Here is a 230,686-nt window from a genome sequence, read left to right on the forward strand (position 1 = left end):
TGGCCGGTGAGGAATTCAACCTGGGTTCCACTAAGCAGCTGGGAGTCATTCTGTTTGAGAAATTGCAGATCCCGGTGATCAAGAAAACCCCCAAGGGGGCGCCATCCACCGCTGAAGCGGTACTGCAGGAACTGGCCCACAATCACGAGCTGCCAGCGCTGATTATGCAGTATCGCGGTCTGGCCAAACTGAAGAATACCTACACCGATAAGCTGCCGAAAATGATCGACCCCGGCAGCGGACGAGTGCATACCTCTTACCACCAGGCGGTGGCGGCCACCGGTCGACTGTCCTCCAGTGACCCCAACTTACAGAACATTCCCATCCGAACTGAGGAAGGGCGTCGTATCCGCCGTGCCTTTACCGCGGATCCGCGCATTAATGGCGGTAGTGAAATTATTGCTGCGGACTATTCACAAATTGAGCTGCGCATTATGGCGCACCTGTCTGGGGATAAGGGCCTGGTGGATGCTTTCGCCCACGGCGCCGACATTCACCGCGCCACTGCTGCTGAAGTCTTTGAAGTGGCGCTGGATGCCGTCAGTGATGAGCAGCGCCGCCGCGCCAAAGCCATCAACTTCGGTCTGATTTACGGTATGTCTGCATTTGGCCTGGCCAAGCAGTTGGATATCCCGCGTGCCGATGCCCAGACCTATATCGACCGCTACTTTGAGCGCTACCCAGGTGTGTTGCGCTATATGGAGGATACCCGCAAGCAGGCGGCGGAGAAGGGCTATGTAGAAACCCTGTTTGGCCGCCGTCTGTATCTGCCAGAGATCAACTCGCGCAACGGCATGCAGCGCCAAGCGGCCGAGCGCACCGCCATCAATGCGCCTATGCAGGGTACCGCCGCGGATATTATCAAGCGCGCCATGATTGCTGTGGATGCCTGGCTTAAAGAACAGCAGCTGTCGACGAAATTAATTATGCAGGTACACGATGAGCTGGTGCTCGAGGTGCCGAAGGATGAAGTCGAGACGGTGGCCTCCGGCGTACAGGAAATTATGCAGGGCGCGGCCAAGCTGCATGTTCCTTTGATTGTCGATCTGGGGCGTGGCAAGAACTGGGATCAGGCGCATTGAGTTTTTTCGTGCAGCGCCTTTGGCGCACTCATTAATGTTCAGGGGGATCTGAGATAGATACGCCGGTACAAGAAGGCTTAATGGGTGCCTATTTAATGAAATAAGCGCCAATAAGCGTGTTTTAGTCGGCGTTTTTACATTCTTTGCGGAAAACCGTGGAACTGTTCCGGCGACAGCCCCTCTAAAAAGGCAAGATCGTTGGAATGCGTCATCATCCCCCAAGGAAGTCAGATGTTTGCCCCGGAACTCCCCCAAGTCCGGGGCATTTTTTTTGTCTTTCGCTCACTCCCCTTCCACACCGCACGCTTTTCATGGTTTAAGTGACACAAGCTACTCACGCAGACCCCTTGGCGCTCATCTGGTCTAGTCTGAGCACTACAGAGAATACATTCGTATGACATATCGTCTTGGCGGCTAGGATTATCAGTCGCCACCAGCGCCTGTCTGTCTTGAGGACCATTGATGCAGAGCAAAACTATTGCGTTGGCAGCGGAGCATAAAACCCTGCAAGCGTCTCTTACGCTGCCCCAAGAGTCGCGTGCACTGGTGATCTTTGCCCATGGCAGCGGCAGTAACCGCGCTAGTCCGCGCAATATTGCCGTGGCCAAACGTCTGAACGATGCGGGATTTGCCACACTGCTATTCGACCTGCTCAGCGAGGAAGAGAGCCGCGCGGACGAAGCCACCAGTGAATATCGCTTCGATATCGACCTGAGTGCCCGGCGTCTGGTGGAAGTGATCGATTGGGCGGCACAGGGGGAAACTACCCGGGCTCTGCATGTCGGCCTGTTCGGCGCCAGCACAGGGGCCGCGGCAGCGCTAATCGCCGCTGCCGAGCGACCATCTTTGGTAGGCGCGGTGGTTTCACGGGGAGGTAGACCGGACCTGGCCGGGTCGGACCTGCCCCTGGTCAAGGCGCCCACACTGCTACTGGTGGGCGGCGATGACAAGCAGGTACTGGAGTTGAATAAAGAAGCCCTCCAGCATATGGTCAACGAGCCCCGTTTACATCTGATACCCCACGCCGGCCATTTATTTGAGGAGCCTGGAGCCATGGATGAAGTGGTGCGTATGAGCGTGCGCTGGTTTCGCGCGAGCCTGCTATGAGTAGATTGAAGCTATTCAGTTTGGATGCCGGCGCCGACTTTGCCGGTCGCGTGGCCGCGGCCCTGGGTGAACCTCTGGCCCGGCATGAGGAGCGCTGCTTTGCCGATGGTGAGCACAAGGTGCGCCCCCTGGATGATGTCGAGGGAGCGGATGTCTTCCTGGTGCAATCTCTGCACAGGGAGCAATACAGCAGTGTTGATGAAAAACTGCTGCGCTGTTTGTTTTTTATCGGCGCTTTACGCGATGCCGGTGCCGCTCGTATTACCGCGGTAATGCCCTATCTCTGTTATGGGCGCAAAGACCGACGCACAAAGTTACACGATCCGCTTCCGACCCGCTATTTGGCCAGCCTACTGGAGGCCGTGGGTACCCAGGTGGTAGTGACCCTCGATGCCCACAACCTGTCTGCCTATGAGAATGCCTTTCGTTGCCGCACTCTGCATTTACTGTCGGAGCCTTTGTTATTGGAGTTTGCCCTGGGCCGACTGAAGACGGAGCCGCGGCCCCTGGTGGTTTTATCCCCAGATGAGGGGGGGATAAAACGCGCAGAGAAATTGCGCGAGACACTGAGTGAGCGCCTGGGGCGTCCGGTAAGTAGTGCCTTCGTGGAGAAGTACCGCCAGGGTGAGAAGATCAGTGGTGGCACCCTGGTGGGAGAGGTGCGCGGAGCGGTCGTATTGATCGTGGATGACCTTATCGCCAGTGGCGCAACACTCTGTCGAGCGGTTGAAGCCGCGCAGCGGGCCGGAGCCCAGCGTATCCTGGCGTTGGCCAGCCACGGCCAATTTAGTGGAGATGCTTTTGCGGACTTGTCACAACTGCCCTTGGATGCTGTGGCAGTGACCAACTCTCTGCCCCAGTTACATTTGCCTCAGAACTTTCACTTGCTCGACTGTGCGCCCTTGATGGCGGAAGCGATTCGACGCTTGCATGATTGCGGCCCGGTGAGTGAACTCACTCTTTAACTTTTAATCGATAAAGGCCTCCTATAGACAAAACAGTCGTCGACTTTTTGTGGTTTTGCCTGCTTTTGGCGCATCAATCATCTCTTGAGCATCCGACCCACGAATATCACGCATTATCGTTCCCGCACTTGAGCTGCGTTTACATTTATTTACTTAAGAAATGGGAACCAACAGGGCAAATGCCCTATCGAAGAATACAGATCATTGTTGCTCCCTAACCCCTAAGCGTTCAGCTTTTTAACCCCGGAATTCCCCAAAACCGGGGTTTTTTTTGTCTGGGCGAAAGAGGATTTTTAAAAGGTTCACTGGCGAACTATTTCCACGGCCACTGATTTGTTGCTGGCTTTGGAATCTATTTCCGGAAATAGGCAGAGAAAGGGCATAGTATTCGCAGACCTCTGATCGTGGTGTTTACTGGCTGGGAAACAAATCTGAGCCAGCCTAACCTTTCAATATGCAAAGAGTTTGCATACTAGAGGAACCCTCAGGCGTACCCGTCCCCCTGGGTGCGTCTGGCAAGTGCCCCACCCCAAGGGCACTGACCCCTAGCCGGCAGCCCCCATCTGCCGGCTTTTTTTATACCTGGATTTTGGCACCCCCGACTATCTCAAAGCGTATCCCACAAATACAAATGCGCTTGCAAATGATAATGTTTCTCATTATCTTTAGCTTAAATCTAACAGGGGGGTTACCGTGAATTTACGTTACCTATGTGCAAACCACCGCCAATGGTTGATCGATAACACTGATCGTGCGGAACAGGCGTGGTTGGATTGGATGGAGCGCGGCAGGATGCTTTGCGAAGAGGGGAACCATAGTGAGGCGATTCCCTATCTGGGTTGCGCATTTGATGTGGCTGGAATGTTACTCACACGCGAGTGGCCCAGCTATGCCGTTTCTGCGACGCGTTTTAGTGACAGTGCAGCCCAATTGATGGCGGCCTACCGGAATCAGGGAGATGAAAAACACCACCATTACCTCCTTGTGGGAGCCAGTTCTGTTCTCGCCCGCCAGCTGGGAGATCGCGATAAACAGCAGCTTGCCGCTGACTGTATCAGCGCGCTCTATTCGGATGGAGATGGCAAGCCGGAACTCCTTCTTGCCGGGGGAAAACCCGTATCCCACGGCGGGGCAAGCCTGCAGTTGCACTGAGGCAGAGCCGGCAGCGGCACCAAAAGAGTCCCCGCGCCTGCTGACCGTTTCTATTCGCGAGGATGCCCTTGTGGACCTGCTCGCACAGCATGCTCTCTGCGCGGAGGCGCTGCACTGTGCTACGCCCCAGGCACGCCGGCGCCTGCGTCAGCTGTTGCTGCGCTCGCTGACGCGGACAGGGGACAGCATCTCGGAGGAGCCGAACTGATACGGTGGTCTTGGAGTCCCCGACCTTCTCGACTGCCGCCATATTGAGAGTGTTGGGCTTATTGCCCAACACTCAGAGCAGGCCGAAGGAGCGTGCCCGGAATTAGTTCCTTCCGGGCGCTCGCCTCAGGGCTCTGCCTCAGTCGGTTCGGGTGACTCTGGTTGAGGCGCCAGCCAGGTGTTCAGTTTGCGCTCCAGCTTGTCGAGCCCGGTTTTTTTCAGCGAAGAGAAGGTCTGCAGGGTGACGCCGCGGCTGAGCTCCTGTTCCTTGAGGGCTTTCTCGACGGCGAAGAGGGCGTTGTTGGCCGGGCCATTTTTCATCTTATCCGCTTTAGTGAGCAGGATATGTACTGGCAGGCCCGCCTCTACCGCCCAGGTGAGCATATGCAGGTCGAACTCCTTGAGGGGTTGGCGTATATCCATCAACAGCACTAGGCCGCGCAGGCAGGTGCGTTGTTCCAAATATTCGGCCAGGTGGCGCTGCCACTCGTCTTTCATGCTGCGGGCGACCTTGGCGTAGCCATAACCCGGCAGGTCCACCAGGCGCTGGTCTTCTGACAGGCTGAAAAAGTTGATCAGCTGGGTGCGTCCGGGGGTCTTGGAGGTGCGCGCCAGCTTGTTGTTGCCGGTGAGGGCATTGATGGCGCTGGACTTGCCGGCATTGGATCGGCCGGCAAAGGCGACCTCTGCGCCAATGTCCTCCGGACACTCGGTCAGAGTAGGGGCGCTGGTGAGAAATCGTATGGCACGATAGTTCAGTTTTTGTGGCTGGGCTTCAAATTTGTTAATTGGCATCGTTTAAGTCTGCTGATTCAGTACACTCGCTTGGCGCGCAAGTATATAATGCCGCGGTTTTCGCGTCGCAGGACTATCGGGGGCGACACGAAACGCCATATCTCAGCGCGCAACGGGACGACGTATGAACAGCATTATCAAGAACACTGCTCTGGCACTCGGTTTGGTTTTCGGCTTGGGGGCCGTACCTTTTGCAATGGCCTCGGGCGATGCTGCTGCGGGCAAGGCTAAGGCCGCCCAGTGCGCCGCCTGCCACGGCGCTGATGGCAACAGCCTGTCGCCGGCTTTCCCAAAAATCGCCGGCCTCGGTGAAAAATACCTGTACAAGCAGCTTCAGGATATTCAGAGCAAAACCCGCGACATACCGCAGATGATCGGTCAGCTGGACAGTTTCAAAGACCAGGACCTGCAGGATATCGCCGCCTATTTCGCCTCCCAGCCAATGCAGCTGACTGGCTCTACCGCCTTCCCGGTGATGCTAAATAGCGGTGATAGTGTCGATAGCCTGATTCTGGGCCGCAAGCTCTACCGCGCCGGCAACAAGGAAACCGGCGTGCCGGCGTGCATGGGTTGTCACTCGCCCACCGGCCAGGGCAATGCCCCTGCAGGTTATCCGCGTCTTTCCGGTCAGTATCCGGAGTACATTGAAGCGCAGTTGAAAGCCTTCCGTGCGGGCACTCGTGCCAATGATGGTGAAGTCCGCACCATGCGCACCGTGGCCAAGCAGCTTTCCGATGCCGAGATCAAGGCGGTTGCCAACTACATCGCTGGTCTGACCGACTAAATCGGTTAGCCACAGCAACGAGAGGCCGGTCACACACCGGCCTTTTTTGTGTCCGACGCTCCCGCATGGGGGTGGGAATTGGGTAAAGTATTGCCACCTTTGCGACCTCGCCTTGCGCCCGGCGCGGGGAACTTAAATAATCAGCGCTGTCTATTGTGTCCTCAGTGGCCCGACAGTATGTCGCCAGATCAGGCGCTCGAACCACGAATATAGAAGCTGGAGAAGACTTATGAGAGCAGTGCTCGCCCCTATAACAATGGTTTTCGCTGTATTGTTCAGCCTTGTTGCCTGCGCCAAGGAAAGCGGAGAGTTTAAGGCCGGCCAACATTACCAGGTGCTGCCACAGGCGGTAGCGCAGAAAAATGCCAACAAGATCGAAGTGACCGAGATGTTCTGGTATGGCTGTGCCCACTGCTACCACTTCGAGTCGACTCTGGATCGCTGGCAAGAAAAAATGCCCAGTGATGTCGCTTTGGTGAAGCTGCCGGCAATTTGGCAGCCGGTGATGGATGTTCACGCCCGTTTGTTCTATGTGGCGGATGCCATGGGCGTTCTGGATAAAATGCACACCCCTCTGTTCAATACCATTTACAACCAGCGCCAGATGCTGGCGATTCGCGAAGGCCGTGACTTTAAGCCCGACCTGGCCGCTATCGAAGCCCTGTTCAATAAGCACGGTGCCGATGGTGCCAAGGCCGCCAAACTGATGAACTCCTTCGCCATCAACAGCAAGGTTAAGCAGGGTGTGGCCAACCAGCGCGCCTATAAGATGACTGGCACTCCGGAAGTGGTCGTCGCCGGTAAATACCGCATCAGCTCCTCTCTGCCGGGTTACAAGGGCAAGAGCAACGGACAGGAATTGATGCTGCAGGTAGCGGACTACCTGATCGCTAAAGAACGCGCCGATCGAGGCTGATAGCCCAGCCAAAAACAAACCCCGCCCAGTGCGGGGTTTTTTGTATCTGCACTTTTGCCACACTTGAGTAGACCCACTTTCTACCGCAGCAGCCAGGAACAGGAAGTCACCTTTGCGATATCTATGGATCTGTTTGTGCTTGCTGATTCTCTTCTTTCCGTCCCTATGGGCACAGCAGACAATGGAGAATGACAGGCTGGCCGCGCGTGCGAGCAATCTGCTTTCCTATATCTCTGTAGATTATGGGGACTCTGTCGATGATGACCGAATCCTCGATACAGACCTCTATCGACTACAACAACACCATGCCACTCAGGCGCTGGAGCTGGTACGGCAACTACCAGACAAACCTGGCCGTTCCGCTTTGGAGAGGAGTATTGGAGCCTTGCAGGAGGCGATAGGCCGTCGCGATAACGCTGATGCTGTGCGCAGGAGGGCCAATGAGATCGCCGATCGATTGGCGGCTCTCTATCAGATGCAGCGCTCCCCCACGCAGTCTTTGCCCGCGGCCAACCTAGCGGCACCCCTTTTCCAACAGCGTTGTGCCAGGTGCCACGGTAGCTGGGGGCAGGGGGGTGGCGCGGTTCCAGACCTGCGCGACGCCACGCGTATGGCGAGTTTCAGTCTCTACGACCTCTACAATACCCTCGATCCCACCGTGGATACGGTACATAGCAATCGGGTCGATGGCGACTTGGATAGCCGGCAACGCTGGGCGCTGGCAGTAACCGTTGCCGCCCTTGCTGTGAAGAACCAACTGCCACCTTCCGCTGATCTTGCCGAGCGCTACCCGGCCCTGGTCGGATTGCCGGGTATGGCGGTCACCCGCCCGGTCGAGTTGCCCACTGATGCCAGGAATGCCCTGATGTGGTGGAGGGGGCATCCCCACTTGGTGCGCTCCCTCGAACATCCTCTGGCCCGTGCCGAGGGGCTACTGCTCTTGGCGGAAACCGATTACCGGGGAGGAGATAACGCCGGCGCTTACCACAAGCTGATGCTCGCCTATCGCGAGGGCTACCAGCCCCTGCAGCAGTCCATTGAGTTACGAGACAGGGTTTTGTACAGCCAGCTTCAAGCGCAATGGAAAAAATTGCGGCGGGAAGTGATCTCTGCCGCACCCAACACGGATGTGATTGCTTCTATACAAAATTTACGCACTTTGCTGGCTAGGGCCAGAGCACGGCTCGAACCGATGCCGGGCAGCGGCATCAGTTATCTGTGGGCGACGCTGCTGTTTGCATTGGCGCTAGCGCTTGGGCTCTCTCTTTGGTGGGGATTGCGTTGGAGAAAGCGGTCTAGACTTTAAGATGCTTGTGCGCCAGGTCAGTTGTCCAGCCGTGAGGAAGTCACCATGGCAAGATCCCTATTGCCCGCCCTTATCCTCTATTATGCACTGCCGCTTCAGGCGGCCGAGCCTCTGGATGCTTTCCCGTCAGAAGTAGAAGGGAAATATCGCCATGTGATAGAGCTGCCCAAGGTGGTCGATGAGAGCCGCTTTATGGTTGAGCTGGTGCCGGGTAAAAATGCACTGGCCGACTGTAACCTTCGCAGTTTCAACGCACCTTTACAGCGCCAGGTATTGCCGGGTTGGGGTTATCCCTATTATGTGCTGGCGGACCTGAAGCCCGCGCAGGGTACCAGTAAGGTGTGTGGACCCGACTCTGAATCCCGCCGCTTTATCCGCGTGCGCGGCAAGGGACTGATACTGCCCTATACCAGTAGCCAGCCTCTGGTGGTGTATCTGCCAGAGGGTGTACAGCTGAAATACCGTGTGTGGCGGGCGGATAAAAATCTGTCGGACGCACAGTCCAAATAAGGTATTCCTTAAACCCACTCAATCTGCCTGCCTAATTCCGCTCCCTCACAGTGGCGCCTCAATAAATATTTTTAATGCTTCTAATGCCACTGTGGGATTTTGCGTCTAGCCTTACTAAGCAAGGGATGTGAAAAATAACGCCTGTGCGATTTTTCACGCCGGTTTTTTTGGCCTGTGGCCTTAACCGGACAGGAATATTGGCGGTGACGCAAACCGCCGTTCACAGTAACCCTACTCCGCGGTTTTTGCCGAGGAGCACCTACGGTAGAGCAGCGCATGAAGTATTTGCGTAATCCCCCTTTAAATCCTGTTTGTGTATCCCCGCTACAAAGTTGTGCCATTGCCCTGATGCTTTTTTTGCTATTGCCGCTGGCGGCAACAGCGGAATCGGCTCAACAAAAATGGGCGGGCAACTGGTTGGTGGTGAGTGAGGGAGACGACCAGTTAGTGTGGCAACTTAATGCTGATGGCTCCGGTTATGCCTATGGCTTTAATTCCGGAGGCAGGCTGACCCACGGCTTCGCCATTAATTGGCAACTGGATGGCGATCGTGTGCGGGTGCGCACCGGTGCATCCGTTAGCTGTAAAGGCGGCGTAGTTTCGGTAGCGTTTCGCGGCTGGAGCCGTTCCACCCTGTTATTTGCGGTGATTGATGGGCGGCACTGGCTGCAGGCGGGCGGCGGCTTACTAAGTTTCCAGCGCCGCCTGAGTGGCTGGAACACTCCTAAGGCTGGGAGCAACTGTCCCAACATTGCCAGCTGATTTTCTGATTAGCACTCATTAAAAATAAAATAGGAATTTTCCACTCAGGGAGGAGAGCGTCGAATACTGGAGTAAAGCTGTGATGCAAAGAACCCTGGTGTTGGCTCTGGTATTTTTGCTCACAGCTGTTTCCGCTTTTGCGAAGGATGAGCAGAAAAAAAAGGAGAAACAGAGTGAACAGGAGAAAAAGACACAGCAGCGGAATGCCGGTTGGCAAGCTCAATCCCGCTTGAATGCCAGTCAATGGGTTGGTGCCTGGCTTATTTCCCGGGATGGGGAGGCACGTCATGTATGGAGTTTGAAATCCGATGGCACTGGCCGCTCCTACGCCTTTCTCCCCCAAGATGGAAAACTGCAATTTATCTTTGGTTACGATATCCATTGGTATTTTGATCCTTTTACTCAGATGGCCAATATAAAAACCGGTCGTAGAATCATTTGCCGCAGAGGGAAAATCTATCCCTATTTCCTCACCTTGAAGTCCTATGAGAGCGATTATTCCGTGCGAGGAAAATTTGCCTGGCAAACCACTTGGACAGAGGTAAGTATCGGGCGGGATCGCCTACACAAATCCCTGGTGGTATTTGTTGCACCACTGTCCGCCTGGCACGACCCGGGTAAGGGTGCGCCCTGTCCGGAATTCCCCCATGTGCGCTTAGAAAAAGCGATTGATCGAGTCTTGCAGAGTTGGGAGAAAAAAGACTCCCCCGATTTAGAAGTGAATACCTCCCCAGCACCGGGTGAACCTGAGCTGGAAGGCGAAGAATTAAAAAAAACGACAAAAAAAAACGTGAATAGGCGTAAGCGAAATTAAAATAATAAACCACTGACAAAGTAGTGGTGTGAATCACTGACAGAGAGTACTGATCATCCAGACCTTATAACCATCCGGTGTTTCCATGGGAAAAGTGATTCCTATGGATAGTTGAATGAAATGGTCTCTGCCGGGCATCCGCTTACTGTGTGGTTATAAAGCAGGTTTTTTCAATGGCAAATCGGGTATGACAGAAGAAGTTTCTCTCACAAATATTCTGAGAAATATGTGCCCTAAATTACAAGAGGAAACTTACGTTTTTTGCCAAGTGTCGGATGCCCGGCTCGAAGAAGTCTTGACGCAAAGCCTGTGTATTTTCCGTGAAGGTGAGGGCATGAGCGCAATTTTACCCAAGTGCTTGGCACAACAGTATGGAATTGCCTCCAGCGGGCCCTTTCGACAAATCACCCTGCAGGTCTTTTCCGGTCTCAGTGCGGTGGGCCTTACCGCAACCGTCACGAGAGAACTCGCCGATGCGGGCATAGTGGCCAATATGGTAAACGCCCTGCGTCACGACCACGTCTTTGTCCCGGAAGAGAGCGCGCAACAGGCCCTACAGCTTTTGCGCGGACTCAGTAATCGGGTGTACTACACCTGAGTTTTCGCTGTGAGTATCAACTATCCCCAGCCTCAGCCCCACGGCGAAATTCGCCAACTACTACCAGACCTTTTCTATGTACCGGGAACCGTCAAACTGGCTCCGGCAGTCACTATCAATCGGAATATGGCCATAGTGCGCTGGCAGGAGGAGCTGGTACTGGTGAACCCGATCCGCCTGCGTCCAGCCCAGGAGGAGAAGCTGCAGGATCTAGGCCGAATTTCCCATGCGGTACGACTGGGTTATCACCACGGTCAGGATGACCTCTACTACCGAGATCACTTTGACTTGACTTTTTGGCGGCAGTCCGGCTCAAACTTTTATCCTCCCAGTGCGGACAGACTGGTGAAAGATTGGGGCAGTTCTCCAATACCGGGAAGTCAGTTTCTGGAACTGCGTTATAGCCGTTATCCCGAGGCCTTTTGGTGGTTGCCCTTTAATGGCGGCTTATTACTGGGCTGTGATGCCTTGCAGTATTGGGGAAAGTGGAGCGGCTGTAGCTGGTGCGGCCGCAATTTGATGCGCCTTTCCGGCATACGCGCTGGTATGCAGGTACCGCCCGCCTGGCGAACGCGAATGACCCCCGAGGGCCGGGACCAGCGCTGTTGGCTGCAAGAGGACTTTCAGCGCCTGCTGCAGTTGCCATTCCTACATTATTTGGCCGCCCATGGAGAGTTTTGTGCTGATCGGGCTCATGAGGAGGTTACCGCAGCATTGAACCGTGCTTTCCCCGGCCTCTACAAGGCGGCCTAGTTCCTAAATCTTAGTCCTTCAGGGTGAGTAATCGCTCACTTTGTGCGTCCCTGTATTGAGCCGGATCGTGTTAAGATTGTGCACCTTTTTGGCGCGGCGCTGGTGCAATCTGGCTGACCGCGATGATTTATTCGAGAAGTAGAGTTTCCATGAAAAGCAAAATCCTGCTCAGCGGCCTACTGGCAATGCTGCTGGCGGCCTGCACCGCAGTGACCACTGACACAGCGCCCAGCGCGAATATCGACAATATCAGTCGGGATGTGAATTACCTGGCATCTGCAGAGCTGGCGGGAAGAAATACGGGCAGCGAGGGCTACCTCAAGGCGGCGCAATATGTGGCCGATCAGTTTCAGTCGATGGGCCTCGACCCAGCAGGGGAGCAGGGGTACTTTCAAAATGTGCCTTTCCGCAGTGCCAGCTGGAATGGCGCCGAGCCCAGTCTTGTCGTGAAAGGGAAGAGCAGTGAGGTCACTTTTACTTTTGGTGAGGATTTCATCGCCTCACCTTCTGCAGTGAATGAGAAGGCTAGCCTGGAAGCCGAGCTGGTATTTGTCGGTTACGGAATTGAAGCGCCGGACTATGGCCTGAACGATTACGCCGGGCTGGATGTGAAAGGGAAGATCGCGGTAATACTGAGTGGTCGGCCCAAGAGCCTGCCCAGTGAAGTGGGGGCTCACTACGCTTCCAGTTACAACAAGCGCGAAACCGCCGCTCGTCACGGCGCGGTTGGTTATATCACCCTTTATACACCCGAACGTGAAAAGCGTCGCCCCTTTGCGCGCTATGCGGAGCACCGCCACGATGAGACTTTCGACTGGGTAAACCGCAAGGGCGAGCCGGGCAGTGCCACCCCCGGCTTATATCCCGGTGTAATGCTCAACATCGATGCAGCAAGCAAACTCTTCAGCGGTACCCAGCAGAGTCTGGAAGCTATCTTCAGCGATATGGAAAAAGGTCAGAACCCCAAGGGTTTTGCGATTCCCTACCGCGCGGCGCTGAGCACAAGCTCTAAACACCAGGAAATTTTCAGTCCCAATGTAGTGGCCGTATTACCAGGCAGTGACCCGGTACTTAAAAATGAATACGTAGTCTTCTCTGCCCACCTGGACCATATCGGCAAAAAAGAGGATGGCCAGATTTATTATGGCGCACAAGATAATGCCGCAGGAATCGCCGTCATGCTGGAAACCGCACGGCTGTTTGCGGAATCCGGCCAGGCTCCGCGACGCTCTCTCTTATTTGTGGCAGTGACTGGAGAAGAGAAAGGGCTGCTCGGCTCGGACTATTTTGCCGAATATCCTACCGTACCCCTGCAGTCCATCGTGGCCAATATCAATCTGGATATGCCTATGCTGCTCTACCCATTCCGCGACATTATTGCCTTCGGTGCCGAGCACTCTTCCCTGGGCCAGGTTGCCGAAAACGCCGCAATCCGTAGCGGCCTAAAACTGAGCCCTGATCCCATGCCGGAAGAGGTGATCTTCGTACGCAGCGATCACTACAATTTCGTACGCCGCGGTGTGCCTTCTATTTACCTCATTACTGGGCGAGAAGCACAGGACCCGAATATCGATGGCACTGCTATGCAAGTGTCCTTCCTGAAAGAGAGCTATCACAAACCCGGAGATGCGCCCGATGCAGGGGTGAACTACGCCGCGGCCAGGCAATTTACCGAAGTTAATTATTTGATCGCCCGTGAAGTGGCAGATGCCGAGGATAAGCCTTCATGGTATGAGGGGGATTTCTTTGGGGACTTGTTTAGTACGAATTAGGTTACACAGACTATTACTCCGATTGTAAATAGTTTGTGAATAAATTCTTACAAGATAATTATTGGTTTGTGGTAAATTGCGCAGCCTATCGGTTAGTTACCGATGAATAAAATATATTATCCGTATTAGGACATAAAAAATGTTTAAAAAATTAGCTTTGGGGGCTGCGATTACTGGATTGGTAATGGCAACGGGTTGTGCAAGTATCGTAAGTGATAGTTCCTATCCGGTATCAATCAATAGCACTCCAGGCGGTGCAAATTTTACCATTATCAATGAAGCGGGTTTCGACGTTCACAGTGGCGTAACCCCTGATACTGTTACCCTGCCAGCATCTGATGGATTCTTCTCTTCTGCGAGCTATACGGTTAAATACCAGATGGCTGGTTACAACGAGCAGAGTTTTTTGATTAAAGCGGGTATGGACGGTTGGTACATTGGTAATATCCTTGTTGGTGGTCTAATCGGCTGGTTGATTGTTGATCCAGCCACTGGTGCAATGTGGAAACTTCCAGAATCCGCACATGTTACTCTGCAGCCAAACACTGCAGCTGCTCCTATGGGCGGCCTGTCAATAGCTTCTATTGATGAAGTTCCTGAAGAAATGAAATCTCAGCTGGTGCGTGTAAAATAAGCACTTGCTTGGAAAAAGAACCACCCTACGGGGTGGTTCTTTATTTATACGCTTCGACATAATTCTAACCATCTCTCAATTCCCGCACTCCTATATTTTTGCCGATGCAGAGCGAAATAAAATTCTCTGTGAAAGTTCCTCTGTGATACCGGCAATTCGATCAATGAGCCCCGCTTCAAGGCGTCTGCTAAAGAGACCCTAGATAGGCAACTGATACCGAGCCCAGCTTCCACGGCTCGCTTAATTGCCTCTGTATGCTGCAGCTCCAACAAAATATGAAGGTTTGGAAGTAATCCGACCATTGCACGCTCAAAAGTCTGGCGTGTGCCGGAGCCAGGTTCCCGGGTAATCCAGGTGGCATTGAGCAGATCTTTGTCTGTCAGGCGCTTGCGCTTGGACAGGGGATGAGAGGGGGCGCAAAAGACTACTAATTCATCACTACGCCAGGGAATCATTTCCAGATCCGGGTGATTAAATTCGCCCTCAATAAGCCCAAGATCCAGCTCAAAGTTGAGCACCCGCTCGGTAATTGCCGAGGTATTTGCGACCTCCAGCTCCACGCGTGTGCCGGGTTGCTCCTCCATGTAGCGGGCCATTACGTTCGCTGCCAAGTAATTGCCGATGGTTAGGGTTGCCCCTATTTTTAGGCGCCCCAGATCACGATGACTGGCCAGACTCTGTTCCAGTTCCTGTGCCCGTTCCAGCAGCTCCTCCGCCTTGGGCCATAGTTGCCTACCCAGCTCATTCAGGCGCAGGCGCTTGCCGGTGCGCTCAAACAGGCGCAACTCAAACTGTTGTTCGAACTCTTTTAGGGCGGTGGAGGCGGCGGACTGTGACATGCTCAGGCTCTCCGCTGCACGGCTCACATTCTCGTGGTGGGCACAGGCCAGGAACACCTCCAGTTGGCGCAAAGTATAGCGCAAAGAGAAATCTCCACTTGATCGTTAAAATAGATAAGGAATATCGAAATATCCCACTTTGCCAATAGATCTTCCAGGGCTAAAATTCAACTATCAAGAGACTCGTGGAATAACCGGTTTTAAGTTTATGTCCAAATTGAATATAGAGAAGGTGTTGGAAGTCCATCATTGGAACGACACGCTGTTTAGCTTTAAGACTACCCGGGATTCGGGTTTTCGCTTTGAGAACGGACATTTCACGATGATCGGTCTGCAACAGGACAACGGCCGTCCGCTGCTGCGTGCCTACTCCATTGCCAGTGCCAACTACGAAGACGAGTTGGAGTTCTTCAGTATCAAGGTACCCGATGGCCCGCTGACTTCCCGCCTGCAGAAGATTGTGCCGGGCGACGAGATCTACGTGAGCCAGAAGCCCACCGGTACTCTGGTTGCGGATCACCTGCTACCCGGCAAGCGCTTGTGGTTGCTCTCTACGGGTACTGGTTTGGCACCTTTCATGAGCATTATTAAAGACCCCACGGTCTACGAACGTTTCGATCAGGTGATTCTTACCCACGGCGTGCGCTATGTCTCTGAGCTGGCCTATCAGGAGCAGATCGAGAAGGAGCTACCTGAGCATGAATATTTTGGTGAGATGGTGCGTGAGCAGCTGCTTTACTACCCCACTGTAACCCGTGAGCCCTACCGCAATACCGGTCGTCTGACTGACTTGATGCTGTCCGGTAAGCTATTTACTGATCTGGATGTGCCCAAGCCAAATGTTGAGGAAGACCGCTTTATGTTGTGCGGCAGCCCGGCAATGTTGAAAGACCTCACCAATATCCTTGATGACTGGGGATTCAAGGAGACCCGTGCAGGCGTGCCGCACGAATATGTGATTGAGCGCGCTTTCGTAGAAAAATAAGTTGGCCAGTCCAGCGATGAAAAACCACCCGCGCGGTGGTTTTTTTATGGGTGAAATACCCATCGTGGAAACTATCCTGACCATGTGAAACACTTGCCTTTTATCCTGATTCGAAAGTGAGATTGCTGGGAGTGGCTAGATGAAGCTGTTTTCGCTGGGTGTCATACTGTTTTCCCTTCTATGGCTAAGTGCCTGTACACGGGTACCGGAGGGAGTTGAGCCAGTACAGAATTTCCAGCTGCAGCGCTATTTAGGCCACTGGTATGAGATTGCTCGCTTGGACCACTCTTTCGAGCGGGGCCTGACTTTGGTAACCGCCGACTATACCCTCAACCCCGATGGCTCTGTTGCAGTGGTCAATACCGGTTACTCGAAGGCCCGCGATGCCTGGCAGCTGGCAGAGGGGCGGGCTGAATTTGTCGGCCCGAGTGATATAGCCCACCTGAAGGTTTCTTTTCTCGGCCCTTTTTATTCGTCTTATATCGTTATTGATCTGACAGACGATTATCAATACGCGATGGTATCCGGCTACGATAAATCCTATCTGTGGATTTTGTCCCGCACCCCGACTATGCCCAAGGATGTACTGGAGCAGTTTATACAAAAAGCCAAAGCCCTGGGTTATCCCGTCGATCAGCTGATATTCCCCAAGCAGGAGGCGCAACCGGGCAATAAACCTTCGGCGCAGTCTTCAAGAGAGTGACCTGCTCGATAGCCTGCGTTCCCGCCACCAGCTTATGCACACCAGTAACAGCAAAATCAACGCCGGCCACTGGCGCTCAAGCGGTACTTTGCTTGCTTGGCTATTGCCTATTGGGCCCAAACGCGCGGTGGCCATTTGTCGGGTCTCCCTGTCATTTACAGACTGCTGCCACTGGGGCCAGTCCTCCTTGGCAAAGATATAGAAATCCAATGCCGCTTCGCCCTTCAAATCCCTTTTAAGCTGATGCCAGCCAGAACTCTGTGGCCAGAAGCTGTAGCACTGGCCTTGGGAATTACTACTTACGGCGACTCCACTGATGGGGTGGGAGTTTTCTTGGGAGCTTAATAACACTGGTCTCTGATTAGAAAAAAGTGGGCTGCATAGGGTGGTGCGTTCCTGTGTACGCGGTAACTCATTGGAGAGGGTTACTGGCGGCTGACGTCCCAAATGTTTGAGTTGGTAATCGATAATGGATTTCCACAGGTTGGCAAATTCAGTAGCAAAGCCACTGGTTAGCCAGCGGTGGCTGTCGCTAAATAGGATAAAACCCAGGTGTTGGGTCTCGGTTGAACGTCCCCAGAAAAGCGGATTCTCTCTTTCACCCAGTAATGAGTCGCTGGGGCCGGGCTGCACGGCTGTAAGGCTTCGATTGCGCAGTGGGGGAATCTCCGCGCTGCTCGCTTTTTGGAAGCCAAAGCCGGAGCGTAAATGGGGTGCTTCTCCCTTTTGTAGAGGCATGGATTGGGCAGCAGCGTACTGGAGAAAATCTTCAGAGCTATCGCTAGTGACTAACCACAACAGTGACTTTGTAGTGGCCAGCTCGTTGAGCTGACGCTTTTGTTGAGAGGAGAACTGTGGCCACAAACTGCTATCGAGTATGACTAAATCGAAGGGACTTTCCTTGGTAAGTAGATCCGCAGACTCGGTAAGGGGAAGCCCATTGAGAGTCTCTTTTCTACTAATTTCAGGTGCTAACTGGGTCATCACCTGTGCCGCTACGCCGGATTGACGCAGCCAGCGGGAGAGGGCGGCCGTCTCAAAAGAGGGGCGTGCGAGCCACAGTAATAACTTGGGCTGGAGCGGTTCTCGCACCAGGATGGGCAAGGGATCTGTATGGGTTTCGCCGGCTTCGCTTTCCGTCCGTACTCGGTATAGCTGGGGGCCAGCGAGTTTTGGAGTGGCAGTGAGTTGTGTCTGAATTGTTTCTCCCACTTTCAGCTCAAGACTGTCTTCAATATGGCCGTAGGGATTGAGCAAACTAATTCGTAGGTTTTCAGTCAGTGGCTGGTTGTTATGAACCTTTAATTTTAAAGGATCACCCAAGGTAATTCGCCGCTGCCAGTCGAATTCCCAGCTGCTATCAGATTCCTGGATCTTCGATAACTCCAGGCGCACCGGTGCCAAGTCCCGCAGTTTGTCGCGGCCGAGTGGCTCCCCATTGAGGGAGATATTTTCCACACCATTGAGATTTATTGGATGTGAGCTCGCCAGCTGTTTGCTGTCGATAGAGATATTGCGCTCGGCGGGAATGATTGCCGGCGGCTGCCAAAGTATCCAGGCGCTCAACCAAATCGCCAGTTGCAGGCCATAGTCGAACGGCTTGGCGCCACGGCGGCGCAACAGAACGAGTGATACTAAACAGGCCAACAGGCACAGGCCGGGTATCAAGAAATCAATCACAATGACTTCTCCCCTTGCTGGTGCAGCCAACGGCTGAAATGGCCGTCTGCCTCAGTTTGCAAAGGCAGTGAAGGCGCAGATTCCGGTGTTGGCAGTAGCTGATAGAGCAGCTGATTCAGGGAGTTTGTGCAATCAATGCAATTCGGTTGCTGGTGGCGCTGCTGGTATAAACGCAGCTGTTTGGACAGCTCCAGGCCAAGATCTAGTGATTGCTCTGCAGCTAGCTCATTTATCTGCACCAGCAGATCGGTATCGAGTTCGGCGCCAGCATCTACCTGGGCCATTAGGGCGAGTACCTGTGCTCTTTGTATTTGTTCAAATGCACTGTCGACAGTTTCTGGCGTTACTTCTTCCCGTTCACCGCTAAGCCGGCGGCTTTCGTCTATGGGGGGCGCCTCGAACCCGACTCTTTGTAAGTAAATACGCGAAGCCTGCTGTACTTCCTTGATAAAGCGCAGAGCCCGGTGCTGGTGGGGCAGGGAGGCTTGGGGCTCTATAACCGACAGGTCGCGCCAGGAACTCCACATGGCATTCAGCGCGTTGCGCAGTAGCTCCTTGGTTTGGGGGTCGAACAGGGTGGCATGCTCTGAGCTGTCATGCCGGTGTCCGGCAGAAGCAGCTATGCGCTCTGCCTGTTGGAAATGGGAGTCTCGCTGTGCAAAGGGAGTGGCATTTTCTTCGCCATGTGCCTGGTGCTCACCTTGTTCTGTATGATCGTGGCTATGGCCGTGTTCGGACTCCTCTTCATCATCGTGCTTCTCGCTTTCTGCTCCAGAATGCTCCGCTTCCGAATCCTCTTCGCCGAGAAAACGGCCGTAGCGCATGCGCAGCAAATTCTGTTCATAGGCTAAACCCTCGGAGCGTTTGCGAAAGTCCTGTGGATGCAGCTGCTCTCGCTCGGCTAGCAAGGCCTCGGTGTCAATAATCAGCTGGCGTTGGCTGCGGAAGAACTCCGGTAATATCTTAATCGCCATACCCTCGCTGTCACTCAGCCCGAAAATCTCTTCTTGCGGCCAGCGCAAGATAAAGTGTTGGCTCTTGGCAACGTTGGCGCTGGGCTCGCGGTTATCCCTGGCCTCCAGATACCAGTAGAGTTCATCTCCCGCTTCCATGGAAAACTGGTGGATGGGCAGGAGGAAATCGTAGCGAGCTGCTTTCTTATCTTCCGAGAGGCTTGTTGATAAAGCAGTGGATTGCAAACTGGTGAGAGGAATACGCTCTTCGCGAAAGCGTAAATTTTCCCCGGTGCCGCTGGCGAGGGTGACCAATAAATCCACAGAACTCACCTGGTAATCATCACTAATTATTACCTTCACGGGAATACTTTGAGTGCTCCCTTGAATGGTATCGACGCGCAGGCTGGGTGCCTCAAAGGTAAACTCCGGGGCACTGTCTTTATGCACCCGAATATTATGGATTTCCGGCAAAAGTATTTGGCTCTCCGCGAATTGCACTGAAAGCTGGTAAAAGTCTGCCTTAGCAATAGTGCGTTGTAATTGCCATTTTTTACTGGGTAGATCATCTAGCGGAGAAAAGGCGAAGCGCTCAGCTTCGGCCAGCATTTCCAGCCCTTGCACCGGTTGATTCAATTCAAGTTGCCACTCGACCGCAGACTGCTCCGGCACATCGACTTGTAGGGATTGGCTGTCGGCTGCGAGCCCAGTGTAGGCGGGCGGCTGGATATGGGTTGCCGCGCGCGTTATGGCGAGCTTTTCGGCAACGGGAATAGCTGTATTTTCTTGCGTGGTCTCGGTTTTATCCCCAGTGAAGTTAGAATCGCTCAGTACAAATATCAATAGCCCCAGGCAGGCACCAAAAGCATTTGTCAGGGCACTGCGGAGTTTTTTTGGACCGAAAAACGACCGGTCGCCACTTTCCAGCAGTTGATGCAGTTCTGTTTCGATACGCGTGCGCTGTAATTGCTGCAATGGACTTAGGTTGGTTTTCTGTTGGCTAAGCAACTGGCTGCTGTCTTGCAGCTGTGGATATTGTCCATCCAACTGTCGACATAGGCTTTCAGGGCTTGGGCGCCAGCTGCGATCCAATAGAATTGCTACAACAATAATTCCGAGCCAGGCGAGCAATAGCCACTGTGGCCAGCCGAATACAAAAATACCCAAGCCAGCCAGAAGGCTGAGGCCAGTGGCAAGCCAGAGATAGAGCCGCAGGGCTGCCAGTTGCCAGCGCCTGCGCACAGCATTAAGGGTTAACTGGCGCTTATCCATGGTCGGCCTCCCTATTACTATCGATTGCCATGATGGCTGGGGGGCGAGATAGGGCAATTAGGCGTTCAAAGGCCAGAAGTAACACTAGGGCGATAATCAACCAGGGTTGCAGTTGTTCAATACGACGGTTTTCTACCTCGCTATCTTCTACAGGAAGGCCTGCCCCAGCTATGCCTGCCACTACTTTATTGGCAGACCAGTGGCCACGATTTTGGTGTTGTAGGGCCCAGTCTTGCCCAGACCACTGTTGCCATAAGCGTTCAGGTAAATCTGCGCGGCGATAAAAGGCCTCGCTGTACCAGTCACTTTCGTAGCGCAGCCAACTTCCCCGTCCCATTGAGGCCGCTTGAGCTGACTGGCTGTTATCCACAGCAACGAAGTTGAGATTATCGGTAGGGGGGATACTGTTGTCGGTGATTAACAGGCCGCCATCTGAAACAAATTCCAGCACGGCTTGTGGCAGGGGCGCGGGGCCCGTGTAGATCAACCAATCTGCCTGCTCGGCATCGGGTGTCTCTTCTTGTTCCTGAATATGCACCGATAGTCCCGGCATATTGCCTTGCCAGTCTTCCAGCACAGGCGCCCACCAGCTGGGCGCTTTGCCCATTAAAGCGATACTCGGTACTACCGGGCTCGAAGCTGTGGATGGCTTATCGAGGCCGTGCCACTGCCAGTGGGGGCTGACTCTTAGTGCCTGGTGGGATGCTGGAACCCCGTTGTTTATCAACAGGATATGAGCCCTACGCAAATCCGCCCGGCGTGATAGTATCGATAGAGTTTTCCACAGGTCCACATTTTGTGGTGGGGGTGAGGTTACGGAAGGTGTTTCTGGGGATAACCACAGCACTTCATAACCTTCCCCGACAAGCTGTGGCAGTGAATTGTGGATAAATGTATTCGCTTCGCCCGCCCCAATTCTGGGGTCTACCAGTATCACGCCCTCTTGGGGATAAATTTCCCGTTTAATCAGCGGCTGTGCCAACAAACTTGCTAGCAGGGCGACGATTAGCAGGCGCAATAGCAGCAGCCACTTGTTATCCACAATAGGGCGGCGCGCGCGACTCTGTGAATATCTTTGTACCCATTGCAGCGCAGCAAAGGAGATCTGCTGTGGATTACTTCGGCGTAGCAAATGAATGGCGATAGGGATAATCAGGGCTGTGAATAGCCATAGCCACTGTGGGGATTGAAATAAGTTATTTATCCACAACATCTCAGCACAACCTGCCGTGCAGTTGAATAAATTGCTGCAATGACTTTTCCACAGGCTGCTCGATAAGGTCGGTCTGTAGTGAACACTCCTGTGTGGCAAAGCGTGCTTTTAACTCGCTCTGGGCTTGAGCAAAAGCATCCAGGTAAGACTGGCGTTGCCGCTCGGCGTCCACTTCTAAAGTTGCGGGAGTAATGGCGCTTACTTCTGGATTGAGCAGCTTTAGCTCTCCGCCAAAAGGAAAAGTCTGTTCTGCCTCAACTAACAACTGCAGTGGCAGGCAGGGGCGGCCGGCGGCATGCAGGCGTGCGGCAAAATCGCCGATCTCATTGCCCTGTTGAAAAAAATCACTCAGCAATACCACCTGACAGGGCCGTTCAAAGTATTGCCACAGCGGCGCCAGTTGAGTGTGATCTGGCCAGTGGTCGCTGGCGTCGAGTTGTTGTAGCTGAAGAGCGATTTGACGCTGGTGGCTCTCGCCCTGGCCTTCGGGCACATAAACCGTACGACTGCTGTTAAACGCCAATAGGGAATAGCTGTCTCCCTGGGCGTTGAGCAGCCAGCATAGGCTGGCAATCCAGCACTTGGCGTAATGCAGTTTATTCAGGCTGGGCTCGACAAAGCTTGCCTGGCTCAGGGAGGCGCTGGTATCGAGCACAAAGCAAACGTGCATGCGGCTCTCCTGCTCTGTCTCGCGCACATAGTAGCGATCGCTGCGGGCGAACAGTTTCCAGTCGATATGGCGAATGGAATCGCCCGCTTGATAGCCTCGGTATTGGTGAAATTCCAGACCAGTGCCACGGCGCTGGCTGTGTTGCACACCGAGCATTACGCCCTCGGCGATATGTCGCGACAGCCACACCAGGTCGCGACAACTGGCCAGGGTTTTGGGGGACAGGTATTCCACGCTGATCAGTCCCGGCCCGGTTCCGGCACCGCCGTCAGTAATTCTTCAATTAGCTGTGGCATCTGCACGCCATCGGCCTGGGCCTGGAAGCTGAGCAGCACCCGGTGGCGCAGCACTGGCAGTAACAGGCTGCGGATATCCTCGCGGGTGACGGCGAGGCGTCGTTGCAACAGGGCGCGGGCCTTGGCAGCGAGAATCAGAGCCTGCCCCGCGCGGGGGCCGGCGCCCCACTTGATCCACTGTTGTAGGGTATCGCTGCCGCTGGTTTCCATACGGGTGGCGCGCACTAGTGTCGCCACGTAGCGGTACAGATCGTCGCTGACATGAATTTCCCGCACCAGTTTCTGCATTTCCTGCAGTTGCTCTGCATCCAGGCTGGGGCTGGGTTTGACCCTGCTGGCCCCAGTAGTGGAGCGCAGGATTTCAACTTCATCCCGCTCATCGGGATAGTCGATATGAATATTTAACAGGAAGCGGTCCAGCTGAGCTTCCGGCAGCGGATAGGTGCCGGCCTGCTCGATGGGGTTTTGTGTGGCCAGTACGAAATAGGGATCGGGCAACTTCAGCGTTTTACCGCCTACGGTTACCGAGCCTTCCTGCATGGACTCCAATAGGGCTGCCTGGGTTTTCGGCGGTGTGCGGTTAATTTCATCGGCGAGCAGGATATTGGTGAAAACCGGGCCCTGCTGGAATTTAAAAAAGCGCTTGCCGGTGCTGTGATCCTCTTCGAGGATCTCACTGCCAAGAATATCTCCGGGCATTAAATCCGGGGTGAACTGTACCCGCTTAAAATCCAGCGCACTGGCATCGGCGAGGGTTTTTACCAGCAGGGTCTTACCCAGCCCCGGCACCCCTTCGAGTAGGGCGTGGCCCCCGGCCAACAGGCAGATCAGCATCTGTTCCACCACGGGTTTTTGGCCGACAATCACCCGCGCAATCTCCTGTTGAAGATTGTCGAGGCTATGCAGTTGTTCTTCGATACTATTTTCCAGGGTGGTCAGCATAATCAGCTCGTCAGTGCGTAAATAACAATGTTCACCGCAAATTTTGTGTTATCGATGGCGAGCCAGCGTTTGTTGCGGTAGTCGTAGTCCCATTCGCAGCCGAAATCCTTGTTGCTGTAGAGCACGGCGATACGGCCGTTAACAACAATGGCTTTCAGGTAGTCGTGTACCAGATCATCACCCCAGCCATTTAATTCAAAGCTGGTTACCGGCAATTCATCGAATTGAAAGAAGCAGCGGTAGAGGTCGTGATCATCCGGGAGTTTTTGCAGGCAGTCTTCGCCAAACAGCTCGGCCATTTGCGCTTCGAAGGATTTGGCAAAGAGACCGTCGATATCGTGGTTGCAGTCGTCGACAAAAACAAAGCCGCCGCGATTGACGTAATCGCGAAAATTCTTTGCCTCTTCCGTGGTGAACTGCACCAGCTTGTGTCCGGCCAGGTAGCAGAAAGGCGCCAGCAGCATTTTCTTATCGGCCAGCGGCACTATGTGCTCTTTGGGATCAACCCTGAGATTGGTGTATTCCACCAGTGAATTGAGCAGGTTGGAGGGCATGCGCTGATCCACATCCCAGTCACCGGACTCGTACATCAAGCGGGTGAAATAAAAATCGTAGTGCTCCTGCGCACTACCCGGTGCGGTATTTTGTGCGCGTGTGCCCAGCGGCAGCGATGCGGCGCAGCCACCCAGGATCAGGCGCTGGAGAAAAGCCTTGCGGGTGAGGGACACGGGATAACTCTGTTACTGCGTTGGTTTTTATTGTTGAGAGCAAAGGAAAGAAGGTGCTCCGTTCGAGACACGCTGTAAATACATCCCTGTACGCTCGTAATCGGCATCCATGCCTCATACGGTCTCGAACGGAGCACCTTCTTTCCTTCTACCCATTTATTTTCAATGCTAGGAGCTGACTGGTGTGCTAGCCAGCTCCCGTGTGGATCAATGGCTAGCCCAGCTTGCGCTTGGTGTTAATCACATTGATACCGTCGAAACGTGCGGTGGAACTACCGTGGGACACGGCACTGGTTTGCATCGGCTGGCCCTTACCGTCAAAGAAGGAACCACCCAGACGGTAGTCGCGCTTGTCGCAAACCTGCGAACAGGCATTCCAGAATTCCTGGGTGTTGGACTGGTAGGCGACGTCCTCCACCATACCAGTAATCTTGCCGTCTTCAATTTCGTAGAACAGCTGTCCACCAAACTGGAAGTTGTAGCGCTGTTGATCGATGGAGAAGGAACCGGCACCCACAATATAAATGCCTTTCTCCACATCCTTGATCATATCGTCGACGCTTAGCTCCTCCTTGCCAGGCAATAGCGAAACGTTGGACATGCGCTGGAATTGCACGCTGGACCAGCTGTCGGCGTAGCAGCAGCCGTGGGATTTCTTTTGCCCCAGCATGTGTACCTGGTCGCGGGTGGCCTGGTAGTTCACCAGTACGCCGTCTTTTACCAGATCCCAGTTGCGGGTCTTCACGCCTTCATCGTCGTAGCCGACGGCGCCGAGAGAGCCGGGTTGTACCTTATCGGCAAACAGGTTGACTTTGTCGCTGCCGTATTGGAATTTGCCGCTGCGCCATTTATCGATAGTGGCGAAAGAGGTGCCGGCAAAGTTGGCCTCGTAGCCGAGCACGCGATCCAGCTCCAGCGGGTGGCCGACGGATTCATGGATGGTGAGCCAAAGGTGGCTTGGGTCCAGCACCAGGTCGTACTTGCCTGGTTTGACCGATTTAGCCGTGAGCTTTTCCTTGGCTTGTTGCGCCGCCAGGCGTGCGTCTTCGGCCATATCGTAGGAATCGCGATAGAGCACCGTCTGCGCTTGGATCTTGTCTTCGGCGCGGCCATCCAGGTATTCAAAGCCGCGTCCTACCGGCTGGCTGAGGCCCTGGCGCGTGCGGAAGCCACCGGTTTTCTTGTCCACTGCAGTGACCGAGAAGGGCGCCCACAAACGGTGAACATCCTGGTCGATATAGGAGCCGTCGGTAGAGGCAAAATACTTTTGCTCATTCACCAGGTACAACATGGAGTTGATATAGCTGGCGCCGGCATCCAGGGCAGACTTGTTTACATCCATCAACAGATCCACCTTGTCGGCCAGGGGGATCTGCATAGCGTTTTTCTGGATCGGTGTCTGCCAGCTGACTTCGCCATGACCTTTCACCGGGGCCAGTTGTACTGGTTCCTGCTGGTACTTGGAGTTGGCCTTGGCCGTGGCTACTGCCTGACGGGTGGCGCGGGCGACGCCATCGGCGGTCAGGTCATTGGTGGCAGCAAAGCCCCAGGTACCATTGGCGATAACCCGAATTCCCATACCAATAGATTCCGTGTTCACCACGTCTTGCACTTTCATCTCGCGGGTGACTACGTATTGGTTCAGGTAACGGCCAATGCGCACATCGGCATAAGTGGCGCCGAGTTTGGTGGCGGTATTCAGGGCGACATCGGCAAATTCTTTTTTTACCGAGAGATCGATACCGCTTTGCGTCAGTTTGCTCTCGGCCACCAGATTGCCGGACAGCGGCAACATGGAAACACCCAGGCCGGCACCGCTGAGCTGGAGAAATTTTCTTCTATCCATTTCGTTATCCTCAAGTGGTGCTGGCGGTTAAACGGCGTCAGAAAGACTGCTGAAAGTAAAGTCGCGTACTTTCAGTGCGGGAATCATGGCGGACATGCCCCACATACCCACTCGCTGGGGGACGCCCATATCTTCGATATTGTTGAGCATGATTACCGGGCTCTCGTTGAAGCGGAAGTTCTTCACCGGGTATTTGATCTTGCCGTTTTCGATATAGAAGGTGCCGTCGCGGGTGAGGCCGGTGAGCAGCATGGACTGCGGATCGACCATACGGATATACCAGGTGCGGGATACCAAAATACCGCGGCGGGTATTTTTGATCAGTTCTTCAGTGGTTTTATCGCCGCCGATCATAATCAGGTTGTTGGGTTCGGGGACCACTTCGCCTTTGCTTTGCTCGGCCCAGTAGCGGCTGCGGGCCAGGTTTTTCACTACGCCGTCTTTCACCCATTCGGTGCGCCCCAGCTGCATAAAGTCACCGTCGGTCCAGGGTTGAGCGGGCACATCGAGACTGGTGGGATCGGAGTAGAAGGTTACGCGCTTGTCGAACATCTTCTCGCCAGTGCGGTTGCCGCCGCCCTTCTTACTCATAAAGCTGCGGCCTTCGTCGGCACTGCGCGCATCGAAGCCGCTCATCATGTAACCCACCAGGCCGGATACCGCATTGGGCTCCAGAATCACGGTGTACTTGCCTGGCTCCAGGGCGCGGGCTTCCTGGGACAGGACCGCCTTGTCGATGGCGACAGAGGAAGTGCTGCCGGTATTCATGGCACCGAAATCGGTAACATCACTTTCAGCCCAGCCTGAACCCAGGCCATTCTCGGTGCGCATGGTTACGGTGAAGTTGGCGGAAGTGGAGGCGTGGTAGCCGAACAGGCCTTTACTGGTGGCGACTGCCGCAAAAGAACGCTCGTCTTCCAGGTAACCTGCGGCAACCACTTTCTTTTCCTTGGCCGCAATAATGGAATCTGCGGCTGCCTTGGCGCGCTGGTCTGGGGTGATATCTGCGGTGGACTTGGCAAAGCCGTCCACGCTGACATATTTCTGTGGGCCCAGCATCGGCATAGCTTCCGGATTTTCCGGGGACAGCTTGGCCAGCTCCTCCGCGCGGCGCATCACTTTTTCCAGGGAGGCATCGCTGAATTCGTTGATGGTGGCTACACCGGATTTCTTGCCGAAACGGGCCTCTACCGCCAGCTCGATATCGTTGACGATGCCGCTGGTGGAAACACTGTTGCGCGCATAGCGAATATTGCCGGTCTCGCTGCCGGCCAGCTGCGCGCTGGCTTCATCGGCACGGCTGTATTTCAAAACCTTATCGAGAATACGCTTCGCTTCACTTCTACTCAGAATTGCCATTGCCTTTTCTCCAATTACTTATTCTTGTGCGCCCTTCAGGAAATCTTGCGCTTGGTATTGATTACATTAATTTTGTCGAATCGAGTGGTGGAACAACCGTGGGATACGGCACTCACCTGGCTGGGCTGTCCCTTGCCATCGAAGAAGGTTCCGCCCAGGCGGTAGTCACTGCTGTCGCATATCGCTGAACAGGAATTCCAGAATTCCTGGGTGTTGGACTGGTAGGCGACGTCCTCCACCTGGCCGACGATCTCACCGTTTTTGATTTCGTAGAACAACTGTCCGCCGAACTGGAAGTTGTAGCGCTGCTGATCAATGGAGTAGGAGCCGCGCCCGACGATGTAAATGCCTTTTTCCACATCGCGGATCATGTCTTTGGCTGAGTACTTCTTCTCGCCCGGAGCCAGGGAGACATTGGGCATGCGCTGGAACTGCACGCTGGACCAGCTATCGCCATAGCTACAACCGTGGGATTCTTTTTGGTCGATCATATGTACCTGATCGCGCGTGGCCTGGTAGTTCACCAGGATGCCATCTTTCACCAGGTCCCAACGCTTGGTTTTAACCCCTTCGTCGTCATAGGCGACGGCACCGAGGGAGCCCGGTTGTACCTTGTCGGCAAACAGGGTGACTTTGTCGCTGCCGTACTGGAATTTGCCGCTGCGCCATTTATCCAGGGTGGCGAAGGACGTTCCCGCATAGTTGGCCTCGTAACCCAGCACGCGGTCCAGCTCCAATGGGTGGCCCACAGATTCATGGATGGTCAGGCACAGATGCGAGGGTTCCAGTACCAAGTCGTACTTGCCCGGATCGATGGATTTGGCGGAAAGCTTGGCCTTGGCCTGCTCGGCCGCCAGTACTGCATCCTCGGCCATATCGTAGGAGGCTTTGTAGAGCGTGGTCTGTCCCCGAATCTTGTCTTTGTCGTGGCCAGCCAGGTATTCATAGCCTCTACCCACTGGGTCGCTGAGGCCATTGCGCGTTTTGAAAGCCCCGCTTTTCTTATCCACCGCGGTCACCTGCATGGGCGCCCACAGGCGGTGGATATCCTGGTCGATATAGGAGCCATCGCTGGAAGCGAAGTATTTCTGCTCATTCACTAAATACAGGGAAGATTGGATATAGCTGGCTCCGGCTTTGAGTGCGCCATTGTTCACCTCCATCAGGAAATCGACTTTCTCACTGATGGGCACTTGCAGGGCATTCTTTTTGATCGGTGTCTGCCAGGAAACCTCGCCTGCGCCTTTCACGGCAGCCAAGCGCACAGGCTCGGTCTGGTATTTAGCATTGGCCTTGGCAACGGCAACCGCCTGGCGTGCGGCGCGGGCGACGCCATCGGCGGTCAGATCGTTGGTGGCGGCGAAACCCCAGGTACTATTGGCGATCACGCGGATACCGGCGCCGAGGGATTCCGTATTGACGATATTCTCCACGTTGGTTTCGCGGGTCATAACGTACTGATTGAGATAGCGACCGATGCGCACATCGGTATAACTGGCACCGGCTTTGCGCGCCGTGTTCAGGGCGACATCGGCCAGGTGTCGTTTGTGAGAGCTGTGCATGCCCTCATTGAGCAGTTGCTCGGCGCTGACCTGAATACCCTGCAGCGGTAACAAAATACCACTGGAGCCGACGCCGGCGATCTTGAGGAATTTTCTTCTTTCCATTGGCTACCTTTATCCCCCCAATAGGGTTTGGGGGTGTGCTTATTGTTATTGTGCCCGATACATAAAGAGGCCCGGCCGGGCGCCTTGTCCAGACAGCAAACCTATACAGGTAACAGGCCATGATTGCCTTTGTAAAGTGTTGGCTCGGTGAAGTGAGGTTTGTTGGGGGCAAATGGTTGTGGGGAGAAGAAGGGGAAGCGCCGGGTTGTTAGATCGCTGCGCGCTGACGTACTTCAGAAAAAGTTGTTTCTAAAAGCAGCTCACCGTTACGAAACACTGGTCTCAGTAAATTCTTGTGTTGATTTAGATCTTCCAGACGAATGGTCTTGAAGTCACCACTCTCGCTTTGAATCAGGGCCAGACGACCGCGCTTGGATTTTTTCTCTGGCCCTGTGCGTGGGTCCTTGTAGATATCCCGCCAGAGACCATTGATGCGAATGGCACTGGCCTTCATGGCAAAGCTCATGAGGTCCCTGTCCACTTTTTGCAGCAGTCCGCCCCCCATTCCGAAAGCGACATTCTCTGCGCTCTGTTTATGCTTCTGCATTGCCTGCAGTATTTGGGGAATAGTGATACGAGAAATACTATCTCCCTGGATAACACGAATATAATCCGGCAAAACACGATAGCCTTTGCTATTGGTGTGGGCGCCAAAAATACGCATCAATCGCTCTATACATTCGACAACGATCTGTACAGGATTGCCGGAGTCTGGGCGGATAACCAAGGTCCCACCACTGTTTTCAATCGTGCTTTTTAATTGGTCGCCCCAAATGTTCTCCACCGCGTGCCATAAATCATAGCTATCACTGACCACAGCAACGGTTTTATTTTTCCCAGAGAAACGCTGCAGAATATTTTGATAGGCCAATGCCTCCTCATCACGGCCCCAGGCGGTGATGGTGCTGTGTTCCGCAGCCGGAATAGAAAATCCGGGCATATCGGCATGGTAAAAATTTCTCGCACCTAATATTCCGGACAGCGTATCGGTTCCTTGAAAATTCACCAGATGAGCCATGCCACCCAACATGGCACTTTCCAAGCTACTGGCTCCACGAGCGCCAAAATCGTGCAGTTGAAAGGGTAGGGTATTTTGGCTGTCGGCCGTTTGCTGTAAAAAATGCGCAATAATTTTTTTAATTTCCCGGCTCTGTGTGGCGACAGTACACGGGTACCAGAGAGCGCGCACTAATGCGGTCTCAATATAACTAGTTAACCAGAAACAGGATGGGCAGGTATTAACGACTTGCGCTGTTACGTTGTGTAAAGGAATGACCGAGCCTTCCTCAACAGCGGAAATCTCTAAAGGCAGGAACCCTCGGTGTTGTTGAACAATATGCTCCCAGCCTGCGCGATAAAAGGGTAAACCATGGGCCTTGAGTAGCTTTTCTGCCTCTTCGATATTGGCTGTTGTGATAGGGCTTTGTAGGTACTGCTTTATAAAAGCCTGCAAACCAAAAAATACGGTCTCAGAGAATTCCCCGCCACGGCACTCGATATAGCTGCTAATAAATTCCGCGCCTGGTGGATATTGCTGATAGTGGCTGGCTTTATAGCTATCGACGTTGAGAATCAGGTTTTCTATCGACATTAAGTTCGTCAATTGGCGATGGTATTGTTGAGTTTGTCACCAAAAGCCTGCTCTGGTGGGTGGTATATAAAAATATTTTTGGCGGAAATTTATCCCTGTAAGCGTGTGTAATTTAAAACGTCTGGCGAAGCTAAAAACAGTTTTTTACAAAAATACCCTGAATTATAGATAGCACAGTTACTAGCAGAATATTTTTCTACACCGGCTGGTTCTGCCGTACTAATAAGCCATGCGAGTTTTTATTGACCCTGTGTATAGTCGTGTGTACTTTTGTATACACGGCAAGCAAGGGATCATTATGCTCAATAAAACACAATCCATTTCGGCGCGCCTATCGGCGGAAGATTATGCGTATTTAATGTCGATCGATCGCAATGGGGCGATCACCCAAAGTGAGAAAGTACGCGAAATTATTGCAATGGCGAGAGAGTCAGTTGGCGGGGACAGCCTTTCTCGCAGCTATCTCTCCTCAGCAGAGGCCATGTTGCCGTTAAAGGCCCGCTATTTAGAAGAAAACCAGCGAAGCTTATTGATAGAAGCGGTAATGGAGTTGCTCACAGAAAGTGCCGCCATTATTCAAAATGGGGCTGGCAATGAGCCAATGGCGCCGGAATTGGAAAAAGACTTGTTGCCAAGCGTCGAGGCTTTCCTGGAAAAAATGTTGCTGCTGTCTCAACAGAGCAGTCCACGTAGCATTCATCGTGATTCAGCCGTGAAAATTCGTGAACGCCTAGAAAGTGAAACTGCGGAATAAACATTCGCGCAATTAAGTTTTAGGAGTAAACAAGCGGAACCACTGCTGCTGGCATAAAAGTGGTAATTCAGCGGCTTGTTGTGAAAGAAATGGATTGGGTTTGTCGGATCGTGAGGGATTTGGTCTGGCTTTGGTGGAAATTGAAACAGTAAAAGGAAAGAAAATTATGAGAGAAGGATTAATTAAGCGCATCTCACGACTGATTTCGGCATCTGCCAATGCGGTGGTGGACTCGGTAGAAAGTGCAACGCCACAACTGGTCATGGAGCAGGCTATTCGCGAAATAGACGATGCTACTGCCGATGTGCGCGAACAGCTTGGTAAGGTGGAGGCGGCCAAATACCTCAATAGCAAGGCGCTCAATGAGGAAAATAATCGTCACAGTGCTCTCACTGAGCAAATTGATATCGCGGTAAAAGAAGGCCGGGATGACCTGGCTGAAGCGGCCATTGCCAAACAGATGGATATCGAAGCGCAGTTGCCGGTATTGGAAAAGGCTATTGCCGAGAACGATACTGAAATGCAGGAACTCAATGCTTATATCAGCGCACTGCAGGGTAAAAAGCGGGAAATGCGTGAGCAGCTCAAAGAGTTTATCAAGGCTAGCGAGCATGTCGCCAATGGTGTGAGTGACTCTGGCCGCGGCACTAGCCGTAAAACAGAGACACAGGTGGAGCAGGCAAGCGACGCCTTTGACCGAGTACTAGAGCGAGCAGGTGTACACACCTCAAAATCCAGTGTTGACGCAAGCAAGCTGGCTGAACTCGAGGAGTTGGCGCGCAACAATCGTATTAAAGAGCGGCTGGCCAAACTCAAGTCGGAGGCCTGATGGCTTTTCTGTTACAAGACCAAAATCTGATCTTCACCGGTGCGCTGGTATTGATGTTAATGATCGCGGTGCTCGAAGGCGTGATGACATTAATCGGTGTCGGTATTTCAGATCTGCTCGATAACTTGCTGCCAGATATTGATATCGATGGTCCGGATGGTGGTGCATCAGGTGGATTGACTAAAGTTTTGGGCTGGCTGCGCTTTGGCGAGGTGCCAGCACTGATCCTTTTAGTGGCATTCTTGGTTGGCTTCGGCGTTACCGGTTTGCTGATCCAGATGTTTGTTGAGTCTACTTTGGGTCTGTTATTACCTGGCGGCTTATTGGCGCTGGTAGTTTTTTTCCTGGCGCTGCCACAGGTGCGCTTTGTCGGAAATTTACTGCGGCGTTTTGCTGTTGGTGATGAAACACAAGCGGTGGGAAGAAACTCCTTTATCGGCCGGGTGGCGATAATTACCATCGGTAAAGCCGAGGCTGGATCGCCCGCAGAAGCGCGTTTTAAAGATGAATATGGCACTACCCATTATGTGATGGTGGAGCCGGATGAGAGTGAAATTTTTAACCAGGGGGAGAAGGTGTTACTGGTAGAGGAATTGGGTGTGCATTTCCGCGTGACTCGTCCCACCAGCCAACATCTGATGGAAAATAATTAAATGGAGAATCTAGCAGTGATAGGAAACCTACCCGTAGTAGTATTTATCGCCGGTGCAGTACTGGTCGGCCTGATTGTAATAGGTACTATTTTTGCGCGGCTTTATACCCGTGCCTCTAAAGAGCGTTCTTTTGTGCGTACCGGTATGGGTGGGCAAAAAGTCATTATGAATGGCGGCGCACTGGTGTTACCGGTATTACATGAAATTATCCCGGTGAATATGAATACCCTGCGCCTTGCGGTTTCCCGTAAAGAGCATCAGGCACTAATTACCAAGGATCGCATGCGTGTGGATGTTCTCGCTGAGTTCTATCTGCGCGTGAAACCCGATGCAGAAGCGATTGCCAATGCGGCACAGACTTTGGGTCTGCGCACCCTGGACCCCGAAGCCTTAAAGGAAATGATTGAGGGTAAATTTGTCGACGCGCTACGCTCTGTAGCTGCCGAAATGGAAATGGCAGAGTTGCATGAGCAACGCAGCCAGTTTGTACAAAAAGTGCAGCAGGTAGTTTCTGAGGATCTGTTGAAAAACGGATTGGAACTGGAGTCAGTCTCTTTGACCGGTCTGGACCAGACCCATAAAGAGTTCTTTAACCAGGACAATGTGTTCGATGCCGAAGGCCTTGCCAGCATGACTCGCTCCATCGAAGCGCGTCGCAAGGAAGTGAACGACGTCGAACAGGAAACCATGGTGCAGATCGAGAAGAAAAACCTCGAAGCCGAGCGCCAGAAACTGGAAATTGATAAGGAAAAACGTTACGCCCATTTGGAGCAACAGCGCGAATTGGAAAATCGCGAAGCCGCGCAAAAAGCCGATATTGCTCGAGAACTGGCTGCACAAGAGCGGGCCGCACGTCAGGCCGAAATTGAAGCCCAGCGTGAAGTAAGTCAATCCCAGATTGCCGCAGAGCAGGCGACTAAACTCCTGGAGATTGAAAAGGAGCGTCGCTTAAAAGAGCAGGAAATTGAACGTGAGAGAATGCTCGATGAGCAGCGTATCTCCAAAGAAAAGTCGGTAGAGATTGCAGAGCAGGAACGTGCAATTGCCGTCGCAGAAAAATCTAAGGAGCAGTCCCAGGCAGACCAACAGGCTAATGTTGCCTTGGCGGAAGCGGTAAAAGCGGAAGAGCAGGTGCGCACCGCTAAGGACGTGGAAATTGCTGAGCGTGACAAGCGCATCGAGATTATCGAAGCCCAGAAAGTGGCTGAGCGTCAGGCTACCGGCATTAAGGTAATGGCCGAAGCGGAGAAATCAGCTGCAGAAGATAAAGCCGAAGCGCTACGCCTGCAGGCTTCTGCTGAGGCAGAAGCAATTCGTATCAAGGTCGAAGCAGATCGCGAAAAATACGCAGTAGATGCTGAAGGTCAACGCTTGATGAACGAGGCATATAATAGCCTCAACGAAGCTCAGATTGCATTGAAGAAAGTGCTGAGTCTGCACGAGAATCTGCCCAACATTATCCGTGAGAGTGTTAAGCCTCTTGAGAGCATCGAGGGTATGAAGATCATCTCTGTCGAAGGTTTAAATGGCGTAGATGGTCGTGCGTCCAGTGGGATTCTGGATGGAGAATCAGAAGCTAAAGGTCAAAGCCTACCAGAAGCTTTAGTCGGCAGTGCTCTGAAGCACCGTGCTATGGCACCCTTAGTAGATTCTCTGCTAAAAGAGGCGGGGGTTGGTAACTTGAGCAAACCCGTTGAGACAGAAGTTTAGTGTGGTTACGGATAAGGTAAAGAAGCATTATTAGAGCTTTTTTACTAACTTCTCAACTGATAAAAAAATCAATCTCTCAACCCAGGCCTTTAAAATAGGCCTGGGTTATTTATTTAAAGGGAAGGCAATTTATGAAGCGCTGCACAAGTTGTAAAAATGGTGTGCTTAAGACAGGTTTTTTGGAGGAGTTATTTCGTGCACATACCTGCTCCAACTGTGGGGGAAGCTGGATTCTGGTTGAGGACTATCTGACTTGGAAAAGAAAAAATGCCGATTACCAGTTTTCAGATAACCTAGATGTCCTGAATGAAGTAGTGTCTGAAGATACCAAGAAAGCTATTTTATGTCCGGTATCTGGCGTAATTATGCAGAAATTCAAAATTACTGCCGGCAGTGAGCACCGTTTGGATTATAGTCCAGCAGTTGGTGGTATTTGGCTGGATAAGGGCGAATGGGAGCTGCTTAAGGCTGAAGGCCTTGCGGATTCCTTGAACTTTTTGGTTACCAATGAATGGCAAAAGAAACTCAGAGACAGTAATGCTAGAGAGACTTTCTCTGAAGTTTATCGGAAACGCTTTGGAGAGGAGACCTACGGAAAGGTAAAGGAGTTTCGTGAGTGGCTACAAAACCAAGAGAACAAGGCTGATATTACCGCCTATTTAGTTGCAGAAGATCCTTATTCTGCTGAACGTTAATTGCTAATTCTTAAATTTTTGCTCTGAGGGGAATCATGACACATTTCTATTTCTCTCAGAGACATAACAAAGGCTATTCAAGAGCCTCGTAAGCTGATTTATTCTGTATTCTCTAAGACCATTTAAAGTACTTTTGCCCGATGTAGGGATGTCAGAATTGATTTCTAATTTTATCTATATATTTATTTCACACTATCTTTAAAGTGGCCGGAAATCCTCTTGGGTTGGAAGTTATTTTTCGGCTAAATCTTGATAAGTGTAGCTGTCACACAAATCATCCATATCTTAATTCTCCTTTCTATTTTTACGAAGCCAAAATTCATTGCATAAAATTGCCAAATTGTTCTCCATTTTTCTCGATATGATTTATGAGGTGCCTATGAAGGGTGAGATCTTAGTGGTAACCTCATTGAGTTCGCTAATTTAGTAAGTGGCGATAATTAATTTAAATATAAAAATAATTGGACTAAGAATATGACTATTAAAAAACTATTGATCGCATGCTCACTATTGGTTTCATCGACTTTGGCTTTGCCTGCACTGTCCGCAAATATGATCTGTAATCTAAATGTCAAATCTGGCGGCCAAGTGTTTGGTAATGGCACTTCCCACTGTAATGGTTTGGATTTCAGTTTTGGTAATTCCACTTCAGGTTCTTGGACAATTACCAATATCACTAAATCTATTGATCGGATCCATTGGGTAAAAGGCTGTAACTCTGGGTTGTCATGCGGTGTGACGGTCAGAGCTTATTCACCCAATGAGGCGCAGGCTTATATCCATTACAAGGATGGAAGTATCGAATATGTAACAGCCAATATGTGGTACGAAACTGGGCATTAAGTTAGTTGTATGGCGCCGATTGTTCTATCGGCGCTTCTATTTATCAGTGGACATCGGCTTGATCAGATAATACTCGCGTCGATTTTCTCACTTTAAATACGTGGCGAACCCTCTCATCATCGGCTTTTATTAAAGCCATGGAATACAAGGACTATTACAAGATTCTCGGTCTGGAGCGGAGCGCTGATCAGGCGGAGATAAAACGTGCCTATCGAAAGTTGGCGCGTAAATACCACCCCGATGTGAGTAATGAAAAGGATGCGGAGGAGCGCTTTAAAGAGGTGAATGAGGCCTACGAAGTGCTCAAGGACCCGGAGAAGCGCGCAGCTTATGACCAGTTGGGAAGTGGCTTTCAGTCTGGTCAGGACTTCCGACCACCACCTAATTGGGATCAGGGTTTTGAGTTCCATGGCGGTGGTTATACCGATGCCGATAGTGAGGCTTTCAGCGATTTCTTTGAGAGCTTGTTTGGGCGGGGTGGATTTAGTCAGGGTTATGGCGGTAGGCAGCGGCGCCAGTACAGCGCTCAGGGGGAAAACACCTACGCCCGAATCGCCATAGACCTGGAAGATAGTTATCGCGGCAGCAGCCGGCAGATTACCCTCAAGCACACGGTATTGGGCGCAGATGGGCGCCCCCAGCTGGAGGAACGCACTCTAAACGTCAAGATTCCCAAAGGGATTACCGAAGGCCAACAAATCCGCCTGGCCGGGCAGGGGGAAGCGGGCATTGGCGGTGGCAAGGCTGGCGATCTTTATCTGGAAATTACGTTCAATCCCCACCGCCTTTACCATACTGAGGGCACAACGGTTTACCTGGACCTACCCCTGGCTCCCTGGGAAATGGCTCTGGGTGCGAAGGTACAGGTCCCCACACCGAGCGGCTCCCTAAAAGTTACTATTCCCGCCAATAGTGAAAACGGTAAGAAACTGCGCCTCAAGGGCCGGGGGATACCCGCCAAGCAGCCTGGAGACATGTACATTGTGCTGCAGACGGTTACACCTACTGCGACTACTGATGCCCAGCGCGACGCCTATCGCCAGTTCAGTGAGGCATTTGATTTCAACCCGCGCCAATCCATGGGGAGCTGATTATGAAGGTCAGAAGGACTGAGCAGGTGACCGGTGTGCTCCTGGATGAAGAGAGTGAACTAAGTCTGAGCGAGTTGTGCCGCGCCTGTGAGCTTCCGGCGGAACACATCTTAGCGCTGGTGGAGGAGGGCATTATCGAGCCCCGCTCTCGTAAACCCCGTTGGCGCTTTAGTGGTATTTGCGTGCGCAGGGTTCGCCGCGTCTATACTCTGGAGCGGGATCTGGGGGTCAATCTAGCCGGTGCGGCGTTGGCGTTGGAGTTACTCGAAGAGATAGAGCGGTTACAGGCGCAGCTGGCGCGATTAGAGCAGCGCCGTAAACCTTAATGTTCTTGGCTGCCGGCACGTAAGAAAGGACCAATGATCTCGATTTTTTCAACCCAAATAGCGCCGCTGTAACCTTGGGGTAGATGATTTAGCTCCTCGGGGCTGTGCACACCGGCCAATCCACTCTGGCCCTTTTCATGATCTACTGCCATTACCAGGCTGCCGGCCTGCCTCATTCGTAGAGCAAAGCGATTAGGCCAACCCCAAAGGGCCCACTGCCAAGTATTGGGAGCGATCACAATGCTGTTATGACAGGATTTGGGAATATAGCCACTCCACCCAACCAGCAAATACCCCAGTACACAACTTTTTGCGCTGTCTTTACTAAAGGCCAAAGCTTTGGGCCTTAACTCCCGTATTCTTGCGATGGGGCGGGTGCCGCCGTAGACCATTAAGCGGGAATTAGAGAGTAGCTGGTGTTGGCGTAAATAGTTATTCAGTCGGTCTGCTTCATTGGGATCATTACTTTTTATATTGATCAGAAATTGTCGATCAGGGAAGTGTTGAAAAACTTCTTTCAATGTGGGTATCAACCCTATGCCCTGGCCTCGAAAGGGAAAGGTTGTACCGCCATCGAAGGTGTAGCCATAGCCAACATCGAGCTTCTTTAGGTCGGTGATGGCATGCTCCCGAGTGACGCCACTTCCGTTTGTGCGGCAATCCAAAGTCCAGTCATGAAAGACGGCAAACTCACCATCGGTTGTGGGATGGATATCGAGTTCGACAATATCCGCGCCATGAGCAAATGCTGCCTCCATGGAGGGAATGGTGTTTTCCAGATAGCGGTGTTCTGGATTGAATATGCGAATAGCCGTGCAATCGTCACGCCCTAGATTATCGCGATTATAGGTTTGGTAGACACCACGGTGGGAGATAAGAACGGGCTCCCCCTGGGGCGTTGGAGCCAGCCAGGAAGCATTTAATAGGTAAATAACTCCAAAACCAAATAAAGAACCCAACATGCCAACTTTGGCAAAAATGCCCGGCTTCATAAAAGCATCTCCGCCATTATTTCCCTTGAGCTGCTGCCAATACTAGCTGGCACAGCTACAAAAGAACGGGCTTTTTGGGGGCAAATGATGGCGAATTCAGGCGGCAAACTTGGGGTGGTGTGAAGCCACCCCATGTATGGTTAAAGAGCGGCTTTGGTAATCGTGGTGATCAGATAGCCGGTATAAACGAGGTAGGCGGTCAGCAGGGCGCCCCCTTCCCAGCGGTTGATACGTCCCTGGCCGCGAAAGCCGTAGGCGAAGACAAATAGGGCGAGGGTCAGGCCGATCACCATGGGCCAGTCTCTGGTGAGTACTTCCGGTGGCACACTGGACATGGGGGCGATAGTGCCGGCAATCCCCACCACGGCCAGCAGATTGAACATGTTCGAACCCACCACGTTGCCGATGGCGATATCGTGTTCGCCTTTGCGCGCGGCCACTATGGTGGCTGCCAGTTCTGGTAGAGAGGTACCGAGAGCGACGATGGTGAGGCCGATAATCAGATCGCTAACACCCAGCGACTCTGCGATGGTGACCGCTCCCCAAACCAGCAACCTTGAGCTGACAATCAGAAGTATTAAGCCGGCAACTACCCAGAATAGAGCTCGGCCCAGAGGCATAGCGTGTTCTTCCAGCTCCTCAGCCACCTCGCCTTCCAGCTTATCGCCTTTGCCACGCAGGGCAGAGAATACGCTCCAGCCGATCAAACCGAAGAAACCCAGTAACAGAATTACCGATTCCCAGCGCTCCAGCTTGTCATTCCATAGGAAGGCACCACTCAGCAGGGTGATCGCCATTAACAGTGGCAACTCTTTGCGCACGATTTTCGAATGTACGCTCAAGGGAATAATCAGGGCGCTGAGGCCCAGAATCAGGCCGGTATTGGCGATATTGGAGCCGTAGGCGTTACCCAGGGCCAGGCCGGGACTGCCATCCAGTGCGGCGATGGCGGAGACCACCATTTCCGGTGCTGAGGTACCGAAGCCAACAATCACCATGCCGATCAACAGTGTGGGCATGCCGGCGTGCTTGGCCGTGGCTGCGGCGCCCTCCACGAAGCGGTCAGCACTCCAGACCAGCACAATAAAGCCGGCAATGATGGCGAGAGCGGCGAGAAGCATAGGCAGTCCTTTAAAGTTACAGGCGAAATTGGGGCATAGCCCGACAAACGGGGAGCGATTGTACCGGCTCTCGGCGTCACAATCAGTGGCTTGCCAAAGAGACAGGCGCGATATCTGTAAAAAATCGAAAGTGTCCCGTCAGTCAGATGGTTCTGCTGCCAGTGTGGGCTACAGTCAATGCATGGCCCGGTAAATCTACGGGATGGCTGAGAGGCTCTGTGCCCCGGTGCGAAGCCCGCTCAGTTGGTGGAGATGTCGGGTATGTTTACGCGGGTCGCACAGAGCCATGGGCGGCGGATTCGCGATATCCATGTCACCGGCCACTCGCCGGCTAGTTAGGAGGCCTATATGCAACTCAAAGCTTCAATCGGAATACTGGCGGCTGCCCTGGTGCTGACCCTATCCGCCTGTGAACAAAGGAAAAAGGAAGAATCCATGGACAAAAGCGGCATGGGCACCGCTGAAACCGGGTGCTGCCAGCATGCGGAAAGTGCCTGCGCTGGGGATGTGTCCAAGTCTCAGTGTGACCAGATGAGCGGTAAGTTTCATAAGGATCATATGTGCCGAACGGATACCGGCAAGTGCGCCCGCAAATAGCGCTATTTGCTGAGGGGGCGGCACAAGCCAGTGCTGCACCCTCTTTTCTCACATTGTTCAATTCTGCTAAGCCCCCCTTCTAACTGCTCTCATATCTGCGAAAACCTCCCATCTCAAGTGACCAAAAACTGCCCTTTGGTATGCCTTTCAGGCACTCTTGACATTAGTTACATCTGCAACTAACTTCGTTTGCGCTTGAAATTAACCAGCGCGCAGCCCCGATAAATGGCGCCGCGAAGATAAGAGACGGAGGACTGCATGGCCGATTTATTTGAGAACCCGATGGGTTTGGATGGCTTCGAATTTGTAGAATTCACTGCGCCGGAAAAAGGCATTCTCGAAACGGTGTTTACCGCCATGGGCTTTACTAAGGTGGCCCGCCACCGCTCTAAAGCGGTGGAGTTGTGGCGCCAGGGTGATATCAACTTCGTCACCAACTACGAGCCCAGCAGCCACGCCTATTACTATGCCCAGGAGCATGGTCCCTCCGCCTGTGGCCTGGCCTTTCGTGTGAAAGATGCCAAATTTGCCTACGAGGAGGCTCTGCGCAAGGGCGCTCAGCCAGTAAACGTACAGACTGGCCCGATGGAACTGAAACTGCCGGCCATCAAAGGCATTGGTGGTGCGACCCTGTACCTGATCGACCGCTACAAAGAAGGCGAGTCCATCTACGATATCGACTTTATCTGGGAAGAGGGCGTAGACCGTCGCCCCGAAGGCTGTGGCTTCCACACTCTCGATCACCTTACCCACAACGTGTATCGCGGCCGCATGGATTACTGGGCCAAGTACTACGAGGATCTGTTTAATTTCCGCGAGATCCGCTATTTCGATATCAAGGGCGAATACACCGGTCTGCTGTCCAAGGCTATGACTGCGCCGGATGGCAAGATCCGCATCCCGCTGAACGAAGAAGCGGCCGGTGGCGGTGGTCAGATCGAAGAATTCCTGATGAAGTACAACGGCGAAGGTATCCAACATATCGCCTTCGCCTGTGACGATCTGGTGGCCTGTTGGGATCGTCTAAAAGAGCGCGGCATGGAGTTTATGACCCCGCCGCCGGACACCTACTACGAAATGCTGGAAGAGCGCTTGCCGGGCCACGGTGAGCCCACCGACGAATTCCAGAGTCGCGGCATCCTGCTCGATGGCACTACCGAGGGCGGTCAACCGCGCCTGCTGCTGCAGATTTTCTCTGCCAATATGCTCGGCCCGGTATTCTTTGAGTTTATCCAGCGCAAGGAAGACGAAGGATTCGGCGAGGGCAACTTCAAGGCCCTGTTTGAATCCATTGAGCGCGACCAGCTCAAGCGCGGCGTCATTAAAGAAAAGGAATAACAATCGGAGGCTTCAATGGGCATTAAGCGCATTCACCACGTGGCGTATCGCTGCAGGGACGCCAAGGAGACCGTGGAATTTTATCGCGATCTTCTCGGCATGGACTTCCAGCTGGCCATTGCCGAAAACGAGGTACCCTCAACCGGTGAGCCGGACCCTTACATGCATGTCTTTATGGATGCGGGTATGGGGAATGTGCTTGCCTTCTTCGAAATCCCCAACTCTCCGGAGATGGGGCGCGATGAAAATACCCCCAAGTGGGTGCAGCATATCGCTTTCGAAGTGGAGTCCATGGAAGAAATGCTCGCGACCAAAGAGAAGCTGGAAGCGGCGGGGGTCGATGTACTCGGCCCCACTGATCACACCATTTTCCAGTCGATCTACTTCTTTGATCCCAACGGCCACCGCATTGAGCTGGCCGCCAATACCGCCAAGCCCGGTATGCACAAAGAGCTGAAGCGTGTTGCGGAAGATATGCTGGAAGAGTGGTCGCGCACTAAAAAAGCCCCAAGGCACGCCGCCTGGATGCATGGGGAGGAAGAGTTTGTGGAAAAAGTTGAAGGGGAGGCACAGTGAAGTTAGCCAGCCTTAAATCCGGCCGTGATGGCCAACTGGTTGTCGTTAGCGACGATCTCACCCGTATGGTGCCGGCCGGCGATATCGCTCCCACCATGCAGAGTGCATTGGACAACTGGGCAGCAGTCAGTGGCGAGCTGGAGAAGCTGCACGAGCGTTTGCACAACGGCGAGATTGCCGGAGAGCCATTCGAGCAGAGCCTGTGTGCATCGCCTCTGCCGCGCGCCTATCACTGGGCCGATGGCAGTGCCTATGTGAACCATGTTGAGTTGGTGCGCAAGGCTCGCGGTGCCGAGGTGCCGGAGAGCTTTTACAGCGATCCGCTGATGTACCAGGGGGGCTCCGATACCTTCCTGGCCCCACGCGAGCCGGTGACCATGCCGCAAAGTGAGGGCTTCGGCATCGACTTTGAAGCGGAAATTGCCGTGATCACCGACGATGTGCCCATGGGAGTCTCCGCCGAGGATGCGCTCTCCCATATCAAACTGGTGATGCTGGTAAACGACGTTTCCCTGCGCGGTTTGATTCCTGCGGAGCTGGCTAAGGGCTTTGGTTTCTATCAGTCCAAGCCCTCCAGTGCCTTCTCACCGGTGTGCGTCACGCCCGAGCAACTAGGAGACAACTGGCGTGAGGGCAAGTTGCACCTGCCTCTGGTTTCCCACCTGAACGGGGAGAAGTTCGGTGAGCCCAATGCCGGTGTGGATATGACCTTTCACTTTGGCCAGTTGATTGCCCATGCGGCCAGAACCCGCCCACTTTGTGCCGGCACTATTATCGGTTCTGGTACCGTGTCCAATAAGATGGATGGCGGCCCGGGTAAGCCGGTGGCAGAGGGTGGAGTTGGCTACAGCTGCATCGCTGAGATTCGCATGATCGAAACCATCCAGAATGGTTCGCCCAGTACACCATTTATGGATTTCGGCAACACGATCTCTATCGAGATGTTCGATGGCGAAGGCCAGTCGATTTTTGGGCGTATCGAGCAGACGGTGGAGAAGGTGTAATACCATCTTTTCGCCACGGCTTACGCTGTAAAAAAAGGGGCACCTAACGGTCGCCCCTTTTTTATTTTGATACTCATTATTTAGATACTTTCCATTTAGACTATTTAGATTCCTAGTCGGCGCATGGAAAGTAATGGCATTTGTTGCCTCACCTTAGTTAGTCTCTCAGCATCTAGCGTGGCAGTGATGATGGTTTCACCCTCACCGGCTTCGGCCAGGATCTCACCCCAGGGATCGATGATCGCTGAATGTCCCCAGGTACGTCTTTTCTCCGAGTGGATGCCGCCCTGATTGGCCGCAATCACAAAGCAGCCATTCTCTATCGCGCGTGCTCGCAACAGGGTCATCCAGTGCGCTTTCCCAGTGGTATGGGTAAAAGCCGCCGGCACCACAAAAATCTCAGCGCCGTTCATTGCCAGTTGTCGGTAGAGTTCGGGAAAGCGCAGATCGAAACAGATGCTGAGCCCCAGCACACCCCAGGGTAATGTCGCCACACAGGGCTCGTCACCGGGTTCAATACTGGCGGATTCACGGTAACTTCCGGCTGAGTCTTCAACATCCACATCAAACAAGTGCATTTTGTCGTAGCGGGCCTGCAAAACACCGCGATCATCGAACAGCAGGCAAGCAGAGCGACTGCGCCTGCCATCGGTCGCGGTTCCATTGGGCCGTTCCAGCAAGGGTACAGCGCCGGCTACCAGCCAGATACCCAGCTCCGCTGCCCAACTCTGTAGCGCGTGTTGAATGGGTTGTCTGTCTGCATTGGCTTTATGGTTCGCACAGAAGGGTTCGGCCGCGGAGAAACTGCCCTTATCTGAAAAGTGTGCAAAATTTTCCGGTAGCAGTATTAGTTGGGCACCGCGTCCGGCGGCTACCTTCAGCAGTTTATAGGCTTGTGTGAGATTGTCCTCGACACTCTCACCGCTGATCATCTGCACTGCTGCGACACAAAGGGTTTTCACAAAGACTCTCCTGATTTTCCGCTGGCCTCGAGGGGCAGGGAAAAGCTAGTGTCTGACAGTATAAATCTCAAGTGTACTTAGCTGTGCAAACTATTCACAGATCAGAAAATCCAATGAGACGAGGGGCTCAGTCTGTTGCGGCTAGGGTAAGCCGACAATGTAAAGCTAACAGTATTTATGACGGTGTAAGATCTATTTATCTTGGAGCGTTGGATAGTGAATATGGATTGTCTGTAGGTTAGTGATACGTTCTCAGAGCGGGCAAAATCTTCTAAGCAAAGACCAACCGGTTAGAAACGCCAAGAAATTTTCTAGTCGTCCCTCCCCGATTTTTCACTCACATTTTTTGACCAATTAAAAAACTGGATGGTTTTGTATATGGTCTTAGCGGAAATGGTAATTCCTCTGTGTTCACTGAGTGACTAAAATCTTGCGTATTGTCATGAAAATGATTTTTTCTCAATTGCTCAGTAGTTTGCTTAAAAAAGCATCGCATTAGCCGATAAAAATTGGTTAATAATTCTCATTCTCTCCCTCCTAAATAAGTCTTTATGCGGCCTGGAAAAATAGTGCCAGAGTCGATTTAAAAAGCTTTCGTATTTCCTGTTGGCGCTGAAACTTTTCTGCTTCAATGCCGGCCCAATTCGATAAGTGGCGTAGAAAAATTCCACGAAAAATTAAAAGGGATTTTAAAAGCGCTTTTCTTGCCAAGCAGAAGTGAGAGAATAAAAATGCCTATTTGGGTCGACAAAACAATTCTGAACGTGACCGGCACACGTGTACGGCCAGTGCAGCAAGCGGTGCCCAACTACAATGGACACGTTGTTAAGGATTTCAGTCAGTGCTTCGATCCGGTAAAGGGGTTGATTACGGTTCACGAGGATACCTCTGGCGGCGTTTGCGAATCGCTCTCAGCTTTCTGGATGAAGTATCACTCCGAAGGCGGTAGCCTGTGGAACTGGTTATATCCCAATAACACCTTTGATGAGCGCCATCTTTTTCACGTGATGACCCTACAGCAGGCGGGTATGCACGATGACCAGGATAGAGTTACCGAAGCCTGGCTGGGGGTGCATAACCTGTATCCAGTCAGCCAAAATGTGTTTGGGGGCGCTTTCCCCAATGGGCGTGGAGGCAATACGATTCGCGGTATCAATAATCCGCGTAGAGCCAATGGGCAAAGTGGTGTGTTTTCCCCCAATGCCTTGGCTCGGGAAATCATTCTAGATCAGACTGGCGGTGCAGGTTGCTATAAGAAAATCAGCCTGGATGGCACCTTCTCTGGCCACACTATGTCTGCTTGGGTAGCGCAGGATATCGCATTCTTCGATCCAAACTTCGGTGAGTTTTGGTTTGAATCCCGCGCTTCATTCTTTAATTGGTTCACTCAGTCCTTCTGGTATCAGTCCATGTATTCTGCGGGTCTGAGTGGTAGCTATGCTATTCGGTCTTATGCACGCAGGGGCTAACTAGCCACAGATATTGAGGGAGCCGCAGGTATGGTGGCTCCCGCAATGTATTTCACTTCCCGCTTCTACTATCACCCAATTTCCCATTTGCTCTCCCTCAAGTCATAAAACCTTCCTGGTTCCAGGGTCACAGATAGTAATCTCGCCGAGTGTCACTCATGGTAAGGTTGACCGATCATTACGAATACACTTTTGAGTGCAACAAACTGAGCACTCGCGAACAGAATTAATGGAGAGTAGCGTGAAATCCGGCAAGGCCTTGGCAAAACACCTCAAGCGGGCATCTGGCTTTATCTTGGTCACTTGGGTACTGGCTCCCATATCCTGGGCCGCAACGGCAACCGAGCAACTGCAGGGTGTGATCGAAGATCACTGGCAGTATCGTCTGCGCGAGGATCCAATTACTGCGGGACGTATGGGGGTGTCGGACTATAACCGCCAGTTGCCGGGGGTGACTGCTGAGGATAGAGCACGTCGGTTGAAGTCTGAACAGGAATTGCTACAGCGCTTGCAAACGATAGACGCTAGCGAGTTAGCGGATTCGGACAAGGTTAATCGGGAGTTGCTCACCTGGGTACTGGAAAATTCCATTGAGGCCAATCAGTTATTCTTAATGCGCATACCGCTCAATACCTTCTCTAGTTTTTTCGGCACAGCCCTGGATGCGCACAGTGGTCTGGCGATGACCAGCGTCGCCGATTACGAGGATTACATTGCCCGTATCCGCGAGTTTGGCCGCTTCTTCGATGAGAATATTGCCAATATGCGCGAGGGTATTCGCACAGGTTTTGTTTTGCCCCAAATAGTGGTGCAAGGCATAGCCCCTACGGTGCGAGCCCAGGTTTATAAAGACCCAATCAAAAGCAGCTTGTATAAGCCCTTTACCGAGATGCCTGCTGCAATTACTACTGAAGAGCAGCAGCGCCTGCGCAATGCCGGTAAAAAAGCCATTGAACAGGTAGCCATTCCGGCTTTTGACCGTGTAGCAAATTTCCTGGAGGGGGATTACCTAAAAGCTGCCAGCGAAACCCTTGGGGCCGAGCAAATACCTGGTGGTGAGGATTACTACCGCCACAACATCGGCTATTACGTCACCTTAGATATGGATCCAACGGAAATCCACCGCACAGGCCTTTCCGAAGTGAAGCGTATTCGTGCGGAAATGGAAGCGCTTATCAAAGAGTCTGGTTTTAAAGGCAGCTTTGAAGAATTTACCCATTTTCTTCGTACAGATCCCCAGTTCTATGCAAAAACCCCGGAAGAATTGCTAAAAGAGACTGCCTATGTCTCTAAGCGAATCGACTATGTATTACCGGAGTTTTTTAATCTGCTGCCACGCACGCCCTATGGAGTGGTTCCGGTACCCAGCGAAATCGCACCCAACTACACCACCGCTTCCTATAATCCTGCCGCCATCGGTGGCACTCGTGGCGGAGCCTATTGGCTGAATACACACGGCCTGGATCAGCGCCCACTGTATGAGCTTCCTGCCTTAACCCTGCATGAGGCGGTGCCCGGCCACCACCTGCAAGGCGCCTTGTCCCAAGAGCTGGAGAATGTGCCGGACTTCCGCCGTGATCTGTATTTGAGTGCATTTGGTGAAGGATGGGCACTTTACTCCGAGCGCTTGGGCAAGGAGATGGGCATATACACGACACCCTATGAGCACTTTGGCCGCCTCAGCTATGAAATGTGGCGCGCTGCGCGGTTGGTAATTGATACTGGAATCCACTCCCAGGGCTGGACTCGCCAGCAGGCGCTTGATTTCCTCTCCAGTAATACCTCGCTATCTCCCGCGAATGTACGCGCAGAAGTGGATCGTTACATATCCTGGCCGGGCCAAGCCCTCTCTTACAAAATGGGAGAAATTAAGATCCGTCAGTTACGCGCTCAAGCGGAAAAGGAGCTAGGAGAAAAATTTGATCTGCGTGCTTTCCACGATGCACTGTTAAAAAATGGAGCCCTACCGCTTTCCATGTTGGAAGAGCAGATGCAGCGGTTTATTACAGAGCAGAAGGGCTCTTAAAGTATTGTTTTTACAATTCCGCTCTAAATTGTTAGAGCGGAATTGTAAGTAGAAGCTGACGCATCCCCAGCAAACTATTTATTCACGCGAAAAGTCAGCTTATTTTCAAGTAAAACCTATCCACCCCATAGCGTGGGCGTACTTTATTAGCATCCCGCTACACATAAAAACGACTACCCCTCTTAAATAGGCAGGGTTGATTTTAAAAAGGCAGTGTGATCCTATCCATGCACCTATGACTTGTCCAATCATCATTAGGGTGCCTATGACCCACACCACTTGCCCAGCAAGTAAAAATACCAATAAAGAGGCTAAATTAGTGGTGAAGTTAAGAGGTTTTGCCATGGCGGTGGCGGTCAATAAATCTTGTCCACGGCAAGCAATACCAGATAAAGTAAAAAATGACCCAGTCCCAGGCCCGAACATACCATCATAGTATCCAATGAATGGAATTACCCCATATTGATATTTTCTGTTAGATAACTTGGGCTCATCATTATTCTGATTCATAGACGGAGAAATCAGAAAATAAATAGCAATAAATAACAGCACTACAGGAATAACAAAAGACAAAATTTCAGTGTTGATAAACTGAATAATTATTGTTCCAAACGCTGCTCCAATAAAGGCAGATAGCATTAATTTTTTAATCCCGTCCCAATTTATTTTATTACTCCTAATCATCATATAGGTGGCTGTTGCTGTACCGATACTGCCTTGTAATTTATTAGTACCTAAGGCAGACAGTGGCGGTACACCACTTAGAATCAGGGCGGGAACTGTTATCAAACCGCCACCGCCCGCTAATGTATCGAGTAGACCGGCAATAACGGCAACCAAAAATAAAACAGATAACAATTCCAGGGAATAGCTTGCGAACTCCAAATGAGTATCTCCTTTCGTCTGTAGCTAAGATTTCTCTTTCAGTAACCTTCTTGTCATTTCAGCCGTCTTTGTTTTTCTTCCACCATGTCAGGAAATTTTCCCCAATGGAGTGCTGGGGTAGAGAGTGAGAATCTTCTTCAATCTCCTGTTCTTTTTCCATTTCAGTGACTTTTTGGTTAGCTGTATTGAACCAAGCTTTGGGGTCTTTTGTTCCCTGCTGTAGAGCATTGCCATAGAGCGCAGCACTAAACCAGGTGCGCTGGGAATCGTCGCTGCAACCAAAAGAGGTTCTATTATCGGCCGCGGAGGTGAATACGATACGACTTGGAGTGCTTAAAGGCTCAATCCATTGGCCGGAATAGCAGGCAGAAATCACTATCCACTGGTATTGTGCATTGAGGTTATCCAGCCACTTTTTTCCGTCGGCCACTGACAAGTCCATTAGTGGCATTTTACCCTCAGCGATTTTTAAATCGCCGTTGCGAGCACCGTGGCTAACAAGGTGTACAAACAATAGATCTTCTTGAGGGTCCAGTAATTGATCCAGGGCATTGAGGCTTTCCTGAATACTGGTGCGCGTGGCGAGAGGAAAGCTGTAGCCGCCACCGTTGCTGAGACGTAACACGCGTTTCTCAACACCAAAGGCCTCATCTATGCGCTCTGCTACCCAGTCCAATTCTCTGGCAAAAACCGGAGAGGTGCCATCACCGCCAACTAGCAATGTATATACATCTCGCACGCCAGGCCTCTGTGGTGCCAGTGAACCAATAGCGTTTTGTAAGCGATCACTCTCACTATATAAGCGGGTTTCCGCCTGGGCGCTGGGAATATTCGCCTGCGCGCGCCAAGCATCTTCGCTGGGGTAATATATATTTTCGGAGAAATAGCCAGATTTCTCGATAGTGTTTCCTTCGGCATCCGTACTAATTTGTACGCCTTCACCCTCAGCTTCCCCATAGCGGAATGTGGCGTGGATAATAGTGCCGTCGGGCTGGGTTAGTTTACCTTCGCCGTGCGGGTAATAATCCAGAAACTCACCGCTATACACTTCACCGTCATTCCATTTTACTGTGCCTTTTTGCAGTTCTCCTTCACTGAAATGACCCGACCATTCATTTTCGCTACAGGCATAGCGACCTTTGCCGTGCGGTTCACCATTGAGGAATTCACCTTCATAAGTACAGCCATCCGCTTCGGTAAGTAGTCCTTGACCACGAATGAGGCCATGGTGAAATTCTCCGCGATAATGATTGCCATTGGGCCACTGCAACTGACCTCGGCCATGGAAAAAGCCGTTTTGTAAGTCGCCTTTGTATACGGAACCATCTGGCAGGGCGGTGCCGCCTGCAAACTGTGTTGGCTCGCAGGCACTAAGAAGGAAAAAAAGCGGGGTTAGGTAAGCGTATCTCATTCCGTGATCCATCATTGGTGCTCTGGAGTGAGATTAACAAAATGGCGCCAACAGGGCTCTAGGCTTTATGTAGTTGTTAGATGTAGTTGCTCGAACTTGAGCCCATATTTATCCAACAGCTGGCGTACCCGGTGAGAATCGTTATTCGATTTTTTCGCGGTGCGACTCACCTGGAATAGTTTGCGACCGGCTTCTGCCATGGAATTGGATTCCTCACATACCCGGATTAGCCCTGCCAGTTTGATTTGCTCGTAGTAATCCATTTGTTCAAAACTGCCAGGGCCCAGTAGCGCTTCGATACGCGCAAAGGGTAGCGATGCTCCATTATTATTTGGGGTTTGCCATTTGAAGCGCAGTCGCTGGATTTCCTCCTCCACCACTTCAGTGGTGATGCGCCCACCATCGGCAAGAGTGCCCATACGCAGGATACTGGCATTAAGATCGCGGAAGTTAGCGGACCAGCTGGCCTCTGCTGAAAGGCCAAAGTTGAGGTAATTTTCCCGTGCCGCTTTATTGAAGCTCACCAAATGGCCGGACTTTCTGGAAAAAGCCTCCAGCTCAAAGTCGATATTGGGTTCCAAGTCTTCCATGCGCTCACGCAGGGAGGGTAGGCGGTAGGTCCATAAGTCGATACGAGCCAGCAGGTCTGCGCGAAACTTACCCTCGCGGCTGAGCTGTACAAGATCCCGGTTGGTGCCGGCGATCAACTGGAAGTGACTGCTCACTTCTTTGTCTGAGCCGAAGGGCATGAAGCGCTTGTGCTCTATGGCCCGCAGCAGCATCGCCTGCTCGTCCAGTCCCAATTCACCGATTTCATCCAGAAATAGCAGGCCCTTATCCGCCTCCATTAATAGCCCAGGGCGGTGAGTGGTGGCGCCGGTAAAGGCACCTTTGCGGTGGCCGAATAGGGCGGACATGGCATTCTCGCCGCGCAGGGTGGCGCAGTTTACCGCGACCAGGCCCCCTTCCAATTTTCCCCGTTGCTTACGTAGCTCATAGACACGCTGGGCCAGCTGCGATTTACCTGCTCCCGTCGGTCCTGTAATCAGAATGGGTGCGTCGGAGCGGATAGAGACCTGTTCCAACTGCTCGATCATCTGATTAAAGGCGAGATTATTCGTCTCAATGCCGCCTTTCAGGTAGGTGGTGCCCTCCTGGTGTTCTCGCTGGAAGCGTGAGGCAATCTGGTCGTACTTGGATAGATCCAAATCGATAATCTGGTACTGACCCGGCAGGTTACTGTTTTTATGTGCTGGGGAAGTTTGCAGCAGGCGCCCAGGGAAATAACCGGCCTCTGTGAGCAGGTATAGGCAGATCTGGGCCACGTGGGTGCCAGTCGTGATATGTACCAGGTATTGCTCCCGGTCTGGCTTAAAAGCGTAGTCGCGAGCGAAATCCAGCAGGTTGCTGTACACACTCTCGAAATCCCAGGGGTCATTGAAGTTGACCCGGTGATGGACCACCTCTGTTTCAGGGGAAACACGTGCAATGTCCTCGGTGACCTGATCTGCCAGGTTCTTCGAATGGTTATCGAAAAGGAGTTCCAGCCGATCGATTAGCAGGTCATCGTGCTGGCACATGGAGATATTGGGCCGCCACTTATCCCAACGCTTGTCGCCTTTGCCGCGCCGATCCTTAGTGGTACCGAGAATACTGATAGCTACTGTTTTCATGCTATCTAAAATAATAAATAGCTATCTAAAAAGATAGATAGCTATTGTTTTCAACTTAGCTAAAGTTCCCTCAGAAATCTACTTATGAAATTATTTTCCCTTTAAAAACAATGGCTTAAATGATTTTCAGAAGTTTTTTCAAAAGTTGGCACCCAATTCGCTATATCAATGGCAGGAGAAACCCATGAAGTGATAACGCGGTTTCACGAGATTTCAGCGGTTTCATGAGATTTAAAAGGAGCGAGAGATGAAACCATTGCCGTATGAAGTGATGCAGGCAGGTGGGGTACCGATTAAGTCCTGGACCTTAGGTGTACCCTTTGAAGAAGAAGCCAGGGCTCAACTCAGAAATATTTCGCAGTTGCCTTTTATCCACAAATGGGTGGCGGCAATGCCCGATGTACACCTGGGCAAAGGCGCCACCATTGGCAGTGTGGTACCCACCCTGGGCGCGGTAATCCCCGCAGCCGTGGGTGTGGATATTGGCTGCGGCATGATGGCGGTGCGCACTAGCCTCACGGCGGCACAGCTGCCAGATAACCTGGCGGGTGTACGCAGTGCCATTGAGCGCGCCGTACCCCACGGCCGCACTGGTCGGCACCGGGGCAGGGGTCGGGATAAGGGTGCCTGGGAGAATCCTCCAGATGATGCACTAGCCGGTTGGACGCCTTTGGCAGCGCCGTTTGAGTTGCTGAAGGAGAAGCATCCAGTATTGAAAAATACCAACAATATCAATCACTTGGGGACTCTTGGTACCGGTAATCATTTTATTGAGATGTGCCTCGATGAGCACGGCAGTGTGTGGCTGATGTTACATAGCGGTTCTCGTGGTGTGGGTAACCGTATTGGCACTTACTTTATTGAGAAGGCCAAGCGGGATATGGAGCGTTGGCATATTCATTTGCCGGATAGTGACTTGGCCTATTTCCCTGAGGGTAGCGAGCATTTCGATGACTATGTGCAGGCGGTGGAATGGGCGCAGGAATTTGCTCGTATCAATCGGGAAGTCATGATGGCGCGTACTATCGGCGCGGTGAAGCAGGCACTGGGCATGGATTTTGAGGCGCGTATGGAGGCGGTTAACTGCCATCACAATTACGTTTCCCGCGAGCACCACTACGGCAAGGATGTACTGGTAACCCGTAAGGGCGCTGTAAGGGCGCGTGTTGATGAAATGGGCATTATTCCCGGAAGTATGGGGGCCAAGTCTTTTATTGTGCGGGGGTTAGGAAACGAAGAAAGCTTCTGCAGCTGTAGCCATGGTGCCGGGCGGGTGATGTCCCGTACCAAGGCGAAAAAACTGGTATCCCTGGAAGAGCATCGCGCGGCTACTGTCGACGTGGAATGCCGTAAAGACGAAGGTGTGATCGACGAAACCCCATCGGCCTACAAACCTATTGAGAAGGTTATGGCAGCACAACAAGACCTGGTGGAAATCGTTTACACCCTCAAGCAGGTAGTCTGTGTCAAAGGATAGTCAGCGCTGGCCGCGAATAAGGCCTTTAGTAGTGAGGAATGTCGGAAGTTATGCCCAAAGGGCAGGCTCTCCGCAAACAAGTTTGAATGTTTTGTTCCAGTCAGCGGAGCCGGTTCTGTATGCCGGCCTGGCACCCCCGACGTTGGCGGTAGGTGTACCCACTGGGGCAATCTTCAAACGCTAACTTTGTAGCTCAATTGGTAGAGCAACCGTTAAATCGGTTTGTTACAGGTTCGATTCCTGTCAAAGTCACGTCGCCTGGAAAGCGACTTTAAGGGAAGGCGAGAGCCTGGGGTTCGAGTCCCCACAAAGAAGTCCTCTTTGTTGAAATCTATCTGGGGCTCACTGTGTCTATGGTATGGACTGTTGGATTTTGCATCAATGGTCAAACACAAAGGCACTCCGGTGACAGTGTCGCCTTGCGTGGGTTTGCGTTGTGCGAGTGGATTATAGGATTTGCATTGATTCTATTTTAGACAGGGATTTTGGTTGCGTTACCCGGGATGGGTGAATGAAGAATTTTGCAAAACCGCTGTCATTTGCTCCCATTGTGTACAAGCGTTGGGCCACCCTGTGATCGAGTGGATCCCACCCAAAGGAATAAAAAGATAAGAGATCGGAGAAATGAAGTCTCTCTTTAAAATATGGAAGATTGTCAATGTGGCTGATAATGAGCGAGCACTGCTGTTTCGCCGCAGTCGATTTGAAAGGGTGCTGCCACCAGGGCGCCACCGTATCTGGCTGCTTTCCGGTGATGTACGGGTGGAAACCTATGATATTAGCGATGTGGTTTTTGATGCGATCAAGGCAAAGTTCCTACTGAATACTTATGGCGATTTGTTAGGTGAATATTTACAGTCCTACGAGCTGTCTGATCAACAAGTTGGACTTTTCTATCGGGATGGTCACCTGGTGGATATCCTTGCCCCTGGTAGTTACCGTGCCGTATGGAAAGGGGGGGAAGCGGTTCGTGTAGGTATTGTGGATATTTCCAGGGAATACACGATCGATGACAATGTACTGGGGCTCCTCGGTCGTGGTGCTTGCGCAAGCCAAATACGCATTGCTGCTCAAGCGGTAAGCTATAACGAAGTCCCCGATGAGTATGTGGGCCTTTTAATTGTCAATGGAAAATTGGAGAAAGCGCTGCAGCCGGGTCGCTATGGATTTTGGAAATACAATCGCTCTATTGCAGTGAAATTGATAGATATGCGCTTGCAAACTATAGAAGTAAGTGGCCAGGAAATTCTAACCAAAGATAGAGTTAGCCTGCGCATTAACCTGAGTGGCAGCTTCAAGATTACAGATCCACAAAGGGTGGCATTAAAACTCAGTGATTATAAAAACCATATTTATCGTGAACTGCAATTAGGTTTGCGTGAAGCGGTAGGTACCCAGACTCTGGATAGTTTATTGGCAGATAAAGATCGGCTGAATATTGTTATTGCAACGGGTATCCATAAAAAACTAGCCCATTACGGTATCGAGATTGTCAGTGTCGGAGTGAAAGATATTATCTTGCCTGGCGATATGAAGATGATTCTCAATCAGGTAGTGGAGGCACAGAAGGAGTCTGAAGCGAATTTAATAAAGCGCCGTGAAGAGACCCAGGCTATGGGCTCCCTGCATAACACTGCCAAGATGATGGATAATAATTCTACATTACTGCGTCTAAAAGAATTGGAATCTTTAGAAAAGGTCAGTGCACGCCTAGATAAAATATCGGTGTATGGTGGCCTTGATGGCGTGCTTAATGATCTGGTAAAACTGCGCTCAACTGCCTGATGAAAAAAATAACAGAATTATTTAGTGGTAATAAAGGAATCGATGAGTGATTGAGATAGACGGCGCCCAGGGGAGGGCGGCGGACAAATATTACGGACTTCCCTTACTTTGTCCTTGTGCCTGGGAATGCAGGTTCTTATTAAAACTATTCGTGCAGGCCGTAAAAGCCTGGCCTTTCAAATCGTATTGTCACCGCTATTGTTGACCAGTGGTATAAGCAATTTTTGCTTTGAACGCTGTACCTACAATAAAAAATTCCTCAGTTTTTTCCAAAAATAATTTTCTACCAGCGTTAATGCGTATAGGTGCAGGAAAAGAAGCTGGAGCGAAGATATAAATACTGACTGTAGATTTTTCATGAGAAATCGGTTCAAGGGTAACTAAAATAATCCGATGAAGAGGTTAGATAAAAATAGAACGAAAGTAACTCAAGCAGCACAGTTAATTGAGGAAAACCTTCATAGAAATTTGAAAATTACCGATATTGCTAATCATGTTCATCTGTCGTCTTTTCATTTTCAACGATTGTTTTTTGCCTATATGGGAGAACCTGTGAATCGCTATATTGCGGTGCGTCGTCTGGAGACCGCAGCATTGGAACTCACCAACACTCCAAACGTCAACTTACTACAACTTGCACTTAATTGTGGTTTTCAAACCCATAGCGCTTTTTCTCGGGCATTCAAAAAACAGTTCGGAATAAGCCCCTCTGCTTTTCGCAATTCTCCCGAAGCCGCGGAAACAGGGGTGCAACAGGGCCGCCCGTATTTGATCAATCAGCCGCCGCGCCAGGTGATTGAGCCAGTCGAGATCGTCACTCTACGACCATTCTATTTCCGCTTTCAGCAGTCGAGAGGAACCTATGAAGGCCAGTTTTTCCACAAGAGTGATTTGGATATTGGTGCATATTTTTTAGCGCTACTGAAAGAGACAGTGCCACCGGATCAATTCTTGATGAGCTGTTTTCCTAACACCCCCCAGATGCTCAATGATGATACCGTTACAGTTTGGTACGGTGGAGCCTATTCAGAACGCCTGAACAACAACAAAAGCTATAATTGGCGCATGTTCGACGCTGGTACATGGGCGGTCTTTGAACACTGGGGGGATTACAAATTCCTCTACCAAACTTGGAACCAGATTTATCGCAACTGGCTTGCTCAGACAGCGTATAGGCTACGTGATGAATTTCCGTTCGAAGCTTATTCGGGAACACCGAACTACATCGATCCAGCAAAACAACTCACTCGTATTTATATTCCACTCAGAAAAGCATGATAGGAACAGCAGGTTTCCACTTTACTTGCTAAATTCGTCCGAAACAAAATTGTTCGGAATTAAGCCATGCAACTTCATCAATACCCAGCCACCCAGATTTGTGCAGCCTTGTCGGCAGGCGATATCCAGGCCAAAGAGGTAATACACCACCAGCTAGAACGTATACAGCGCCTCAACCCGGTGATCAATGCCGTTGTAACACTCAATGAAAACCAGCCTACAAGTAATATGCGTCCGTTGGCGGGTTTGCCCATCACCCTGAAGGATCAAATTTACTATCACGGGATGGCCTGCACATTCGGGTCGGAACGTTACAAGGGGTTCCACCCTACCCAAACCGCATCTGCCGTGGAGCGGCTGCTGAATGCTGGTGCTCAGGTTATGGGTAAAACGAATCTTCCGCCCCTCTCGATGGACTTTCAGTGCAGTAATACCCTATTTGGCACCACTAACAACCCTTGGAATTTAGAATACACACCGGGAGGGAGTAGTGGTGGCGGTGCAGCTGCGATAGCAGCGGGGATGAGCTTTGTCGATATTGGTACAGACTTGAGTGGGTCTTTGCGTATCCCCGCCTCATTTTGTGGTGTGTTTAGCCTTCTGCCGAGCGAGGATGCCATTCCCATTGATGGGACTATGCCAAACCAGGCTGCACCGCTGAAGCATTTTGCGCGTATGGGACCGATTGCCAGAACTTGCGATGACTTGGACCTGGTATGGACACATATGAATAACCAGCCAGACGTTGGGCAGAAAGAATTTAAAATGCCAAAGGTCAACTGGAGTGTCGATAGCGGCGGGATTGAAGTTTGTAAGAGCATCGTTAAATGTTTTGAAAATGCGAAAAACGTATGGGAAGAATCTGGAGTTCACGTAGTACAGGCGCAACCAAAAGATTTCGATTTTAAACGTGCACGTCGCGCATTTGGTGAAATTATGGGGTTTGAAACAAGCGCTTTGATGTCGGCGCCTGTACGTTTTCTTTCCAGCATTCTTGGGCGTGCAAGTGCGCGTCGTTCACCAGAATTTATCGCGAATGTCATGCTTGGTTATCGTCACAATAAAAGCCGCCTCAGCAATGCAATTGACGAAAAAAAGATATTGTCTGGTGCTATTGATGCCTTTTTGGCTGATAACAGTGTATGGGTGTTGCCCGTCACGGCGACTTCGGTGTTTAAGCATATGGCACCAACCAGCGATCGCAATGGTGTGCGTGATTACGCCCTCCCTATGTACATCAATGAGCAATCGGTAAATTATTTTGATGCGATGGCAGCCTTTACAACGCCGATTTCACTGACGGGTCATCCAGTTGTGACCTTACCAATAGGATTTGATGGGAACGGGCTTCCGATCGGAGCACAGCTGATCGGCCTTAAAGGCCAAGAGAAAGAGCTTATCGAAACTGCGAAACGCTTACATAACATTCTGAAACCACACCAGTGTCCCATGTTTACGAATGGCTAATAGTGGTTTCTTTGTGTCAGTTAATTGGTGTGGCTCTCGATTTGTGGTAAGAGGATGAGGGTTAGTGCGAGTGATAGTAGGTAAAAATAAATAGAAAGTATTTACGAATAGTAGATACAAGGGCCTTAAGCTGTCCTACCTCTTTGGGTATTCGCTGCCCAAACTTAATATTCTATTGCAACAGCAAAGGCAGAATTCACCAGATTTTTGGTGTAACCTGCCTTTAAAGGGCCGTCCATATCGCTAGTAGCTATTTGGCTTGCCGGTCCCATCTTTGAGGTAATCCTGAAGACTTTCCTGCAGGTAATAATCCCATCCACTTTTACACATATCCCAACATTTCATTTCTGGGGATAGGCCAATATGGGTAAATGTAATTAGAGTTCCCTTATTCGCTTCAGAAAATTCGAATCGCAGAGTACTGCCCTTCCACTCCTCTGGGTTATCTACATTATCAGAAACCATATTGGATTCGGTGCATTCAAGCTCAATCAATTTCTCGGGTTTCAATATTTTGGCTTGAAAGACCCAGTAAGACTGCCCCTTAAAACCGGTTTTGGCGATGTCGCCCACCTTTAGGAAGGGTGCGCTTACCGGTGTCCACCACTGGGACATTTTTTCGGTTACCGCCTTGTAAGCATCTTCCCGGGAACTTGGGCTAAAAAATGATGTAGTGTAGTTGGACATCACCGCTTCCCCTAGGGTTGTCAGAACTGGGTCCGGAGGGTAGGCAAAGAATACTATTTACCTTTCATCAGTAATCCAGAGATTTCGCCTTTGGGGTCTAGTTTACTGTGTAGGTTAATGAAGACCTTTCCATCCATTAGTCCTTTCCGATAGGGCTCTTCCACCATCCATTTACCCATAATAAATCCACTGGTGCCCTCGGAGCATTTCTTTTCCAGTCCGTGTTTATCCTTATCGGTTTTGGTCTTGGGCCAGTCGGCAACCATGCCGGGGTTTGTCGGCATACCACAGATAGTTTGGATAATCGGACCGCTTGCTTTGCCTGGCTCACAAATAGGGGGCTCTTTGCCATCACCGGCACACTGCATATGGAAGTGCGACATGGTTACTCCACCGGGTGATAGGTGGCTGTAACCAACCATAAAACTCAGCATGTGTGTCTGGTTATTGTAGGCGCCAATAAAGTAGCCACCCGCATCTTTAGGGGTTTGTGGGTTCACCTTTTTGCCGAGCATATTTTCGTTAGCGGTAGTCAGGTCGGCCTTGAAAATGGTAAATCGCTTGTCATCCCCGGCATCGGACCAGGCTTTCTCGCCAGAGCCATGTTTGGCAGTGGGTGAGTCTTTTTCTTTTTTATGGTGGTTATCTGCAGTGGCGAAGGTGGAATGGGCCAGTAAAAACATCGCCATTATTAAATAAGCGATTTTGGGTAATGAACTGAGTTTCATAAATCTCTCCTCTATATTGAATCGATCTTGTTATTACCAGCACGAGAAATTGGATGCCAGACGCTCAATAGTGAACTTATTTACTATGAAGATCCGTGTAGATCATGGGTGGCTGGCGATAAGTACTTGTAGCATATGTACTAGGTGTTAACCCTTTGGGGCCAATTTAGAAGACAGAATTTTTGTACTGGGTATGTTGAGGTACAAAGGAAAACCGCAGAGGATGGATGTTCAGACTGACAGGAAGCGAAGGGTAAGGGAGGAGGTAGACAGGAGGCAGCCGGGAAAGTTGGAGTTATCGTAAAAAATTATTAACAGGCATTTTCGCAAAATTAAAACACTGGATACAGGGATTGCTTATCCATACCCAGTGACCTTGCTGTTGAGGTGGGGCGCTATCACCCCGCATCCCTCCAAACCAATTCCCGTTCTCGGGCATAAAGGGGAGTGAAGTTAAATTGTACCTCTGTGCCCCCCTCCTCACGCCGCTGAATATTCAATTTGCCGTTCAGATTACTGGCGCGTTCCTGCATGATTGACATACCGAAGTGGTTGCGTTTTTCCGGTGCGTTGCTGATACCGACGCCATTGTCGCGGATGCGAACATTAAGCGATTGGTTTTTAGCCTGAATCAGGCTGATTTGCACCATATCTCCCTGGGAGTGATAGACGGCATTCTGGGTAGCTTCGCGGACCAGCTGCAGCAGGTGGATTTCCTCGTGGGGAGTGAGCGGCACTTCATTGAGGTGATAGTCGAGCAAAATAGTAATCTGCGGGTGTTGCTCGCGATAGGCGAGGATGGATTGCTCGAGGATATTGCGTAGACCGCCAGGGCCTATCTGTAACCTGAAGGTGGTGAGCAGCTCGCGCAGCTGGCGATAGGAGGAGTCCAAGCCCTCTTTTAACTCGGTAATAATCTCCTTCACCTTGGATTTATCCACCTGTTCGCTGCGATTGGCGCGACTGAGTCTAGTGACTTGGATTTTCAGGTAGGACAGGGACTGGGCCAGGGAGTCGTGCAACTCCCGCGCAATGATTGCGCGCTCATCCAGAAGGGCAACGCGGCGTTCCTGGGCCTCGCGCTCGTTGATAGCGATGGCGGCGGTGACGCTGTCGGCAAAGGTGGCTAGGCGCTGTTGCTGTTCCTCATCGAGGCTGTTGCCTCTGGGCAGAGTGCACATCAGTACGCCGTAATTGCGCTTATCCACTTCCAGGGGGAAGCGGTACACGCGGAACTCTCCCTCATCGGAGGGTCCGCAGGTGCTCACGCAAACACGACAGTCACTGCCGCTGCACTGGCTGTTGCCAAACCCCTGCACCAGATGTTCGTAGGGGGCTTCGCCTTCAGGTGTCATCAGGCACAGGTCCAGGTTGTTCAAGTCGGCGACATTGGCGAACTCGCCCAGCCATTGCCCCAGCTCGGCCCCGGCTAGGGGCCCCTCGCTAATACGCCGTGCCAGGCGGTATTGGAAATCCAGTGCCTCGTGGCTTTTTTGTAATTGGGCGGTTTTTAATTCGACCCGGTGGGCCAGGTCACGATGGGTTGCGTGGATCTCGTCGCTCATATAATTGATGGTGCGCGCCAGTACCCCCAATTCATCCTCGTTGTCGATTTCCAAATGATGCTGATTGAAGTTCCCCTGGGCGATGCTCATTGAGAGGCTGGTGAGTTGCTTCAGGGGTTGTTCCACGGAGCGATGCAGTATGTACAGGGACAGGTAAACAAGCGCCACTATGGCAAACAGGGAGGCCACCTGTAGCAGGCGTAATAGGCTGATCTTTTGCTCGGCGATGGTTTGATAGTCCAGTACCAGGGTGTCTACGTCGTGAATAAATGGTTCCAGGTGAGTGGCTAACTGCAGGGAGTCCATGCTTGTGCGACCGGCGGCGATGGATTCCAACAGAGGGCGAATCTCTCCCTCCCAGCTGTCGATCACCTTGCGGTAGTTATGCGCCGCGCGCAGGTTATCGCTGGCACTGAAGTCGGAAATACTCAATACCCGGCTCAGGCGCGAAGTGACCTCGTTCGACAGTGTGGCGGTGGCTTCCATATCACCAGAGGGGGCTGTCGCTGCGAGACGGTAACTCATAGCACGCAGGGACCCGGCCAGGTTCACTGCGGCGGCATCGTTTTCCGCGGCGTCAGAGATAATGTAAGAGGCCACCATGGAGCTCAGCGCGACTAACACTGTGAGCAGCATTAGGGTGCCGATTCGATAGACGATGGACTGTCGGATTCGGTTCAACATATCAGTTCACTTCGATCTCGGGCCGCTGTTGGATAGCCTCTATTGTGCCGCTTACGAGCGCTCAAATTTGTGAGTACCACCAAAGAGTGCCAGTTTTGCACAAAATTTAACCTATTGCCTGCGTTTTAAATAGCGCCTAAGACACTACGGGACTTACGCCCGACCCCAGCCGTCCACTGGCGCCATTTTCTTACCTACTCATGGGTAGCCCAGCGCTTTTCTACCCCTTTTTGGTCAGGTGATCCTCTTTTACAGCGCTTTTATATTCCCAGCTAACCCGATGCTTTAACCGCATTTCGATGCCCTGGGAGTACCGCATGAGCCATTTCCTGGACCGACTGAAATATCTGAAGAAACAAAAAGAGCCCTTTTCTGGAGGACACGGGGAAAAGACCCATGACGACCGCAGCTGGGAAGACGGCTACCGTCGCCGCTGGCAGTTCGACAAGATCGTGCGCTCCACCCACGGGGTGAACTGCACCGGCTCTTGCAGCTGGAAGATCTACGTCAAAGACGGCCTGGTCACCTGGGAGACCCAGCAGACCGATTACCCGCGCACCCGCCCGGACCTGCCCAACCATGAGCCCCGAGGTTGCCCACGTGGCGCAAGCTACTCCTGGTATATGTACTCGGCCAACCGCCTCAAGTACCCGAAAATACGCAAACGTCTGGTAAAACTCTGGCGCGAAGCCAAGTTGAGACACAGTGATCCGGTGGATGCCTGGGCCAGCATTGTCGAGGACCCGGCCAAGGCCAAGTCCTACAAAGAGCGCCGTGGAATGGGTGGCTTTGTGCGGATCAAATGGGATGAAGCCAATGAGCTGATCGCCGCTGCCAACGTCTACACCACCAAAAAATACGGACCCGACCGGGTAACCGGCTTCTCGCCGATTCCCGCCATGTCAATGGTGTCCTACGCCGCAGGTGCCCGCTATTTGTCATTGATCGGCGGCAACTGCCTGAGTTTCTATGACTGGTACTGCGACCTGCCACCCGCCTCTCCACAGATTTGGGGCGAGCAGACCGACGTGCCGGAGTCCGCCGATTGGTACAACTCCAACTACCTGATCGTATGGGGCTCCAATGTGCCGCAGACCCGTACCCCGGATGCGCACTTCCTCAGCGAGGTGCGTTACAAGGGTGCCAAGACCTGCGTAATCACCTCCGATTACTCCGAGTGTTCCAAGTTTGGCGACACCTGGCTGGCACCGCGTCAGGGCACCGATGCAGCCCTGGCGATGGCCTTCGGCCACGTGATCCTGAAAGAATTCCACGTCGATAAGCCCAGCGCCTACTTCACCGAATATGTGCGCACCACCACCGATATGCCGATGCTGGTGACCCTGGAAGAGCGCGACGGCAAGCTGATACAGGGCCGCTTCTTGCGCGCCTCCGATGTGGCGGATGACCTCGGCCAGGATAACAACCCGGAGTGGAAGACCATCGCCGTCAACCATGATGGCCAGCTGGTTTCCCCTCAGGGCTCAGTGGGCTATCGATGGGGCGAGCAGGGAAAATGGAATATTGAGCAGCGCGATGGCCTCAGTGGCGAAGAAGTAGAGCTGAAGCTCAGCCTGAAAGACTGCGCCGATGAAATCGCCCAGGTGGCCTTCCCCTACTTCGGTGGCCAGACCCACGAGCACGACTACTTCCAGCACACCGACCACAGCGATGTGATCGATTACAAGGTGCCGGTAAAGTTTGTGCAGAACAAAGATGGCGAGGTGCTCAAAGTTGCCAGCGTCTACGACCTGACCCTGGCCAACTACGGCGTCGAGCACGGTCTCGACGATCCCAACTGCGCGCACAGCTACGACGAAGACAAACCCTACACTCCCGCCTGGCAGGAGAAAATCACCGGCTGTCGCCGCGAGAACGTTATCCAGGTTGCACGCGAGTTCGCCAATACCGCTGACAAAACCCGTGGACGCTCCATGGTGATTGTGGGTGCCGCCCTCAACCACTGGTACCACATGGATATGAACTACCGTGGCCTCATTAATATGCTGATGATGTGCGGTTGTATCGGTCAGAGCGGTGGTGGCTGGGCCCACTATGTGGGGCAGGAAAAACTGCGCCCGCAAACCGGCTGGACCCCGCTCGCTTTCGGCCTCGACTGGCAGCGTCCGCCGCGCCATATGAACGGCACCTCCTTCTTCTACAACCACGCCAGCCAGTGGCGCTACGAGAAGTTGGAAATGGACGAAGTGGTTTCGCCGCTGGCCGACAAGAGCAAGTGGCAGGCTTCCATTATCGATTACAACAGCCGCGCCGAGCGTATGGGCTGGCTGCCATCCGCACCGCAGCTGGGTATGAACCCGTTACAACTCACCAAAGATGCCGCTGCTGCGGGTATGTCCGCCAAGGATTACACCGTACAGCAGCTTAAGCGCGGCGCGCTCAAGTTCGCCAACCAGGACCCGGATAACCCGCAGAACTTCCCGCGTAACATGTTCATCTGGCGCTCCAACCTGCTGGGTTCCTCCGGTAAGGGCCACGAGTACATGCTGCGCCACCTGCTCGGCACCAAGCATGGCCTGATGGGTAAGGACCTGGGCGAAGCCGGCGGCAAGAAGCCGGAAGATGTGGCCTGGCACGATACCCCCAGTGAGGGCAAAGTCGATCTGCTGGTGACACTGGACTTCCGTATGTCCACCACCTGTCTCTATTCCGACATCGTGCTGCCGACGGCCACCTGGTATGAGAAGGACGATCTCAATACCTCCGATATGCACCCTTTTATCCACCCGCTCACCAAAGCGGTGGACCCGGCCTGGGAAGCGCGCAGCGACTGGGACATTTTCAAAGGTGTGGCGAAGAAATTCTCCGAACTCACCGACGGCCACCTGGGGGTGGAGAAGGATCTGGTAACCCTGCCAATCCACCACGATACCCCCACCGAAATCGCCCAGCCCTTTGGGGTGAAGGCCTGGTGGAAGGGTGAGTGCGACCTGATCCCCGGCGTTACCGCGCCGAGCATGATCGAGGTGGAGCGCGACTATCCCAACACCTACAACCGCTTTACCTCTATCGGCCCATTGCTGGAAAAACTCGGCAACGGCGGTAAGGGCATCAGCTGGAATACCGATGACGAGGTGGACTTCCTCAAGAAGCTCAACCGCACCTGGAAGGATGAAAGCGCCCGCGACGGCCGCGCCCGTATCGACAGCGCCGTCGATGCCGCCGAGATGATCCTGTCACTGGCCCCTGAAACCAACGGCCAGGTGGCGGTGAAGGCCTGGGAAGCGCTGGGCAAGATCACCGGTCGCGATCACACCCATCTGGCCAAGCCCAAGGAAGACGAGAAGATCCGCTTCGCCGATATCGTGGCGCAGCCCCGCAAGATCATCTCCTCGCCCACCTGGTCTGGCCTGGAAGATGAGCATGTGAGCTACAACGCCGGCTACACCAATGTGCACGAGCTGATTCCCTGGCGCACCATCACCGGCCGCCAGCAGTTCTATCAGGATCACGAGTGGATGCGCGACTTCGGCGAGACCATGTGTGTGTACAAGCCGCCCATCAACCTGAAAACCGTACAGCCGGTGCTGAACCAGAAGCCCAACGGCAACAAGGAGATCCTGTTGAACTGGATCACCCCGCACCAGAAATGGGGCATTCACAGCACCTATTCCGACAACCTGCTGATGCTCACCCTGTCTCGTGGTGGCCCCATAGTATGGATGAGTGAGAACGACGCCAAGTTGGCAGGTATTGAAGACAACGACTGGATCGAAATCTTCAACGTCAACGGCGCCATTGCCGCCCGTGCGGTGGTGTCCCAGCGGGTGCCAGACGGCATGGCCATGATGTACCACGCCCAGGAGCGCATCGTGAATACACCGGGAGCGGAAACCACCGGCACCCGCGGCGGTATCCACAACTCCGTAACCCGTGCGGTGATGAAACCCACCCATATGATCGGCGGCTACGCCCAGCAGTCCTACGGCTTTAACTACTACGGCACTGTGGGCTGTAACCGGGATGAGTTTGTGGTGGTGAGAAAAATGAACAAGGTCGACTGGCTGGATGGCGAAGACGTCAAAGAGCCGACGCGAGAGGAGGTGTAACAATGAAAGTTAGAGCCCAGATCGGCATGGTGCTGAACCTCGATAAATGTATCGGCTGCCACACCTGCTCGGTGACCTGTAAAAACGTCTGGACCTCTCGCGAGGGGGTCGAGTACGCCTGGTTTAACAACGTCGAGACCAAACCCGGTGTCGGCTATCCCAAAGAGTGGGAAAACCAGGACAAGTGGAACGGCGGCTGGACCCGCAAGAAAAACGGCAAGTTGCAGCCCAAGATCGGCAGCAAGCACCGGGTGCTGGCCAACCTGTTTGGCAACCCGGATATGCCGGAAATCGACGACTACTACGAGCCGTTCGACTTCGACTATCAGACCCTGCACAAGGCGCCGGAGCAGAAGCACCAGCCGGTGGCCCGCCCGCGCTCGCTGATCAGTGGCGAGCGTATGGAGAAGATCGAGTGGGGTCCCAACTGGGAAGAAATTCTCGGTACCGAATTCGACAAGCGTAAGAAGGACAAGAACTTCGAACAGGTCCAGGCGGATATCTACGGTGAGTTTGAAAACACCTTTATGATGTACCTGCCGCGCCTGTGCGAGCACTGCCTCAATCCGGCCTGTGTTTCTGCCTGCCCCAGCGGTGCCATCTACAAGCGCGAAGAGGACGGCATCGTCCTGATCGACCAGGACAAATGCCGCGGTTGGCGCATGTGCGTATCCGCCTGCCCCTACAAGAAGATCTACTACAACTGGAAAACCGGTAAATCCGAGAAGTGTATCTTCTGTTACCCGCGTATTGAGGCGGGCCAGCCAACTATCTGTTCCGAAACCTGCGTGGGCCGTATCCGCTACTTGGGGGTGCTGCTCTATGACGCCGACCGCATCGAAGAAGCCGCTGCGGTAGAAGATGAAAAAGCCCTCTACCAAGCCCAGTGCGATATTTTCCTCGACCCCAGCGATCCCAAAGTCCAGGAAGCTGCCCGCGCCGAGGGTATCCCCGAAGCCTGGCTCGAAGCCGCGCAGAAATCCCCGGTGTACAAGATGGCCATCGATTGGCAGATCGCCCTGCCGCTGCACCCGGAGTACCGCACCCTGCCCATGGTTTGGTACGTGCCGCCGCTGTCTCCGATCCAGAATGCAGTGCAGGCCGGCCAAGTGGAAACCGTCACCGTGGGGCGCGGCGCCGAGATCCCCGATCTCTCCACCCTGCGTATCCCGCTGCAATACCTCGCCAACCTGCTCACCGCCGGCGACGAGAAGCCAGTGGCCCGCGCCCTGGAACGCATGATTGTGATGCGCGCCTATATGCGCGGCATCCATGTGGACGGCGTGCAGGAACGCGAGTTACTGGAAGAGGCCGGGATGACCGTCGCCCAGGTAGAAGAGATGTACCGCTATATGGCCCTGGCCAATTACGAAGACCGCTTCGTGGTGCCCTCAAGCCACAAGGCTTACGCCGAAAACGCCTACGACATGAAGTCCTCCTGTGGTTTCAGCTTCGGCAACGGCTGCAGCACCGGCAACGACAGCACCAATATCTTCGGTGGCAAGCAGAATGCGGTGCGCGAAGTGATACCGGCCAAAGTGGTCGACTGAGGCCGAGGGGAGAGTACCGATGAAAGTATTAAACCTGATCGCCCACCTGCTGGATTACCCGTCCGATGAGCTGGTGGCGCACCTGGATGAGTTAACCAACTGGGTGGCGGAATCCGAAGACCTGGACAAGCCCCTGCGCGATTTGCTGCTGGCGTTTATCTCTCACTACGAGCGTATGGATGCGCTCGATTGGCAGAGTGAATACGACGGTTTGTTTGAGCGCGGCCGGGCTGTGTCCCTGCACCTGTTCGAGCATATCCACGGCGAATCCCGCGATCGCGGCCAGGCCATGGTGGATCTGATGAACCGCTACCGAGCTGCCGGCCTGGAACTGAATGAGCGCGAACTGCCGGATTACCTGCCCACCTACTTAGAGTTCTGCGCCACCCAAGGTGAAGCGGCCTACGGTTGGGTGCACGATATCACCCATGTGATTGCCCTGTTGAGCGCGCGCCTGTCAAAGCGCGAGAGCCCCTATCACCTGTTGATGGATGCGCTCTTGCAGATGGCCGGAGTCTTTGTAGATCTGACCGCGCTCAAAGAAGAAGTCGCCAATGAGGAGCGCGACGATACCCCCGAGGCGCTGGACAAGATCTGGGAGGAAGAGGTGGTCAGCTTTACCGGCGCCAACAATTGTGACCAGTCCATAGCGCGGCCCAGCGCTGCGCAGCTGCGCGACGGCCAGCCCCTAACCTGGGCCTCCAGTGCCAAAGATGCCGCGCAGAATTCTGCCCAGCCCGTACCACAGGAGTAACAAGATGAACTATCTGAATACGCTGCTCTTTGCCATCTATCCCTTTGTTGCCCTCACGGTGTTTCTGGTGGGGAGCCTGATCCGCTATGACCGCGATCAATATACCTGGCGCACCGGCTCCAGCCAGTTGTTGGAGCACAAGCAATTGCGCATCGGCAGTTACCTGTTCCATATTGGGGTGATTGCCATTCTCGCGGGCCATTTTGTCGGCCTGCTTACGCCCAAAGCGGTGTGGCACCTGCTCGGCATTGAAGCCTCCACCAAGCAGATGATGGCAATGGGGATCGGTGGTTTCTTCGGGGTAATCTGCTTTATCGGCCTCACCATTTTGATTAAGCGCCGCCTCACCAATCCGCGAGTGCGCGCCACCACTTCCAAAATGGACCTGACCATACTGTTGATGCTTTACGCCCAGTTAATCCTTGGCCTGATCAGTATCCTGGTTTCCGCCGGCCATATGGACGGTGCCGAAATGCTCAAGCTGATGACCTGGGCCCAGTCCATTGTCACCCTCGATGGCTCCGCAGCCGCAGCGGCTATCGCCGACGTAAATATCATCTACAAGCTGCATATTTTCCTCGGTATGACCCTGTTCCTGCTGTTCCCCTTCAGCCGCCTGGTGCACGTATGGAGTGTTCCAGTGCAGTACTTCCGCCGCAATTACCAGGTAGTGCGCGCCAAAGCCGCGCGCTAATCCCAGCAATCGTTAACCAGGCCCGCCAAGTGTGGGCCTTGTGTGGAGAAGAGTCATGAGTGCATTACTAGCTTCCGACGCCGCCGGGCACGAATTCGAACTGGCTGAAGCTGTGGCCGTGAACGGCAGTGAAATTCCCGCAGACCTGATTTACCAGGAGATGCAATACCAGACCGCCAACTCCCCGCGCCAAGCAATTTACCGCGCCGCACGGGCATTGGTTATCGGTTGGCTGTTACGGGAAAAGGCCGCAGGGCAGGGGCTTTGTGCCGCCGACGAAGACCTGCACAGTGAGGCCTTCGATCACGCCGTTTCAGATCTTTTGAAAGGTGAGTTGCAAGTGCCCCCGGCCAGTGAAGACGAGTGCCGCGCTTATTTCGAAGCCCACCCACATAAATTCCGCTCCGATCCCCTTGCCGAAGTGCGCCATATCCTGATCCCAGCCGCACCGGATGACTCTGAAGCCTGTGCGAAAGCGCGCGCCGCTGCCGAGGAAATGCTCAAGCAGATCCGCAACGATGCTAATCCGCTACAGACCTTCGCCCAGTTAGCTCAATCCCACTCCGCCTGTTCCTCCGCCGAAGCCGGTGGCAGCCTCGGCCAGGTGGGGCGCGGTGATACCGTCGCCTCCTTCGAGCGCGCAGTGTTCGAGCAGGGCACCGGCTTGGTAGCGGATCCTGTGGAGACCCCTTACGGAGTACACCTGATTTATGTGGAACACTGCGAACCGGGCCGCCCGCTGGAATTCGAATATGTTTCGGAGCGAATCGAGGAATACCTAACTGAAAAACGCCGCCGCCAGATGACTAGCGACTATCTGCAAAAAATGGTTCAGGCCGCGCAAATATCAGGCCTGGATTTATCGGGGGAGGCCCACTGAGGTGGTAGAGATTCGCCAACTGTTCGCACGCAATCGCGACTGGATAAATTAAATGTCCTGGCGCAGGTGCAAAACCTGACCATGACAAAAATAATGCAGCAGGGCTGAGACCGCAGTCAGCGTTTCAACTTGCACGGCTGGATCTGCGATATTCGCAATGGCCTGATTCGATACCTGGGTATGCGGATAGACGATCATGGGTAAGTGCCAGAGATTTATCATATTAATAGCGAGGTGCAGGAGGAGGGTTGAGTTTTTTACTTCTTTATCCCGTACTAGACGTTGAATATAAATAGCGCTGTTACGTTTAAATACTCTCAAAAATTCAGCCCCTACATCTACTCCGCATCTGTTAAAGCCGATGGCAACCAGCATCGGTTAGGGGGAGCGATACTGCCGCTTCTTTTCAGAGTGTAAAGGGTGTAACTATATATACAGTGAGCCTCAATAGAGAGTTAGCCCTATGGATGGCTATATAATATTTTTGCCTCCCAATACTACGCTGAGAGCAAGAAACAGTAACTGAATACCTAGCATGATAAATACAGATATCTTCAGAAGAAGAATGCGGTTACCGATAGTTTTTTCACATACAAGAATTACTCCAACGACGAGATAAAATACCCCGAAAGAACGTAAGATACTGATTCAATAAGAGCTAGGGGTGGCTTTTTTATGAGGAGATAATCTGTTGCCAAAGACCAATCTAATTTTTGAGCATCAGTAGGAGATAAATAGGTTGATCTTGAAGTTCTTGAGTACTTAAAATCAAGTATTGAAGGTAGTGTTTCAACCACAGTATAAATGGAAACTAGCTAAAGCTGAAACTTACCAAGAAGGGGAAAAGAATGGATTGAATACGTGGCCGCATAAGAAGCTGATCCCGTTAAGAGATTAAGGAAATATATTTACGTATATTTATATGAATTCCTACGTGAATCAACCTCAGAATGAATTTCTGGAACTATTAATATATCGATTCTATAAAAAAACAACAAAAATTTTATTTACATTAAAGCACCTAAGCTAACTGGCGTAAAAGCTTGGCTACAATTGACAGCAAATAATTGTAAGTATTTTTTACGCCTGAGTTTGGAAAATATTTTTATATCTTAAGAATCACATAACCCAAGATATACTTTGCTCTTTTGCTCCTCCGCCATAGAGAGGGCGCCTATTATTTCCGATATAGAAACTAGTTCCCAAGTTGTTTCACGGATCGTTTTGTTATCTTGGGACCATTTTGATTCATCAAAACCTTCTGAATTTATAATTTCCTCTTTTAAGAAACGTATCAATTCACCACGTAACTTTACTAATACAGAGCGAAGCTGCCAAGGTTCAACTATATTTGGTTTAAAAAGTTCATATTCTTCTAAAACACTTTCACTATCTTTAGTGTAGGTAGGTCTAATTAAATTAGCTTCTTCGTCTGAAATCTTACTGAAAATATTAAAACCGGTTCGATAATTAGGGTTTCCAGTATATAGCATGCGAGCTACACCGTCGCATGGGTTAGTTGTTGAAACAACTGTTTCTTTTTTGTCTTCGTTCAATATTATAAGATGGAAACTAGTAGAAATACCCAAAATCGCTCCCTTTCAAAGTCTAACAGCGTATTCTAAAGAATAACGAATCATAACACCTTAAAATATATTCTGGAAATAAAACTATAAAGTTCCTTTTATATAGAAGATAGAGTTTGATGATAGTATCTTCTCTAATTCCATCTGTTGTGGCAGTACCTATTATGAATAGCTTGTAAATATAATTGTTGTACCGGAAGACTCTGGACCTAATCGTTGAGGGAAAACAGTCCATTCTGAAATATATTTAGATAATTGAATAACCTATTGGTGTCTAAGACCATTTCTGCGCAATCATTGCCGTGCTTCGAGCAAGAGCTTTATTAAGTTGTAGGTTTTGAAACGAAAATATGTTCAATGAAGTCAAAGTTTTTTGAAGAAATAAGAGCATATAAAACGTCTTTTTCACCAGAACCCTCTGTAATAAAGACAAAGTAATTTTTCCCAACTTGGTTATTCAGTATTGGTGATGTGCAACTGGTATTATAGTTATGTACTATTGAAATAAAATTCTTTTTTTCCCCTTTATACATTTCTATCACTTCAAACTTAACAATCTGAGATGTGCTGGAACATACATTAAAGATAAAAGTTTACCTTTAAATGCAGACTTTGAATGTTTAATAAATTTCTGGGTATTATAAAGAGAAACTGTTTCAGGGGCAATTATACAGGCTGGTGTATTCAGGCTAATCAGTATAAAAAAACTACAAGAAATTTCATAAAACAAAAACGTCATTAGCAATTGTTAATCAGCAACCACCCGCTATGCGGATGGTTGCTGATTTCATGAATAGGGTAAGCCGGCTTAATTTTGAGCACAATTTAGTGCCTTGATGAAGGCAATGTGCGATATTTAAGTAACCAGTTATGTGAATTAATGTTTGCTGGTGAGAGCTAGCTATTTCATTGAATGAAAACCGATATTATTTCCTTCGGTATCTTGCGCTATTGCGATAAAACCATGCTCTCCAATAGACATTTTAGGCACTACTACCTTCCCACCTGCTGGCTCGACTCTGGCCAGTTCAACAGAACAATCTTCGCTATCAAAATACGCTAGAGTGCTATTACCTCCAGCTTCAACACCCTCCATTTTACAAATTGCTCCACTTGCACCCGGTTCTTGTTTCATTGGAAATGCCCACATCTCGGGTTGAGGAAAGTCTTTTACTTCGTCAGGATTGTCTAGTCGAGTTAACTCCTGCTTGAGAACAGATTCATAAAAGGACTTTGCACGAACCATATCATTCACATAAATTTCAAACCAACAAACTGCATTTGTATTCATTAGAGTATCCTCACTGTTAAGTATCTAGGTATGGTTTGTATTTCCGGAAACATAACGAAGTTTTAGAAAGATCATTCATATTTTACGCGCAATAATGAAAACTACCATATCATGCATTCCATGCTGCCATATAATTTCTATGGTAAAACCAGCGTCTTGAATTTCTTTCTCTAATTTTACTTTTGTTAGGATGAAGACATCGGGCATTAAGCCCATAAGTTTTCCTAGAGGTGCTAAGAGCTTAATAAACCGTATATAGGAATTACCCATACAAACGGTACTACTCACGAAAACACCACCAGGCTTGAGGATTCTAGCAGTTTCTGCCAAAACATCTCTTCTATCTGGTAGTAAGTGAATAACATTTAAACCCAATACTGCATCAAAACTCGCCGACTCAGCATTGAATTCGGTTAATGTACCTCTGGTAAATCTAATATTATCGATGCAGGCTTCCCTGGCCTTCGTTCGGCCAATCTCAAGCATATTTTCAGATATATCTACCGCTTCAATATGTTGCACATGTGGAGCGTGGCAAATCGCTGTGGTCCCTGTTCCGCAACCAAACTCCAAAATATTCATATCAGGCGTAAAGAATCTCTGGGTATCTGAGAGCTTCTTCTGATAACTTGCCTCGTCAGAAATAGGGCTCCTAGCATACTCCTTTGCTTTTCTATCCCAGAACTTATCAGACCTAGTCATATCAGTTCCTGTATAAATGCCAAGGCGTTATCGGCGCTGTTTTTTTCTCCCTGACTCATAAAGCCTCATGCTTCGGACCGAAGCGTCCGAAAGCCTTAACATTTTAAGTTTCAAAACCCATTAAGAACACCCCACAACTTATCCCAACGTTCAAGCTTTTCAGCGGCACTCAACAGTCTTGGCTGAATTTGAATAGGGTTGCCAAGTTGATTCACATCTTGTAATAAATTGGAATTTACTGCTCCGCGAAGCCGACCATTTATATTGCAGCCTACGGCTAGTAGTTCATTACAAGCTTTGCAATGGTAGAAATTAGCAAGTTGATCACCATTTTGTTTAGTTGAAATCTCATCACCAATGAAATCCACTGACATATTCGGATCACTAATAATACGTGACGGGTTGGCTTGGCAATAATTACAATCGCAAATGCGCGGATTCAAATCTTCGAGTGGTCCAGCTAACCGAACTTTAACCCGCCAATGCTTACATTTACACGATCCCTGAAAGAGCATAATAATTAGTGCCAATTACGATGAAAGATATGCTTGCCTCAATTGCCGGAGGCTACTGGCGCCTTTTTTCAAAGCTTTGGCAAAAAAGGTGACAGCAACCGCGGATCGGATTGCATGCACTTGGTACGCCCAGCATAGGCGTGAACTAATAGGGTGAAACTCCCCTGTAGGAAGATCATCATTTAATGGCATTCCATTAAATGCTAACTACTAGCGAATGGCAACTGCAACATGGTGAGATCTTAGGGGGAGGGGGCCGCTGGCAAAACTACAAATTACCGAATAGAAACATCACTTAATGCTTAGCCTAGAGGCGAGGTGGTCAAGGGCACTGAAGCCATGTGATCTAATGGGTAGAGTAAATGATTAAATTGTGTGGTGAAAGTCACACCCTTATCAGGGGAGATCTGTGTAACCTGCTGATATGATGCTGTCAGCATGGCCGCTGACTCATAAGTAGGCCCAACCCGCTAACTACCATCGCGGGGATAAAAAATGTTTGAACACAGCGGCACCCCGGTCTGCACTTGGGTGCTGCCTTCGATGACCATGAATCTCTGGGCGACTCTTAAGCTGATTAAGCAATTCGAGAGGAAGTTGGAGGACTTCGCCAAAACGATACCCAGAGGCGGTTTGCGTTATCGCCTCCAGTGAAACCAAGGTCCATGCCGTACGATCGCCTCATTCACCACGCACGAGTAATTGCAGGTCTTCCGCAGTCCCTTCGATAAGGCGGCTAAGGGATTCGGCGCGCGAGATCCGGCCGTCTCTTAGCGTATACAGGCTGATTACCTTGATTGTGAGCGGTTGGCCATCTTTCGCCTTCGCGCGCACCAGATGCACATCAGCTATCCGATCGCCCTCGCCAATTACGGAAAGGTAATCGAATCTGACGGCCGAGTACTCCATACGGAACAAATTGATACGCGAATCGAGTTGCGATCGCCCAATCGTTGTGTCGTCGATAACCTGCACGAAGTCTTCGGTAAAGTAGCGGTCGGTGACCTTAGAATCAGCGTTTGGATCACAAACCGCTTTGGCCATCTCATCCAGAAACGCTTCGGCCTGTTCACTATTCATTTTTCGATTCTTCTCCGTTCGCGTCCGATTGTGGTCGAATGCATGGACAGACATCTACCACTGTCTAACGCTAAGGTTGACCGAGCTGTCATGCAGCTCGCAAAAAATATTACAAACTAGGCGGAGCCTATCCCGCGAGTTTGATTATAGCGCTTTGGGCCAAAGCTCTGTTATGCACAAGTGGGTCAGCTCAAACCTTTGGTATCCAGGTGGCAGTAAAGAGGACCGCAATTTGGACACTTATGGATGATGTTTGAATCAGACTGATGTGCTGAGCCCGATGATGTATCCTCAATCGCTGGCGCTAAAAGGCAACCTGGCAATCGAAGCATGCAAACTTATGCAAGAACTCAGTCAAAGTGTATAGCGTGTGGTGAAGGGGTGGGCCATGCAATGAATTATCTCGCTTATAAGCCTTATTAAGTGGCTATTGGCTGGCATGGTAGAGAACGAAACTGATTGTTAAAGAGGCTACTATAGCCCCAAGGATACTGAGTGCTACTTTCATCGGGATAATGGGTACTGGAGTCCTATAACGTTGCTCTCGGCCAAAGACTGTGAACGAGCTCTGCTTACCATAGGGGGCGAACATGACAAAGAATATCATAGAGCCAATGGCTATAGAGTAAGCCAACCATCCAAATACGCTGGAGGCTGTTAAAGTTTCTTGAGTTGCCAGGATATAGACATAGATACCTATACCAGGGAGTAAGCCGAGTAACTTTTTATCCATTTTTCTTCGCATGATAACTAAATTACCAAGTGGCTAATTTTTTTGATTGTTTTGTGCGAACATAATGCTTGCCATGAGATAAAGCGGTCATAAGGGAACTCTTCTCCTGTGAGCTTCTCTTAGGCATCATTGGCTATATGTATAAAGTCTTCAGCTTCGTAGCCCTACAGTTCTGGACACCACTAACATCTTAACCCGTAATATTCTTTGTACCTCAGCCTATGGGGATCAAAGATTAAGTCAGATTCTCCATGCCCCCTATCTTAATTACTCGGTTAAAACGGAGTGCTTTAGAAATTCATTAAGTTTGTACAGTTAGTGCAGTGAGTTTTCGAAATAGATAAAGGCATATCCGAAAGCTAACCCAAGGAGGACAGGTCCGGGGTAACGTCTAAACAGGCGTTTTATTTTACTAGGTGTTCGACCATTACGTAGGTCATTAATTAATTCTTGCTGTGCTTGAAAGGCATGTAGCGCTGAGAAGACGGCGGCGGTCAAAGAGTAGGTGAACCCTTCAGAAATAGGTGTATCAATACCAAGAGCAGTTTTGAGAGTAACAATACCGCCTATAAATGCCATCGCAAATGACAAATTAGACTTTAAAAATTCGAACTCTAATTCTTGGCTCAGAAGATAATGAGGGCTTTGCTCTATGGGTTTATCATTTACTAATTCTTGTAACTTTGCTCTCATTACTCACAACCGTTAACAGGATCTATTTGGATAATAGTACCTTTGCCTTCCCAATGGAATACTCAAAACTTACAGTAAGTTCTGTAGCAGCAGAGCGACATTTGCTCAGCAGAAGATGTTCGATCGTACCAATTTTATGGGTTTAGGCCATCTGGAGCTATTTTTATAAAGTAAATTATTACAGGTATAAAGCACATCAAGGTTAATACTAGGTTTGCGATATTCAGTACTCGCTTGCTTCTAAATATCACAAATAACACCCCTACTAACTGAGCAACGGCTGTATAAAGGAAATACAGACCTAGTGTTCCATAAAAATTTGCTAATTCTGGAGCAATAAGGGCTGAAAAGGTCGCTACCAGCAAATATGAGATGAACCCACATAGCATCGCGATACTAAGTCTACATACTAAATAATTTGTTCTTCCCATATTAGTTTTTAATTTTACTTCTCGCATAATGAAGCGAGTCAGACATTAAAAAGCTCTATGACAGAAGGGGTATAGGTTTATTTATTTTCTAATGCTACCTATGTAGTATTAGGTCAAAACCCTTTATTGAAAATCTTACTCTTTTCATATCTTCTGTATATTTACCTAGGTTGTTCCCCTCAAGATCCCAGACATTTTCTTTAGCGAACCACCCATTGGATTCTTGGTCATGGCATTTAAAATGGCTATTTGGGACTACCTTACCGTTTTTCATAGTTGGACCAAAGTTTCTACATTCTTGGCCCCACCTCCACCACTTTAAATCTGGCATATCTACCATACCATCTCTGAGAGGAACGCTGAAAACTATAATGTCCGACTCATAATTTTTATAAACTATATATCTTACGTCCCACTCCTCCTCATAATGTACATCCTGAGTAAGTATTTCACCCGGCTCCAGGTCAGCTATATCAATACTAGGAGATAGTTCACCAGCATTTGCTGGAGGCTTTAGGGCACTACCAAACATACCAAGCATGAATCCGATTCCAATTAGAGAGACAGTAAGAAGGCTGAACCAAAGTAATTTCTTGCGCTTTTCCATTTGATGCTCACAGTGTAGTCAAAATAAGCTTGATTAAAATGTATAATTACCTTATCTGGTGGTGTAAATTGAAATACGGCCATCTAAAGATGGAGAAAATTTTTCTTCAACTAGAGATTTAAGCTTGCTCCATTTTATGGAAAGATTTTCCTAATTACACATAAATCCATCATTTAACGGCTGCTTTTTATTGATAGCTTCGTGCCAACAAAATGGCAACAACATACCCAAGGGGTGGAAAAAATCTTTCAGTATTAAGTATTTCTATCAAAAATACTTATCGCACAAAGCCGGGTATAGCTTGGGTAAATCGTCCTCATCCCACGCTTCGCCAACGGGATCCTCTCTGCCTTCAGAAGTAAGGCGATCATAAGGAAACTCTTCTCCTGTGACCTTCTCGTAGGCATCATTAGCTATATACATGAAGTCCTCAGCTTCGAAGTCTTCAGGTAGCCAATCGGCCAGAGATTCAGGATTTGTTAGTGCTGCTTCAAACTTCTCGCGTCCTCCAAGTATCAAGCCAGCTCTGAAGTAAGTAAAACCATCATCGGAACAGCCACCATTTAAGATATATGCCACAGCCCAAATATCCCAACGGTATGTGAGGTCATTTAGTTCGCACTGCTTTTGCTTGAATGCAATAATTTCATTAGGAGTGAGCTTGCTTACAGCCTCAACTAATCTATCAAAAACTTCCTCAATATCGGATACTCGCTTTGTTACGCTTTCTACCAGATCCCAAAATCTTGAGTCTTCCACGATCACCCCTTTACTTTTAAGATCGTAAATAAGGTCCGAAACGGAACAGCAAGGCTGTGAAACGAAGGTTCAGCCAACGCTGCTGCCATTTTAAAGAAATGATTTTGATCATTCCCCAGAGCGCTTCTTGCGGTTTTCAAGTAGCCAAAGTTGGCCTTCAATATCATTTTTTATCCATGCCTCTTTGGCAGACTTCCATGTATTATTCATATATAGATATCATCTTTTCCTGGTGGAAAAACTAGCTTTCATCTTTTCCAAGCAATAAAAGATGAAAGCTAATTTAATTCCACTGCATCAGCTTGTTAAAGGCTCAATACTTCCCAAGTATCACCCTTGCGAACAAAACCTTTCTCTGAAACTATATGAGGCCACTCGTTCTCAGGATCATAAACTATGTTTCTTACTTGCTTTAGGCCTTCAGCATCTTCTGATCCAGTTACTATTACCAAATCTCTAGATGGAATATAAACAACAATATCTCCCTTTACGGGAAACTGTTCTTTATTCCATAGGCTGTCATAAAGTATGAGTGAGGCTTCATAATTTCCACCTGCTAGTAACATCGATAAAGAGGCAGGATTGCCCTGTATTTGTAATTCAATGGAGTTCCGTAAGTTTTCCTTAGCTAGGGTGCGTAACTCTTCATCTTTAATCTGTAGTTTATCTATATCTTTTTGAGAGATATATCTCATAGAGGTTTCAGTATCAAATACATAGAGGACATAAAGCTCTTCATTTAACTGTTCAAAGTAAAAGGGAAAAGGAGCATCGCTACCTTTTTTTCTAAACATTGCTTCTACTTGAGTAATATAATCTCTATTTTTGATGACTGGGAATATTTGTGTCTTGCCAAAGTTAATTTCTTTTGGTTGGAACAGCTCCTCTAAACTTCCAGTATATTGTTTAATAATATCTTCAAGTGCTTCAGGGCTATCTGTATAAGAAATATAGGCGTTATTTAAAAAAGAAACCTGCTCTTCACCCTCATTGTTTTCGAAGTGGACCTCTAGCTGACCTTTTTTCTCAGCTTTAATACCCACAACCTTTTTTTGAACAGCCTTGATATATCGTTCAACAAACTCATCTTCACTTAACAATTCGTCAGCAAAACTTAATTGGCAGAAAAGTATTATCAATAGGAATGCTATTTTTTTCATTCTTTACCTATAAATAGAATATATGCCATGTATTTATTGGCTTTGTTTACACTTAACTGTTTTATCAATAGCCTCAGACCAGGCTGATTGACTATCAAAGTTTTCAATTAGGCCGTTATTGGCTTGATTACCTGTAAAAGCACCAATACCATGCTGGATCATATATGTTGGATGGTATGTCGGTAGCCCCCGTGTTCGCAAAGCTTCACATACTTGCTCATTACTTTCCAAGATTGTATTTATTTCTGATTGGAGACGAGAAAGCTGTTCCTCCGAAAGGCCGCTTAAGGTATTCATGCGAAGAACAATGATACTTTGATGTGCTGTTTGGTCAATAACTCTTTTGGTATCATAAATTCCATAAGTCATGGCAGCGTAATACATTTTTGCTGCATCTGAATAATTTCCAGAGTTTAGGCATTTCTTCATACCAGAAAATATATCAGCAGGTCTTTGACTGGCCTGGAGCGAATTAATATCTACACAGGCAGCTGGCTTAGGTGCTTCTAGGTTTCCTTTACTTTGAAAGTTTGTAACATCAGAATTGCTAGCGCATGATGTAATAGTGATGGATGCCAGTATTGCAATGATTTTATTCATATATTTGATACCTCTTGTGAAGCCTGCAATATATTTAAAAGAATGCTGCATTATACCGATTTTATATATATCTCAACAATCAGGTTTGCCCTAACCAGAAAACCTATCACCCAGCATATTTTGGGTAAACATATTGTAAATAAGTACTGTCGTACCTAAGGCAGTCTTTATGCATTGGGTGAAAGGATTACTGTCATTGCTGAATGTGTATCGATAATGATCGGTCTATTATTTTTTTATCTTCAACTAGAGAATCTGTAAAGAGTACCAATTTAATTTGCTATTTTTATGATCAGCTTGGATTGTCGTCAGCATAAATGAACAAAAATATAGGCACTAAAATGATCTTGTTGGATTTTATTCAGTTTGTTTTAGTGTCAAAGCTGCGTAAAATCGATTGATATTTATTGGTATTTTGGCCGGAATTAAGTGGTTTTTTGGAGGTTGATGACCAAGGACCAAAGGGATTCGAGAGAATCAAGACATCTAAGAGTTTTCTAAAGAACCATCTTCTTAAAGGAGAAGGGTAGCGTGACGTAAGAGACAGTAAAAGGCGCTGACCCAAGGTGCAGCAACACCAGGGGCCAGCTAACCAAATTGATAAATGACCTATCAAAATGGCTATATGGATCATACGCTAGAAACCCGCTCGTCTTCAATAAAGTGGAGAACATCCAGCGGCTTGGATCGATTCCCCAAGCTCTGGGAGCGTATTGCCTGCCTTTTCTTCTTCTATGCCTACCGTTCCCGCGCACCACCCCGTATTTCCTCACAACGTTACTTTCTCAGCCTTCCATCAGAGAAGGTCTACCCATGGTTTGAGTATCAGTAGGAAATAACTATGTTGATTTTAAAGCGCCGGACCGGTGAAAACTTATGGATTGGAACCAATGTGTCGATAACAGTTTTGGAAGTTAAGGGTAATCAGGTGAAGATTGGGATACGTGCTCCCAGATCCCTGCCTGTGCACCGTGAGGAAATATATATTCGCTTACAGAAAGGGTCTATTCTGGGAAACGAAGATCGGTGAAAAAATTTTTCACGATTAGGGAACGTTCGAAAGAGCGGCAAATTACGGAGCCGAAAACGGAGTAATTTGTCCGCTTGCAAAAATTTTTTTATGATTATAGTTTAACCATTGTGCGTTAAAACTAAGATTTTGTGATCAGGTATTACCATAAGAACTTTCTCTTGTCCGTGAGAGTAGAAAGAGCCTGGTGTTGTTGCAGTATCAATAATGATCTCTTGTAGCTTAGCAGGCATCTTTGCGCACATTAGTTCATAGACCCAGTTTTCAGGTCTTGTCCAATCCTTTCTTGGAGTATGCATCCATTCTCCATAGCTATAATAAAATCTGCTATGCCCTCGTGCTTGTTTGGCGGTATTGAGAAATTCAAGACCCTCCACTTTGATTTTATCTAAAGTTGTTTCTTTCAGCTCATATATATGGACACCACAAGCTTCTCTTATACCTTGTAAATCACTGTTACTATGGAGTGTGCTACCTAGATCGAATTCTATAGGTATTATGTCTCTCCAATGTTGATCATCTAGCCAAACAAGGTAGCCCCCCCCTAAAAATAATATAATTAATATAGAAACTGCTACTTTCATCATGTTTGCCTAGCTGTATGACATCCTAATTAGGTTGGACTTATAAATCATACTAAAATTTAGATACCTATCAATTTCTTCAACGACAAGGAAATATAGCATTAGTCTTTCTTATCCGATTGAAAGTATCTCTTAGCACTATTAGTATGGTTCTTCGACAACCTCTTCTAAGTACTCCTGTGTATATTCGATATCATAAGGCTTATCACCGGCAACTTGTTTCAAAAAGTTAATAATACTCTTACTATCGTCATTAATGTCCAATGTTTGTGCATACTCAAATGCTGAAAGTGGCTTACCTTTATCTGCGTCGTGTTTATAATCATGAGAATGTTCAAAGTTTCTGATTGATACGTATCTTCTGATTTCAACTCCAGCATGTTGAGCAGAGGTGATCGCATCCCATATATTTTTATTTAGAGTCCATGCACTATTTACTTTAGGCTCACCATCGTTCTTTAACCTTACTTCGCCATCGCTATAAAGATGACGCTCATCAGAATCGTGAATAACATGTTGACGAATTTTAAAATGACTTAAAACCTCGATAAAGAAAGGTATATTGTTTTTAGTTCCAGTATTTAATACGAATAGATCACTGTTTGAATAGTGATCCTCGATTAAGCCTCTTAATACTATCGCCTCGGTATCCCCTTCTACGAGAATAACTTCGTCAGAAAAGAATGTTTCACAAATATGTGGGTTAAATCGATTTAGCATTAAAACTCTATCTTTCGTCTCTTCATCTTTAGAGAAAACATTATCTCCAGCTTGATAGATACTTGTTTTTCCATCTTTTCCCTTAACAAACCTGGCAAGAGATGTATGCTCTCTACTCATATCTATTAATTGTGGATCATGAGAAACACAGATTATTTGGTAATCATCCTGTTCGGCAATTTGATAAAGCGTATTTCTAAATTTGCGCTTGTTGCTTGGATGAAGATATAACTCAGGCTCCTCAAAAAGAATAATATGTCTTCCATTATCTTTTGTATCTTTAAATAGAGCTAATATATTTATTATTGCTTGTCGTATTAATCCATGACCATGAAGATCAAACTTGCGATCAGGGACTGATATGACCTCTTCTCCCACCAATTCCTCAACAGCTTCCAAGGCTTCTACAAGCTCCTCCTCATCCCTCTTATCACCAATAGTCACACTAAAGTCTTTTTCAAAAGATTTACTTAGGTCAGCCTCTTTGTATGGTGTAGATTGAATGTTTAATTGCAGATCTGGAAACGTTTCACTGAAATAGCGGTTAGCTTTTTGACTAATTTCGCCAAGGTAGCCTTCCTTCTCTACTTTTTCTTGAAGAGATTGAATCGCATTTAGGGCAGTTTTATATTCTTCCCCATGGTTGGTCTTCAATTTTTTTAGGAGCTTGCTCTTTATTTCTTTTTCTAGCCAATCGGTTAATGACTTTATGCTAGGCATTGCTTCGATGTAAATAATATTAGGGAGTGCGTTTGTAAGAATAGGTTCTAGTCCACCAAATCCACCATCTACAAAATCTCCCTCTTGAGGATCAAAAGTCTTTTTAATTGATGCTTTATCGACTTCATTCCATACTTTTCTAAACTTAACTAACCCGTTCTCGTCAACCCACTTGTCCAAACCCTTTCCTGAAAAATTCTCTATATCACTTTCTTCTTTTAAAAATTGAGCCTCAATTATGATTTCTTTATTGGTATCTTGGTTATAGAAATCTGTTATAAGTGCAGTCTGCTTTGGTGCATTAAAATATTTGTATGCATGAAGAACACTAGATTTGCCAATATTGTTTTTCCCAAAAAGAAAGATAATATTGTTATCTTTAAAGTCGATTATGTTTCCAGAGCCGTTGATAGCTCTGAAATTATCTATTTTCAATGATACGAGCTTCATTTCACTTCCTTATTGTACGATTCCTGAAATTTATATCTTTTTAATGGTTGCGTATATAGAGGAGGGATATCATATCATTTTTCGATATTTCTCAAGGGTAAAAAATACTAACCAGCATATTAGCTAGTACTAATAAAACACACTCTGGTTGAAATGTGATGCCAAATTTCTATTTTGTTCTAGACAATATAAGAAATCGTAAAAATCTATTTTCACCACAAAACATCGTAAATAACATGCCATGAATGACATACATTATAACCATCAAATAAATCAGAGTGCCTGATAGATACTCTGAGGTGGTATGTTAGTAAAAGGGCCTACTGTACAGGATGGCTCGCTTCTTACGCACTAGACGAAAACAAAGCCGCCACCGCCAACAAAGTAGCCACCCAAATCCCACAAAGGATCTTCCAAAAAAGTGAAGCATCCCCTTTCTCAGTAGGATCTTCCCTTAGGTAATCCGGGTTGGGGTTGGCCAGGTCGCGCATAAATTCCGTCAGCGTGGAATAGCGCTGTTCCAGGTCGATACTGCATCCCTGTTCCAGGGCGCGGTCGAACCAGATGGGGACTACGGGATTAAACTGGCTGGCGGTGCGGTAGCGCAGGCGTTCGAAGTCGGCGTGGGAGCGGCAGTTTTCTATTTCCTCGCCGTAGGGCAGTTCGCCGGTAAATATTTCGTAGGCTATGGTGGCGAGGGCATAGATATCGCCGCGAATACCGCTGTTGTGCCCGAGGATATAGTGGGGGTCGGAATAGCTGGCGGTGCCCAGCGCTTCCGGGTGCTCCAGGGGGCGAAAAATCTCGGCACTGCCGGCTACATAAACTGAGCCGAAATCAATAATTTTTACCCGCCCGTCGCCGTCGATCATGATATTGGCTGGGCGCAAATCCTGGTGAATGGTTTCCTGATCGTGGAAGGCCTGTAGCCCGATGGCAATCTCCTTAAGAATACGAAACGCTTCCGCCGGTTTGGGAAAGCGGTTGTGGGTGATCCACTGCTCCAGGGTGCTGCCCTGCACATACTCCATCAGGTAATAGAGCGCGGTGCGCGGTCGGGTCTGGCGGTGCAGGCGCACTACCTGGGGGCTGCGAATACGCAGGCCTATCCACTCCTCTTGAATAAAGCGGTCGATATAGTGGATGTCGTCCTCGTAATTTACCGAGGGGGTTTTCATTACCAGGATTTCCCCGGTAGCACTGTCGCGCACCAGGTACAGCTGGCTACGCTGGGAGGAGAACAACTCCCGTTCCACCTGGTAGCCATCCAATACCATGCCCGGTTCCAATTCCGGCGGGAAGGGCAGGCGGGTAAGCTGGCGGCTGTAGTCGTCCAGGGTGGTTTGTGGCAATGCCTTTACCTTTACCACTAATGCGGAGAGGTTATCGTCACTGCTGTTTTCCTCGGCGAGACGCACCAGGGTTTCCGCTGTTTCCTGTTCGCTTATTTGAGTATTTGCCAACAGCTCCCGCAGCAAATCCTGTTTAATAAAGTCGTGCACGCCGTCGCTGGTAATCAGCAGCACATCGTCCTTAGCCAGGCTGAGCTGGCCGTAATCCACTTGCAGGCCGGTATCCATTCCCAGCGCGCGGGACAGCATCTGCTGGCGGTGGGCCAGGGTGATGTTGTGGTCCCGGGTGAGGCATTTAAGGTTGTCGCCGCGCAGGTGATAGATACGGCTGTCGCCGATATGGAAATAGTGGGCGGTGCGGGATTTAAAAATCAGGGCAGAGAAGGTGCAGAGGAAGCCCTTTTCCTGTTGGGGAAAGTCGTGGCTCTTGCGGTATAGCTTGCTGTTAATGGAGGCGAGGATTTTCTGTCCGGCGTGGGCTACAGACCAGGTATCCGGCACCTTGTAATAGTCCCGCACAAATTGCTCGGTGGCGGTGTGGCTGGCTTGGGCACCAGCTTCGGCGGAGCTGACTCCGTCTGCCAGTGCGGCTACCGCGCCTAGGTATTCCTGCAAGTGCGGGTTGTCTGGCCAGTGGTAGATTGCGGCATCTTCGTTCTGCTGTTTGATGCCGGCACTGGTGCAGAGGCCGTGGCTCAATCGCGGTGTCTGGGCTTCGGGGTTTGCCTCGGTTTCTGTTTGCACCCCGGAATTGGTTTCGCTCACAGCTTTCTCCACTCTCTTTTCGTCCCCTCAGGCCAACGGCGAAAAACAAAGAAGGGCCATTGGCCCTCCTTTGCGTTTGTTGCTGGATAGCTGCTTTACGATCACCCTGTCTTGATCACTCCACGCTGATCAGCTGCACTGTGCCATCCGGTAGCACTTCGGCGATATTGCCTTTGGGCTCCTCCAGGAACAGGCAGGCGAAGAAGATCACCGCTGCTGCGCCGCAGATAATCAGGAAGAACTGGCTGTAGCTGACATAAGACAGGGCGGTGAGGAAAGTAACCGCACCCACGTTGCCGTAGGCCCCGGCCATGCCGGCGATCTGCCCGGTCATGCGGCGTTTTACCAGGGGTACGATGGCGAACACGGCACCTTCACCGGCCTGCACGAAGAAAGAGCAACACATGGTGGCAACTACCGCTGCGGGAATCCACCAGCCGCCGTTGATCTGGCTCAGTACAAAGTAACCCACTGCCAGGCCGCCGATCAGGAACATCAGGCTGCGGCGGCGTCCCAGTTTGTCAGAGAAGTATCCACCGGTTGGGCGAGCCACCAGGTTCATAAAGGCGAAGCCAGAGGCGAGCAGGCCGGCCTTCACCGGGCTCAATCCTTCAAAGGTTTCCAGGAAGAACAGGGGCAGCATAGAAACCACGGCCAGCTCTGAGCCGAAGGTGACGAAGTAGGCTAGGTCGAGGATGGCTACCTGCTTGAAGTTGTATTTCTCCAGCTCGGGCACGCCCTCGCGCAGGTGGTCTTTGTTTACATTCCAGATCATACGGGTCTGGAAGGCGAATAGTGCTACCAGCAGTCCCCACATTACGTAGGTGGCATTCTGGCTCAGCAGGGCTACGCCACTGGGAGACAGTTTGTAAGCCAGCGCCGCCAGTGCCAGGTACATGGGCACATTCATCAGCAGGTAGAAGTAGAAATCCCGCTTGCTGGTCACTTCCAGGCCGCCGCTCTTTTTCGGCTTGAAATAAGTGGAGCCTTTAGGGGTATTGCGGGCAACGCGATAGTAGATGATGCCGTACAGGCCGGCGATGATGCCGGTGAGGCCCAGGGCATAGCGCCAGCCGTCTTCACCACCGAACAACAGGGCGATGGTGGGCAGGGTCATGGCACCGGCAGCAGAACCGAAATTCCCCCAGCCGCCGTAAATACCTTCTGCTAAGCCAACTTGTTTGGCCGGGAACCATTCACCCACCATGCGGATACCAATGACAAAGCCGGCACCGACAAATCCCAGCAGGAAGCGGAACAGGGCAAGGGATTGGTAACTGTCTGCGGTGGCGAAGCCCAAACAGATTAAAGATGAGGTCATCAGCAGCCCGCTGTACACCAGGCGCGGCCCCAATTTATCCACCAGCATACCGATAATGATACGGGCGGGGATGGTGAGTGCCACATTGAGGATTAACAGGGCTTTTACCTGCTGGCTGGTGAGGTCGAACGCTTCCTTGATAAAGACCATCAGCGGAGCATGGGAGAACCACACTACGAAGCTCAGGAAAAACGCAAACCAGGTAACGTGCAGCGTCTTTATTTTGGGGTCGCCCCAATTAAATAAATTGAGGCCGCTGGATTGACTCATGACTAATTTCTCCGGCTTCACAGCAACTTAGAGGTGGATAGGGTCATGGCCGATAGTATTTGAGCAGCGCTAAAGGGAAAGTACACAAAGGGGGTAGTTGGGTACAGCATAAAGGCTTTGGTGCTTGGTGTTAGCCCATTTGGGGTAGAGCCTTTTAAGGGGAGCTGCTGCCTATTGAATAAGGTTTACCCCTTGTTGAGTAGCCATAAAAAATCGCCTTGTGAGCGGAGAGTTTTTGGGAGTAATTGTGATTGCTGGGGTTTTTATGCATCTTGCTGGCAGGTGGCCTCTATTGGTACCGCTGTTTTTTAGCCGTTCGTAGCGGCGCAACAGGTACGCATTGATCGGGCAGCCGATGTGGTGACCAAATCATTTTCCCGAAAACTGAAAAATTAGGAGAAGCCCGCCGTGCAATATACCCAGCAACTCGCCGGGCGCGTGCTGATATTTGCCTCGGCCATGTTTGCTGCGAACTTTTCCGTGTGGACACTCTATGCGGTGCTTGGAGTGGAAGTCCGCGAGCAGCTAGACCTCTCAGCCACAGAATACGGCATCTTACTGGCCGCGCCGATCCTGAGCGGTGCGCTGCTGCGTTTTCCCGCCGGCTTGTTGGTGGAATATTTCTCGGCAAAAAAACTCATCCTCCTGCAAATGCTATTGCTGCTGCCGGTGCTTTTACTCTTGCCCTATATCGAGAGTTACAGTGAGCATCTACTGGCCGGTTTGTGGTTGGGGATTTCCGGGGTCTCCTTTGTGTTGGGTATTCGCTATATCACTCCGTGGTTCGAAAGGAGGCAGCAGGGCACCGCGATGGGCATTTTTGGTGCAGGCAATGCTGGGGCGGCAATCACCCTGGCCCTGGCGCCAGCGATCCAGAATTGGCTGGGGCGAGAATGGATTGGGCCGATTTATGCGGTCGGTATTTTGCTTATGGTGGTGTTATTCGAATTTTGTGCGCCTGAAGAAACCCGCTATATGCGCAGTCGCAGCAAGGCAAAAATTCATCACCATCTAAGAGCACTGATGCAGATCAAGGTGTGGCGCTATGGGCTCTATTATTATTTTGTCTTCGGCAGCTTTCTCGCACTTTTACTGTGGCTGCCGAATTACTACCTGGCGGTGTACGAAGTCAGCACCCAGGTGGCGATGGCGCTGACCCTGCTGTTTGTGGCCTTGTCCAGTTCGCTGCGTGCGTTGGGTGGCTGGTTTGCAGATCGCTATGGTGCGCGCACGGTGAATTGGAGTGTGTTTTGGACCTGCTTGGTATGCCTGTTTTTTCTCAGCTACCCCCCGACCAGTATGACGATTCATGGGGTGGAACGGGATGTGCATCTAAATATCGAGGTGAGCATAGAGCTGTTTACCTTGTTATTGCTGGTGATTGGTATTGCCCAGGGGTTTGGTCGCGCTTCGGTTTACAAGGCGATACACGATAATTTTCCGGCACATATGGGCAGTGTCGGTGGCACTGTAGCCACAATCGGTGCGCTGGGTGGTTTTACTCTGCCGGTGCTGTTTGGTATCGCACAGGATTTAGTGGGTATTCACAGTGCGGCGTTTATGTTGCTCTACGGCGTACTGGCAGTTTGTATGTTGGTAATGTACCTGGCAATCCAGAGGGAGCAGCATCAACAGCGTTTGGCCTTCGCCAGGCAAAATAATTTTTTGCATGAGGATGCGAGTAACTCTGCGGCTTTGCCAGATAGGTAGCGCCCACTACCAAAATGGAATTATGTTTGTGTAAAGGGTAGGAAGTATTTATTTTTTTCTACCGAAAAAAACTGTGGTTTCATCCACGTCTGAAAAATTGTAATTTGTCACTGTCACTCCGTTGTTGCAAAGGAAAAGCGTAATGACCATTTCCAGATTTCCCAAAATTTTCGGTGCTCTACTGTTGGGGGCCTGCAGCACAGTCGCATTGCAGGCCGCTGCGCAAGATGGTGAAAATGCCACTCTTGTCGATGCGCTTAAATCCGGTGAAGTTGGGTTGAATCTGCGTTATCGCGTGGAGATCGTCGACCAGGAAGATTATGACCAGGATGGTATTAATGGGGATGCTCTCGCGTCCACTCTGAGAACCCGCCTCAACTGGCGCAGTGGCAGCTATCGTGGTTTCAGCGGTTTCCTCGAGATGGACGATGTTACTGCGGTCGGTAACGACAACTACAACTCCACCGTCAATGGAAAAACTAATTATCCGGTAGTGGCCGATCCAGATGGCACCGAGGTTAACCAAGCCTATGTTCGCTATAACGGTGAGAATTCCATAATTACTGCTGGTCGCCAGCGTATTAACCTCGATGGCCAGCGTTTTGTTGGTGGTGTTGGCTGGAGGCAGAACGAGCAGACTTACGACGGCATTCGCTATCAGTATGGCAGCGCTGACAGCCTGCAGCTGGATTACAGCTACGTATACAACGTAAACCGGGTTTTTGGTGAAGATAGTTCCAATGCTGAATTTGAAGGCAATATCCAGCTGTTACACGCAAGCTATCCGATCGCCGATGGGCATAAACTGAGCGGCTTTGCTTATAACCTCGATTTGGAAAACTCAGTAGCTAATGCAAGCCGCACCTATGGTGTGGACTACAAAGGCAATTTCGGCCCTGTAAAAGCCAATCTGAGCTATGCACGCCAGAACGATATAGCGGATAACCCTTTTGATTACAGTGCGGACTACTACCTGGCAGAAGTGGGAGCCGACCTGGGCCCGGTAACCGCAAAACTCGGTTATGAAGTGCTGGGCTCTGATAACGGTGTTGGTTTCAAAACGCCTCTGGCTACCCTGCATAAATTCCAGGGCTACACCGACCAGTTCCTGGCAACCCCCGGTGACGGCGTAGAGGATATGTACATCAGCGGCGCTATGAAAATAGCCGGCGGTAACTTGAATATGGCCTATCACAATTTTGATGCAAATGAAGGTTCCGCAAATTATGGCCATGAGTGGAATATCAGCTACGGCCGCAAGCTGACAGAGGAAATTTCTGCACTGGTGAAATATGCCTCTTACCAGGCTGACGATCACAACGTGGATACCGATAAGTTCTGGTTAATGGTGACCGCGAATTTCTAATTAAATAAAGCCGCTTCATAGCGAGGCCCCGGCTCTGGTCGGGGTTTTACTTATTAAAACCGATCAATTTCTGTAGGGGAACTTTTCGGTTTTTAGCCATTCTGCCCACTGAATTTCCACTTTGTGATGTTATTTCCCTTACCGGTTGGCATCACTGTGAGTACCTAGGGAGTACCACCTTTGCCCCAAGCATAAATTAACCAGCTTGATACACTGACATCAGTTTAAACACCGAGTCCCGCTACCTAAACCGCGTCGTTTTTATTGACGCTGCAAGGTGCCGGGACCGTGGCCGTACCGGCCACCAGGGTCTAGCGGGAAACTGCGCGGCCTCCCGACATTGGAAAGGCGTTTAATGTTACAAGACAATTTTGGCCGTAGGTTTTACTACCTGCGCCTGTCCGTGACGGACATCTGCAACTACCGCTGCAACTATTGCCTGCCCGAGGGCATCGGTTGCGGACGTTCCCTGGAAGGGGAAAATCCTCTCTCAGTCGCTGAGGTGGGCACACTGGTGCGCGCTTTCGCTTCACTGGGGACGGAAAAGGTGCGCCTTACCGGCGGAGAGCCCTCCCTGCGCAAAGACCTGGTGCCGCTGCTCGAAGCCGTGCGCGCTAGCGATAAGATTCGCCGCTTAGCCATCACCACCAACGGTTACCGCCTGCCCAGTCAGATTGACGACTGGCACCGCGCGGGCCTGGATCAGGTGAATGTCAGCATCGACAGCCTCGACCCGGCTCAATTCCACCATATCACCGGCCACAATCGCCTGGATAAAGCCTTAGCAGGCCTGGATCGCGCCCTGGCCCTGGGTATCGATACCAAGGTCAACGCCGTGCTGATGCGCCAGTACAACCTGGCCGAGCTGGATAATTTCCTTGCCTGGATTCGTGAGACTCCGGTGACACTGCGTTTTATTGAGTTGATGCGCACTGGCGATAATCGTGACTTCTTCGCCAGCAACCATGTCTCCGGTGGCGATATAGAAACCCTGTTGCTGCGGGAAGGCTGGGAACAGATGATCCGCCCCCGCGATGCCGGTCCGGCGCGGGAGTATTTCCACCCGGATTACGCCGGCCGTATCGGCCTGATTACCCCTTACGGCAAAGACTTCTGTGCAAGCTGCAACCGCCTGCGGGTATCGGCCCAGGGCAAGCTGCACCTATGCCTGTTCGCAGATCAGGGCTTTGATATGCGCGAAATCATCGCCGCTGGCGATAGCGAGGCTCTGGCGGCCCATATCCGCGAGTTGATTGTGGATAAGACCGCAGGCCACCAGTTGCACGAAGGTTTTACCGGCGCTACCCGCAACCTGGCGATGCTGGGGGGCTAGGGTTATGGCCAGGGCTTTTGTTGGCAAATCGACAATCGGCGTGGTGCTGGCCGGCGGCCGCTCCAGCCGGATGGGCCGCGACAAGGCCTTGCTGGCCCACCCCCAACGGGGCAATTTCTTGCAGCATGCCGAGGCATTGCTGAGTGAGCTTCCGCTGGCAAAAGTCATCACCAGCGGCGCCCGTCCCGGAGCGATTGAAGACCTGGTGCCAGAGCGTGGCCCACTGGGCGGCCTTTATTCGGTAGCCCTGGCAACCGGTGCCGATGCGGCCCTGGTGATTCCGGTAGATATGCCCCTGCTCGGGCGGGAGCACCTCGCAGAGTTATTGGCAGAGGGGCAGGCAAGTGGCCGGCCCTGTTATTTTGAAAACTTCTTTTTTCCCCTGTGGCTGCCTTTAAATGGCGACTGCCTGGATTATTTGCGCCGTGCCGTCGAAGGCAGTGCGCGTAATTCTGTCGGCGCGCTGCTGCGTCACCTGGGGGCCAAATCCATACCCATAAAAAGTGCCGGCGATTGGCATCGCAATATCAATACGCCGGCAGATTATCTCGGCTTGAGTACGCCGGATAAAACTCCAGAAAACAGTTTTTTGAGAGACCACTGATTATGTCCGCACACGCTAGCAAAGAATTTGTACCGCTCAATATTGCGGTACTCACTGTATCCGATACCCGCAACGAGCAGACCGATACCTCTGGCCAGTACCTGGTGGAAGCCCTCAAAACTGCCGGCCATCAGCTCGCGGATAAGCGCATTACCCCGGACGATGTTTACCAGATGCGCGCGGTGGTCTCCGCCTGGATTGCCGATCCGAAAGTGCAGGTGGTATTGGTGACCGGTGGTACTGGTTTTACCGATCGCGATTCCACACCGGAGGCCCTGAGTCCGCTGTTCGATAAAACCGTCGACGGCTTCGGCGAGCTGTTCCGCCATATTTCCCTGGGGGATATCGGCAGCTCTACCGTGCAATCCCGCGCGCTCGCCGGCCTCGCGAATCGCACATTGATATGTTGTATGCCCGGTTCCACCGGAGCCTGTCGCACAGCTTGGGAAGGCATATTGCTGGAGCAGCTGGATGCCCGCCACAAGCCCTGCAACTTTATCCCCCATGTGCGCTTTGCCAGCGCACCCTGCGAGAGCCGGGGGTAATTTGTGAGCCAGTTAACCCACTTAAACCAGCGCGGCGAAGCCAGCATGGTGGATGTTACCGAGAAGGACATCACTGACCGCAGCGCCCTGGCCGAGAGCAGCATCTGTATGAGTGCAGAGGCTTTTGCATTGCTGAGCCAAGGGGCGCACAAAAAGGGTGACGTGCTTTCTGTAGCTCGTATCGCCGGCATCCAGGCCGCGAAGAAAACCTCGGATTTAATTCCCCTGTGCCATCCACTGGCGTTGACCAAGGTAGCGGTGGATTTCGAATTACAGCCGGAAAAACACAGTGTGCATATCACCGCTTTCTGCCGCCTGGCCGGGCGCACCGGGGTGGAAATGGAAGCGTTAACCGCAGCTTCGGTAGCGGCGCTGACTATTTACGATATGTGCAAAGCCGTGGACCCGGCGATGGAAATCGGCCCAACCCGGCTACTGCAAAAAACCGGCGGTAAGCGCGGCCACTGGCGCGGCGACACTGCGGACAAGGCGTAACAATTTCAGAGGTGTAAAGCGATGGTAAAGGTTCTGTTTTTCGCGCGTCTGCGCCAGCAATTGGGCATGGGCGAGACTACCCTGGAGGACTTTTCCGGCAGTCTCAGCGAGTTGCGCAAAACCCTATGTGAACAGCACCCGGATTGGAGCCCGCATCTGCAAAGAGACGATATTCGTATGGCCCTGAACCAGGAGCTGGCAGAAACCGGAGCCCAGGTGAAGGCTGGGGATGAAGTTGCATTTTTCCCGCCGGTTACCGGCGGCTAGTGGTGCCAATATGAAAGCCGTTGATCGTATTGAAGTCTGTGAAACGCCCCTCGACGTAGCGGCTGAATATACTGCGCTGCAAGGCAACAGTGGCGATGGTGCCTGCGCCCTGTTTGTGGGTTCGGTGCGGGACTTCAATGCCGGTAGTGATGTCTGCGGCCTGGCCCTGGAACACTATCCGGGCATGACTGAAAAAAGCCTGCAACGGATTATCAATGATGCCCGCGATCGCTGGTCCCTGGGGCGTGTGACTATCGTCCACCGTGTTGGCCCCATGCAGATCAACGATGAAATTGTTTTTGTCGGCGTCACCAGCCCCCACCGCCAAGCTGCCTTTGCTGCCTGCCAATACCTCATGGATCGCCTCAAAAGTGAGGCGCCTTTCTGGAAGCGCGAAGCGGTTACGGATGAGTCCGGTAAGCCTTCAGAGCGCTGGGTTGAAGCTCGGGCCAGCGATGCTGCGGAGATGGATAAGTGGTCCGCCGGCTGAGCCTGCTGCTATTCGCTTTACTGGTGGCCATCGCGCTGCCGGTTAATGCGGATAACTGCACCTTGCGGGTGGCGGTAGCGGCCAGCTTCCGCCCGGCACTGGAAGAGGTACTGCCGGAATTTGAGCGTCGCCATGCCTGTGTGGTGCAAATCAGCAGTGGCAGCTCCGGGGTGCTCTACCAACAAATAGCGCACCGCGCGCCCTTCGATTTATTCCTGTCTGCTGATCGCGAGCGACCTGAACTGTTGGAAAAGCAGGGTGGGGCACTGGGTAGCAGTCGTCAGACTTACGCCCTGGGTTTACTGGCTCTCTGGCACCCAAAATCGGAATCGAATATCGAGCAGTTACTGCAAACCTGGCCCGATAAAATTGTATTAGCCGATCCGAAAGTAGCGCCGTTCGGCAGTGCCGCACGGCAAGCGCTGCAAAGCCTGGATTTGTGGAAGAAAAAACAAACTCAATTGGCCCGGGCCCACAATGCAGGCCAAGCCTATTTAATGCTGGATTCCGGCAATGCGCAGCTGGGCTTTGTCGCCGCCAGCCAGATGCAAGCAGCCGGTCGCGATAACTACTGGCTGTTGCCGCAGCATTTGTATAAACCCATTGAGCAGCAGCTGCTGATTCCCACCCAGAGCCGTCGGCCGAAAGAGGCGCAGTCCCTCGCTGACTATTTGCGTTCAGGGGAAGTGCAGGCGCAACTGCACCACTTGGGTTACGGTGTTTTACCGGCTCAAGATCGAAGTAGAGATGGAGGGAGTGGCTTATGAATATCGCCGCTGCCGACTGGCAGGCCCTGTGGCTAACTTTAAAATTGGCCGGCTTAACTACCTTACTGCTGTTTATTATCGGCGTGCCCTTGGCCTGGAAGTTGAGCCAATGGCAGAGTCGCTGGCGCCATGGCATCGAGGTATTAATTACCCTGCCGCTGGTACTGCCACCCACGGTGTTGGGCTTTTATTTACTGCTTTTATTTTCTCCCAACTATGCCCCCGGGCAGTGGCTGTCACACATTTTTGATGGCCCCTTGGTGTTTTCCTTTACCGGCCTGGTGTTTGCGTCAGTGGTTTATTCCCTGCCGTTTATGGTGCAACCTCTGTTGGCCGCGTTTAATGCCAATGGCCAGCGCCTGACCCAGGCTGCCGCAGCACTGGGTATACCGCCCTGGGCGGCACTATTAAAAGTTCTTTTGCCGGCGAGTCGCGCCGCTATTGTGAGTGCCTGCGCGTTAACGTTTGCCCATACCCTGGGTGAGTTCGGGGTAGTGCTGATGATTGGTGGCGCGATTCCCGGTGAGACCCAGGTGGTTTCTATCGCTCTTTATCAGCATGTGGAGGCGATGGAATACGGTGCGGCGCACCGGCTGGCTTTGATGTTGATGGGGATTACTACGGTACTGCTACTCGCTGCCCGTTGGTTGGGACATAGGTTGGCTCCGCGTGGATTAAACAGTGAGCGCGCTAAACCGGTAATGGGGGTGCTGGGTTAATGGAAATCACCTTACGCCTATTCGGTACTGCGTCTACCACTTCTGATTCCACCGGATTGAGTGTTACAAGGCTGGTGACTTCGCTTAACGCTGCGGCTCCCTGGCAATTAGAGCTGCCTGCCTCTGGGATTTTTGGCCTTACCGGTTCCTCCGGCAGCGGCAAGAGCACATTACTGGCTGCTTTGGCTGGCCAGCGCCACTGCCGTGGCAATATCACTTTTGCCAATACGGTTTGGCAGCGCGGACGCCGCGCCCTGGCTGCCCACAAAAGAACGCTTTCTTTGGGCTTTCAGGACAGCCGCCTGTTTGCCGGCCAGTCGGTGGCAGATAACCTGGCACTGGCCCGCCGTTACAGCCGCAGGCCACTGCCCGAGGAAGAGTGTGGTCGGCTGCTAGAGGCTTTTGGTATTGAACCGCTGCTATATCAGCCGGTGGAGCTATTGTCTGGTGGAGAGGCCCAGCGTGTGGCTGTATTGCGCCAGCTTTTTAACAACGCGCCGCTGCAATTATTTGATGAGCCACTATCAGCGGTTGACCGTGCCCAGGTACTGCGGCGCCTATTGCCGACCCTACGGGATTTCTGGGCCCGATATCCGGCGCTGGTGATCTGGACCAGTCACGACTTTGATGAAATCCAGCTGTTAGCCCAGCGCTGTTTTTGGATGGATTCTGCCTATTTGTCCGCACCACTTCCTTTACCTGAAGTTGCCCAGCGCCTGGATAGCCACGACGTAGGGGATAGCTGTCGCAGCCGGATTGAAGCGCGAGTGGAATCCCTAAGTGATGGTCTGCTCACTTTGGATTTAGGAGGGACTTCCATCTTTGCGGATAGAGTGGCAGGCCATTATCGCAAAGGCGACACCGCCGCTTTTCTGCTGGAGGCTGGAGATATCAGCCTCAGTGTAGAGAAGCCGGGCTTGTCCAGTATCCTCAATTGCCTGCCGGTAACTTTAGTTGCTAAGCAGAGCCTTACCGACGGCCGCATGCGTTTACAGTTAGCCGCTGCTGATCAGGTGTTCTACGCAGATATTTCCCGTCTCTCCTGCGAGCGCCTAGAACTGCGTGAAGGCACTACCTACTTTGCCCAGTTTAAGGCCGGTAGTCTTGCTGGTTTGTAAGCCTCTTATTTCTCTTTGAATAATCTTGCACTGAAAACTTCTGCGGAATATGGAAGTTTAAAATGGCTGAGGGAAATGGCTGTAGAAAAAGGTATCGCTTCTCCACCAGTGCATCATAAAAAAGGGGAGGTAAAAACCTCCCCGAAGCAACGGTATCCCGTGAGTGAAACTGAATTAAGGGTTATAGAACTCCCCGTTTTTACGCAGGTAGAACCAGTAGTTAACCACCAGGCAAACCGCGTAGAAGATGGCAATGCCTGCCAGGGCGTATTCCGGGGTAGTGGCTTTGATCTGCTCGCCGAAGACCTTGGGAATATAGAAGGCGCCGTAGGCGGCAACTGCTGAGGTCCATCCCAATACCGGACCTGCCTGCTCTTTCGGGAACACCATGGCGATGGTGCGGAAGGTAGAACCATTGCCGATACCGGTAGCGGCGAACAGCACCAGGAACAGCAGGAAGAAGGGCAGGAAGAACTCTTCCGGCGTGGCTGATCCGTAGGCGGCCTTCATGTAGTAAGCCACACCCAGGGCACTAGCCACCATGATTGCAGCACAGATTTGGGTAACCAGGGCTCCGCCGATACGGTCGGAGATCCAACCACCTACCGGGCGAATCAGGGCGCCGATAAACGGACCCATCCAGGCGTACATCAGGGCGCTGGGGCCATTGTTGTTGATGGTATCGTGAGTCATAACCCCGTCCACCATCACGTGGCTGTACCCGAAGATCACTTTGATAGCCAGGGGGAAGGCCGCCGCGAAACCGATAAAGCTGCCGAAGGTCATGGTGTAAATCACACTCATTACCCAGGTGTGCTTGTTGTTGAAGATACGGTATTGGCGTTGCAGGCTAGTTCTGATCTCACCGGGCAGCAGTTTCAAACCGAACACGGTGGCAGTGATTACCAGCACCAGCACGATTTCCTTGGGCACGCCCCAGCCAGAACCATTAGCCGCTTCGGGAAGCAGCAGCCACAGACCTGTGATTGCGGTGAAGAGGCCGATTCCCAACATCATGGTCATCTTCATCATCGCGCCGATAGAGCTGCCCACATCCGGGGTGACTTCGTCGGTGCGCAGATTGTTCATGCCGAACCAGCCCACAAAGGCCAGCGGAATCAGGAACAGCAACCATACGAAACCGGCATTTTGAATCCACGCTTCAGAACCGGCCGGTATCTTGCCAATCAGGGAGCCAGAGCTGCTCACCAAAGTCATGGGATCGCCGCCAGCAGCGCCGAAGGCACCGAAAGTCATAAACAGCGGTACCAGGATCTGCATGGTGGTAACACCGAAGTTACCCAGGCCTGCATTCAGGCCAAGCGCCAACCCCTGCTTTTCCTTGGGAAAAAAGAAACTGATATTGGACATGGAAGAGGCGAAGTTACCACCGCCGATACCAGACAGCAGCGCCAGCAATTGGAATACCCACAGTGGAGTCTCCTTGCTCTGCAGGGCGATACCGGTGCCGAGTGCGGGGATCATCAACAGGGCTGTGGTAAATACAATGGTGTTGCGCCCACCGAACAATCGAATAAAGAAACTACTGGGTATTCGCAGGGTAGCGCCGGTGAGGCCGGCGATGGCCATTAGGGTAAACAGATCGGCTTTGGCAATGGGGAAGCCAAGGTTGAGCATTTGAACGGTAATAATGCCCCAGTAGAGCCACACGGCGAAGCCGCACAGCAAACTGGGAATGGATATCCACAAATTCCGGTTTGCGATTTTCTTGCCCTTGGACTGCCAGAATTTGCTGTCCTCCGGGGCCCACTCGTAGATGTCAGACACGGCGGCCACTCCTCCTCGAAATGATTCGTACAGCCACTATGGGCCGGGGTTTGAGCCTACTCAATTACCAACAGGAAGTAACCCTTTTGCCCTGGAGTAATAGCTACCTCTTAGGGGGTAAGCGCCGAGATGGGACGCTATGGTAAAGTCACTGTACAGATTTAAACCAATTTTCAAATTGAAGCGGGGCTCTCTATGATTTCTTCTGCTACGGTAATGATGGTCGATGACCACCCGCTATTTCGCAAAGGTCTTAAACAATTATTTGCAATGGAGCCCGGCCTGGAGCTGGTGGCCGAGGCCAGTAGTGGAGAGGAAGCGCTGGTGCTGGCCAAGCAACATGAGCCGGACCTTATTCTGTTGGACCTGAATATGCGCGGTATGGATGGGCTGGATACACTGCGTGCAATGCGCGCTGCAGATGTTTCCTCGCGTATCGTGATACTCACCGTTTCTGATAATAATGCCGACGTGGTGTCTTGTATCCGCGCCGGTGCCGATGGCTATCTGCTCAAGGATATGGAGCCCGAGGATATTCTTGAACAAGTCATTCTGGCTACTCATGGCAAGCTTGCAATTAGCCAGCGCCTCACAGAAATTCTCGCCTCGGCACTGCGCAAACCGGATAACTCCGGAGCGGATATCCTCTCCTCTCTCACAAGCCGTGAATACCAGATACTGCAATTGATCGCCGATGGGCTGAGTAACAAGTTAATTGCTCGCGAATTAGATATTAGTGATGCAACAGTGAAGGTGCACGTTAAACACTTATTGAAGAAATTGGGGATGCGCTCCCGTGTGGAAGCCGCTGTGTGGATGGTCAATCAAAGACGCCCTGATTTCCAGGATCGAAACCACTGATCACTCTGCCCCAATCGCAAAGGACTGAAGTAAGAGAAATTCTCTATGCCCACTATCGACTGCTGTAGCCAACCGGGTCTGATGCCCATAGAAAGTGCCCGTGAAAAACTTCTCGAAGCACTGAGTCCAATCAGTGGCACTGAGAATTTGCCCCTGGCACAAGCCGCCGGTCGAGTATTGGCTGAGGATGTTTTCTCCACCGTTAACCTACCGCCCTGCGACAACTCTGCGATGGACGGTTACGCCTTGCGCTTTGAAGATTTGGCCAGTGGCTTGCCGCTAGAGCTGATCGGCAAATCCTTTGCCGGAGCACCTTTTGACGGTGTGGTGAACCCGGGCACTTGCGTGCGCATTATGACGGGAGCCGCAGTACCCGCCGGTGCAGATACGGTGGTGATGCAGGAAAATGTCGATGCCCAGGAAGAGTCGATACGTATAAACGGTGAAGTTCGCCCTGGAGATCATATTCGCCGCTGCGGTGAAGATGTTGCCGAAGGGGCTAGCCTCCTTAAGGCCGGAGAGCGTATTAGCGTTCCCCATATCGCCCTGCTCGCCGCTGCCGGTGTTGGCACAGTGACAGTAGTGCGCAAACCAGTCATTGCCCTTTTCTCTACTGGCGATGAACTGCGTCAGCCCGGCGAAGCCCTAGGTAAAGGCGATATCTACGATAGCAACCGCATCGCCCTACTGGCCGCTCTCGATCAGTTGGATCTGGAAATTTTGGACTTGGGTATTTTGCCCGATAACAAACAGGCCATCACCAATGCCTTGCAACGCGCTTCCCAAGAGGCCGATGCCATTATTACCTCTGGTGGAGTCTCCGTTGGCGAAGCGGATTACACCCGTGAAGTATTGGAAGAATTGGGAGAGATTGGCTTCTGGAAAGTAGCGATGAAGCCAGGCAAACCTTTTGCCTTTGGTTTCTTACAGGGAACCCCTTTCTTTGGCCTACCCGGCAATCCGGTTTCCGCTTTGGTTACTTTTTACCAGCTGGCCGTGCCGGCCCTGAGTGTGATGAAAGGCGATCAGTGGACTGGCCCGCAGACCTTACAGGCAAAATTGTTAAAACCGCTAAAGAAAAAGCCTGGTCGTACTGATTTCCAACGGGGCGTTTATCGCACTGATGAAAATGGGACCTTGGTGGTGGAGCCGGTTGGCACCCAAGGGAGCCATATTCTTACCGGCCTGGCTTCTGCTAATTGCTTTATTGTTTTGGCGCGGGATAGCGGCAGTGTAGAGTCTGGGGAGAAAGTGGTGATTGAGCCATTGGGGGTGCCGTTGGGGTAGGGCTGCTAATAGACTTTTGTGGCTGGCCGCAGTCGATATTTGTCTATCTAAGAAAGTTTGTCTGAAGCTGATGTAATCAGAGAGGATTAGCTTCGCCCTTTGGGCTCGCTGCTCTCCGGCAGCTTTGCTGCCTCCGAGTCGAACCTGAGTTCGAACGAAACCTGGGAGTGAGCCATATACAAGAAAGCCCGCATAAGCGGGGAGTGTACGAGAGGATGAGCTTCGCCCTTTGGGCTCGCTGCTCTGCGGCAGCTTTGCTGCCTCCGAGTCGAACCTGAGTTCGAACGAAACCTGGGAGTGAGCCATATACAAGAAAGTCCGCTTATGCGGGGAGTGTGCGAGAGGATGAGCTTCGCCCTTTGGGCTCGCTGCTCTGCGGCAGCTTCGCTGCCTCCGAGTCGAACCTGAGTTCGAACGAAGCCTGGGAGTGAGCCATATACAAGAAAGCCCGCATAAGCGGGTGGTGTGCGTGAGGATTAGCTTCGCCCTTTGGGCTCGCTGCTCTACGGCAGCTTTGCTGCCTCCGAGTCGAACCTGAGTTCGAACGAAGCCTGGGAGTGAGCCATATACAAAGAAGCCCGCATAAGCGGGCTTCTTTGTATATGGCCCGCCCGAGAGGATTCGAACCTCTGACCTTCGCCTCCGGAGGGCGACGCTCTATCCAGCTGAGCTACGGGCGGTTTTGGCTATCTGTGCCAATGGGAGGCGGATTATACAGAAGGGTGGGGGCGGGTGAAAGGACTTATGGCGCTTCTACACAGGCTTTGGCAGGGGGCGGCACAGTGCTTATAATGCGCGGCGTGGAAGTTTGCGGCAGTAAATCGATAGTCTACGGGCCAACTCACTTCGGCCCTTTGGGGGAATAGCATGAAGAGCATTTTGGGTATTGTGGCGGCACTGGCCGTCAGTGCGGCTGCGGCAGTGGCCCAGTCTGTTGATCAGGACATTGAACAGCGTATCGCTCCAGCGGGTGAGACCTGTATGAAGGGCGAGGAGTGTGCGGCAGCAGTAGCGGCTGCCCCGGAAGCTGCCAGTGGCGGTGCCCGCAGTGGTGAAGATATCTACAACAAGAGCTGTACTACCTGTCACGCGGCCGGTATAGCGGGTGCGCCTAAGTTTGGTGATGCCGCTGCCTGGGCACCGCGTATCGCCAAGGGCATGGACACTCTTTACACCAATGCCATCAATGGTATCAATGCCATGCCGCCTAAGGGCCTGTGTATGGATTGCAGCGATGATGAAGTGAAGGCTGCGGTTGATTATATGGTGGATAACAGTAAGTAAGCTGTGTACTCGCTATAGACAAGGCCGCTTATTAAGCGGCCTTTTTTGTTTCTCTCCTAAGCAAAACTCACCTTCCTCTAATCGGCTTTTTTCTTGCGATAATTTCCAGCTAACACCTGGACCTTCAAATAAGCTCACCGAATGTCGTAAAAAGTCAAATGATATAACTTGTCTTTAGTGATTATAAGAAAATTCAATGTCAGATAAGCTGCAACAGTAACTGTAATAAACCGTAATTAGGCATTTAATCCCTACTAACGTAATAACTCTGTATTATCCGCGCCTGCCTGTAAGTTAGATGTATACAACAACTCAAGGAAATTACGCATGAAGCTGGGGAAACTCTTCTCTTTTGCTGCTCTATCGTTTGTATTGGCTGCTTGTAGCGGCGGGGGTGGTAGTGGGGGCGATAGCAGTAATGACGGATTGCCGGAAACGTCTGGTGGATCGCCAGAAGCGCCTGGAGGAAGTGGTTCACAACAAGCCCAGCTCATTGTTCAAGGTTTAATTGGAGAAAATATTGACGGCGTTGCTTCAGTGGAAGTCAAGGTAGGCGATATTGATTACGATGCAATCGTTGATGGGAAAATTTTCTCTGCAGAAATCAAAAATGCAGCTTCTGATGAATTAATCAGTGTAGTTGTCCGTTATCCCGCCACCGAAGAGCGTAAAGAAGTTGTCTTAAAATCTTATGTGGGAAATTATTCACAGATCGAGGAACTAGAGAATGAAGGCTCTGTTTCTGTTTCTGAATTGCCAACACTTTATGTTAATGCCTTGTCTACCGCTTCGGCTGCTTTTTTGGAAAAAGTGAATGAAGGTGATATCACTACATCTAATGAGTTATTAAGTGCTTCACAGGTTTTACCGCAGGAAATATTGTTAGAGAGTGCTGTTGGGCTTCGTTATATTGTTAGTGGTGGTGAGTCGCCGTTATTTTCTCATGAAAATACTTATGACTTTATTCGGGATTATCCCGTGGCTGCAAAAGTAGCTTTAGAGTTGAAAAATATATCTTCTTCGGGTATTAAAAAATATGAGCAGATTTTTGATCAGCTTGTAAGTAATAAAGAACAGGTTTTATCCGTTGAAAATTACTCTGGAGAGGATTTGATATTTGTCGCAATGAATCCCACAGTAGCACGTATATATGGATTTGCTATGAATTTATCCGGGGAAGGGTCGGGTACTGGGTATTTCGCTGATAGTGATTATTCAGACCAGTTAAATAATTCTGTGAGTTATGAAAGAAAAGACAATTTGATAACTTTGGAAATGTCTGGCTCGGATCGAGTGAATTTTTATTTAAGTGAATGCTGGGGAGAAAGTGGAAACTCTGGAGCCAGGCTGAATAGTGTTCGGTTGAAAAAATATTACGATGCTGCATTTTATTCAGCCTATAAAGTTGATTATGATTATTCTTGTCAACAGTTAGGCGGAGATGAAGTGTCCGCTGATTCCTTTGTGGTGAGTAGTTTTTCCCAAGTGAATACCCAGAGGACAGGAAGTTTAGAAGAGATATCTTCAGATGCGTTTTCTATCTCAGGTTTCAGAGATAGATCAAATGACGATAACCTTTCAACGCCCCGTTTCTGGGAGCCGTCCATTATTGATCCAAATACAAAGGGTACAATTAACCAAAGATTTGATTATAGATCTGGCTATGTAGATGATGGAATACTGTCATTTAATGATGCTGGGAATATGGTTATCGAAAGTAATCGAGGAAGTAAAGTCGAATATTATACTTTTGGTGCCGATGGTGTAGCTATGCGAACTTTGGGTGTATTACGTCGAGATGATGGTTCTATAGTTTCGGTTGGAGGCCACTATGCTACGCCGGTTGTGCGCGGTACGAAGATGCCTGTCGGTTCAGATATTTTTAATTACGGTGGAATCTTTGATTTATTTGATCCGGAATTTCCCAATTATTATGACCAATTTGGGTTTCGGTACTATGAGGATGGTAGTGGTTATCAAGTGTATAAAGGGCTAGAATACATAACTGAGGCTGAGTGGGCTCGTTTTGGTTGGTCTGATAAAGAAAATTTTCGAGAACAAAGATACTTTGTAGACTCTGTTACTCGTGAAAAATATAGTAGTTGTCCTGAAGGTAACATGAATTGTGTTGAGTGGCGTTATCGAGAAGTCGAGCCACTATTTTTTGATGGTACCTTTTATTATCTTCGTGTTTATCAGGAAATTGATAATTGTAAATTGAATGGGAGAGGCTCTTGTGTTGATGCCTCCGGTTATATTGATCGCTGGAAGGTATCGGCAATACAATAATTTGTTAACGCTTCTAGCTGTTAAAGTGAAATGGAAGGTTTAGAGGAATTTATACGAGTGTATGTAAGATATTGGTGGCAATATAAAATAGAGTTTTCTAGCCAGCTGATTATCTGAAGTAAAAAGGCCGCTTATTAAGTGGCCTTTTTGTGGAGTTGATTGAGTGGTCTAATTCCCCTAATCAAACATACTCAACAAAGACCCCAAAGTTTCCTCTCCCTTCGCCTGATTCTGCTCCGGCGTCGCCTTACCAAATCCTTCCAACAACACATCTTCTTCTGGTAATTCGTCAATAAAGCGGCTGGGCGTGGTGTCCTGGGTTTCGCCGAACTGTTTGCGCTTGCCCGCCAGGGTCATGGTTAGGGTGCGCTGGGCACGAGTGATACCCACGTAGGTGAGGCGGCGCTCCTCTTCGATGTTGTCGTCTTCAATACTGTTGCGGTGGGGAAGTAAATTCTCTTCCATACCGATCATAAACACGTGGGGGAATTCCAGGCCCTTGGCGGCGTGCAGGGTCATAAGGCTGACCTTATCGGTGGCTTCCTCTTCTTCCTGGCGCTCGAGCATATCCCGCAGGATCAGTTTGGAGATCGCCTGCTCCAGGCGGATATCCTGCTCCAGCTCATCGTCGGTGCCCTCCATAATCTTGTTAAGGCTTTCCAGCAGCCAGAACACATTCTCCATGCGCTTCTCGGCCACCTTCTCACTGCTGGCATTTTGCGAGAGCCAGCCGGCGTAGTCGATATCTTCCAGCATTTCACGCAAGGCGCCATTGGCGGTGGTATCGCGGCAGTTGCGCTGCACCCCTTCGAGCCATAGGGCAAAGCGATTTAGGCGTTCGTAGCCCTGCTCGTTGATATGCTCCTTAAAGCCCAGTTCCGAGCAGGCTTTGAACATGGAGATCTCGCGGCCCTTGGCGTAGTTGCCCAGGGCTTCCAGGCTGCTGGTGCCAATTTGGCGGCGCGGAGTATTGATAATGCGCAGGAACGCGTTGTCATCATCCGGATTCACCAACAGGCGCAGGTAGGCCATCACGTCCTTGATTTCAGCGCGGGCGAAGAAGGAAGTACCGCCCGACATCTGGTAGGGAACCTGGTGTTCTTGCAACTTCATTTCGATAAGGCGCGCTTGGTGGTTGCCGCGATAGAGCACGGCAAAATCCATAAACTTGCAGCCGCGACGGCTCTTCTGCAGAAATATCTCGTTGGCGACCCGCTCCGCTTCCTCATTTTCATTGGCCACCTTGAGCACGCGGATCTCCTCACCCAGGCCGCGATCGGACCACAATGCTTTGTCGAATTCGTGAGGATTGTGGGCGATCAGGTGGTTGGCCACTTTGAGGATGCGGCTGGTGGAGCGGTAGTTCTGCTCCAGTTTGATCAGGCGCAGATTGGGGAAGTCGGTCTTCAGCGCACTCATATTCTCCGGACGCGCGCCGCGCCAGGCGTAGATAGACTGGTCATCGTCTCCCACCACTGTGAGGCCGCCGCGCCCGCCCACTAGCAGCTTCACCAGCAGGTACTGGGAGTTGTTGGTGTCCTGATATTCGTCCACCAGCAGGTAGCGAATCTTTTTGCGCCAGCGTTGCAGCAACTCCGGGTCTTTGTCGAACAACTGTACCGGCAGCAGGATCAGGTCGTCGAAGTCGACGGCATTGTAGGCCTTGAGGGCTTCACAGTAGCGATCGTAGGCAACCGCGATGGCCTGCTCACCGGGGCTCTGTGCCTGCTCCAGGGCACGGCGCGGGGTGAGCATATCGTTCTTCCAATTGGAGATCTGGTTCTGTACCCGATCCAACAGGTCAGTATCCAGGTCGCCATCTCTGAGCATCAGCTCCTTGATCAGGGCGCGGGCGTCTTCCGCATCGAAGATGGAGAAACCGGGCTTAAAGCCGGCGGCGCGGTATTCCTTACGCAGGATATTCAGCCCAAGGTTGTGAAAGGTGGATACGGTGAGGCCGTGACTCGCTTTGGAGCGCTTGCCATCCGGGCCCGCCAGCAGTTTGCTGACCCGCTCTTTCATCTCCCGTGCCGCCTTGTTGGTGAAGGTGAGGGCAGCGATATTGCGCGCGGCATAACCACACTGCTCGATCAGGTAGGCGATCTTGCGGGTGATTACGCTGGTCTTGCCAGAGCCGGCACCAGCCAGTACCAGGCAGGGGCCATCGACATACTTCACGGCTTCGGATTGGCGGGGATTGAGCTGGGTCATAGATGGGGCTGCATCTTCGCGTCGCGGAAAAGCGGGAGATTCTAGCAGTCTTGGCTCGAATCATCCCAGTACCAGTGCGAACCACCGGCCACACGTATACTTTGCCCTTGGGATTGGCTATAACTGCGCCTTATTCCCTGCTTGTGTAACCCCATGCAACAACCCATCGCCGGCTACCACCTGGATGAAGAGGATCACTGGGTGGCGGAGCTCGCCTGTGGTCATTTCCAACATGTACGCCACAATCCCCCCTGGACCAACCGGCCCTGGGTAATCACTGAGCAAGGGCGCGAGTCCATGCTGGGATTCCAGCTCAATTGCAAGAAATGCGATGAGGGTGCACCGCCCGATACGCTCGAAAAGGTTGTATAGCCATGACAAAACTCTGGGTCGATGCCGACGCTTGCCCGGTCGCCATCAAGGAAATCTTGTTTCGCGCTGCTGAGCGCACAGCCACAGAACTAACGCTGGTGGCCAACCAAGCGGTACGGGTGCCGCCGTCGCGCTATATTCGCTCCGTGCAAGTGACAGCGGGTTTTGATGTGGCGGATAACGAGATAGTACAGCGCTGCGAGGCGGGGGACCTGATTATCACCAGCGATATCCCCCTGGCAGCAGAGGTGATCGACAAGGGTGCTGAAGCCCTTAATCCCCGTGGGGAACGCTATACCAAGGCCAATATCCGCGCGCGTCTGAATATGCGGGACTTTATGGATACCCTGCGCTCCAGCGGCGTGCATACCGGCGGACCACCGGCCCTTAGCCAGGCGGACCGCAAAGCTTTTGCCGATCAGTTAGATAGATGGCTGGCAAAGAGTCGCAAGTAACTTTAAGGAGAATTGCCGTGGATAATTCGAGACTGAAGCCAATGGAAGAGTGGCAATTCCCAACATTGATGTCCTGGCTACCTAATAGGGAGCAGTGCCAACAGTGGGGGGGGCCTGATTTCAGGTTTCCGTTCGAGGGGAAGTCCTTCTTGGAGGATTGTCGTTGGCCGGAGTTGCCCAGCTACGCGCTTCAGGATAGCAGCGGTGACGTGCTGGCTTTTGGGCAGTATTACCAACACCTGGGCCGCTGCCACCTAAGTCGCTTGATTGTCTCGCCTAATCATCGCGGAGCCGGATTAGGGCGTGCGCTGGTAGTACAGCTTGCGCAAACAGGAGCCAGAGCCCTGGATGCAATCGAGTGCTCTTTATTTGTCCTGCGTACTAATCTAGCGGCACGGACTCTCTACCAGAAATTGGGCTTTGAGGAAGCGGCTTATCCAGGGCAGCGAAAATGGTTGGATCAGTGCGATTTTATGGTCGCACCGTCTAAAGGTTTTCAGCAGAAACAAAATATTGAATAGCGAATATTCCATGCCTGAATTAATACAACCCATGACCGAACGCTTACAGCTGCGCCAGTGGCGAGAGGAAGATAAGCCTGTATTCGCCGAAATGAATGTCGACCCAAGGGTGATGGAGTTCTTCCCCTCATTGCTGACGCGACAGCAGAGTGACGCCGGTGTCGATCGCAGTATTGCGCATATTGAGAAGTACGGCTGGGGCTTTTGGGCCTTGGAGCTAAGAGAGACCAAAGAGTTTCTCGGATTTGTCGGCATGAAAAATGTGACTGAAGATTTGCCCTTCGCACCGGCAGTAGAGATTGGCTGGCGCTTGGCCTTCCCTTATTGGGGGAAGGGCTATGCCAGTGAAGCTGCAAAAGCATCTTTGGATGTAGCTTTTAATACCTTGAATCTCAGTGAGGTCGTTTCTTTTACACCGTTACAGAACCTTCGCTCCCAGCGGGTGATGGAGCGGCTGGGTATGCGGCGGGATTCTCTTGTCTTTGAACATCCGCAGGTTCCAACCGAAAGCCCTTTGTTAAAACATTGTTTATATCGTATCAATGCTGATGAATGGTCTAGAGAGCATTCGATCAAATAATTTATCTACTTTGGGTACTCTTTGGCTAAAAAAGAGGCCCCCTGATTAGTTTCGTATTCTTTTGTGGCCTCAAGGTTCTTCCTGCGCAGCTTACTATGTGGCCCATATTCTGTATTGTGACGTCTTGAAAGGCTTACACATTCCTGCGAAGCGACCCCTTGATCACGAACCATTCTTAATGCCAGGAGCATTATGAATATTTAGTGATCCCCTGGTAAATTTTTCCCACAATCCGATGTTCCGTAGGGTGAGTATTTTCTACTGGAAAGGAATACATACACCTATAGAACGGTTTGCATTTCTTTGGTCACCTTAGAGCTTTATGAAAACAGGAAAAATTTGTCGAGTTTAAATTATTCATTTTTTAGCCAGATGGACTTTCATTACTTCAAAATGGTCTTAAGGGTTAGGTATTACCAGACATTTTCTTAGCACGTAGCTACCGAGACAATGGCCAGATTGATTCAGCCTGACTCAAAGCGACTAGTCCTTCGTCAATGGCGAGAAGAGGATCGGGGTGATTTTGCTAATTTAAATGCAGATAGTCGGGTTATGCGGTTCTTTCCCTGCACTCTGAACCGAATTAAAAGTAATAAGCTACTAAATGCTCTTAAGGAACATATCGATGAATACGGGTGGGGGTACTGGGCGGTGGAGTTGAAAGAGAATGGACAATTCATTGGTTACGCTGGTATTAAACACGCTTCGGCGGAGCTGCCTTTCTCACCAAGTGTGGTACTTGGTTGCCGACTCAGCAGGAATTTCTGGGGGCGGGGGTATGCCAGTGAAGCGGCAAAGGCTGCCTTTGCAATAGCATTCGAGCGATTAAACCTCAATGAAATACTGGGATGTACCGCATTACAAAACCTTCCTTCGCAAAGAATGATGCATGGCCTGGGTATGAGTCGAGACCCTTCAATCTTTGACCATCCACTGGTACCGGAAAACAGCCCCCTGCGGCCTCACTGTTTGTATCGGCTATCGTTTGATGCTTGGTGGGATCAGAGAGACAGAAAACTCTCTCAAGCGGTTTAACTATACTCAAACGGTTTAATTATAAAGGTATAGATAGTCTTTCCACTACTTAATGGAACCTATTTGAGGGGCTTGCGTCTTAAACAGGACTCTCAATAAGCATAAGAAATAAAAGCAAATGGAGGTGTTTTAAGGTGAGTCTATATCGATTAAAGGTAATAAAAATTGTTCTTATAAATATTCTGCTGGTATACAGTTTTCCGATCGCACATGCGGATTTCATAAAAAACACGAGTAAACGTCAGGATAACTCAACCATTTACTGGTCTCTAGAATTTCCCGCCCACAGTGATCCTCGCGGTCTGTTACTGATCGCTCAAGGCTCAGGTTGTCTTCCTGCCATTAAGAATAAGACGGTGCAACAAGTTAAGACGATTGCCCCAAGTTTTGCCGTGTTACTGATAGAGAAATATGGGGTGACCCATGCGGATGGACCCAATGACCAATTTACAGATTGCTCTCGGGCCTATGTGGCGAACCATACCGTTGAGCAGCGCACCCGGGATGTTGTGCAAATTGTTGATGAGTTAAAAGGTTCTGACTGGTGGAATGGCAAGCTGGTACTCTTTGGTGGCTCAGAGGGTGGTGATGTAGTTGCCCGTTTGGCCTCCAGGTTAAACCCAGATGCGGCTGTAGTTTTCTCAAGTGGGCTTGGGCAATCTTTTGCGGAAGTACTCAAGTCCTTGGTTCCTCCTCACGTAGCGAAAGAAGTCGATGCCAAGCTCGCTTACGCACGGGCGAACCCTGAAAGTGTAGAAGTCTGGGGGGGGAACTCTATGCGCTGGTGGGCCGATGTTGTCGATCGGATACCAGTCAATGACTTATTAGATAGCCATGCCCCTGTCTTATTGATTCAGGGTACAGAAGATAAGTCATCTCCTGTTAGTTCCGGCCGCGCAGCACGTGATGCTTATGCAAGCGCGGGGCGTTGTGAATTAACTTATTGGGAGTATCCCGGTTACGATCACTATATGACAGATACAAATGGTGTGAATCACCGAGGAGAGGTTTTTGAGCGAATTGCTGGATGGATAAAAAATACTGTAATTGATGGAGCTCCGGGATGTATGTCAGATACAAAGAAAATAGAGATCAATCGATGAATATAAGAATCAAACTAGCCGCCGTAGTAATGACAGTTTGCGCCAGCGCTACTATGGCAGAAAATTTCTCCGTATTGCCGCAACTGGAAAACTACAAAGTGCCAGAATCCTGGCGCCAGCCAGTAGCGCCTCTTAAAATAGCAGATAATACCTGGCAAATAGGTACAGAGGGAATTACCTCACTGTTATTAAAAGGCAAAGAGGGATCGATTCTAATTGACGGTGGTATGGAGCAGACTGCTGAACATTTATTGGAGAATATGCGGAGATTGGGAGTCGCCCCCACGGATCTCAAATTAATCTTACACAGTCAGGCTCATGCAGACCACGTAGGTTCCTTAGCCGAGCTAAAACGCGTGACTGGTGCACAGGTAGTAACCAATGCCGAGTCGGCTGTGTTGATGGCTCGCGGTGGTGCTAATGATATTCACTTTGCCGATGAACTTTTATATCCGCCAATAAAGGCAGATCGTATTCTGCATGATGGCGAGCAAGTGGTTCTAGGGGATTTGCGTCTACGCGTACATTTTATCCCAGGCCATACGCCGGGTAGTATGGCCTGGACCTGGGAAGACAAAGTTGAAGGTAAAGCTACAGACATCGCTTATGTGGATAGCCTTACAGCGCCGGGTTATCAACTGATTGATAATAGCCGCTACCCTAATATCGTAGAGGACTTCCGCAGAAGCTTTGCCCGTGTACGCGATTTACCTTGTGATTTACTCATTACGCCTCACCCGGCTGCAAGTGGGTGGGTATTTCAGGATACTATTACCAGAAAAGTGAGAGTGAGCTGTAAAGGATATTCCGATGCAGCTTCGGAAAAATTTGAACAACAACAACGTGAATAGTTAGAAATAATGATTTTTTCGTTGTAAAAATTTGAATTATCTAAGATAAATTAATTCGAGTTGTTCTGATATAAAGAGAGTTAGCAGTTAATAATGTTTAAAGTAAAATTGTTTGAAGGTGTTTCAGAAAATTTTATTAGTCGTTTTTTATATGGGGTGTTTTTAATTATTCTTTCTCAGAAAGCTTTTGGTGAAACTACATATGCCGTGGTGGGGGGTAAGTGGTTTGATGGGGAGGATTTTAAGCAAGCGACTTGGTTTGTTGACGAGAATGGCTCTCTGACTAAGACCAAGCCAGAAAAGGTCGATTATACCTTTGATGTCAGTGGAAAGTATGTAGTGCCGCCTTATGCTGAAGGACATAATCACAATCTGCAAAACCCTTGGGGTATCAAGAATTTTGGGCCTCTGCAGATTAAATCTGGAGTTTTTTACAGCGTGCAGATGTGCAGCTTTGGTGAGGAGATCAAGGCGCAGTTCAACAGCAGGGATACCATGGATGTCTTGTTTGCTTCAGACTGCATAACAGCTTCCGATGGTCATCCCCTAGGGTTGATCTTAAATGGAAAAAAAGAAGTCACCGATGATGAGTTAAAAAGCGCCCGGGAAATGGTACTGGTGGTAGATAGTAAAGAGGATCTCGACCAAATTTGGGAGAAAGTTAAAGCCAATTACCCCTCTTTTATTAAAATTATACTTGTAGGCAGTGAAAAATTTGAGGAGCGCCATGGTGATCCGAAATACCTTGGTATCAATGGTCTCAATCCAAAATTAGTGCCTAAGTTAGTCGAGCGTGCCCATCAATCGGGAATTCCAGTGGTGGCCCACGTGGATACTGCCCACGATGCAGAAGTAGCTATTAAGGCTGGTGTCGATGTTTTGGGTCATTTGCCCGGATATAGAATTGCCAGAAACGAAGGCTTCGATATTCAGGACTATGTTTTGAGCGATACTGCTATAGCTTTAGCTTCTGAGCAGGGTACAAAGTTGATTGCAACAGCTAGTGTGCCCACTGGACACAAATACTCAGAAGGTGAATTGAGCGAGATACAGAAGATTCAGAGAGATAATCTTACCCGTTTACGTAATGCTGGCGTATCTTTATTAATGGGGAGTGATAATTTTTCCGGTACGGTACTTCGTGAAATGCGCTACTTGGACTCTTTAGATATTGCACCGAGGGAAGTATTACTTAAATCCTTGACCATGGATACTCCGAAATGGATGTTTCCGGGGCGAGATTTAGGCACCTTTGCCGAAGGTGCTGAGGGTAGCTTCTTAGTGTTGGAGGGCAACCCTTTAGAGGATTTAGGTTTTCTTGATAAGATTTACATTGGTGTGAAGCAGGGAAAAATGTTAGTCAATAATTCCAATTAATGGTAGGTAGTAGATTTTATTCGAACATAATATTTTTTTGGTTCTAGATTTGTTAAAAAATACCCAGTTTGATTGCCAAGCTGGGATATATTTTCTCCATTTTAATATGCCCCTTTGTTTTAATTTATTTCTAACAAGCGATGTACCTTTGGCACAAGATAGAAATACATTAGTGGGACCAGAATGGCGGTCATTATTAAAGCCTTTAAACCAATTGCAATTTGCAATTCCAGTGCCTGCATCCCCAGAAGTAATAGAGTAACAATGGGGTAAACCAATGCCCAGATACACAGGGCGTGTACTATCGGTCCCTTCATTTGTTCAATTCCTCCATAAATTTAGAAATTGTCTTAAAATACCCAGGCAAAATTTTCTGTAAAAATTGTTTTCCACTCTTGGTGAGTGCCACACATTTTGCCCTACCATCGCTGGAATCTGCTTCTATAGCGATAAGCTCATCTTCCACCATGCTTTTCAAGGTGCGGGTCATTACCGGCCGGGAAACATCAATTCGTTCTGCAATTTCTGAAGCTAGTAAACTGTCTCTTTGAGGCTCCCGGTCGATAACGATCATCACTAAGAAACGCAGCTGGGAGGTTCCGTGCTCAGTAAAATAGCTCTCCAGCTCTCGTAAAAGCAGGCTTGCATCCCGCATCATGGTAAGTGCGCTTTGAACGGCACCGGGATCTTTTATGGAAAATCGTTTGGCATATCCTTCAACCATTTGTTGCGAGGGAAGATCTTTGAGGAAAAACATTAGGCCAGTCTCTTGAGCTTATTGATCTCCACCGGCTCTTTTAGCCACTCTTTATAGGCTTCGAATATCGGGGCGATATAGGGCATGGTGTAATGCTTTTCTAAGTCTTCCTGGCTGCGCCACTCCTCGTATAAAAATAGGCATTCCCCATCCTCGTGCACTGCGAACTGGAGGCAGCCCTCCTCTTCGAGGGTATTTGGCACTATGGATAAGATGGCCTGTTTGGCTTGCGCAAAGAATTCTGTCTTGGGGAAAATTTTGGCAATAATGAATAGGTGATTATTCATAAGGTTAATTCAGCGGCGTATATTATATTTATCATGATAACTATAATTTTTGGCCTGTCAAATACCAGTGCAATACACAGTTGATGGCGTTTTAGCAATGAGAGTCCACTCAGGTGGTAAATTCGAGATTTAGAAGGCGTAAAGAGCTTTTAATGTGTTTGAACACTTGCCTGGCGCCTGTCTAGATTCCGGTAAGCCAACGCTTCGGCAATTTGTGCCGTACCAATTCTTTCCTGTTTGGCTAGGTCCGCCAGCGTGCGGGCGACTTTAAGCACTCGATGATAGCTGCGTGCAGAAAGCCCAAGTTTTTCTACTGACTGCCGCAGTAGCAGTTTTTCGCTATCTCCCAGTGCGCAGTGGTTTTCCAGCGGCGCCCCTTTTAACAGACTGTTGATCGTCCCTTGCCGCTGTAACTGCTGTTGGCGGGCGTTACAGACTCGCTCACGTACACTTTCAGATGACTCACCGGGAGGAGAGTCCTGCAGTTGCACCGCGCTCATTGCCCCCACTTCCACCTGCATATCAATACGGTCCAACAGCGGTCCGGACAGCTTGTTGCGGTAGCGGTCTATCTGGTCCGGGGTGCAGCGGCAGCGCGGTTCCCCCAGATAACCACAGGGGCAGGGATTCATCGCGGCCACCAATTGGAAGTGGGCGGGGAAGGTGACTTGCGCTCTGGCGCGGGAAATGCGCACCTCGCCATTCTCCAGCGGTTCGCGCAGTATCTCCAAAGCATGGCGGGGAAACTCCGGCATTTCATCTAGAAATAAGACGCCGCGGTGAGCTAGGGAAATTTCTCCTGGTCGTGGGGTGCTGCCGCCGCCGACAAGGGCGGTCGGGGAGGCGCTATGGTGCGGTGCGCGGAATGGCCTGTGAGTTTGGTGAGGTAAACCGGCACTGGAGTAAACGGCGGCGACTTCTATAGATTCACGGCTGGTAAGAGGCGGCAATATGCCTGGCAGGCGGCTGGCCAGCATGGTCTTGCCTGTACCCGGTGGTCCGTAGAACAGTAGGTTGTGGCCTCCGGCTGCAGCGACTTCCAATGCGCGCCTCGCTTTGAGCTGGCCGCGAACATCGGCGAGGTCCGCAGCCTGAGTAATCACTTGCTCCGTTCGCACTTCCCCGCGTGGTAGTTTCTCCCTGCCGTGCAGTTCTGCACACACCCCAAGTAGTGAGTTTGCGCTAGCGATTTCGCTACCGGCCAGGGCAGCTTCGCTACTATTTTCGTTGGGTACTATCAATAGACGCTCGGCGGCGGCACTGGCGATAGCTGCTGGGAGTGCGCCGCTGACTTGGCGTATTCCGCCGGTAAGGGCGAGCTCTCCGATAAATTCGTAGCTTTCCAGAGGCTCAATGGGAACTTGGCCAGAGGCAGCGAGTATGCCGATAGCGATAGCGAGGTCGTAGCGCCCGCCCTCTTTGGGTAGATCGGCGGGGGCCAGATTAACGGTGATACGCCGCTGAGGGAATTCAAAATGACTGTTGATCAGGGCACTGCGCACCCGGTCACGGCTTTCGCGTACGGCGGCTTCGGGCAGGCCGACGATATGGAAGGCGGGGAGCCCGTTGGCCAAGTGGGTCTCAACGGTGACCAGTGGGGCGTTAACACCCAACTGCGCGCGGGTGTAAGTAACTGACAGGCTCACATTTTCATCCTTGATGCGGCGGCTTGTGGGGGAAACTAGTCCTCCGGTTTGCGTTCTCTCTGTGCGAGGGCCTGCTCCAGCATTTCCACCTTATCTTCCAGGCGGGCCAGTTTTTCCCTGGTGCGTCTCAGTATCTCCACTTGGGTATCGAACTCGCGTTGGGAGACCAGCGGCAATTTATCCAGTGAAACCTCCAGGGCACTGCGCAGGTCATTAGTGACTACTGTGCCCTGCTGTTGCAGTTCTTTTAAGAGTTGTTGCAGTTTGTCCGCAGCCACGGGCAACTCCTTACTGTTTAAAACTTATCTATTGGCACAGGATTGTAACTCACACCCTATAGCCACAAAAGCTGACTCTTTGTGCACTATTCTGAACTCTGCCTCTGCAAGATTCCCCATTTCTGTGCGCGCGATGACAAACAGTTCCATCTTGGTGCGCGAGACTTTACGGGCTCTTTGTTCGTATTTATTCCGGTTGTCTGATTTTCCGTTAACTTATTGATTTTATTGAATATTGCTGTATTGGCATCAAGTCTGCAGTGAAAGGGTAGGTGTGCCATTTACGATCACTGGGAGTCTGGGAAAGTAGCGGTTCACAAGACGCAAGAGACCCTCTGTCATACCCGACAGTGCAGGACCGATTGCAGGCGGCGCCATTACAGCTCTTGAAATACAGCCTACAGAAATTTAGGAGAAATAAAGTGGAAGTTAAAAAGCATAAAATTGCCACTATTTTCGCTGGCGCTTTACTGGCGTTGGGCACTGCCAATCTATCGAATGCTGAAGAAAATACCTCCTCCAGTGGCTCCCAGGAAGAGGGCATCAGTTTTAGCGCCAACCTGGGTATGGTTTCAGATTATCGTTTCCGGGGTATCTCACAAAAGGATAGAAATCCCGCAATTCAGGGTGGTCTAGATCTGGATTTTGGCAACGGTTTCTATGTCGGCACCTGGGCCTCACAGGTGGACTTTGATTATAAAGTTGATGAGACCGATTACGAGCAGGATTTTTACGGCGGTTTCTCCGCGGATATCAATGACTCTATTAGTTACGACGTTGGCTATATCTATTACGCCTATCACGGCAGTGACCAAGATGAAGATTACTGGGAAGTTTATAGCAACCTCAGCATTAAAGATCTGACCCTAGGATTTACGTACTCACCCGATTATTGGGCGCAGAGCGATGAATTTTATTACACCTTTGCGGAATACAGTTTCTCACTGCCCGCAGAGCTGAGTCTGGATTTACATGTTGGTTACAATATTTTCAAGGAAGATGAGTTTCTTTATGAGGAAGATAACTATATCGATTACTCCGCAACGCTCAGTAGAGATTTCGGTGGGTTGAACTTGAGTGCTGCATATGTTGGAACTAATTTGAGCAAAAAAGAGTGCTTTGATTATGACTGGTGTGAACCCTCGCTGGTAGTTGGCGCTACCTACACTTGGTAATCCATTCGCCCGCGATAATTCGCGGGCATGTTTTTTTGGGGGAGTCCATGAAATTAATTACCGCAATTATCAAACCTTTTAAGTTGGATGCCGTGCGCGATGCCCTCAGAGAAGTGGGTGTGAATGGCGTTACCGTTACAGAAGTGAAAGGTTTTGGCCGGCAAAAAGGCCATACCGAATTGTATCGGGGTGCTGAATATGTAGTGGATTTTTTGCCGAAAACTATGCTGCAAATTGCCGTAGAGGATTCCCAGTTAGACAAGGTGTTGGAAACGCTGGGCACCAGTGCACACAGCGGAAAAATTGGCGATGGAAAAATATTTGTTGCCAACCTGGAGCAGGTAGTGCGGATAAGAACCGGTGAAACCGGCAGGGATGCCATCTAAATCGATAGCAACCAAACATAATTTTAACAATATCCAGACTTGAACGGAGAGAAACATGGAAAATCAGATATTTCAATTGCAGTACGCAATTGATACTTTTTATTTCCTTATGTGTGGTGCACTGGTCATGTGGATGGCCGCGGGTTTCGCGATGCTGGAAGCCGGCCTGGTGCGCTCTAAAAACACCACAGAAATCCTCACCAAGAATGTCGCGTTGTTTGCGATAGCGTGCATCATGTATCTGCTTACCGGATACGCCATTATGTACGATGGCAGCTGGATGCTTTCTGGTATAGAGGCATTTAGCCTCGATACGGTACTGGCCGATTCCTCCAGTAATGGATTTGAGGGCGATTCCGTTTATTCGAGTGCTTCTGACTTTTTCTTCCAGGTCGTGTTTGTTGCCACCGCCATGTCCATTGTGTCCGGTGCCGTGGCCGAGCGTATGAAGCTGTGGAGCTTCCTCGCTTTTGCGGTGGTATTGACCGGCTTTATCTACCCGCTGGAAGGCTCCTGGACTTGGGGTAGCCAAAAAGTTTTTGGTCTCTATAGCCTGGGGGATCTCGGTTTCTCTGACTTTGCCGGCTCTGGCATTGTACATATGGCCGGTGCGGCTGCTGCCTTGGCGGGAGTGTTATTACTGGGTGCGCGCAAAGGCAAGTACGGCCCCAACGGCCAGGTCTACGCGATTCCCGGTGCCAATCTGCCGCTGGCAACCCTCGGTACCTTTATTCTGTGGATGGGCTGGTTCGGTTTTAACGGTGGCTCGGTATTAAAACTGGGCGATGCAGCCAGTGCGCACTCAGTAGCCATGGTATTTGTGAATACCAATACTGCCGCAGCTGGTGGCGCTATCGCTGCACTGATCACCGCTCGTTTACTCTTTGGCAAGGCCGATCTCACGATGCTGCTCAATGGTGCCCTGGCGGGCTTGGTGGCAATCACTGCAGAGCCGTCCACGCCGACCGCGCTGCAGGCGACTGTGTTCGGTATGTTTGCCGGTATCTTGGTGGTCTTCTCCATCATCACCCTGGATAAACTCAAAATCGATGACCCGGTCGGCGCTATTTCCGTTCACGGTGTTGTCGGTCTGCTTGGTCTGCTGCTGGTGCCCCTTACCAATGAGGAATCCACCCTGGTGGGCCAGCTGGTTGGAGCGCTAACCATCTTTATCTGGGTCTTTGTAAGCTCCCTGGCGGTTTGGTATCTGCTTAAGCTGGTAACCGGTATCCGCGTCAGTGAAGACGAAGAGATGGAGGGTGTTGACTTGGCCGAGTGTGGAATGGAAGCTTACCCGGAATTTATGAGCAAATAGCCGCTCAGCAATGGCGTCGCCCAGATATCCAATATCCGATATTGGGGCGATCGCCGGTTTGAGGTTCCCGCAAAGAAGATAAACCAGGGGAAAGACACAAGATGAAATTAATAACGGCCGTAGTGAAGCCCTTCAAACTGGACGATGTGCGTACAGCCCTTTCCGAAGTCGGCGTCCAGGGAATGACGGTGACGGAAGTGAAAGGCTTTGGTCGCCAGAAGGGGCATACCGAACTCTATCGCGGTGCAGAGTATGTGGTGGACTTTCTGCCTAAGGTCAAATTGGAACTGGCCGTCGATGACAGCATGGTCGATGCGGCTGTTGAGGCTATCACCAAGGCGGCACAGACCGGAAAAATCGGCGACGGCAAAATATTTATTACCGCATTGGAAGAAGTGATACGTATCCGTACCGGCGAAACCGGTAGCGAAGCGGTATAACAATTGCTGTCTAATTTGGGTATTTTGTTTAATGATATCCAAGCGTTTTAAGCCCCGTAAGGGGCTTTAGCTTTTGCCCGCCCTCTTCAACTTGATCATGAACGCTTCCAGCGGGTGGGTTTCACCACTCCTGGCGTTTAAATCCCCATAACAAACTGCAATATCCCCCCGATTTTCTCCCAACAAAAAACTCTACGGGCTCCGGTGCCTGCAGCTGGCAGCGTGGTTAGTCAGTGCCTATATATTAATCGCCGCTTTTAATGCGGTAGGTGATTGTCACCCCGGTGGCTTTCAATTCCATTGACGCCGCGGGAAGGGGCGGCACAGAGGTACTCCCTCTGTAACAGGAGTAAGGGTTACAGGGTTTTGCTATGAAAGATGGTTATGAAGATCAGGGTAAGAACGCTCGCAATAAGGAAAGCGAAGAATTTGCCGAAGAGCGCTCGATTACCTCCCGTGAACGCGCCAGAAGCCAGCTGAGTTCCGATGTCGAGGAATTCTTAGCCAGTGGTGGGGCAATTAGTGAAGTTGATCCAGATGTCACCGCCGATCCCCCGCGCAAACCGCAACCTAAATACGGTAGTCGCCCTATTTAGCGCCTCTCAACTTTGCCGCCCCTGATATCAGGTCGGCGGCAAGACCTCTCCTCTAAGAAGTTTTCTAATCGACTAAGCCGTGGGACTGGCCAAACTCAGGGGTTCAACAGCCTGGGCAACAGGCGCTCCAGAACTTCGCCAATATAAGAGAGAAACAGGGTGCCGAGGCTGGAGCGATAGTATTGTGGATCGGTTGATCCAACTGCCAGCATGCCCAGCTGGTTACCCAGTGGGATCACTGCGGCAGAGGCAACCTCCTGCCAGTTTTCACCAAATAGATACTCTTTCTCACCGGGGCGCAAAATTCCGCAGATTGGCCGGCCATTGCGCAATATGGCGCCAATGGCTGTTTCCGCGCTGGATAGCGTGCTGGTGCGTACTTCCCCGAGCTTGTCGGTTGGAACCGCGAGTGGACCAAACAGGGTCAGGCTGGTGAATTCCACAGCGAAGTCGTTGGAAAAACTGCTGTAGAGAACCTCAGTGGCATCACCGATGGTCTGTGCTTCCAACAGGGCGAGGATGAGTCGGCGGCTGTTAAAAAACAGCTGGTCGTTGTCGCGGGCATTGTGCAACAACTGGTCGAGGCGCTGGCGCATCTCGATATTGCGCTCGCGCAGCAGGTTGGTGTGATGTGTCATCAGCGACACGGTCTTGCCGTTTTCCCGCGGTAGTTTGATGGTCTCGAGCAGATCCATGCGCTCGACAAAAAACTCAGGATTTTGCATTAGGTAGCGAGCTACCTGGCGCGCGAGCAACTTGTCATCGCGCTGGGTTTCCCTGTGGTTGCCGGCGACAATCTCATCAGAAGTTTGATTGGCGTCTTTGTGTTCCATCATATTCTGTTCACATTGGCGCAGACGCGTGGTGAACCCTGTGCTCTATTGGAGGAGAGGCTCGCCCGCGCGCGAAGTTATTTAAATAATGATTTGCCCGTGGAAAACCGTAGTCGCGGGCCCGGTCATAGTAACTGGCTGACCCGGCCCACTCCAGTGGATCGTCAAAGGCCCGCCGGGAAGGCGGATTTCTACCTGGTCATCCACCAAGTTGCGCAGGCGGGCATACACCATGGCTGCGCAGGCACCGGTGCCACAGGCACGAGTCTCGCCTACGCCGCGCTCAAATACGCGTAGCTGCGCCTGGGTGCGGGAGTCAATTTGCAGGAAGCCCACGTTGACCTTCTGTGGGAAGCGGGGATGTGCCTCGATTGAGGGGCCGAGGGACTCTACCGGAGCGCTGTGAATATCGTCGACCAGTAGTACCGCGTGTGGGTTGCCCATGGAGATGGCGCCGATGGTGTAGGTCTCGTCATGAGCTTCCAGTGGGTAGCTATCCGCGCGACGATCGGCATTGAAAGGGATTTTCTCCGGCTCTAAAACTGGAGCACCCATATCAACACTGACCTGGTCGTTATCGAGTACACGCAGATGCAGCATCCCCCCAGCGGTCTCGACCGTGAGCCGCTTTTTCCCTGTCAGGCGGCGCTCGCGCACGAAGCGGGCGAAGCAGCGCGCACCATTGCCGCAGTTCTCCACCTCGCTACCATCGGCATTGAAGATCCGATAGCGAAAGTCCGCGTCAGGCCCCCGTGGCGGCTCTGCCAGTAGTACCTGATCGCAGCCGATGCCTAGACGTCGATCGGCGATTCGGCGAATTTTATCCGGGGACAACTTGAGTCTCTGGCTGATGCCGTCGAGCATCACAAAATCATTGCCGAGTCCGTGCATCTTGCTGAATTTAACGCGCATTCCATTTCTCTATAAGACTGATTGAGCCGGCCATCCAAGGGCTGCTCGCCACCGGTGACGCCGCTATTGTTGGCGCCCCGGTATTCTTTTGGGTGGTAATTAAGGGGAAGGATGACACAAACCGTCACACCTTTTCAGGCACTGGGGTCTCACCTCGAACCAGGTCGTCGAAGGTTTCCCGCGTGCGCACCAGGTAGCTATTCTCCCCATCCACCAGTACTTCCGCTGCGCGTGGGCGGCTATTGTAGTTGGAACTCATGGTGAAGCCGTAGGCGCCTGCAGACAACATGGCCAGCAGTTGCCCTTCGCGCAGGGCCAGGGCGCGATTTTTGCCGAGGAAATCCCCGGTTTCGCAAACGGGGCCCACGATATCCCAGAGCGTGTCCTCACCGTCGCCCGGTGTGACTGGCACTATGTCCTGCCAGGCCTGGTAAAGTGCGGGGCGCAGGTTGTCGTTCATGGCCGCATCGACAATGGCGAAGTTGTGTCCTTCGGTGTGCTTCAGGTATTCAACTCGAGTTAACAGAACGCCGCCATTAGCGGCAATCGAACGACCGGGTTCCAGTATCAGGCCCAGCTGGCGTTCGCCGATACGCTCCAGAACCGCTTGCAGATAGTCTGCAACTACTGGGGGCTCTTCACCCCGGTAACGAACCCCGAGGCCGCCGCCCAGGTCCAGATGTTCCAGTTGGATTCCCTCAGAGGAGAGGGTGTCCACCAGTGCCAACAGGCGGTCGAGCGCATCTAGGAAGGGTGCCACTTCGGTGAGCTGGGAGCCGATATGGCAATCCACTCCGGTGACTCTCAGGTGCGGCGAGCGCGCTGCGTATAAATACACATCCAGGACACTATTGATCGCGATGCCGAATTTGTTTTCCTTGAGGCCGGTGGAAATATAGGGGTGGGTTTGGGCATCCACGTCCGGGTTGACCCGCAGCGAGATTGGGGCGACAGCCTCGCATTCCGCTGCCACCTGCTCGAGACGACGCATTTCGGCTTCCGACTCGATATTGAAGCAGTGCACCCCCACTTCCAAACCGCGGCGCATCTCCTCCGCAGTTTTGCCCACACCGGAAAATACAATTCGCGAGGGATCTCCTCCTGCCAGCAATACCCTCTCCAATTCCCCCCCGGAGACGATATCAAAACCGGCGCCGAGCTGGGCCAGCAGCGACAGAATACCCAGGTTGCTATTGGCCTTCACCGCATAGCAGATCAGGCCCGGGTGGCTGCCCAGTGCCTCGGCGTAGGCTTGATATTGGCGCTCGAAGTGGGCGCGGCTATAGACATAGGTGGGGGTTCCGAAACGCTCGGCGACCTCTTCCAGTGATACCTGTTCCGCCCACAGGCTGCCTTGGCGATAACTGAACTCACTCATTTCTGCGGTGCTTGCTCCTCTGGGTAGCCCTCTTCCGGGTAGTCTTCCGGCTCAGAGTAATCTTCAGGTTGCGAATAGTCGCCTGGTTCAGAATATCCCTCCGGCACAACAACCTCCCCTGCAGGGGCAAGTACAGGCTCATCCGGCTCCACCGCAGTGCTGCTGGTAGGCACCGTCGTGGGCGGGCCAGTGGTGATAGCTGGCGCGGGTTCGGCCGGCGCCTGGGGCAGGTACAGCGGTCCCTTCTGGCCGCAGCCGCTGAAGAGTGCGGACGCACTCAGTAGGGCGTAAAGGGGGAGGAGCATTTTTTTCGGCATGGGTGACATCCTGCACTCGGGCTTTAGAGCGGTGTTCGGCAAAAGCCTGATAGTATAGCGAGCCAATAGATTGAACACAGCAGACGGTAACAGAAGTAATAAAAGATGAGCCAGACGGAATATGAAGCGGCCATTGAGCACACACTGATGGCGATTGAGGATGCCCTGGACAATTGCGACTGGGATATTGATTACGAGCGCAGCGGTGCGGTGCTCACCCTGACATTGGAGGATAACGGCAGCCAGGTAATTCTCTCCCGGCAGTCTGCCAATCAGGAGCTTTGGGTCGCCGCCAAGTCGGGCGGTTACCACCTGGCTTTTACCGCGCCCGGCTGGAAGTGCAGCACCACCGAGGAAAATCTGCCGACCCTGCTCAATCGCGTGTTGACAGAGCAGCAGGGGGAGCCGGTCGATCTGGGATTATCATAGTAATTCCGGTTTACTGATCGGCCGAACCCCAGGCGCCCGGATGCAAAAAACCGGGCGCTTTGCCCTGCTGGAACTCGTTCTCAGTGGCGTTCTTCGATTTGCGCCCGCGCTCGCGCACAGGCGCTGCGAACCTGATCGGGAGCGGTACCGCCGATATGGTTGCGGGCGGCTACCGAGCCCTCCAGGGTGAGCACTTCAAAGACATCCTCGCCGATATCTGTGGAGAATTGCTGTAGCTGCTTCAGGCTCAGTTCCGCCAGGTCTTTCTGCTGTTCAATGGCAAAGGAAACCGTCTGGCCGACGATCTCATGGGCATCGCGGAAGGCAATGCCTTTGCGCACCAGGTAATCTGCCAGGTCGGTGGCCGTGGAGAAACCCTTGGCGGCTGCCGCCAGCATATTTTCTTTTTTTGCCTTGAGTGCGGGCACCATATCTGCAAAGGCGCGCAGGCAGTCCAGTGCGGTATCGGCAGCGTCGAATAAAGGCTCTTTATCTTCCTGGTTATCTTTGTTGTAGGCCAGCGGTTGGCTCTTCATCAGGGTCAGCAGTGCAATCAGGTGGCCGTTCACACGGCCGGTTTTACCGCGTACCAGTTCGGGCACATCCGGGTTTTTTTTCTGCGGCATAATTGATGAGCCGGTGCAGAAACGGTCCGGCAGCTCGATAAAGTCGAACTGGCTGGAGGTCCAGAGCACCAGCTCCTCGCTGGCGCGGGACAAATGGGTGAGCAGCAGGGCGGCGAAGGCGCAGAATTCAATGGCGAAATCCCGGTCGCTCACCGAGTCCAGGGAATTTTCGGTTGGGGCATCGAAGCCCAACAGTTCGGCAGTGCGCGCGCGGTCGACTGGATAGCTGGTGCCCGCCAGGGCCGCGGCACCCAGGGGCGAGCGATTCACCCGTTTGCGGCAATCCATCAGGCGTTCAAAATCCCTGCCGAGCATAGCATTCCAGGCCAGCAGGTGGTGGCCGAAGGTAACCGGCTGCGCGCTCTGCAGGTGGGTAAAGCCGGGCATAATGGTATCGGCTTCGCGTTCGGCCAGGTCTACCAACCCGGTTTGCAGCCGCGTTAATTCGGCTCCGATTAAATCGATGCGGCCGCGCAGCCACAGGCGGATATCGGTAGCGACCTGGTCGTTGCGGGAGCGGCCAGTGTGCAGTTTTTTACCGGTGGCACCGATGCGCTCGGTCAGGCGCGCCTCGATATTCATATGCACATCTTCCAACTGCACCGACCAGGGAAAGTCACCTGTCTCAATCTCCGCAGCGATCTCTTTCAGGTCATCGGCAATCTGGTGATACTCATCACCGCTCAATACTCCCACCTCGGATAGCATCTGTGCATGAGCGAGAGAACCCTGGATATCTTCCAGCGCCATGCGCTGATCGAAGGTGACAGAGGCAGTGAATCGCTCTACGAAGGCGTCGGTGGCTTCGCTGAAACGGCCGCCCCAGAGTTTGGCGGCGGGATTAGTGGCGGAGTCGGGTTTGTCGTTGCTCATGGTTTTCCTGGCTGCAGTGAGGTGAAAGGCCGGGGAGCTTGGTGGTATCGTGCGCTTTGAATATAGGGACAATCAAGAATAACAACTGCATGTCATTTCCCAGGCCGTCGGGCATTATATCGCAGAAAATTCGAAATACTGGTATCAATGACAAGGATTCTGCGCTTTCAAGGCAGGTGCCTTTCCTGCCGGATTTGTGCAGTGTTACCGCACTGGCTGTACTGGTGTTGATGGGGGAATTGCTGGCGCTGGTGCTGGTGCTCGCCTTGGACGGACTGCGCGACTTCAGTTGGCAGCGTCTTGGCTTGGTGTCCCTGGTGATTCAGTGGGTGATATTGCCCTGCGCCGCCGTGCTTTGCCGACTGCGCCCCTATCTAGCCAAATTACCCCACAAACATGCCGGCGCTATCAGCTTTATTGCGGTGTTGGGCGTGCTTGGATTGGTAATGGGGGTTCAGCGCTATGTGCGTGCTCAATTGCTGCAGGCAGATTTCGACTGGTGGGGCCTGGCCAGCGACTGCCTGCTGGGGGCTATCTGCGCCGGGGTGGTATTGCGCTACGCCTATTTACAGCAGCAGCTGTACAACCAGCAACAGGCGGAGCTGGGTGCGCGTATCGAGGCGTTGCAGTCGCGCATACGGCCGCATTTTTTGTTTAACAGCATGAATAGCCTGGCCAGCCTGATCGCGGTAGACCCGGACCGCGCCGAGCGTCTGGTGGAAGATTTGTGCGTGTTGTTTCGGGCCAGCCTTGCCGACCCAAAGCTGGTGCCGCTGTCGCAGGAAATACAATTGTCCCAACGCTACTTGGAGATTGAGGTCCTGCGCCTGGGCGAGCGTTTGCAGCAGCAATGGCAGCAACAGGGTGCTCTGGAGGATATACAGGTACCCAGTATGTTGTTGCAGCCATTACTTGAAAATGCCGTTTTGCACGGTGTGGCTCAGCAGCGTGAGGGCGGCACAATCAAAGTGGCCGTAAAAACCGAAGACGGCGCATTGCGTATTGATATTGAAAACCCACTTCCGGCGGAAACTGTGCGTTCCACCAGGGAAAGCAACGGTATGGCGGTGGAGAATATTCGCCAGCGCCTTGCGGCCTATTACGGTGATCGCTTCAGGTTTACCGCCGGTCGGGCGAATGGCCACTACAGGGTAAACCTACAACTACCCTTATTTCCCCTAGGGATGGTCCAGCGGGAAACAAAAGCCGCCGTAAATTCCAGTAGAGACACTGAGGTGATGGAGTGACCCAGTTGCGAGTTTTGATCGTCGATGATGAACCTCTGGCGCGCGCGCGCCTGCAGCGGCAGTTGTCTACAATCGAAAACTGCATTCCAGTAGGTGAGGCAGCGGATATTGATTCTGCGCTGATACAGGTGCAGATACTGGATCCGGATCTGGTATTGCTCGACATAGAAATGCCCGGCGGCAGCGGCTTGGAACTGGCCCAGCAACTTTCCACCCGCGAGTGCCCACCAGCGATAATTTTTTGTACCGCCCACGATGAGTTCGCCCTGCCGGCCTTCGCTACTGCCGCAGTGGGTTATCTGCTCAAGCCTGTCAGCGTGGAGCAGCTGCGCCAAGCGCTGGCAAAGGTGCAGCGCCTTAATAAACCTCAACAAAAGCTTGTTAGTGGTGACGAGAAGGATCGTGGCCGCAGCCGTATCAAAGCGGTGAGCCGTATGGGAGTGGAGCTGCTGGAAGTGGACAGCATTCGCTGTTTGGTTGCCGACAGCAAATATGTGGTGGCCCATCACCCTGGTGGCGAGACGATCCTTGATGAGTCATTAAAAGAGTTGGAAAGCGAATTTGGTGATCGCTTTGTACGAGTACATCGCAGTGCATTGGTGGCAGTAGCGTTTATTACAGGCCTACGCAGAGATGGAGCGAATTATCGGGTGGAGCTAGAGGGGGTAACGCAGGCACCACTGGTAAGCCGGCGTATGCTGTCTTCGGTTAAATCGCTGATTACCGAGATATGTTGAGTATTTATCTTTTCCCTGGTGAAAATAACGAAAAAAAGCGGGCAAAATGCCCGCTTTTTTTCTTACAGTATTAATTGCATAAACCTGGGGGATTAAGGGTTAGTAAAGCTGCGGTCCACCATCGCCGTATTCAGAGTCATTTTGCAAACTCAACTCACCGGCGGCGCTATTCAAATACTCTGCATCGGATTCCGATTTGAGCTTGATCATCAGGCGCAAGTCGTTGGCGGAGTCGGCGTGGGCGAGGGCGTCCTCGTAAGTAATTTCGCCGCGATCGTAGAGTTCGTACAGGGCCTGGTCGAAGGTCTGCATGCCCTGCTCGCCGGAACGTTTCATCAACTCCTTCATCTTATGCACCTGGCCTTTGCGCACCAGGTCTGACATCAGCGGCGTGTTGATCATAATTTCCAGACAGGCGCGGCGGCCATCGCCATCCGGTGTCGGGACCAACTGCTGGGCGACCATGGCCTTAAGGTTCAGGGATAGATCCATAAACAGCTGTTGGTGACGGTCTGCCGGGAAGAAGTGAATGATCCGGTCGAGGGCCTGGTTGGCATTGTTGGCGTGCAGTGTACACAGGCACAGGTGACCGGTCTCGGCGAAGGCGATAGCGTGTTCCATCGTCTCGCGAGAGCGCACCTCACCAATCAGGATGACATCTGGCGCTTGACGCAGAGTGTTCTTCAAGGCGATTTCGAAGGAGTCGGTATCCAGACCCACTTCGCGCTGGGTCACAATACAGCCGCGGTGCTGGTGGATAAATTCGATCGGGTCCTCAATGGTGATGATATGACCCTTGGTGTTCTCATTGCGGTGGCCGATCATCGAGGCCAGGGAGGTAGATTTACCGGTACCGGTGGCGCCCACAAAAATAATCAGCCCGCGCTTGGTCATGGCCAGATCTTTGAGTACATCCGGCAAGCCGAGGCCGTCAATAGTGGGAATTTTTGTTTCGATGCGTCGCAGCACCATGCCCACCAGATTGCGCTGGAAGAAAGCCGACACCCGGAAACGGCCCACGTTGCGCACTGCGATGGCGAAGTTTAATTCCTTTTTTTCGGCGAACTCACGACGCTGCTTTTCATTCATGGTGCCCACCACCAGCTCGCGCGCTTTTTCCGGGGTGAGGGCACTGCTACTGCAAGGCACCACGCGGCCGTGCAGTTTGATGGAAGGCGGTACGCCGGCGGTGATAAACAGATCCGATGCACCTTTCTCTACCACCAGCTGTAGGAGTCTTTCTATATCCATGATTGTTACCGCGTATTATTTTTTGACTGAAGAAGGGCCGGTAATGCTTAGAAGTTTTCCGGCATCTTGGCTTTTTCCCGCGCGACTTCGCGGCTGACGATACGGCGAGCCACCAGGTCTTCCAGGCACTGGTCCATGGTCTGCATACCGACGCTGGCACCGGTCTGGATGGCGGAGTACATCTGCGCGATTTTGTCTTCGCGGATCAGGTTGCGGATTGCCGGGGTGCCGCGCATGATCTCGTGGGCGGCGACACGGCCACCGCCGTTTTTCTTCAGCAGTGTCTGCGAGATTACCGCCTGCAGGGATTCCGATAGCATGGAACGCACCATGGCTTTTTCCTGCGCCGGGAACACATCCACCACCCGGTCGATAGTTTTGGCGGCGGAGGTGGTGTGCAGGGTGCCGAAGACCAAGTGACCGGTTTCCGCTGCCGTCAATGCCAGGCGAATAGTTTCCAGGTCACGCATCTCACCCACCAGAATAATATCCGGGTCTTCACGCAGGGCCGAGCGCAATGCTTCCGCAAAGCCGTGGGTATCCCGATGCACTTCGCGCTGGTTCACCAGGCATTTTTTGGATTCGTGCACGAATTCGATGGGATCCTCAATGGTGAGGATATGCTCGTATTTGTTGTCGTTGATATAGTCCATCATCGCGGCGAGGGTGGTGGACTTACCTGAGCCGGTGGGCCCAGTGACCAAGACTAGGCCGCGTGGGGTATCGGAGATCTGTTTGAACACCTGGCCCATGCCCAGATCTTCCATGGTTAAAACCTTGGAGGGAATGGTCCGGAATACTGCACCGGCACCGCGGTTGTGGTTAAAGGCGTTCACACGAAAGCGGGCTACACCAGGTACCTCGAAAGAGAAGTCGGTCTCGAGAAATTCTTCGTAGTCCTTGCGTTGCTTGTCGTTCATGATCTCGTAGATCAGGCCGTGCACCTGCTTGTGTTCCATGGCCGGCAGGTTGATACGGCGCACGTCGCCATCCACACGGATCATCGGCGGCAGGCCTGCGGAGAGGTGCAGATCCGAAGCGTTTTGTTTGGCGCTGAAGGCGAGGAGTTCAGTGATATCCATACTGCTACCTTATGGTTCTTGTTTGGGCTCAGGTAAAATCGCCACTCATTTCGGTAAGGGCCTCAGTATATGCGCAAAGCGACAATCGTCGAAAACCTGAATGCAGTAGGTGAGCGGATTGTGACCTGCTGCAACAACTGCGATCGCGATCCTGCAGAAATCACTCTACTGGCGGTTTCCAAAACCCGCCCGGCGGAGGATTTGCGCATCGCTTATGCGGCCGGCCAGCGACACTTTGGCGAAAACTATTTGCAGGAAGCCCTGGAAAAACAGGATGCCTTACAAGACCTGGATATCCACTGGCATTTTATCGGGCCCTTGCAATCGAATAAGTCTCGCGCGATAGCCGAGCGCTTTGATTGGATGCATACGGTGGATCGTCTGAAGATCGCCCAGCGTCTGTCATCCCAGCGACCAGCTAACTTGGCTCCCCTCAATATTTGCCTGCAGGTCAATATCGATAATGAGCAGAGCAAGTCTGGCATAGCTCCACAGGATTTGGAGGCACTGGCGCGGGAAGTGGTGCAATTGCCGGGGCTGCGTTTGCGCGGTTTGATGGCGATTCCTGCGGCTCGCCAAAACGTACAAGAACAGTACGAGCCTTTTGCTGAGATGGCGCGCCTGCTGCAGTCTCTGCAAGAGTTATTTCCCGATGAGGCGCTGGATACACTTTCTATGGGGATGTCTGCCGATATGGAAGCGGCGATTGCCTGCGGCGCGACCATTGTGCGCATCGGCACAGATATTTTTGGCGCACGCAATTACTCTGAGTGAAAGATCCTATTTTTTACCCGAGTGCTTGCCCGAAGTTCTGGGGCTATGTTCGTGGGGAAAGTGTAAGAGACCAATGAAACGCTCAGGGACACTCGAAGTGATATTGCTGGGGTTGACGCTATGCGCAGTGATTTCCCTATCTATCGCGCACACCCTGCTGGTGACCTGGGTGGCCTTGGAGTGGTTGGCTTTTCTTTGTCTGCTTTCCTTTGCGCTACCTAAGGTCACTTTAATCACCAGTTTTCTAGACCGCACCATCTCCCAGGCCCTGTGGCCTGAGAGCCGGCACTGGCTGTGGATACTGGCCATAGCGCTCAACCTGATCGCAGTTGTGGAAACATTAAGATTGAAGCCTTAAAAAATAAACGGCCCTTAAGGCCGCTTATTAAACATTACGATTTAGAAGAGCCTTTGGCACTACTCAACTAAAGTCAGTTTTTCCTTCTGTGTTTCGTCGAGCAAGTGTTCGGCAAAAAACAACGCGGTAGCCTGGGTGAAGACATCATTGTTCTCCTTTTTGCGGTAGCCGTGCCCCTCATTTAACGCATTCATATACCAAACCTGATTGCCGTTTTCTCGCAGTGCCGTCACGATCTGTTCCGCTTCTGTGACGGGGACGCGGGGGTCGTTTTGACCCTGCACCACAAACATGGGTACCTGGATTTTTTCCACATGGTTGTTGGGGCTGATGCCTTCCAGGAATTCGCGCATCTGCGGATCGCGTTCGTCACCGTATTCCACGCGGCGCAGGTCCCGGCGATAACTCTTGGTATTGGTGAGGAAGGTGACGAAATTGGAGATGCCGACAATATCCACGGCTGCTTTCAGGCGATCCGAATAGTGGACGCTGCTGGCCAATACCATATAGCCGCCGTAGCTACCGCCGAAGACGGCGACCCGCTTGGCATCCAGGTCCGGCTGGGTGGCGATCCAGTCCAGTAACGCGCCAATATCTTTCACAGAATCTTCACGCTTGTAGCCGTTGTCCATGGCCAGATAACTTTTCCCGTAACCGGCGGAACCGCGCACATTAGGGGCGATCACAGCGGCCCCCAATTTCTGCAGCCACAACTGGTACTTACTGGAGAACATCGGGCGGTATTGCCCCTCAGGGCCACCGTGTATGGAAATAATGACCGGCACTGGAGCCGTTATATCGTGGGGCTTGTAGACGAAGGCGGGAATCTTGCGCGGCTCGCCGTTTACCTGATCGAAAGTAGGGTAGTGCACCAGCTCGGGCTCGATAAACTGCTCGGTATCCAGGCCGCCCACTTCGCTGAAGGTCCAACGGGTGAGGTCGCCACTGGATAGAGGCCGGCGGCCCAGCTCCAGTACAAAGGTATCGGTGGGGGTTTTGGGGGTATTCAGTGATAATGCCAGCCTATCGCCACTGGGATTAAATTCGGTTGCGCCGATCACGCCGATAGGTAGTGTTTCGACTTTGCGGTAGCGATCATTGCGCGGGTTGTACAGGTACAGGGTAGACATACCATTTTCATTCGCCACAAAAGCGCCGCGGCGGCCGTCTTCACTAAGGACAAAGCTACTGATATCCCAGGGAATATCAGCGGTAATGACCTTCTCATCACCACTGGCCAGGTCTTTGCGGATCAGCTGGGTAAATTCGCCATTTTTATCGCTAACCAGGTATATGGAGCGGTCGTCGTAGCTGAAGCCGGCGGGAAAGTTACGAGAGTCTTTTTCATCATCACCGGAGAGCAATGTTATTTCGCCGCTATCCAGTTCCAATAAGTGAACCTTGGAACGGGTGGAGGAAACATATTGCAGAACCAGCAGCTGGCTGCCGGATTGAGAGAAGTCAGTGGGCCCCCACCAGCTGCCATCCTCCGATTTTAGGATCAGGCGATCTTCATCTTTGTTGCCGTCGAAAGTGGTTAGCCAGATATCGTTGGCGCTTCCGTCGCGACGAGTGCTCTGGTAAGCGAGGGCTGAACCCTGTTTATTCCAAAGAATGACGCCATTGCGCGATTCGCCGTCGCTGAGCATTTTGCTCTTACCGCTGGCGCTGTCGAACAGGAAAACCTGCGCATACTCGTTGCCGCCGGCATCCATGGTGTAAGCCAGCTGCCGATGCTGGGGGCGGGTAAGCACTTCCCCGATAGGTTCATCAAAAAAAGTCAGTTGTCGACGGGTACCGCCGGGGCGCTCTACCTTGTGCAGCTGGTCCACTTCTCCAAAACGGGTACTGATATACATACCGCTGCCTTCCATATCCCAGCCACGGAAACTGGCTGAGCGTACATTCTGGTAGCGGTCGAGTTCTTCCACCAGGTTCGCTGGGATTGGGGGAATATCCTGTAACTGCAGTTGGCCATTGTTCTCGGTGCGGGTCTCCACCCCATGGGCAACAGTAGCCGCACTGAGCATTGCGGCGGTCACCAAATAGCGCCATTTCAACATAGTGTTCTCCTTGGCTAGCGCGCTGGGGCGCGCGTCTCTTGTTATTGGAATTGAGCGACCACATATTATCGGAATCCCTCCGGGGTATAACAGCCAGTAAACTCACAGAGAATGAGGCGAACACTCGCCGAGGTAACCCAAGTGACTGCAACAAATCCCAAAATTGTTTTTATTGGCGGTGCCGGCAATATGGCCGGTGCGGTAATCGGTGGCCTGCTGGCGGCGGGATATCCGGCGGATAGGATTGTGGCTACCGGGCGCGACCTACTAAAACTCGAGGCTTTTGCTAAGCGTCATGGCGTGGTGGCGCACGATGATAATATTGCCGCGATTGATGAAGCCGATGTGATTGTTCTGTCGGTAAAGCCCCAGGTGATGCGCGATCTGTGCATGGATTTGCGCCCCCACCTGAAAAGGCGTAAACCGCTGATTATTACTCTGGCCGCAGGTATCCCCTTGGCCGCTTATCAGCGTTGGCTGGGGGAGCATCTGCCGATTGTACGGGCTATGCCCAATACACCGGCTCTAGTGCAGAGTGGGGTGACTGGGTTGTTTGCCGATGAGGCGGTAACTGCGGAGCACCGCGCCATTACTGAGCGCATAGTCAACGCAGTGGGTATCTCCCTGTGGGTGGATAAGGAAGAGGGCATCGATCAGGTGATCGCTGTAGCGGGGTCGGCGCCAGCGTATTTCTTTCAGTTTATGGAGGCGATGATCGACGCCTCCGCGGCCAGTGGCTTTGCCCGCGCCGACGCCGAGCGCCTCGTGTTGCAAACTGCACTGGGCGCCGCCAAACTGGCCATGACCAGTGATGTCGATGTAGCCCAGTTGAAGCGCAATGTGATGTCGCCGGGTGGTACCACCGAGCGCGCTGTGCAGCGCTTTGAGCAGGGCGGCCTGCCGCAGTTAGTGGCCGATGCCATGCGTGATTGCGCCGAGCGCGCTGCAGAGATGGCTCGCGAACTGGACCAATAAACTAATCAACACAATAAATGGTGCAGGCTGCGCCGCGAGTTAATCACTCTTTAGGGATTTTCAATGACAAGTACCTTTAGCAACATCGGCGTCTTCCTGGTGGCTACCCTGGGTATCCTCTACCTCTTTGCAGTGTTGATGCGATTCTTGCTGCAGTTGGCTCGTGCGGATTTCTATAACCCGATTTCCCAGGGCATTGTGAAGGTCACCAACCCACTGCTACTGCCTCTGCGCAAAGTGGTTCCGGGTCTTTTCGGTGTGGATATGGCTTCGGTGGTACTCGCCCTGCTTGTCGGGCTGGTAATGATTTTGGTTTGCGGGGCGTTTGCCGGTTTTGGCCTGTTTAATCCCCTGAGCGCACTGCTTTGGTCTCTGATCGGCTGTGTGGCTACCGTGATTGCGGTGGTGTTTGTGGGCATGTTGATCTCTATCGTGTTCAGCTGGATTGCTCCGCAGAGCAGCCATCCGGCGCTGATGCTATTGCGCCAGCTGCTGGAGCCCTTCTGCGCACCGATACGCCGCCTGATCCCACCTTTGGGGGTGATCGATATCAGCCCTATCTTCGTGTTTATCCTGCTCACGGTGGCGGATAAGTTACTACTGGGCTTTGCCGGTATGGCCAATATGCCGCGCTTCGTTTACAGCCTCTTCTGGCATATTCCCGGTTTTTAAATCGGTGACTGAGCGCTTTTCTTCCACCACGCGCACTGGATCGCATCTGGCGCAGTGTTAGACTTTTATACTAACGATTACCGGCCCGTCTCTACCTTGCGTGGCCTGGGCCGGTAGCCTGCAGAGTATAAATAACAAGAACACTGTGAAATGGAAGACGCACTCCTACGCCAACATATCTCTGAATACGACCGCTGGAAGAAGAACCTGGATCGGCAGTTCGCCCAGTTCAGTCAGTGGTTACAGCAACATTTCCCCAACTCTGCCGGCGCCTGCCAGGTTGTGCAGCAGGCCCGAGCGCTACTGACCGACGATCAGTTCACTCTGGTATTTGTCGGCGAGTTTTCCCGCGGCAAAACCGAGCTGATCAACGCACTGTTGGCGCAGACCTACGGCCAGCGTCTGCTGCCCTCGAAGCCCGGTCGCACCACCATGTGCCCAACGGAGATCTTTAGCGATGGCGGAGAGCGCGCCAGCCTGCGCCTGTTACCCATAGAGACCCTGGCGACCAATACCAGCCTCGAGAGCTTCCGGCGAATTCCGCAGAAGTGGGTCACGCATGAGTTCGACGCCAACAACCCCGAGGCGACCCGCGAGGCGCTGTTAAAAGTGGCCGCCACCAAGTCGGTATTGCCGGAGGAGGCCGCCCGTTATGGCTTCGATCGCCGTCACCTGGATGACAAAGGCAACTTAGTAGAAATTCCCGCCTGGCGGTACGCATTGATCTGCTTGCCACACCCACTCCTGGATCAGGGGCTGCGGATTATTGATACACCGGGGCTCAACGCCCTGGGCAATGAACCGGAGTTGACCCTCAGCACGCTGCCCGGTGCCCAGGCCGTGGCATTCTTGCTGGCCGCCGATGCCGGTGTCAGTGGCACCGATATGAATATGTGGGAGACTCACCTGGCTCCCCTGCGCGAACATCGCGGCACCGCGGTTATGGCGCTGCTGAATAAGATGGATGTGCTCTGGGATGACCCAGACGAAGATGCGCAACAACTGCTGCGGCGCATGCGCTCCCAGGTTGCCAAGTTGCTGTCCCTTCCGCAGGAAAGTGTCGCCGGGGTCTCGGCAAAAATGGCCCTGCTGGCACGTCAACAGCAGGATATCGAACTACTGCGTAAGAGCTGTTTTACCGATTTTGAGAAGCTGCTGGTTCAGCGTTTGCTGGAGCACCGTCAAAAAGTGGCGGAACACCGTTCGCTGCACCAAGCCCTGACCTTGATGGCGGATACCCGCGATTTGCTCAAGCGCCGTCTCAATAGCGGCCGTGCGGCGCTGATGCACTTGCAGCGCAATAGTGCCAGCACCGAGGAACAATTGGCCGAGCTGGACCAGCTGCAGCAGACTGTGCGCGAACAGCACAAGCTCTGCCATCAAGAGTTGCTCACCCTAAAATCCAGTCAGCGTATGCTGATGCGGCAGAGCACTTCGCTGCTAGCGCCCATAACTTTGCAGCAGTTACAACTACTGATCGATGAAACCAGTAAAGCGCTGCATAAACGCTGGACACCAATGGGACTCGCCAAGGCTATAGACACCTTTATGGAGGGTGTCGATTGCCAGCTTGCCAATCTAGAGCGGGAAGTAGATCAAGCAAACCGTCTGCTGGATGCGATTTTTGAGCGCTCCAGCCTGAAGAAGGTGGACAGTGTCGAGCAATACTTCACCATTCGCCAGTTCCGTATGACCTTGCGCGGCCTGCACCGCCAAGCGGCCCAGTTGCGGCGCTCTCCGCAGCTTTTGTTGGCGCGGCGCAATCGTTTGAGTGAGCGCTTTATCACTACACTGGCCAGCGAGGTAGGGCGTCTCTATACAGAGATGGGCAAGGCGGCGGAAAACTGGCTGGAGCAGGCTCTGGAGCCACTCAAGCAGCATACCCAATATCAAAAACACCTGCTGAACCGCCACTTGATCAAGCTGACCGAGTTAAAGCAGAAGACTCGAAGCCGACACACGGATTTGCGCACCCTAGAGGATGAAGTGCTGCGCAATGACCGGGCCCTGTCGGGGTTGGAGGATTTACTGCGCCATAACACCTCGGCACCACAGCCTCTGGCACCGGCGCCTCGCGCGCACAATGTCACCCCGCTGAAGCCGGCCCTCACGACTTAAGATCCTCGCTGGCGGTTGGCAATTGTCATAAGTTGCAGCACTCTCGTACACTTGCTGCAGAGGCAATAGCCGACCGCCAAATAACCCACAGAAATTATTACTTTGTCCACGGAAAACCCCAGCGCCTCCTGCGAGGCACCAAAGACCGCTGAAGAGGGCTCTGTAGGTCTTGTAACAGCAAAGAGCCACAAGTTTTGTGAACCTCTGCAGTTGGCTTGCGGGCGTGTTTTACAGGACTACACCCTGGTCTATGAAACCTATGGCGAATTGAATGTCGATAAAACCAATGCGGTATTGATTTGCCATGCGCTGTCCGGTCACCACCACGCTGCAGGCAGGCACAGCCCCGAAGACAAGCGCCCTGGGTGGTGGGACCACTATATCGGTCCCGGTAAGCCCATCGACACCAATAGATTTTTCGTGGTGGCGGTCAATAACCTCGGCGGCTGCCACGGCTCCACCGGCCCTGTTTCTATCAATCCGGCTACGGGTAAACCCTGGGGCCCGGATTTTCCCTCCTTGCGGGTGCGCGACTGGGTGCACAGCCAAGCCCGCCTGGCAGATGCGCTTGGTATAGAGCAGTGGGCTGCGGTAATTGGTGGCAGCTTGGGGGGGATGCAGGCGATGCGCTGGTCTTTGGAGTACCCGGAGCGTTTGCGCCACTGTGTAGTGATTGCTTCGGCGATGAAACTCTCGGCGCAGAATATCGCTTTCAATGAGACCGCGCGTCAAGCGATAACCTCGGACCCGGATTTCTGTGCAGGGCGCTACCTTGAGGAAGGTAAACTGCCCCGCGGAGGCCTGGCTGTCGCGCGTATGATAGGTCATATTACCTATCTTTCCGACGATGGTTTGGCGCATAAATTTGGCCGCGAACTGCGCTCCGGCAGTTTTCAGCAGGGTGCTGACGAGGAAGTTGAATTCCAGATCCAGAGCTATTTACGCTACCAGGGTGATAGTTTTTCCAGCAGTTTTGATCCCAATACCTATGTCCTTATGACCCGCGCGCTGGATTATTTCGACCTCGCACGGGAATATAACGACGATCCGGTAGCGGCTTTTTCCCATGCGCGCTGTCGCTTCTTGTTGATTTCCTTTACCTCCGACTGGCGCTTTGCCCCCAGCCGCTCGCGGGAAATTGCCGATGCGTTAATGCATGCCAATCGAGCGGTGAGTTATGCAGAAATAGAGTCCGCCATGGGGCACGATGCCTTCCTGTTGCCAAACAAGCGTTATGAGGGCGTCTTTCGTGCCTATATGCAACGTGTTGCTTTGGAGCATGAAGTAGGGCAGCCAGTATGCGTATAGATCTCAATGTAATTCAGGAATGGATAGCGCCCGCAAGCCGGGTTCTCGACCTGGGCTGTGGTGATGGCGAATTGCTGCAGCAGCTTCAACAGAACAAAAATGTTGTGGGTTATGGTCTGGAGATAGATCCAGAGCAGATACAGCGCTGTGTGCAGCGTGGGGTCAATGTGGTGGAGCAAAACCTGGATGCGGGACTGACCAATTTTGCTGATGCCAGTTTCGATACCGTGTTGATGACCCAGGCCCTACAAACTTTGAGACACCCGCATCTGGTGGTGGGTGAAATGTTACGGGTTGGGCGCGACTGTATTATCACCTTCCCCAACTTTGGCCAGTGGAAGGCCCGCTGGCACCTGGCTTTTTCCGGGCGTATGCCGGTATCCGATCTATTACCATTCGAGTGGTATGACACACCTAATATTCACTTTTGTACTTTCAGGGACTTTGAGGTGCTGTGCCGGCAGAACGATTGGACTATTTTGCACCGCCAGGTAGTATCTGAGACGAAATTAGGGGTGGCCTTTAAAGACTTTTTGCCAAATTTATTCGGTGAGACCGCGATATACCACCTGACTCGCTAAACTAATATCTGCGCCAAGTTTTTGTTCCGGGTCTCTGGAGCAAACTGCTGATTAGGGGTGGTTATCGCTCTGGCCAAACAGCCGGGGCTGCCCGGTTATTCAGTTGAAAGGCGCCCATAACAATTGGAGGTGACCCGTGAACCGCATCGTTAATGTCGCTGCCGCTCTGGCGCTATTCTTTCTGGCCGCTGGTGCCGTGGCACAACAGGCCCGAGTTATTAAGAATTACGAGGACTTCGGAGATTACCGGGTGATTTTCTCGGTGTTCAACAGCGACTTTATCCAGCCGGACATCGCCCAACAGTACCAGCTGGTGAGGGCTAAAGACCGCGCTTACGTCAATGTCTCTGTGGTGAAAAAAGATGGTGGTACCAAGGGCCTCAGCGCGGAGATGTCCGGCAATGCGACAAACCTGATTCAGCAGTCGCGACCGCTGAAGTTTAAAGAAATTCGTGAAGGCGATGCGGTCTACTACCTGGCGCCCTTGCGCTATGAGAATGAGGAGACTCTCACGTTCAACGTGGATGTGACCCTACCCAATGGCAAGAAAGAGACTATTTCCTTTCGCCGCAAACTCTAGCGGCTGTTGCGAGTGATCTGAGTGAGTGGCCCTCTCTAGTTTGTACGGCTGCCAGCGGAGTCATCAGAGGGGGATCTCTTTTAAATTGAATCCTTTGCGGGCCCAGAGCCCGTTTTTTATTTGATACGACATGTTAAAAAGAATTGTTCTAGCCAGCGGCAACGCCGGCAAATTGCGCGAGTTTTCCCAACTCTTCAACAGCTGGGATATTGAGGTTCTGCCCCAATCTGAGTTCGGCGTTAGCGACGCAGAGGAGACCGGGCTCAGCTTCATTGAAAATGCTTTGATCAAGGCGCGCCATGCCAGCCGGATCAGTGGCCTTCCTGCGTTGGCCGATGACTCTGGATTGGCGGTGGATGCGCTCGGTGGTGCGCCGGGTATCTATTCGGCGCGATACTCCGGTGAAGGGGTCACGGATGCACGCAATAATAGCAAACTGCTTGAGGCTTTAAATGGCGTTGAAGAGGCGCGCCGTAGCGCCAGCTTCCATTGTGCCCTGGCCTTTGTACGCAGTTTCGATGATCCCGTCCCCCTGGTGTGCAGCGCTCAATGGCGCGGCCGAATACTCGACGAGCCCGCCGGTGAACAGGGCTTCGGCTATGATCCGCTGTTCTTCGTGGATAGCGAGGGTATGACTTCTGCGCAGATGCCGAGAGAGCTGAAAAACCATATCAGCCACCGCGCTCAGGCAGTGGCGGCGTTTGAATTGATGTGGCGTGAAATGATGTTGGGTACCGACCTTGCCAAATAGTAACTGCGGTCTGCAGCTGCCGCCACTCAGCCTCTACGTACATATCCCCTGGTGTGTGCGCAAATGTCCCTACTGTGACTTCAATTCCCATCAGGCCTCTAGGGATCACACGGATACGGAATATGCCCTACCGCAGGCGGACTATGTGGCACAGTTGCGCCGAGATTTGATTAGTCAGTTGCCCTGGGTACAGGGGCGCAAGCTCCAGTCTATTTTCTTTGGTGGTGGTACCCCAAGCCTGTTCTCTCCAGAGGCGATCGGCCAAATCCTGGCGGTGGCCGAGGAGTTGGTCGGTTTCGGCGAAAATATTGAAATTACCCTGGAGGCAAACCCAGGCACTTTCGAGCAGGCAAAGTTCACCGGCTATCGGGCTGCAGGGGTCAACCGACTTTCGATTGGTGTGCAGAGTTTTGACAATAGCCAGTTGCACAACCTGGGCCGTATCCACAGTGGCGAAGAGGCCAGTGGGGCCCTACAGATGGCACGGCGGGCCGGCTTTGACAATATCAATCTCGATCTTATGCACGGCCTACCCGGGCAGACTGAGGCCGAGGCACTGGAGGATCTGCAGCGCGCGGTCTCCCTGGCGCCGGAGCATATCTCCTGGTACCAATTGACCATTGAGCCCAATACGGCGTTCTACAGCGCCCCTCCCTCGACACCGGGATCACAGCTGATTGCCAGTATGCAGAGCCAAGGTCGCGAATTCCTGGCTTCGGAGGGATACTTTCGCTATGAGGTGTCCGCTTACAGTGGCAGGGGTTTGGAGTCGCGCCACAATGTCAATTACTGGGGGTTTGGTGATTATCTGGGCATCGGTGCCGGAGCCCACGGCAAGGTCAGTTTGCCTGCAGAGGGCCGGATACTGCGCAGTCGACGCACGCGGACTCCAAGAGATTACTTATCGATCGGGCTCCAGGGGGAAGAGCTGCTACACCGGGCACTGTCTGAACCCCACACTGATCCGATCGAAGCCAGCGATATGCCCCTGGAATTCCTGATGAACGCCCTTCGCCTGGTGGAGGGGGTTCCGGTGGGTACTTTTGAGCGCTATACCGGCCTATCATTGGAGGTCTTAGAGCGTCACTGGTCGGGCCTGATGGCCATGGACCTAGTACAGCCACTGGAAACGCGCATCGCTGCCAGCGCTTTTGGATTTGACTATCTTGATGAGATTCTACAGCGCTTTTTGGAGCAGGCCTGATGTCGAGCCGGCCTTGAAAACGAGATCGATGCCCCAAACTCTGGGCTGACCGGCGCAGTACAGCTGTATTCCCACAGCCGGCATCGTGAGATGATGCGCCCGCGGTGTCCCCGCATCGAGTAACTAAAGAACAGGAAAGCAATATGAGCGAGCACGCAATCATCAACGTAACCGACGCTGAGTTCGAAGCTGAGGTCCTCAAAGCTGAAGGCCCAGTGCTGGTGGACTTTTGGGCGCAATGGTGCGGCCCGTGCAAAATGATCGCTCCGGTCCTGGAAGACCTCGCGGGTCACTATGGCGAAAAGCTGAAAATCGTCAAAGTTGACGTGGATGCCAACAAGGAAACCCCGGCAAAGTACAATGTGCGCGGCATTCCTACTCTGTTGCTGTTTAAAGGCGGCAATGTGGAAGGCACCAAGGTTGGCGCCCTGTCTCGCGCTCAGTTAACCGAGTTTATCGACAGCCAGCTGTAATCCCGGTTAATTCATCCTGCAAAGGAGGCAAATTTCTTTGCAGGATGAGAAACAGCCGTTATACTGGCTGTAATTCTGTAATAGTTCAGTCAGCTGAGAATCCAGTGAAGACCAGCTGAAGAAAACGCCCCCCCATAGGTCCCTGACCATTCCCGGCGTATTTATTCCTCGAATTGAGCTTAATTGAGACGGCTTTCCCTGTAGCGTTTAACGCTGGAAAGCTAAAGCCAATGAGTATTACGCTTTTGAACGGCATGGAGTCCTGGAGTACCGGGCAAATAGACGAGCAAATCTCTGATTTTCAAAACCCCTCCTCAAATTATTTCCGGCGTGTCCGCGCCAATGACAACAGAAACCTTAATAAGCAATTGGTATGAATCTCTCCGAATTAAAAACCAAACCCATTGAAGAGTTGATTGAAATAGCCAAAGGCATGGGCCTGGAAAACCTGGCCCGGTCGCGTAAACAGGATATTATTTTCAATATTCTCAAACGCCACGCCAAAAGCGGTGAAGATATTTACGGTGACGGCGTATTGGAAATCCTTCAGGATGGTTTTGGATTTTTGCGTTCCGCTGATTCCTCCTATCTCGCGGGTCCGGACGATATCTATGTTTCTCCCAGTCAGATTCGTCGATTTAATTTGCGCACGGGTGACTCAATTTCCGGAAAAATTCGCCCGCCAAAAGAGGGTGAGAGATATTTCGCTCTATTAAAGGTTAACGAAATTAATTTCGATAAACCGGAAAATGCCCGAAATAAGATTCTTTTCGAAAACCTCACCCCGCTTTTTCCCAACGATCGCTTAACTCTGGAATGTGGCAATGGCTCTTCCGAAGACCTGATCGGCCGTATTATCGATTTGGTTGCACCAATCGGTAAGGGGCAACGGGGATTGATTGTGGCGCCGCCAAAAGCCGGTAAAACGATTATGTTGCAGAATATGGCCCAGGCTATTACGCGCAACAATCCGGAATGCCACCTAATTGTCTTGCTGATCGATGAACGCCCGGAAGAGGTTACAGAAATGCAGCGCTCGGTGCGCGGCGAAGTGGTTGCCTCCACATTTGACGAGCCGCCGGCACGCCATGTTCAGGTTGCCGAAATGGTTATCGAAAAAGCCAAGCGCCTAGTAGAGCACAAGAAAGACGTGGTGATCCTGCTCGACTCTATCACCCGTCTGGCTCGTGCTTACAACACCACGGTACCCAGTTCCGGTAAGGTTTTGACCGGTGGTGTGGATGCCCACGCTCTTGAAAGGCCCAAGCGTTTCTTCGGTGCCGCACGAAATATTGAAGAAGGCGGAAGTCTGTCTATTATTGCTACTGCACTGATCGATACCGGTTCGAAGATGGACGAAGTGATTTTCGAGGAATTTAAAGGCACGGGTAATATGGAGTTGCAGCTGGATCGTAAGATCGCTGAAAAACGTGTTTACCCGGCAATTAACGTGCGACGCTCAGGAACCCGCCGTGAAGAGCTGCTGATGCCTGAGGGTGAGCTGCAGCGGGTATGGATCTTGCGCAAGCTGCTACACGATATGGAAGATGTTGCGGCAACCGAGTTCCTAGTGGACAAGTTGAAAGATTTCAAGACAAATGACGAATTCTTCCTGTCCATGAAGCGGAAATAATTTTTTTATATAAAAGGCGCCTACATCGGCGCCTTTTATATTCAGATTCGTACAAATTGATTATTTGCGCGAATTAAAGTTGAAAAGGCGAGCTATAAGGCATATAAAGTTCCACATCGTGGCGCTGGGTATGAGATTTATAGTAAGCGCCCGAAAGAATTGACCCAGGGGTAACTCCTTAAAAGGGTCAATCTCAAATGGATAATCTGGTGGAGCTGGTTATTCATTTGTGACTGCACGACAGCCCACACATCTAGTGAGAACCTTTTGTGAATATCTATATCGGAAATCTGGCCTACGCGGTAACCTCTGACGACCTGCACGAAGCTTTCGGCGCATTCGGAGAAATCTCTCGGGCTACTGTAATTACTGACCGTGAGACTGGCCGCTCTAAGGGCTTCGGTTTCGTAGAAATGCCTAACGACGACGAAGCGCGCAAAGCGATCGAAGAGATGAACGACCAGCCTCTGTCTGGCCGTAACATCCGCGTGAACGAAGCTAAGCCTCGCGAAGATCGTCCGCGTCGCCCCCGCTTCTAAGCTAGGGCTAGCTTAAGATTTTTTCGGCCCGCTGCTAATAGTTTGCGGGCCGTTTCTTCCCCTCTTATTTTTAGCACCCTTCTACAGGGGGCCATTCCCTATTTTGTAATTTCTGTTTTACACTGCGCGTTGGATTTTTCTTCTCGACCGGCAGACCATGAAATACAAAGACCTGCGTGATTTTATCCAGTTATTGGAAAAGCGCGGCCAACTCAAGCGGATTAAATTCCCCGTAGATCCCAAATTGGAAATGACGGAAATCTCTGATCGCGTATTGCGCTCGGGGGGGCCGGCATTGCTATTTGAAAATCCCATAGGCTTCGACACCCCGGTACTGGCCAATCTGTTTGGTACTACCGAGCGAGTAGCGCTGGGGATGGGGCGTGAGCATATTGATGAATTGCGCGAGGTAGGCGAGCTGCTCGCTTTTCTCAAGGAGCCACAGCCGCCAGAAAATTTACGCGATGCCTGGGAAAAACTACCGGTTTTCAAGCAGGTGCTCAATATGGGGCCCAAGGTGGTCAAGGGAGCAGCCTGTCAACAGGTCGTCCTGGAAAAAGCTCAGGTAGACCTCACCAAACTGCCCATCCAAACCTGCTGGCCGGGAGATGCTGCTCCCCTAGTGACCTGGCCTCTAGTGATTACCCGTGGCCCTGAGAAAAAGCGGCAGAATTTGGGTATTTATCGCATGCAGTTGATCGCCAAAAACCGCCTCATCATGCGTTGGCTCAGCCATCGGGGCGGAGCTCTGGACTACCGCGATTGGTGCCAGAAGCACCCTGGGGAGCCCTACCCAGTGGCTGTTGCACTCGGTGCAGATCCGGCAACTATATTGGGAGCCGTTACCCCAGTCCCGGATACCCTCTCTGAATATGCCTTTGCCGGTCTGTTACGAGGCGATAAAACCGAAGTGACAGGGGCCCTGCTCAGTGATCTACAGGTTCCAGCCAGTGCTGAATATGTGTTGGAAGGTTTTATCTATCCCGATGACATGGCCGATGAAGGTCCCTATGGAGATCACACCGGTTATTACAATGAGGTAGATAGTTTCCCGGTATTTACCGTAGAGAAAATTACCCATCGCAAAAAACCTATTTATCACAGCACTTACACTGGACGTCCGCCGGATGAACCGGCAATCCTGGGGGAGGCGCTTAATGAAGTATTTGTGCCCATTTTACAAAAGCAATTTCCAGAAATTGTCGATTTCTATCTGCCGCCCGAAGGCTGCTCTTACCGGCTCGCTGTTGTGACCATGAAGAAGCAGTATCCCGGCCATGCCAAGCGGGTGATGATGGGAGTCTGGTCTTTCCTGCGTCAATTTATGTATACCAAATTTGTTATCGTCACCGATGATGACGTCAATGCAAGGGACTGGAAAGATGTTATCTGGGCCATGACCACCCGTATGGACCCTGTGCGTGATACGGTAATGGTGGAAAATACCCCGATTGATTATCTGGATTTTGCCTCGCCGGTCTCTGGATTGGGTTCGAAAATTGGTTTTGATGCCACCAATAAATGGCAGGGAGAAACCAATAGAGAGTGGGGCAATCCTATTGAGAAAGACCCTCGGGTGGTCCAAAAGGTCGATGAAATCTGGTCCAAGCTGGGTCTGGAATAATTACTGTCCCAGAACTTTATTTTATTCTTTCTCCCATAGAGCGCGCCAAGAGGCGCTCTGGTTTATGGTTTCCTGTAGTTAATCATTTCTTCCCCTTTTCCCGCATCAATTGATAAGGCTGATGACGTCGAATTCAGGTATCGGCTTTATTACAGTCTTTGATTGATTTTGAGGGAGAGTTAAATGAGAGTATTTTTTACCGTCGGCCTCATCATTGTTGGCGTTTTTGGATTTGGACTATATTGCCAAGCCAGCAGGAGAAAAGCGCCGAAATTGTCAATATAGAAGAATTCATACCCGCAATTATGAGAGAGACGGCCATTCCTAGTATGGCCGTCTCAAGAATAAAAGACGGTAGGCTTGTTTTTCAGCAAGTCTATGGAATGGCGGACGTAGAATCTGGTAAGACAGTTATTCTAGAAACCCCTTTTAATATTGCATCGATAGTATTGTAGACCCCAGTGATTTCCTACTGGCACTCTTTCATAACCGTGGCAGGTTTGTAGCGAAGTTCTTGTCTGACGCAATGTATCAGGAAATGTTTCGTTTACAGTTACGCAAGTCGGTTTCTGATTCCCAGCGTTTTTTTGGAGAGATCGCAATGGGATTGTTGGGAATATGGGGTCAGATCTGGGGGTTTTTATCGCTTTGTATTTTGAGCCAAATCGTAGGGATGGCTTTATTATCCTGATGAATCGTGGCGTGGATAATAAATCTGCCGGTGCGATGAGGCGTATTGCCAAACGCTTAATGAAAATATAATAATTATGAGATGTAGAGAATAATCCAGGGGAGAGAGGGTACCTCTAAAAATATACAGATGATTTTTTGAGATGATTTCAAGGGTTCTGGAGAATATCAATATCTATTTTTTAGGAAACGGAGTACCTATTATGATTAGAGTAAAAAAAGCTTTTATTAATTGTTTTTCAATTACCTTATGCTGTTTTTCGTTGGCAGTGAATGCAGGGGAACTCAATCTGACGAGTGGGGAAGTATTCGAGCGAATAAAATCACTCCAAGGAGATTGGAAAAAAGCAGGAGACACTGCCGGGAATTTCCATATTAACTTTTCTCAGACGGCTAGAGATACCGTTATAGTGGAGAATTGGTTGTATAAAGGGGAATCTCATTCACTGACTATTTACCATATGGATAAAGGCTACTTATTGGCAACCCACTATTGTCCTCAGGGAAACCAGCCTCGCTTGCAGCTTATCTCAAGTGATGAGAGTGGGCAGATTGAGTTTTCTTTTAAGGATGCTACTAACCTTGAGGGCTTAGAAGAGGACCATCAGCATAGCTTGGCTTTCGAATGGTTAGAGGATGATAAGATCCTTCGCACAGAGAGCTATATGGAAAATGGAAAGATGAAGCCCTCAAGCATACGCCTAGTACGCAAATAAACTGTCAAATCTATATTTTCTGTATATCAATCTACCCTACTCTGGATTAAAGCTGGCAATGATTTTCCTGTCAGCTTTTTTTTGTGGCTAACTCAACGAGATGTAGCTTAAGTAGTATGATGTGATGTCATCTATACTTCGATGCTATGTTGCCGGTTAATTATGCAAAAAGTCATAAAAATTAACATTAGGTGACATTTTTGTTTGGTTCTAAACGGCCGATATACATTTTGCATCGTGTTGGCCTCGGGGATTAGGCCAAATAACTACAATATGAGGGAGGGGTGAAAAATGGAGTTGATTCTTTTTGTAATCATTATGGTAGCGGTTTTGGTTCTGCCATTAAAGATGGCTGCTGCCATGATGGGGGCAAGAAATACTGGGGTTTTTCACTGTCTGTTTGCACTTTTACTGGCGTTGATTGTACAGCGGATTGTGGGTGGGATGCTGCCCGGTGTCAGTGATAGTGCTGGGATTCTTTTGACTATTCCATTGGCAGCAATCGCTTACATGTTGGTACTGGGAACAGGGTTTTTGAAAGGGATTATTATTGCCATTCTGCAGGGGGTTATCACTTTTTTAGCCATGTTACTTTTTGCCGGTATGTTTGCAAATATCTAATCTTCCCGGTCGCCGTGTTTCTGATTTATCTGGATCAGGTACTGCTTAGTGAGTTTTGTTCGAGAGCTCTTCCTGTACCTGATCCGTGTCATTTGTCTCGACTGTAGAGGCCTTTCCTTAAGTTTGCCCTCCTGTATTTCAGCTTCAAGCCTAAGCGTGCGAGTTGGGAATTACTCGTGCAAGTCTAAAGAAAACTCTTTGTACAAAGGGTTTAGCTGTAGTTTGTTAAAATATTCTTACCCTGCTTTTGTACTTGTATGGATGAAGCCGGATTAATAGCTGGCTTTCAAGGGTTGAATGAATTGGAGCTTTACAGGTCTTCTTCATTCAGGAATTGGCTTAGGGCCTTGAAATAATCATTGAAAGCTTCGAACTGAGGCAGGTGCCCGACACTATCGAGCTCTATGAGCTTCGCATCGGGAATCATGGCGGCTGTTTTTTTACCCAACAGATCGTAACGCCCCAGATTTTTTTTGATAGGTTCAGCGGCGCGGGCGCGGCCAATCGCGGTGCGATCCCGAGTACCGATAATCAGGAGAGTGGGTGCTTTGAGGTCTTCAAACTCATACAAAACCGGTTGAGTAAATACCATTTCTGAGGTGAGGGCATCAATCTTGGCTATATGGTTAGAGTCTGGACCCAGAGTCCATCCCGCCTGGATATCCAGTAGTGGGTTGTAGGATTCCTGCCATTTCCCATCAAAATAGGCCCTAGACATGTAGTTCTTAATCCCTTTCGGCGTCTGTGCCTGCTCCCGGAGTATCGCCTTTTCCAGTGGCTCATAGGGCACGAGGCGTTTCCAATCCTCCAGACCGATAGGGTTAATCAAAACGAGCTTCTCTACCATCTCTGGGTACATAAGAGAGAAGCGTGTCGCCAGCATGCCCCCCATGGAATGGCCAACCACAGATACTCGATCCACTTTCAGTTTGTTGAGTAGTGCTTTGGTATCTGCGGCCATACCGTGCAGGTTGTACTGCATTAATGGTTTATCCGATTTGCCGAAGCCGATCTGGTCCGGTGCAATCACCCGGTAACCCTGCTCCGTGAGTGCGACGATGCTGTCTTTCCAGTAGGCGGCGGAAAAATTCTTGCCGTGTAGAAGTAACACTGTACCCCTGGCAGGTGCCGATGTGCCTGAGGGGACATCCATATAAGCCATAGTGGCAGGTTGCCCTAATTTGGAAAGCCCCAAAGTCTTAACTGGATAAGGATACTCGTAGCCGCTCAGCAACTTATCCTGTGGCTGAATAGGAGGAACAGCGGCTAGCGTAAATTTCGATAAGAGAATCGAAAAGATGATGGTGATAGCTGAGAGGCACTGTTGTGGCGTTGTCATGCAGCAAGCTTCAAAACGGATGCGGAAGCTCACTATGGGCCAAAGAGTGTTAAGGGGAAAGGGCCCAGGCTTTCTGGGCCACAAGAAAACCAATTAGGCATGCACTCCTAGCAGGGGTTTGTCCTGGCTGGGCATGGGTACAGGAGGTAGGTCTGGAACTGCTTGTAATAGTCCCTCCTCAAAGAGGCGCGCGGCCTTGTCTTTTTCACCGAGAGCCTGGAACAGTCGCGCCAATTCTGCGGAAGTTGCGGGATCCTGGCGCAGTAACAGGCTTTTCTCGAAATACTGTTGCGCCTTGCCCCACAGCTCATTGCGCATGCTCAGGCGCCCGAGACAGGTGAGTAGGTCGGCGCTCTCACCGTATTCCTTTAGCCAGCCCTCTGCGGCGGAGAGCTGTGTAGCGGCATCTGCTCCTGTGAGGCGGCCATACAGGCTGGCCAGCTTGGGAGCCCACTCGCGGTTAAGCAACCAACGCAGGTGCTTTTCTGCTTCGATGTCATCGCCACTTTGATGCAACAGGCGAGCGTAAAGGCTACGAAGCTCTACATTGCGCTGCCAGCGGCCATTCAGGCCGTGCCAGATACTGTGTAGTTTCTCTCTATCGTTGCGATTTGCGGCTTCGTTGAGCTGATGTTCGTAGACCTCCCGCTCCAGTTTTTGCAGGTCTTCCTCGGGCATATTGGCACTTTTTTCCAACTCAGGTAGCAGTTCTCTCAAGCTGCTCCAGTCCCCTAGAAAGTAGTAGGCCTGTTTGAGCATCTGCAGTAGAGCCGGATGTTTGGGCTCCAACTGTTTAGCCCGCTTGAGACTGGCGATACACTGTTCGTAGTGCTTGTCCTGCAGCTGCATGCGGGCCTGGCTCAAGGCCACTGCCAGGCGGGTGTCTTCCCCACAGGCCTCAGCTTTTGCCAGTAACTCGTTAGCCTCCTCACGAAACCCCAGTTCGTGAGCACTGCGTGCGGCGGCGAGGTAATTAATCAGCGGCGCTTCTGAGCGCGGTGCGCTTTTCAGGAGTTGCCGACGCGCTCGAGACCAGTTGCCCTCCATAAATTCCACTAGACCACTGGTGAGGCGTCGGCGTGCGACTCTTTGGCGGCCGAAGCGCAGGCGGTCGACACTGCCACGCACAGCGCGAAACAGGCTGCGGGCTATCCAGGTGAGAACAAATATGGCGAGTAACAGGGCGACGAGTGCGACTATCGCGAACCAAAGGTTCATCTCATACCCTTTGTTCAACTCGCCGCCGAAGCCGATCACCAGGTACCCCGGATAATTTTGGTTGATCTGCGGCAGCAGAGCGCCGAGAAGTAGCAGGGCAACCGCAGCAAAAAGCACTTTCCTCACTGGGTGATCTCCTCCGCCGTACCGGCATCATGCCCGGAGGTTTTGTGAAGTCGCTCGATGTAATTGTAAAGGGCGACCTGTGAGGCATTTAGGTCTGGCATTTGGGCTTGAATGGGCTGTTCACTGAGTTCTTCCAACTGTTGTGCCAGTGCGTTGCGCTGGGCATTGGCAGTGCCATAGGTTAGGAGCAACTCGCGGGCGCTTTCCAAAGCGTCTTTGTAAACGGTAGAGTCGCCGCGCAACAGGGCCAGCTGTGCCTGCTCCATGTTGAGACGCAAAGTTTGGCGAAAGCGGGTTTCGCTTTGTGGGGAGAGCATTACCGGGTTGATATCGCCGTCGATGGGGCGAACAGAGTCGCGCAGGAAGACGGTAAAATGCTGCCAACTGCGCTCCCACGGGGATTGGTTTTCCTGAGTGGGCTCTGCTTTTGTTTCCCCCTTCTGAGGCTGGGCCATATCAAATTTTGGTTGGATTGAGGCGTGAATCAACTGTTCTTCCAGGGCGCGCAGGCGCAAGTAGAGCCCCTCCCGGTCGACATTTTCCACCAGTTTTAGAGCGGTAATATCCCGTGCCAGTTGCTGGCGCACTCCGTACAGGTCGGGAAGGTTTACCTGGCGCAAAATAGTATCGACCTTTTCGACTAGGCCCAGGGCGGCGCGGCTATTGTCTTCCAGCATCAGGCGCTGATTGGCCATACGCAACAAATAGTCGGCCTCGGCCAGCTGCCAATCCTCACGGCTCACGTTTCCCAGCTCGCTGAGGCGGTTGCCCTGTGCGGTGAGACTGCGCTGCATGCCCGCTAGCTGTTGCTGCAGCTGTGCAATAGTGCGGGTTTGCAACTGAATTTGATTGCGTAGAGCAATATCTGCCTGCTGAAGTTGATCCAATTGTTGGCTTTGTGGAGAGGGTTCTGGGACTTCTGCTTGCTGGGGTTCTACAGGAGGGCGGGACTCGGCTGCCGGTTGTGGGGCCGTTGAAGTAGCTGGGGTAGCTTCCTTTGCGGCTTGGCTAGTGGTATCTGGCCTTGCTGAAATGTCTGATGTTGTGGCTTCGCTTTGAGGCTCAGTTCTCTCGGTGGAGACAGTCTGTTTGGTGGGGAAGAAGTCCAGCTGAGTGATGCGATTACGCAGTTGGGGCCAGCTGTACCAGGCAAAAGCGATCAGGGCGATGAGCAAAAGGATAAAGACCAGCCACCACCAGTGGCCGCCGCTTTTTTTAGGCATAGCCTCCATAGAAGTCTTATCGTTTTTGCCCTGTGCTGCCTTGGCAAAATTACTCTTGCTCTCCCCCTTGGCCAGTGTATCGGAGGTGAGTTCGTTCGCCGGGGAGGCGGAGTTATCCTTGGGTTTTTCGTTGGTCATGGGCATGGAGTGCAGCTGGTTATTGTCGTCGGATTATAGCGAGTGGCGCCGACCATAATAGCGCCGGTGGCTTCGTTTTGAGATTTTTAACCCAACCGGGCCGGGAATTCGAGAGTAATTCAGTCTAGCGCCTTGACTAATGCTTTTAGCATAGCGCTGTCTCCGGCATTCAGGGCAGTGTAGGCATGAGTAAAGCCCAGTGCCCGGGCCTGTTCCGCCACTCGCGCACTGGGGCAGATAAGGGCGGCCCGCAGTAGCCGCGCGCAATCTGAGCGCTCAATGCAGGTGTGCAGGTTCGCAAGAGTCTCTCCGCTGTGCACAGTGATGGCGTCCGGGGCAAAAGCATACTGGGCCAAATCTGCCGGGGCGTTTGTGGGTAGACACCTGCGGTAGAGCTCACAGTAATCCACACGCGCACCGCGAGCGCGCAGTGTGTCACCAATCAGAGTGCGCCCGCCTGCGCCGCGAAAAATCAGCACCCGTCGCTCGGAAATCTCTTGAAGGGCGGGCTGGGCGAGCAGGTCTTCAGAATTCATATGCTCGCCACCGTGTTCGCAGGAAATACCACGCGCCAACAGAGCCTTCGCTGTAGCCGCGCCAATGGCGAAATAGCGCGGCCCCTGGGGTAACTGAGGCCAGTAATCTTCCAGCCAGTCGACGGCGTAGCGCACCGCATTCTGGGAGACGAAAATGGCAAAATCCACCTGGTCGAAATCGAGAATGCGTTTTTTAATGGCCTGCTGAGCAGCCCCCTCTGTGAGGGGGTCGATCGCCAACATGGGAATACTGTCAACCGTCGCGCCCTCGGCACACAACAGCGCGTCCCAGGTGTCGGCTTGGTGTGCAGGGCGAGTAGTCAATATTCGCTTGTTGTGCAGGCTTTTGGCCATATTGATCTGTCCTAGGCTCAAATCGCGGCGAGGATTTTTTCGGCACCCTGTTCCAGCAACTGTTCCGCGAGTTGAATTCCCAGTGCTTCGCCATCCTCTGTCGCACCGCGGATTTCGGCGCGGATCATGGTGGTACCATCGGGGCTGCCGACCAGGCCGCGCAACCACAGATTGTCGCCTTCCAGCTCGGCATAGCAGCCGATAGGAACCTGGCAACCGCCGTTAAGACGCTTGACCAGCGCCCGTTCGGCACTGAGACGTGCGGCGGTTTCACGGCAGTGCAGGGGTTGTAAAAGGGCTTCCAGCTCGCTGTCCTTGCGGGCTTCAATGCCGACAGCACCCTGGCCTCCGGCGGGTAGCAATACTGTGGAAGGTAAAAAGCTGCGGATGCGCTCTCGCATTTCCAGACGCAACAGGCCGGCGGCGGCAAGAATAATGGCGTCGTATTCTCTCGCATCCAGTTTGGCAAGGCGGGTGTTAACGTTTCCGCGCAGGAACTTGACTTCAAGATCTGGGCGGTGGGCTAGAAGCTGGCACTGGCGGCGCAGACTCGAGGTGCCTACCACCGCGCCCTGGGGCAGCTCTTCAAAACTGGCAAACTGGTTGCTAACGAAGGCATCGCGCGGATCTTCGCGCTCACAAATTACCGGCAGGTAGAGGCCCTCGGGAAATTCCATCGGCACATCTTTCATGGAATGCACGGCGATATCCGCACGTCCTTCCAGCATGGCCACTTCCAACTCTTTCACAAAGAGCCCTTTGCCGCCCACCTTGGTCAGGGGAATATCCAGCACCCGGTCGCCCCGGCTAGTCATTGGCAGCAGTTCCACCTGTAATTCGGGGTGCTCCTGCTGAAGGCGGTCCTTGACGAAATTGGCCTGCCAGAGGGCCAGGGCGCTTTCGCGGGTGGCGATACGGATACGGGAAATGGGCATAGGGTTCGGTCACTCGGTTGTATGGGCGGACAATTCTATCAGAGCCCTGCCAGCTGTGGCTCTGATTGCACTGGCATCGGGAGCGGGTATCAGGGGCGCGCGCGCAGCCAGTCCTCGAGGATGATGCGCGCGGCGATGGAATCCACAGGGTTATCGGCATAGTTACCCCGGTGGCCGCGCTCCGCAGCCTCTTCCTTTGCTGCGCGGGTGCTGAGGCGTTCATCGATCATTTCCACTGGCAACCCGGTGCGTCCGTGCAGGCGCTGACCGAATTTGCGGGCACGCGCGCCGAATTCGCTTTCACTGCCGTCCATATTCAGCGGTAGGCCCACGAGTAAATAATGCGGCCGCCATTCATCGATCAGCTGCTGCACCTTGTTCCAGTCCGGCTTACCGTCCTTTGCTGGCAGCGGCGGTAGCTCTTTGGCGCTGGCGGTCAGACTCTGACCATAGGCGAGGCCGATGGAACGAGTGCCAAAATCGAAGGCGAGGGCGGTAATGGGTTTGCTCATCAGGGGAAACATCCGGTTCTGGGAAATCAATCTCGGAACGGATGATAACCGGGATGGGCTAAGCGTGTCCGGCCTGAGAGCCAAGCCCGGAAAGGTCGATGCCGTGGCGTGCTGCGGCGCTCTGCCAGCGTTTTTCCACAGGGGTAGCAAAAAGAATTTCGGGCTCCGCCGGCAGTGTCAGCCAGGCGTTTTCCGCCAACTCCTGCTCCAGCTGCCCCGGCCCCCAGCCGGAGTAACCCAGGGCCAGCAATACATCGTCGGGGCCGTGTCCGGAGGCGAGGGATTCGAGAATATCCCTGGAAGCGGTGAGGCTGATCTCCATATTGATCTCGGTGGTTGAGTCGAACTGCACGCCGGCACCATGCAGAACAAAGCCCTGTTCCGGGGAGATTGGGCCGCCTAACAGCACTGCTTCACCACCCCGCTGGCTGGAATCCTGCAGCGACAGCTGCTCGAAAACTTCTCTCCAGTGCACCTTACTGGGGGCGTTGATCACAATGCCCATAGCCCCTTCCTGGCTGTGCTCAACAATCAGGGCGATGCTGTGCTTGAAGCGCGGGTCCTCCATACCGGGCATGGCCAGTAGGAATTGGCCGCGCAAGCTGCCGAGGGTCAGGTCGTTGTCAATGTTCGAGTTGGGCATAGCTGGATTCTAGGTCGCTTGCGTGCAAGGCAAGTTTAGCCGCGCTCGGGCAACTCACCTGCGGTAGTGGAGAACCCGGTCATTTCAAAACGCCAGGTACGAATGATTTCGAGACGGTCGGCCTCTTTGCGAATCTCCGCAGGGAAAGGTGCGAAGGGCGCTGCCAGGCGTACAATCTGTTGGGCGGCATCATCGAGGATACGCTCACCGGAAGAATTCAGGATGATTACTTCCTCCACGGCGCCTGTGGGCAGTAGACGCACCATCATACGCAGGCTACCGGTGATTTTTTGTTGCAGTGCTTCCTCGGGGAAGTTGTCACTGCCCACGGCCTCAACTTTCTGGCGCCAATCGTGCAGATAGGCGGCATCCGCTGAGGCCTTGGTTGCGACAGAGGTAAGCCTGCGCACCCGAGGGCGCTGGGCGATGGTCTGGCGGATCTTGTCCAGGCGTGCCTGTAGGCTGGCAATTTTAGGGTTAGTCTTGGCCAAGTCATTGGGCGCATCGCCGCGTTTCTCATCGGAAAGCTTTTCTTCGGCGGGCAGTTCTGGAGCCTGCAGAGGACTGTCGCCGATGGTAGTAATCAACTGACGGCGTTGGTCAACGGGTCGCGCAGCTTGTTGCTGCGGCAGCGGATTAACATCGTGAATTTGCGTATCGGCAAATTCGGCGCGGCGGTTGCTGGATAATTCCTTTGGAGTGTCCGCCGTGCCGCTGGCCTGTTGGTTGTGTTGAGCCAGGTAGTCGGCATCCTCCGGCGCTTGTGGGGAATTATATTGGGACAGGGTGACTTCCAGGGTTGGTGCTGCCTGTCGTCCTTCTGGTGTAGCAAAGGCCACGCCAAAAATCAGAAGCGCGTGAATGGCGCCAGCGAGAAACAGCGAGAAGGCAAAACGCTCGCGCTGCTCCGCATTACTTGGCGTCGTATTGGCGGTGGAATTCATTGTCTATTATCAGTTACTGCTTTTTTATTGCCGAGCGTTACGCTCGGCTTCCCACCCGGCCCGTTCACTGGCAAACAGCCCCGGGAGTCGTTCGAGTTAAGGGCGAAGTTTAACGCTTTTGTGCCAAGCGGTGTGTGATGGCGCTCATTAGTCGCGCACCGATATAGGTGTCGTAGGCCGCATCGATCTCGCGCACACACGTTGGGCTGGTGACATTGATTTCCGTAAGGTAATCACCGATGACATCCAGGCCTACGAACAAGAGCCCTTTTTCTTTTAATGTGGGGGCGACCTGCTCCACGATCCATCGATCGCGATCCGTCAGTGGCCGTGCCTCGCCGCGACCACCGGCGGCCAAGTTGCCGCGTGTTTCTCCCGCCTCGGGAATTCTGGCCAGGCAATAGGGTACGGCTACTCCATCGACTACCAAAATGCGCTTGTCACCATCTTTGATTTCGGGAATGTAACGCTGCGCCATAATCTGTTGGCGACCGTGTTGAGTGAGCATTTCCAGAATGGCCCCTAAATTGGCGCCATCGGGCTTGCAGTGAAAAATACCAGCGCCGCCCATGCCGTCTAAAGGTTTGAAAATGACGTCGCGGTGGGTTTTGTGGAATTCACGCAGGCGTTGCATATCCTTACTCACCAACACAGGCGGGCAGCATTGTGGAAAAGTGGTCGCGAAAATTTTCTCATTACAGTCGCGCAGGGACTGCGGTTTGTTAACCACCAGGGCGCCTTCACGCTCGGCTGCCTCAAGGATGTAAGTGGAATAAATGTACTCATTGTCGAAAGGTGGGTCGACACGCATCAAAATTGTATCGAGTTCACCCAAAGGCATCTCTGTGGCTTCCTCAAGGCTGAACCAGCGCTCGGCATCGTCAAAAACCTTAAGAGGTCTGCCCCTGCCAATGGCACGGCCATTGTCCAAATACAGGTCGCTTTGCTCAAAATAAAACAGCTGGAAACCGCTGTCTTGTGCGGCCTGTAACAGTGCTAGTGTCGTATCTTTCTTAAAATTGATCTGGGCGATGGGGTCCATCACCACACCGAGGGAATAATTCATCTGAGCTTCCGTAGTTGAAGGGATATTTAATCCCGCGCCGCGGTGGTTGTGGCTGCTTGAATAGTTGCCACTGCCAACTTGTTGGGTGGATAAGGTAAGAGCAGCTTCGTTGAGGTGCAACTTTATTAGTTGTGTCGGCTGGGTTTGGGGGTAAAGTGGTGATTATTTGAACCACAAAGTCGGCGGCGCTTCCGCGCGGCTAGATTCACCTGGGGTTCTGTGATAAAAGTTCCACCCAGTGTGCGATCTTGGCAAAGTGAGACACCCAGGCCCCGCAAGCGGCTCAAAAAAGGGTGCAGATAAAAATTTTCGCGTGCCCGAAAATAAGTAAACAGGGGATTCAAAAAAGACTATGGAGCTTAACTGGGAAAGTCTGACTGTAATGGTGATTGACGACAGTAAGACAATTCGCCGCACCGCCGAGACTCTGCTACAAAAGGCGGGTTGCACAGTCGTCACTGCGACAGATGGTTTTGATGCGCTGGCGAAAATCGCGGACTCCCGTCCCGATGTTATTTTTGTCGATATCATGATGCCGCGCCTGGATGGTTACCAGACCTGTGCGCTGATTAAGAACAACAGCGAATTCCGCTCCACCCCGGTAGTTATGTTGTCGAGCAAGGATGGTTTGTTCGATAAAGCAAAAGGCCGTGTTGTTGGCTGTGATCAATACCTAACTAAACCGTTTAGTAAAAGCGAACTGCTGGGTGCAATTTCCGCCCATGCAAAACCACATCACGCAGCCTGAGTGATCACTAACAAAAAAATAAGGTTCTTATTTGGAACCACTATCTTCGCTTTTTGGCGGGGAAAATGATTTAACAGACGCACCTCTCATCCCATCTGCCTGGGAAGGGAGGTTCTGTAGTCTGGCAGTGCATTGGCAGTAAGTGCAGACTTGGCACATGCCATCAAAGATAAATACAACAAATCGCCAAGCACTGTCACTTGTAGCGCAGTTGCCAATTAGAAGAAGTCATGGGGGAAATGATGGCAAGAGTACTAATAGTAGATGACTCTCCTACCGAAACACACAAGCTGACCACAATACTCGAAAAAAATGGCCACGCCGTAATTACCGCGCCCAACGGCGAAAACGGTGTGGATGTTGCGCGTACTCAACGCCCAGATCTGATCTTGATGGATATTGTGATGCCCGGGCTGAATGGTTTCCAAGCCACTCGCCAGTTGAGCAAGGATGGCAACACCGCCGGGATACCAATCATTATGGTGACCACCAAAGATCAGGACACTGACCGGGTGTGGGGGATGCGCCAGGGCGCCAAAGCTTATCTCACCAAGCCCGTCGATGAGGGCAAATTGTTGAAAGCCATCGAGGAGGTGTTGGCCTGAAGGCCAGCTGCTCAACGTGCAGTCACAAACACCCTATCTAGCACTTGTTGATATCGCTCGGCGAGCCAAAGCGCAGGCCACAGGCCTGCCCGGCCGTCGAGAAATCAAACCCTACTGGACCGGAATCGGTTTTTCTCTACTCGACCACAATTTTGTCGCCTCGATGGATGATGTTGTGGAATTGCTCGAAGTGCCGCAACACACTTTTATCCCTGGCGTACAGCCTTGGGTAAAAGGCGTTTCCAATGTGCGCGGCCGCCTGTTACCCCTGATTGATCTCGCAGCCTTTTATGGAGGCCACCTCACGGGCCCACGCCAACAGCGTAGGGTTCTGGTGTTAGAGCGGGAAAAAACTTACGTGGGGTTGATTGTCGACAGGTTGCACGGAATGCAGCATTTGGCATTTGAATATGCCCATGAAGCACCGACAGATTTGATTGAGCCATTTGCGCCTATGGTGCATGGCCAGTTTATTTTACAAAAGGACCGGTGGTTGGTGTTCGACATGCGGGCTCTGCTCAAAGACCCTCATTTTATGGACGCTGCTGTTCGCTGAAGTCCGATTGGATTTTTCGACATCTCAATATTTTTTGAGATGCAGGGGGGACCCACAAGCGGTGCAGGGATGTCCGCACTGGCTGAGGGCCATTGTCATTAAAGCGTTAAATATTAAGTGGTATTAAACCGGCCTCTTGCTTGGGCCCGCTAGGAGTAAACTATGAAAACAGGCTCCCAGAGTTCCTTTTCCGCGTTTCGCAGTAACCCTGCCGCGCTGGGTTTGGGTCTGCTGGTACTCGCCGTACTGGCGGGGCTGATTGTCAGTATCTATTTGGTGCAGACCCGCAGTGATCGCGATAAGGAGTACCTGCAGCAGGTAGCAGAACTGCGTGCACTTTCTTACCAGCTGGTTTCCTATGCACCGGCGGCGACTTCCGGTGATGATGAAGCATTTGCCGAACTGGAAAAAGTTTCCGGACAGATGGCTAGTGCCTGGAATCAGCTGCAGGGGATGGATAAAGGCAGCCGCAAGGCCCTGGATGCTGAACTCGCTACTTACGGTACTGTTTGGCGCAAGCTGCGCGAGCAGGTCGATACCATTATCAGCAACAAAGAAACCATCGTCTTCCTTAACGATATTGCCTCCACGTTGAGTGACTCTCTTCCGGAACTGCAGGCCGAGCACAACAACATCGTGGAAATTCTGCTGGCCAATAACGCACCGGCCAATCAGGTAGAGCAGGCTCAGCTACAAGTTTGGCGGGCAGAGCGAATCGGTCGAAACATCGATAAGATGCTGCAGGGTGGTGACGATGCCGAAGCCGCAGCAGATCAGTTTAATACTGATGCCAGCCTCTTCGGTAAAGTGGTAGATGGCATGAAGAGCGGTGATGTGGTGATGGGAATTTCCCGCATTACCGATGAGGAAGCGCGCCGCTCACTCGATGAAATTACTGAATTGTTTGGGTTCGTAAGCACCTCTGTAAGGGATATCTTCGAAGCGACTCCCGCACTGTTTGCCTCGCGCCAGGCCACCAACGGTATTATCGCTTCCTCGCCGCAACTGCTTGAAGCTCTGAGCACCCTGAACGACCGTATTGTGAACCTGGCCGATGAGCGCCAGCCCAACAATATGACCATTTCTATTTTGGCCGCAGGGTTTGTGCTGTTGATTTTTGCCATGATGGGAATGGCTTTCTCCGGTACCCGCCGCAGCCTGATGGAAGAGGCCGACACCAACGAACGCAACCAGCAGGCGATTATGCAGCTGCTGGATGAGCTGGCCGACCTCGCCGACGGTGACTTGACGACCTCGGCAACGGTAACCGAAGCCTTTACTGGTGCGATTGCGGACTCTATCAACTTCACCATCGACCAGCTGCGTGTACTGGTATCTCGAATCAACGGTGCAGCACAGGAAGTATCCGGCCTGTCTCAGGAAACCCAGCAGACAGCCCTGCATCTGGCCGAGGCCTCAGAGCATCAGGCTCAGGAGATTGCCGGGGCCTCCGCCGCGGTGAACGAGATGGCGGTCACCATTGACCAGGTATCTGCCAACGCCTCCGAGTCCGCGCAGGTTGCCGAACGCTCGGTACAGATTGCCAGCAATGGTTCCAAGGTGGTGCAAAACACCATCAAGGGCATGGACAATATCCGCGAGCAGATTCAGGACACCTCCAAGCGAATCAAGCGCCTGGGTGAATCCTCCCAGGAGATTGGCGATATCGTGAGCTTGATTAACGACATTGCCGACCAGACCAACATCCTCGCATTGAACGCCGCTATTCAGGCGAGCATGGCCGGTGATGCCGGCCGTGGCTTCGCCGTGGTTGCGGACGAGGTACAGCGACTGGCGGAACGCTCGGCCGCTGCGACCAAGCAGATTGAAGGCCTGGTAAAAGCGATTCAGTCTGACACCAACGAAGCGGTAATTTCCATGGAGCAGACCACCACTGAGGTGGTGCGCGGTGCCCGTTTGGCACAGGACGCTGGTGTCGCCCTGGAGGAGATTGAGAACGTATCCAGCAACCTGGCTTCGTTGATCCAAAACATCTCCAACGCCGCTCGTCAGCAGGCCTCTTCTGCCGGTCATATTTCCAACACCATGAACGTGATTCAGGAAATTACTTCGCAGACCTCTGCCGGTACCCAAGCTACTGCCCAGTCCATTGGTAATCTGGCGCAAACCGCCAGCGCGCTGCGTGAATCCGTTGCCGGCTTCAAACTGCCGCAGGAGGAGAGCGTGGAAACCAATAGTGAGATGTACGACGTGGAGTTGCCGGAGATGGATACGGACACTTTCACGCTCGACAGTGAGGAAAGCAATTCCTTGGAGTCCCGCGAAGACCGGGCTCTGGCCTAACCCACAAAATAAAGCCCGGCGCCCTTGCTGGCTGCCGGGTGGAGAGGGCGCACGGAACACTTCCGCAAGACCGCGAACCCTGGCTCGCGCCGGGTAGAGCGCCTGCATAGAGAAAGAATTATTGGGGACTTGGCGTGAGTCACGACAATCCGAACTTCATGGCCCTGGACTGGCTGATAGGTGAAATTAACGAGACCCTGGCGCAGGCGCGTCAATTTCTCGAGACTTTTGCCTCGGACCCGCAAGCCGGCGAGACCCTGCTGCAGAACAGTTTGTCCCTGGTGCACCAGGTACACGGCAGCCTGCATATGGCGCAGCTCAATGGTGCGGCGATGCTGGCCGAAGAAATGGAGCAGCTGCTTCAGTCACTGGCCGGCGGCACTGTAGAGAATACCGATGAAACGCGCGAATTTATGATGCGCGCCCTACTGGAACTGCCTCTCTATTTGGAGAAGGTGTCCTTCCAGCGCAGGGATAACGCGGTATTGTTACTGCCACTCCTCAACGATTTGCGTGCGGTGCGCCGCGAGCGCCTGATTACCGAGGGCGCACTCTTCTCTCCAGATCTCTCCTCATTGGACCGAATCGCCGGTAAGCGTCAGCCCTTGACGGCGGACAATGCACGCCTGCAGGAACTGGTAGGCAAGCTGCGCAAAATGTACCACGTAGCCGCAGCGGGTTTGATCCGCGATGTGAACAGTGGCGAGAGCCTTTCCTACTTAGTAAAGATTGTCGAAAAACTGCAACTGCTCTATAGCGGTAGCCGTCGCCAATCCCTATGGGAAGTCCTGCTGGGTATTTTGGAAGCTCTGGCTGAGCACCGCATCACTGTGCAGCCTGCATTGCGTCATCTGCTGCGCCGTATCGATGTTGAGTTCCGCTTATTGCAAGGCCGTGGCGCTAGGGTACTGGATGCCGAGCTGGATGCAGATTTCCTGTGCAACCTGCTGTTCTACGTTTATTTGGCCGGCCCAAATGGCAATCGCTGCCAGGGGCTTTACCAACGCTTTGCACTGGATAAGGCGGTGCCGGGCACTCCCAGACCGGATACTGAAGACGTCCTGGCGATGGGGCCAGAAGCACTGGGCACTGCCATAACTGCACTGCGAGAAGAGCTGCAATTGGTGCGTGAGGCGCTGGAACCCAGCGGCGCAGCCTCCGAACAGCCCCCCCTCAGCGAGACCGCAACCATAGCCAAGCGGATCGCGGATACGCTCGGTGTTCTGGGCCTCGAGGTGCCGCGAGGCCGTGCCCGGGGCATCTATGAATGCCTGCGCGATGCTTCGCGCGGTAGCGATGTCGATGAGTATCTGATGCGCGCTGCAGGCGAACTGGTACAACTCGATTCGGCCCTGGCGGCTACTGTCGATCGCAATAAGCGCGGTGACGATGACCAGCCGATTATGGGGGATGCCACAGATTCGGTGTTGCGCGAAGCGCGCCTGGGCTTGGAGGCGGTAAAAGAGGCGGTCATGGAGTATGTGGCCAGCCATTGGGATATTAGCTATTTGAGCCGCGTACCCCAGCGACTGCAAGAGGTTTGCGGCGGACTGGAGATGGTGGGCTACCAGCGTGCGAGCAAAATCATTGCCGCCTGTAATAGCTATATCAGCGAAGCCTTGATGGAGCGAGCAGAGCAGCCGGAGTGGCGCATGCTCGATACCCTGGCCGATGCGATTACCAGTGTTGAGTACTATCTGGAGCGACGTGTCGAGGGCTTGGATGATACCGAAATGCTGCTGGCTTTGGCCGAAGACAGTATCGCGAATCTCGGTATCTCCTTTGTCGGTGAAGAAACTGATGACCCAGTAGAAGAGACAGAGTCCGTTCGTGAAAATATGGCGGACGAAGAGGACAGCGATGCCCTGGAGTTATTGACACCTGAAGTTTTCGAAACCGCAGACTCCGATGAGAGTGACGAAAATAAAGCGATAGAGCGACCCTCCCCCCTTATCTCCGAGCAAATTGAGACGGAGCCTGCGATAGCTCCAATCGTTGATTTGCCAGCGGAAGCTCAAGAGTTTGAGTTAGGGGAGCACCCTGTTTCAGAAGCGCCCGTTACCGAAGAAAATCGCAACAATGAGGACAACTGGTTTTCTCCGACTGAAGAGCCTGTTGAACCTGAGCCCATCATTGAGGCCCCGACAATAGCGGCTGAGGACTTTGTTTCGGCAGTGCCGGCGGTTGAGCGTGAAGATGCGCTGTTGCCAGCCGATGCTGAGCTGCTTGAGGAGACTGACTCGACCACAGAACCGGTTGAGAGCGAGCCCCAGCAGTTAGTCGAGGACAGTGAGAGTTTGATCGATGATGAAATCATCGAAATTTTCCTCGAGGAGGCCAGCGAAGTACTCGCCCATATCGGCAATTACTTCCCGGAATGGGCTGCCAATTTTGCCAACACCGATGCCCTGGTGGAGTTCCGTCGCGGCTTCCACACCCTGAAAGGTTCCGGCCGCATGGTCGAGGCGCTGGATATTGGCGAGTTGGCCTGGGCAGTGGAAAATATGCTCAATCGGGTGATTGATGACAGCATTAAGCCTGAACGCGCCCATGTGCTGTTGATTGAGCGGGTCTACCAGAAGCTGCCATCGATGATTGAGGCATTCCGTCTCCGTCAGGGCGACCCGGATAAGCCCCTTACCCTCCAATTGCAGGCCTGGGCGGAGCAGCTCAGCCAGGGACACATCCCCTCGGAACTGCTGGCCGAAGATACAAATACAGCCCCCGCGGCAACTGCTGATGAAGCGGAGTGCAACGATGAGCGGGCGCAGCTGTGGGAAATTTTTGCCCAGGAGGCTGAAACTCACCTAAGTGTCGTCGATGACTATCTTGCGGATATGCATGCTGCGGCTCCGGTTTACGGTGTACCCAGCGATCCCCTACACCGTGCCCTGCACACCCTGAAGGGCTCCGCACATATGGCGGAGGTCAAGGTGGTGGCCGAGATGATGGCGCCTCTGGAGCGCTTCGCCAAAGAGCTGCGTATTTACCAAGTGCCCATTGATGCGGATATCTTCGATCTGATCGGCGATGGCGCTAGTTACGTGCGCCAGGTTTTGGCTCAGATCCGCGCTGAAGCACCCATCGTAGTCGAGAGAGCCGAGCAATTCCTCGCCCGTATCGCTGAGTTACAGGAACGCTCTGTGGGTCACCTGATCCGCGAACGCGAAGCGAATGAGCCCAGAGCCGTAGATCCGCAACTTCTTGAAGTGTTGATGGCTGACGGTATGCGTGTCCTGCTGGATGCGGACCAGATGCTTAGCCAGTGGCGTGCAAATCCCGCCGATAAATCCAAGGTCAGTGAAGTTGCTGAAGAGCTCAATGTTCTGCAGGAGGCCGCCAGTCGGGCCCAGCTACCAACCCTGGCAGAGCTGGCACAGTTGCTGCTGGAAGTTTATCGCAAGGTATTGGCCGGCCAGTTAGAGGAAGAGCCCGCCTTGTGGGCTTCCCTTGAGCAGGGACACAACGAGCTACTGGACCTGGTCGATGCGGTCGCCGCTGCCCAGGATCTGCCCGAGGTCAGCGAGGCGGTAGAGGAGGCATTGCGCTATCTGGCAGAAGGCGAACTGAGCGAAGAAGCGTACGAGGAAGATTACGATCTGAGCGAACTGGGTATTGAGGCACAACCCCTCGATCCGGTAGGTACAGAGGCTGCGCTGGTAGGCACTGTGGTAGAGGAGCAAACGGATTCCACCGATGAGGTGCAAGCTCCCGCAGCGGAAGTGGAGACCGTATTTGAATCTGCTTCTGAAACGGTTGCTGAACCTCTGTTGGACGTCGAGCTAGAGTCCGCACACTCAACTGAGGTGGAAAGCGTTAATGCCCCAGTGGCAGAGGCAGCAGAAGAGAGTCGTGAGGAGCCTAAGGAAGTCTCGTCCGAGCCGGCCCTGGATGATTTATATGAGGCACTGTTTGAGCTGACTGAATCCAGTGCGGCCAATGCAGATGAGGCTGGCAAACCTGCCCAGAGTACTGTAGAGCCTAGCCAAGAAGTTTGGGATTCCTCTCTTGGCATACCCGATGTTGACAAGCCTGCACCGCAAGCGGGTCCTGTAGAACAGCAGCGTCTGCTGGCGGAAATCGATCCCGATGTGGTCGATGTGTTTATGGAAGAGGCCGGCGATCTAACCGATGAGCTGGAGGAGTTGATTCAGGCCTGGGAAGATACCCCCGAGAGCGCCGAGCATGCTGAGGCGCTCAAACGGGTGCTGCATACTTTCAAGGGCGGCGCCCGTATGGCCGGCTTAATGGGCCTCGGCGAAGTAGCGCACCGCTTTGAAACCGCGATTGAAGGCATGCGCGGTATTGTTAAGCCCTCGGCGCAATTCTTTACTGATGCGCACTCTACTCATGACCGAATTGCCGATGGCGTGGAAACGGTGCGCGCCTGGATGACGGGCGAGCAGCTGGAGGCTTTTGTCCAGCTTATCAGCACAGACTGGGCTGATGGCCAGGCGTCAATAAATAATGCGTTTGAAACCGTCTCTCAAGAGCTACCAGGTGAGGATCTCCCCAGCGCTGAGGCTGCACTGGAAGCTTTCTCTGATGAATCCCATGGCGAAGCTGGCGAAGGGGAATTATTGCCCGTTACCGGCGGTGAGAGTCTTGCCCCAGAGTTAAGGCCAGAGCCCACGGAATTACTGCCAGAGGCTGTGCAAACAGCAAATGCTGGCAATGTTCTGCCATTTATCCGCAAGCCCGGAGGGGTGGAAAATGAAGTGTCCGCGCCCACTAGGAACCAGCCTCAGGAAATGGTGCGGGTTGCAGCGGAGCTGCTGGAAGAGCTGGTAAACCTCGCCGGTGAGACCGCTATTTCCCGTGGCCGCCTCGAAGAGCAGATGAGTGAGTTTGGTCTGGCGCTCGATGAGATGGACTCGACCCTGTTGCGTCTTAACGAACAGTTGCGCCGTCTGGATCGCGAAACCGAAGCGCAAATCCTGTTCCGCCAGGAGCAGCTGGCCGAACAGGATGGTGATTTTGATCCGCTAGAGATGGACCGCTACTCCTCTATTCAGCAGCTGTCTCGCTCTCTATTGGAGTCCACTTCTGACTTGATGGAGCTGCGTTCCACCCTGGATAACAAGGCCCGCGATACCGAGACGCTGTTGTTGCAGCAGTCTCGTGTCAACACAGAGTTGCAAGAGGGGCTAATGCGCAGTCGCATGGTGCCCTTCTCACGCTTGGTGCCCAGACTGCGCCGTATTGTGCGCCAGGTGAGTGCCGAGCTAGGTAAGCAGGTGGAGTTGGTGTTCTCCAACGTGGAGGGCGAACTGGACCGGTCCATGCTGGAGCGCATGGTGGCACCTCTGGAGCATATGCTGCGCAATGCGGTTGACCACGGCATTGAAATGCCCGATCTACGTCGCGCGGCGGGTAAGGCCGAGCGCGGGCGTATCGATGTAGCCCTGGCCCGCGAGGGCAGTGAGGTGGTGCTGACTATTCGCGACGACGGGGCCGGGGTAAACCTGATCCGTGTGCGGGAAAAGGCGGTAGAAAATGGCCTGATGCGCGCGGATGCGGAGCTTTCCAATAACGAAATCCTGCAGTTTATCCTGCAGGCGGGGTTCACCACTGCGGAAAAAGTAACCCAAATTTCCGGCCGCGGCGTGGGTATGGATGTGGTTTCCGCCGAGCTGAAGCAAATCGGCGGCAGCGTGCATATCAACTCCGAGGCCGGTGCCGGCACGGAATTTGTCGTGCGCCTGCCGTTTACCGTGTCGGTAAACCGCGCCCTGATGGTGAAGATAGGCGAGGACTTGTTCGCCCTGCCACTCAATACCATCGAAGGTATTGTGCGCCTCAGTCCTTTTGAGCTGGAACACTACTACCGCTCAAGTGATGCCCGCTTTGAGTATGCTGGCGAGCTGTATGAGGTGAACTACTTCGGCACCCTGCTGAAGTCTGGTGCCCAGCCGAAGCTCAGTGTCGATGATATGCAGCTACCGGTATTGCTGGTGCGCTCCGAAGGTCACGCTATGGCCCTGCAGGTGGATGCTATCCGCGGCAGCCGAGAAATTGTTGTGAAGAGCCTGGGCCCACAGTTTGCCGGGGTACAGGGGGTTTCCGGAGCCACCGTTACTGGTGATGGCAGCGTGGTGGTGATTCTCGATGCCCATGCCCTGTTACGTCGCCAGGCAACCCAGTTGGCGCGCCCGGATATGCCGCAGCTGCAATTACAATCAGAACAACAGCCCGAGCCGGAAGCGCGCCAGCAGACCGTCATGGTGGTGGACGATTCTGTTACCGTACGCAAGGTGACCACACGCTTCCTGGAGCGCGAGGGTTACCTGGTAAGTACCGCCAAAGATGGGCAGGATGCGGTGATCCAGTTGCAGGATAAGGTTCCGGATCTCATTCTGCTGGATATTGAAATGCCGCGTATGGACGGCTTTGAAGTGGCGCGCCATATCCGCTCAAGTAGTCGTCTGCGCGATATTCCTATCGTGATGATCACCTCCCGTACTGGCAGTAAGCACCGCGATCACGCTATGTCCCTTGGCGTCAATCACTACCTTGGTAAGCCTTACCAGGAGGATGTATTGCTCGAGGCGATTCGCGAATATGCCGGCACCTCGGCCGTTGGCAGCTGAGCGGCTAAGAAATGAGAGTCTATATGCAAGAGGTGGGCAATGAGTGAAGTTGAAGCACTGCCGCTAGATGTTCCTCAGGAGGTGAGCAGCCTGCTGTTGCCATTACAACAGGGGCAGATGTTGGTGCCTGTAGAGAGCCTGTCCGAGGTGATTGCCATGCAGGTACCCATGGCTGTGTACGATGTGCCCGAGTGGTACCTCGGAGATCTGGTCTGGCGTGAGCAGCGGTTGCCGCTGTTGTCCTTTGATGTGATGCGCGGAGAGGCGCTTGGTGGTGCTTCTGAGAGCGCTCGTATCGCGGTGCTCAGCAGTGGTAACCCCGATGGAGACCTTCCATATTTTGCCCTTGTACTACAGGGAACACCGCGCCTTGTGCGAGTGACACCCGATGAACTGGCGCTTCGCGAGCAGACCCTGAACCCTGGAGAGTTGATGCACGTGGCGCTTTCTGGTGAAGAGGCTGTTATCCCGGATTTGCAGGGGTTGGAGCGTGCCTGCATCAGGTACCGAGAGCCGGATTAATGACAATGACGGAGTCGCAGGAAGTAGGCAGGTCTTTGGTAGAACAAGCAATAAGAAAATGACAGATAAAAAAAGGGGCCCATGGGCCCCTTTTTTTATCTGTCCACCCGCTCATTGAGCGGGCTTTGCGGCAGAAATTGTGGATTTCAGAACAACTCTTCCGGTGGAGGCTCGCTAGGCTGATCGCGGCCGGGCATATCCCTATCTTCATCGGTGTATCCGGAGCGGTAGGGGTTGTAGGCTTCACGCCCAGGTACCCTATTGGCACGGAATATCTCAAACATACCGCCATAGGAGGTGCGTAGACCGTTCTTGGGATTGATGCGCACGGTCATTATGCCGTCCGGTTGGGGCAAGTGCCGCTCGGGCAATCCCTCCAGGGCTACGCTCATAAAATCTATCCAGATGGGTAGCGCCGCAGAGCCACCATATTCATTTTTGCCAAGCTCGCCATAGGAGTCGAATCCCACCCAGGCACTGGTGGCCAGGTAGGGGCTGTAGCCCGAGAACCAGGCATCGCGAGGGCCATTGGTGGTACCCGTTTTGCCAGCGATATCGCCGCGCTTCATGGCGAGGGCGCGACGCCCTGTGCCCTTCTTGATCACATCCTTGAGGATGGAATCCATGATGTATGCGGTCTCAGGCGACATGGCGCGCGGTGCCAGGGGGCGCGCCTGTGATTTGGATGAATCCAGCGGGCCTACAGGGAGAACTTTTAGCTCCGGGGGCTCCTTACCCTGGTCTGGCCCCTCTTCTCCCGGCTGTATTGCCGCCAGGTCCAGAGGTTCCTCATTGTTGAAGCCACGGGGCTCACTGCCGGGTTCAGGGCAGTCATTGCACACGGTGAGGGGCAGGGCCTGGTACAGGGTTTCTCCATTCACATCCAGCACCCTATCTACCAGGTAGGGCTCCACCCGATAGCCGCCATTGGCGAAGGCGGCGTAACCGCGCACCATTTCCAACGGAGTTAGAGCGGAACTGCCCAGGGCTATGGTTAGGTTGCGCGCGAGTTTGCTGCGATCAAAGCCAAAGCCCTCGACAAAACCTAGGGCGTAGTCGAGCCCCAGTGCCTGCAGCAGTCGAATAGAGACCATATTGCGCGATTTATACAAAGCCATACGCAAGCGGGTGGGACCAAGGAAAGTACCGCCGTCGTTCTCTGGGCGCCACACATCTTGAAGGTTGGTTTCCTCGAAGATGATCGGCGCATCGTTGATTACACTGGCAGCGGTATAGCCACGCTCGATGGCCGAGGCATAGATAAACGGCTTGAAGCTGGAGCCCGGCTGCCGTGCCGCCTGGGTGACTCGGTTGAAGTGGCTTTGGCGGAAGTCGTAGCCACCCACCAGGGCGCGTATAGCGCCGTCTTGGGGGTCGATAGAGACGAGGGCGCCCTGGGCAGAGGGTACCTGGGTTAGCTCCCACTCCTCAGAAATTTGAGGCTCTTGAGGGCTGGAGCTGGTTCCCTCGGGGTCGGCGAATGGGTCCGGTTGCGGGCTGTCTTCCAAGGCGCTGACAAGCTGGGTGGAATCACCTGGGTTGGCAGATTCTTGCTGGCTTCCGACAACCTCTGTGTGTTTGACCTCAATACGACGCAGGCGCACCACATCGCCGGGTGCAAACATCTTCTCAGCGGATTGCAAGCGGGGCCCCCGGGAACTCTCGGTGACATAAGGGCGAATAGAGCTCAGTCCATTTTCCCAAGGGACTTCCACAACACGGCGATCGCGAAGCTGCACCTGTAGAAGCTTGGGTTCCACAGCGGTGACCACTCCCGGCTCGAGCCCGCCGAGCACCGGAATTTCGTTAAGAAGGTCTATTAACTGGTCGCTATCGTGCAATAGTTCCGGAGGTAGACGCTGCTCAGGGCCGCGATAACCGTGGCGTGCATCGTAGGTCTCAAGACCGTGTTGCAGCGCCTTGCGAGCCTGGTCCTGGAGGCGGCTGTTGATCGTGGTGATGACTTGGTAGCCATCGGTATAGGCACTGTCGCCAAACAAATCTACAGCTTCCTTGCGGGCCATCTCGGCGATATAGGGAGCATCCAGATCCAAATCGCGGCTGTGGTAACTGGCGGTTACCGGAGCGGTAATGGAATGCTTGTACTCATCCTGGTCGATATAGCCCAGATCGAGCATGCGCTTCAGGATCCAGTTGCGCCGCACCAGGGCCCGAGTAGGGTTGGCAATGGGGTTGAAAGTGGAGGGGGCCTTAGGCAGTCCAGCCATCATCGCCCATTGCGCCATACTCAGGTCTTTGATATCGCGACCGTAGTAAACATGCGCAGCTGCCTGGAAACCATAGGCGCGGTTGCCCAGGAAAATTTTGTTGATATAGAGTTCCAGAATCTCATCTTTGCTGAGTTCACGCTCGATCTGCAGTGATAATAGGATCTCATTGAATTTGCGGATAAAGCGCTGTTCGCGACTCAGGAAGAAGTTACGCGCCACCTGCATGGTCAATGTGCTGCCGCCGGACTGGATGGAACCGGTCTGCACCAGTTGCGATGCGGCGCGCATCAGGCCCTTAATCGAGACCCCACTATGTGAGTAGAAACTCGCATCCTCAGCCGCCAGGATGGCCTTGATAAACGGCTCTGGCGTTTGCTCTATGGTGATGGGGTTGCGGCGTTTCTCCCCAAATTCACCAATCAGTTTCATGTCCTGTGAGTAGACCCGTAATGGGGTCTGTAAGCGAATATCGCGCAGGCTTTCAACTGAGGGCAGCCCGGGCTTCAAATAGAGGTAAATGCTGGCGAAAACCATGGCTGTGCCAGCTGTTCCGGCGAGGCAGAGCCAGAGCAGTGCTAGTAGACGATTTCGGGCTTTTACTGTCATGAAACTGCTTCTGTGTACTTCATTTGTGTGATTCGGTGAATAATTATACGAATATTGTGCGCTATTACCTATGCAAATGCTGGTTGAAGCGGTAATTTAAAGTGCTATAACATCAAACTTTCATAACCCACGGAAAAGATAAGAAAAATGGGGATTTTCCCTTTTCTGGATAAAGGCCCGAAGGCCATGTTGGGACTGGATATTAGCTCGACCGCAGTAAAGTTGCTGGAGCTAAGTCGCAATGGCGATAAATATCGAGTCGAAAGCTACGCCGTGGAACCTCTGCCGCCGAATGCGGTTGTGGACAAGAACATCAATGATATTGGTGCCACGGCGGAAGCGATCCGCAAAGTCGTGCGCCGCTCCAAGACTCGCCTGCGCCGCGCAGCTGTAGCTGTATCCGGCTCTGCGGTGATCACCAAAACCCTGGAAATGCCCGCTGACCTCTCTGATGAAGATTTGGAAGCGCGTATCGCCCTGGAAGCGGACCAATACATTCCCTATCCCCTCGAAGAAGTAAGTCTTGATTTCGAAGTACAGGGGCTTTCTGAGAAGGGGGATGACCAGGTGGAAGTGCTGCTGGCGGCGTGCCGTAGCGAAAATATCGAGCAACGGGTTTCAGCCCTCGGTGAGGCCGAACTGGAGGCTGGGGTCGTCGATGTTGAAGCCTATGCCATTGAGCGCACTTACACTTTGCTGGAGGATCAGTTTCCTCCCCAAGAGCAGTTGGTTGTAGCGGTAGTGGATATCGGTGCGACCATGAGCGCTTTGTCTGTATTGGTAGACGGCAAAACGGTTTATACCCGTGAACAACTGTTTGGTGGTCGCCAACTTACCGATGAAATACAGCGGCGCTATGGCCTCTCTGCCGAAGAGGCATCTCTGGCCAAGCATCAGGGTGGCAGTGGTCTACCAGATGACTACTTTGCTGAGGTATTGGAGCCGTTCCGCGATGCAGTCATTCAGCAAGTCACCCGTGCGCTGCAGTTTTTTTATTCCTCAACTTCCTATAGCGATGTGGATTACATATTGCTTAGCGGTGGTGTTGCCGCTATGGAAGGGCTTTCTGACCTGGTGGGTGAAAAACTGGGGAAACCCACAGTGGTCGCCAACCCATTCTTCGCCATGGGCACGTCTTCGCGAGTGAACAAGCAAATGCTTGCCAAAGAGGCTCCGGGACTGATGATCGCCACAGGGCTCGCCATGCGGGAAAAGGAGTACTGAGATGGCCAAGATTAACTTACTCCCCTGGCGACAGGAATATCGCGCGCAGAAGCAGAAAGAATTTCAGCAAGTGTTAGTGCTGGTAATTATTGCCGCTGCTTTGTCGGTTTTTTTATGGATGAAAGCTGTCGATCGGCAGGTTGCTCTACAGAATGAGCGCAATCAGATATTGCAGGTCAAGATTAATGCGCTCAATAAACAGGTGAGCGAAATTAAGGACTTGAAAAAGCGCCGTCAGGAATTGATTGATCGTATGCGAGTGATCCAGGAACTCCAAGGAAACCGCCCCCTGGCCGTGCGTTATTTTGATGAGCTGGTGATGGCAACTCCTGAAGGGCTTTGGTTAGTTGAGGTCACTCGTAAAGGTGTACAGTTAGAATTGTCAGGCATAGCAGAGTCTAACAACCGTGTATCATCTTTTATGCGTAATTTGGATCAGTCTGAGTGGTATGAGTCCCCAAACTTAACAGATGTCACCGCTACTCCTGAATATGGCGACCAAGCGAGTGCTTTCCAGCTAACTGTAAATTTGAGTGGCCGTAGGGATGAGAATGCCGATGATGGCGATAGTGATATATCTAGCGCTGGCGTTGAGTAGAGGAAATAAAAAATGGCACTCGCAGATACTCTTAAGCAGCTCCAAGATGTAGATATCAATGATATCGATTTTTCCAGGGTTGGAGTTTGGCCGATAGCTGGTCGTGTTGCTCTTCTGACGATTATTTCAGCAGTTTTAATTGCTATTGGATATTACCTCTGGATTGGCGACCTCTATAGCAGTCTGGAGAGAGCTGCAAATAAAGAGAGAGAGCTATTTACGCAGTTTGAAAATAAGCAATTTGAAGCTGCAAATCTAGAGGCATATCGTGAGCAGCTGGCAGAGATGGAGGAGACTTTTGGGGCTTTGCTAAAGCAGCTTCCAAAAGATACCGAAGTTCCGGGGTTGTTAGAAGATATTGATGAATATGGTAGAGGTAGCGGCCTGACTATCGAAAAGGTTGCTTTAGAAAGTGAGTTAGTTGGGGAGTTCTACGTTGAGCTGCCGATTCGTATTGAGGTCCAAGGGGGCTACCATGAATTTGGCTCTTTTGTGAGTGGTATTGCTGGAATGCCCAGGATTGTGACTCTTCACGATTTTACAATCTCAACTAACCGAGATGGTGGTGGCCTACTTGATATGGTGATCAATGCAAAAACCTACAGGTATAAAGACCAGGAGGATGAGGGGTGACCAAGAAAATAGCCATTGGAGCCTCCCTTTTAGTCATTTCTGCTTGCAGTATCAATGCGGATCATAGCGATCTACATCAGAGAATGGCTGAGGTTGAGCGTCGGCCCAAGGGGCAAATTGAGCCTATCCCAACGTTTACACCATATAGTCCCTATATTTACAGTGCCGCTGCACAGAGGAGTCCATTTATTCGCCCTGTTTTGGAGTCCGAGCAGCGTTTAGTTGGCAGAAGGCTTGAAATAGCTCCTGACTTAAGTAGACGCAGAGAGTTGCTTGAAAGTATCAATTTCGATGCTTTGGCTATGGTGGGCACAATTTCCCGAGATGGTCAGCTATGGGCCCTGGTTGATGATGGTAATGGTGGAATCCACCGGGTTACCGTGGGAAATTACTTAGGAAAAAATCACGGACGAGTTGTGAGTGCGACCCCTTCACAGCTCGATGTATTGGAAATTATACCGGATGGTACCGGGGGTTGGATTGAGAGACCGCGGGCACTCGCGCTGGAAGAGAAGGACAACGGATAATGATTAATAAGCAGTTCGCAAAGTGTTTGGCGCCGTTTCAGCTTTTGCTATTCGCTGTATTGATGGGACCTGTGACGCTTCAAGCCCAGGGTAAGCAGCTAAATGATATACAGTTTTCCGAGTTGCCGGGAAGCCGCATCCAGCTGCGTTTAACTTTCGATGATATGCCGCCGGAGCCCACTGGATATACGATTGAACAACCGGCTCGGATCGTACTGGATTTCGCTGGCGTTAAAAGTGTGTTGCCGCAAAAGAAATATTCTCTAGGGATAGGTGCTGCAAGAAGCGCAATTATAGTATCTGGTGAAGATCGGACACGACTAATTGTAAACCTGGATGAGCTGCCGGTTTATACCAGTGAACGACAGGGTAATCAGTTGGTAATGGAAATTGGTGCCAGTTTAGCAGGAAAAACTATTGCAGCTACCACTTCAGGCCCCTCGCCCCATAACAGCGGGCTTGATTTAGGAGGTAATAAAAAATTTTACTCTTCTGATTCAGTGGAAATCAATGAAATAGACTTTCGACGTGGAGAAGGGGGAGAAGGTAAGGTAATTGTAAGGCTATCAGATCCTGCTGTTAATATTGATGTGGAAAGGACCAAGGGTAGAATAAACCTGACTTTCTTAGGAACTACTTTGCCGGAGTCATTACGCCAGCGTCTAGATGTTCGAGATTTTGCTACACCAGTCGATTCAATTCTCGTAGATTATGATGGAAGGAATACCATTGTTGCCGTAGATCCAGCGGACGTGGAATATGATTATTTGGCTTACCAGGCTGACGGTGAATATGTACTAAGCGTCAAGCCCCTGTCTGTTGCTGAGATTAGGGAAAAGGAAAAAGAGTTCAAGTTCTCTGGTAAAAAGCTCTCTCTGAACTTCCAGGACATAGAGGTTCGCTCTGTTTTACAGGTTATAGCTGATTTTACCGGAATGAATTTGGTTGCTAGTGATACAGTTCAAGGGCGTATCACCTTGAGACTGGATGGTGTTCCCTGGGATCAAGCTTTAGCCTTGATATTAAAAGCTAAAGGGTTGGATAAGCGCCAGGAAGGTAGTGTCATCATGGTGGCGCCAGCTGCTGAGATTGCTGAAAGAGAGCGTCAGGAGCTGGAGAGTCGTCGGCAGTTGCAGGAGTTAGCACCGCTAAGAACTGAATATATAAGTGTTCGCTATGCTGATGCCGGGGAGTTGTTTACATTATTTTCTGGCCAAGAAGCTGATGATCAAGGGAAGGGGAATTTTGCTGGGGGGAAGGAGGATTCCAATCGAGCAAGTATTTTATCTGCCCGTGGTAGTGCAATCGTTGATGAGCGAACTAATACAATTATCCTCACCGATACAGAAGAAAAAATCGCCCAATTTCGCGAACTCATAGAGGCGATAGATATACCTATCCGGCAGGTAATGATTGAAGCTAGGATCGTTACAGCAAATAGTGATTTTGAACGCGAGCTTGGTGTCCAGTGGAACTATACGGGCACTCATGATATTGACGGTGATTCGGTGATAATTGGCTCGGGAAGGCAAAATAGTTCTGGGATCACTGGATCTGGATCTGCGCCCAGTGTTTCTTCACCGATTAGTACCCATGAGCCTTTAATGGTTGACTTAGGCGTTGGAACATCTGCTGGAAACCTAGCTTATGCGATTTTGAAGGATAACTTTTATTTAGGCCTAGAGTTGTCTGCGATGGAAGATGTAGGCATGGCTGAAATTGTCTCCCAGCCAAAAGTTGTGACGGGTGATAAGCAGGAAGCAACCATTCAATCAGGGGTGGAAATTCCCTACCTTGAAGCTACTTCATCAGGTGCAGCTTCTGTAACATTTCGTGAAGCCGTTCTTGAGTTAAATGTGACTCCTCAGATTACCCCAGACAACAATATAATAATGAAACTCAATATTGAGCAGAATAGCGTTGGGGATTTGTTTAGTGTTAGCGCCAGTACAGCTGTTCCTACCATTAATGTAAATGCCTTAGAGACAAAAGTACTAGTTAACAATGGTGAAACCATTGTTCTCGGTGGGATTTTTGAGAGCAATGTTATTGAGGGAGAGAAGAAAGTACCCTTTTTAGGTGATATTCCTTATTTGGGTAACCTGTTTAAGAAAACTGTGCATACTGATGATAAGCGCGAGATTCTGATGTTTATCACCCCCCGTATTATAGAAGGCGAGACTTTTTTATCTAAGTGATTATTAACCGCTCCATTTTTCTTGTCGGCCCTATGGGGGCCGGCAAATCAACGATCGGCAAATTGCTGGCGGCTCAATTACAGCTGCCTTTTGCCGATACCGATAAGGTGCTGGAGGAGCGCACAGGGGCGGATATTCCCTGGATATTTGATGTCGAGGGCGAAGCTGGTTTCCGTCGCCGTGAAAGTGAAGTATTGGAAGAGCTTTGTCAGGGCGTCTGTCAAGTTATTGGCACCGGTGGCGGGATCGTGCTTTTAGAGGAAAACCGGAGGCTGCTACAAAAGTTTGGTCATGTGGTTTACCTGCAGGCCGGGGTGGAACAGCTGCTTGAGCGCACTTCCAAGAACAGCAATCGGCCGCTTTTACGAGTGCCCAATCCACGCGCGCGCATAGAAGAAATTTTGCATGAGCGCGCCCCCCTTTATCGCGAAGTAGCAGATGTGATCTGCGACACCGATGACCTGACCCCTAAGCAAGCATCGGCTCTGGTTGCTGAGCGTCTACTGGCAAGCCTCTCCCAATAACCACTTTTCACTCTGTGCTAAAGTGCGTCTCATTAACTCAGCGCGTTAGCTATCGGCGCTATTGGGAAGGAGAGTATTATGCACTGTTTTAATGTGGAGCTGGGGGAGCGCAGTTACCCCATTGTGATTGGGTCCAAGTTACTCGGAGACTCTCAATACCTGTTGCCTTATATACGCGGGCGCCAGATCTGTGTGGTAACCAATGAGACTGTAGCCCCCTTGTATTTATCCCGTTTACTGCAGGGACTCTCTGATTTCGACAAGGTGGATGTGGTCGAGCTACCTGATGGGGAGGCCTTCAAGACCCTGGATACCATTAATCGAATTTTTGACACGCTATTGGAACAGAGGCACAACCGTACCACTACGCTGATTGCTCTGGGTGGCGGTGTCGTTGGAGATATGTGCGGTTTTGCGGCGGCCTGTTATCAGCGGGGTGTCGATTTTATTCAGGTGCCCACCACGCTCCTTGCCCAAGTGGATTCCTCTGTCGGAGGAAAGACCGGCGTTAATCACCCTCTGGGCAAAAATATGATTGGGGCTTTTTACCAGCCCCGATTGGTACTTGCCGATATGGATACCCTGACGACTTTGCCAGACCGGGAGTTCTCCGCTGGTATTGCGGAAGTGATTAAGTACGGCTTGATCTGCGATGCACCATTTTTTCACTGGATTGAAGCTAATCTCGATGGGTTGTTATCTCGGGACCCCCAGGCCTTGGCTTATGCGGTGGATCGATGTTGTCGAGACAAGGCGGAAGTTGTTGCCAGTGACGAGCGGGAGGCCGGTCGGCGCGCCATCTTGAACTTTGGTCATACCTTCGGGCACGCGATAGAGGCTGTGCAGGGCTATGGGCGTTGGTTACATGGTGAGGCGGTGGCTGCCGGGATGATGATGGCACTGGAGCTTTCACACTTGCTGGGGAATGTAGACAGTGAACTGGTCCAGCGAGTCCGTAAGCTTCTGAAAAAGACACAGCTGCCTCAGGAGTCTCCTGCCGATATGAGCGCCGATGACTTTCTCCAAGCTATGCAGTTAGACAAGAAAGTATTGGATGGCAGGTTGCGCCTGGTGTTGCTGAGGTCTCTGGGGGATGCAAAAGTTGTTGATGATACTCCCCGAGAGAAAGTTATAGATGCGCTAAGGAACTGTGGTGCCAGATGATAGGCGCTTCGCGAATACAGTTTCTTAGGGAGCGCGGTCATTTATAATTTAGCGTATAGGAAATAAATCTGCCTAATTTTTGTTTGACAGTTAAAAAAACTGTAAAACATTGAAAATGTAGTGACAAGCAAGTAATATTGCGCGCCCCCCGGAAATAATGGCGGGGCTAGATGACCGCCAATAAGAACAATAAAGGAAGCCCCATTAGAGGGCTTTTTTTATCTCGGGATCTTTTACCTAGGGACCGCAGGAGAGCGTAGCGCGAGCGTTAAGCCATTTTTGCCCATAACAGGCCGCTATCGACAGTGCCTGTGGTCCCCCAATCGATAGTGACGAGGAATTCTATGGGTAGCAGTCTGTATCAGTTGGATGAATTTAAGGACAACTGTGGTTTTGGTCTGATCGCTCATTTACAGGGGGTGGCGAGCCATAAATTGGTACAGACGGCCATTGAGTCCCTCACCTGTATGACCCACCGCGGCGGTATCGCCGCCGATGGCAAAACCGGTGACGGCTGTGGTCTATTGCTGCAGAAACCCGATAAATTCCTGCGCGAGGAAGCACGAAAGTTGTTTGCTGTGGAGCTTACAGAGGCCTATGCCGTAGGCTCTGTAATGTTGCCGTTGGATGAAGGTGAGGCGCAGAGTGCGCGCCAAACCCTTGAAAGCGCACTGCAGGCACAGGGTATGCGCATCGTTGGCTGGCGCACAGTGCCCACCAATCCCGAGTGTCTCGGACCTATTGCCCGGGACTGCCAACCTCGTTTCGAGCAGCTGCTAATCAACGATGCCGAGGAGCCATTGGGTGAAGCCTGTTTTAATGCGCGGCTGTATGTGGCCAGGCGCAAGGCCGAGCTGCAGCTGAGCGGCGATGTTTATATCGCCAGTCTCTCCACTAATGTGCTCTCCTACAAAGGGCTGATGATCCCGGCGGATTTGCCGAAATTCTTCCCCGAACTGGCCGATCCGCGCCTGGAAACCGCTATCTGCGTTTTCCACCAGCGTTTCTCCACCAATACCATGCCGCGCTGGCCCCTGGCCCAGCCGTTCCGCCTGCTGGCTCACAATGGCGAAATCAATACCATCACTGGCAACCGCAACTGGTCGGTGGCGCGGACCAACAAATTCGTCACCGAGCTGATTCCCGAACTGAACGAGCTGGTACCGCTGGTGAATCGCGAGGGCTCCGACTCCTCCAGCCTCGATAATATGCTGGAGATGCTACTGGCGGGTGGCATGGAACTGCACCGGGCGGTGCGAATGCTAGTACCGCCGGCTTGGCAGAATGTTGAGGGTATGGATGCAGACCTACGCGCTTTCTATGAATATATCTCCATGCATATGGAGCCCTGGGATGGTCCCGCCGGCCTGGTGATGACTGATGGCCGCCACGCGGTGTGTACCCTCGACCGCAACGGCCTGCGCCCGTCCCGCTGGGTGATTACCAAAGACGATATTATTACCGTGGCTTCGGAAGTCGGTGTTTATAATTATGCACCGGAAGATGTGGTGGCCAAAGGGCGCCTCGGGCCCGGGCAGATGCTCTCGGTGGATACGCAGGAAGGCAAGCTGTATCACACGTCCGATATCGACAATATGCTCAAACGCGCCCAGCCGTATAAGCGCTGGTTGAAGGACAAGGCGCGTCGTATCCGTTCGACTCTGGTAACTGCACCAGTCGATAACAACTTTTCCCACCAGCAGTTCAAGGTCTACCAGAAGCTGTTCAGCTCTTCGTTGGAAGAACGCGATAAGGTGGTGCGCCCGATGGCGGAAGCCGGCCAGGAGGCGGTGGGTTCCATGGGCGATGATACGCCGATGGCGGTGCTGTCTCGCTACAACCGTTCACTCTACGATTACTTTCGCCAGCAGTTTGCCCAGGTGACCAACCCGCCTATAGACCCGTTGCGGGAAACGGTGGTGATGTCCCTGGAAACCTGTCTGGGTCGTGAAAAATCCGTGTTCGAGGAGACGCCTGAGCACGCCGACCGTGTGATCCTCTCCTCGCCGGTGCTCTCCCATATGAAGTACACCGCGTTGCTTTCGCTGGATCGTCCCGGCTTCGACGCGGAGATATTCGACCTGAATTACGATCCGACAAAGCTGGATCTGCACGGTGCTATTGAACGTTTGTGTGCCAAGGTTGAGGCTTCAGTGCGCGCTGGTACCGTGATTGTAGTGCTGTCCGACCGGGATATTCGCCAGGGCCATTTGCCCATAGATGCACTGCTCGCCACAGGCGCCGTACACCATCATCTGGTGCATGCAGGTCTGCGCTGTGACTCCAATGTAGTGGTGGATACCGCCAGTGCGCGGGATGCACACCAGCTCGCCTGCCTGGTGGGTGTGGGAGCTACAGCTGTGCATCCCTATTTCTCCTACAGCATTATCAATCACCTGATCGACCGGGGTGAACTGCTGCTGGATGCGGCGGAAGCGCAGAAGAATTACCGCAACGGCATTATCAAGGGCCTGCTGAAGATCCTCTCAAAAATGGGCATCTCCACGGTGGCCTCTTATCGTGGCGCACTCTTGTTTGAGCTGGTTGGTCTTTCCAAGGAAGTGGTGGACCTGTGTTTCCCTGGCGCACCGACCCGTATCGAAGGCGCCGGCTTTGCCGAGTTGCAGGCAGATATGGCCGCGCGCGCGGAAATCGCCTGGAAAGCGCGCAAGCCGGTGTCCCCCGGCGGTCTGCACAAATATGTGCACGGCACCGAATACCATACCTTTAACCCGGATGTGGTGACGGCCCTGCGCCGAGCGGCCAGTACTGGGGATTACTCCGCCTGGCGCGATTACTCCGAACTGGTTAATCAGCGCCCGGTGGCAACCCTGCGGGATATGCTGGTTTTCAAAGAAAACCTCGAGCCGGTGCCATTGGAAGAAGTGGAGCCGGTCGAGCAGATTGTGCGCCGCTTTGACTCTGCGGCTATGTCCCTGGGCGCTCTGTCTCCCGAGGCGCACGAATCCTTGGCCCAGGCGATGAACCGTCTCGGTGGCCGTTCCAACAGCGGGGAGGGCGGTGAAGACCCGGCCCGCTTTGGCACCGACAAGGTCTCCAAAATCAAACAGATCGCCTCTGGACGTTTCGGCGTGACGCCTCACTATTTAGTCAATGCCGAAGTGCTGCAGATCAAAGTGGCTCAGGGCGCTAAGCCCGGTGAGGGTGGTCAGCTGCCCGGCGGCAAGGTGAATGACCTGATTGCACGGCTGCGCTACTCAGTGCCCGGTGTCACCCTGATTTCACCGCCACCGCACCACGATATCTACTCCATCGAGGATCTGGCCCAGCTGATCTACGACCTCAAACAGGTTAATCCGGATGCACTGGTGTCGGTGAAGCTGGTGTCCCGTCCAGGGGTTGGCACCATTGCCGCTGGCGTCGCAAAGGCCTATGCGGACCTGATTACCATCTCCGGCTACGACGGTGGCACCGCCGCAAGTCCTATCAGCTCTATCCGCTATGCCGGTTCACCGTGGGAGCTGGGTCTGGCGGAAACGCACCAGACTCTGCGTGCCAATGATTTGCGCGATAAGGTGCGGGTGCAGACCGATGGCGGTCTCAAAACCGGTTTGGATGTGGTCAAGGCGACAATCCTGGGCGCGGAGAGTTTCGGCTTTGGCACAGCTCCGATGGTTGCCATCGGCTGTAAATACCTGCGTATCTGTCACCTGAACAACTGTGCCACCGGTATCGCGACCCAACGCAAGGATCTGCGCGATGGGCACTATATTGGCACCGCCGAGATGGCGATGAACTTCTTCCGTTTTGTTGCCGAAGAGACCCGAGAATGGATGGCGAGTGTCGGGGTTCGCTCCATGGAAGAGCTGGTTGGCCGCGTGGATTTGTTGCGAATCCTGGAGGGAGAAACCGACAAGCAGAAGAAGCTGGATCTGTCGCCACTGTTACATACCGATGCGCTGCTCGACAGCAAACCGCAAACCTGTCAGCAGGCCAAGAACGAGCCCTGGGATAAGGGCGAGTTGGCAGAGCGCATGGTGGAAGAAATCCTACCTGCTATCGAAAACCTGACTGGTGGTGAGTTCAGCTTTAAAGTGACCAACTGCGACCGCTCCCTGGGTGCGCGCCTCAGTGGTGAGATCGCCAAGCGCCATGGGAACCAGGGCATGGTGGAGGCGCCGATCAAACTGAACCTCAAAGGGGTCGCCGGGCAGTCTTTCGGCGTTTGGAACGCCGGGGGCCTGGAGATGTATCTCGAAGGGGATGCCAATGATTATGTGGGTAAAGGCATGGCCGGCGGTAAGCTGGTTATTCGCCCACCTGAGGGCAGTGAGTTTGCCTCCCAGGACACCAGCATCGTCGGTAATACCTGCCTGTATGGCGCCACTGGCGGCAAGTTGTTTGCTGCAGGCCGCGCCGGCGAGCGCTTTGCCGTGCGCAATTCCGGTGCCTTTGCCGTGGTGGAAGGTGCCGGTGATCACTGCTGTGAATACATGACCGGTGGAATGGTCGCGGTGCTGGGGCGCACCGGCTACAACTTTGGCGCTGGCATGACTGGTGGTTTTGCCTATGTGCTGGACCTAGAGCGCGATTTCTTCGACCGCTGCAACCACGAGCTGATCGAACTGCGCCGAATCAGTAGTGAAATTCTCGAGCCGCACCAGAGTCACCTGCGCGAGGTGATCGAAACCTATGTCGCGGAGACCGGCAGCGCCTGGGGTGAAGAGCTACTGGACAACTTCGACGATTACTTGAGCCGATTCTGGCTGGTTAAACCCAAGGCGGCGAGCCTTGCGGATCTTCTTTCTGACGTGCGCAAGCGCGGCGAATAAGGCTGGGGTGGAGAGACAGTATGAAAGACAGACTGAACAACGATTTCCAGTTTATCGACGTGGCCCGTATAGATCCGCCGAAGAAAGATATCATCGCGCGCACCAGTGAGTTTGTGGAGATTTACCAGCCATCCAGTGAAAACCAGGTGGCGAGCCAGGCACACCGCTGCCTGGACTGCGGCAATCCCTACTGCGAGTGGAAGTGCCCGGTGCATAACTACATTCCCAACTGGCTGAAATTGATCAGCGAGGGGAATGTGATTGAGGCGGCGGAACTCTGCCACGAGACCAACACCCTGCCGGAAGTGTGTGGGCGCGTTTGTCCCCAGGACCGGTTGTGTGAAGGCGCCTGTACCCTCAACGATGGTTTCGGCGCCGTGACCATCGGTAATGCAGAAAAATACATCACCGATACCGCCTTTGCCCTGGGTTGGCGCCCGGATCTCAGCCATGTGGAAAAGACCGGTAAAAAAGTCGCGATCGTGGGCGCAGGCCCCGCCGGACTGGGCTGCGCTGATATCCTGATACGCAACGGAGTGCAGCCGGTAGTCTTCGACAAGCACCCGGAGATCGGTGGCCTGATCACCTTCGGCATCCCTGAGTTCAAGCTAGAAAAGTCGGTGATGGAAAAGCGCCGCGAGGTGTTCGTTGAGATGGGGGTGGAGTTCTGCCTCAACACCGAGGTGGGCAAGGACATCAGCTTTGAGCAGTTGCTCAATGACTATGATGCCGTCTTCCTGGGGATGGGTACCTACAACTACATGAAGGGCGGCTTCCCCGGTGAGGACCTGCCCGGCGTGCACGACGCCTTGCCGTTCCTGGTGGCCAACGTCAATCGCAACATGGGTTGGGAGAAGGATCCCGCTGAATTTGTCTCGGTGGAAGGCAAGCGCGTAGTGGTGCTGGGTGGTGGTGATACCGCCATGGACTGTAACCGCAGCTCTATTCGACTGGGGGCCAAGAGCGTGACCTGTGCCTATCGTCGCGATGAGGAAAATATGCCGGGCTCCCGCCGTGAAGTGGGCAACGCCAAAGAGGAAGGGGTGCAGTTCCTGTTCAACCGCCAGCCGGTGGAAATTGTCGGTGATGGCAAGGTCTCTGGAGTGAAAGTGGTCACCACCGAGCTGGGTGAGCCCGATGAAAACGGGCGTCGCCGCCCTCAGGTGGTATCCGGTTCCGAAGAGATTATCCCGGCAGATATTGTGTTGGTTGCCTTTGGTTTCCGCCCGAGCCCGGCGGAGTGGTTTACCGAGCACAATATCGAAGTGGCGGACTGGGGCGGTGTCGTGGCCCCGGAAGAACAGAAGTACAAGTTCCAGACCTCTAACGAGAAAGTCTTTGCCGGTGGCGATATGGTGCGCGGTTCCGACCTGGTAGTGACGGCCATTTGGGAAGGGCGTCAGGCCGGCGAGGGTATTCTCGATTACCTGGACATCTGATTTCCCAGGCTGCGGATGGGAGGCTTTGTGCCTCCCATTTTTATATCTTTGTATATCAGCGCCAGCTCTCAACTTGCCTGAATGATATTTTTGCCACGCTGTATCTAGTGGCCCCGCCCCCTGTACAATGGCCGTTTTTTTAGCCCGCTCGGTGTACCTATGTCTGATACCAAACCGTCCGAATTGAAAAACGACCGCTTTCTCCGCGCCCTGCTGCGCCAGCCCGTGGATCGAACACCAGTGTGGATGATGCGCCAGGCGGGTCGCTACCTACCCGAGTACCGAGCCAGCCGTGCCGAGGCTGGTAGCTTTATGGATCTGTGCCGTAATACCGAATTGGCGTGCGAGGTCACCTTGCAGCCACTGGAGCGCTATCCTCTCGATGCGGCCATTTTGTTCTCCGATATTCTCACCATTCCCGATGCCATGGGGCTCGGTCTCTATTTTGCTGAGGGCGAAGGCCCTAAATTCCATAAGCCACTGCGCACTGCCGCTGATATCGAGGCATTGGAAGTGGTCAACAGCGAACGGGATCTGGACTATGTGATGAATGCGGTGTCCACCATTCGCCGCGAGCTGAATGGCCGCGTGCCGCTGATCGGTTTTTCCGGCAGCCCCTGGACCCTGGCCACCTACATGATCGAGGGCGGTTCCAGCAAAGACTTTGCCCGCAGCAAGGAAATGCTCTACAACCGCCCCGAGCTGATGCACCAGCTGCTGACCGTACTCGCCGATTCTGTAACCGACTACCTGAATGCACAGATTCGCGCCGGTGCCCAGGCGGTACAAATCTTCGATACCTGGGGCGGTGCCCTGAGTCACAGCGCCTACCGCGAATTCTCCCTGCAATACATGCAGCGTATTCTCAGCGGTCTGATCAAAGAAGCCGATGGCCGCCGGGTACCCGCTATCCTGTTCACCAAAGGGGGTGGTCAGTGGTTGGAAGCGATGGCGGATACCGGTGCCGATGCCTTGGGGCTCGATTGGACCACCGATATCGGCAGTGCCCGCGCCAGAGTTGGGGATCGCGTTGCCCTGCAGGGTAATCTGGATCCCTCCGTGCTCTACGCCAGCCCGGAGCGCATCCGTCAAGAAGTGGAAGCTGTGCTGGAGTCCTTCGGCCAGGGTAGCGGCCATGTTTTCAACCTTGGCCACGGTATTACCCCGAAAGTCGACCCAGCCCACGCCGGCGCCATGATCGAGGCAGTGGTAGAGCTTTCCGCAAAATATCACGCTTAACTGTGGCATCTAGTGTCTGAGTCTGTGAATACAGTCTCACTTTGTATAGGTGCTCGCCAATATCTGTCCGTGATATAAATGTGCGCTTGCCCGAGGGGCCCCAGAGATAGAGCGGGGGCCCTTGTTGAGGGCGGTCTCCAGGCATTTATTACAGTGGTCGGTACCTCCCGAAGTGGCACTCGAACAGGCAAAAATCTCCGTCGGTGATCTCCAGCGCGGTATGTTTGTGTCCAGGCTAGACAAGCCCTGGGCCCAGACGCCATTCGCGCTACAGGGATTTTATATCCGCGATTTGGAGGAGATTCGCCAGCTGCAGAAGTACTGCCGTTTTGTCTATGTAGACGTGCACAAGACGGTAGGTAGTGCCGGTGTCACCTTGCGTCGCCTGGTCGGCGCCAGTGGCGCAAGCTCTAAAAGGCATGGCCGAGCTGCCATGCGCGTCACGATTCCCTGTCGCCCCGTTGCGGTCTCTCACAAAGCTTATCCCCCCCCTCAGCCCGCCCAGCGCGAGGCCGGCAATGCGCGCAAGTTGCACGGTCAAATATTGCGCGGCATGGGTGAAGTAATGGGACTGGTAGCTAACAATCGACCACTGCCAGTGCCACAGATGAACCGGGTGGTAGAGGATTTGGTTGAGAGCGTGCTGCGCAGCCCGGATGCCTTTGCCTGGCTGGCGCGAGTGCGCGACAGGGATGAGCACACTTACAGCCACTCGGTGCGTGCCAGTATCTGGGCAGTGTTGTTTGGCCGGCATATCGGCTTGGCTCGGCACGAGCTGGTACAGCTGGGGGTGGCCACCCTGTTAAAGGATGTGGGCAAGTTATCGATTCCGGCAGAAGTGCTGCAGATGCTCCAGCGTGACCCGCGCAGCGAACTGGAGTACCGCAAATTTGTGCAGCACAGTGTGCAGATGCTATCGGCGGATGCCCAGGTCGATCCCCAGGTAATCGATATTGTGCGCGCTCATCGCGAGCGACACGACGGCGGTGGTTATCCCGGCGGTTTGCGCGGTGACAAGATTCCCGTATTGGCGCGCATGTGTGGCATCGTGACCTTTTACGATGAAGCGACGAACCCCCGTGGCATCAGCCAGCCCATTGCGCCTTCCAAGGCCGTGGCGGAACTCTATGATCTGCGCGGCATTGCCTACCAGGAACAGCTGGTTGTCGAATTTATTCAGGCGATAGGTCTCTATCCCACCGGTACCCAGGTAGAACTCTCCAGCGGAGAAGTGGGTGTCGTGGTAGAGCAGACTTACGACCGTCGTTTGCGCCCGAAGGTGATGATTGTGCTGGACGCGCATAAGCGCCAACTGAGCAAACCGCGCCTGTTTGACCTGGCAGCTGCGGAAGACCGTGCCGAAAAGCTGATTGAGCGGGGCAAGATGCGTCCAGAGGAAAAGATCAGCATAGTGCGGGATATAGAGCCAGGGGTTTACCCGGAAGTGAATACCTCGGCGGTGCGGGACGATTACCTTTTCAATAGTGGTGGGCAGTTGTCCCGCTTTTTCTCGCGTCTGGCCAGGTAGTAATTCCTTGAGGGAAGCCGTGAGAGCGGCGCTGCTTACCGCTCTCACGGAAAATTAGTCGGCGTCGGCTATCATGCTGCCGAAATACTCACCCATGCGCACAGGGGTTTCCGCCTCAAGGCTGTCCAGCCAGCGCACTTGCTCCGCCCCAAACAACATGACCACTGTGGAGCCCAGTTTAAAGCGCCCCATCTCCTCGCCTTTTTTCAGGTGAACAGGTGCACTCTCCATATAGTTGGTGGTGCGTACATCGCGGGTATGGGGAGTTACCTGACCGGCCCAAACGGTCTCGATTCCGGCGACGATCATGGCGCCTACCAAAATCATGGCCATGGGTCCGGCGACCGTATCGAATACACATACCAAGCGCTCGTTGCGGGCGAACAGGCGCGGCACATTTTCCGCGGTCACGGTATTGACCGAAAACAGCTGACCCGGCACATAAGTCATACTGCGGAGTGTGCCGTCGATAGGCATATGCACCCGGTGGTAATCCTTGGGTGACAGGTACACTGTGGCGAAGTGGCCGTCGTCAAACTGGGCCGCTAACTCTGGATCACCGCCCACCAATTCCAGCAGGCTGTAGTCGTGCCCCTTGGCCTGGAACACGCGGCCATTGTGAATAGCACCGAGCTGACTAATAGCGCCGTCTGCCGGACAGGCCAGACTATCTTCACTGCTGACAATCGGCCGTGCGCCCTCTTTGAGTTCACGGGTAAAAAAGTCGTTGAAGGTGCGATAGGCGGTGCAATCGGTCTCTTTGGCCTCCTGCATATCGACACCGTACTTCTCGACGAACCAGCGGGTAAAGGGGTCCTTGATCGACTTGATCTCGGTATTCGCCAGCCAGCCCGCAGCGCGGGAAAGAGCGTGCTGCGGAGTCAGGTATTGCAGGGCGGTAAAGAGTTTTGGATTCATACGGGTACAACGTTTTCCGGTAATGCTTACTGTTCGACGGGCGTATTGGGCAGGTTGCCCCACTCACTCCAGGAGCCTGGGTAGGCGCGAATATCAAAACCCAGGGATTTACCCACCAACCAGGTAAAGCCGGAGCGGTGATGACTTTGGCAGTGGGTGACGATTTTATGTGCTTCATTGATGCCGAGCTTGGCGAGTAGCTCGCGCGCATCGGTGCGGATACGCAGGTCGCGCTGTGGGTCCATCAGCTGGGTCCACTCACAGTTGATCGCGCCGGGAATATGACCGCCCTTGGTAGCCAAGACCCTTTCTCCGCAGTATTCCTGGGGGGAGCGGGCATCCCAAACGAGGAAGTCGGGGTTGCCCAGGTGCTCCTGGATTTCCTGGGCATTCATGGCGGCATCGGTATCGATCGAGACTTCGATATCGCTTGGGGTAACCTGTGATTCCTCAGTGGTCAGCGGCAAGCCGGCGCCGCGCCAGGCGTGCATGCCGCCGTTCAAGTAGCTGTAATTGCGGTGGCCAACACACTCCAGCGTCCACAGAAAGCGTCCGGCCCAGCCGCCGCCTTCATCATCACAGGCCACTACATGGGTTTCCGGGCGCAGGCCAATAGCGCGAAAAACTCGGGTCAGCTGCTCGGCGCTGGGGAGTTTACCCGGCGCAGGGGCAGTACCCGCCATCAGTGCCTGAAATGGCAGGTGCAGGGCGCCGGGGATGTGTCCGTTCACATAGTTTTGCAGGGAGCTGAGGTCGACAACCAATAATTCCTCGTGCTCCAGCTCGGCGGCGAGCTCTTCCGCCTCAATAATCAGGTTCAAAATTTATTCTCCGATTCCAGGCTGTTGCGCAGGTGTAAAAAGCTGTTCATACGGCGCTCACTGATGTCGCCGTTGGCCAGTGCCTCGTGAATGGCACAGCCGGGTTCGCCCTGATGGCTGCAGTCGCGAAAGCGGCAGTGACCGATAAAGGGGCGGAATTCCACAAACCCTTCCAGTAGCGCGGCCTCCTCCATATGCCAGAGACCAAACTCGCGGATGCCGGGAGAGTCTATCAGATCGCCCCCGCTGGGCAGGTGAAACAGTTCCGCCGCGGTGGTGGTGTGAGTGCCCTTCAGGGTTGCCTCGGACAGGGCGCCGGTACGGGCGCCGGCGCTGGGTAGCAGGGCATTGACCAGCGAAGATTTACCCACACCGGACTGTCCGACAAAGACGCTGCTGCCCTTGGCCAGGGTTTCGAGCAGATGTGGCAGGCCCTCACCGGTTTTAGTGGAAAGACGCAGCACTGGGTAGCCGAGGTCGGGGTAGGGGGCCAGTAGGGTTTCGAGTGCCTGGCGGTTGCCATCGTCGATTAGGTCAATTTTATTCAACAGCAGGATTGGTGCTATGCCGGTGGTCTCTGCGGCGACCAGGTAGCGGTCGATGGCATTGGCGAAGGGCTCCGGGTAGGGGGCTATAACGATCACAATGCGATCGATATTGGCCGCTACGGTTTTCAGGTCGCCGTAGCGATCAGGGCGCTGCAGCTCTGAGTTGCGCGGCAACCGCGCACCCACAACCCCATAGCCGCCATCACTATCACTGGTGGCGGGACGCCAGGCGACGCGATCGCCGGTCACCAGGGTGTCGATATTGGCACGCATGTGGCAGCGCTGGCGCAGGGAGGCATCGCTCTCACTTTCCACCAAAATCTGGGTGCCATAATTGGCGATGACCAGGCCAGTCTGTTCCTGGCCCAGTTGACCGTCGTCCAGGGCCTGCTCTGCGGACTCCTCGCGCTTGCGCGCGCGGGCCTCGCGTTCCTGCTGGATCTTGGCGACGCGCCACTGTTGGCGGCGGTTTAATTTGCGTTTACTCATGCACTGGCACCTGGAGATTAGCGGCGGATTATAGCCATTGCCGGGTAGTTGCGGTAACTTGCGCGGAAAGTTTGAGGAGACCCGCTGTGGATCAGAACAACCTGATCTGGATAGATCTGGAGATGACCGGCCTCGATCCGGACAAAGAGCGCATTATCGAAATCGCCACCATTGTGACCGATTCGCGGCTGAATATACTCGCCGAGGGCCCGGCGATGGTGATTCACCAGAGTAATGCCCTTCTGGATGCCATGGACGACTGGAACACCGAGCAGCACGGCGGTTCTGGTTTAGTGGCAAAGGTAAAGGAGTCGAATATTTCCGAGCGGGAAGCGGAGCGGGAGACCCTGGAGTTCCTACGCCACTGGGTACCGGAGGGGGCCTCGCCGATGTGCGGTAACTCTATCGGCCAGGACCGCCGCTTCTTGGTCAAATATATGCCGCAGCTGGAATCCTACTTCCACTACCGCAATCTGGATGTGAGCTCGGTAAAAGAGCTGGCCAGGCGCTGGCGACCGGATGTGTTGGATGGGGTGAAAAAGCACAGCAGCCATTTGGCTCTTGACGATATTCGCGACTCCATCGAAGAGCTGCGCCACTACCGCGAGACCTTCTTCCGCCTCAGTTAAGCTTCCGATTTAGCAAGGTACTCGGCTGAGAGGAGCCTCTTTTCTGCCACCTCGACTCTCTTCCGAGCCTCGTTTAGGGGCTTAGGTTTCACGCTTGATCTTGCGCTTGCGCTTGCGTCCACTGCGCAACCGCACCAGGGCCCAATCGATATGCTCCAGCACCAGAGGTGTGGCCGTTTGCCGCGCCTTTTCGAGGCACTCGAAAACCTCTTCGCTGGCCGTGCCGTTGCCGAGCGCCACCGCCAGGTTGCGCTGCCAGCGCTCGTAGCCGATACGGCGGATTGGCGAGCCCTCAGTCTTGCGCAAAAACTCCTCCTCGCTCCAGTTGAACAGCGCCAGCAGCTCGCCGTTGTCGAGGCCGTGGCGCGGGTGGAAGTCCTGCTCTGCGGTGGGTTTGGCAAACTTGTTCCAGGGGCAAATCGTCTGACAATCGTCGCAGCCAAAAACCCGATTGCCGATGGGCTCGCGGAATTCCTCCGGAATCGGCCCCTTGTTTTCGATGGTCAGGTAAGAGATGCAGCGCCCGGCGTCTAAGGTGCGCGGGCCGATAAAGGCATCGGTTGGGCAGACTTTAAGGCAGGCCACGCAATCGCCGCACTCGTCGGTATAATCTCCGGCATCGACAGGCAAGGGCAGATTGGTATAGATCTCGCCGAGGAAGAAAAAAGAGCCAGCTTTGGAATTGATCAGCAGGCAGTTCTTGCCGACCCAGCCGAGGCCGGCCTTGCGCGCCAGAGCGCGTTCCATCACCGGTGCGCTGTCGGTGAAGGCGCGGCCCTTGGAATCGATGCCCTGTTCGGCACAGAAGGCATCGATCTTCCTGGCCAGGCTGGCCAGGCGCTTGCGGATCAGCTTGTGGTAGTCGCGACCATTGGCGTAACGGGAGACATAGGCCTTACTGGAATCCTTGAGCACTTTGATCGGCTGGGTATCCGGTGGCAGGTAGTCAAGGCGCACACTGATGGCGCGCACGGTTCCTTCCTCTAATAGTGCCGGGCGCCAGCGTTTTTCCCCGTGGGCGCCCATCCACTCCATATCCGCGTGGTAGCCCTTATCGATCCAGGCGCGCAGGCGCTCACCGTCCTCCTCCAGCTGGCAGTCGGTGATACCAACCTGCTGGAAGCCCAGCTCCCGTCCCCAGAGTTTGATCAGGTCGGCTAATTCGGCGAGCAGTGATTCGGTCATAGATAAAGCGGCTCGATATCCCATGCAAGCACAATGACTGGCCGGGGCGGTATACTTTACTGTCAGTGCAAGTGGCAGCGATACAATCGCCCATTTTGCCACAGATGACATCTTCACCACATTGCGGGAGCCGCATGGATACGCCACAACCTCTGTACAGTGCCGAATCGGTACGGGAACTCGATCGACAAACAATCGCCGCGCTGGAAATTCCTTCGATACAACTGATGAAGCGCGCGGCCCGCGCCGCTTTCACCCATTTGCGCGCCCGTTGGGCGGATATCGGCCGCATCCAGGTGTTTTGTGGCGGTGGCAACAACGGCGGTGACGGCTATGTGATTGCGGCTCTGGCTGCGCAGAAGAAGATACCGGTGACGGTGTTTGCCTGTAGCGACCCCGAACTCTTGAAGGGCGATGCCCGCGAGGCTCATGCCTACGCCGTTCGCGAAGGCGTTCAGGTGCTGACCTCGCTGACCGAGCTGGACAGTGCCGACGGCAACACCCTGATCGTGGATGCACTGCTGGGGACAGGGTTTAGCGGTGAATTGCGTCAGGATGTTGCTCATGCCATTGAGCGAATTCGCAAGAGTCCCGGTCCGGTTTTTTCCGTGGATATTCCCTCGGGCCTGAGTGCCGATAGTGGCAGCGCGGATCTGGCCGTTCAGGCCGATATGACCGTGACCTTTATCGGTCGAAAGCTGGGCCTCTACTGTGGACGTGGCCCGGCGCTTTGTGGCGAGGTGATCTTTGCCGATCTGGGTGCCCCCGCACTTGTTTATCAAGCGTTAGAGCCCCTGGCGCAACGGTTCGAGGGCTCCAGTCTGAAACGCCTGCCCGAGCGTGCTGCGGACAGCTACAAGAATATGTTTGGCCATATTTTGATAGTCGGTGGCGACAGCGGTTTCGGTGGCGCAGCGTTGATGGCGGCACAGTCCTCTGCGCGCAGTGGCGCCGGTCTGATCTCCCTGGCGACCCGCCCGGAACACTTAACTGCCGCTTTGACCCGCTGCCCAGAGGTCATGGCCCATCCGGTTATTTCTGGCCAGGAACTGGAACCACTTTTAGAGGGGCCCGATGTCATCGCAGTGGGCCCGGGTCTCGGCCGCTCTCCCTGGAGCGAGCAGCTACTGGCTCGCGCCGGCCGCGCTCAGGTGCCGCTGGTGGTGGATGCGGATGCGCTGAATATCCTCGCCGCCGGGCGGGTACTCGCTGGCGTAAAACGCGATGATTGGGTGCTGACGCCCCATGTGGGTGAGGCGGCGCGCCTGCTCGGCTGCGATACCGCCGAGGTACTGGCGGACCCCCGCGCGGCGGCGGTGGCAGTTCAGCAGAAATTCAGTGGTGTGGTGATACTAAAAGGCGCCGGCACCCTGATTGCCCACGAAGGCGGTGTCGATCTGATCAACAGCGGCAATCCGGGTATGGCCTCGGGAGGCATGGGAGATCTGCTCACCGGAATAGTGGCGGCCTTGATCGGTCAGCACCTGCCTTTGGTAGATGCGGCGCGCCTGGCAGTTTGGCTGCATGGCGAAGCGGGTAACCGCGCCGCGGAGGATGGTCAGCGCGGCTTACTGGCCACAGATTTATTGCCCTGGATTCGACGGTTGGTGGACTGATAGTGAGTGAACTGAAATTGCATTTAGCGGACGAAGAGGCAACGGTGGCCGGCGGCGAAGCGCTGGGCCGCGCCTGCCTGGCCAGTGGCCTACAGCAGGGGCTCACCCTGTACCTGAATGGCCAGCTGGGCGCCGGCAAGACCACCTTTTGTCGCGGAGTGTTGAGAGCCTTCGGGCACCAGGGCGCGGTGAAAAGTCCGACTTACACACTGGTTGAGCCCTACGAACTCGGCCCCCAGCGGGTATATCACTTCGACCTCTATCGCTTGGGAGATGCCGAGGAGTTGGAGTTTATGGGCGTGCGGGACTATTTCGCCGCGCATAGCCTGAGCCTGGTGGAATGGCCGGAACGCGGCGCTGGCGTTTTGCCCGAACCAGATTTGGAATTGACTCTGCAAGTGCCGGACAGCGGCCGCCAGCTGCTGTTGAATACCCACTCCAAACAGGGAGAAGCGGTGCTCGATACCCTGGCAAAGATGCTACATAAATAGGAATTGGCCTGAATTCAGGGATGTGTAAAAACAATAAGTGAAAGGGTTGGGAAGTAATGAGTAGGATGTGGCGCTCGCTGGTGGCCCTGATAATCGGGCTGACAATCGCACTGCCGTTGACAGCGGCAGAAGTAGAGGGCGTGCGCCTGTGGCGGGCGCCGGATCACACGCGCCTGGTCTTCGACTTGAGCGGCCCGGCGGAACACAAGTTGTTTACCCTGAGCGGACCGCACCGGGTGGTGGTAGATATTGCCGATACCCAATTGAAGGCGCAGTTAGAGACTCTGGACCTTAAGGAGACCCCCATCGCCCAAGTGCGCCACGCCCGCCACAATAAGAAAGATCTGCGTGTTGTCCTCGATCTGAAGCAGCAGATCAATCCGCGCAGTTTTTCCCTGCGCCGTCATGAGTTACTGCCGGATCGCCTGGTGCTTGATCTTTACGACAAAGTGGAAAATCAAGAGAAGACCCTGCAGCAGGTGAGCACTGAACGCGACATCGTTATTGCCGTGAATGCTGGTCACGGTGGGGAGGACCCTGGCGCATTGGGACCAAGAGGTCTGCGCGAAAAAGATGTGGTGCTGGCTATTGCGCGAAAACTACATAAAGAACTCGATCGCGAGCGGGGTTTCAGCGCGAAATTGGTCAGAACCGGCGATTACTTTATTCCCCTGCGTCAGAGGGTGAAGAAGGGGCGCAAAATGCGCGCGGATCTGTACATTTCGATTCACGCCGATGCCTTTACCCGCAAGGAGGCCCGCGGTGCCGGTGTCTATGCAGTTTCCTCGCGTGGTGCTACCAGTGAGACTGCACGTTTCCTGGCCCAGCGGGAAAACGAGTCCGATCTGATAGGCGGTGCTGGTGACTTGAGCCTGGATGATAAGGATGACACCCTGGCAGGGGTATTACTGGATTTGTCGATGACTGCCACCATGAATGCCAGCCTGGATATTGGTGCCAGTGTACTGAATTCACTGGCCAGCTTTACACACTTGCACAAAAAGAAAGTGGAGCAGGCGAATTTTTCGGAGTTGCGAAACCCGGACGTTCCCTCAATTTTGGTGGAAACGGGCTTTATCACTAATCCCTACGAGTCACGGCGATTGAGTAATCCCAAGTTTCAACAGCGTATGGCAGAAAAGCTCAGTGAGGGTATAGTGGCTTACTTTCGTGCTAACCCTCCGGCGGGTAGCTGGCTGGCGGCCAACAAGCCTGCCAAGTCGCACCGCCATGTGATTAGCCGCGGCGAGACACTGTCTGGAATCGCTGCACGTTACCGGATTTCCGTGGCCTCCCTGAAGAAAGCCAACGGTATTAATAGCTCAGTGATCCGCGTGGGGCAGACTCTGAGTATCCCCTCGGGTTAGTCTCAAAGTTACCGCCTTATCGGCCCTTCAAATTAGCGTTAACAAGTCAGAGTTATGCACGAACGTATCCAGCAATTATCTCCGCGTCTCGCCAACCAGATCGCTGCCGGTGAGGTGGTCGAACGCCCCGCCTCTGTAATCAAGGAGCTGCTGGAAAACAGTTTGGATGCCGGCGCCACGCGGCTGGAAGTGGATATTGATAACGGCGGTATCAAGCGCATGAAAGTGCGCGATAACGGCAAGGGTATCGAGAAAGAGGATTTGCCCATGGCGCTGGCGCGCCATGCCACTTCTAAAATTCACGTGCTGGAAGATCTGGAGGCGGTGGCTACCCTGGGATTCCGCGGTGAGGCACTGGCCAGTATTTCCTCTGTCGCGCGCTTAAACCTGACTAGCAGCCGCGATGAGAGCGGCAAGGGCTGGCAGGTAAGTGCCGAGGGCCGAGATATGCAGGCGCAGTTGGCGCCGGCGGCCCACCCGCGTGGCACTACCGTGGATGTGCGCGACCTGTTTTTCAATACGCCGGCAAGACGCAAATTCCTGCGCACCGAGAAGACCGAATTTAATCGTATCGACGACACCATCAAGCGCCTGGCACTGTCCCGCTTCGATGTGTCTATCAGTCTGCGCCACAACGGTAAGGGCGTGCATAACCTGCGCGCCGGCAGCGGCCGCGTGGAGATGGAACGCCGCGTGGCCCAGGTATGCGGTCCGGCGTTTATGCAGAATGCCCTGCATATCGATGTTGAGCGCAGTGGTTTGCGCCTGTGGGGTTGGGTGGCCGAGCCGGCTTTTTCCCGCTCCCAGGCCGATCTGCAATTCTTCTACGTCAATGGGCGTGCTATTCGCGACAAAGTGGTGAGTCACGCGGTGCGCCGTGCCTTTGCGGATGTGCTTTATCACGGCCGCCATCCGGCGTTTGTGCTCTATCTGGAGCTGGACCCGGCATCGGTGGATGTAAATGTACACCCGACCAAGCACGAGGTGCGTTTCCGCGATGGTCGCTTGGTACACGACTTTTTGTTTGGCAGTTTGCATCGGGCTCTGGCGGATGTGCGCCCAGGGCAGAAAGATGAGCAAGCTGAAGAGGCTGATGGGCAAGAGAATGGTGCTGCTGAAAGAGTCAGTGGTATTCAGGCGGGAGAGTTTTCCGGCCAGCAAAAAATGCCGCTCTCCAATCGCCCCTCACCGTCGAGTTTGCAGCAGCAAATGAATGCCTACGGCGCCCTGCATCAACCCTACCGGGAGCCGGCGGGTGTTGCCGAGTCTGCAGCCACAGACATAGCCGCGGCTCAGCCTGGCGTTGCAGTTGCGCCTATGGCAGTGAAGATGCCAATTGCCAACGACAATGCCAGTGGGGAAGAGATCCCGCCGCTGGGTTTTGCCATCGCTCAGCTGCACGGCATTTATATTCTCGCGCAGAACGAACAGGGCATGATCGTGGTGGACATGCACGCTGCCCACGAGCGTATTGTTTACGAACAGATGAAAACGGCCCATGCCGCCGGCGGCATTCAGGCGCAGCCATTGCTGGTGCCGGTGAGTTTGGCGGTGAGCCAGCGCGAGGCGGATTGCTTCGAAGAGCGCAGTGAGGTTTTCACTTCTCTCGGCTTTGTGCTGCAGCGCGCCGGCCCGGAAACCCTGCTGGTACGCCAGGTGCCCACCATGTTGCACGGTGCCCAGGTGGAGCAACTGGTGCGCGATGTACTGTCGGATTTACTTGGGCAGGGCGACAGTGAGCGCATTGGCGAGCGCATCAACGAAGTGCTCGCCACCATGGCCTGTCACGGTTCTGTGCGCGCCAACCGTCGCCTGACGGTGCCGGAAATGAATGCGCTGCTACGAGACATGGAGCGCACCGAGCGCAGCGGCCAGTGCAATCACGGCCGCCCGACCTGGACCCAGGTTAAACTGGCGGATATGGATAAGTGGTTTATGCGCGGTCAATAACCGCGTTTGGGAAGTAGGTGTTGATTTGAACGAGCGCACTCTGGATGATAAACCCCACGCAATTTTCCTGATGGGCCCGACGGCATCGGGCAAGACGGATTTGGCTATGGCCTTGGCCGATCGCCTGCCGGTGGAATTAATTAGCGTGGATTCGGCCCTAGTCTACCGGGGTCTTGATCTTGGCTCGGCCAAACCCAGTGCAGAGGAGCTGGCCCGCTACCCCCACCGTTTGATTGATATCTGTGACCCCAGCGAGTCCTATTCCGCCGGTCGTTTTCGCAAAGATGCTCTCGAAGCTATGGACGAAATCAGCACAGCCGGTAAGATCCCTTTACTGGTTGGCGGAACTATGTTGTATTTCCGTGCTCTCCTAGAAGGAATGGCAAAATTGCCAGAGGCCGACCCGCAACTGCGTGCGGAAATTGAAGCGCGTGCCGAGCGCGAGGGCTGGCCCGCGTTACACGCGGAGCTGGCACAAGTCGATCCACAGCTGGCAGCGGAATTGCACCCCAATCACTCGGTGCGCATCGAGCGGGGACTGGAGGTTTATCGGCTTACCGGTGTGCCTCTGTCCCAGTTGCGTCGCGAGCAGGCTGGGGGTGGTGTGCAGGAACGCTACCGGTTGAGTCAGTTGGCGATTATGCCTCGCGATAGGTCGCTACTTCATGAGCGTATCGAACTGCGTTTTCGGCGGATGCTTGAAGCCGGATTTGTGCAGGAAGTGCGCGGTTTGTATGGGCGCAGCGATCTGCACGAGGACCTGCCGGCAATTCGCGCAGTGGGCTATCGTCAAGTGTGGCAGTACCTGGATGGGCGCTGCGATTACGATGAGATGGTTGCCGCGGGAATTGCCGCCACCCGCCAGTTGGCAAAGCGCCAGCTGACCTGGTTGCGGCGCTGGCCTGAGCTGGAAATTTTGTACACTCAGGATAGTGAGGGCGGGGTGCGTGAGAATGATGAAATATTGGCCGAAGCCTTGAAATTTCTCGCTTAAGCATCCATAACGTGGTTGGGCTATAAAACGACAAGCTCAGTCAGTCAGTTTTCACAGGGCCGGCCTTTTCCGGCTCGCTACTACACTACTTATACGCGTATTCGACCTCAGTCGTTTTTTGATCCGCGCTCTTCGCGGATGCGATTGCGGCCTGCATCCGCATTCAGCTTTTTGACAAGGAGAAAAAAGATGTCAAAAGGGCACAGCTTACAAGACCCTTACCTCAACGTACTGCGCAAAGAGCGTATCCCGGTTTCTATCTATCTGGTAAACGGCATCAAGCTCCAAGGGCAAATTGAATCTTTCGACCAGTTTGTGGTGTTGCTGAAAAATACCGTTAGCCAAATGGTATACAAGCACGCTATCTCCACTGTTGTACCGTCGCGCGCTGTGCGCGTTCCACTGTTGAACCCAGCCGCACAACACGGCGGAGAGGGCAATGGTGAAGGCGGTGAGCGCGAATCTTTCAGCTGATTGCGTTGCGTGTTATCGAGACTCGCGCCCCATTGCCGGGGCGCTAGCAGCCGTGTGAATCTGATATTAGATTTCCGGCTGCCACTTCAATCAGGGAGCCGGGTAGGCGTCCACTTCCTCATACAGAGATTTCCCATTGTTTTTCGATCGACCGGAATCCGGTGAACTGGCAGTACTGGTACACCTCGAACTCTCCGCTATAGACAGCCCAGATGATCCTCGCGAATTTGAGGAGCTTGCCCTCTCTGCCGGAGCAGACCCGGTCAGTTTTATCTTTGGACAGCGCGCCACTCCAGACCCCAAGACTTTTGTCGGTCGGGGCAAGCTGGAAGAGATTCGCCAGGTGGTGAAAGAGCAGGGTGCCGAACTGGTGATCTTTGATCACACCCTGTCTCCCAGTCAGGAGCGCAACGTTGAGCGCGAACTCAAGTGTCGGGTGTTGGATCGCACCGGTCTGATCCTCGATATTTTCGCCCAGCGTGCGCGTACCCACGAAGGTAAATTACAGGTGGAGCTTGCGCAGTTGCGTCATATGGCCACCCGGCTGGTGCGCGGCTGGACCCACTTGGAACGGCAAAAAGGCGGTATCGGCTTGCGCGGTCCGGGTGAGACCCAGCTGGAAACTGATCGCCGCCTGCTGCGCGCGCGTATAGATTCCATTGAGAAGCGCCTGGAAAAAGTCCGCCGCCAGCGGGAACAGGGCCGGCGTGCGCGCTCCCGTGCCGAGGTGGCCACAGTTTCCCTGGTGGGTTATACCAACGCCGGTAAGTCGACCCTGTTTAACCGGCTTACCGACGCCGATGTATACGTGCGCGATCAATTGTTTGCGACCCTTGATCCGACCATGCGCAGGGTTGAATTACCCAATGTTGGCGCCATGATCCTTGCAGATACTGTTGGTTTTGTTTCGCACCTGCCACACAAATTGGTTGAGGCATTTCGTGCGACTCTGGAGGAGGCCGCCCAGGCAACACTGCTACTACACGTAGTGGATGCCGCCGCAGAGGATCGCCTGCACTTGATGGAAGAGGTACAGACCGTGCTCGAGGAAATCGGGGCATCGGATCTTCCACAACTGCTGGTGTACAACAAAATCGATCTGCTCGCCGACTTTGAGCCTCGCATCGATCGCGATGAACAGGGCGTGCCACGCGCGGTTTGGCTGTCCGCGGTCACAGGCGCAGGCTGTGATCTTTTGGTGGAGGCGATTGCGGAGCGCCTGGGCGAGCAAATGGTGCAGGGCCTGCTGGTAGTGAGGCCACAGCAATCCCGCTTGCGCGCCCAGCTCTATCAGATCAATGCAGTGCAGAGCGAACAATACCGGGATAATGGCGACTGCGAGTTGCAGTTATTGTTGCCGCGCAGTGATTTCCAGCGTTTGCTGGCTCCATTTTTAAATGCCGGTGAAGAGCCGGAGTGGTTGCCACAAGAAAATATTCGTGGCGATAGCAGTAGCGACAGCGAAGCGCAGTAGCCTTAGTGCCAGCCTCTTGTAGAAGGGCTGAGGCGGCCGCGATTTCGACAAAATTGCCTTTGGCAGAGGTTTGGCGGCAATATTTTGCCGGCGGGGAATGCTAGAATCCGCCGGAGTAAAAGCTTAAATGATCAGAGTTGGAGTAATTTAGATGGCCTGGAATGAACCGGGTGGTAACAACGGCAAAGACCCTTGGGGTGGTGGCGGCGGTAACCGCAATAACGATGGTCCACCGGATCTCGACGAGCTGTTCCGCAAAGTCCAGCAGAAACTCGGCGGATTGTTTGGCGGTAGCCCAAGCACCGGAACGGGTAAATTCCCATGGATGCTGGTGATTGTTATCGCGGTATTAATTTATGCGGGACTCGGTATTTATCAGGTTAACGCCAACGAACAGGCGGTGGTGTTGCGCCTGGGTAAATACCATTCGACTGAGTCCGCCGGTCTGCACTGGAACCCGCCGCTGATTGATCATGTCACCAAGGTCAATATGACTGAGGTGCGTACCGAGCGCACCACCGGACAGATGCTGACCGAAGATGCCAATATCGTGGAAGTGGTATTGACCGTTCAGTGGCAAGTGAGTGATGCGGAATCTTTTGTGCTGCGTGTGCGCGAGCCGGTGAAGAGCCTGCAGGAGGCCACTGACAGCGCCCTGCGCCACGTGGTGGGCTCCCTCACTCTAAACGGTGTGATTTCACAAAACCGGACCCAGGTATCCACTGACACTCAGCAGCGCCTGCAGGAGTACCTGGATCTCTATCAGACGGGTATCCGCATTGATGTGGTGAACCTCACTGATGCCAAGGCGCCTCGCGAAGTGCAAGATGCGTTTGACGATGTGACCAAGGCCCGCGAGGACGAGGTGCGTCTGCAAAATGAAGCCCAGGCATACGCCAACCAGGTGATCCCGGTTGCCCGCGGTCAAGCCCAGCGCATTATCGAGGAGGCCGAGGCCTACAAGGCTCGTGTTGTAGAGAGTGCCCGCGGTGAGGCAGTGCGCTTCGAGAAGCTGCTGACAGAGTACGAGCGCGCGCCGGAAGTGACCCGCGAGCGTCTTTACCTGGATGCGGTACAGGATGTGATGGCCAGCACTTCCAAAGTGATGGTCGATGTCGAGGGTGGCAACAACATGATGTACCTGCCGCTGGATAAGCTGGCGCAGGAGAGCACGACTCAGGCTGTCCAGCGCAAAGACACCTCCCCGGTCATAATCGAAGAGGTCTACCAGCGTATCGTCGAGCGCCTGCGTCAGGATGCTGCCAGCAGCCGTCGCAGCCAGACTGTTCGCTAGGAGGTGATGGAATGAACAACAAAACTCTGGGAATTATCGTCGTACTGTTGCTCGGCATCCTATTGGTTTCCTCCAGTGCCTTTGTAGTGAAGGAAACGGAAAAGGCCGTGTTGCTGCGTTTCGGTGAGCTGGTGCGCACCTATACCGAGCCGGGTCTCCACTTCAAGATCCCGTTTGCGGAAAAGCTGCGCAAGTTCGATGCACGTATCCAAACGGTCGACTCCAGTCCGGTGCGTATGCTCAATAGCGAAAACAAGTTCATGATGGTGGACTCCTACGCTAAATATCGTATCTCCGATGTGAGTAAGTTCTACATCGCTACCCGCGGTGATCAACGCAATGCGGTGCGCCTGCTATCTGAGCGGGTCAATGACCAGCTGCGGAACCAGTTCGGTGTGCGCGATCTGCACGAGGTGGTCAGTGGTGAGCGCGATGAATTGATGGCGGAGATCACCAAAAATCTGAACAAGGTGGCTCAGGGTGATTTGGGTGTGGAAGTGATTGATGTACGTGTCAAGCGTATCGACCTGCCACCGGAAGTCTCCGAGTCTGTGTTCCAGCGTATGCGCGCAGGTCGTGAGCTCGAAGCGCGGGATCATCGCGCCAAGGGCCAGGAAGCCAGTGAGCGTATCAAGGCCAATGCCGATCGCCAGAAGGTGGTGATCGAGTCTGAGGCCTACCGCCAGGCTGAAGAACTGCGTGGTGCCGGCGATGCGGAGGCGGCAGCTATTTACGCCGCGGCCTACACCAAGAACCCCGAGTTCTACCGCTTTACCCGCAGCCTGCAGGCCTACAGGGAATCCTTCCGCAGTAAATCCGACATGATGCTGGTGGATCCAGATAGTGAGTTTTTCCGCTACCTGAAGGATCCCAAAGGGCAATAAACCAGCCCGCGGGGCAAATGGCAGCGGATTATCCCTAACCGCTAGCCGTTTACCCAAGGTCGCGGCTGTCCTTGCGACAGCCCTACCTTCCTGCCGGCAGTTGGTGCTAAAATCACGCAAACCGGGCCTCGCCCGGTTTTTTTGTGGAAGCCGACGCGCCTCATTAACTCTTAAAAAGTCCGTTACACCATGACTCAAGCCGATCGTTGGATGCTGCCGGATGGCATCGCGGAGATTTTGCCCGCGGGTGCCGTTCAAGTTGAAACCCTGCGCCGCCGACTGTTGGACCTCTACCATTGCTGGGGGTATGAGTTGGTGATACCGCCAATGCTGGAATTCACCGAATCCCTGCTGGTTGGCATGGGGCGCGATCTCGATTTGAGCACTTTCAAGGTCACAGACCAGATCTCCGGGCGTACACTCGGCATCCGCGCCGATATTACCCCGCAGACCGCGCGCATCGATGCGCACAGCTTTCCCCGCGCCGGGGCCAACCGCTTGTGTTACGCGGGCCAGGTCCTGCACACCCGGGCACGCACTGCCATGGGCTCGCGCGCGCCCATCCAGATAGGTGCGGAATTGTTTGGCGTGGACAGCCTCGCTGGGGATATCGAGGTGATCTCCCTGATGCTGGAGAGTCTGCAGGTTGCTGGGGTGGAAGATATTTATTTGGACCTCGGTCACGTCGCCATCTACCGAAGCCTCGCCGAGGCGGCCGAGCTCGGCGACAGTGCGCGTGAAGAGTTGTCCGCGCTGCTGCAGAACAAGGCCAGTGCCGATGTCCACAGTTGGGTGTCAGAGAATATTAGCGACTTGCAGGTAGCAGCCTGGTTGCAGGCTCTGCCGGGTCTCGCTGGTGGCCTCGATTGCCTGGAGCGGGCCGCCACGCAGTTGGCGGGGGCACCGCAGCCACTGCTGGATGCATTGTCTGACCTGCAGCAGGTGGCCGAGGCTCTGGGGCAGCGCTACCCGGCAGTGACGCTCTTTTTTGATTTGAGTGAAGTGCGTGGCTACGACTATGAGACCGGTTTGGTATTCGCCGCTTACACGCCGGGCCACGGGCAGGCGCTCGCCAACGGGGGTCGCTACAACGGCATAGGCGCGGTATTTGGTCGGGATCGGCCGGCAACAGGATTTAGTAGTGATTTAGTGGCCCTCAATACCCTGGGTATAAGTGCAACCCCCAGTGAGGGCGCCATACTCGCGCCGGAAGTGAGCGGCCCGCAAGGCGCCGAGCTTTGGCGCATAGTTGACGAGCTGCGCCAGCGGGGAGAAGTGGTGATTGCCACGCTTTCCGATAGCGCAGAGAGCGATGTCTATTCGCGCTGTGATCGCGAACTGGTATTGGAAGGCAATTCCTGGGTGGTGAAGCCCCGGGATTGAGCACAGGCGGGCGCAGTGGATGTGCCGATAATGTGCATATTGGTGCGGTGAACTCCGCAAGATCCATTGATGTAGGGGCCTCTTGGCCTCCCGCAGAACGAAACCTGAGTTAGAGATTGATACAGATGGGCAAGAATGTAGTAGTGCTGGGTACCCAGTGGGGCGATGAAGGCAAGGGTAAGATTGTCGATTTGCTGACAGAGCAGGTCTCCCTGGTGGTGCGCTTTCAGGGCGGACACAACGCCGGCCATACCCTGGTGATCGACGGTGAGAAAACCGTACTGCACCTGATCCCCTCCGGTATCCTGCGCCCCAGCGTCACCTGCCTGATCGGCAACGGTGTGGTGTTGTCACCGGAAGCACTGCTCAAGGAGATGGGAGAGCTGGAAGAACGCGGTGTTCCAGTGCGCGAGCGCCTGCGCCTGTCACCGGCCTGCCCGCTGATTCTGCCGGTGCATGTGGCCCTGGACCAAGCCCGTGAGAAGGCCCGTGGCGCCAAGGCCATCGGTACCACCGGCCGCGGTATTGGTCCCGCCTATGAAGACAAGGTTGCCCGCCGCGGCCTGCGTCTCGGTGACCTGTGCAACTGGGAGAATTTCTGCAATCAGCTCAAGGAGCTGATCGACTACCACAACTTTGCCCTGACCGAATACTACAAGGTTGATCCGGTAAGCTACGAGGATACCCTGGAGCAGGCCAAGATCTGGCGTGAGCAACTGGTGCCGATGATCATTGATGTGGCCGACCAGCTGCACAAGGCCCGCGAGCAGGGCGAGCACATCCTGTTCGAGGGCGCCCAGGGCTCCCTGCTGGATATCGACCACGGCACCTATCCGTTTGTGACCTCCTCCAACACCACTGCCGGCGGCACCGCCACCGGTTCTGGTTTTGGTCCCCTCTATCTGGACTACGTGCTGGGTATCACCAAGGCCTACACCACCCGTGTTGGCGGCGGTCCTTTCCCCACCGAGCTCGACTGTGAAGTAGGGCGTCACCTGGGCGAGAAGGGGCATGAATTCGGTGCCACTACCGGGCGCCAGCGCCGCACTGGCTGGTTCGATGCAGTTGCCGTACGCCACGCAATTCGCATCAACAGTATCTCCGGCTTGTGCCTGACCAAGCTGGATGTGCTCGATGGTCTTGAGGAAGTGAAGATCTGTGTGGGCTACCGCAACAGCGCTGGAGAAGAAGTGCCGGTGCCTTTCGACGCCGCCGGTTGGGAGGGTGTCGAGCCCGTATACGAGAGTATGCCCGGTTGGACAGAGAATACTTTTGGTGTGCGCCGCGAAGCGGACCTGCCGGCCAATGCCAAGGCCTATATCGCCCGCATCGAAGAGTTGGTGGGTGCACCGGTAGATATTGTTTCTACAGGCCCCGATCGCAATGAGACTATTGTTCGCGCCTCTTCCGCACTTTGCGAAATGGGAATCCATAACGCGAGTGTTTAAGCCCTAGCGGCCCGGTTGTGAATCTTCGGTCTGATCCTGGCCTTGCTATTTTTAGTGAGGCCTTTGATCATTAGACCTGATTCCAGTTATCGGTCGAGTGGTTATTGGAGCCACTCAGTACCAGAATTTAATCGGGCCAATCTATGACCTCATCCGTTTCCGTTGCCAGCCGCTATAGCTTTGCTGAAGAAATTGCCAATAGCGTAACTCATGGAGTCGGAGCCGTACTGGCTATCGCCGGTCTAGGTGTTCTTATAGGTTTTGCCGCGTTGCGCGGGGATGCCTGGCACATCGTCAGCTCCAGCGTCTACGCCTCCACCCTGATCCTCTGTTTCCTTGCCTCTACCCTGTATCACGCTGTTAGCCACATAGGCGCCAAGGCGATTCTGCGGACTCTGGACCACACCTCGATATTTCTCCTGATTGCCGGCACTTATACCCCGTTTACCCTGGTGACCCTGCGCGGGCCCTGGGGCTGGTGGTTGTTTGGCATTATCTGGGGATTGGCCCTGTTGGGGCTGATTATCCAATTCACCCCTCTGAAAAAGATCCGCGCACTGTCGATCACTCTCAGCGCCCTGATGGGGTGGGTGGTTATCGCCGCAATCAAACCCCTGGCGAATAGCCTCGAAACCGGCGGCCTGTGGTTGTTGGTACTGGGAGGTCTCTGTTACACAGGTGGTATCGCCTTTTACTTATGGCGCAGCCTGCGTTTCCATCACGCCATCTGGCATTTGTTTGTGTTGGCTGGCGGTATCCTGCACTTCTTCGCCGTACTCTTTTACGTGATTCCCTGATTTTGAGGCCCTGGTCACAGGGCCTGGCAATTCTCAGAACTTCCCTTTCAGTCCAGTGTCCCCATTAATGACTGATCGGGCGGATGACACCATTGGAGAAATCCGCCTTTCGGAAGAGAGAGGCTCGTTCTAACCTTGTGCGAGCGAAATGTCGTGTCAAAGGTACTCCCATGCCCAGATTGCACCGGTTCCCCACGCTGTTCTATGTTCTCACCCTTTGCTTAGCCTTTATGATCCAGGGCGCCCAGGCTGCTGATAAGCCGGACCCGGCATTTGAAAAGTGGGTAAAGGAATTTCGCCAAACCGCCATTAAGAATGGGATTTCGCCCAAGGTTTACGACCAGGCCTTTAAGGGGATTACTTCTCCGGACCAGTGGGTGCTGGATAGGGCCAGCTACCAGCCTGAGTTCAAGGCGCCGGTATGGCAGTACTTCGACAACCGGGTGCAAAAGCGCGCTATCGAGCGGGGTAAGCGTGAGAAGGAGAAAATGAAGCCCTGGCTCAACAAGATTGAGAAGCGCTTTGGTGTGGACCCCAATATTCTCCTGGCCATTTGGTCGGTGGAGTCGAGCTTTGGCGGCGTCCTTGGCAACGAGACGGTGATGCGTAGCGTAATCCGCTCCCTCGCCACCCTGGCCTATGCAGACCCACAGCGCAAGAAGTTCGGTCGACAGCAGCTGTTGGCGGCGCTGAAGATTCTGCAGGCCGGTGATATCGAAGGCCAGCACCTGCTGGGATCCTGGGCGGGCGCTATGGGACATACGCAGTTTATCCCCACCAGTTACCAGGCCTACGCGGTGGATATCGATGGCGATGGCAAGCGCGATATTTGGAATTCAGTGCCGGATGCCCTGGCTACCGCAGCCAACCTCTTATCCAGTAATGGCTGGCAAAAAGCGAAGCCCTGGGGTTATGAGGTTTCCATTCCCGTCAACAAAATGCCGGGGGGCAAACTGACGGTGGCGGAGTGGGAAAAGCTCGGGGTCAAGCGTGCCAATGGCGAGCCTTTCCCGAGCAAGAAGGCCGTGGCGGAGCTGAAGTTGCCAGATGGGCGCAACGGCCCGGCTTTTCTGGTGTTTAAGAACTTCTTCGTTCTTAAGCGTTACAACAACTCGGATCGCTATGCCATTGCGATCGGTTTGTTGGCGGATCGTATCGGCGGCGGTCCCCCCCTGGTAAAAGACTGGAATCGCCCTTTTACTCCCCTCGACGGCAGCCAGGTTGAGCAGCTGCAAAAGCTGCTGAAGCAAAAGGGCTTTTACAGCGGCGAGATTGATGGCAAAGCCGGTCCGGGGACCCGCAAAGCCATCAAGGCATTCGAAAAGAGCGCCGGTGTGGAGGAGAAGGGCTTCCCCAGCAAAGAGGTGCTGGAGTTACTCCAGAAACAGTAGGGCGCCCTTAGAAATTTTCGTCCGGCAGCAGGCTGTCCTGCAGTAACTCGAGGTTCTCAACCACCTCCTGGGGCTCGTGGAAATAGGCGATGTGATACATCGCCTCGCCCTCTTGCACCAGGGGGATATTCTGTTTGCCGATTATGATTCCCTCGCCATTACTGCGCACCTGGTCGAGCTCGTTGCCGTAAGGGTCGGCAATCGTGGCGAGCAGATCTCCCGCATAGACTTGATCTCCCAGCGCTTTGAGATGGGTGGCAATACCGCTGTCGCCGGCGCGTAACCAGCCACTGCTGCGGGCGATAAAGGGTTCTATCAGGCTGCGTCTGCGCCTCGCCGGCAACATACCCAGGTGCCTGAGTACATTGGTTACCCCCTTCAGGCCAGCGCGGATGCACAACTCATCGAAGCGCAGAGCTTCTCCGGCCTCATACAGTAGGATTCTCACCCCCCGATCTGCAGCTGCCTGGCGTAGGGAGCCATCGCGAATCGATGCATTGAGCAGTACCGGCACACCGAATGCCTTGGCCATGGCGCGGGTCACATCGTCATCGAGATTGGCGCGCACCTGGGGCAGGTTGCTGCGGTGGGCGGCTCCGGTGTGCAGGTCTATGCCGTAATCGCACTTGGCCACTATCTCGCGCAAAAACACATGGGCCATGCGTGCAGCCAGGGAGCCTTTGGCGGAGCCGGGAAAACTGCGGTTGAGGTCGCGGCGATCAGGCAGATAGCGGGTATGCTGGAGAACCCCGTAGACATTGACCATGGGCACGGCGATCAGCGTACCGCGCAGAGACTTCAGGCTGCGGCTTTGAATTAGACGGCTGATGATTTCGATGCCGTTCAGTTCATCACCGTGCACTGCTGCACAGACAAATATGGTGGGGCCCTCGCGCTTACCGCGCTGTACATAGACGGGGATAGCCATCTCTGTGTTGGTATAGAGGCTCACCACGGGCAGGTCGATATGGCGGGATTCTCCCTTAGCCACTGCGATACCGCCGATTTCAAAATCCGGGGATGCTTGCATAACTTTTCTACGCAATTAATAGATACGGTGTAGGGATAGGCACAGGCCCGGAGGGCCCCGGGTCGGGGCGCCGACGAAGGGTTCAGAGCCTGGTCAGTGGAACATTGGATGTGATGTGAGTAAAAATCCTCGGGCCATTGAGCCACATGTGTAGAGCCGGATTCCAATACCTGGAGGGGGTGTACCAGAGTCCGGTCTCGATATCGGCAACTATGTTAGTGCCACGCCAGGGGCCGGGGGTCTGCCCGAAACCTCTGCCATCAACGTCTTCAGCATCATTTCCCTGTGACCACTGTACAGTACCTTGAGCGTCGAAAATGGCCAGGGGTTTTCCCTGTGGGTCTGTATGGTAGTGCTTGCAGTGGCCGGAACTCCAATGACACAGTACGTACCCGTGCAAAGGGTGGGTAATCCAGTGGCCGATACCCCGGGATTTTCCGTCGACCTGGTGCGCCTCTGCCCAGATGCCCAGGCCGCTCCAACTGGTGGTGACCCGGCGTTGGCGGGATGATTTGCGGTGAGTACAGGTTTTACTCAGCCGGCGCCCAAATGGATCATAGCGGAAATAAGTTTTGAAATCGCCACATTCCGCTGTGCTCATCAACCCCCAACCATCGTACTGGTATTGATAATCCCTGCGCCCGGGAATTTGCCGCTCGGCGACCACATTGCCGCGCTTATCCCTGTCGACCTGCGCCTGGGTAAACCCTGACTGCCGCATAGGATTTGTGAGCTGCAATGGGGGCTGTTTGTCGAATTGCCAGGCGAGGGCAAGGCCACTTTCCAGGTTGGCGGGGCGACCGAACAGGTGTTTGAAAGTGCTGCGCACTTCTCCCTGAACATGGATTGAATTCTGTCCCTTGAGTTCGGTGCGCAACACCGGTTCGCCGTTGGCATCCACTCCGTAGAGTGTGCCGCAGGGTGTGAGGGTATAGGCCAGATCGAGATTGTCGGAGCTGGCGCTTTTCAGCCAACCGCGCGAGTCATATTGGTATCTCAGGCTGAAATCGCGCACGTCATTACTGTCGTGATTCTCGGCGATAACCCGGCCGCGTTGATCGTATTTGAAGCGGACTGAGGAGTGTAAATTATTGGCCTGAATCAGACGCTTTTGTGCGTCGTAGTGGAACTCACTAATTTGGCCACTGTTATTACGTATGCTGGCGAGGCTGCCATCGTCGTTATAGTGGAAGTACCAGCGGCAATCGTTATCGCAGTATTCACTGAGGCTGCCGTCAATATTGTAGTTCCAGTTGACGCAGCGCTTGTCCGGGGCGTGGTGACTGGTTAACTGGCCGAGCCCATCGTATTGCCACAGATAATCTCCGCTTGGAGTTTGCAGCTGGGTCAACTGCCCCTGGCCATTAGAGTGCAGTGCCCACTGGTTGCCATCGGCAAAATGTATCTGGCAAATACGGCCGCATTGATCGTATTCCCACTGAAGACTCTGGCTGTTGCTGGCATGGATGGCGTGAGGTTGGCCGCGTTCGCAGTAATCAATCCCGTATTGATAGCTACCAATGTGACACTCGCGCAATTCGCCGGCGGGTCCATAATGCCATTCGCGCCAGGTTTCCCCGTTTACGATCAGTGTGGTTATACGCTGCCAGTGGTCGTACTCGAAGCCCCATTGTTTTTCGCCGCGGCGAACGGTTTGTAATTGCCCCTGGCCATCCCAGGAAAATTCCACTGAGCCACCCTCAGGGTCGGTGATTTGAGAGAGCAGGCCGCGTTCGCTGTAACGGAATTTCCACTCCTGTTGTTCTGGATCGATTATTGCCTGCGGGCGCCCCTTACCGTTGAAGCGGAAGATCCATGACAAGTCCTCGTTGAGTAGGACTGCCTGGGGATAACCGTTTTCATCGTATAGATAGCGTTTGCTGTTGACTCCCTTGGTACTGCGCCGCAGGCGTCCGAACTCATCGTAGCGGAAGAAGCTGCGTCGCCCATCACCGTTAATGTATTGGCACAGGTTTCCGTAGCAATCGTAGAGCCAGTTTTTTTCTCGCTGACCCTGCCGCTCTTTGGTGAGCTGGCCGAATTGATTGAAGTGCAACTGTTGTGGGGTTAGACCCGTATCTTCCACCAGGCAATTCCCTCGGCTGTGCTGCCAGGTTAGCAAGGTCTCGGATTCCTCTTGTATCAGCCTGTGACAATGCCCCTGCAAATCGTATTCAAATTGACGTTTGCCCTTCACACCGCTGTGCGCTTGCACCAGGAATAAATCGTGATACTGGTAGCGTTCCCGATCGTGGTTGCTGCTAACTTCAGTCAGTAATCCGCCCTGGAATTCGTAGGAGCACAACGTGCGCTGATCATCTGGAGCGTGATTGTTGAGCAGTTTTCCGATGCGGCCGCCGCGAATTTCGAAGTCCAGCACCCGCCCCCAGGAGCTGACGATTTTTCTGGGCAGCCCTTCGCTATAGTCGATCGTCAGTGCGTTGCCGAACTGATCGCGAATTTCAGTGAGCGGGAGAGCGCTGTTGACTCCATCTGCGCGAAAAATTTTATCGGGCTCGTTAACAGATGAGATCCGGTAGCTGTGCAGGCTCTGCCTAAATAGTAGTAAGCGTTCGAAGCGGTTGTAGCAACTGTGACCAATTGCGGGTAACAGGAACTGCACCTTGCGCCCTTCGGCGGTATACAGTTCTATCTGATTATCCTGCACCACTAGCTGTTCGCTCAGCGAGTGGCGCCAGCCCGCCCCGACTCCACAATCCTCACTAATGCTAGAGCGATAGTAGCGTTTCCAAACAAATGGCAGTGGCCCCGGGATCGTGAGGTCCACCCGATCGAAGTTCAGCTCGCCGGTTGCAGCGATGACCAGGTCCTTTACCAAGTGACAGCGCTGAAGTGAGGGCACCTGAGTGCCCTGCGGATTGGTGCCCGGGACATTCACAAATTGAACTGGGCCCTCACCGATTCCGGGTAACAGCTCGACTTCCGGTGCTGAGGCGATAGTGAAGGTATTGACCTCAACTGCCGGTGGCTCTGGCCAAAGAGGTAGGCTGCAGTCGCTTGTAGTTTGGGCCTCAGGTAACTCTTCAATAGCCTCCAACCAGCGGCATACTGCCGCGGGGTTTCCCTGGGGGAAGGAGGCTGTGGAGGGACTGAGGATCTTGAGCAGGTTGGGGACCAGCTGGGTGAGACGTTCCGGTGTCATTCTTCAGCTTCCGGCAAACGGGTTTAGCGTTGCGCTTTTCGGATGGTTACATCGGGTGATTTTGGTCTTTGGGTTGCGCTTTGTTCTTGCGCTAGTAATTGTGCTGCGGGTTGGGAGGAGTATTCGAGAATCCCCGCGCTAATATTATCGCGCCCCCCCATTCTGTTGGCATCGTCGATAAAACGATAGACACACTCTAGCGCGGGGCGGTGAGTGGCTAGCACACGCTCAATCGCATGGTCATCCAGATATTCGGTCAGACCATCAGTACAGAGTAATAACAGGGCGTTTTCTGTTAATTTCCAGCTGTTAATTTCTGCTTCTACGGTATTGGAAACGCCCAATGCGCGGGTTATGTGGTTTCGCACACTAGAGTGTTGTGCCTGTTCTTCAGTTATTTGTCCGCTATCTATCATTTCCTGAACAACGCTGTGATCTCGTGTAAGGCGCTGTAATCCGAAGTTATTCCACAGATAAGCACGTGAATCACCGATATGCGCAACAATTAAAAAGTCGTGCCACATGACTGCAACAACAATAGTAGTTCCCATTTTTGCAAAGTGGGGATTGGTACTTTTGGTATTCAGGAGGGCGTTGTTGGCACTGTTGATGGCGTCGATTAGAGTCGCGCGTAAAATTAATTGTTGCTGCTCAGGAGTGCAGGATAGAAAGGTGTGTTTTAAGAGGTCTTCTAAGTGGAATTGGACTGTTTCTGCCGCTATTTTGCTGGCTGTGGCACCACCTGTGTACCCCCCCATACCATCCGCTATTACGATATAAGCGAAAGGTTGGTCGGCACTGGCATACCAGCGAATACTATCCTCGTTTTCCTCGCGAACTTGACCAATGTCAGTGCGTCCGTTGACCGCCAGACTTATCTGATCCATGTCTGGTGCAACTCCCCTTTATTTAAATAGCAATAAAATGCAGCGTAACATGATTACAACCACTAACCAGGGTTCATGTTAACTTGGCATCAGATGATGTTTGAAATTTTTTTCCCTGATTTGCGATAATAAAACCTTTAATCATCACTAGAAAGGCATCGCGCCTTATAAATAAGGATTTGCTGGCAAAATGCCTCGTCTGCCCAGGCTCAATCTAATAGATATCCCCCAGCATATTGTGCAAGTCGGTCACAACAATTTGCCGTGCTTCTTTGATGAAGAGGATTATCAATATTATTTGATTAGTTTGCGAAATGCTGCTGATCAGTACCGTGTGGACGTACATGCATACGTCTTACTGCCCAATATGATTCAAATCATTGCCACCCCGAGAGTCCCGGATGGCATACCCTCAATGATGCAGTCTTTGGGTCGTCGCTATGTTCAGTTTGTCAATCACCGTTATAAGCGTTCCGGCACAATTTGGCGCGGGCGTTACAAGTCCAGCCTGATCGACTCCGATGCTTATTTGTTGACCTGTTACCGCTATGTGGAGCTGCGCCCGCTCTATCTGGGGCTTGCGGACTCCTTGGGTAATTACCGGTGGTCAAGTTTTAATCATCATGTGAATACTGAGCATAATCACTTGATTAAGGATCATCGCCTATATACCGACCTGGGTGAGAATGCAGCCCAGCGCGCCCAGGCTTATCGGAAGCTCTTTCGCTATAGCTTCGATAGCCGTCTACTCGATTACATCGCTGAGACCATCAAGCTGGGGCATGTTCTCGGTGGTGACGCCTTTAAAGATAAGATCGAACAAATCGCCAACCAAAGGGTTCGTCCACTTAAAAGAGGGCGCCCGAGAAAGCCAAAAAAAGTCGAAAAACAATTGGTGGAAACCAACTAGATAAAAACGCATGATGAGTACAGGTGGTTTCGCCGTACTGCGTATTTTTTTTACCTGTGGATAATTGACTGTGAGTAGAGCCACGATAACTGCCGGATTTCAAATCCACGGCGATAACAATAAAAAGGAACAAACCATGGACCTTGGCAGTGAAAGCCTGAAAGTCGCAATCCTGGGTGATTTTAGTGGTCGCTCAAGCCGTCGCCAGTGTGAGCCGGAAACTATTGCCCAGCGCAGGGTATATGTGCTGAATCGCGATACCTTCGAGGGTGTATTTAGCGATTTGGGGGTGAGCCTGCAGTTGCCGGTGATGGATGAGCCCCTGCAGTTGCCCTATTTCGACGATTTACATCCAGATTATCTCTACAGCCGCCTGCCACTTTTCAAACAATTTATAGCACTCGGCCAACGCTTGCGCGATCCTGGGCAATTCCAGCAAGCCGCCGAGGAAATTCGCCAGTGGAAACCGGAGCTGGCTGAAACAGCGCGAGAAACTGCGGGTTATTCTGCCGAGCAGTCTCTTCTCGATGAAATCCTCGCGGCAGGGCGCGAGCGCTTGGCCAGGGAGAGCGGTAGTGCTTTCCAAGTGGATCAGTTGATTAGGGATATCGTTGCGCCCTATGTGCAAAAGAGTGCGGACCCCATGCAGGGGGAGTATTTAAATGCTCTGGCCGAAGCGACCTCGGACACTATGCGCAAGGTGATGCACCACAGTGATTTCCGCCAACTGGAGGCGAGTTGGCTCAGTCTGCACTTTTTAATGAGACGGCTGGATGAGCACCCAAATTTGCAGCTGCATTTGATTGATGTCAGCAAGGAGGAGCTGCTTGCCGATTTTGCCAGTGCTGAGAGCGACCTGGAAAAGTCCCAGGTATTTAAACTGCTGGTCGAGCGCGAAACCGTTGCCGGTGACCGTCCCTACAACCTCGTTCTGGGTGATTTTTTTATCACCGATGAAGAGCGGGATCTGCACCTGTTGATCGATCTCTCCACAATCGCAGAAGCGGCTGGTAGTGCGCTGCTCCTCGGTGGTGATACCAAACTGGCCGGTTGCCCCAACTTAGCCGGTTCGGTCGATCCGGATGACTGGTATTACCCCTTGAGTGAGCGCTTTGCAGAAAGCTGGCAGGCGGTGCGGGATTACTCCGCGAGTGAATATGTTGCTCTGGCTGGGCCCCGCTTTATGCTGCGCTTGCCGTTTGGTAGAGAGACCTCCACCACCGAGCACTTTGATTTTGAAGAGCTGACACCTGAACAGGGGCATCAGTATTACCAGTGGGGCAACAGTGCCTATCTGCTTGCCCTGGCAATCTGCCAGGGTTTTTCCACAACCGGCAGGCTCCAAGCCCCCACCTCGGCGACTTACGAAAGCCTGCCTCTGCACTTGCGCAAGCTGCCCCAGGGGCAGTGGATTACGCCCTGTGCCGAAGCCTTGCTCACCGACCGGGCAGCTGCAGAATTTGATCGGGCCGGGCTGAGTACTATGCGCTCGGTACAGGGGCGCGATCAGATTCTCCTGCCCAGTTTAAGGTCTCTCGCTGGTGGCGCTTTAAGGGGGCCTTGGGGCTAAAAAATATTTTTCCGGCACGGCAATCTCTGCGAGCCGGATTTGAATTTGTTATGTGAAAGGCCTGTGCGCCCGGATCATTTCGTACTGATCTCTGTAGTTTGCATCCGGCGAAAGTGCGAAGTACATCAACTGTGTGAGTCAGGAAGACATGGATCTAATACTCTCAGTGTTGGCCGACCCCGCAGGGGCCAATATGCTCAAGCACACCAAACTGTTCACCAAAGAAGGGGGCAGTTTGGGGCGTTCCGCCGATAACTATTGGGTGCTGCCCGATCCCGAGCGAGTTGTCTCATCGCAACACGCGCAAATTTCTTGCAGTGATGGACAGTTTTTCCTGACTGATACCAGCACTAACGGTACCTATCATAACGATGGGGATACTCCCTTGGGTAAAGGGAATAAACTCCCTTTGAATGAGGGGGATATTATTAATGTGGGGGATTACCGCCTTAAGGTGACGCTGCGACAGCCTCAGGCCGAAAGTGACCTGCCGAAAGGATTGGACAGTGCCGACTTCCTCGATACTTCCGATCGCACCACCTTCAATGCCAGCGCTATGGCCAAGATGCAGAGCCAGGCGGAGGCCAAGCAGCTGGATAATTGGTTGGAGCCTGGTGGCAGCAGCGATATTTCCCAGTCCGGCGAATGGGGGTATATCCCTCAGAGTAACCAGAATACTCCCGCCCAGGATAATCTACTGGGCGCAGACTCGGATCCCCTGGACCCTATGTCGGCCTTTGGACAACCCCAATCTTTTGGGGCGTCGGATGTACAGGGTTTCGGCTCTTTTGCTGCTGAGCCACAGGGACAGGCCGCTCAAGGTCAATGGTCTGATTCTGATGATGAGTGGTGGAAAGATGGCAGCGACCAGGACCATGTGCCGGCAGATCAACACGCTGTGCGCATTTCCCCACAGGCTCCGCCGCAACAGTCGATCGAGCCCCCTTCCTCTGTAGAGCCCCAGGCACCTCAAGCGCAATCTTTCCAGGCGCCTCCCCCACAGCCTCAGGTAACTCCTCAGCCACCAGTTGCGCCCCCTCAGCAGCAAGTTGCCCCGCAGCAATCTGCGTTCGTTCCGCCGCAAGCACCAGCAGCGCCGCCGCAGCAGCAAGTACAACCGCAAGCTCAGCCCCCGCAGAGCCCACAGGATAACCCTTTTGCAGATTCTTTTGCTGCAATGCAGGGGCAACAAGTGGCCGGCGCGCCGGGTTTTGATGCCGGGCAGGCGCCTCCTGCTGGCCCCATGGGTTTTGCCGCTCAAGGGCAGAGCTTTTCCCAATTGCAACAGCCGGCTCCTGTCCAACAGGCCCCGACTCCGCAAGCCCCGGTACCACCGGTGCAGCCCCCCCCGGCTACCCCGGTATCCAGTGTGCTGGCTGCAACCTTGGGCCTGCATATGAGCCCCGCTCAACAACAAATCGCGGATCAACAGGCTGCAGAAATTGTTCGTGAAACCGTCGCTCGCCTTATTGATCTGCTGCGTGCGCGCAGCAGTATCAAAAATGAGCTGCGGGTGCAGCGCACCATGATCCAGACAGAAGCGAATAACCCGCTGAAATTTAGTGCCACCGAGAGGGATGCATTAGAGGCGATGTTTGCCGGTAACGGTGCGTTTTTACAGCCTAAAGAAGCGGTGCGGGATAGCTTCGATGATCTCTCCGATCATCAGGTCGCGGTGCTGGCGGGAATGCGCGCTGGTTACAATGCGATGCTGAGGTATTTCAGTCCAGATAATATCGAGCGCCGCCTGGGCAATACCTCCAGCGTATTCGGCAATAAGAATGCAAAAAAATGGGAGGGCTTCAGCGCGATGTACCGGGAATTAGTGGGCGATCCGGACGCCTGTTACCGCAAGCTCTTCGGTGACGAATTTGCAGAGACTTATGAAAACCAGTTGTCTGAGCTGAAGAATGCCAGACAGCTGAAAAGTTAATAAATCGAAAGAGGGAATTGGTCGTGACGATATCTAAGCTACTGAAATTCACCCTACTCGGCGTACTGGTGGTCAGCTTGGCGGCCTGCCAGACTACCAGACGCACTCTGAACCTGGACACCAGTGTCGAGCTGTCGGTGGATATCCGCAAGGACGTTAATCCGGATGATGACGGTCGCGCATCGCCGGTTGTGGTACGTGTGTTTATGCTGGCAGACGATCGCCAGTTTGCCCGCGAAGACTTTCTCAACCTGTATGAAAATGCAGAATCCCGTCTCGGTAATGATCTTCTCGATACCGTTATCTTGAAAGAGTTCGCTCCCGGCGAGCAGCGTGTGGAAGAGCTGCCTTTGACGCCGGAAGTGAAATATATCGGTCTGCTGGCGGAATTTGTTCAGTATCAAAAAGCAGATGCACTGATGGTGCTGCCGATCACTGATCACAAGAAAAATACTTATCAGGTCGCCTTAGCGGATACCCGCATTGGCACACCGGAGAATATTGCCAAACGGCGCCGGGGTATTGTTTCGCCTCTGTCGCGCAATGATGATGGCGGCAAGGACGGCGATACGGTAACACTCTCCAGTGAAGATTATGAATTGATGAAAAAGCGCCTTCAGGAAGCGGAGCAATCCAAGTAGAGCATCGTTCAGGCCAGTTTTAATTAAGCTCCATTCCAATTGAGTTGGGCTTTGCAAGGAAGACATATGTCGGTTAACAACAAGGTGATCTGGAGTGAGGGCATGTTCTTGCGCCCTCAACACTTCCAGCAACAGGATCGCTATCTCGAGCAGTTGGTCGAAGCGCGCACGGCTTCGTTGGGGCCCTATACCTGGGGTGTGCTGGAGCTGGCGATTGATAGTGAACCGCTCTCTATGGGCAAAATATCACTCTCCCGCGTGAGGGCGATATTTCCTGATGGTACACCCATCCTGGCACCCGAAAATGAAATTTTGCCAGATGTCCTGGATGTGCCGGTTAACACCCGCGATGAGATCGTCTACCTGTGTGTACCGATGAAGCGCCCCGGCAGCCAGGAATCGATTCGCGACCAGGAAGATTTCCCCCAGGCGCGCTACCAAACCGCAAACTTCGATGCGCGCAATAGTGCGGCGGCTTCCGGTGAATCCGCCCGTATCCAGGTAGGTAAATTGCGCGTTTGTCTCAAATTGGAAAGCGACGACCTCAGCGGTTACGCAGCTATTGGCATTGCCAGAATACGCGAACGCCAGCCGGAAAAGCCTGTTGAACTGGATTCGGACTATATTCCCCCGCTTTTGAATGCAGAGACTTCGGCGGTCATCAACGCCTACATTGAAGAAGTTAAGGGACTGCTGGATCACCGCGGCTCAGCCTTGGGGCATCGCTTGAGTGACAGTGGTCGCAGTGGTTCCGCAGAAATTGCCGATTATCTGTTACTGCAGGTTATCAACCGTTTTGAACCTCTGTTAAAACAGATTACTGCCCAGCCGCGCCTGCACCCACACAGCTTGTTTGTGGAACTGCTGCAACTGGCTGGCGAGTTATCGACATTTACCTCATCGACCAAGCGCCCTCCGGAAATACCCAATTACTCGCACGAAAACCTGCAGCTCAGCTTCTCCGGATTGTTTTCTGCCTTGCGTCAGTCCCTCTCCACAGTCCTGGAGCAGACCGCTATTGCGATGGAGTTGGTGCAGAGAAAATTCGGTATCTATGTGGCTCCGGTTTCCGATCCGTCACTGCTCAAGACGGCAAGTTTCGTGATGGCCGCCAAAGCGGATATGCCTGGAGACCTGCTGCGCAGCCGCTTCCCCACCCAAGCCAAAGTGGCGCCGGTGGAGGCCATCCGCGAGTTGATTTCCGCCCAGTTGCCTGGGTTGTCACTGCGCCCCCTGCCGGTGGCGCCAAGACAAATTCCCTATCACTCAGGTTTTACCTATTTCGAAATGGAGCGCAGCGGTGAGTTGTGGCAGGCCATGCAGAGGTCTGGTGGTTTTGCTGTGCATCTCGGAGCGGAGTTCCCAGGGCTGACCATGGAGCTCTGGGCCATAAGGAATAACTGATATGAGCAATGACAGCTTCAGCCCCCCGCCGGCACCTAACGCGGGTGACAGGACAGTAATGATTCCTACCCCAGGCGCCGCAGCTCCGGCGCAGCCCGGTCCGGCGGCACAGCCGCAGTTCTTCGCCAATCCCGGCAGTTCTGCGGATATGCAGATTCGCAACAGTTTGAACCCGCTGGTATCCGCCGCCTCCAAACTGCTGGGGGTGATTATCAAACTGCGCACAACCATGAACCACTCCAATGTGCCGGATCTGCACAAACGCCTGACCAAGGAAATCCAGGCATTTGAGCGGGAGTCCAAACAGCTGGGCCTGGCTCCGGAAACGGTGCTTACTGCCCGCTACCTGCTGTGTACCGTGGTGGACGAAGTGGTGTTAACCACCCCTTGGGGAACGGCGAGCGGCTGGAGCCAGCATTCTCTGCTCAGCCTGTTCCACAAGGAGACGTTCGGCGGTGAGAAATGCTTTGCCATTCTGCAGCGCATGCTGGAAACCCCAGCTTCACACCTGGAGTTGTTAGAGCTCTTCTACCTCTGTCTCAGTCTCGGCTTTCAGGGTAAATATCGCCTGGTACAGCGGGGCCACGAGCAAATTGAGCAGATTCGCGATGAGCTGTACCGCACGATAGAGCAGCATAAAGCGGCCATGGACCGGGACCTCTCCCCGCATTGGCAGGGCTGTGTCGAGCGCAAGTCCGGCCTGATTCACTATGTGCCTCTGTGGGTGATTATGAGTGTTGCGCTGGGATTGTTGGTCGCTACTTATAGTGGCTATCGCTGGTGGCTTTACGAAACGACCACACCCGTGGCAGACCGTGTAGTGGAATTAACAGGCAGTGACAGCGAGCCCCCGCAAGGGGAAGGGTGACACTCGGACCGAATTGATCCGGTGCTGCTTGAGCCCGGGAGATGGAGCTATTCATGAAACGCTTGCGCGACTTTTTTACCAATAAATGGGTGCTCGGCATTATCGGCCTTGCAGCCCTGTCGGTTCTTATCTGGTTTGGGGCGGACTACATAAAGTTTGGCAGTGACAACGCCACGCTCTCCCACACGGTTCGCATTACCATCATTGTATTTATTTTTGCCATCTGGCTGGTATGGAACCTGAGTCAGTGGCTGGTGGAGCGGCGCCAAAACCAGGCACTGATTCAGGGCATTGAGGAATCCCAGGAGGAAGCCCAGGACCCGGATGAAGAGCACTCCCGTGAAGAGCTCGAGGCCCTGTCGGGACGATTCCGTGAGGCCATGGATGTGTTGCGCAATGCCCGCTTTAAATCGGAGAAGGGCAAGGTTTCACTATACCAGTTGCCCTGGTACGTCATTATCGGCCCTCCCGGCTGCGGTAAAACCACTGCTTTGGTGAATTCCGGGCTGGAATTTCCCCTGGCGCAAAGTCACGGTAAAGAGGCCCTCGGAGGCGTAGGTGGTACACGTAATTGCGATTGGTGGTTCACGAATGACGCCGTGCTGATCGATACTGCCGGCCGCTATACCACCCAAGACAGCCACCGGGTTTACGACAACAGTGCCTGGCGCGCATTCCTCGGGCTGCTTAAACGCTATCGCCGTCGCCGGCCGATTAATGGCGCACTGGTTGCAATCAGCTTGCAGGACCTGATGGTCCAGACTGATGAGCAGCGCCAGCATCAAGCCAAGACAATCCGCCAGCGGGTAAATGAACTCCAGCAGGAGCTGGGTATCCGTTTCCCAATCTATCTCACCTTTACCAAGTGCGACTTGGTTGCGGGCTTTAGCGAATTTTTCGACAACCTGTCGCAGGCCGAACGCGAACAGGTTTGGGGTATGAGCTTCCCCCGTGAGGCGAATGCAACCGTCGGTGCACCACTGGATAATTTCAGGGCCGAATTCAATCAGCTGATTGAACGCTTGAATCAGAGAGTGTTATGGCGGGTGCATCAGGAGCGCAACGTCGAGAAGCGTGCTTTGCTGCAAGGCTTTCCCGCCCGTATGGAGAGCCTGTCGGAGATTTTGGCCGACTTTATCAAGCAAACCTTCGAACCAAACCGTTATGAAACCGTCCCTATGGTCCGCGGTATTTACTTTACCAGTGGCACCCAGGAGGGCAGCCCGGTAGACCGCATGATGGCTTCGGTAACGGCGGATTTTGGCCTGGAGCGCAGCGTCGGGCCCAAGTTCCAGGGCGTGGGAAAAAGTTTCTTCCTGCACCGCCTGCTTAAAGATGTGGTATTCCCCGAGGCCGAGCTGGTTGGAGTCAATCGCAAGGTAGAAAGTGCCAATCTGTGGCTGCGCAGAGGGGTATATGCCACCTTGGCCGCGGCCTTTGTGGGGTCGATCTTTCTTTGGAGTGGCAGCCTCGCTTCTAACAAACTGTCCATGGGCGAGGTCAATGACAATCTGGCGGCTTATCAACAGGCCGAGGAAAAGCTCAAGGGTAAGCGGCCCACCCCCGCGGATGTTCTGCAAATGCTTGAGCTACTGCGGCAGGCCACTTCGGTATATGACCGCGAGGAACATCCCTGGATTTCCAACCTGGGATTGTATGACACCCGTATAGACCAGGCATTGGATAATCTCTATCAGCAAAAGCTCGAAACAGTTTTCCTGCCGGCGTTACTGCGGGATATTGAAAGTAACCTCAGTCGCTTGGGCAGCGATGATCCGGCACTGGTGAGTACTCTCAAAACCTATCTGATGTTCTTCAACCCGGATAAATTGGATATTGCCACAGTTGAGAGTTATTACAGCGGCCGCTGGGAGCGTCAGTTACCAGGCGAGGCTCAAGAGCAGGATAAACTGCGTTTTCACCTGGGCCAGGTGTTAGCTCGCCCAATCCCCGCCAGTGTTCAGCAAAATGAGCGCGTAGTGGCCCGCGCCCGTCAGCAATTGCGACGCATCCCTGTGCCGCAAAGGCTCTTTGCGCAATTGCAAAATAGCGACCTGGGTCAGACCTCTGTGGACCTGTATCAGGAGATCGGCGGTGACACCCAACAGGTATTTGGCGTGAGCGCCGGTGATTCGCGTTTCAATATCCCCTTCCTGTACACCAAGGCGGGCTATAAGGAGATGGACTTTGGTGCCGACTCCCAGTTGATGACCAATATGGCGGAAGAGCGCTGGATCTACGGTGGTGACCTCAGTGGCGAGGACTTTACCGAGGCCGACCGCGAGAAGCTGGGTGAGGATGTAAAGCGTATTTATCTGGGGGAATACCTGCAACATTGGCAATCCTTTCTCGGTGGTTTCAGTATCCGCAGATTCAACAGCACCTCCCAGGCGCTTGAGGTTCTCTCGACCCTGTCAGACCCTATCTATTCACCACTGCTGGCGATCACAGAAATCACCTCGGATAACACGCGCCTGACACCGCGGCCGGAGCTGTCTGTAGATGCCAAAGGTGTACCGCTACCGGTGTCCAGCACGACGCGCCGCTTAGGTGGAGCGGCATTGGATAGTGCTGCAGGGGCCCTCAAGGATCATTACAAGCCCAATATTGTCGATGTGCGTTTTGAGGAGATACAGCGGATCACTCAAAGTGAGAAGGGCAGGCCCGCAAGGGTTCAGGAGTATCTCCTGACCATCAATAAGATTCAGGAGTACCTGACTGAAATTGATAGCGCCCCGGATTCCAATGAAGCTGCATTCACCAGCGCCAAGGCGCGTTTTGCCGGGAGTGGTGATGCGATAAAACAGCTGAGAGTCAAAGCGGCCAATGCGCCGGCACCTTTTGACCAGTGGCTGACCGATATTGCCGATAGCACCTGGGCGCTAGTGATGTCTAAGGCCAAGAGTCACCTCAATCGAGTGTGGCGCGAGCAGGTTTATCAAAGCTATGCCAATAGCCTGGCCAACCGCTACCCACTGCGCAGTGATCGCGATCAGGAAGTTCCGGTTATTGAATTTAATCAATACTTTAAGCCCGGCGGTATTGAGCAAAAATTTGTCAATGAATATTTAAAGCCCTTTGTGGACACAAGAACCTGGCAAGTGAAGTATGTCGAAGGACAGGGCATGAATCTTTCCAGGGAGTCCTTATCGCAGCTGCGTAGGGCGGAGAAAATCCGCAAGACTTTCTTTAAGTCGGGTGAAAGCGCTGCTTATTCTTTCCGTATTGAGCCAACGAAGCTGGATTCCAGTGTGCGCCTGTTTGAACTAGAACTGGGAGACCAACGTGTCCCTTATTCACACGGGCCCAAGACCAGCAAAAAACTTACCTGGCGCGGTGGTGAGAGCAATAGGGTCCGGATAATTTTCGAAGACCTCAATGAAACCGTACACCGCAAGCACTTTGAAGGTGACTGGGCGTGGTATCGACTGCTTGCAAGTTCAGACCTTGAGACAGGGCGAAGCAACGCGGAACGCTTGGTGACTTTCTCGGAAGAGGGGCGCAAAGCGCAGTTCAAATTAGTGGCATCGAATGTTAACAATCCATTCGATCGCAGTTTGTTGCGTGGTTACCGGTGTCCGGAAACTCTGTAGTAAGGAGTGAGTGAGTTGCAAAACACCATTGGTATCTTTGGCAAGCTCCCTGGACATGGAGATTTTGTCCAGCGTCAGCTTCCTGCTAGTTTCGTCAGAGTGTGGGACGAATGGCTACAGCGTGCAGTGCATGGGTCCCGTGAAATTATGGGGGAAAGCTGGCTTGACTATTACTTGACCAGTCCAGTTTGGCGTTTTGCCCACAGCAAAGGGGTTATTGATGAAAACCCTTGGGTTGGGGTTCTAGTCCCGAGTGTGGATAGTGTTGGGCGCTATTTCCCACTGACAATAGCCGCACCGTTGCCAACTGCGGCAGACATCATCTCTTTTATGTCTGAGGCCGATGGTTGGTATAGGGAGCTTACAGAGCTGGCCGTTAGTGCATTACAAAATATGTTGCATGCTGATCAGCTGTTTGAGGCCTTCAGTGCCGTACCTGTAGAGCTGGGGCGGCAGTTGAGTGCGCCAACACAGAATGACTTCTTTGTAGCCAGTAATGCTGTTACGGGTAATGAAAAACGTTATGCGGGATTGCTTGGACAGGTATGTCGCAAGCAATTTGCCAGTTTCAGTCTCTGGTCTTGTGAGGGATCGCAACACCTGGCGCCGACCAGTGTGCTCTGTCCTACATTGCCCGGCCCTGAGTTCTACTGCTCAATGCTTGGTGGCAGTCAGCAGAGACAGTGAAAAAATAGGGAAAGGACAGCGAGTGTGAGTCAAATAGTTACGTTAGATAGAAATAAGCACCGCAAGTATAACGTTTTGACTAGCGATATTTCGCACAGTGAAAACCGGCATGTCTGCCAGGTATATCTATCTGAGTTCTCAATGTTAGCTGGGCAATGTCCGATCATATTTTTAAAATCCAAGGGGGAGAATTCCCTGGAGAGCTGTGCATTACTGGGTATAAAGCCGGGACAAAACCTCTTTTGGCAGCAAGGAAAGTGGCAGGGTAACTATATCCCGGCGACCTTGAGAGCTTATCCTTTTTACTTACACTATAAGGATATTGCTAGCACAAGCCCTGTTATCTGCGTTGATTCCTCCTCGCTCTCACTTGGTAATTTTGATGGTGAAGGAAAGAGACTTTTTGACGACGAGGGTCAGGTGACCAAAACCTTTTCGAAGGTCAGCAATTTATTGAGTGGAATTCATCAGCAGAAAATAAAAAGTAAAGAGTTTATCCATTGCCTGACCGAGATGGAGCTTTTTCAGGAGCAGGTGGTGGTAGTCGATCTACCGGGTAATACAAAGCACCGCTTAACCGGGGTTTTTTGTGTGACCGCTGAGCGACTAAATGCGCTGACTGATAGGGACTTTCTAAGGTTAAAAGAGCTTGGCTACTTGTCGGCTATATATGCTCATATGCTTTCTCTAGAGCAATCGGCGAATCTGAGCCGGTTATTTAAGAGATATCATGCAAAATTACTTCACTAGCGGTGATGTAGTAAGAGCTCGTCCCAGCTTGGCTATAGCTCTTTATCTGCGCAATTCTGTATCTGGGCAATAAAGTATCGGCAGGTTAACTGGCTTGTTCAGAGCTTCACCGTTAGTAAAGAAATTCTATAAAGAGACATCTAAGGTAAAAACCGCCTATTGGCAGGGCGCTCAGGTTGCTCTCAATGGGGTCAACCTATCAATCACTGCAGGAAGCAAGGATTAGGGTATGTCGTATATCGTGGTATTCACGGGAGAAATCCGCACACATTTTGAGAGGCGAAAGGCAATAGCCGCGCTGGGTGGTGAGTTTGGATTGAGTTTTTCTCAAATAAAGGCACTTATGGCCAGTAGCCGCTCCCAACTCAAGAAAACCGTTGATAGAGCCGAAGCCTGTCGTTTTATACAAAAATTGTGGAACGCAGGTTGGCACTCCAGGCTGTACTTGGATTCTGAGCTCATACATTGCTCAAAGACGTCGGTAGAGAGTGGCGGCTCCCCACTACCCGTAGTGATGGGCAAACTCCACTGCGGAGACTCCCAGCTTTTATTGCGCGCACCACGAAACTGGGTACCCTGTGATAACTTGAATCCCAATGCAGAGATCCAGGTAGGTAATACCGATTTAAATCGCTACCTGATCGTGTTGGCTCAGAAGCGTTCTGAGCTCCCTGTAACCCTTAGCCTGACAGATTATGCTGATGCTCAGATGCAACAGTGTTTGGCTAAAGTGTCCGATGGACGGCTAGTAAGTGGGCCGAAGGCCTTAGAGCGTGATTGGCAAACAGGCTTATTGTATGAAATGTGTGCGAATGTAGGTAATGATTCAGTCCAGTATATGGTGGCTTTTTTTCAGGGAAAAATGAGTTTCTATACCCTTTTCCTGTGGACATCTTTGCAAAGCTTTGCACAAGCAAAAGTTGAATTTATTCAAATAGTGGCAACTTTCCAGGCCCCAGAAGAAGGAGTCACTACTACAGAAAATAAGGGCTCAGCTGTAATTGCCGTGTAATGGGCCTGTCAGGATCAAGAAAATATAAAAAAATAGCAAAAATGGTTCGTTTAACATTGTGAGCTCTGCACTTTTTTTTGGCTATTGCGGATACATTGTGTCATTTGCCTTGATTAGATCTTTACAACGTGTACTCTTCTCGGAATTCTTATTGAAGGAATTGATTGGGTAGAAGGGACTTATTTTCATGGCATTCCCAAATACAATAAATATCGAAGAACTCACAGCTCAAGTTTCTGCAGAGAGCCCTGTCGGTGAGGATATTCGAGAGGATCGATCACCGACTTCTGATTACTACTCCATCAAAGATGCGCGAAATAGCGCTAGAGCCGCAGAACGTTCGGCCATGTTTGATGATACGGACTCTGATCTGCTCGCACCCTGGCGCGATGTGGCAAAGGCCGCAGAAAAGATCCTGAGCAAGAAAAGTAAAGATCTGGAAGTTGCCAGCTGGTACACAGAGGCTCTTATTCGTCTTCATGGTTTTAGTGGTTTAAGAGATGGTTTTCTCTTAATAGAGCAGCTGGTTACCAATTTTTGGGACGGTCTCTATCCACTTCCCGATGAAGATGGTATTGAAACAAAAGTAGCACCACTGACGGGCCTCAATGGTGATGGCGGTGATGGTACTTTAATGATGCCGATCCGTAGTGCGCCAATAACCCCGGAAGGGGATTATGGAGACTTTTCGTTCTTTCAGCACCAGCAAGCCAGAGATGCAGATCGCATTGCCGATGACGATGCTAAAGCTGCCCGCATTGAGACTTTGGGTTATAGCCTAGAAGATGTAAACCAATGTGTGAACAGTGCGAGTAATGATTGGGCCAATCATCTCATTGAGACTATAGAGGCTACTATCAGTAGCTATAAAAATATCAATGAAGCCCTGCGCTCTAGTTGTGGTCACGATGCTCCGCCATCAACAAATATTTCCTCACTGCTTGATGAAGTTTTGCGTACGGCAAGATTTATCTATAAGAGCCAATTGGACGCGATCGCCCAGAGTGAGGCTCCTGTAGCACCCGAAGAGGAGCAGAGTGCGTCTACTACAGACGAATCGGTGCCTAATGTGGCGGCAACAATCCTTGCAAATGCCATTGCTGCTCCCACTGGACCTGTGAGTTCTCGAGAAGATGCTCTTAAGCTGCTAGAACAAGCCGCTAAATATTTTCGAACTTACGAGCCTCATACGCCCTTGGCGCCGGGTTTGGAGAGATTGATTGGTTGGGGGCGCATGACAGTCTCTGAGTTGATGACCGAATTACTGCCTGATGAGCAGTCCCGTGCACTCTACTCCCAGCTTACTGGTGTCCGACTCGATGGCACGGATACCCAGCGCTATGTTGCACCACCGACAATGAGTAACACCCCCTCACCAGCTCCAGCTGCATCTGAGCCACCTTCAAGCCCCACTGAATCTGCGCCTGCAGCTGAGGAGAACTGGGGTGGCGAAACACAAGTAGACAGCACGGGTTGGTAATTAATTAAGAATAGCAGTCCCTAAATCTAGGAAGGAGACCTGAGATGTCTGAGAGTATTCACAATAAACTTAAGCGTGTGCGCAAACCACGTGTACATATTACCTACGATGTTGAAACCAACGGCGCGGAAGTTAAAAAGGAACTTCCCTTTGTAGCTGGTGTTATGGGCGACTACTCAGGGGATAACGCAGAGAATCGCAAAGCGCTGAAAGATCGTAAGTTTGTACAAATTGATCGCGACAACTTCAATGACGTAATGGCGAAGGTAAATCCTAAGCTGAACTTACAAGTAGAAAATACCTTGTCCGGTGATGGCAGCAAGATTGGTATTGATCTTGATTTCAAACACATGGAAGACTTCTCACCGGAAAAAATTGTCGATCAGGTTGAGCCGCTGAAACAACTCCTGGAAGCTCGTAGCAAATTGCGCGACCTTCTCAGTAAGGCTGACCGCTCTGAAGAGCTGGAAAAAGTATTGGAAGATATCCTGAAGAGCACGGAAAACGTCGGTGCTATTTCCGAGCAACTAGGGTTGAACAAGGATAAAGGAGAGGACTCAGAATGAGCACAGAAGTAGAAAATGTTGCGGAAGGTGAAGCTGAGGAACAATCGGTTAATCTTCTGGAGCAGGCAATTGCCGCAACCAAGCAAACAGAGCCGCAGGAAGCGCAGGACCTGATCGCCAACCTGACCGAGCAGGTTTTAAAAGGCACAGTTTCCTGGGACCGCAACCTGACCCAGACGATTAAGAAAGCGGTTAGTGCTATTGACCAGGCTATGTCCAAACAAATGGCCGCTATTCTGCATGATGAGAAGTTCCAGAAGCTTGAAGGCTCCTGGCGTGGCCTTAATCACCTGGTGATGAATTCTGAAACCGGTGCAACCATGAAAATTCGCATGCTCAATTTGAGTAAGCGTGAGTTGTTCCGGGATCTGGACAAGGCCGTTGAATTTGACCAGAGCCAGACCTTCAAGAAGATTTATGAAGAAGAGTTTGGTATCGCTGGTGGCGAGCCTTACGGTTGCATGATTGGCGATTTTGAGTTCACCAGCCACCCAGAAGATATAGAGTTGCTGAGCAAAATGTCCAATGTTGCCGCCGCGGGCTTCTGCCCATTTGTTGCAGCAGCTGGTGCAGGCATGTTTGGTTTTGATGACTTTACTGAGCTATCAAAACCTCGCGACCTCGGCGGTATTTTTGAATCTGCGGAATACATTAAATGGCGTAGCTTCCGCGATAGCGAAGATTCTCGCTTCGTTACTCTGGTTATGCCGCGTACATTGGCCAGAACGCCTTATGGTGCAAACACCAAGCCGATCGAAGCATTCGACTTTGAGGAGTTTGAAGTTGATGAGTCTGGAGCATCGCGCCCTGCCGATCACGATCAATACTGCTGGATGAATGCTTCCTATGTAATGGGCACAACCATGACAAAGGCATTCGCTGAGAACTCTTGGTGTACTGCCATTCGTGGTGCTGAGGGTGGTGGTAAAGTGGAAGGCCTGCCTTCACACGTGTTCAAGAGTGATGACGGTGATATGGACCAGAAGTGTCCGACAGAGATCGGTATTACTGATCGCCGTGAAGCTGAATTGAGCGCTCAGGGTTTCCTGCCGCTGTGTCACTATAAAAATACTGATTACTCAGTATTCTTTGGTTCTCAAAGCGCACAGAAACCTAAAGCTTATGATGACCCGGATGCAACCGCGAACGCGGCTATTTCCGCGCGTCTTCCCTACTTGATGGCTACTTCCAGAATTGCTCATTACCTGAAAGTAATGGCACGGGACAAAGTGGGCTCTTTTATGGAAGCAAGTGACTGTGAGCGCTGGTTGAACAAGTGGATTACCCAGTACACTAACTCTAACCCGGATGCGAGCCCTGAAATGAAAGCAAAATACCCGCTTTCTGAGGCCCGAGTTGAAGTTAAGGAAATTCCGGGTCAACCTGGCTGCTACAGTGCTGTTGCCTACCTGAAACCATGGCTGCAAATGGAAGAACTGACCACTTCTATGCGTATGGTTGCCAATATCCCGTCTGCTGGATAAAACTCGATGCCCGCTTCTTATTAGGAGCGGGCGTTCTTATTTGAAAGGTCTTATTAAGGACCTGAATATAATTAGATTTCTTAAGAAAATGCTAATGGGAGTTTTCCGGTGCCCGGCGCAATAAAAAATGCATTTACGGAAGATTATTTAGATATTTTACCGGAAAAGTTAGCGAGCGAAAATCAAGCAGAGCTGCAGAAGTTCTTACGTGAGCCAGATGAATTATTTTCATTTGAATACTGGCTGACGGAAATATGTCCGTGCCCTAAAAAAGAAAACTTCTCTGTTCGACAATACTTAAGTCGTATTATTGTTGAACTTGATGAACTTATCTGCGATCAAGTTAACCGGATTCTCCATAACCCCCGTTTTCAACGTCTTGAAGCAAGTTGGCGTGGGCTCGCCATGTTGGTTTTTGATACGCCGCACTCAGACAATATCAAGATAAAGTTACTAGATGCCAACTGGAAAGATTTAAGTAAAGATATTGAAAGAGCTCCAGATTTCGACCAATCTGGACTTTTTCATTTAGTCTATAACGAAGAATTCGGCACCCCGGGTGGGGAGCCTTTTGGCTTGTTAATGGGAGATTATTATATTTCCCATAGGCCCTTGCCTGACCATCCTTATGATGATGTTTTTACCTTACAAGGTATCGCCCATACGGCAGCAGCCGCGTTCGCACCGTTTGTTTGTGCCGCTACTCCTCAGTTGTTCGGTGTCGATCACTTCGATGACTTGGCCAAGCCTATTCGTTTTTCAGAGGTTTTTCGCCAGAAGGAGTATATACGGTGGAACAGCTTACGGGATTTAGAAGATAGCCGTTTTCTGGCCATTACTTTGCCTCAGGTGCTTATGCGTGAGCCCTATAACCTGAGCTTTTCAGAATATCGTGGTTTGAGATTTGCAGAGCAGGTAACCGGATCTCATAACCGGCGTTATCTATGGGGTAATGCTTGTTTTGCAATAGGTGCTGTACTTTTACGTGAATTTAGTGAGGTAGGTTGGTTTTCACATATACGCGGTGTTGCTCGCGATCACTTTGGTGGTGGATTGGTTACGCAATTACCTGTTATGCCCTATAGGCCGGATAGTCGCCCGGGCATGGTGAAAATGTCAACTTCAATTCTAGTTACAGATTTTGTAGAAAGAGATCTTTCCGAATTAGGCTTTGCTTGCCTGAGTCACTGTTACGATACGCCTTATAGCGCTTTTAACAGCGTGCCCTCTTTACAAAAGGCTAAACAATATAGCTCCAAGGCGGCCACAGCGAATGCGCGTATAAGCTCGATGTTGCAACAAATTCTTTGCGCATCGCGTTTTGCACATTACATCAAGGTCATGATCAGGGATAAGGTGGGCGCCTATATGAATGCTGCAGACTGTGAACGTCAGCTTCAACACTGGCTGGATCAATATACAACTGGCCGAGATGACTTATCCTGGGAGATGCTGGCACGTTACCCACTGCGTGAGGCACGCGTACGGGTGGCCGATGAGCCGGGCAAGGTTGGCAGTTATCAAAGTGTTATTCATCTAAAAAGCCACTATACAGTGGATCACTTAGTATCTGAACTAAAGCTCACTACGGCATTGGCAACGATTGGTGTTGGGGCTTAATAGGATTATGGCAAGAGAAAAACGGCTATTGGCTCCCGTGCTAGATCGATTATTGGAATCATCTAGCAAAGTAAACATGCACCAATCCCATCAGATTCTTCGCCAGTTACGCGAAGGAGTGCGGCGCGATCTAGAGTATTTGTTTAATACCCGCTATCGCTGTATTTCTCCTCCTGATGCTTTACGGCATCTTGAAGAGTCGAATATTAATTATGGTCTTCCGGATTTATCTACTGTTAATTTATCCTCATTAGAAAGTAGAAAACAATTTTGCCGTGATATTGAGAAGACTATTCTTCATTTTGAGCCAAGAATTCGCTCGGTAAAGGTTACCACCCAGGATAAAGTAGATGTGGAGGATCCCAGTATTCGTTTCCGTGTAGAGGCGGTATTGCATGTTAACCCTGCTTCGGAAGTCATCGTTTTTGACTCCGCTTTAAATCCGGTGACACAAATGGTAGATGTTTCTGAGATTATGTGATGAGCGAAAAATTAATAGATCTTTATGAGCGTGAGCTCGCTTTTATTCAGCAAACCTCTGCTGAGTTCGCACGCATGCACCCTGCTGCTGCATCACGCCTGCAACTAGATGCAGATACCGTAGATGACCCACTTGTGGGACGTTTGTTGTCTGGTTTTGCTTATATGAATGCCAGGGTTCAACAAAAACTCAGTGATGACTTTCCTGAGTTGACAGATGCAATGCTGGAAACACTGTATCCACATTATTTACGCCCAATCCCCTCTTGTGCCATTGTACAATTCGAGCCGGATTCAGATCTGGATGCAATCACTCCCGTTGAAGCAAAAACATTATTAGAGAGTGATAGCTTTCAGGGGCAAACCTGTAGGTTTACGACCTGTTATCCAGTAAAAATTAACCCTTTTCAGCCTGTCAGCGCTAGCTTGATGCCACGTCCGTTTATTGCGCCTGGCTGTAATGAGGTTCAAGGAGCAAACGCAGTCCTTAAGCTGTCTCTTAAAGCATTAAGCCCTGATCTTAGTTTTGCAGAAATGAAGCCGGAAAAAATTCGCTTTTTTTTGCGCGGTCAAGCAACCCATGTTTATAGTCTCTATGATTTGCTCTTAACTAAATGTGTAAAGTTGGTTGTGGCAAATGGAGAGAGTGACCCCAAGCCTACGTTTCTATCGCCAGAAGATATTCGACAAGTGGGAATGGAGGCAGAGGAGGGCTTGCTGCCTTATCCTGATACCGCTTTTATCGGCTATAGATTGCTGACTGAATATTTTGCTTTTCCGGAAAAATTTCTCTTCCTGGACATTGCAAATTTGCAGGAAGCATTGAATGATAGTTTTTCAGATACATTAAATTTATATTTTTATCTCTCCGAGAC

Annotated in this window: 207 protein-coding genes, 1 tRNA gene, 1 pseudogene and 1 riboswitch (1 of these 210 cut by a window edge); of the genes and pseudogenes, 138 read left to right on the plus strand and 71 right to left on the minus strand. The window is 52.6% G+C overall.

Annotation, left to right across the window (positions count from 1 at the left end; genetic code table 11):
* From ACXAFI_RS18890 to ACXAFI_RS18905, 4 genes are all read left to right on the plus strand, one after another.
* Nucleotides 1-1,082 (plus strand): DNA polymerase (locus ACXAFI_RS18890; protein ID WP_475110020.1); only part of this gene is annotated, 1,082 nt, incomplete at its 5' end.
* 462 nt (nucleotides 1,083-1,544) lie between these two features.
* Entirely contained in the window at nucleotides 1,545-2,189 is a 645-nt protein-coding gene (locus ACXAFI_RS18895) for a dienelactone hydrolase family protein (RefSeq protein ID WP_475110021.1), read from the plus strand.
* Nucleotides 2,186-3,154, plus strand: coding sequence for a ribose-phosphate diphosphokinase (locus ACXAFI_RS18900; protein WP_152450390.1), 969 nt, complete (start codon nucleotides 2,186-2,188; stop codon nucleotides 3,152-3,154). Before ACXAFI_RS18895 ends, ACXAFI_RS18900 begins: the two co-directional genes overlap by 4 nt.
* A gap of 693 nt (nucleotides 3,155-3,847) precedes the next feature.
* Nucleotides 3,848-4,306 carry a hypothetical protein gene (locus ACXAFI_RS18905; protein WP_475110022.1) on the plus strand — a complete coding sequence of 153 codons (459 nt, stop codon included), beginning with the start codon at nucleotides 3,848-3,850 and terminating at the stop codon, nucleotides 4,304-4,306.
* Nucleotides 4,307-4,639: 333 nt separating this feature from the next.
* Here the strand turns inward: ACXAFI_RS18905 and yihA are convergent, their stop codons facing one another.
* The gene (yihA, locus tag ACXAFI_RS18910; protein WP_475110023.1) at nucleotides 4,640-5,308 is read right to left on the minus strand and encodes a ribosome biogenesis GTP-binding protein YihA/YsxC; all 669 of its coding nucleotides are present in this window, start codon (nucleotides 5,306-5,308) and stop codon (nucleotides 4,640-4,642) included.
* A 124-nt stretch (nucleotides 5,309-5,432) separates the two neighbouring features.
* Here yihA and ACXAFI_RS18915 point away from each other — a divergent pair, with 124 nt between their 5' ends.
* The 10 genes from ACXAFI_RS18915 to ACXAFI_RS18960 all read left to right on the plus strand — a co-directional run bounded on the left by ACXAFI_RS18915 (nucleotide 5,433) and on the right by ACXAFI_RS18960 (nucleotide 14,157).
* The gene (locus tag ACXAFI_RS18915; protein ID WP_152450397.1) at nucleotides 5,433-6,092 is read left to right on the plus strand and encodes a c-type cytochrome; all 660 of its coding nucleotides are present in this window, start codon (nucleotides 5,433-5,435) and stop codon (nucleotides 6,090-6,092) included.
* A 229-nt stretch (nucleotides 6,093-6,321) separates the two neighbouring features.
* Nucleotides 6,322-7,008 carry a thiol:disulfide interchange protein DsbA/DsbL gene (locus ACXAFI_RS18920; protein ID WP_152450399.1) on the plus strand — a complete coding sequence of 229 codons (687 nt, stop codon included), beginning with the start codon at nucleotides 6,322-6,324 and terminating at the stop codon, nucleotides 7,006-7,008.
* 181 nt (nucleotides 7,009-7,189) lie between these two features.
* Nucleotides 7,190-8,314, plus strand: a complete 1,125-nt coding sequence (locus tag ACXAFI_RS18925) for a c-type cytochrome (protein ID WP_475110024.1) — start codon at nucleotides 7,190-7,192, stop codon at nucleotides 8,312-8,314.
* 45 nt (nucleotides 8,315-8,359) lie between these two features.
* Nucleotides 8,360-8,824 (plus strand): ecotin family protein, encoded by a 465-nt coding sequence (locus ACXAFI_RS18930; protein ID WP_444920621.1) that lies wholly within the window; start codon nucleotides 8,360-8,362, stop codon nucleotides 8,822-8,824.
* A 276-nt stretch (nucleotides 8,825-9,100) separates the two neighbouring features.
* Nucleotides 9,101-9,586 (plus strand): hypothetical protein, encoded by a 486-nt coding sequence (locus ACXAFI_RS18935; protein WP_444920622.1) that lies wholly within the window; start codon nucleotides 9,101-9,103, stop codon nucleotides 9,584-9,586.
* A 79-nt stretch (nucleotides 9,587-9,665) separates the two neighbouring features.
* On the plus strand, nucleotides 9,666-10,400 hold the full coding sequence (locus ACXAFI_RS18940) for a hypothetical protein (protein WP_475110025.1): 735 nt from the start codon (nucleotides 9,666-9,668) through the stop codon (nucleotides 10,398-10,400).
* A 115-nt stretch (nucleotides 10,401-10,515) separates the two neighbouring features.
* A complete protein-coding gene (locus ACXAFI_RS18945) occupies nucleotides 10,516-10,998 on the plus strand; it encodes an ACT domain-containing protein (protein ID WP_475110026.1) in 483 nt (160 codons plus the stop codon).
* Between the two features lie 9 nt (nucleotides 10,999-11,007).
* Nucleotides 11,008-11,751 (plus strand): hypothetical protein, encoded by a 744-nt coding sequence (locus ACXAFI_RS18950; RefSeq protein ID WP_475110027.1) that lies wholly within the window; start codon nucleotides 11,008-11,010, stop codon nucleotides 11,749-11,751.
* 149 nt (nucleotides 11,752-11,900) lie between these two features.
* Complete coding sequence (locus ACXAFI_RS18955) at nucleotides 11,901-13,523, plus strand: M28 family metallopeptidase (RefSeq protein ID WP_475110028.1); 1,623 nt, start codon at nucleotides 11,901-11,903, stop codon at nucleotides 13,521-13,523.
* A 139-nt stretch (nucleotides 13,524-13,662) separates the two neighbouring features.
* Nucleotides 13,663-14,157, plus strand: coding sequence for a hypothetical protein (locus tag ACXAFI_RS18960; RefSeq protein ID WP_475110029.1), 495 nt, complete (start codon nucleotides 13,663-13,665; stop codon nucleotides 14,155-14,157).
* A 44-nt stretch (nucleotides 14,158-14,201) separates the two neighbouring features.
* Here ACXAFI_RS18960 and ACXAFI_RS18965 read toward each other — a convergent pair whose 3' ends face one another.
* Complete coding sequence (locus ACXAFI_RS18965) at nucleotides 14,202-15,080, minus strand: LysR family transcriptional regulator (RefSeq protein WP_475110030.1); 879 nt, start codon at nucleotides 15,078-15,080, stop codon at nucleotides 14,202-14,204.
* A 124-nt stretch (nucleotides 15,081-15,204) separates the two neighbouring features.
* Between ACXAFI_RS18965 and ACXAFI_RS18970 the strand changes: the two genes are divergently transcribed.
* Nucleotides 15,205-15,981: a ferredoxin--NADP reductase gene (locus ACXAFI_RS18970; RefSeq protein WP_152450420.1), complete on the plus strand. Its 777-nt coding sequence runs from the start codon at nucleotides 15,205-15,207 to the stop codon at nucleotides 15,979-15,981.
* Nucleotides 15,982-16,120: 139 nt separating this feature from the next.
* Complete coding sequence (locus tag ACXAFI_RS18975; protein ID WP_152450422.1) at nucleotides 16,121-16,684, plus strand: lipocalin family protein; 564 nt, start codon at nucleotides 16,121-16,123, stop codon at nucleotides 16,682-16,684.
* Here ACXAFI_RS18975 and ACXAFI_RS18980 read toward each other — a convergent pair.
* From ACXAFI_RS18980 to ACXAFI_RS19025, 10 genes are all read right to left on the minus strand, one after another.
* Nucleotides 16,673-18,364, minus strand: coding sequence for a hypothetical protein (locus ACXAFI_RS18980; protein WP_475110031.1), 1,692 nt, complete (start codon nucleotides 18,362-18,364; stop codon nucleotides 16,673-16,675). The two genes, ACXAFI_RS18975 and ACXAFI_RS18980, sit on opposite strands and share 12 nt — an antisense overlap.
* A complete protein-coding gene (locus ACXAFI_RS18985) occupies nucleotides 18,361-20,589 on the minus strand; it encodes a hypothetical protein (protein ID WP_475110032.1) in 2,229 nt (742 codons plus the stop codon). The genes ACXAFI_RS18980 and ACXAFI_RS18985 overlap by 4 nt, the downstream gene beginning before the upstream one ends.
* Nucleotides 20,582-21,802, minus strand: a complete 1,221-nt coding sequence (locus tag ACXAFI_RS18990; RefSeq protein ID WP_475110033.1) for a BatA domain-containing protein — start codon at nucleotides 21,800-21,802, stop codon at nucleotides 20,582-20,584. The genes ACXAFI_RS18985 and ACXAFI_RS18990 overlap by 8 nt, the downstream gene beginning before the upstream one ends.
* 1 nt (nucleotide 21,803) lies before the next feature.
* Nucleotides 21,804-22,706, minus strand: coding sequence for a DUF58 domain-containing protein (locus ACXAFI_RS18995; protein WP_475110034.1), 903 nt, complete (start codon nucleotides 22,704-22,706; stop codon nucleotides 21,804-21,806).
* A gap of 5 nt (nucleotides 22,707-22,711) precedes the next feature.
* Nucleotides 22,712-23,710 (minus strand): AAA family ATPase, encoded by a 999-nt coding sequence (locus ACXAFI_RS19000; protein WP_475110035.1) that lies wholly within the window; start codon nucleotides 23,708-23,710, stop codon nucleotides 22,712-22,714.
* A gap of 2 nt (nucleotides 23,711-23,712) precedes the next feature.
* Nucleotides 23,713-24,438: a DUF4159 domain-containing protein gene (locus ACXAFI_RS19005; RefSeq protein WP_475110036.1), complete on the minus strand. Its 726-nt coding sequence runs from the start codon at nucleotides 24,436-24,438 to the stop codon at nucleotides 23,713-23,715.
* 214 nt (nucleotides 24,439-24,652) lie between these two features.
* Nucleotides 24,653-26,284: a TldD/PmbA family protein gene (locus ACXAFI_RS19010; protein ID WP_444920633.1), complete on the minus strand. Its 1,632-nt coding sequence runs from the start codon at nucleotides 26,282-26,284 to the stop codon at nucleotides 24,653-24,655.
* Between the two features lie 27 nt (nucleotides 26,285-26,311).
* Nucleotides 26,312-27,643 (minus strand): TldD/PmbA family protein, encoded by a 1,332-nt coding sequence (locus ACXAFI_RS19015; RefSeq protein WP_475110037.1) that lies wholly within the window; start codon nucleotides 27,641-27,643, stop codon nucleotides 26,312-26,314.
* A gap of 35 nt (nucleotides 27,644-27,678) precedes the next feature.
* Nucleotides 27,679-29,310: a TldD/PmbA family protein gene (locus ACXAFI_RS19020; RefSeq protein ID WP_475110038.1), complete on the minus strand. Its 1,632-nt coding sequence runs from the start codon at nucleotides 29,308-29,310 to the stop codon at nucleotides 27,679-27,681.
* A gap of 208 nt (nucleotides 29,311-29,518) precedes the next feature.
* Nucleotides 29,519-30,901: a nicotinate phosphoribosyltransferase gene (locus ACXAFI_RS19025; protein ID WP_475110039.1), complete on the minus strand. Its 1,383-nt coding sequence runs from the start codon at nucleotides 30,899-30,901 to the stop codon at nucleotides 29,519-29,521.
* 298 nt (nucleotides 30,902-31,199) lie between these two features.
* On the opposite strand from ACXAFI_RS19025, the gene ACXAFI_RS19030 reads away from it, so the two are divergent.
* The 8 genes from ACXAFI_RS19030 (at nucleotide 31,200) to ACXAFI_RS19065 (ending at nucleotide 37,802) form a co-directional block, all read left to right on the plus strand.
* Nucleotides 31,200-31,655, plus strand: coding sequence for a hypothetical protein (locus ACXAFI_RS19030; protein WP_226643685.1), 456 nt, complete (start codon nucleotides 31,200-31,202; stop codon nucleotides 31,653-31,655).
* Nucleotides 31,656-31,755: 100 nt separating this feature from the next.
* Complete coding sequence (locus ACXAFI_RS19035) at nucleotides 31,756-32,484, plus strand: PspA/IM30 family protein (RefSeq protein WP_216646287.1); 729 nt, start codon at nucleotides 31,756-31,758, stop codon at nucleotides 32,482-32,484.
* Nucleotides 32,484-33,137, plus strand: coding sequence for a YqiJ family protein (locus ACXAFI_RS19040; protein WP_475110040.1), 654 nt, complete (start codon nucleotides 32,484-32,486; stop codon nucleotides 33,135-33,137). The genes ACXAFI_RS19035 and ACXAFI_RS19040 overlap by 1 nt, the downstream gene beginning before the upstream one ends.
* On the plus strand, nucleotides 33,138-34,847 hold the full coding sequence (locus tag ACXAFI_RS19045) for a flotillin family protein (protein ID WP_444920639.1): 1,710 nt from the start codon (nucleotides 33,138-33,140) through the stop codon (nucleotides 34,845-34,847). It abuts the gene before it with no gap.
* A gap of 131 nt (nucleotides 34,848-34,978) precedes the next feature.
* A complete protein-coding gene (locus tag ACXAFI_RS19050) occupies nucleotides 34,979-35,542 on the plus strand; it encodes a zf-TFIIB domain-containing protein (protein WP_475110041.1) in 564 nt (187 codons plus the stop codon).
* A 474-nt stretch (nucleotides 35,543-36,016) separates the two neighbouring features.
* Nucleotides 36,017-36,385 carry a hypothetical protein gene (locus tag ACXAFI_RS19055; protein WP_475110042.1) on the plus strand — a complete coding sequence of 123 codons (369 nt, stop codon included), beginning with the start codon at nucleotides 36,017-36,019 and terminating at the stop codon, nucleotides 36,383-36,385.
* A gap of 137 nt (nucleotides 36,386-36,522) precedes the next feature.
* Nucleotides 36,523-37,476: a DnaJ C-terminal domain-containing protein gene (locus ACXAFI_RS19060; RefSeq protein ID WP_475110043.1), complete on the plus strand. Its 954-nt coding sequence runs from the start codon at nucleotides 36,523-36,525 to the stop codon at nucleotides 37,474-37,476.
* Nucleotides 37,477-37,478: 2 nt separating this feature from the next.
* Complete coding sequence (locus ACXAFI_RS19065) at nucleotides 37,479-37,802, plus strand: chaperone modulator CbpM (RefSeq protein ID WP_475110044.1); 324 nt, start codon at nucleotides 37,479-37,481, stop codon at nucleotides 37,800-37,802.
* Here ACXAFI_RS19065 and ACXAFI_RS19070 read toward each other — a convergent pair.
* Together ACXAFI_RS19070 and ACXAFI_RS19075 are read right to left on the minus strand one after the other, a co-directional pair.
* The gene (locus ACXAFI_RS19070; RefSeq protein WP_475110045.1) at nucleotides 37,799-38,794 is read right to left on the minus strand and encodes a glycerophosphodiester phosphodiesterase family protein; all 996 of its coding nucleotides are present in this window, start codon (nucleotides 38,792-38,794) and stop codon (nucleotides 37,799-37,801) included. The genes ACXAFI_RS19065 and ACXAFI_RS19070 overlap by 4 nt on opposite strands.
* Before the next feature lie 140 nt (nucleotides 38,795-38,934).
* A complete protein-coding gene (locus ACXAFI_RS19075) occupies nucleotides 38,935-39,915 on the minus strand; it encodes a calcium/sodium antiporter (RefSeq protein ID WP_152450456.1) in 981 nt (326 codons plus the stop codon).
* Nucleotides 39,916-40,263: 348 nt separating this feature from the next.
* Between ACXAFI_RS19075 and ACXAFI_RS19080 the strand changes: the two genes are divergently transcribed.
* The 4 genes from ACXAFI_RS19080 to ACXAFI_RS19095 all read left to right on the plus strand — a co-directional run bounded on the left by ACXAFI_RS19080 (nucleotide 40,264) and on the right by ACXAFI_RS19095 (nucleotide 43,430).
* A complete protein-coding gene (locus tag ACXAFI_RS19080) occupies nucleotides 40,264-40,512 on the plus strand; it encodes a hypothetical protein (protein WP_152450458.1) in 249 nt (82 codons plus the stop codon).
* Nucleotides 40,513-40,770: 258 nt separating this feature from the next.
* Nucleotides 40,771-41,850, plus strand: a complete 1,080-nt coding sequence (gene hppD / locus ACXAFI_RS19085) for a 4-hydroxyphenylpyruvate dioxygenase (protein WP_152450460.1) — start codon at nucleotides 40,771-40,773, stop codon at nucleotides 41,848-41,850.
* A 15-nt stretch (nucleotides 41,851-41,865) separates the two neighbouring features.
* A complete protein-coding gene (locus tag ACXAFI_RS19090) occupies nucleotides 41,866-42,426 on the plus strand; it encodes a VOC family protein (protein ID WP_152450463.1) in 561 nt (186 codons plus the stop codon).
* Nucleotides 42,423-43,430 carry a fumarylacetoacetate hydrolase family protein gene (locus ACXAFI_RS19095; RefSeq protein ID WP_475110046.1) on the plus strand — a complete coding sequence of 336 codons (1,008 nt, stop codon included), beginning with the start codon at nucleotides 42,423-42,425 and terminating at the stop codon, nucleotides 43,428-43,430. The genes ACXAFI_RS19090 and ACXAFI_RS19095 overlap by 4 nt, the downstream gene beginning before the upstream one ends.
* A gap of 104 nt (nucleotides 43,431-43,534) precedes the next feature.
* On the opposite strand, the gene ACXAFI_RS19100 is transcribed toward ACXAFI_RS19095, so the two are convergent.
* Entirely contained in the window at nucleotides 43,535-44,392 is an 858-nt protein-coding gene (locus tag ACXAFI_RS19100; protein WP_475110047.1) for a carbon-nitrogen hydrolase family protein, read from the minus strand.
* A gap of 731 nt (nucleotides 44,393-45,123) precedes the next feature.
* Here ACXAFI_RS19100 and ACXAFI_RS19105 point away from each other — a divergent pair.
* Entirely contained in the window at nucleotides 45,124-45,861 is a 738-nt protein-coding gene (locus tag ACXAFI_RS19105; RefSeq protein WP_152450469.1) for a YopT-type cysteine protease domain-containing protein, read from the plus strand.
* A gap of 241 nt (nucleotides 45,862-46,102) precedes the next feature.
* Entirely contained in the window at nucleotides 46,103-47,887 is a 1,785-nt protein-coding gene (locus ACXAFI_RS19110; RefSeq protein ID WP_475110048.1) for a DUF885 domain-containing protein, read from the plus strand.
* Between the two features lie 105 nt (nucleotides 47,888-47,992).
* On the opposite strand, the gene ACXAFI_RS19115 is transcribed toward ACXAFI_RS19110, so the two are convergent.
* The 3 genes from ACXAFI_RS19115 to rtcR form a co-directional block, all read right to left on the minus strand.
* A complete protein-coding gene (locus tag ACXAFI_RS19115) occupies nucleotides 47,993-48,772 on the minus strand; it encodes a TSUP family transporter (protein WP_475110049.1) in 780 nt (259 codons plus the stop codon).
* A gap of 58 nt (nucleotides 48,773-48,830) precedes the next feature.
* Nucleotides 48,831-50,183, minus strand: a complete 1,353-nt coding sequence (locus ACXAFI_RS19120; RefSeq protein WP_475110050.1) for a C13 family peptidase — start codon at nucleotides 50,181-50,183, stop codon at nucleotides 48,831-48,833.
* 65 nt (nucleotides 50,184-50,248) lie between these two features.
* Complete coding sequence (gene rtcR / locus ACXAFI_RS19125) at nucleotides 50,249-51,856, minus strand: RNA repair transcriptional activator RtcR (RefSeq protein WP_475110051.1); 1,608 nt, start codon at nucleotides 51,854-51,856, stop codon at nucleotides 50,249-50,251.
* Nucleotides 51,857-52,103: 247 nt separating this feature from the next.
* On the opposite strand from rtcR, the gene ACXAFI_RS19130 reads away from it, so the two are divergent.
* The 5 genes from ACXAFI_RS19130 (at nucleotide 52,104) to ACXAFI_RS19150 (ending at nucleotide 57,863) form a co-directional block, all read left to right on the plus strand.
* Nucleotides 52,104-53,333 (plus strand): RtcB family protein, encoded by a 1,230-nt coding sequence (locus ACXAFI_RS19130; RefSeq protein ID WP_475110052.1) that lies wholly within the window; start codon nucleotides 52,104-52,106, stop codon nucleotides 53,331-53,333.
* Nucleotides 53,334-53,957: 624 nt separating this feature from the next.
* Nucleotides 53,958-55,118 carry a slipin family protein gene (locus tag ACXAFI_RS19135; protein ID WP_475110053.1) on the plus strand — a complete coding sequence of 387 codons (1,161 nt, stop codon included), beginning with the start codon at nucleotides 53,958-53,960 and terminating at the stop codon, nucleotides 55,116-55,118.
* Between the two features lie 114 nt (nucleotides 55,119-55,232).
* Nucleotides 55,233-55,397 carry a hypothetical protein gene (locus ACXAFI_RS19140; RefSeq protein WP_475110165.1) on the plus strand — a complete coding sequence of 55 codons (165 nt, stop codon included), beginning with the start codon at nucleotides 55,233-55,235 and terminating at the stop codon, nucleotides 55,395-55,397.
* Nucleotides 55,398-55,511: 114 nt separating this feature from the next.
* A complete protein-coding gene (locus tag ACXAFI_RS19145; protein WP_475110054.1) occupies nucleotides 55,512-56,396 on the plus strand; it encodes a helix-turn-helix domain-containing protein in 885 nt (294 codons plus the stop codon).
* Between the two features lie 66 nt (nucleotides 56,397-56,462).
* The gene (locus ACXAFI_RS19150) at nucleotides 56,463-57,863 is read left to right on the plus strand and encodes an amidase (RefSeq protein WP_475110055.1); all 1,401 of its coding nucleotides are present in this window, start codon (nucleotides 56,463-56,465) and stop codon (nucleotides 57,861-57,863) included.
* Between the two features lie 243 nt (nucleotides 57,864-58,106).
* Here the strand turns inward: ACXAFI_RS19150 and ACXAFI_RS19155 are convergent, their stop codons facing one another.
* From ACXAFI_RS19155 to ACXAFI_RS19165, 3 genes are all read right to left on the minus strand, one after another.
* On the minus strand, nucleotides 58,107-58,550 hold the full coding sequence (locus ACXAFI_RS19155; RefSeq protein WP_475110056.1) for an SRPBCC family protein: 444 nt from the start codon (nucleotides 58,548-58,550) through the stop codon (nucleotides 58,107-58,109).
* 53 nt (nucleotides 58,551-58,603) lie between these two features.
* On the minus strand, nucleotides 58,604-59,278 hold the full coding sequence (locus ACXAFI_RS19160; RefSeq protein ID WP_475110057.1) for a CHRD domain-containing protein: 675 nt from the start codon (nucleotides 59,276-59,278) through the stop codon (nucleotides 58,604-58,606).
* A gap of 398 nt (nucleotides 59,279-59,676) precedes the next feature.
* The gene (locus tag ACXAFI_RS19165) at nucleotides 59,677-61,527 is read right to left on the minus strand and encodes a histidine kinase (protein WP_475110058.1); all 1,851 of its coding nucleotides are present in this window, start codon (nucleotides 61,525-61,527) and stop codon (nucleotides 59,677-59,679) included.
* A gap of 317 nt (nucleotides 61,528-61,844) precedes the next feature.
* On the opposite strand from ACXAFI_RS19165, the gene ACXAFI_RS19170 reads away from it, so the two are divergent.
* The 5 genes from ACXAFI_RS19170 to ACXAFI_RS19190 are packed head-to-tail and all read left to right on the plus strand — an operon-like array spanning nucleotide 61,845 to nucleotide 69,475.
* Nucleotides 61,845-65,597, plus strand: coding sequence for a nitrate reductase subunit alpha (locus tag ACXAFI_RS19170; protein WP_475110059.1), 3,753 nt, complete (start codon nucleotides 61,845-61,847; stop codon nucleotides 65,595-65,597).
* A gap of 2 nt (nucleotides 65,598-65,599) precedes the next feature.
* Nucleotides 65,600-67,147 carry a nitrate reductase subunit beta gene (gene narH, locus ACXAFI_RS19175; RefSeq protein ID WP_252084095.1) on the plus strand — a complete coding sequence of 516 codons (1,548 nt, stop codon included), beginning with the start codon at nucleotides 65,600-65,602 and terminating at the stop codon, nucleotides 67,145-67,147.
* A gap of 19 nt (nucleotides 67,148-67,166) precedes the next feature.
* Complete coding sequence (gene narJ / locus ACXAFI_RS19180) at nucleotides 67,167-67,901, plus strand: nitrate reductase molybdenum cofactor assembly chaperone (RefSeq protein WP_475110060.1); 735 nt, start codon at nucleotides 67,167-67,169, stop codon at nucleotides 67,899-67,901.
* Between the two features lie 4 nt (nucleotides 67,902-67,905).
* Nucleotides 67,906-68,595 (plus strand): respiratory nitrate reductase subunit gamma, encoded by a 690-nt coding sequence (gene narI, locus ACXAFI_RS19185; protein ID WP_444899341.1) that lies wholly within the window; start codon nucleotides 67,906-67,908, stop codon nucleotides 68,593-68,595.
* Nucleotides 68,596-68,650: 55 nt separating this feature from the next.
* The gene (locus ACXAFI_RS19190) at nucleotides 68,651-69,475 is read left to right on the plus strand and encodes a peptidylprolyl isomerase (RefSeq protein ID WP_475110061.1); all 825 of its coding nucleotides are present in this window, start codon (nucleotides 68,651-68,653) and stop codon (nucleotides 69,473-69,475) included.
* Nucleotides 69,476-69,523: 48 nt separating this feature from the next.
* On the opposite strand, the gene ACXAFI_RS19195 is transcribed toward ACXAFI_RS19190, so the two are convergent.
* From ACXAFI_RS19195 to ACXAFI_RS19255, 13 genes and pseudogenes are all read right to left on the minus strand, one after another.
* Nucleotides 69,524-69,796: a hypothetical protein gene (locus ACXAFI_RS19195; RefSeq protein WP_475110062.1), complete on the minus strand. Its 273-nt coding sequence runs from the start codon at nucleotides 69,794-69,796 to the stop codon at nucleotides 69,524-69,526.
* A gap of 791 nt (nucleotides 69,797-70,587) precedes the next feature.
* On the minus strand, nucleotides 70,588-71,064 hold the full coding sequence (locus ACXAFI_RS19200) for a hypothetical protein (protein WP_475110063.1): 477 nt from the start codon (nucleotides 71,062-71,064) through the stop codon (nucleotides 70,588-70,590).
* 898 nt (nucleotides 71,065-71,962) lie between these two features.
* Entirely contained in the window at nucleotides 71,963-72,352 is a 390-nt protein-coding gene (locus tag ACXAFI_RS19205) for a VOC family protein (protein WP_444920666.1), read from the minus strand.
* A 75-nt stretch (nucleotides 72,353-72,427) separates the two neighbouring features.
* Nucleotides 72,428-73,054: a class I SAM-dependent methyltransferase gene (locus tag ACXAFI_RS19210; protein ID WP_475110064.1), complete on the minus strand. Its 627-nt coding sequence runs from the start codon at nucleotides 73,052-73,054 to the stop codon at nucleotides 72,428-72,430.
* A 110-nt stretch (nucleotides 73,055-73,164) separates the two neighbouring features.
* Nucleotides 73,165-73,428 carry a hypothetical protein gene (locus tag ACXAFI_RS19215; protein ID WP_475110065.1) on the minus strand — a complete coding sequence of 88 codons (264 nt, stop codon included), beginning with the start codon at nucleotides 73,426-73,428 and terminating at the stop codon, nucleotides 73,165-73,167.
* 822 nt (nucleotides 73,429-74,250) lie between these two features.
* Nucleotides 74,251-74,649: a nuclear transport factor 2 family protein gene (locus ACXAFI_RS19220; RefSeq protein WP_475110066.1), complete on the minus strand. Its 399-nt coding sequence runs from the start codon at nucleotides 74,647-74,649 to the stop codon at nucleotides 74,251-74,253.
* Nucleotides 74,650-75,076: 427 nt separating this feature from the next.
* Entirely contained in the window at nucleotides 75,077-75,394 is a 318-nt protein-coding gene (locus tag ACXAFI_RS19225) for a hypothetical protein (RefSeq protein ID WP_475110067.1), read from the minus strand.
* 303 nt (nucleotides 75,395-75,697) lie between these two features.
* Nucleotides 75,698-76,075 (minus strand): hypothetical protein, encoded by a 378-nt coding sequence (locus ACXAFI_RS19230; RefSeq protein ID WP_475110068.1) that lies wholly within the window; start codon nucleotides 76,073-76,075, stop codon nucleotides 75,698-75,700.
* Between the two features lie 525 nt (nucleotides 76,076-76,600).
* A complete protein-coding gene (locus ACXAFI_RS19235) occupies nucleotides 76,601-77,113 on the minus strand; it encodes a hypothetical protein (protein ID WP_475110069.1) in 513 nt (170 codons plus the stop codon).
* A gap of 57 nt (nucleotides 77,114-77,170) precedes the next feature.
* Nucleotides 77,171-77,251: pseudogene (locus tag ACXAFI_RS19240) on the minus strand (SF0329 family protein); the annotation flags it as partial.
* A 129-nt stretch (nucleotides 77,252-77,380) separates the two neighbouring features.
* Nucleotides 77,381-77,872 carry a DUF4240 domain-containing protein gene (locus ACXAFI_RS19245; protein ID WP_475110070.1) on the minus strand — a complete coding sequence of 164 codons (492 nt, stop codon included), beginning with the start codon at nucleotides 77,870-77,872 and terminating at the stop codon, nucleotides 77,381-77,383.
* Between the two features lie 305 nt (nucleotides 77,873-78,177).
* On the minus strand, nucleotides 78,178-79,032 hold the full coding sequence (locus ACXAFI_RS19250; protein WP_475110071.1) for a DUF1444 family protein: 855 nt from the start codon (nucleotides 79,030-79,032) through the stop codon (nucleotides 78,178-78,180).
* A 33-nt stretch (nucleotides 79,033-79,065) separates the two neighbouring features.
* Nucleotides 79,066-79,632, minus strand: coding sequence for a hypothetical protein (locus ACXAFI_RS19255; RefSeq protein ID WP_475110072.1), 567 nt, complete (start codon nucleotides 79,630-79,632; stop codon nucleotides 79,066-79,068).
* A 604-nt stretch (nucleotides 79,633-80,236) separates the two neighbouring features.
* On the opposite strand from ACXAFI_RS19255, the gene ACXAFI_RS19260 reads away from it, so the two are divergent.
* Entirely contained in the window at nucleotides 80,237-80,464 is a 228-nt protein-coding gene (locus ACXAFI_RS19260) for a hypothetical protein (RefSeq protein WP_475110073.1), read from the plus strand.
* A gap of 9 nt (nucleotides 80,465-80,473) precedes the next feature.
* A complete protein-coding gene (gene csrA / locus ACXAFI_RS19265; protein WP_475110074.1) occupies nucleotides 80,474-80,662 on the plus strand; it encodes a carbon storage regulator CsrA in 189 nt (62 codons plus the stop codon).
* Between the two features lie 101 nt (nucleotides 80,663-80,763).
* Here csrA and ACXAFI_RS19270 read toward each other — a convergent pair whose 3' ends face one another.
* The 4 genes from ACXAFI_RS19270 to ACXAFI_RS19285 all read right to left on the minus strand — a co-directional run bounded on the left by ACXAFI_RS19270 (nucleotide 80,764) and on the right by ACXAFI_RS19285 (nucleotide 86,844).
* Nucleotides 80,764-81,249, minus strand: coding sequence for a hypothetical protein (locus ACXAFI_RS19270; RefSeq protein ID WP_475110075.1), 486 nt, complete (start codon nucleotides 81,247-81,249; stop codon nucleotides 80,764-80,766).
* Between the two features lie 138 nt (nucleotides 81,250-81,387).
* A complete protein-coding gene (locus tag ACXAFI_RS19275) occupies nucleotides 81,388-83,136 on the minus strand; it encodes an ATP-dependent nuclease (RefSeq protein ID WP_475110076.1) in 1,749 nt (582 codons plus the stop codon).
* 344 nt (nucleotides 83,137-83,480) lie between these two features.
* Complete coding sequence (locus ACXAFI_RS19280; protein WP_475110077.1) at nucleotides 83,481-85,253, minus strand: bifunctional protein-serine/threonine kinase/phosphatase; 1,773 nt, start codon at nucleotides 85,251-85,253, stop codon at nucleotides 83,481-83,483.
* A gap of 115 nt (nucleotides 85,254-85,368) precedes the next feature.
* Nucleotides 85,369-86,844: a NarK family nitrate/nitrite MFS transporter gene (locus ACXAFI_RS19285; RefSeq protein ID WP_444920684.1), complete on the minus strand. Its 1,476-nt coding sequence runs from the start codon at nucleotides 86,842-86,844 to the stop codon at nucleotides 85,369-85,371.
* A gap of 408 nt (nucleotides 86,845-87,252) precedes the next feature.
* On the opposite strand from ACXAFI_RS19285, the gene ACXAFI_RS19290 reads away from it, so the two are divergent.
* The 11 genes from ACXAFI_RS19290 (at nucleotide 87,253) to ACXAFI_RS19340 (ending at nucleotide 96,258) form a co-directional block, all read left to right on the plus strand.
* Entirely contained in the window at nucleotides 87,253-88,554 is a 1,302-nt protein-coding gene (locus ACXAFI_RS19290) for an MFS transporter (RefSeq protein ID WP_475110078.1), read from the plus strand.
* 142 nt (nucleotides 88,555-88,696) lie between these two features.
* On the plus strand, nucleotides 88,697-89,920 hold the full coding sequence (locus tag ACXAFI_RS19295) for an alginate export family protein (protein WP_475107061.1): 1,224 nt from the start codon (nucleotides 88,697-88,699) through the stop codon (nucleotides 89,918-89,920).
* Nucleotides 89,921-90,137: 217 nt separating this feature from the next.
* A riboswitch (molybdenum cofactor riboswitch) is annotated at nucleotides 90,138-90,287 on the plus strand.
* A complete protein-coding gene (gene moaA, locus ACXAFI_RS19300; RefSeq protein WP_475110079.1) occupies nucleotides 90,276-91,253 on the plus strand; it encodes a GTP 3',8-cyclase MoaA in 978 nt (325 codons plus the stop codon). Its footprint overlaps the riboswitch before it by 12 nt.
* Before the next feature lie 4 nt (nucleotides 91,254-91,257).
* A complete protein-coding gene (gene mobA / locus ACXAFI_RS19305; RefSeq protein WP_475110080.1) occupies nucleotides 91,258-91,857 on the plus strand; it encodes a molybdenum cofactor guanylyltransferase in 600 nt (199 codons plus the stop codon).
* 2 nt (nucleotides 91,858-91,859) lie between these two features.
* Complete coding sequence (moaB, locus tag ACXAFI_RS19310; protein WP_108731355.1) at nucleotides 91,860-92,402, plus strand: molybdenum cofactor biosynthesis protein B; 543 nt, start codon at nucleotides 91,860-91,862, stop codon at nucleotides 92,400-92,402.
* 3 nt (nucleotides 92,403-92,405) lie between these two features.
* Nucleotides 92,406-92,897, plus strand: a complete 492-nt coding sequence (gene moaC, locus ACXAFI_RS19315) for a cyclic pyranopterin monophosphate synthase MoaC (protein WP_475110081.1) — start codon at nucleotides 92,406-92,408, stop codon at nucleotides 92,895-92,897.
* Between the two features lie 21 nt (nucleotides 92,898-92,918).
* Entirely contained in the window at nucleotides 92,919-93,164 is a 246-nt protein-coding gene (moaD, locus tag ACXAFI_RS19320; RefSeq protein WP_282951930.1) for a molybdopterin converting factor subunit 1, read from the plus strand.
* 10 nt (nucleotides 93,165-93,174) lie between these two features.
* Entirely contained in the window at nucleotides 93,175-93,654 is a 480-nt protein-coding gene (moaE, locus tag ACXAFI_RS19325) for a molybdopterin synthase catalytic subunit MoaE (protein ID WP_475110166.1), read from the plus strand.
* Nucleotides 93,639-94,421, plus strand: coding sequence for a molybdate ABC transporter substrate-binding protein (gene modA / locus ACXAFI_RS19330; RefSeq protein ID WP_475110082.1), 783 nt, complete (start codon nucleotides 93,639-93,641; stop codon nucleotides 94,419-94,421). The genes moaE and modA overlap by 16 nt, the downstream gene beginning before the upstream one ends.
* Nucleotides 94,418-95,140: a molybdate ABC transporter permease subunit gene (modB, locus tag ACXAFI_RS19335; RefSeq protein WP_475110083.1), complete on the plus strand. Its 723-nt coding sequence runs from the start codon at nucleotides 94,418-94,420 to the stop codon at nucleotides 95,138-95,140. The genes modA and modB overlap by 4 nt, the downstream gene beginning before the upstream one ends.
* Nucleotides 95,140-96,258, plus strand: a complete 1,119-nt coding sequence (locus ACXAFI_RS19340) for an ATP-binding cassette domain-containing protein (protein WP_475110084.1) — start codon at nucleotides 95,140-95,142, stop codon at nucleotides 96,256-96,258. The genes modB and ACXAFI_RS19340 overlap by 1 nt, the downstream gene beginning before the upstream one ends.
* A 174-nt stretch (nucleotides 96,259-96,432) precedes the next feature.
* Here ACXAFI_RS19340 and ACXAFI_RS19345 read toward each other — a convergent pair whose 3' ends face one another.
* Nucleotides 96,433-98,046 carry an MFS transporter gene (locus ACXAFI_RS19345; RefSeq protein ID WP_444891602.1) on the minus strand — a complete coding sequence of 538 codons (1,614 nt, stop codon included), beginning with the start codon at nucleotides 98,044-98,046 and terminating at the stop codon, nucleotides 96,433-96,435.
* Between the two features lie 195 nt (nucleotides 98,047-98,241).
* Between ACXAFI_RS19345 and narL the strand changes: the two genes are divergently transcribed.
* Complete coding sequence (narL, locus tag ACXAFI_RS19350; protein WP_252084129.1) at nucleotides 98,242-98,907, plus strand: two-component system response regulator NarL; 666 nt, start codon at nucleotides 98,242-98,244, stop codon at nucleotides 98,905-98,907.
* A gap of 45 nt (nucleotides 98,908-98,952) precedes the next feature.
* A complete protein-coding gene (gene moeA, locus ACXAFI_RS19355) occupies nucleotides 98,953-100,194 on the plus strand; it encodes a molybdopterin molybdotransferase MoeA (RefSeq protein ID WP_475110085.1) in 1,242 nt (413 codons plus the stop codon).
* Between the two features lie 603 nt (nucleotides 100,195-100,797).
* Here the strand turns inward: moeA and ACXAFI_RS19360 are convergent.
* Nucleotides 100,798-100,874, minus strand: a tRNA-Arg gene (locus ACXAFI_RS19360).
* Between the two features lie 187 nt (nucleotides 100,875-101,061).
* On the opposite strand from ACXAFI_RS19360, the gene ACXAFI_RS19365 reads away from it, so the two are divergent.
* Together ACXAFI_RS19365 and ACXAFI_RS19370 are read left to right on the plus strand one after the other, a co-directional pair.
* Nucleotides 101,062-101,478, plus strand: coding sequence for a c-type cytochrome (locus ACXAFI_RS19365; RefSeq protein ID WP_444887752.1), 417 nt, complete (start codon nucleotides 101,062-101,064; stop codon nucleotides 101,476-101,478).
* A gap of 327 nt (nucleotides 101,479-101,805) precedes the next feature.
* Nucleotides 101,806-103,767, plus strand: a complete 1,962-nt coding sequence (locus ACXAFI_RS19370) for a hypothetical protein (RefSeq protein ID WP_475110086.1) — start codon at nucleotides 101,806-101,808, stop codon at nucleotides 103,765-103,767.
* A 177-nt stretch (nucleotides 103,768-103,944) separates the two neighbouring features.
* Here ACXAFI_RS19370 and rep read toward each other — a convergent pair whose 3' ends face one another.
* Nucleotides 103,945-105,978: a DNA helicase Rep gene (rep, locus tag ACXAFI_RS19375; protein ID WP_152450560.1), complete on the minus strand. Its 2,034-nt coding sequence runs from the start codon at nucleotides 105,976-105,978 to the stop codon at nucleotides 103,945-103,947.
* 153 nt (nucleotides 105,979-106,131) lie between these two features.
* Between rep and ACXAFI_RS19380 the strand changes: the two genes are divergently transcribed.
* The 8 genes from ACXAFI_RS19380 to ACXAFI_RS19415 all read left to right on the plus strand — a co-directional run bounded on the left by ACXAFI_RS19380 (nucleotide 106,132) and on the right by ACXAFI_RS19415 (nucleotide 112,272).
* Entirely contained in the window at nucleotides 106,132-106,350 is a 219-nt protein-coding gene (locus ACXAFI_RS19380; protein WP_152450563.1) for a DUF3565 domain-containing protein, read from the plus strand.
* Between the two features lie 2 nt (nucleotides 106,351-106,352).
* Nucleotides 106,353-106,805: a YaiI/YqxD family protein gene (locus ACXAFI_RS19385; protein ID WP_152450565.1), complete on the plus strand. Its 453-nt coding sequence runs from the start codon at nucleotides 106,353-106,355 to the stop codon at nucleotides 106,803-106,805.
* Between the two features lie 17 nt (nucleotides 106,806-106,822).
* Nucleotides 106,823-107,326, plus strand: a complete 504-nt coding sequence (locus ACXAFI_RS19390; protein WP_475110087.1) for a GNAT family N-acetyltransferase — start codon at nucleotides 106,823-106,825, stop codon at nucleotides 107,324-107,326.
* Between the two features lie 10 nt (nucleotides 107,327-107,336).
* Nucleotides 107,337-107,906 carry a GNAT family N-acetyltransferase gene (locus tag ACXAFI_RS19395; RefSeq protein ID WP_475110088.1) on the plus strand — a complete coding sequence of 190 codons (570 nt, stop codon included), beginning with the start codon at nucleotides 107,337-107,339 and terminating at the stop codon, nucleotides 107,904-107,906.
* A gap of 450 nt (nucleotides 107,907-108,356) precedes the next feature.
* Nucleotides 108,357-108,941: a GNAT family N-acetyltransferase gene (locus ACXAFI_RS19400; protein WP_475110089.1), complete on the plus strand. Its 585-nt coding sequence runs from the start codon at nucleotides 108,357-108,359 to the stop codon at nucleotides 108,939-108,941.
* Nucleotides 108,942-109,075: 134 nt separating this feature from the next.
* Entirely contained in the window at nucleotides 109,076-110,044 is a 969-nt protein-coding gene (locus ACXAFI_RS19405; protein WP_475110090.1) for an alpha/beta hydrolase, read from the plus strand.
* 2 nt (nucleotides 110,045-110,046) lie between these two features.
* Nucleotides 110,047-110,895 carry a subclass B3 metallo-beta-lactamase gene (gene bla, locus ACXAFI_RS19410; RefSeq protein WP_475110167.1) on the plus strand — a complete coding sequence of 283 codons (849 nt, stop codon included), beginning with the start codon at nucleotides 110,047-110,049 and terminating at the stop codon, nucleotides 110,893-110,895.
* 93 nt (nucleotides 110,896-110,988) lie between these two features.
* Nucleotides 110,989-112,272, plus strand: coding sequence for an amidohydrolase family protein (locus ACXAFI_RS19415; RefSeq protein ID WP_475110091.1), 1,284 nt, complete (start codon nucleotides 110,989-110,991; stop codon nucleotides 112,270-112,272).
* Between the two features lie 119 nt (nucleotides 112,273-112,391).
* Here the strand turns inward: ACXAFI_RS19415 and ACXAFI_RS19420 are convergent, their stop codons facing one another.
* From ACXAFI_RS19420 to ACXAFI_RS19440, 5 genes are all read right to left on the minus strand, one after another.
* A complete protein-coding gene (locus tag ACXAFI_RS19420; RefSeq protein ID WP_475110092.1) occupies nucleotides 112,392-112,589 on the minus strand; it encodes a hypothetical protein in 198 nt (65 codons plus the stop codon).
* The gene (locus ACXAFI_RS19425) at nucleotides 112,586-113,029 is read right to left on the minus strand and encodes a MarR family winged helix-turn-helix transcriptional regulator (protein WP_475110093.1); all 444 of its coding nucleotides are present in this window, start codon (nucleotides 113,027-113,029) and stop codon (nucleotides 112,586-112,588) included. Before ACXAFI_RS19425 ends, ACXAFI_RS19420 begins: the two co-directional genes overlap by 4 nt.
* Nucleotides 113,029-113,316 carry a putative quinol monooxygenase gene (locus ACXAFI_RS19430; protein WP_475110094.1) on the minus strand — a complete coding sequence of 96 codons (288 nt, stop codon included), beginning with the start codon at nucleotides 113,314-113,316 and terminating at the stop codon, nucleotides 113,029-113,031. The genes ACXAFI_RS19425 and ACXAFI_RS19430 overlap by 1 nt, the downstream gene beginning before the upstream one ends.
* Nucleotides 113,317-113,465: 149 nt before the next feature.
* Complete coding sequence (locus ACXAFI_RS19435; protein WP_475110095.1) at nucleotides 113,466-114,962, minus strand: YifB family Mg chelatase-like AAA ATPase; 1,497 nt, start codon at nucleotides 114,960-114,962, stop codon at nucleotides 113,466-113,468.
* Between the two features lie 35 nt (nucleotides 114,963-114,997).
* Nucleotides 114,998-115,240 carry an accessory factor UbiK family protein gene (locus ACXAFI_RS19440; RefSeq protein ID WP_475110096.1) on the minus strand — a complete coding sequence of 81 codons (243 nt, stop codon included), beginning with the start codon at nucleotides 115,238-115,240 and terminating at the stop codon, nucleotides 114,998-115,000.
* 422 nt (nucleotides 115,241-115,662) lie between these two features.
* On the opposite strand from ACXAFI_RS19440, the gene ACXAFI_RS19445 reads away from it, so the two are divergent.
* From ACXAFI_RS19445 to ACXAFI_RS19465, 5 genes are all read left to right on the plus strand, one after another.
* Nucleotides 115,663-116,415, plus strand: coding sequence for a TorF family putative porin (locus ACXAFI_RS19445; protein ID WP_475110097.1), 753 nt, complete (start codon nucleotides 115,663-115,665; stop codon nucleotides 116,413-116,415).
* A gap of 47 nt (nucleotides 116,416-116,462) precedes the next feature.
* Nucleotides 116,463-116,801: a P-II family nitrogen regulator gene (locus ACXAFI_RS19450; protein ID WP_152450590.1), complete on the plus strand. Its 339-nt coding sequence runs from the start codon at nucleotides 116,463-116,465 to the stop codon at nucleotides 116,799-116,801.
* Nucleotides 116,802-116,856: 55 nt separating this feature from the next.
* Complete coding sequence (locus ACXAFI_RS19455) at nucleotides 116,857-118,116, plus strand: ammonium transporter (protein WP_475110098.1); 1,260 nt, start codon at nucleotides 116,857-116,859, stop codon at nucleotides 118,114-118,116.
* Nucleotides 118,117-118,217: 101 nt separating this feature from the next.
* The gene (locus tag ACXAFI_RS19460; RefSeq protein ID WP_152450594.1) at nucleotides 118,218-118,556 is read left to right on the plus strand and encodes a P-II family nitrogen regulator; all 339 of its coding nucleotides are present in this window, start codon (nucleotides 118,218-118,220) and stop codon (nucleotides 118,554-118,556) included.
* Between the two features lie 371 nt (nucleotides 118,557-118,927).
* Entirely contained in the window at nucleotides 118,928-119,152 is a 225-nt protein-coding gene (locus ACXAFI_RS19465; RefSeq protein WP_152450596.1) for a hypothetical protein, read from the plus strand.
* A 95-nt stretch (nucleotides 119,153-119,247) separates the two neighbouring features.
* On the opposite strand, the gene ACXAFI_RS19470 is transcribed toward ACXAFI_RS19465, so the two are convergent.
* The 4 genes from ACXAFI_RS19470 to lptM form a co-directional block, all read right to left on the minus strand.
* The gene (locus ACXAFI_RS19470) at nucleotides 119,248-119,988 is read right to left on the minus strand and encodes a DUF484 family protein (protein WP_475110099.1); all 741 of its coding nucleotides are present in this window, start codon (nucleotides 119,986-119,988) and stop codon (nucleotides 119,248-119,250) included.
* 78 nt (nucleotides 119,989-120,066) lie between these two features.
* A complete protein-coding gene (gene dapF, locus ACXAFI_RS19475) occupies nucleotides 120,067-120,897 on the minus strand; it encodes a diaminopimelate epimerase (RefSeq protein WP_444920714.1) in 831 nt (276 codons plus the stop codon).
* Nucleotides 120,898-121,021: 124 nt separating this feature from the next.
* Complete coding sequence (lysA, locus tag ACXAFI_RS19480) at nucleotides 121,022-122,275, minus strand: diaminopimelate decarboxylase (RefSeq protein WP_475110100.1); 1,254 nt, start codon at nucleotides 122,273-122,275, stop codon at nucleotides 121,022-121,024.
* On the minus strand, nucleotides 122,272-122,592 hold the full coding sequence (gene lptM / locus ACXAFI_RS19485) for an LPS translocon maturation chaperone LptM (RefSeq protein ID WP_444920716.1): 321 nt from the start codon (nucleotides 122,590-122,592) through the stop codon (nucleotides 122,272-122,274). The genes lysA and lptM overlap by 4 nt, the downstream gene beginning before the upstream one ends.
* A gap of 105 nt (nucleotides 122,593-122,697) precedes the next feature.
* Between lptM and cyaY the strand changes: the two genes are divergently transcribed.
* Nucleotides 122,698-123,021: an iron donor protein CyaY gene (gene cyaY, locus ACXAFI_RS19490; RefSeq protein WP_152450603.1), complete on the plus strand. Its 324-nt coding sequence runs from the start codon at nucleotides 122,698-122,700 to the stop codon at nucleotides 123,019-123,021.
* Between the two features lie 80 nt (nucleotides 123,022-123,101).
* Here the strand turns inward: cyaY and argH are convergent, their stop codons facing one another.
* Nucleotides 123,102-124,520 carry an argininosuccinate lyase gene (gene argH / locus ACXAFI_RS19495; RefSeq protein ID WP_475110101.1) on the minus strand — a complete coding sequence of 473 codons (1,419 nt, stop codon included), beginning with the start codon at nucleotides 124,518-124,520 and terminating at the stop codon, nucleotides 123,102-123,104.
* An 89-nt stretch (nucleotides 124,521-124,609) separates the two neighbouring features.
* Between argH and ACXAFI_RS19500 the strand changes: the two genes are divergently transcribed.
* Nucleotides 124,610-125,767, plus strand: coding sequence for a sensor histidine kinase (locus ACXAFI_RS19500; protein ID WP_475110102.1), 1,158 nt, complete (start codon nucleotides 124,610-124,612; stop codon nucleotides 125,765-125,767).
* The gene (locus ACXAFI_RS19505) at nucleotides 125,764-126,504 is read left to right on the plus strand and encodes a LytR/AlgR family response regulator transcription factor (protein WP_475110103.1); all 741 of its coding nucleotides are present in this window, start codon (nucleotides 125,764-125,766) and stop codon (nucleotides 126,502-126,504) included. The genes ACXAFI_RS19500 and ACXAFI_RS19505 overlap by 4 nt, the downstream gene beginning before the upstream one ends.
* Nucleotides 126,505-126,603: 99 nt before the next feature.
* Here ACXAFI_RS19505 and ACXAFI_RS19510 read toward each other — a convergent pair whose 3' ends face one another.
* On the minus strand, nucleotides 126,604-127,755 hold the full coding sequence (locus ACXAFI_RS19510) for a PilT/PilU family type 4a pilus ATPase (protein ID WP_152450611.1): 1,152 nt from the start codon (nucleotides 127,753-127,755) through the stop codon (nucleotides 126,604-126,606).
* A gap of 47 nt (nucleotides 127,756-127,802) precedes the next feature.
* Complete coding sequence (locus ACXAFI_RS19515; RefSeq protein ID WP_252084158.1) at nucleotides 127,803-128,837, minus strand: type IV pilus twitching motility protein PilT; 1,035 nt, start codon at nucleotides 128,835-128,837, stop codon at nucleotides 127,803-127,805.
* Nucleotides 128,838-128,906: 69 nt separating this feature from the next.
* On the opposite strand from ACXAFI_RS19515, the gene ACXAFI_RS19520 reads away from it, so the two are divergent.
* Both ACXAFI_RS19520 and ACXAFI_RS19525 read left to right on the plus strand, forming a co-directional pair.
* A complete protein-coding gene (locus ACXAFI_RS19520; RefSeq protein ID WP_475110104.1) occupies nucleotides 128,907-129,611 on the plus strand; it encodes a YggS family pyridoxal phosphate-dependent enzyme in 705 nt (234 codons plus the stop codon).
* 73 nt (nucleotides 129,612-129,684) lie between these two features.
* Complete coding sequence (locus ACXAFI_RS19525) at nucleotides 129,685-129,969, plus strand: hypothetical protein (RefSeq protein ID WP_444920722.1); 285 nt, start codon at nucleotides 129,685-129,687, stop codon at nucleotides 129,967-129,969.
* Between the two features lie 59 nt (nucleotides 129,970-130,028).
* Here the strand turns inward: ACXAFI_RS19525 and ACXAFI_RS19530 are convergent, their stop codons facing one another.
* Nucleotides 130,029-132,032 (minus strand): S9 family peptidase, encoded by a 2,004-nt coding sequence (locus ACXAFI_RS19530; RefSeq protein ID WP_475110105.1) that lies wholly within the window; start codon nucleotides 132,030-132,032, stop codon nucleotides 130,029-130,031.
* A gap of 141 nt (nucleotides 132,033-132,173) precedes the next feature.
* Between ACXAFI_RS19530 and proC the strand changes: the two genes are divergently transcribed.
* The 16 genes from proC to ACXAFI_RS19610 all read left to right on the plus strand — a co-directional run bounded on the left by proC (nucleotide 132,174) and on the right by ACXAFI_RS19610 (nucleotide 146,517).
* On the plus strand, nucleotides 132,174-133,007 hold the full coding sequence (gene proC, locus ACXAFI_RS19535) for a pyrroline-5-carboxylate reductase (protein WP_475110106.1): 834 nt from the start codon (nucleotides 132,174-132,176) through the stop codon (nucleotides 133,005-133,007).
* Between the two features lie 63 nt (nucleotides 133,008-133,070).
* Complete coding sequence (locus tag ACXAFI_RS19540; RefSeq protein ID WP_152450623.1) at nucleotides 133,071-133,679, plus strand: YggT family protein; 609 nt, start codon at nucleotides 133,071-133,073, stop codon at nucleotides 133,677-133,679.
* Between the two features lie 150 nt (nucleotides 133,680-133,829).
* Nucleotides 133,830-135,797 (plus strand): dynamin family protein, encoded by a 1,968-nt coding sequence (locus ACXAFI_RS19545; RefSeq protein ID WP_152450625.1) that lies wholly within the window; start codon nucleotides 133,830-133,832, stop codon nucleotides 135,795-135,797.
* Nucleotides 135,798-135,899: 102 nt separating this feature from the next.
* Entirely contained in the window at nucleotides 135,900-137,105 is a 1,206-nt protein-coding gene (gene metX, locus ACXAFI_RS19550) for a homoserine O-succinyltransferase MetX (protein ID WP_475110107.1), read from the plus strand.
* Nucleotides 137,096-137,686 carry a methionine biosynthesis protein MetW gene (gene metW, locus ACXAFI_RS19555; protein ID WP_475110108.1) on the plus strand — a complete coding sequence of 197 codons (591 nt, stop codon included), beginning with the start codon at nucleotides 137,096-137,098 and terminating at the stop codon, nucleotides 137,684-137,686. The genes metX and metW overlap by 10 nt, the downstream gene beginning before the upstream one ends.
* Before the next feature lie 136 nt (nucleotides 137,687-137,822).
* Nucleotides 137,823-138,266, plus strand: a complete 444-nt coding sequence (locus ACXAFI_RS19560; protein WP_475110109.1) for a DUF4426 domain-containing protein — start codon at nucleotides 137,823-137,825, stop codon at nucleotides 138,264-138,266.
* Between the two features lie 130 nt (nucleotides 138,267-138,396).
* On the plus strand, nucleotides 138,397-139,017 hold the full coding sequence (gene rdgB / locus ACXAFI_RS19565; protein WP_475110110.1) for an RdgB/HAM1 family non-canonical purine NTP pyrophosphatase: 621 nt from the start codon (nucleotides 138,397-138,399) through the stop codon (nucleotides 139,015-139,017).
* The gene (hemW, locus tag ACXAFI_RS19570) at nucleotides 139,007-140,221 is read left to right on the plus strand and encodes a radical SAM family heme chaperone HemW (RefSeq protein WP_475110111.1); all 1,215 of its coding nucleotides are present in this window, start codon (nucleotides 139,007-139,009) and stop codon (nucleotides 140,219-140,221) included. Before rdgB ends, hemW begins: the two co-directional genes overlap by 11 nt.
* 143 nt (nucleotides 140,222-140,364) lie before the next feature.
* Nucleotides 140,365-140,694, plus strand: coding sequence for a thioredoxin TrxA (trxA, locus tag ACXAFI_RS19575; protein WP_152450637.1), 330 nt, complete (start codon nucleotides 140,365-140,367; stop codon nucleotides 140,692-140,694).
* 373 nt (nucleotides 140,695-141,067) lie between these two features.
* Nucleotides 141,068-142,327 (plus strand): transcription termination factor Rho, encoded by a 1,260-nt coding sequence (rho, locus tag ACXAFI_RS19580; protein WP_444920731.1) that lies wholly within the window; start codon nucleotides 141,068-141,070, stop codon nucleotides 142,325-142,327.
* A 269-nt stretch (nucleotides 142,328-142,596) separates the two neighbouring features.
* Nucleotides 142,597-142,866, plus strand: coding sequence for an RNA recognition motif domain-containing protein (locus tag ACXAFI_RS19585; RefSeq protein ID WP_020413665.1), 270 nt, complete (start codon nucleotides 142,597-142,599; stop codon nucleotides 142,864-142,866).
* A 157-nt stretch (nucleotides 142,867-143,023) separates the two neighbouring features.
* Entirely contained in the window at nucleotides 143,024-144,490 is a 1,467-nt protein-coding gene (gene ubiD, locus ACXAFI_RS19590) for a 4-hydroxy-3-polyprenylbenzoate decarboxylase (RefSeq protein WP_475110112.1), read from the plus strand.
* Nucleotides 144,491-144,732: 242 nt separating this feature from the next.
* The gene (locus ACXAFI_RS19595; protein ID WP_475110168.1) at nucleotides 144,733-144,945 is read left to right on the plus strand and encodes a serine hydrolase; all 213 of its coding nucleotides are present in this window, start codon (nucleotides 144,733-144,735) and stop codon (nucleotides 144,943-144,945) included.
* 163 nt (nucleotides 144,946-145,108) lie between these two features.
* Nucleotides 145,109-145,252 carry a hypothetical protein gene (locus ACXAFI_RS19600; RefSeq protein WP_475110113.1) on the plus strand — a complete coding sequence of 48 codons (144 nt, stop codon included), beginning with the start codon at nucleotides 145,109-145,111 and terminating at the stop codon, nucleotides 145,250-145,252.
* A gap of 131 nt (nucleotides 145,253-145,383) precedes the next feature.
* Nucleotides 145,384-145,896 (plus strand): hypothetical protein, encoded by a 513-nt coding sequence (locus ACXAFI_RS19605; RefSeq protein WP_475110114.1) that lies wholly within the window; start codon nucleotides 145,384-145,386, stop codon nucleotides 145,894-145,896.
* 291 nt (nucleotides 145,897-146,187) lie between these two features.
* Nucleotides 146,188-146,517, plus strand: coding sequence for a hypothetical protein (locus ACXAFI_RS19610; protein WP_152450647.1), 330 nt, complete (start codon nucleotides 146,188-146,190; stop codon nucleotides 146,515-146,517).
* Nucleotides 146,518-146,827: 310 nt separating this feature from the next.
* Here the strand turns inward: ACXAFI_RS19610 and ACXAFI_RS19615 are convergent, their stop codons facing one another.
* The 9 genes from ACXAFI_RS19615 to gshB all read right to left on the minus strand — a co-directional run bounded on the left by ACXAFI_RS19615 (nucleotide 146,828) and on the right by gshB (nucleotide 155,551).
* Nucleotides 146,828-147,856, minus strand: coding sequence for an alpha/beta fold hydrolase (locus tag ACXAFI_RS19615; protein WP_475110115.1), 1,029 nt, complete (start codon nucleotides 147,854-147,856; stop codon nucleotides 146,828-146,830).
* Nucleotides 147,857-147,949: 93 nt separating this feature from the next.
* Nucleotides 147,950-149,200 (minus strand): heme biosynthesis HemY N-terminal domain-containing protein, encoded by a 1,251-nt coding sequence (locus ACXAFI_RS19620; protein WP_475110116.1) that lies wholly within the window; start codon nucleotides 149,198-149,200, stop codon nucleotides 147,950-147,952.
* The gene (locus ACXAFI_RS19625) at nucleotides 149,197-150,567 is read right to left on the minus strand and encodes a uroporphyrinogen-III C-methyltransferase (protein ID WP_475110117.1); all 1,371 of its coding nucleotides are present in this window, start codon (nucleotides 150,565-150,567) and stop codon (nucleotides 149,197-149,199) included. The genes ACXAFI_RS19620 and ACXAFI_RS19625 overlap by 4 nt, the downstream gene beginning before the upstream one ends.
* A 113-nt stretch (nucleotides 150,568-150,680) precedes the next feature.
* Nucleotides 150,681-151,451 carry a uroporphyrinogen-III synthase gene (locus tag ACXAFI_RS19630; protein ID WP_475110118.1) on the minus strand — a complete coding sequence of 257 codons (771 nt, stop codon included), beginning with the start codon at nucleotides 151,449-151,451 and terminating at the stop codon, nucleotides 150,681-150,683.
* Nucleotides 151,452-151,468: 17 nt separating this feature from the next.
* Complete coding sequence (hemC, locus tag ACXAFI_RS19635; protein ID WP_475110119.1) at nucleotides 151,469-152,386, minus strand: hydroxymethylbilane synthase; 918 nt, start codon at nucleotides 152,384-152,386, stop codon at nucleotides 151,469-151,471.
* Between the two features lie 89 nt (nucleotides 152,387-152,475).
* Nucleotides 152,476-152,898, minus strand: a complete 423-nt coding sequence (gene ruvX / locus ACXAFI_RS19640) for a Holliday junction resolvase RuvX (protein WP_444920739.1) — start codon at nucleotides 152,896-152,898, stop codon at nucleotides 152,476-152,478.
* 58 nt (nucleotides 152,899-152,956) lie between these two features.
* The gene (locus ACXAFI_RS19645) at nucleotides 152,957-153,541 is read right to left on the minus strand and encodes a YqgE/AlgH family protein (protein WP_152450661.1); all 585 of its coding nucleotides are present in this window, start codon (nucleotides 153,539-153,541) and stop codon (nucleotides 152,957-152,959) included.
* A gap of 35 nt (nucleotides 153,542-153,576) precedes the next feature.
* Complete coding sequence (locus tag ACXAFI_RS19650) at nucleotides 153,577-154,485, minus strand: energy transducer TonB (protein WP_475110120.1); 909 nt, start codon at nucleotides 154,483-154,485, stop codon at nucleotides 153,577-153,579.
* A gap of 109 nt (nucleotides 154,486-154,594) precedes the next feature.
* Nucleotides 154,595-155,551 (minus strand): glutathione synthase, encoded by a 957-nt coding sequence (gene gshB, locus ACXAFI_RS19655; protein ID WP_475110121.1) that lies wholly within the window; start codon nucleotides 155,549-155,551, stop codon nucleotides 154,595-154,597.
* Between the two features lie 352 nt (nucleotides 155,552-155,903).
* Between gshB and pilG the strand changes: the two genes are divergently transcribed.
* The 6 genes from pilG to ACXAFI_RS19685 all read left to right on the plus strand — a co-directional run bounded on the left by pilG (nucleotide 155,904) and on the right by ACXAFI_RS19685 (nucleotide 166,876).
* On the plus strand, nucleotides 155,904-156,299 hold the full coding sequence (gene pilG, locus ACXAFI_RS19660) for a twitching motility response regulator PilG (RefSeq protein WP_020413651.1): 396 nt from the start codon (nucleotides 155,904-155,906) through the stop codon (nucleotides 156,297-156,299).
* Between the two features lie 242 nt (nucleotides 156,300-156,541).
* Nucleotides 156,542-156,904 (plus strand): twitching motility response regulator PilH, encoded by a 363-nt coding sequence (gene pilH / locus ACXAFI_RS19665; protein WP_152456023.1) that lies wholly within the window; start codon nucleotides 156,542-156,544, stop codon nucleotides 156,902-156,904.
* Nucleotides 156,905-156,920: 16 nt separating this feature from the next.
* The gene (locus tag ACXAFI_RS19670; RefSeq protein WP_152450667.1) at nucleotides 156,921-157,460 is read left to right on the plus strand and encodes a chemotaxis protein CheW; all 540 of its coding nucleotides are present in this window, start codon (nucleotides 156,921-156,923) and stop codon (nucleotides 157,458-157,460) included.
* Between the two features lie 162 nt (nucleotides 157,461-157,622).
* Nucleotides 157,623-159,764 (plus strand): methyl-accepting chemotaxis protein, encoded by a 2,142-nt coding sequence (locus ACXAFI_RS19675; RefSeq protein ID WP_444920743.1) that lies wholly within the window; start codon nucleotides 157,623-157,625, stop codon nucleotides 159,762-159,764.
* 134 nt (nucleotides 159,765-159,898) lie between these two features.
* Nucleotides 159,899-166,354, plus strand: coding sequence for a hybrid sensor histidine kinase/response regulator (locus ACXAFI_RS19680; protein ID WP_475110122.1), 6,456 nt, complete (start codon nucleotides 159,899-159,901; stop codon nucleotides 166,352-166,354).
* A gap of 39 nt (nucleotides 166,355-166,393) precedes the next feature.
* Nucleotides 166,394-166,876, plus strand: coding sequence for a chemotaxis protein CheW (locus tag ACXAFI_RS19685; RefSeq protein ID WP_475110123.1), 483 nt, complete (start codon nucleotides 166,394-166,396; stop codon nucleotides 166,874-166,876).
* Between the two features lie 146 nt (nucleotides 166,877-167,022).
* Here the strand turns inward: ACXAFI_RS19685 and ACXAFI_RS19690 are convergent, their stop codons facing one another.
* Nucleotides 167,023-169,713 (minus strand): penicillin-binding protein 1A, encoded by a 2,691-nt coding sequence (locus ACXAFI_RS19690; protein ID WP_475110124.1) that lies wholly within the window; start codon nucleotides 169,711-169,713, stop codon nucleotides 167,023-167,025.
* A 147-nt stretch (nucleotides 169,714-169,860) separates the two neighbouring features.
* Here ACXAFI_RS19690 and ACXAFI_RS19695 point away from each other — a divergent pair, with 147 nt between their 5' ends.
* From ACXAFI_RS19695 to ACXAFI_RS19745, 11 genes are all read left to right on the plus strand, one after another.
* A complete protein-coding gene (locus tag ACXAFI_RS19695; protein WP_475110125.1) occupies nucleotides 169,861-170,937 on the plus strand; it encodes a pilus assembly protein PilM in 1,077 nt (358 codons plus the stop codon).
* Between the two features lies 1 nt (nucleotide 170,938).
* Nucleotides 170,939-171,535: a PilN domain-containing protein gene (locus ACXAFI_RS19700; RefSeq protein WP_475110126.1), complete on the plus strand. Its 597-nt coding sequence runs from the start codon at nucleotides 170,939-170,941 to the stop codon at nucleotides 171,533-171,535.
* A gap of 12 nt (nucleotides 171,536-171,547) precedes the next feature.
* The gene (locus ACXAFI_RS19705) at nucleotides 171,548-172,168 is read left to right on the plus strand and encodes a type IV pilus inner membrane component PilO (protein ID WP_475110127.1); all 621 of its coding nucleotides are present in this window, start codon (nucleotides 171,548-171,550) and stop codon (nucleotides 172,166-172,168) included.
* Nucleotides 172,165-172,695, plus strand: coding sequence for a pilus assembly protein PilP (locus ACXAFI_RS19710; RefSeq protein WP_475110128.1), 531 nt, complete (start codon nucleotides 172,165-172,167; stop codon nucleotides 172,693-172,695). The genes ACXAFI_RS19705 and ACXAFI_RS19710 overlap by 4 nt, the downstream gene beginning before the upstream one ends.
* Complete coding sequence (locus ACXAFI_RS19715; protein WP_475110129.1) at nucleotides 172,695-174,893, plus strand: type IV pilus secretin PilQ; 2,199 nt, start codon at nucleotides 172,695-172,697, stop codon at nucleotides 174,891-174,893. Before ACXAFI_RS19710 ends, ACXAFI_RS19715 begins: the two co-directional genes overlap by 1 nt.
* On the plus strand, nucleotides 174,893-175,417 hold the full coding sequence (aroK, locus tag ACXAFI_RS19720; RefSeq protein ID WP_475110169.1) for a shikimate kinase AroK: 525 nt from the start codon (nucleotides 174,893-174,895) through the stop codon (nucleotides 175,415-175,417). Before ACXAFI_RS19715 ends, aroK begins: the two co-directional genes overlap by 1 nt.
* A 78-nt stretch (nucleotides 175,418-175,495) precedes the next feature.
* Complete coding sequence (aroB, locus tag ACXAFI_RS19725) at nucleotides 175,496-176,581, plus strand: 3-dehydroquinate synthase (protein WP_475110130.1); 1,086 nt, start codon at nucleotides 175,496-175,498, stop codon at nucleotides 176,579-176,581.
* Between the two features lie 344 nt (nucleotides 176,582-176,925).
* The gene (gltB, locus tag ACXAFI_RS19730) at nucleotides 176,926-181,374 is read left to right on the plus strand and encodes a glutamate synthase large subunit (RefSeq protein ID WP_475110131.1); all 4,449 of its coding nucleotides are present in this window, start codon (nucleotides 176,926-176,928) and stop codon (nucleotides 181,372-181,374) included.
* 20 nt (nucleotides 181,375-181,394) lie between these two features.
* Complete coding sequence (locus ACXAFI_RS19735; protein WP_444920754.1) at nucleotides 181,395-182,813, plus strand: FAD-dependent oxidoreductase; 1,419 nt, start codon at nucleotides 181,395-181,397, stop codon at nucleotides 182,811-182,813.
* A 159-nt stretch (nucleotides 182,814-182,972) separates the two neighbouring features.
* The gene (gene hemE, locus ACXAFI_RS19740; protein WP_475110132.1) at nucleotides 182,973-184,052 is read left to right on the plus strand and encodes a uroporphyrinogen decarboxylase; all 1,080 of its coding nucleotides are present in this window, start codon (nucleotides 182,973-182,975) and stop codon (nucleotides 184,050-184,052) included.
* A 124-nt stretch (nucleotides 184,053-184,176) separates the two neighbouring features.
* Nucleotides 184,177-185,580, plus strand: coding sequence for an HD-GYP domain-containing protein (locus tag ACXAFI_RS19745; RefSeq protein WP_475110133.1), 1,404 nt, complete (start codon nucleotides 184,177-184,179; stop codon nucleotides 185,578-185,580).
* Between the two features lie 54 nt (nucleotides 185,581-185,634).
* Here the strand turns inward: ACXAFI_RS19745 and asd are convergent, their stop codons facing one another.
* The 3 genes from asd to rsgA are packed head-to-tail and all read right to left on the minus strand — an operon-like array spanning nucleotide 185,635 to nucleotide 188,356.
* A complete protein-coding gene (gene asd / locus ACXAFI_RS19750) occupies nucleotides 185,635-186,498 on the minus strand; it encodes an archaetidylserine decarboxylase (protein ID WP_475110134.1) in 864 nt (287 codons plus the stop codon).
* A gap of 26 nt (nucleotides 186,499-186,524) precedes the next feature.
* Nucleotides 186,525-187,319 (minus strand): sulfurtransferase, encoded by a 795-nt coding sequence (locus tag ACXAFI_RS19755; protein WP_475110135.1) that lies wholly within the window; start codon nucleotides 187,317-187,319, stop codon nucleotides 186,525-186,527.
* The gene (rsgA, locus tag ACXAFI_RS19760; RefSeq protein WP_475110136.1) at nucleotides 187,316-188,356 is read right to left on the minus strand and encodes a small ribosomal subunit biogenesis GTPase RsgA; all 1,041 of its coding nucleotides are present in this window, start codon (nucleotides 188,354-188,356) and stop codon (nucleotides 187,316-187,318) included. The genes ACXAFI_RS19755 and rsgA overlap by 4 nt, the downstream gene beginning before the upstream one ends.
* Nucleotides 188,357-188,442: 86 nt before the next feature.
* Between rsgA and orn the strand changes: the two genes are divergently transcribed.
* Entirely contained in the window at nucleotides 188,443-188,985 is a 543-nt protein-coding gene (gene orn, locus ACXAFI_RS19765; protein WP_152450702.1) for an oligoribonuclease, read from the plus strand.
* An 81-nt stretch (nucleotides 188,986-189,066) separates the two neighbouring features.
* On the opposite strand, the gene queG is transcribed toward orn, so the two are convergent.
* Entirely contained in the window at nucleotides 189,067-190,170 is a 1,104-nt protein-coding gene (gene queG, locus ACXAFI_RS19770) for a tRNA epoxyqueuosine(34) reductase QueG (protein WP_475110137.1), read from the minus strand.
* Between the two features lie 134 nt (nucleotides 190,171-190,304).
* On the opposite strand from queG, the gene ACXAFI_RS19775 reads away from it, so the two are divergent.
* The 13 genes from ACXAFI_RS19775 to ACXAFI_RS19835 all read left to right on the plus strand — a co-directional run bounded on the left by ACXAFI_RS19775 (nucleotide 190,305) and on the right by ACXAFI_RS19835 (nucleotide 205,733).
* Entirely contained in the window at nucleotides 190,305-191,786 is a 1,482-nt protein-coding gene (locus ACXAFI_RS19775; protein WP_475110138.1) for an NAD(P)H-hydrate dehydratase, read from the plus strand.
* Between the two features lie 2 nt (nucleotides 191,787-191,788).
* Nucleotides 191,789-192,277 (plus strand): tRNA (adenosine(37)-N6)-threonylcarbamoyltransferase complex ATPase subunit type 1 TsaE, encoded by a 489-nt coding sequence (gene tsaE, locus ACXAFI_RS19780; protein WP_475110139.1) that lies wholly within the window; start codon nucleotides 191,789-191,791, stop codon nucleotides 192,275-192,277.
* A 56-nt stretch (nucleotides 192,278-192,333) separates the two neighbouring features.
* Nucleotides 192,334-193,644 carry an N-acetylmuramoyl-L-alanine amidase gene (locus ACXAFI_RS19785; protein ID WP_475110140.1) on the plus strand — a complete coding sequence of 437 codons (1,311 nt, stop codon included), beginning with the start codon at nucleotides 192,334-192,336 and terminating at the stop codon, nucleotides 193,642-193,644.
* 54 nt (nucleotides 193,645-193,698) lie between these two features.
* Nucleotides 193,699-195,594, plus strand: a complete 1,896-nt coding sequence (gene mutL / locus ACXAFI_RS19790) for a DNA mismatch repair endonuclease MutL (RefSeq protein WP_475110141.1) — start codon at nucleotides 193,699-193,701, stop codon at nucleotides 195,592-195,594.
* Between the two features lie 70 nt (nucleotides 195,595-195,664).
* Nucleotides 195,665-196,588, plus strand: coding sequence for a tRNA (adenosine(37)-N6)-dimethylallyltransferase MiaA (gene miaA, locus ACXAFI_RS19795; RefSeq protein ID WP_475110170.1), 924 nt, complete (start codon nucleotides 195,665-195,667; stop codon nucleotides 196,586-196,588).
* A gap of 189 nt (nucleotides 196,589-196,777) precedes the next feature.
* Nucleotides 196,778-197,062: an RNA chaperone Hfq gene (gene hfq, locus ACXAFI_RS19800; protein WP_020413623.1), complete on the plus strand. Its 285-nt coding sequence runs from the start codon at nucleotides 196,778-196,780 to the stop codon at nucleotides 197,060-197,062.
* Nucleotides 197,063-197,198: 136 nt separating this feature from the next.
* Nucleotides 197,199-198,536 carry a ribosome rescue GTPase HflX gene (hflX, locus tag ACXAFI_RS19805; RefSeq protein WP_475110142.1) on the plus strand — a complete coding sequence of 446 codons (1,338 nt, stop codon included), beginning with the start codon at nucleotides 197,199-197,201 and terminating at the stop codon, nucleotides 198,534-198,536.
* A 151-nt stretch (nucleotides 198,537-198,687) separates the two neighbouring features.
* Nucleotides 198,688-199,830, plus strand: a complete 1,143-nt coding sequence (gene hflK, locus ACXAFI_RS19810; RefSeq protein WP_475110143.1) for an FtsH protease activity modulator HflK — start codon at nucleotides 198,688-198,690, stop codon at nucleotides 199,828-199,830.
* Nucleotides 199,831-199,841: 11 nt separating this feature from the next.
* Nucleotides 199,842-200,714 carry a protease modulator HflC gene (gene hflC, locus ACXAFI_RS19815; protein ID WP_444920766.1) on the plus strand — a complete coding sequence of 291 codons (873 nt, stop codon included), beginning with the start codon at nucleotides 199,842-199,844 and terminating at the stop codon, nucleotides 200,712-200,714.
* A gap of 189 nt (nucleotides 200,715-200,903) precedes the next feature.
* Complete coding sequence (locus ACXAFI_RS19820) at nucleotides 200,904-202,097, plus strand: ATP phosphoribosyltransferase regulatory subunit (protein ID WP_475110144.1); 1,194 nt, start codon at nucleotides 200,904-200,906, stop codon at nucleotides 202,095-202,097.
* Nucleotides 202,098-202,222: 125 nt separating this feature from the next.
* On the plus strand, nucleotides 202,223-203,545 hold the full coding sequence (locus ACXAFI_RS19825) for an adenylosuccinate synthase (protein WP_444920768.1): 1,323 nt from the start codon (nucleotides 202,223-202,225) through the stop codon (nucleotides 203,543-203,545).
* Between the two features lie 143 nt (nucleotides 203,546-203,688).
* Nucleotides 203,689-204,342: a PAQR family membrane homeostasis protein TrhA gene (trhA, locus tag ACXAFI_RS19830; RefSeq protein WP_152450729.1), complete on the plus strand. Its 654-nt coding sequence runs from the start codon at nucleotides 203,689-203,691 to the stop codon at nucleotides 204,340-204,342.
* Between the two features lie 170 nt (nucleotides 204,343-204,512).
* A complete protein-coding gene (locus tag ACXAFI_RS19835; protein WP_475110145.1) occupies nucleotides 204,513-205,733 on the plus strand; it encodes a lytic murein transglycosylase in 1,221 nt (406 codons plus the stop codon).
* 7 nt (nucleotides 205,734-205,740) lie between these two features.
* Here ACXAFI_RS19835 and ACXAFI_RS19840 read toward each other — a convergent pair whose 3' ends face one another.
* From ACXAFI_RS19840 to ACXAFI_RS19850, 3 genes are all read right to left on the minus strand, one after another.
* Complete coding sequence (locus ACXAFI_RS19840; RefSeq protein ID WP_152450733.1) at nucleotides 205,741-206,763, minus strand: succinylglutamate desuccinylase/aspartoacylase family protein; 1,023 nt, start codon at nucleotides 206,761-206,763, stop codon at nucleotides 205,741-205,743.
* Nucleotides 206,764-206,845: 82 nt separating this feature from the next.
* Entirely contained in the window at nucleotides 206,846-209,926 is a 3,081-nt protein-coding gene (locus ACXAFI_RS19845) for a DUF6531 domain-containing protein (RefSeq protein WP_475110146.1), read from the minus strand.
* Nucleotides 209,927-209,949: 23 nt separating this feature from the next.
* On the minus strand, nucleotides 209,950-210,813 hold the full coding sequence (locus tag ACXAFI_RS19850; protein WP_152450737.1) for a Stp1/IreP family PP2C-type Ser/Thr phosphatase: 864 nt from the start codon (nucleotides 210,811-210,813) through the stop codon (nucleotides 209,950-209,952).
* Nucleotides 210,814-211,003: 190 nt separating this feature from the next.
* Here ACXAFI_RS19850 and ACXAFI_RS19855 point away from each other — a divergent pair, with 190 nt between their 5' ends.
* From ACXAFI_RS19855 to tssF, 16 genes are all read left to right on the plus strand, one after another.
* On the plus strand, nucleotides 211,004-211,723 hold the full coding sequence (locus ACXAFI_RS19855; protein WP_152450738.1) for a transposase: 720 nt from the start codon (nucleotides 211,004-211,006) through the stop codon (nucleotides 211,721-211,723).
* A gap of 70 nt (nucleotides 211,724-211,793) precedes the next feature.
* Nucleotides 211,794-213,293 (plus strand): type VI secretion system contractile sheath domain-containing protein, encoded by a 1,500-nt coding sequence (locus tag ACXAFI_RS19860; protein ID WP_475110147.1) that lies wholly within the window; start codon nucleotides 211,794-211,796, stop codon nucleotides 213,291-213,293.
* A gap of 148 nt (nucleotides 213,294-213,441) precedes the next feature.
* Nucleotides 213,442-215,226 carry a type VI secretion system-associated FHA domain protein TagH gene (gene tagH, locus ACXAFI_RS19865; RefSeq protein ID WP_475110148.1) on the plus strand — a complete coding sequence of 595 codons (1,785 nt, stop codon included), beginning with the start codon at nucleotides 213,442-213,444 and terminating at the stop codon, nucleotides 215,224-215,226.
* Nucleotides 215,227-215,249: 23 nt separating this feature from the next.
* On the plus strand, nucleotides 215,250-215,867 hold the full coding sequence (tssJ, locus tag ACXAFI_RS19870; protein WP_253868788.1) for a type VI secretion system lipoprotein TssJ: 618 nt from the start codon (nucleotides 215,250-215,252) through the stop codon (nucleotides 215,865-215,867).
* Nucleotides 215,868-215,933: 66 nt separating this feature from the next.
* Entirely contained in the window at nucleotides 215,934-217,271 is a 1,338-nt protein-coding gene (gene tssK, locus ACXAFI_RS19875; RefSeq protein ID WP_475110149.1) for a type VI secretion system baseplate subunit TssK, read from the plus strand.
* A gap of 1 nt (nucleotide 217,272) precedes the next feature.
* Nucleotides 217,273-218,139, plus strand: coding sequence for a type IVB secretion system protein IcmH/DotU (gene icmH, locus ACXAFI_RS19880; RefSeq protein ID WP_152450748.1), 867 nt, complete (start codon nucleotides 217,273-217,275; stop codon nucleotides 218,137-218,139).
* 53 nt (nucleotides 218,140-218,192) lie between these two features.
* Nucleotides 218,193-221,732: a type VI secretion system membrane subunit TssM gene (gene tssM, locus ACXAFI_RS19885; protein WP_475110150.1), complete on the plus strand. Its 3,540-nt coding sequence runs from the start codon at nucleotides 218,193-218,195 to the stop codon at nucleotides 221,730-221,732.
* Between the two features lie 15 nt (nucleotides 221,733-221,747).
* Entirely contained in the window at nucleotides 221,748-222,419 is a 672-nt protein-coding gene (tagF, locus tag ACXAFI_RS19890; RefSeq protein WP_475110151.1) for a type VI secretion system-associated protein TagF, read from the plus strand.
* Between the two features lie 24 nt (nucleotides 222,420-222,443).
* Nucleotides 222,444-223,169 (plus strand): SapC family protein, encoded by a 726-nt coding sequence (locus ACXAFI_RS19895; RefSeq protein ID WP_475110152.1) that lies wholly within the window; start codon nucleotides 222,444-222,446, stop codon nucleotides 223,167-223,169.
* A gap of 586 nt (nucleotides 223,170-223,755) precedes the next feature.
* Nucleotides 223,756-224,181 (plus strand): hypothetical protein, encoded by a 426-nt coding sequence (locus ACXAFI_RS19900; RefSeq protein WP_475110153.1) that lies wholly within the window; start codon nucleotides 223,756-223,758, stop codon nucleotides 224,179-224,181.
* A 187-nt stretch (nucleotides 224,182-224,368) separates the two neighbouring features.
* A complete protein-coding gene (gene tssA / locus ACXAFI_RS19905) occupies nucleotides 224,369-225,661 on the plus strand; it encodes a type VI secretion system protein TssA (RefSeq protein ID WP_475110154.1) in 1,293 nt (430 codons plus the stop codon).
* Nucleotides 225,662-225,705: 44 nt separating this feature from the next.
* Nucleotides 225,706-226,227, plus strand: coding sequence for a type VI secretion system contractile sheath small subunit (tssB, locus tag ACXAFI_RS19910; protein ID WP_152450758.1), 522 nt, complete (start codon nucleotides 225,706-225,708; stop codon nucleotides 226,225-226,227).
* On the plus strand, nucleotides 226,224-227,711 hold the full coding sequence (tssC, locus tag ACXAFI_RS19915) for a type VI secretion system contractile sheath large subunit (protein WP_152450760.1): 1,488 nt from the start codon (nucleotides 226,224-226,226) through the stop codon (nucleotides 227,709-227,711). Before tssB ends, tssC (ACXAFI_RS19915) begins: the two co-directional genes overlap by 4 nt.
* A gap of 108 nt (nucleotides 227,712-227,819) precedes the next feature.
* Entirely contained in the window at nucleotides 227,820-229,331 is a 1,512-nt protein-coding gene (gene tssC, locus ACXAFI_RS19920; RefSeq protein WP_475110155.1) for a type VI secretion system contractile sheath large subunit, read from the plus strand.
* A 7-nt stretch (nucleotides 229,332-229,338) separates the two neighbouring features.
* Nucleotides 229,339-229,812: a type VI secretion system baseplate subunit TssE gene (tssE, locus tag ACXAFI_RS19925; protein WP_444920781.1), complete on the plus strand. Its 474-nt coding sequence runs from the start codon at nucleotides 229,339-229,341 to the stop codon at nucleotides 229,810-229,812.
* Nucleotides 229,812-230,686, plus strand: partial view of a type VI secretion system baseplate subunit TssF gene (gene tssF, locus ACXAFI_RS19930; protein ID WP_475110156.1) — the 5' portion only. The gene runs 955 nt beyond the window's last position; only the first 875 of its 1,830 coding nucleotides appear in the window; the start codon lies at nucleotides 229,812-229,814; its stop codon lies beyond the right edge, outside the window. The genes tssE and tssF overlap by 1 nt, the downstream gene beginning before the upstream one ends.

This window comes from Microbulbifer sp. ABH2_005, from assembly GCF_056160005.1.

Coding starts and splice junctions, on each gene's coding strand:
- ACXAFI_RS18895 (WP_475110021.1), top strand. CDS start 1,545: ATGCAGAGCAAAACTATTGCGTTGGCAGCGGAGCATAAAACCCTGCAA.
- ACXAFI_RS18900 (WP_152450390.1), top strand. CDS start 2,186: ATGAGTAGATTGAAGCTATTCAGTTTGGATGCCGGCGCCGACTTTGCC.
- yihA (WP_475110023.1), bottom strand. CDS start 5,308: ATGCCAATTAACAAATTTGAAGCCCAGCCACAAAAACTGAACTATCGT.
- ACXAFI_RS18915 (WP_152450397.1), top strand. CDS start 5,433: ATGAACAGCATTATCAAGAACACTGCTCTGGCACTCGGTTTGGTTTTC.
- ACXAFI_RS18920 (WP_152450399.1), top strand. CDS start 6,322: ATGAGAGCAGTGCTCGCCCCTATAACAATGGTTTTCGCTGTATTGTTC.
- ACXAFI_RS18925 (WP_475110024.1), top strand. CDS start 7,190: ATGGAGAATGACAGGCTGGCCGCGCGTGCGAGCAATCTGCTTTCCTAT.
- ACXAFI_RS18930 (WP_444920621.1), top strand. CDS start 8,360: ATGGCAAGATCCCTATTGCCCGCCCTTATCCTCTATTATGCACTGCCG.
- ACXAFI_RS18935 (WP_444920622.1), top strand. CDS start 9,101: ATGAAGTATTTGCGTAATCCCCCTTTAAATCCTGTTTGTGTATCCCCG.
- ACXAFI_RS18945 (WP_475110026.1), top strand. CDS start 10,516: ATGAAATGGTCTCTGCCGGGCATCCGCTTACTGTGTGGTTATAAAGCA.
- ACXAFI_RS18955 (WP_475110028.1), top strand. CDS start 11,901: ATGAAAAGCAAAATCCTGCTCAGCGGCCTACTGGCAATGCTGCTGGCG.
- ACXAFI_RS18960 (WP_475110029.1), top strand. CDS start 13,663: ATGTTTAAAAAATTAGCTTTGGGGGCTGCGATTACTGGATTGGTAATG.
- ACXAFI_RS18970 (WP_152450420.1), top strand. CDS start 15,205: ATGTCCAAATTGAATATAGAGAAGGTGTTGGAAGTCCATCATTGGAAC.
- ACXAFI_RS18975 (WP_152450422.1), top strand. CDS start 16,121: ATGAAGCTGTTTTCGCTGGGTGTCATACTGTTTTCCCTTCTATGGCTA.
- ACXAFI_RS18985 (WP_475110032.1), bottom strand. CDS start 20,589: ATGGATAAGCGCCAGTTAACCCTTAATGCTGTGCGCAGGCGCTGGCAA.
- ACXAFI_RS18990 (WP_475110033.1), bottom strand. CDS start 21,802: ATGTTGTGGATAAATAACTTATTTCAATCCCCACAGTGGCTATGGCTA.
- ACXAFI_RS19000 (WP_475110035.1), bottom strand. CDS start 23,710: ATGCTGACCACCCTGGAAAATAGTATCGAAGAACAACTGCATAGCCTC.
- ACXAFI_RS19010 (WP_444920633.1), bottom strand. CDS start 26,284: ATGGATAGAAGAAAATTTCTCCAGCTCAGCGGTGCCGGCCTGGGTGTT.
- ACXAFI_RS19015 (WP_475110037.1), bottom strand. CDS start 27,643: ATGGCAATTCTGAGTAGAAGTGAAGCGAAGCGTATTCTCGATAAGGTT.
- ACXAFI_RS19020 (WP_475110038.1), bottom strand. CDS start 29,310: ATGGAAAGAAGAAAATTCCTCAAGATCGCCGGCGTCGGCTCCAGTGGT.
- ACXAFI_RS19025 (WP_475110039.1), bottom strand. CDS start 30,901: ATGTCGATAGAAAACCTGATTCTCAACGTCGATAGCTATAAAGCCAGC.
- ACXAFI_RS19030 (WP_226643685.1), top strand. CDS start 31,200: ATGCTCAATAAAACACAATCCATTTCGGCGCGCCTATCGGCGGAAGAT.
- ACXAFI_RS19040 (WP_475110040.1), top strand. CDS start 32,484: ATGGCTTTTCTGTTACAAGACCAAAATCTGATCTTCACCGGTGCGCTG.
- ACXAFI_RS19045 (WP_444920639.1), top strand. CDS start 33,138: ATGGAGAATCTAGCAGTGATAGGAAACCTACCCGTAGTAGTATTTATC.
- ACXAFI_RS19050 (WP_475110041.1), top strand. CDS start 34,979: ATGAAGCGCTGCACAAGTTGTAAAAATGGTGTGCTTAAGACAGGTTTT.
- ACXAFI_RS19055 (WP_475110042.1), top strand. CDS start 36,017: ATGACTATTAAAAAACTATTGATCGCATGCTCACTATTGGTTTCATCG.
- ACXAFI_RS19060 (WP_475110043.1), top strand. CDS start 36,523: ATGGAATACAAGGACTATTACAAGATTCTCGGTCTGGAGCGGAGCGCT.
- ACXAFI_RS19065 (WP_475110044.1), top strand. CDS start 37,479: ATGAAGGTCAGAAGGACTGAGCAGGTGACCGGTGTGCTCCTGGATGAA.
- ACXAFI_RS19070 (WP_475110045.1), bottom strand. CDS start 38,794: ATGAAGCCGGGCATTTTTGCCAAAGTTGGCATGTTGGGTTCTTTATTT.
- ACXAFI_RS19075 (WP_152450456.1), bottom strand. CDS start 39,915: ATGCTTCTCGCCGCTCTCGCCATCATTGCCGGCTTTATTGTGCTGGTC.
- ACXAFI_RS19080 (WP_152450458.1), top strand. CDS start 40,264: ATGCAACTCAAAGCTTCAATCGGAATACTGGCGGCTGCCCTGGTGCTG.
- hppD (WP_152450460.1), top strand. CDS start 40,771: ATGGCCGATTTATTTGAGAACCCGATGGGTTTGGATGGCTTCGAATTT.
- ACXAFI_RS19090 (WP_152450463.1), top strand. CDS start 41,866: ATGGGCATTAAGCGCATTCACCACGTGGCGTATCGCTGCAGGGACGCC.
- ACXAFI_RS19105 (WP_152450469.1), top strand. CDS start 45,124: ATGCCTATTTGGGTCGACAAAACAATTCTGAACGTGACCGGCACACGT.
- ACXAFI_RS19120 (WP_475110050.1), bottom strand. CDS start 50,183: ATGAGATACGCTTACCTAACCCCGCTTTTTTTCCTTCTTAGTGCCTGC.
- rtcR (WP_475110051.1), bottom strand. CDS start 51,856: ATGAAAACAGTAGCTATCAGTATTCTCGGTACCACTAAGGATCGGCGC.
- ACXAFI_RS19130 (WP_475110052.1), top strand. CDS start 52,104: ATGAAACCATTGCCGTATGAAGTGATGCAGGCAGGTGGGGTACCGATT.
- ACXAFI_RS19135 (WP_475110053.1), top strand. CDS start 53,958: ATGAAGTCTCTCTTTAAAATATGGAAGATTGTCAATGTGGCTGATAAT.
- ACXAFI_RS19145 (WP_475110054.1), top strand. CDS start 55,512: ATGAAGAGGTTAGATAAAAATAGAACGAAAGTAACTCAAGCAGCACAG.
- ACXAFI_RS19150 (WP_475110055.1), top strand. CDS start 56,463: ATGCAACTTCATCAATACCCAGCCACCCAGATTTGTGCAGCCTTGTCG.
- ACXAFI_RS19155 (WP_475110056.1), bottom strand. CDS start 58,550: ATGTCCAACTACACTACATCATTTTTTAGCCCAAGTTCCCGGGAAGAT.
- ACXAFI_RS19160 (WP_475110057.1), bottom strand. CDS start 59,278: ATGAAACTCAGTTCATTACCCAAAATCGCTTATTTAATAATGGCGATG.
- ACXAFI_RS19165 (WP_475110058.1), bottom strand. CDS start 61,527: ATGTTGAACCGAATCCGACAGTCCATCGTCTATCGAATCGGCACCCTA.
- ACXAFI_RS19170 (WP_475110059.1), top strand. CDS start 61,845: ATGAGCCATTTCCTGGACCGACTGAAATATCTGAAGAAACAAAAAGAG.
- narH (WP_252084095.1), top strand. CDS start 65,600: ATGAAAGTTAGAGCCCAGATCGGCATGGTGCTGAACCTCGATAAATGT.
- narJ (WP_475110060.1), top strand. CDS start 67,167: ATGAAAGTATTAAACCTGATCGCCCACCTGCTGGATTACCCGTCCGAT.
- narI (WP_444899341.1), top strand. CDS start 67,906: ATGAACTATCTGAATACGCTGCTCTTTGCCATCTATCCCTTTGTTGCC.
- ACXAFI_RS19190 (WP_475110061.1), top strand. CDS start 68,651: ATGAGTGCATTACTAGCTTCCGACGCCGCCGGGCACGAATTCGAACTG.
- ACXAFI_RS19205 (WP_444920666.1), bottom strand. CDS start 72,352: ATGAATACAAATGCAGTTTGTTGGTTTGAAATTTATGTGAATGATATG.
- ACXAFI_RS19210 (WP_475110064.1), bottom strand. CDS start 73,054: ATGACTAGGTCTGATAAGTTCTGGGATAGAAAAGCAAAGGAGTATGCT.
- ACXAFI_RS19215 (WP_475110065.1), bottom strand. CDS start 73,428: ATGTCAGTGGATTTCATTGGTGATGAGATTTCAACTAAACAAAATGGT.
- ACXAFI_RS19220 (WP_475110066.1), bottom strand. CDS start 74,649: ATGAATAGTGAACAGGCCGAAGCGTTTCTGGATGAGATGGCCAAAGCG.
- ACXAFI_RS19225 (WP_475110067.1), bottom strand. CDS start 75,394: ATGCGAAGAAAAATGGATAAAAAGTTACTCGGCTTACTCCCTGGTATA.
- ACXAFI_RS19230 (WP_475110068.1), bottom strand. CDS start 76,075: ATGAGAGCAAAGTTACAAGAATTAGTAAATGATAAACCCATAGAGCAA.
- ACXAFI_RS19235 (WP_475110069.1), bottom strand. CDS start 77,113: ATGGAAAAGCGCAAGAAATTACTTTGGTTCAGCCTTCTTACTGTCTCT.
- ACXAFI_RS19250 (WP_475110071.1), bottom strand. CDS start 79,032: ATGAAAAAAATAGCATTCCTATTGATAATACTTTTCTGCCAATTAAGT.
- ACXAFI_RS19255 (WP_475110072.1), bottom strand. CDS start 79,632: ATGAATAAAATCATTGCAATACTGGCATCCATCACTATTACATCATGC.
- ACXAFI_RS19260 (WP_475110073.1), top strand. CDS start 80,237: ATGACCTATCAAAATGGCTATATGGATCATACGCTAGAAACCCGCTCG.
- csrA (WP_475110074.1), top strand. CDS start 80,474: ATGTTGATTTTAAAGCGCCGGACCGGTGAAAACTTATGGATTGGAACC.
- ACXAFI_RS19270 (WP_475110075.1), bottom strand. CDS start 81,249: ATGATGAAAGTAGCAGTTTCTATATTAATTATATTATTTTTAGGGGGG.
- ACXAFI_RS19275 (WP_475110076.1), bottom strand. CDS start 83,136: ATGAAGCTCGTATCATTGAAAATAGATAATTTCAGAGCTATCAACGGC.
- ACXAFI_RS19285 (WP_444920684.1), bottom strand. CDS start 86,844: ATGAGTCAATCCAGCGGCCTCAATTTATTTAATTGGGGCGACCCCAAA.
- ACXAFI_RS19295 (WP_475107061.1), top strand. CDS start 88,697: ATGACCATTTCCAGATTTCCCAAAATTTTCGGTGCTCTACTGTTGGGG.
- moaA (WP_475110079.1), top strand. CDS start 90,276: ATGTTACAAGACAATTTTGGCCGTAGGTTTTACTACCTGCGCCTGTCC.
- mobA (WP_475110080.1), top strand. CDS start 91,258: ATGGCCAGGGCTTTTGTTGGCAAATCGACAATCGGCGTGGTGCTGGCC.
- moaB (WP_108731355.1), top strand. CDS start 91,860: ATGTCCGCACACGCTAGCAAAGAATTTGTACCGCTCAATATTGCGGTA.
- moaD (WP_282951930.1), top strand. CDS start 92,919: ATGGTAAAGGTTCTGTTTTTCGCGCGTCTGCGCCAGCAATTGGGCATG.
- moaE (WP_475110166.1), top strand. CDS start 93,175: ATGAAAGCCGTTGATCGTATTGAAGTCTGTGAAACGCCCCTCGACGTA.
- modB (WP_475110083.1), top strand. CDS start 94,418: ATGAATATCGCCGCTGCCGACTGGCAGGCCCTGTGGCTAACTTTAAAA.
- ACXAFI_RS19340 (WP_475110084.1), top strand. CDS start 95,140: ATGGAAATCACCTTACGCCTATTCGGTACTGCGTCTACCACTTCTGAT.
- narL (WP_252084129.1), top strand. CDS start 98,242: ATGATTTCTTCTGCTACGGTAATGATGGTCGATGACCACCCGCTATTT.
- moeA (WP_475110085.1), top strand. CDS start 98,953: ATGCCCACTATCGACTGCTGTAGCCAACCGGGTCTGATGCCCATAGAA.
- ACXAFI_RS19365 (WP_444887752.1), top strand. CDS start 101,062: ATGAAGAGCATTTTGGGTATTGTGGCGGCACTGGCCGTCAGTGCGGCT.
- ACXAFI_RS19370 (WP_475110086.1), top strand. CDS start 101,806: ATGAAGCTGGGGAAACTCTTCTCTTTTGCTGCTCTATCGTTTGTATTG.
- rep (WP_152450560.1), bottom strand. CDS start 105,978: ATGACCCAGCTCAATCCCCGCCAATCCGAAGCCGTGAAGTATGTCGAT.
- ACXAFI_RS19380 (WP_152450563.1), top strand. CDS start 106,132: ATGCAACAACCCATCGCCGGCTACCACCTGGATGAAGAGGATCACTGG.
- ACXAFI_RS19385 (WP_152450565.1), top strand. CDS start 106,353: ATGACAAAACTCTGGGTCGATGCCGACGCTTGCCCGGTCGCCATCAAG.
- ACXAFI_RS19395 (WP_475110088.1), top strand. CDS start 107,337: ATGCCTGAATTAATACAACCCATGACCGAACGCTTACAGCTGCGCCAG.
- ACXAFI_RS19400 (WP_475110089.1), top strand. CDS start 108,357: ATGGCCAGATTGATTCAGCCTGACTCAAAGCGACTAGTCCTTCGTCAA.
- ACXAFI_RS19415 (WP_475110091.1), top strand. CDS start 110,989: ATGTTTAAAGTAAAATTGTTTGAAGGTGTTTCAGAAAATTTTATTAGT.
- ACXAFI_RS19420 (WP_475110092.1), bottom strand. CDS start 112,589: ATGAAGGGACCGATAGTACACGCCCTGTGTATCTGGGCATTGGTTTAC.
- ACXAFI_RS19425 (WP_475110093.1), bottom strand. CDS start 113,029: ATGTTTTTCCTCAAAGATCTTCCCTCGCAACAAATGGTTGAAGGATAT.
- ACXAFI_RS19430 (WP_475110094.1), bottom strand. CDS start 113,316: ATGAATAATCACCTATTCATTATTGCCAAAATTTTCCCCAAGACAGAA.
- ACXAFI_RS19450 (WP_152450590.1), top strand. CDS start 116,463: ATGAAATTAATTACCGCAATTATCAAACCTTTTAAGTTGGATGCCGTG.
- ACXAFI_RS19455 (WP_475110098.1), top strand. CDS start 116,857: ATGGAAAATCAGATATTTCAATTGCAGTACGCAATTGATACTTTTTAT.
- ACXAFI_RS19460 (WP_152450594.1), top strand. CDS start 118,218: ATGAAATTAATAACGGCCGTAGTGAAGCCCTTCAAACTGGACGATGTG.
- ACXAFI_RS19465 (WP_152450596.1), top strand. CDS start 118,928: ATGAAAGATGGTTATGAAGATCAGGGTAAGAACGCTCGCAATAAGGAA.
- ACXAFI_RS19470 (WP_475110099.1), bottom strand. CDS start 119,988: ATGATGGAACACAAAGACGCCAATCAAACTTCTGATGAGATTGTCGCC.
- dapF (WP_444920714.1), bottom strand. CDS start 120,897: ATGCGCGTTAAATTCAGCAAGATGCACGGACTCGGCAATGATTTTGTG.
- lysA (WP_475110100.1), bottom strand. CDS start 122,275: ATGAGTGAGTTCAGTTATCGCCAAGGCAGCCTGTGGGCGGAACAGGTA.
- lptM (WP_444920716.1), bottom strand. CDS start 122,592: ATGCCGAAAAAAATGCTCCTCCCCCTTTACGCCCTACTGAGTGCGTCC.
- cyaY (WP_152450603.1), top strand. CDS start 122,698: ATGAGCCAGACGGAATATGAAGCGGCCATTGAGCACACACTGATGGCG.
- argH (WP_475110101.1), bottom strand. CDS start 124,520: ATGAGCAACGACAAACCCGACTCCGCCACTAATCCCGCCGCCAAACTC.
- ACXAFI_RS19500 (WP_475110102.1), top strand. CDS start 124,610: ATGTCATTTCCCAGGCCGTCGGGCATTATATCGCAGAAAATTCGAAAT.
- ACXAFI_RS19510 (WP_152450611.1), bottom strand. CDS start 127,755: ATGGATATAGAAAGACTCCTACAGCTGGTGGTAGAGAAAGGTGCATCG.
- ACXAFI_RS19515 (WP_252084158.1), bottom strand. CDS start 128,837: ATGGATATCACTGAACTCCTCGCCTTCAGCGCCAAACAAAACGCTTCG.
- ACXAFI_RS19520 (WP_475110104.1), top strand. CDS start 128,907: ATGCGCAAAGCGACAATCGTCGAAAACCTGAATGCAGTAGGTGAGCGG.
- ACXAFI_RS19525 (WP_444920722.1), top strand. CDS start 129,685: ATGAAACGCTCAGGGACACTCGAAGTGATATTGCTGGGGTTGACGCTA.
- ACXAFI_RS19530 (WP_475110105.1), bottom strand. CDS start 132,032: ATGTTGAAATGGCGCTATTTGGTGACCGCCGCAATGCTCAGTGCGGCT.
- ACXAFI_RS19540 (WP_152450623.1), top strand. CDS start 133,071: ATGACAAGTACCTTTAGCAACATCGGCGTCTTCCTGGTGGCTACCCTG.
- ACXAFI_RS19545 (WP_152450625.1), top strand. CDS start 133,830: ATGGAAGACGCACTCCTACGCCAACATATCTCTGAATACGACCGCTGG.
- metW (WP_475110108.1), top strand. CDS start 137,096: ATGCGTATAGATCTCAATGTAATTCAGGAATGGATAGCGCCCGCAAGC.
- rdgB (WP_475110110.1), top strand. CDS start 138,397: ATGTTAAAAAGAATTGTTCTAGCCAGCGGCAACGCCGGCAAATTGCGC.
- trxA (WP_152450637.1), top strand. CDS start 140,365: ATGAGCGAGCACGCAATCATCAACGTAACCGACGCTGAGTTCGAAGCT.
- rho (WP_444920731.1), top strand. CDS start 141,068: ATGAATCTCTCCGAATTAAAAACCAAACCCATTGAAGAGTTGATTGAA.
- ubiD (WP_475110112.1), top strand. CDS start 143,024: ATGAAATACAAAGACCTGCGTGATTTTATCCAGTTATTGGAAAAGCGC.
- ACXAFI_RS19600 (WP_475110113.1), top strand. CDS start 145,109: ATGGGGTCAGATCTGGGGGTTTTTATCGCTTTGTATTTTGAGCCAAAT.
- ACXAFI_RS19605 (WP_475110114.1), top strand. CDS start 145,384: ATGATTAGAGTAAAAAAAGCTTTTATTAATTGTTTTTCAATTACCTTA.
- ACXAFI_RS19610 (WP_152450647.1), top strand. CDS start 146,188: ATGGAGTTGATTCTTTTTGTAATCATTATGGTAGCGGTTTTGGTTCTG.
- ACXAFI_RS19615 (WP_475110115.1), bottom strand. CDS start 147,856: ATGACAACGCCACAACAGTGCCTCTCAGCTATCACCATCATCTTTTCG.
- ACXAFI_RS19625 (WP_475110117.1), bottom strand. CDS start 150,567: ATGCCCATGACCAACGAAAAACCCAAGGATAACTCCGCCTCCCCGGCG.
- ACXAFI_RS19630 (WP_475110118.1), bottom strand. CDS start 151,451: ATGGCCAAAAGCCTGCACAACAAGCGAATATTGACTACTCGCCCTGCA.
- hemC (WP_475110119.1), bottom strand. CDS start 152,386: ATGCCCATTTCCCGTATCCGTATCGCCACCCGCGAAAGCGCCCTGGCC.
- ruvX (WP_444920739.1), bottom strand. CDS start 152,898: ATGAGCAAACCCATTACCGCCCTCGCCTTCGATTTTGGCACTCGTTCC.
- ACXAFI_RS19645 (WP_152450661.1), bottom strand. CDS start 153,541: ATGCCCAACTCGAACATTGACAACGACCTGACCCTCGGCAGCTTGCGC.
- ACXAFI_RS19650 (WP_475110120.1), bottom strand. CDS start 154,485: ATGAATTCCACCGCCAATACGACGCCAAGTAATGCGGAGCAGCGCGAG.
- gshB (WP_475110121.1), bottom strand. CDS start 155,551: ATGAATTATTCCCTCGGTGTGGTGATGGACCCCATCGCCCAGATCAAT.
- pilG (WP_020413651.1), top strand. CDS start 155,904: ATGGAGCTTAACTGGGAAAGTCTGACTGTAATGGTGATTGACGACAGT.
- pilH (WP_152456023.1), top strand. CDS start 156,542: ATGGCAAGAGTACTAATAGTAGATGACTCTCCTACCGAAACACACAAG.
- ACXAFI_RS19675 (WP_444920743.1), top strand. CDS start 157,623: ATGAAAACAGGCTCCCAGAGTTCCTTTTCCGCGTTTCGCAGTAACCCT.
- ACXAFI_RS19685 (WP_475110123.1), top strand. CDS start 166,394: ATGAGTGAAGTTGAAGCACTGCCGCTAGATGTTCCTCAGGAGGTGAGC.
- ACXAFI_RS19690 (WP_475110124.1), bottom strand. CDS start 169,713: ATGACAGTAAAAGCCCGAAATCGTCTACTAGCACTGCTCTGGCTCTGC.
- ACXAFI_RS19695 (WP_475110125.1), top strand. CDS start 169,861: ATGGGGATTTTCCCTTTTCTGGATAAAGGCCCGAAGGCCATGTTGGGA.
- ACXAFI_RS19700 (WP_475110126.1), top strand. CDS start 170,939: ATGGCCAAGATTAACTTACTCCCCTGGCGACAGGAATATCGCGCGCAG.
- ACXAFI_RS19705 (WP_475110127.1), top strand. CDS start 171,548: ATGGCACTCGCAGATACTCTTAAGCAGCTCCAAGATGTAGATATCAAT.
- ACXAFI_RS19715 (WP_475110129.1), top strand. CDS start 172,695: ATGATTAATAAGCAGTTCGCAAAGTGTTTGGCGCCGTTTCAGCTTTTG.
- aroB (WP_475110130.1), top strand. CDS start 175,496: ATGCACTGTTTTAATGTGGAGCTGGGGGAGCGCAGTTACCCCATTGTG.
- gltB (WP_475110131.1), top strand. CDS start 176,926: ATGGGTAGCAGTCTGTATCAGTTGGATGAATTTAAGGACAACTGTGGT.
- ACXAFI_RS19735 (WP_444920754.1), top strand. CDS start 181,395: ATGAAAGACAGACTGAACAACGATTTCCAGTTTATCGACGTGGCCCGT.
- hemE (WP_475110132.1), top strand. CDS start 182,973: ATGTCTGATACCAAACCGTCCGAATTGAAAAACGACCGCTTTCTCCGC.
- asd (WP_475110134.1), bottom strand. CDS start 186,498: ATGAATCCAAAACTCTTTACCGCCCTGCAATACCTGACTCCGCAGCAC.
- rsgA (WP_475110136.1), bottom strand. CDS start 188,356: ATGAGTAAACGCAAATTAAACCGCCGCCAACAGTGGCGCGTCGCCAAG.
- queG (WP_475110137.1), bottom strand. CDS start 190,170: ATGACCGAATCACTGCTCGCCGAATTAGCCGACCTGATCAAACTCTGG.
- ACXAFI_RS19775 (WP_475110138.1), top strand. CDS start 190,305: ATGGATACGCCACAACCTCTGTACAGTGCCGAATCGGTACGGGAACTC.
- ACXAFI_RS19785 (WP_475110140.1), top strand. CDS start 192,334: ATGAGTAGGATGTGGCGCTCGCTGGTGGCCCTGATAATCGGGCTGACA.
- mutL (WP_475110141.1), top strand. CDS start 193,699: ATGCACGAACGTATCCAGCAATTATCTCCGCGTCTCGCCAACCAGATC.
- miaA (WP_475110170.1), top strand. CDS start 195,665: ATGGGCCCGACGGCATCGGGCAAGACGGATTTGGCTATGGCCTTGGCC.
- hfq (WP_020413623.1), top strand. CDS start 196,778: ATGTCAAAAGGGCACAGCTTACAAGACCCTTACCTCAACGTACTGCGC.
- hflK (WP_475110143.1), top strand. CDS start 198,688: ATGGCCTGGAATGAACCGGGTGGTAACAACGGCAAAGACCCTTGGGGT.
- hflC (WP_444920766.1), top strand. CDS start 199,842: ATGAACAACAAAACTCTGGGAATTATCGTCGTACTGTTGCTCGGCATC.
- ACXAFI_RS19820 (WP_475110144.1), top strand. CDS start 200,904: ATGACTCAAGCCGATCGTTGGATGCTGCCGGATGGCATCGCGGAGATT.
- ACXAFI_RS19825 (WP_444920768.1), top strand. CDS start 202,223: ATGGGCAAGAATGTAGTAGTGCTGGGTACCCAGTGGGGCGATGAAGGC.
- trhA (WP_152450729.1), top strand. CDS start 203,689: ATGACCTCATCCGTTTCCGTTGCCAGCCGCTATAGCTTTGCTGAAGAA.
- ACXAFI_RS19835 (WP_475110145.1), top strand. CDS start 204,513: ATGCCCAGATTGCACCGGTTCCCCACGCTGTTCTATGTTCTCACCCTT.
- ACXAFI_RS19840 (WP_152450733.1), bottom strand. CDS start 206,763: ATGCAAGCATCCCCGGATTTTGAAATCGGCGGTATCGCAGTGGCTAAG.
- ACXAFI_RS19845 (WP_475110146.1), bottom strand. CDS start 209,926: ATGACACCGGAACGTCTCACCCAGCTGGTCCCCAACCTGCTCAAGATC.
- ACXAFI_RS19850 (WP_152450737.1), bottom strand. CDS start 210,813: ATGGATCAGATAAGTCTGGCGGTCAACGGACGCACTGACATTGGTCAA.
- ACXAFI_RS19855 (WP_152450738.1), top strand. CDS start 211,004: ATGCCTCGTCTGCCCAGGCTCAATCTAATAGATATCCCCCAGCATATT.
- tagH (WP_475110148.1), top strand. CDS start 213,442: ATGGATCTAATACTCTCAGTGTTGGCCGACCCCGCAGGGGCCAATATG.
- tssK (WP_475110149.1), top strand. CDS start 215,934: ATGTCGGTTAACAACAAGGTGATCTGGAGTGAGGGCATGTTCTTGCGC.
- icmH (WP_152450748.1), top strand. CDS start 217,273: ATGAGCAATGACAGCTTCAGCCCCCCGCCGGCACCTAACGCGGGTGAC.
- tssM (WP_475110150.1), top strand. CDS start 218,193: ATGAAACGCTTGCGCGACTTTTTTACCAATAAATGGGTGCTCGGCATT.
- tssA (WP_475110154.1), top strand. CDS start 224,369: ATGGCATTCCCAAATACAATAAATATCGAAGAACTCACAGCTCAAGTT.
- tssB (WP_152450758.1), top strand. CDS start 225,706: ATGTCTGAGAGTATTCACAATAAACTTAAGCGTGTGCGCAAACCACGT.
- tssC (WP_152450760.1), top strand. CDS start 226,224: ATGAGCACAGAAGTAGAAAATGTTGCGGAAGGTGAAGCTGAGGAACAA.
- tssE (WP_444920781.1), top strand. CDS start 229,339: ATGGCAAGAGAAAAACGGCTATTGGCTCCCGTGCTAGATCGATTATTG.